At 58.3% G+C, this 230,686-nt stretch carries 224 protein-coding genes and 7 pseudogenes (2 of these 231 only partly in view); 117 read left to right on the top strand and 114 right to left on the bottom strand.

What is annotated here, in order from left to right; genetic code table 11:
- From IPJ12_17555 to ilvB, 5 genes are all read right to left on the bottom strand, one after another.
- Positions 1-1,295 carry the 5' portion of a 2-isopropylmalate synthase gene (locus IPJ12_17555; protein MBK7648904.1) on the bottom strand. 247 nt of this gene lie to the left of the window's left edge, so only the first 1,295 of its 1,542 coding nucleotides appear in the window; the start codon lies at positions 1,293-1,295; the stop codon falls past the left edge of the window.
- Between the two features lie 19 nt (positions 1,296-1,314).
- A complete protein-coding gene (pssA, locus tag IPJ12_17550) occupies positions 1,315-2,064 on the bottom strand; it encodes a CDP-diacylglycerol--serine O-phosphatidyltransferase (GenBank protein MBK7648903.1) in 750 nt (249 codons plus the stop codon).
- Positions 2,065-2,204: 140 nt separating this feature from the next.
- Positions 2,205-3,221, bottom strand: coding sequence for a ketol-acid reductoisomerase (gene ilvC / locus IPJ12_17545; protein ID MBK7648902.1), 1,017 nt, complete (start codon positions 3,219-3,221; stop codon positions 2,205-2,207).
- Positions 3,222-3,245: 24 nt separating this feature from the next.
- Positions 3,246-3,737 carry an acetolactate synthase small subunit gene (gene ilvN, locus IPJ12_17540; GenBank protein ID MBK7648901.1) on the bottom strand — a complete coding sequence of 164 codons (492 nt, stop codon included), beginning with the start codon at positions 3,735-3,737 and terminating at the stop codon, positions 3,246-3,248.
- A gap of 18 nt (positions 3,738-3,755) precedes the next feature.
- Entirely contained in the window at positions 3,756-5,456 is a 1,701-nt protein-coding gene (gene ilvB / locus IPJ12_17535; GenBank protein ID MBK7648900.1) for a biosynthetic-type acetolactate synthase large subunit, read from the bottom strand.
- A 117-nt stretch (positions 5,457-5,573) separates the two neighbouring features.
- Between ilvB and IPJ12_17530 the strand changes: the two genes are divergently transcribed.
- Genes IPJ12_17530 through IPJ12_17515 form a run of 4 tightly spaced genes read left to right on the top strand, consistent with a single transcriptional unit; the run spans position 5,574 to position 7,442 of the window.
- Positions 5,574-6,137 (top strand): RNA polymerase sigma factor, encoded by a 564-nt coding sequence (locus IPJ12_17530; protein ID MBK7648899.1) that lies wholly within the window; start codon positions 5,574-5,576, stop codon positions 6,135-6,137.
- Complete coding sequence (locus IPJ12_17525) at positions 6,134-6,517, top strand: DUF3619 family protein (protein ID MBK7648898.1); 384 nt, start codon at positions 6,134-6,136, stop codon at positions 6,515-6,517. Before IPJ12_17530 ends, IPJ12_17525 begins: the two co-directional genes overlap by 4 nt.
- The gene (locus IPJ12_17520) at positions 6,487-7,026 is read left to right on the top strand and encodes a DUF3106 domain-containing protein (GenBank protein ID MBK7648897.1); all 540 of its coding nucleotides are present in this window, start codon (positions 6,487-6,489) and stop codon (positions 7,024-7,026) included. Before IPJ12_17525 ends, IPJ12_17520 begins: the two co-directional genes overlap by 31 nt.
- Positions 7,026-7,442 carry an RDD family protein gene (locus tag IPJ12_17515; GenBank protein MBK7648896.1) on the top strand — a complete coding sequence of 139 codons (417 nt, stop codon included), beginning with the start codon at positions 7,026-7,028 and terminating at the stop codon, positions 7,440-7,442. Before IPJ12_17520 ends, IPJ12_17515 begins: the two co-directional genes overlap by 1 nt.
- Here the strand turns inward: IPJ12_17515 and lptG are convergent, their stop codons facing one another.
- Both lptG and lptF read right to left on the bottom strand, forming a co-directional pair.
- Positions 7,443-8,495: an LPS export ABC transporter permease LptG gene (lptG, locus tag IPJ12_17510; protein ID MBK7648895.1), complete on the bottom strand. Its 1,053-nt coding sequence runs from the start codon at positions 8,493-8,495 to the stop codon at positions 7,443-7,445.
- Positions 8,496-8,520: 25 nt separating this feature from the next.
- A complete protein-coding gene (lptF, locus tag IPJ12_17505; protein ID MBK7648894.1) occupies positions 8,521-9,606 on the bottom strand; it encodes an LPS export ABC transporter permease LptF in 1,086 nt (361 codons plus the stop codon).
- 71 nt (positions 9,607-9,677) lie between these two features.
- Between lptF and IPJ12_17500 the strand changes: the two genes are divergently transcribed.
- The 6 genes from IPJ12_17500 (at position 9,678) to IPJ12_17475 (ending at position 17,071) form a co-directional block, all read left to right on the top strand.
- The gene (locus tag IPJ12_17500) at positions 9,678-11,174 is read left to right on the top strand and encodes a leucyl aminopeptidase (GenBank protein MBK7648893.1); all 1,497 of its coding nucleotides are present in this window, start codon (positions 9,678-9,680) and stop codon (positions 11,172-11,174) included.
- Positions 11,171-11,593: a DNA polymerase III subunit chi gene (locus IPJ12_17495; GenBank protein MBK7648892.1), complete on the top strand. Its 423-nt coding sequence runs from the start codon at positions 11,171-11,173 to the stop codon at positions 11,591-11,593. Before IPJ12_17500 ends, IPJ12_17495 begins: the two co-directional genes overlap by 4 nt.
- A gap of 9 nt (positions 11,594-11,602) precedes the next feature.
- Positions 11,603-11,977 (top strand): hypothetical protein, encoded by a 375-nt coding sequence (locus IPJ12_17490; GenBank protein ID MBK7648891.1) that lies wholly within the window; start codon positions 11,603-11,605, stop codon positions 11,975-11,977.
- Between the two features lie 41 nt (positions 11,978-12,018).
- Positions 12,019-13,563 carry a glycosyltransferase family 39 protein gene (locus tag IPJ12_17485; protein ID MBK7648890.1) on the top strand — a complete coding sequence of 515 codons (1,545 nt, stop codon included), beginning with the start codon at positions 12,019-12,021 and terminating at the stop codon, positions 13,561-13,563.
- A gap of 63 nt (positions 13,564-13,626) precedes the next feature.
- Positions 13,627-16,578 carry a valine--tRNA ligase gene (locus IPJ12_17480; GenBank protein MBK7648889.1) on the top strand — a complete coding sequence of 984 codons (2,952 nt, stop codon included), beginning with the start codon at positions 13,627-13,629 and terminating at the stop codon, positions 16,576-16,578.
- A 1-nt stretch (position 16,579) separates the two neighbouring features.
- A complete protein-coding gene (locus IPJ12_17475) occupies positions 16,580-17,071 on the top strand; it encodes a hypothetical protein (GenBank protein ID MBK7648888.1) in 492 nt (163 codons plus the stop codon).
- 44 nt (positions 17,072-17,115) lie between these two features.
- On the opposite strand, the gene pabB is transcribed toward IPJ12_17475, so the two are convergent.
- From pabB to IPJ12_17460, 3 genes are all read right to left on the bottom strand, one after another.
- Positions 17,116-18,690 carry an aminodeoxychorismate synthase component I gene (pabB, locus tag IPJ12_17470; protein ID MBK7648887.1) on the bottom strand — a complete coding sequence of 525 codons (1,575 nt, stop codon included), beginning with the start codon at positions 18,688-18,690 and terminating at the stop codon, positions 17,116-17,118.
- Between the two features lie 158 nt (positions 18,691-18,848).
- Positions 18,849-19,076 (bottom strand): sulfurtransferase TusA family protein, encoded by a 228-nt coding sequence (locus IPJ12_17465; GenBank protein MBK7648886.1) that lies wholly within the window; start codon positions 19,074-19,076, stop codon positions 18,849-18,851.
- 39 nt (positions 19,077-19,115) lie between these two features.
- On the bottom strand, positions 19,116-20,567 hold the full coding sequence (locus IPJ12_17460; protein MBK7648885.1) for a M48 family metallopeptidase: 1,452 nt from the start codon (positions 20,565-20,567) through the stop codon (positions 19,116-19,118).
- A 64-nt stretch (positions 20,568-20,631) separates the two neighbouring features.
- Between IPJ12_17460 and moaC the strand changes: the two genes are divergently transcribed.
- The 3 genes from moaC to soxZ (IPJ12_17445) all read left to right on the top strand — a co-directional run bounded on the left by moaC (position 20,632) and on the right by soxZ (IPJ12_17445) (position 21,914).
- Positions 20,632-21,114 carry a cyclic pyranopterin monophosphate synthase MoaC gene (moaC, locus tag IPJ12_17455; GenBank protein ID MBK7648884.1) on the top strand — a complete coding sequence of 161 codons (483 nt, stop codon included), beginning with the start codon at positions 20,632-20,634 and terminating at the stop codon, positions 21,112-21,114.
- 189 nt (positions 21,115-21,303) lie between these two features.
- Positions 21,304-21,600, top strand: coding sequence for a hypothetical protein (locus tag IPJ12_17450; GenBank protein ID MBK7648883.1), 297 nt, complete (start codon positions 21,304-21,306; stop codon positions 21,598-21,600).
- Positions 21,601-21,602: 2 nt separating this feature from the next.
- Positions 21,603-21,914, top strand: coding sequence for a thiosulfate oxidation carrier complex protein SoxZ (soxZ, locus tag IPJ12_17445; protein MBK7648882.1), 312 nt, complete (start codon positions 21,603-21,605; stop codon positions 21,912-21,914).
- An 83-nt stretch (positions 21,915-21,997) separates the two neighbouring features.
- On the opposite strand, the gene IPJ12_17440 is transcribed toward soxZ (IPJ12_17445), so the two are convergent.
- Positions 21,998-22,201 carry a cold-shock protein gene (locus IPJ12_17440; GenBank protein MBK7648881.1) on the bottom strand — a complete coding sequence of 68 codons (204 nt, stop codon included), beginning with the start codon at positions 22,199-22,201 and terminating at the stop codon, positions 21,998-22,000.
- A gap of 271 nt (positions 22,202-22,472) precedes the next feature.
- Here IPJ12_17440 and clpS point away from each other — a divergent pair, with 271 nt between their 5' ends.
- From clpS to IPJ12_17415, 5 genes are all read left to right on the top strand, one after another.
- On the top strand, positions 22,473-22,781 hold the full coding sequence (gene clpS, locus IPJ12_17435; protein ID MBK7648880.1) for an ATP-dependent Clp protease adapter ClpS: 309 nt from the start codon (positions 22,473-22,475) through the stop codon (positions 22,779-22,781).
- Positions 22,781-25,039: an ATP-dependent Clp protease ATP-binding subunit ClpA gene (gene clpA / locus IPJ12_17430; protein MBK7648879.1), complete on the top strand. Its 2,259-nt coding sequence runs from the start codon at positions 22,781-22,783 to the stop codon at positions 25,037-25,039. Before clpS ends, clpA begins: the two co-directional genes overlap by 1 nt.
- A gap of 65 nt (positions 25,040-25,104) precedes the next feature.
- On the top strand, positions 25,105-25,596 hold the full coding sequence (gene rraA, locus IPJ12_17425; protein MBK7648878.1) for a ribonuclease E activity regulator RraA: 492 nt from the start codon (positions 25,105-25,107) through the stop codon (positions 25,594-25,596).
- Between the two features lie 218 nt (positions 25,597-25,814).
- A complete protein-coding gene (gene aceA, locus IPJ12_17420) occupies positions 25,815-27,113 on the top strand; it encodes an isocitrate lyase (protein ID MBK7648877.1) in 1,299 nt (432 codons plus the stop codon).
- Between the two features lie 196 nt (positions 27,114-27,309).
- Positions 27,310-28,935 (top strand): methyl-accepting chemotaxis protein, encoded by a 1,626-nt coding sequence (locus tag IPJ12_17415; GenBank protein MBK7648876.1) that lies wholly within the window; start codon positions 27,310-27,312, stop codon positions 28,933-28,935.
- Positions 28,936-29,061: 126 nt separating this feature from the next.
- On the opposite strand, the gene IPJ12_17410 is transcribed toward IPJ12_17415, so the two are convergent.
- Positions 29,062-29,964 (bottom strand): LysR family transcriptional regulator, encoded by a 903-nt coding sequence (locus IPJ12_17410; protein MBK7648875.1) that lies wholly within the window; start codon positions 29,962-29,964, stop codon positions 29,062-29,064.
- A gap of 121 nt (positions 29,965-30,085) precedes the next feature.
- On the opposite strand from IPJ12_17410, the gene IPJ12_17405 reads away from it, so the two are divergent.
- Positions 30,086-31,684, top strand: a complete 1,599-nt coding sequence (locus IPJ12_17405; protein ID MBK7648874.1) for a malate synthase A — start codon at positions 30,086-30,088, stop codon at positions 31,682-31,684.
- Between the two features lie 175 nt (positions 31,685-31,859).
- Here IPJ12_17405 and IPJ12_17400 read toward each other — a convergent pair whose 3' ends face one another.
- Positions 31,860-32,093, bottom strand: a complete 234-nt coding sequence (locus IPJ12_17400; GenBank protein ID MBK7648873.1) for a DUF2789 domain-containing protein — start codon at positions 32,091-32,093, stop codon at positions 31,860-31,862.
- Between the two features lie 96 nt (positions 32,094-32,189).
- Between IPJ12_17400 and IPJ12_17395 the strand changes: the two genes are divergently transcribed.
- From IPJ12_17395 to IPJ12_17375, 5 genes are all read left to right on the top strand, one after another.
- Positions 32,190-33,128: a nucleoside recognition family protein gene (locus IPJ12_17395; protein MBK7648872.1), complete on the top strand. Its 939-nt coding sequence runs from the start codon at positions 32,190-32,192 to the stop codon at positions 33,126-33,128.
- Positions 33,129-33,220: 92 nt separating this feature from the next.
- Positions 33,221-33,568, top strand: a complete 348-nt coding sequence (locus IPJ12_17390) for a CidA/LrgA family protein (protein MBK7648871.1) — start codon at positions 33,221-33,223, stop codon at positions 33,566-33,568.
- A gap of 5 nt (positions 33,569-33,573) precedes the next feature.
- Positions 33,574-34,308: an LrgB family protein gene (locus tag IPJ12_17385; protein ID MBK7648870.1), complete on the top strand. Its 735-nt coding sequence runs from the start codon at positions 33,574-33,576 to the stop codon at positions 34,306-34,308.
- 164 nt (positions 34,309-34,472) lie between these two features.
- Positions 34,473-36,869, top strand: coding sequence for a PAS domain S-box protein (locus IPJ12_17380; protein ID MBK7648869.1), 2,397 nt, complete (start codon positions 34,473-34,475; stop codon positions 36,867-36,869).
- Positions 36,870-36,871: 2 nt separating this feature from the next.
- Complete coding sequence (locus tag IPJ12_17375; protein MBK7648868.1) at positions 36,872-37,480, top strand: response regulator transcription factor; 609 nt, start codon at positions 36,872-36,874, stop codon at positions 37,478-37,480.
- Between the two features lie 41 nt (positions 37,481-37,521).
- Here the strand turns inward: IPJ12_17375 and IPJ12_17370 are convergent, their stop codons facing one another.
- Both IPJ12_17370 and IPJ12_17365 read right to left on the bottom strand, forming a co-directional pair.
- Complete coding sequence (locus tag IPJ12_17370; protein MBK7648867.1) at positions 37,522-37,854, bottom strand: tryptophan synthase subunit beta; 333 nt, start codon at positions 37,852-37,854, stop codon at positions 37,522-37,524.
- A 94-nt stretch (positions 37,855-37,948) separates the two neighbouring features.
- Positions 37,949-38,980 carry an ankyrin repeat domain-containing protein gene (locus IPJ12_17365; protein ID MBK7648866.1) on the bottom strand — a complete coding sequence of 344 codons (1,032 nt, stop codon included), beginning with the start codon at positions 38,978-38,980 and terminating at the stop codon, positions 37,949-37,951.
- Positions 38,981-39,017: 37 nt separating this feature from the next.
- Between IPJ12_17365 and IPJ12_17360 the strand changes: the two genes are divergently transcribed.
- Entirely contained in the window at positions 39,018-39,569 is a 552-nt protein-coding gene (locus IPJ12_17360) for a TonB family protein (protein ID MBK7648865.1), read from the top strand.
- 143 nt (positions 39,570-39,712) lie between these two features.
- Here the strand turns inward: IPJ12_17360 and IPJ12_17355 are convergent, their stop codons facing one another.
- A complete protein-coding gene (locus IPJ12_17355) occupies positions 39,713-41,449 on the bottom strand; it encodes a methyl-accepting chemotaxis protein (protein MBK7648864.1) in 1,737 nt (578 codons plus the stop codon).
- 231 nt (positions 41,450-41,680) lie between these two features.
- Between IPJ12_17355 and IPJ12_17350 the strand changes: the two genes are divergently transcribed.
- Positions 41,681-42,103, top strand: coding sequence for a BLUF domain-containing protein (locus IPJ12_17350; protein ID MBK7648863.1), 423 nt, complete (start codon positions 41,681-41,683; stop codon positions 42,101-42,103).
- A gap of 247 nt (positions 42,104-42,350) precedes the next feature.
- On the opposite strand, the gene IPJ12_17345 is transcribed toward IPJ12_17350, so the two are convergent.
- The 10 genes from IPJ12_17345 to IPJ12_17300 form a co-directional block, all read right to left on the bottom strand.
- Complete coding sequence (locus IPJ12_17345; GenBank protein ID MBK7648862.1) at positions 42,351-43,565, bottom strand: CoA transferase; 1,215 nt, start codon at positions 43,563-43,565, stop codon at positions 42,351-42,353.
- A 1-nt stretch (position 43,566) separates the two neighbouring features.
- Positions 43,567-44,352: a glutamate racemase gene (murI, locus tag IPJ12_17340; GenBank protein ID MBK7648861.1), complete on the bottom strand. Its 786-nt coding sequence runs from the start codon at positions 44,350-44,352 to the stop codon at positions 43,567-43,569.
- A 92-nt stretch (positions 44,353-44,444) separates the two neighbouring features.
- Complete coding sequence (locus tag IPJ12_17335; protein MBK7648860.1) at positions 44,445-44,924, bottom strand: hypothetical protein; 480 nt, start codon at positions 44,922-44,924, stop codon at positions 44,445-44,447.
- Positions 44,925-45,063: 139 nt separating this feature from the next.
- A complete protein-coding gene (locus IPJ12_17330) occupies positions 45,064-45,330 on the bottom strand; it encodes a Txe/YoeB family addiction module toxin (protein MBK7648859.1) in 267 nt (88 codons plus the stop codon).
- Positions 45,323-45,577: a type II toxin-antitoxin system prevent-host-death family antitoxin gene (locus tag IPJ12_17325; GenBank protein ID MBK7648858.1), complete on the bottom strand. Its 255-nt coding sequence runs from the start codon at positions 45,575-45,577 to the stop codon at positions 45,323-45,325. The genes IPJ12_17330 and IPJ12_17325 overlap by 8 nt, the downstream gene beginning before the upstream one ends.
- A gap of 173 nt (positions 45,578-45,750) precedes the next feature.
- Positions 45,751-47,010 carry an HD domain-containing protein gene (locus IPJ12_17320; protein ID MBK7648857.1) on the bottom strand — a complete coding sequence of 420 codons (1,260 nt, stop codon included), beginning with the start codon at positions 47,008-47,010 and terminating at the stop codon, positions 45,751-45,753.
- Positions 47,011-47,098: 88 nt separating this feature from the next.
- The gene (locus tag IPJ12_17315) at positions 47,099-47,608 is read right to left on the bottom strand and encodes an RNA methyltransferase (protein ID MBK7648856.1); all 510 of its coding nucleotides are present in this window, start codon (positions 47,606-47,608) and stop codon (positions 47,099-47,101) included.
- Between the two features lie 2 nt (positions 47,609-47,610).
- Positions 47,611-48,114, bottom strand: coding sequence for a hypothetical protein (locus IPJ12_17310; GenBank protein ID MBK7648855.1), 504 nt, complete (start codon positions 48,112-48,114; stop codon positions 47,611-47,613).
- Positions 48,115-48,208: 94 nt separating this feature from the next.
- A complete protein-coding gene (gene icd / locus IPJ12_17305; GenBank protein ID MBK7648854.1) occupies positions 48,209-49,450 on the bottom strand; it encodes an NADP-dependent isocitrate dehydrogenase in 1,242 nt (413 codons plus the stop codon).
- A gap of 272 nt (positions 49,451-49,722) precedes the next feature.
- Positions 49,723-51,960: an NADP-dependent isocitrate dehydrogenase gene (locus IPJ12_17300; protein ID MBK7648853.1), complete on the bottom strand. Its 2,238-nt coding sequence runs from the start codon at positions 51,958-51,960 to the stop codon at positions 49,723-49,725.
- 224 nt (positions 51,961-52,184) lie between these two features.
- On the opposite strand from IPJ12_17300, the gene aceK reads away from it, so the two are divergent.
- The 6 genes from aceK (at position 52,185) to IPJ12_17270 (ending at position 59,298) form a co-directional block, all read left to right on the top strand.
- A complete protein-coding gene (aceK, locus tag IPJ12_17295; GenBank protein ID MBK7648852.1) occupies positions 52,185-53,957 on the top strand; it encodes a bifunctional isocitrate dehydrogenase kinase/phosphatase in 1,773 nt (590 codons plus the stop codon).
- Positions 53,958-54,011: 54 nt separating this feature from the next.
- The gene (locus IPJ12_17290) at positions 54,012-55,139 is read left to right on the top strand and encodes an NAD(P) transhydrogenase subunit alpha (protein MBK7648851.1); all 1,128 of its coding nucleotides are present in this window, start codon (positions 54,012-54,014) and stop codon (positions 55,137-55,139) included.
- Positions 55,139-55,420 carry an NAD(P) transhydrogenase subunit alpha gene (locus IPJ12_17285; GenBank protein MBK7648850.1) on the top strand — a complete coding sequence of 94 codons (282 nt, stop codon included), beginning with the start codon at positions 55,139-55,141 and terminating at the stop codon, positions 55,418-55,420. Before IPJ12_17290 ends, IPJ12_17285 begins: the two co-directional genes overlap by 1 nt.
- A gap of 2 nt (positions 55,421-55,422) precedes the next feature.
- Positions 55,423-56,793, top strand: coding sequence for an NAD(P)(+) transhydrogenase (Re/Si-specific) subunit beta (locus tag IPJ12_17280; GenBank protein MBK7648849.1), 1,371 nt, complete (start codon positions 55,423-55,425; stop codon positions 56,791-56,793).
- A 73-nt stretch (positions 56,794-56,866) separates the two neighbouring features.
- Positions 56,867-58,090 (top strand): hypothetical protein, encoded by a 1,224-nt coding sequence (locus IPJ12_17275; protein MBK7648848.1) that lies wholly within the window; start codon positions 56,867-56,869, stop codon positions 58,088-58,090.
- 101 nt (positions 58,091-58,191) lie between these two features.
- Positions 58,192-59,298, top strand: coding sequence for a YeeE/YedE family protein (locus IPJ12_17270; GenBank protein ID MBK7648847.1), 1,107 nt, complete (start codon positions 58,192-58,194; stop codon positions 59,296-59,298).
- Between the two features lie 6 nt (positions 59,299-59,304).
- Here IPJ12_17270 and IPJ12_17265 read toward each other — a convergent pair whose 3' ends face one another.
- From IPJ12_17265 to IPJ12_17225, 9 genes are all read right to left on the bottom strand, one after another.
- A complete protein-coding gene (locus tag IPJ12_17265; protein ID MBK7648846.1) occupies positions 59,305-59,925 on the bottom strand; it encodes a sulfurtransferase in 621 nt (206 codons plus the stop codon).
- Entirely contained in the window at positions 59,922-61,643 is a 1,722-nt protein-coding gene (gene soxB / locus IPJ12_17260) for a thiosulfohydrolase SoxB (GenBank protein ID MBK7648845.1), read from the bottom strand. Before soxB ends, IPJ12_17265 begins: the two co-directional genes overlap by 4 nt.
- 68 nt (positions 61,644-61,711) lie before the next feature.
- Positions 61,712-62,359, bottom strand: coding sequence for a sulfur oxidation c-type cytochrome SoxX (gene soxX / locus IPJ12_17255; GenBank protein ID MBK7648844.1), 648 nt, complete (start codon positions 62,357-62,359; stop codon positions 61,712-61,714).
- A 14-nt stretch (positions 62,360-62,373) separates the two neighbouring features.
- The gene (soxA, locus tag IPJ12_17250) at positions 62,374-63,189 is read right to left on the bottom strand and encodes a sulfur oxidation c-type cytochrome SoxA (GenBank protein ID MBK7648843.1); all 816 of its coding nucleotides are present in this window, start codon (positions 63,187-63,189) and stop codon (positions 62,374-62,376) included.
- A 71-nt stretch (positions 63,190-63,260) separates the two neighbouring features.
- Positions 63,261-63,572 (bottom strand): thiosulfate oxidation carrier complex protein SoxZ, encoded by a 312-nt coding sequence (gene soxZ / locus IPJ12_17245; GenBank protein ID MBK7648842.1) that lies wholly within the window; start codon positions 63,570-63,572, stop codon positions 63,261-63,263.
- A 148-nt stretch (positions 63,573-63,720) separates the two neighbouring features.
- Positions 63,721-64,188 carry a thiosulfate oxidation carrier protein SoxY gene (gene soxY / locus IPJ12_17240; protein MBK7648841.1) on the bottom strand — a complete coding sequence of 156 codons (468 nt, stop codon included), beginning with the start codon at positions 64,186-64,188 and terminating at the stop codon, positions 63,721-63,723.
- Between the two features lie 25 nt (positions 64,189-64,213).
- On the bottom strand, positions 64,214-65,260 hold the full coding sequence (locus tag IPJ12_17235; GenBank protein MBK7648840.1) for a c-type cytochrome: 1,047 nt from the start codon (positions 65,258-65,260) through the stop codon (positions 64,214-64,216).
- Positions 65,244-66,590: a sulfite dehydrogenase gene (gene soxC, locus IPJ12_17230; GenBank protein ID MBK7648839.1), complete on the bottom strand. Its 1,347-nt coding sequence runs from the start codon at positions 66,588-66,590 to the stop codon at positions 65,244-65,246. Before soxC ends, IPJ12_17235 begins: the two co-directional genes overlap by 17 nt.
- Before the next feature lie 21 nt (positions 66,591-66,611).
- Positions 66,612-66,953, bottom strand: a complete 342-nt coding sequence (locus tag IPJ12_17225) for a helix-turn-helix transcriptional regulator (protein MBK7648838.1) — start codon at positions 66,951-66,953, stop codon at positions 66,612-66,614.
- A 188-nt stretch (positions 66,954-67,141) separates the two neighbouring features.
- On the opposite strand from IPJ12_17225, the gene IPJ12_17220 reads away from it, so the two are divergent.
- From IPJ12_17220 to IPJ12_17205, 4 genes are all read left to right on the top strand, one after another.
- Entirely contained in the window at positions 67,142-67,447 is a 306-nt protein-coding gene (locus tag IPJ12_17220; GenBank protein MBK7648837.1) for a c-type cytochrome, read from the top strand.
- A gap of 15 nt (positions 67,448-67,462) precedes the next feature.
- Positions 67,463-68,737, top strand: coding sequence for an FCSD flavin-binding domain-containing protein (locus tag IPJ12_17215; GenBank protein MBK7648836.1), 1,275 nt, complete (start codon positions 67,463-67,465; stop codon positions 68,735-68,737).
- 168 nt (positions 68,738-68,905) lie between these two features.
- Positions 68,906-69,601, top strand: coding sequence for an MgtC/SapB family protein (locus IPJ12_17210; GenBank protein ID MBK7648835.1), 696 nt, complete (start codon positions 68,906-68,908; stop codon positions 69,599-69,601).
- Between the two features lie 167 nt (positions 69,602-69,768).
- Positions 69,769-70,293, top strand: a complete 525-nt coding sequence (locus IPJ12_17205) for a DsrE family protein (protein ID MBK7648834.1) — start codon at positions 69,769-69,771, stop codon at positions 70,291-70,293.
- Positions 70,294-70,448: 155 nt separating this feature from the next.
- Here IPJ12_17205 and IPJ12_17200 read toward each other — a convergent pair whose 3' ends face one another.
- Complete coding sequence (locus IPJ12_17200) at positions 70,449-71,030, bottom strand: cytochrome c4 (GenBank protein MBK7648833.1); 582 nt, start codon at positions 71,028-71,030, stop codon at positions 70,449-70,451.
- A 171-nt stretch (positions 71,031-71,201) separates the two neighbouring features.
- Between IPJ12_17200 and IPJ12_17195 the strand changes: the two genes are divergently transcribed.
- Both IPJ12_17195 and IPJ12_17190 read left to right on the top strand, forming a co-directional pair.
- Positions 71,202-72,212, top strand: a complete 1,011-nt coding sequence (locus tag IPJ12_17195; protein MBK7648832.1) for an MBL fold metallo-hydrolase — start codon at positions 71,202-71,204, stop codon at positions 72,210-72,212.
- A gap of 29 nt (positions 72,213-72,241) precedes the next feature.
- Complete coding sequence (locus IPJ12_17190) at positions 72,242-72,553, top strand: cytochrome c (protein MBK7648831.1); 312 nt, start codon at positions 72,242-72,244, stop codon at positions 72,551-72,553.
- A 52-nt stretch (positions 72,554-72,605) separates the two neighbouring features.
- On the opposite strand, the gene dut is transcribed toward IPJ12_17190, so the two are convergent.
- Positions 72,606-73,055 (bottom strand): dUTP diphosphatase, encoded by a 450-nt coding sequence (gene dut, locus IPJ12_17185; GenBank protein ID MBK7648830.1) that lies wholly within the window; start codon positions 73,053-73,055, stop codon positions 72,606-72,608.
- Complete coding sequence (coaBC, locus tag IPJ12_17180) at positions 73,055-74,245, bottom strand: bifunctional phosphopantothenoylcysteine decarboxylase/phosphopantothenate--cysteine ligase CoaBC (protein ID MBK7648829.1); 1,191 nt, start codon at positions 74,243-74,245, stop codon at positions 73,055-73,057. The genes dut and coaBC overlap by 1 nt, the downstream gene beginning before the upstream one ends.
- A 46-nt stretch (positions 74,246-74,291) precedes the next feature.
- Here coaBC and radC point away from each other — a divergent pair, with 46 nt between their 5' ends.
- From radC to rpmG, 3 genes are all read left to right on the top strand, one after another.
- Complete coding sequence (gene radC / locus IPJ12_17175) at positions 74,292-74,972, top strand: DNA repair protein RadC (GenBank protein MBK7648828.1); 681 nt, start codon at positions 74,292-74,294, stop codon at positions 74,970-74,972.
- Between the two features lie 81 nt (positions 74,973-75,053).
- On the top strand, positions 75,054-75,287 hold the full coding sequence (rpmB, locus tag IPJ12_17170) for a 50S ribosomal protein L28 (GenBank protein ID MBK7648827.1): 234 nt from the start codon (positions 75,054-75,056) through the stop codon (positions 75,285-75,287).
- Positions 75,288-75,305: 18 nt separating this feature from the next.
- The gene (rpmG, locus tag IPJ12_17165; GenBank protein ID MBK7648826.1) at positions 75,306-75,473 is read left to right on the top strand and encodes a 50S ribosomal protein L33; all 168 of its coding nucleotides are present in this window, start codon (positions 75,306-75,308) and stop codon (positions 75,471-75,473) included.
- Positions 75,474-75,523: 50 nt separating this feature from the next.
- On the opposite strand, the gene IPJ12_17160 is transcribed toward rpmG, so the two are convergent.
- A complete protein-coding gene (locus tag IPJ12_17160; GenBank protein MBK7648825.1) occupies positions 75,524-76,021 on the bottom strand; it encodes a disulfide bond formation protein B in 498 nt (165 codons plus the stop codon).
- Positions 76,022-76,169: 148 nt separating this feature from the next.
- On the opposite strand from IPJ12_17160, the gene IPJ12_17155 reads away from it, so the two are divergent.
- The 4 genes from IPJ12_17155 (at position 76,170) to IPJ12_17140 (ending at position 78,731) form a co-directional block, all read left to right on the top strand.
- The gene (locus IPJ12_17155; protein ID MBK7648824.1) at positions 76,170-76,874 is read left to right on the top strand and encodes a winged helix-turn-helix domain-containing protein; all 705 of its coding nucleotides are present in this window, start codon (positions 76,170-76,172) and stop codon (positions 76,872-76,874) included.
- On the top strand, positions 76,861-78,297 hold the full coding sequence (locus IPJ12_17150) for an ATP-binding protein (GenBank protein ID MBK7648823.1): 1,437 nt from the start codon (positions 76,861-76,863) through the stop codon (positions 78,295-78,297). The genes IPJ12_17155 and IPJ12_17150 overlap by 14 nt, the downstream gene beginning before the upstream one ends.
- A gap of 105 nt (positions 78,298-78,402) precedes the next feature.
- The gene (locus IPJ12_17145; GenBank protein ID MBK7648822.1) at positions 78,403-78,552 is read left to right on the top strand and encodes a hypothetical protein; all 150 of its coding nucleotides are present in this window, start codon (positions 78,403-78,405) and stop codon (positions 78,550-78,552) included.
- The gene (locus IPJ12_17140; GenBank protein ID MBK7648821.1) at positions 78,552-78,731 is read left to right on the top strand and encodes a hypothetical protein; all 180 of its coding nucleotides are present in this window, start codon (positions 78,552-78,554) and stop codon (positions 78,729-78,731) included. Before IPJ12_17145 ends, IPJ12_17140 begins: the two co-directional genes overlap by 1 nt.
- A 47-nt stretch (positions 78,732-78,778) precedes the next feature.
- Here IPJ12_17140 and IPJ12_17135 read toward each other — a convergent pair whose 3' ends face one another.
- Positions 78,779-79,684: a LysR family transcriptional regulator gene (locus tag IPJ12_17135; protein MBK7648820.1), complete on the bottom strand. Its 906-nt coding sequence runs from the start codon at positions 79,682-79,684 to the stop codon at positions 78,779-78,781.
- A gap of 92 nt (positions 79,685-79,776) precedes the next feature.
- Here IPJ12_17135 and IPJ12_17130 point away from each other — a divergent pair, with 92 nt between their 5' ends.
- Entirely contained in the window at positions 79,777-80,541 is a 765-nt protein-coding gene (locus tag IPJ12_17130) for a sulfite exporter TauE/SafE family protein (protein MBK7648819.1), read from the top strand.
- 12 nt (positions 80,542-80,553) lie between these two features.
- Here IPJ12_17130 and IPJ12_17125 read toward each other — a convergent pair whose 3' ends face one another.
- On the bottom strand, positions 80,554-81,123 hold the full coding sequence (locus IPJ12_17125; GenBank protein MBK7648818.1) for a sigma-70 family RNA polymerase sigma factor: 570 nt from the start codon (positions 81,121-81,123) through the stop codon (positions 80,554-80,556).
- Positions 81,124-81,243: 120 nt separating this feature from the next.
- Here IPJ12_17125 and IPJ12_17120 point away from each other — a divergent pair, with 120 nt between their 5' ends.
- The 5 genes from IPJ12_17120 to IPJ12_17100 all read left to right on the top strand — a co-directional run bounded on the left by IPJ12_17120 (position 81,244) and on the right by IPJ12_17100 (position 83,843).
- On the top strand, positions 81,244-81,423 hold the full coding sequence (locus IPJ12_17120) for a zf-HC2 domain-containing protein (GenBank protein ID MBK7648817.1): 180 nt from the start codon (positions 81,244-81,246) through the stop codon (positions 81,421-81,423).
- A gap of 31 nt (positions 81,424-81,454) precedes the next feature.
- Positions 81,455-81,775, top strand: a complete 321-nt coding sequence (locus IPJ12_17115; protein ID MBK7648816.1) for a hypothetical protein — start codon at positions 81,455-81,457, stop codon at positions 81,773-81,775.
- A gap of 57 nt (positions 81,776-81,832) precedes the next feature.
- Positions 81,833-82,675, top strand: coding sequence for a DUF692 domain-containing protein (locus tag IPJ12_17110; GenBank protein MBK7648815.1), 843 nt, complete (start codon positions 81,833-81,835; stop codon positions 82,673-82,675).
- Positions 82,675-83,427 carry a putative DNA-binding domain-containing protein gene (locus IPJ12_17105; protein MBK7648814.1) on the top strand — a complete coding sequence of 251 codons (753 nt, stop codon included), beginning with the start codon at positions 82,675-82,677 and terminating at the stop codon, positions 83,425-83,427. The genes IPJ12_17110 and IPJ12_17105 overlap by 1 nt, the downstream gene beginning before the upstream one ends.
- A 269-nt stretch (positions 83,428-83,696) precedes the next feature.
- The gene (locus IPJ12_17100; protein ID MBK7648813.1) at positions 83,697-83,843 is read left to right on the top strand and encodes a hypothetical protein; all 147 of its coding nucleotides are present in this window, start codon (positions 83,697-83,699) and stop codon (positions 83,841-83,843) included.
- 96 nt (positions 83,844-83,939) lie between these two features.
- Here IPJ12_17100 and IPJ12_17095 read toward each other — a convergent pair whose 3' ends face one another.
- From IPJ12_17095 to IPJ12_17070, 6 genes are read right to left on the bottom strand one after another with little or no spacing between them, the layout of a single operon-like run.
- Positions 83,940-85,220, bottom strand: coding sequence for a mechanosensitive ion channel (locus IPJ12_17095; GenBank protein ID MBK7648812.1), 1,281 nt, complete (start codon positions 85,218-85,220; stop codon positions 83,940-83,942).
- A complete protein-coding gene (locus tag IPJ12_17090) occupies positions 85,217-86,479 on the bottom strand; it encodes an RsmB/NOP family class I SAM-dependent RNA methyltransferase (GenBank protein ID MBK7648811.1) in 1,263 nt (420 codons plus the stop codon). Before IPJ12_17090 ends, IPJ12_17095 begins: the two co-directional genes overlap by 4 nt.
- Entirely contained in the window at positions 86,476-87,462 is a 987-nt protein-coding gene (locus tag IPJ12_17085; protein ID MBK7648810.1) for a DUF3108 domain-containing protein, read from the bottom strand. Before IPJ12_17085 ends, IPJ12_17090 begins: the two co-directional genes overlap by 4 nt.
- A gap of 7 nt (positions 87,463-87,469) precedes the next feature.
- Positions 87,470-88,117, bottom strand: a complete 648-nt coding sequence (locus IPJ12_17080; protein ID MBK7648809.1) for a phosphoribosylglycinamide formyltransferase — start codon at positions 88,115-88,117, stop codon at positions 87,470-87,472.
- Positions 88,114-88,818: a hypothetical protein gene (locus IPJ12_17075; protein MBK7648808.1), complete on the bottom strand. Its 705-nt coding sequence runs from the start codon at positions 88,816-88,818 to the stop codon at positions 88,114-88,116. Before IPJ12_17075 ends, IPJ12_17080 begins: the two co-directional genes overlap by 4 nt.
- The gene (locus IPJ12_17070) at positions 88,818-89,459 is read right to left on the bottom strand and encodes a DedA family protein (protein MBK7648807.1); all 642 of its coding nucleotides are present in this window, start codon (positions 89,457-89,459) and stop codon (positions 88,818-88,820) included. Before IPJ12_17070 ends, IPJ12_17075 begins: the two co-directional genes overlap by 1 nt.
- A gap of 52 nt (positions 89,460-89,511) precedes the next feature.
- On the opposite strand from IPJ12_17070, the gene IPJ12_17065 reads away from it, so the two are divergent.
- The 5 genes from IPJ12_17065 (at position 89,512) to IPJ12_17045 (ending at position 94,623) form a co-directional block, all read left to right on the top strand.
- Entirely contained in the window at positions 89,512-90,603 is a 1,092-nt protein-coding gene (locus IPJ12_17065) for an ionic transporter y4hA (GenBank protein MBK7648806.1), read from the top strand.
- A gap of 64 nt (positions 90,604-90,667) precedes the next feature.
- A complete protein-coding gene (gene mutL, locus IPJ12_17060; GenBank protein ID MBK7648805.1) occupies positions 90,668-92,509 on the top strand; it encodes a DNA mismatch repair endonuclease MutL in 1,842 nt (613 codons plus the stop codon).
- Positions 92,509-93,177: a hypothetical protein gene (locus tag IPJ12_17055; GenBank protein ID MBK7648804.1), complete on the top strand. Its 669-nt coding sequence runs from the start codon at positions 92,509-92,511 to the stop codon at positions 93,175-93,177. Before mutL ends, IPJ12_17055 begins: the two co-directional genes overlap by 1 nt.
- A gap of 119 nt (positions 93,178-93,296) precedes the next feature.
- Positions 93,297-93,710, top strand: coding sequence for a hypothetical protein (locus IPJ12_17050; protein MBK7648803.1), 414 nt, complete (start codon positions 93,297-93,299; stop codon positions 93,708-93,710).
- Between the two features lie 220 nt (positions 93,711-93,930).
- Positions 93,931-94,623: a hypothetical protein gene (locus IPJ12_17045; GenBank protein MBK7648802.1), complete on the top strand. Its 693-nt coding sequence runs from the start codon at positions 93,931-93,933 to the stop codon at positions 94,621-94,623.
- Between the two features lie 89 nt (positions 94,624-94,712).
- Here the strand turns inward: IPJ12_17045 and IPJ12_17040 are convergent, their stop codons facing one another.
- Positions 94,713-95,588, bottom strand: a complete 876-nt coding sequence (locus tag IPJ12_17040) for a lytic transglycosylase domain-containing protein (protein MBK7648801.1) — start codon at positions 95,586-95,588, stop codon at positions 94,713-94,715.
- A 480-nt stretch (positions 95,589-96,068) separates the two neighbouring features.
- Between IPJ12_17040 and IPJ12_17035 the strand changes: the two genes are divergently transcribed.
- The 7 genes from IPJ12_17035 to IPJ12_17005 all read left to right on the top strand — a co-directional run bounded on the left by IPJ12_17035 (position 96,069) and on the right by IPJ12_17005 (position 103,767).
- On the top strand, positions 96,069-96,947 hold the full coding sequence (locus IPJ12_17035) for a hypothetical protein (protein MBK7648800.1): 879 nt from the start codon (positions 96,069-96,071) through the stop codon (positions 96,945-96,947).
- Positions 96,948-97,082: 135 nt separating this feature from the next.
- Positions 97,083-98,297 carry an IS4 family transposase gene (locus IPJ12_17030; protein ID MBK7648799.1) on the top strand — a complete coding sequence of 405 codons (1,215 nt, stop codon included), beginning with the start codon at positions 97,083-97,085 and terminating at the stop codon, positions 98,295-98,297.
- A gap of 274 nt (positions 98,298-98,571) precedes the next feature.
- On the top strand, positions 98,572-99,870 hold the full coding sequence (locus IPJ12_17025; protein ID MBK7648798.1) for a hypothetical protein: 1,299 nt from the start codon (positions 98,572-98,574) through the stop codon (positions 99,868-99,870).
- Positions 99,867-100,760, top strand: a complete 894-nt coding sequence (locus IPJ12_17020; protein MBK7648797.1) for an endopeptidase — start codon at positions 99,867-99,869, stop codon at positions 100,758-100,760. Before IPJ12_17025 ends, IPJ12_17020 begins: the two co-directional genes overlap by 4 nt.
- Positions 100,761-101,628: 868 nt before the next feature.
- Complete coding sequence (locus IPJ12_17015) at positions 101,629-102,501, top strand: hypothetical protein (protein ID MBK7648796.1); 873 nt, start codon at positions 101,629-101,631, stop codon at positions 102,499-102,501.
- Positions 102,502-102,525: 24 nt separating this feature from the next.
- Positions 102,526-103,173, top strand: a complete 648-nt coding sequence (locus IPJ12_17010) for a toll/interleukin-1 receptor domain-containing protein (GenBank protein MBK7648795.1) — start codon at positions 102,526-102,528, stop codon at positions 103,171-103,173.
- A 27-nt stretch (positions 103,174-103,200) separates the two neighbouring features.
- Positions 103,201-103,767: a hypothetical protein gene (locus tag IPJ12_17005; GenBank protein ID MBK7648794.1), complete on the top strand. Its 567-nt coding sequence runs from the start codon at positions 103,201-103,203 to the stop codon at positions 103,765-103,767.
- 20 nt (positions 103,768-103,787) lie between these two features.
- Here IPJ12_17005 and IPJ12_17000 read toward each other — a convergent pair whose 3' ends face one another.
- The gene (locus IPJ12_17000; GenBank protein ID MBK7648793.1) at positions 103,788-105,359 is read right to left on the bottom strand and encodes a hypothetical protein; all 1,572 of its coding nucleotides are present in this window, start codon (positions 105,357-105,359) and stop codon (positions 103,788-103,790) included.
- Between the two features lie 64 nt (positions 105,360-105,423).
- Between IPJ12_17000 and IPJ12_16995 the strand changes: the two genes are divergently transcribed.
- Entirely contained in the window at positions 105,424-106,176 is a 753-nt protein-coding gene (locus IPJ12_16995) for a hypothetical protein (GenBank protein ID MBK7648792.1), read from the top strand.
- Positions 106,177-106,240: 64 nt separating this feature from the next.
- Here the strand turns inward: IPJ12_16995 and IPJ12_16990 are convergent, their stop codons facing one another.
- Complete coding sequence (locus IPJ12_16990) at positions 106,241-106,477, bottom strand: hypothetical protein (protein MBK7648791.1); 237 nt, start codon at positions 106,475-106,477, stop codon at positions 106,241-106,243.
- A 62-nt stretch (positions 106,478-106,539) separates the two neighbouring features.
- On the opposite strand from IPJ12_16990, the gene miaA reads away from it, so the two are divergent.
- Entirely contained in the window at positions 106,540-107,496 is a 957-nt protein-coding gene (miaA, locus tag IPJ12_16985) for a tRNA (adenosine(37)-N6)-dimethylallyltransferase MiaA (protein ID MBK7648790.1), read from the top strand.
- Here the strand turns inward: miaA and IPJ12_16980 are convergent.
- From IPJ12_16980 to purM, 5 genes are all read right to left on the bottom strand, one after another.
- Positions 107,474-108,601 carry a response regulator gene (locus IPJ12_16980; GenBank protein MBK7648789.1) on the bottom strand — a complete coding sequence of 376 codons (1,128 nt, stop codon included), beginning with the start codon at positions 108,599-108,601 and terminating at the stop codon, positions 107,474-107,476. The genes miaA and IPJ12_16980 overlap by 23 nt on opposite strands.
- Before the next feature lie 50 nt (positions 108,602-108,651).
- Positions 108,652-111,705: an efflux RND transporter permease subunit gene (locus IPJ12_16975; protein MBK7648788.1), complete on the bottom strand. Its 3,054-nt coding sequence runs from the start codon at positions 111,703-111,705 to the stop codon at positions 108,652-108,654.
- Positions 111,702-112,853 (bottom strand): efflux RND transporter periplasmic adaptor subunit, encoded by a 1,152-nt coding sequence (locus tag IPJ12_16970; protein ID MBK7648787.1) that lies wholly within the window; start codon positions 112,851-112,853, stop codon positions 111,702-111,704. The genes IPJ12_16975 and IPJ12_16970 overlap by 4 nt, the downstream gene beginning before the upstream one ends.
- A 94-nt stretch (positions 112,854-112,947) precedes the next feature.
- Positions 112,948-113,592 (bottom strand): septal ring lytic transglycosylase RlpA family protein, encoded by a 645-nt coding sequence (locus tag IPJ12_16965; protein MBK7648786.1) that lies wholly within the window; start codon positions 113,590-113,592, stop codon positions 112,948-112,950.
- Positions 113,582-114,625 carry a phosphoribosylformylglycinamidine cyclo-ligase gene (gene purM / locus IPJ12_16960; protein MBK7648785.1) on the bottom strand — a complete coding sequence of 348 codons (1,044 nt, stop codon included), beginning with the start codon at positions 114,623-114,625 and terminating at the stop codon, positions 113,582-113,584. The genes IPJ12_16965 and purM overlap by 11 nt, the downstream gene beginning before the upstream one ends.
- 306 nt (positions 114,626-114,931) lie before the next feature.
- Between purM and IPJ12_16955 the strand changes: the two genes are divergently transcribed.
- The 3 genes from IPJ12_16955 to tyrS all read left to right on the top strand — a co-directional run bounded on the left by IPJ12_16955 (position 114,932) and on the right by tyrS (position 117,374).
- Positions 114,932-115,555 carry a glutathione S-transferase family protein gene (locus IPJ12_16955; GenBank protein ID MBK7648784.1) on the top strand — a complete coding sequence of 208 codons (624 nt, stop codon included), beginning with the start codon at positions 114,932-114,934 and terminating at the stop codon, positions 115,553-115,555.
- An 84-nt stretch (positions 115,556-115,639) separates the two neighbouring features.
- On the top strand, positions 115,640-115,954 hold the full coding sequence (locus tag IPJ12_16950) for a hypothetical protein (protein ID MBK7648783.1): 315 nt from the start codon (positions 115,640-115,642) through the stop codon (positions 115,952-115,954).
- A 145-nt stretch (positions 115,955-116,099) separates the two neighbouring features.
- Positions 116,100-117,374, top strand: a complete 1,275-nt coding sequence (gene tyrS, locus IPJ12_16945) for a tyrosine--tRNA ligase (protein ID MBK7648782.1) — start codon at positions 116,100-116,102, stop codon at positions 117,372-117,374.
- Positions 117,375-117,457: 83 nt separating this feature from the next.
- Here tyrS and IPJ12_16940 read toward each other — a convergent pair whose 3' ends face one another.
- Positions 117,458-117,883, bottom strand: a complete 426-nt coding sequence (locus tag IPJ12_16940) for a hemerythrin family protein (protein ID MBK7648781.1) — start codon at positions 117,881-117,883, stop codon at positions 117,458-117,460.
- Positions 117,884-118,262: 379 nt separating this feature from the next.
- Here IPJ12_16940 and hda point away from each other — a divergent pair, with 379 nt between their 5' ends.
- The 10 genes from hda (at position 118,263) to IPJ12_16890 (ending at position 125,388) form a co-directional block, all read left to right on the top strand.
- Entirely contained in the window at positions 118,263-118,952 is a 690-nt protein-coding gene (hda, locus tag IPJ12_16935; GenBank protein ID MBK7648780.1) for a DnaA regulatory inactivator Hda, read from the top strand.
- A 51-nt stretch (positions 118,953-119,003) separates the two neighbouring features.
- The gene (locus IPJ12_16930; protein MBK7648779.1) at positions 119,004-119,708 is read left to right on the top strand and encodes a DUF1003 domain-containing protein; all 705 of its coding nucleotides are present in this window, start codon (positions 119,004-119,006) and stop codon (positions 119,706-119,708) included.
- A gap of 36 nt (positions 119,709-119,744) precedes the next feature.
- Positions 119,745-120,413 carry an HAD family hydrolase gene (locus IPJ12_16925; protein ID MBK7648778.1) on the top strand — a complete coding sequence of 223 codons (669 nt, stop codon included), beginning with the start codon at positions 119,745-119,747 and terminating at the stop codon, positions 120,411-120,413.
- 48 nt (positions 120,414-120,461) lie between these two features.
- Positions 120,462-121,805 carry a polynucleotide adenylyltransferase PcnB gene (gene pcnB, locus IPJ12_16920; protein ID MBK7648777.1) on the top strand — a complete coding sequence of 448 codons (1,344 nt, stop codon included), beginning with the start codon at positions 120,462-120,464 and terminating at the stop codon, positions 121,803-121,805.
- A complete protein-coding gene (gene folK, locus IPJ12_16915; protein ID MBK7648776.1) occupies positions 121,802-122,278 on the top strand; it encodes a 2-amino-4-hydroxy-6-hydroxymethyldihydropteridine diphosphokinase in 477 nt (158 codons plus the stop codon). The genes pcnB and folK overlap by 4 nt, the downstream gene beginning before the upstream one ends.
- A gap of 17 nt (positions 122,279-122,295) precedes the next feature.
- Positions 122,296-122,637: a DMT family protein gene (locus tag IPJ12_16910; protein MBK7648775.1), complete on the top strand. Its 342-nt coding sequence runs from the start codon at positions 122,296-122,298 to the stop codon at positions 122,635-122,637.
- A gap of 13 nt (positions 122,638-122,650) precedes the next feature.
- Complete coding sequence (gene panB / locus IPJ12_16905; protein MBK7648774.1) at positions 122,651-123,469, top strand: 3-methyl-2-oxobutanoate hydroxymethyltransferase; 819 nt, start codon at positions 122,651-122,653, stop codon at positions 123,467-123,469.
- Between the two features lie 6 nt (positions 123,470-123,475).
- Positions 123,476-124,300 (top strand): pantoate--beta-alanine ligase, encoded by an 825-nt coding sequence (locus tag IPJ12_16900; protein MBK7648773.1) that lies wholly within the window; start codon positions 123,476-123,478, stop codon positions 124,298-124,300.
- 90 nt (positions 124,301-124,390) lie between these two features.
- The gene (locus IPJ12_16895) at positions 124,391-124,774 is read left to right on the top strand and encodes an aspartate 1-decarboxylase (protein ID MBK7648772.1); all 384 of its coding nucleotides are present in this window, start codon (positions 124,391-124,393) and stop codon (positions 124,772-124,774) included.
- 104 nt (positions 124,775-124,878) lie between these two features.
- The gene (locus IPJ12_16890) at positions 124,879-125,388 is read left to right on the top strand and encodes a hypothetical protein (protein ID MBK7648771.1); all 510 of its coding nucleotides are present in this window, start codon (positions 124,879-124,881) and stop codon (positions 125,386-125,388) included.
- Positions 125,389-125,648: 260 nt separating this feature from the next.
- Here IPJ12_16890 and IPJ12_16885 read toward each other — a convergent pair whose 3' ends face one another.
- Entirely contained in the window at positions 125,649-126,731 is a 1,083-nt protein-coding gene (locus tag IPJ12_16885; protein ID MBK7648770.1) for an NYN domain-containing protein, read from the bottom strand.
- 153 nt (positions 126,732-126,884) lie between these two features.
- On the opposite strand from IPJ12_16885, the gene IPJ12_16880 reads away from it, so the two are divergent.
- Together IPJ12_16880 and IPJ12_16875 are read left to right on the top strand one after the other, a co-directional pair.
- Entirely contained in the window at positions 126,885-127,313 is a 429-nt protein-coding gene (locus IPJ12_16880) for a cytochrome c (GenBank protein MBK7648769.1), read from the top strand.
- Positions 127,314-127,331: 18 nt separating this feature from the next.
- Positions 127,332-128,705, top strand: a complete 1,374-nt coding sequence (locus IPJ12_16875; GenBank protein MBK7648768.1) for a cbb3-type cytochrome c oxidase subunit I — start codon at positions 127,332-127,334, stop codon at positions 128,703-128,705.
- Between the two features lie 136 nt (positions 128,706-128,841).
- Here IPJ12_16875 and IPJ12_16870 read toward each other — a convergent pair whose 3' ends face one another.
- From IPJ12_16870 to IPJ12_16855, 4 genes are all read right to left on the bottom strand, one after another.
- Positions 128,842-129,015 carry a Txe/YoeB family addiction module toxin gene (locus tag IPJ12_16870; GenBank protein ID MBK7648767.1) on the bottom strand — a complete coding sequence of 58 codons (174 nt, stop codon included), beginning with the start codon at positions 129,013-129,015 and terminating at the stop codon, positions 128,842-128,844.
- A complete protein-coding gene (locus IPJ12_16865) occupies positions 129,009-129,206 on the bottom strand; it encodes a type II toxin-antitoxin system Phd/YefM family antitoxin (GenBank protein MBK7648766.1) in 198 nt (65 codons plus the stop codon). The genes IPJ12_16870 and IPJ12_16865 overlap by 7 nt, the downstream gene beginning before the upstream one ends.
- A 30-nt stretch (positions 129,207-129,236) precedes the next feature.
- On the bottom strand, positions 129,237-129,779 hold the full coding sequence (locus tag IPJ12_16860; GenBank protein MBK7648765.1) for a hypothetical protein: 543 nt from the start codon (positions 129,777-129,779) through the stop codon (positions 129,237-129,239).
- A gap of 156 nt (positions 129,780-129,935) precedes the next feature.
- Complete coding sequence (locus tag IPJ12_16855; protein MBK7648764.1) at positions 129,936-130,571, bottom strand: class I SAM-dependent methyltransferase; 636 nt, start codon at positions 130,569-130,571, stop codon at positions 129,936-129,938.
- Between the two features lie 211 nt (positions 130,572-130,782).
- Between IPJ12_16855 and IPJ12_16850 the strand changes: the two genes are divergently transcribed.
- From IPJ12_16850 to IPJ12_16815, 8 genes are all read left to right on the top strand, one after another.
- Positions 130,783-131,931, top strand: a complete 1,149-nt coding sequence (locus tag IPJ12_16850) for a GNAT family N-acetyltransferase (protein ID MBK7648763.1) — start codon at positions 130,783-130,785, stop codon at positions 131,929-131,931.
- Between the two features lie 222 nt (positions 131,932-132,153).
- Entirely contained in the window at positions 132,154-132,744 is a 591-nt protein-coding gene (locus IPJ12_16845) for a cytochrome c oxidase subunit 3 family protein (GenBank protein ID MBK7648762.1), read from the top strand.
- Between the two features lie 2 nt (positions 132,745-132,746).
- A complete protein-coding gene (locus tag IPJ12_16840; protein MBK7648761.1) occupies positions 132,747-133,013 on the top strand; it encodes a cytochrome C oxidase subunit IV family protein in 267 nt (88 codons plus the stop codon).
- A complete protein-coding gene (locus IPJ12_16835; protein ID MBK7648760.1) occupies positions 133,010-133,792 on the top strand; it encodes a CbbQ/NirQ/NorQ/GpvN family protein in 783 nt (260 codons plus the stop codon). The genes IPJ12_16840 and IPJ12_16835 overlap by 4 nt, the downstream gene beginning before the upstream one ends.
- Positions 133,773-134,186, top strand: a complete 414-nt coding sequence (locus tag IPJ12_16830; protein ID MBK7648759.1) for a DUF4870 domain-containing protein — start codon at positions 133,773-133,775, stop codon at positions 134,184-134,186. The genes IPJ12_16835 and IPJ12_16830 overlap by 20 nt, the downstream gene beginning before the upstream one ends.
- Before the next feature lie 2 nt (positions 134,187-134,188).
- A complete protein-coding gene (locus IPJ12_16825; protein MBK7648758.1) occupies positions 134,189-135,178 on the top strand; it encodes a 4Fe-4S binding protein in 990 nt (329 codons plus the stop codon).
- A 146-nt stretch (positions 135,179-135,324) separates the two neighbouring features.
- Entirely contained in the window at positions 135,325-137,169 is a 1,845-nt protein-coding gene (locus tag IPJ12_16820) for a VWA domain-containing protein (GenBank protein MBK7648757.1), read from the top strand.
- Between the two features lie 76 nt (positions 137,170-137,245).
- Complete coding sequence (locus IPJ12_16815; GenBank protein ID MBK7648756.1) at positions 137,246-137,938, top strand: Crp/Fnr family transcriptional regulator; 693 nt, start codon at positions 137,246-137,248, stop codon at positions 137,936-137,938.
- A 435-nt stretch (positions 137,939-138,373) separates the two neighbouring features.
- Here IPJ12_16815 and IPJ12_16810 read toward each other — a convergent pair.
- The 28 genes and pseudogenes from IPJ12_16810 to IPJ12_16675 all read right to left on the bottom strand — a co-directional run bounded on the left by IPJ12_16810 (position 138,374) and on the right by IPJ12_16675 (position 167,728).
- Positions 138,374-139,489, bottom strand: a pseudogene (locus IPJ12_16810) (hypothetical protein).
- A gap of 186 nt (positions 139,490-139,675) precedes the next feature.
- Positions 139,676-140,443, bottom strand: a pseudogene (locus tag IPJ12_16805) (cadherin-like domain-containing protein).
- Between the two features lie 378 nt (positions 140,444-140,821).
- A pseudogene (locus IPJ12_16800) lies at positions 140,822-141,292 on the bottom strand (sodium:calcium exchanger).
- A gap of 198 nt (positions 141,293-141,490) precedes the next feature.
- A pseudogene (locus IPJ12_16795) lies at positions 141,491-141,790 on the bottom strand (hypothetical protein).
- A 378-nt stretch (positions 141,791-142,168) separates the two neighbouring features.
- Positions 142,169-142,267: pseudogene (locus IPJ12_16790) on the bottom strand (hypothetical protein).
- Positions 142,268-142,371: 104 nt separating this feature from the next.
- Entirely contained in the window at positions 142,372-143,349 is a 978-nt protein-coding gene (locus IPJ12_16785) for a hypothetical protein (GenBank protein MBK7648755.1), read from the bottom strand.
- A 309-nt stretch (positions 143,350-143,658) separates the two neighbouring features.
- Positions 143,659-143,958 (bottom strand): annotated as a pseudogene (locus IPJ12_16780) (hypothetical protein).
- A gap of 118 nt (positions 143,959-144,076) precedes the next feature.
- Positions 144,077-145,669 (bottom strand): hypothetical protein, encoded by a 1,593-nt coding sequence (locus tag IPJ12_16775; protein ID MBK7648754.1) that lies wholly within the window; start codon positions 145,667-145,669, stop codon positions 144,077-144,079.
- Positions 145,670-145,787: 118 nt separating this feature from the next.
- The gene (locus tag IPJ12_16770) at positions 145,788-145,952 is read right to left on the bottom strand and encodes a hypothetical protein (protein MBK7648753.1); all 165 of its coding nucleotides are present in this window, start codon (positions 145,950-145,952) and stop codon (positions 145,788-145,790) included.
- A 33-nt stretch (positions 145,953-145,985) separates the two neighbouring features.
- On the bottom strand, positions 145,986-146,603 hold the full coding sequence (locus tag IPJ12_16765; protein ID MBK7648752.1) for a hypothetical protein: 618 nt from the start codon (positions 146,601-146,603) through the stop codon (positions 145,986-145,988).
- Entirely contained in the window at positions 146,536-148,554 is a 2,019-nt protein-coding gene (locus tag IPJ12_16760; GenBank protein MBK7648751.1) for a hypothetical protein, read from the bottom strand. Before IPJ12_16760 ends, IPJ12_16765 begins: the two co-directional genes overlap by 68 nt.
- On the bottom strand, positions 148,515-149,648 hold the full coding sequence (locus IPJ12_16755) for a hypothetical protein (GenBank protein ID MBK7648750.1): 1,134 nt from the start codon (positions 149,646-149,648) through the stop codon (positions 148,515-148,517). Before IPJ12_16755 ends, IPJ12_16760 begins: the two co-directional genes overlap by 40 nt.
- Before the next feature lies 1 nt (position 149,649).
- The gene (locus IPJ12_16750) at positions 149,650-150,024 is read right to left on the bottom strand and encodes a hypothetical protein (protein ID MBK7648749.1); all 375 of its coding nucleotides are present in this window, start codon (positions 150,022-150,024) and stop codon (positions 149,650-149,652) included.
- Between the two features lie 46 nt (positions 150,025-150,070).
- Positions 150,071-152,230: a hypothetical protein gene (locus IPJ12_16745; GenBank protein MBK7648748.1), complete on the bottom strand. Its 2,160-nt coding sequence runs from the start codon at positions 152,228-152,230 to the stop codon at positions 150,071-150,073.
- A gap of 68 nt (positions 152,231-152,298) precedes the next feature.
- Positions 152,299-152,637 carry a hypothetical protein gene (locus tag IPJ12_16740; protein ID MBK7648747.1) on the bottom strand — a complete coding sequence of 113 codons (339 nt, stop codon included), beginning with the start codon at positions 152,635-152,637 and terminating at the stop codon, positions 152,299-152,301.
- Positions 152,638-153,012: 375 nt separating this feature from the next.
- Positions 153,013-153,684 (bottom strand): annotated as a pseudogene (locus IPJ12_16735) (hypothetical protein).
- A gap of 304 nt (positions 153,685-153,988) precedes the next feature.
- Positions 153,989-156,235 (bottom strand): retention module-containing protein, encoded by a 2,247-nt coding sequence (locus IPJ12_16730; protein ID MBK7648746.1) that lies wholly within the window; start codon positions 156,233-156,235, stop codon positions 153,989-153,991.
- 115 nt (positions 156,236-156,350) lie between these two features.
- Positions 156,351-156,803, bottom strand: coding sequence for a response regulator transcription factor (locus IPJ12_16725; GenBank protein MBK7648745.1), 453 nt, complete (start codon positions 156,801-156,803; stop codon positions 156,351-156,353).
- 164 nt (positions 156,804-156,967) lie between these two features.
- On the bottom strand, positions 156,968-158,383 hold the full coding sequence (locus tag IPJ12_16720) for an HlyD family type I secretion periplasmic adaptor subunit (GenBank protein MBK7648744.1): 1,416 nt from the start codon (positions 158,381-158,383) through the stop codon (positions 156,968-156,970).
- Positions 158,380-160,557 carry a type I secretion system permease/ATPase gene (locus IPJ12_16715; protein MBK7648743.1) on the bottom strand — a complete coding sequence of 726 codons (2,178 nt, stop codon included), beginning with the start codon at positions 160,555-160,557 and terminating at the stop codon, positions 158,380-158,382. Before IPJ12_16715 ends, IPJ12_16720 begins: the two co-directional genes overlap by 4 nt.
- A gap of 107 nt (positions 160,558-160,664) precedes the next feature.
- Positions 160,665-162,731: a sodium-translocating pyrophosphatase gene (locus IPJ12_16710; protein MBK7648742.1), complete on the bottom strand. Its 2,067-nt coding sequence runs from the start codon at positions 162,729-162,731 to the stop codon at positions 160,665-160,667.
- A gap of 36 nt (positions 162,732-162,767) precedes the next feature.
- The gene (locus IPJ12_16705) at positions 162,768-164,027 is read right to left on the bottom strand and encodes a 6-phosphofructokinase (GenBank protein ID MBK7648741.1); all 1,260 of its coding nucleotides are present in this window, start codon (positions 164,025-164,027) and stop codon (positions 162,768-162,770) included.
- 10 nt (positions 164,028-164,037) lie between these two features.
- The gene (gene adk / locus IPJ12_16700; GenBank protein MBK7648740.1) at positions 164,038-164,691 is read right to left on the bottom strand and encodes an adenylate kinase; all 654 of its coding nucleotides are present in this window, start codon (positions 164,689-164,691) and stop codon (positions 164,038-164,040) included.
- 74 nt (positions 164,692-164,765) lie between these two features.
- Positions 164,766-165,551, bottom strand: coding sequence for a 3-deoxy-manno-octulosonate cytidylyltransferase (gene kdsB, locus IPJ12_16695; protein MBK7648739.1), 786 nt, complete (start codon positions 165,549-165,551; stop codon positions 164,766-164,768).
- Positions 165,551-165,727, bottom strand: coding sequence for a Trm112 family protein (locus IPJ12_16690; protein ID MBK7648738.1), 177 nt, complete (start codon positions 165,725-165,727; stop codon positions 165,551-165,553). Before IPJ12_16690 ends, kdsB begins: the two co-directional genes overlap by 1 nt.
- Positions 165,708-166,706 (bottom strand): tetraacyldisaccharide 4'-kinase, encoded by a 999-nt coding sequence (locus IPJ12_16685; protein MBK7648737.1) that lies wholly within the window; start codon positions 166,704-166,706, stop codon positions 165,708-165,710. Before IPJ12_16685 ends, IPJ12_16690 begins: the two co-directional genes overlap by 20 nt.
- Positions 166,706-167,119, bottom strand: a complete 414-nt coding sequence (locus IPJ12_16680) for a biopolymer transporter ExbD (GenBank protein MBK7648736.1) — start codon at positions 167,117-167,119, stop codon at positions 166,706-166,708. Before IPJ12_16680 ends, IPJ12_16685 begins: the two co-directional genes overlap by 1 nt.
- A 3-nt stretch (positions 167,120-167,122) precedes the next feature.
- Positions 167,123-167,728, bottom strand: a complete 606-nt coding sequence (locus IPJ12_16675; GenBank protein MBK7648735.1) for a MotA/TolQ/ExbB proton channel family protein — start codon at positions 167,726-167,728, stop codon at positions 167,123-167,125.
- Between the two features lie 283 nt (positions 167,729-168,011).
- Here IPJ12_16675 and IPJ12_16670 point away from each other — a divergent pair, with 283 nt between their 5' ends.
- Together IPJ12_16670 and IPJ12_16665 are read left to right on the top strand one after the other, a co-directional pair.
- Positions 168,012-169,364 (top strand): exodeoxyribonuclease VII large subunit, encoded by a 1,353-nt coding sequence (locus IPJ12_16670; GenBank protein ID MBK7648734.1) that lies wholly within the window; start codon positions 168,012-168,014, stop codon positions 169,362-169,364.
- A gap of 42 nt (positions 169,365-169,406) precedes the next feature.
- On the top strand, positions 169,407-169,991 hold the full coding sequence (locus IPJ12_16665; protein MBK7648733.1) for a superoxide dismutase [Fe]: 585 nt from the start codon (positions 169,407-169,409) through the stop codon (positions 169,989-169,991).
- Between the two features lie 141 nt (positions 169,992-170,132).
- On the opposite strand, the gene IPJ12_16660 is transcribed toward IPJ12_16665, so the two are convergent.
- The 4 genes from IPJ12_16660 to IPJ12_16645 form a co-directional block, all read right to left on the bottom strand.
- Positions 170,133-170,666, bottom strand: a complete 534-nt coding sequence (locus IPJ12_16660; protein MBK7648732.1) for a hypothetical protein — start codon at positions 170,664-170,666, stop codon at positions 170,133-170,135.
- A gap of 251 nt (positions 170,667-170,917) precedes the next feature.
- Entirely contained in the window at positions 170,918-171,997 is a 1,080-nt protein-coding gene (locus tag IPJ12_16655; protein ID MBK7648731.1) for an ADP-ribosylglycohydrolase family protein, read from the bottom strand.
- 93 nt (positions 171,998-172,090) lie between these two features.
- Positions 172,091-172,966 (bottom strand): glutathione-dependent disulfide-bond oxidoreductase, encoded by an 876-nt coding sequence (gene yghU / locus IPJ12_16650; GenBank protein ID MBK7648730.1) that lies wholly within the window; start codon positions 172,964-172,966, stop codon positions 172,091-172,093.
- Between the two features lie 518 nt (positions 172,967-173,484).
- Positions 173,485-174,264: a 3-oxoacyl-ACP reductase FabG gene (locus IPJ12_16645; protein ID MBK7648729.1), complete on the bottom strand. Its 780-nt coding sequence runs from the start codon at positions 174,262-174,264 to the stop codon at positions 173,485-173,487.
- Positions 174,265-174,417: 153 nt separating this feature from the next.
- Here IPJ12_16645 and IPJ12_16640 point away from each other — a divergent pair, with 153 nt between their 5' ends.
- Positions 174,418-175,353: a LysR family transcriptional regulator gene (locus IPJ12_16640; GenBank protein ID MBK7648728.1), complete on the top strand. Its 936-nt coding sequence runs from the start codon at positions 174,418-174,420 to the stop codon at positions 175,351-175,353.
- A gap of 180 nt (positions 175,354-175,533) precedes the next feature.
- Here IPJ12_16640 and pcaC read toward each other — a convergent pair whose 3' ends face one another.
- From pcaC to IPJ12_16615, 5 genes are all read right to left on the bottom strand, one after another.
- Positions 175,534-175,899 (bottom strand): 4-carboxymuconolactone decarboxylase, encoded by a 366-nt coding sequence (pcaC, locus tag IPJ12_16635; protein ID MBK7648727.1) that lies wholly within the window; start codon positions 175,897-175,899, stop codon positions 175,534-175,536.
- A 204-nt stretch (positions 175,900-176,103) separates the two neighbouring features.
- Positions 176,104-177,492 carry a 3-oxoacid CoA-transferase subunit B gene (locus IPJ12_16630; GenBank protein ID MBK7648726.1) on the bottom strand — a complete coding sequence of 463 codons (1,389 nt, stop codon included), beginning with the start codon at positions 177,490-177,492 and terminating at the stop codon, positions 176,104-176,106.
- An 87-nt stretch (positions 177,493-177,579) separates the two neighbouring features.
- The gene (locus IPJ12_16625; GenBank protein MBK7648725.1) at positions 177,580-178,083 is read right to left on the bottom strand and encodes an acetone carboxylase subunit gamma; all 504 of its coding nucleotides are present in this window, start codon (positions 178,081-178,083) and stop codon (positions 177,580-177,582) included.
- A gap of 36 nt (positions 178,084-178,119) precedes the next feature.
- The gene (locus tag IPJ12_16620) at positions 178,120-180,444 is read right to left on the bottom strand and encodes a hydantoinase B/oxoprolinase family protein (GenBank protein ID MBK7648724.1); all 2,325 of its coding nucleotides are present in this window, start codon (positions 180,442-180,444) and stop codon (positions 178,120-178,122) included.
- A gap of 11 nt (positions 180,445-180,455) precedes the next feature.
- Positions 180,456-182,603 (bottom strand): hydantoinase/oxoprolinase family protein, encoded by a 2,148-nt coding sequence (locus IPJ12_16615; protein MBK7648723.1) that lies wholly within the window; start codon positions 182,601-182,603, stop codon positions 180,456-180,458.
- A 355-nt stretch (positions 182,604-182,958) separates the two neighbouring features.
- Between IPJ12_16615 and IPJ12_16610 the strand changes: the two genes are divergently transcribed.
- The 7 genes from IPJ12_16610 (at position 182,959) to IPJ12_16580 (ending at position 197,090) form a co-directional block, all read left to right on the top strand.
- Positions 182,959-184,953, top strand: coding sequence for a sigma-54-dependent Fis family transcriptional regulator (locus IPJ12_16610; protein MBK7648722.1), 1,995 nt, complete (start codon positions 182,959-182,961; stop codon positions 184,951-184,953).
- A 399-nt stretch (positions 184,954-185,352) separates the two neighbouring features.
- On the top strand, positions 185,353-187,332 hold the full coding sequence (locus tag IPJ12_16605; protein ID MBK7648721.1) for a DUF4071 domain-containing protein: 1,980 nt from the start codon (positions 185,353-185,355) through the stop codon (positions 187,330-187,332).
- 75 nt (positions 187,333-187,407) lie between these two features.
- Entirely contained in the window at positions 187,408-188,241 is an 834-nt protein-coding gene (locus tag IPJ12_16600) for a caspase family protein (GenBank protein MBK7648720.1), read from the top strand.
- Between the two features lie 40 nt (positions 188,242-188,281).
- Entirely contained in the window at positions 188,282-193,735 is a 5,454-nt protein-coding gene (locus tag IPJ12_16595; protein ID MBK7648719.1) for a CHAT domain-containing protein, read from the top strand.
- Positions 193,736-193,773: 38 nt separating this feature from the next.
- Entirely contained in the window at positions 193,774-194,487 is a 714-nt protein-coding gene (locus IPJ12_16590; GenBank protein MBK7648718.1) for a hypothetical protein, read from the top strand.
- Between the two features lie 42 nt (positions 194,488-194,529).
- A complete protein-coding gene (locus IPJ12_16585) occupies positions 194,530-195,708 on the top strand; it encodes a patatin-like phospholipase family protein (protein MBK7648717.1) in 1,179 nt (392 codons plus the stop codon).
- Positions 195,705-197,090: a DUF4071 domain-containing protein gene (locus tag IPJ12_16580; GenBank protein MBK7648716.1), complete on the top strand. Its 1,386-nt coding sequence runs from the start codon at positions 195,705-195,707 to the stop codon at positions 197,088-197,090. The genes IPJ12_16585 and IPJ12_16580 overlap by 4 nt, the downstream gene beginning before the upstream one ends.
- Before the next feature lie 25 nt (positions 197,091-197,115).
- On the opposite strand, the gene IPJ12_16575 is transcribed toward IPJ12_16580, so the two are convergent.
- From IPJ12_16575 to IPJ12_16560, 4 genes are all read right to left on the bottom strand, one after another.
- Positions 197,116-197,649: a chorismate lyase gene (locus tag IPJ12_16575; GenBank protein MBK7648715.1), complete on the bottom strand. Its 534-nt coding sequence runs from the start codon at positions 197,647-197,649 to the stop codon at positions 197,116-197,118.
- The gene (locus IPJ12_16570; protein ID MBK7648714.1) at positions 197,649-198,092 is read right to left on the bottom strand and encodes a DUF192 domain-containing protein; all 444 of its coding nucleotides are present in this window, start codon (positions 198,090-198,092) and stop codon (positions 197,649-197,651) included. Before IPJ12_16570 ends, IPJ12_16575 begins: the two co-directional genes overlap by 1 nt.
- A complete protein-coding gene (locus IPJ12_16565; GenBank protein ID MBK7648713.1) occupies positions 198,089-198,661 on the bottom strand; it encodes a pseudouridine synthase in 573 nt (190 codons plus the stop codon). Before IPJ12_16565 ends, IPJ12_16570 begins: the two co-directional genes overlap by 4 nt.
- A gap of 221 nt (positions 198,662-198,882) precedes the next feature.
- Positions 198,883-199,059, bottom strand: coding sequence for a PEP-CTERM sorting domain-containing protein (locus tag IPJ12_16560; protein ID MBK7648712.1), 177 nt, complete (start codon positions 199,057-199,059; stop codon positions 198,883-198,885).
- Between the two features lie 362 nt (positions 199,060-199,421).
- Here IPJ12_16560 and IPJ12_16555 point away from each other — a divergent pair, with 362 nt between their 5' ends.
- The gene (locus tag IPJ12_16555; GenBank protein ID MBK7648711.1) at positions 199,422-200,330 is read left to right on the top strand and encodes a PEP-CTERM sorting domain-containing protein; all 909 of its coding nucleotides are present in this window, start codon (positions 199,422-199,424) and stop codon (positions 200,328-200,330) included.
- Between the two features lie 175 nt (positions 200,331-200,505).
- Here IPJ12_16555 and IPJ12_16550 read toward each other — a convergent pair whose 3' ends face one another.
- Both IPJ12_16550 and IPJ12_16545 read right to left on the bottom strand, forming a co-directional pair.
- A complete protein-coding gene (locus tag IPJ12_16550) occupies positions 200,506-201,750 on the bottom strand; it encodes a spore maturation protein (GenBank protein MBK7648710.1) in 1,245 nt (414 codons plus the stop codon).
- 71 nt (positions 201,751-201,821) lie between these two features.
- A complete protein-coding gene (locus tag IPJ12_16545; GenBank protein ID MBK7648709.1) occupies positions 201,822-202,547 on the bottom strand; it encodes a hypothetical protein in 726 nt (241 codons plus the stop codon).
- A 281-nt stretch (positions 202,548-202,828) separates the two neighbouring features.
- Here IPJ12_16545 and IPJ12_16540 point away from each other — a divergent pair, with 281 nt between their 5' ends.
- Positions 202,829-203,698, top strand: a complete 870-nt coding sequence (locus IPJ12_16540; GenBank protein MBK7648708.1) for a PEP-CTERM sorting domain-containing protein — start codon at positions 202,829-202,831, stop codon at positions 203,696-203,698.
- A gap of 186 nt (positions 203,699-203,884) precedes the next feature.
- Here IPJ12_16540 and IPJ12_16535 read toward each other — a convergent pair whose 3' ends face one another.
- The gene (locus IPJ12_16535) at positions 203,885-204,394 is read right to left on the bottom strand and encodes a hypothetical protein (protein MBK7648707.1); all 510 of its coding nucleotides are present in this window, start codon (positions 204,392-204,394) and stop codon (positions 203,885-203,887) included.
- Between IPJ12_16535 and IPJ12_16530 the strand changes: the two genes are divergently transcribed.
- Both IPJ12_16530 and IPJ12_16525 read left to right on the top strand, forming a co-directional pair.
- Complete coding sequence (locus tag IPJ12_16530) at positions 204,370-204,963, top strand: DUF1211 domain-containing protein (protein MBK7648706.1); 594 nt, start codon at positions 204,370-204,372, stop codon at positions 204,961-204,963. The genes IPJ12_16535 and IPJ12_16530 overlap by 25 nt on opposite strands.
- A gap of 308 nt (positions 204,964-205,271) precedes the next feature.
- The gene (locus IPJ12_16525) at positions 205,272-205,724 is read left to right on the top strand and encodes a glycine zipper 2TM domain-containing protein (protein ID MBK7648705.1); all 453 of its coding nucleotides are present in this window, start codon (positions 205,272-205,274) and stop codon (positions 205,722-205,724) included.
- Positions 205,725-205,800: 76 nt separating this feature from the next.
- On the opposite strand, the gene IPJ12_16520 is transcribed toward IPJ12_16525, so the two are convergent.
- Complete coding sequence (locus IPJ12_16520) at positions 205,801-205,968, bottom strand: DUF3149 domain-containing protein (GenBank protein MBK7648704.1); 168 nt, start codon at positions 205,966-205,968, stop codon at positions 205,801-205,803.
- Positions 205,969-206,370: 402 nt separating this feature from the next.
- Between IPJ12_16520 and IPJ12_16515 the strand changes: the two genes are divergently transcribed.
- The 5 genes from IPJ12_16515 to IPJ12_16495 all read left to right on the top strand — a co-directional run bounded on the left by IPJ12_16515 (position 206,371) and on the right by IPJ12_16495 (position 212,013).
- On the top strand, positions 206,371-206,763 hold the full coding sequence (locus IPJ12_16515; protein ID MBK7648703.1) for a hypothetical protein: 393 nt from the start codon (positions 206,371-206,373) through the stop codon (positions 206,761-206,763).
- Between the two features lie 196 nt (positions 206,764-206,959).
- On the top strand, positions 206,960-207,739 hold the full coding sequence (thiM, locus tag IPJ12_16510) for a hydroxyethylthiazole kinase (protein ID MBK7648702.1): 780 nt from the start codon (positions 206,960-206,962) through the stop codon (positions 207,737-207,739).
- Between the two features lie 4 nt (positions 207,740-207,743).
- On the top strand, positions 207,744-209,744 hold the full coding sequence (locus tag IPJ12_16505) for a response regulator (GenBank protein ID MBK7648701.1): 2,001 nt from the start codon (positions 207,744-207,746) through the stop codon (positions 209,742-209,744).
- A 151-nt stretch (positions 209,745-209,895) separates the two neighbouring features.
- Positions 209,896-210,759 carry a DUF3553 domain-containing protein gene (locus IPJ12_16500; GenBank protein ID MBK7648700.1) on the top strand — a complete coding sequence of 288 codons (864 nt, stop codon included), beginning with the start codon at positions 209,896-209,898 and terminating at the stop codon, positions 210,757-210,759.
- A 243-nt stretch (positions 210,760-211,002) separates the two neighbouring features.
- A complete protein-coding gene (locus IPJ12_16495; GenBank protein ID MBK7648699.1) occupies positions 211,003-212,013 on the top strand; it encodes an alpha/beta hydrolase in 1,011 nt (336 codons plus the stop codon).
- Positions 212,014-212,197: 184 nt separating this feature from the next.
- On the opposite strand, the gene IPJ12_16490 is transcribed toward IPJ12_16495, so the two are convergent.
- Together IPJ12_16490 and IPJ12_16485 are read right to left on the bottom strand one after the other, a co-directional pair.
- Positions 212,198-214,003, bottom strand: coding sequence for a hybrid sensor histidine kinase/response regulator (locus IPJ12_16490; protein MBK7648698.1), 1,806 nt, complete (start codon positions 214,001-214,003; stop codon positions 212,198-212,200).
- The gene (locus tag IPJ12_16485; GenBank protein ID MBK7648697.1) at positions 214,003-214,707 is read right to left on the bottom strand and encodes a response regulator transcription factor; all 705 of its coding nucleotides are present in this window, start codon (positions 214,705-214,707) and stop codon (positions 214,003-214,005) included. The genes IPJ12_16490 and IPJ12_16485 overlap by 1 nt, the downstream gene beginning before the upstream one ends.
- 177 nt (positions 214,708-214,884) lie before the next feature.
- Here IPJ12_16485 and IPJ12_16480 point away from each other — a divergent pair, with 177 nt between their 5' ends.
- The 4 genes from IPJ12_16480 (at position 214,885) to IPJ12_16465 (ending at position 216,718) form a co-directional block, all read left to right on the top strand.
- Complete coding sequence (locus IPJ12_16480) at positions 214,885-215,265, top strand: hypothetical protein (protein ID MBK7648696.1); 381 nt, start codon at positions 214,885-214,887, stop codon at positions 215,263-215,265.
- A complete protein-coding gene (locus IPJ12_16475; protein ID MBK7648695.1) occupies positions 215,249-215,662 on the top strand; it encodes a hypothetical protein in 414 nt (137 codons plus the stop codon). The genes IPJ12_16480 and IPJ12_16475 overlap by 17 nt, the downstream gene beginning before the upstream one ends.
- 55 nt (positions 215,663-215,717) lie before the next feature.
- Entirely contained in the window at positions 215,718-216,092 is a 375-nt protein-coding gene (locus IPJ12_16470; protein MBK7648694.1) for a hypothetical protein, read from the top strand.
- Positions 216,093-216,160: 68 nt separating this feature from the next.
- Positions 216,161-216,718: a PEP-CTERM sorting domain-containing protein gene (locus IPJ12_16465; GenBank protein MBK7648693.1), complete on the top strand. Its 558-nt coding sequence runs from the start codon at positions 216,161-216,163 to the stop codon at positions 216,716-216,718.
- Between the two features lie 95 nt (positions 216,719-216,813).
- Here IPJ12_16465 and IPJ12_16460 read toward each other — a convergent pair whose 3' ends face one another.
- Together IPJ12_16460 and nirJ are read right to left on the bottom strand one after the other, a co-directional pair.
- Entirely contained in the window at positions 216,814-218,412 is a 1,599-nt protein-coding gene (locus tag IPJ12_16460) for a c-type cytochrome (GenBank protein MBK7648692.1), read from the bottom strand.
- Positions 218,409-219,548: a heme d1 biosynthesis radical SAM protein NirJ gene (nirJ, locus tag IPJ12_16455; protein ID MBK7648691.1), complete on the bottom strand. Its 1,140-nt coding sequence runs from the start codon at positions 219,546-219,548 to the stop codon at positions 218,409-218,411. The genes IPJ12_16460 and nirJ overlap by 4 nt, the downstream gene beginning before the upstream one ends.
- A 55-nt stretch (positions 219,549-219,603) precedes the next feature.
- On the opposite strand from nirJ, the gene IPJ12_16450 reads away from it, so the two are divergent.
- From IPJ12_16450 to IPJ12_16425, 6 genes are all read left to right on the top strand, one after another.
- Positions 219,604-219,768, top strand: a complete 165-nt coding sequence (locus tag IPJ12_16450) for a hypothetical protein (protein ID MBK7648690.1) — start codon at positions 219,604-219,606, stop codon at positions 219,766-219,768.
- On the top strand, positions 219,765-222,059 hold the full coding sequence (locus tag IPJ12_16445; GenBank protein ID MBK7648689.1) for an ABC transporter ATP-binding protein: 2,295 nt from the start codon (positions 219,765-219,767) through the stop codon (positions 222,057-222,059). The genes IPJ12_16450 and IPJ12_16445 overlap by 4 nt, the downstream gene beginning before the upstream one ends.
- A gap of 5 nt (positions 222,060-222,064) precedes the next feature.
- Entirely contained in the window at positions 222,065-222,535 is a 471-nt protein-coding gene (locus tag IPJ12_16440; protein ID MBK7648688.1) for a DUF1854 domain-containing protein, read from the top strand.
- A 137-nt stretch (positions 222,536-222,672) separates the two neighbouring features.
- A complete protein-coding gene (gene cphA / locus IPJ12_16435; GenBank protein ID MBK7648687.1) occupies positions 222,673-224,928 on the top strand; it encodes a cyanophycin synthetase in 2,256 nt (751 codons plus the stop codon).
- A 15-nt stretch (positions 224,929-224,943) separates the two neighbouring features.
- Positions 224,944-227,517: a cyanophycin synthetase gene (gene cphA, locus IPJ12_16430; protein ID MBK7648686.1), complete on the top strand. Its 2,574-nt coding sequence runs from the start codon at positions 224,944-224,946 to the stop codon at positions 227,515-227,517.
- 138 nt (positions 227,518-227,655) lie between these two features.
- Positions 227,656-228,480, top strand: coding sequence for an HDOD domain-containing protein (locus tag IPJ12_16425; GenBank protein MBK7648685.1), 825 nt, complete (start codon positions 227,656-227,658; stop codon positions 228,478-228,480).
- Here the strand turns inward: IPJ12_16425 and IPJ12_16420 are convergent.
- The 4 genes in view from IPJ12_16420 to IPJ12_16405 are tightly spaced (each overlapping or abutting the next) and all read right to left on the bottom strand, a layout consistent with a single transcriptional unit that may run on beyond the window.
- Complete coding sequence (locus IPJ12_16420) at positions 228,477-228,965, bottom strand: AsnC family transcriptional regulator (protein ID MBK7648684.1); 489 nt, start codon at positions 228,963-228,965, stop codon at positions 228,477-228,479. The two genes, IPJ12_16425 and IPJ12_16420, sit on opposite strands and share 4 nt — an antisense overlap.
- Positions 228,962-229,420, bottom strand: coding sequence for an AsnC family transcriptional regulator (locus tag IPJ12_16415; GenBank protein MBK7648683.1), 459 nt, complete (start codon positions 229,418-229,420; stop codon positions 228,962-228,964). Before IPJ12_16415 ends, IPJ12_16420 begins: the two co-directional genes overlap by 4 nt.
- Positions 229,413-230,381 (bottom strand): AsnC family transcriptional regulator, encoded by a 969-nt coding sequence (locus IPJ12_16410; protein ID MBK7648682.1) that lies wholly within the window; start codon positions 230,379-230,381, stop codon positions 229,413-229,415. Before IPJ12_16410 ends, IPJ12_16415 begins: the two co-directional genes overlap by 8 nt.
- Positions 230,381-230,686, bottom strand: the 3' portion of a protein-coding gene (locus tag IPJ12_16405; GenBank protein MBK7648681.1) for a protein nirF. It continues 858 nt past the right edge of the window; the window shows 306 of its 1,164 coding nt (coding positions 859-1,164); its start codon lies beyond the right edge, outside the window; it ends in the stop codon at positions 230,381-230,383. The genes IPJ12_16410 and IPJ12_16405 overlap by 1 nt, the downstream gene beginning before the upstream one ends.

Here is a 230,686-nt window from a genome sequence, read left to right as displayed (position 1 = left end):
GCATCGACCGGACCACCGCCGCCCGCCTCGCCCTTCTGCTCGATGCCACCAACGCTCAAAATCACTTTGGCGTACGGCATCTCGCCCGTTTCGGAACAGACATGGGAGTAGAGAAGCTTGAAATGCTCCCTATCCGGCGTCACCACCTCGTCGGAAACCAGTGCGTGCAAATCTTCATCAAAGATTTCGTGCTTGCGGTCAGCCAGCTCCTTGAAGCGGGCAAAGGCAGCGTTCATCACTTCATCGCTCTCCAGCTCGATCCCGAGCTCCTGCAAGCGACTCTTGAAGGCATTACGACCGGAATGCTTGCCAAGGACCAGCTTGTTCTGACTCCAGCCCACATCCTGCGCCCGCATGATTTCGTAGGTTTCACGATGCTTCAGCACGCCATCCTGATGGATTCCGGACTCGTGCGCAAAAGCATTGGCACCAACCACCGCCTTGTTCGGCTGCACCGGGTAGCCGGTAATCTGCGACACCAGCTTCGAGGCCGGGACAATCTGCGTCGCATCAACCCGGGTTTCAACCGGAAAGACATCGCTGCGCGTCCGCACCGCCATGACAATTTCTTCCAGCGCAGCATTACCGGCACGCTCGCCGAGACCGTTGATTGTGCATTCAACCTGACGGGCGCCAACCAGCACAGCCGCAAGGGAATTGGAGACGGCGAGCCCCAGATCGTTGTGGCAATGCACCGACCAGACCACCTTATCCGCATTCGGCACGCGCTCAATCAGTTGGCGCATGGTCTCGGCGTACTGGAAAGGAATGTTGTAGCCAACGGTATCGGGCACATTGATCGTTGTAGCACCGGCCTTGATTACCTCCTCGAAAATACGGCAGAGAAAATCAATCTCTGAACGACCTGCATCTTCAGCCGAAAACTCGACATCATCCGTATGTTCTCGTGACCATGCGATAGCTTTAATCGCCTGCTCGACCACTTGATCCGGCGACATGCGAAGCTTTTTTTCCATATGAATCGGAGAGGTCGCGATAAAGGTATGAATCCGCCCGGATTTGGCAGGCTTGATGGCCTCTCCCGCACGACGGATATCATTCTCGTTGGCCCGCGCCAACGAACAAATGGTTGAATCCTTGATGGCTTGAGCAATAGCGTGAATAGAATCAAAGTCACCCGGCGACGCCGCTGCAAAACCGGCCTCAATGACATCGACCCGCATTTTTTCCAGCTGACGGGCAACACGAATCTTTTCCTCCCGGGTCATTGAGGCACCGGGACTCTGCTCGCCATCTCGCAGCGTGGTGTCGAAAATAACAAGATGCTGTTTCATTTTTTGCTCCGCAACCTCATTAAGTCCGGCGCTTGGCCAAGCCTATCGCAGCTTGCACATAACCCGACAAACCATAAATCAGGAAAAATCCGAACAGAGCCATCTCCGGACTGAGTGAAACCAGGGCGAACCCAAGCGCAATCGCTGCAACCGCGACAAACGGAACGCTCTTGCGCAAGTTCACATCCTTGAAACTGTAGTAACGAATATTTGAAATCATCGTGACGCCAGCGAAAATAGTCAGCCCACAGGCCAGCCAGCGCACATCACTGCCGGAGATTCCGGAGACGATCATCACCCAGACCAAGCCAGCAACCAAAGCTGCCGCAGCGGGCGAAGGCAGTCCCTGAAAATAGCGCTTATCCATTACCTCCAGCGTCGTATTGAAGCGCGCCAGGCGCAGGGCAGCCCCCACGCAATAGACGAAAGCGGCAATCCAGCCCAGGCGCCCCATGTCGCGCAACGCCCATTCGTAAATGACCAGCGCTGGCGCAGCGCCAAAGCTGACCATATCGGAAAGCGAATCGTACTCAGCACCAAACGCAGACTGGGTATGGGTCAGTCGAGCTACCCGGCCATCCAGGCCATCCAGCACCATGGCAATAAAAATTGCCATGGCAGAGCGCTCGAAATCGCCCTGCATCGCCTGAACAATGGCGAAGAAGCCAGCGAACAAGGCCGCGGTGGTAAACAAATTGGGCAGCACGTAAATGCCGCGCCTCTTTAGCTCTGGATTGAACAGGGTTTTACGGGACTTGAGTTCGGTCATGGGTCACAGGTAGAACTACGATCACAAAAGGATACACCCGAGGCTACCAGAATCCGCAAATAACAAGGGCGGTGCAGATTCCCACACCGCCCATTGCGGGATAGAGCCAACAACCAAGCTCTACCAAGGTGCCAGCAAGATTAGTTCTTGGACTGGTCGACCAGCTTGTTCTTTTTGATCCACGGCATCATGTCTCGCAACTGACCACCAACAACCTCGATCGGATGCACGGCATTCAGACGACGACGGGCAGTCATAGAAGGATAGTTGGTCTTGCCTTCCTGAATGAACATTTTGGCATATTCACCGGTCTGGATGCGCTTCAGTGCATTGCGCATGGCGACTCGCGACTGCTCATTGATGACTTCGGTACCGGTGACATACTCGCCATACTCTGCGTTGTTGGAGATGGAGTAGTTCATGTTGGCGATACCGCCTTCATACATCAGATCAACAATCAATTTCAGTTCGTGCAGACACTCAAAGTACGCCATTTCCGGCGCGTAACCAGCTTCGGTCAGGGTCTCGAAGCCCATCTTGACCAGTTCTACAGCACCGCCACAGAGGACAGCCTGCTCACCAAACAAGTCCGTTTCGGTTTCTTCGCGGAAATTGGTTTCGATGACACCACCCTTGGTGCCACCGTTGGCAGCCGCATAGGAAAGCGCGATATCCTTCGACTTGCCAGACGTGTCCTGGTAAATCGCGATCAGGGACGGCACACCGCCACCCTTCAGATACTCGGAACGGACAGTATGGCCAGGTCCCTTCGGGGCAACCATGATCACATCGAGGTCGGCACGCGGCACAACCTGATTGTAATGCACATTGAAGCCGTGAGCGAAGGCCAGGGTAGCGCCCTTCTTAATGTTCGGCTCAACGTCGTTCTTGTAAACCTCAGGAATATTCTCATCCGGCAACAGAATCATGACCAAATCCGCAGCAGCAACCGCTTCAGCCACTTCGGCAACCTTCAGGCCAGCGCCTTCAGCCTTGGCCCACGAAGCACCGGTTTTACGCAATCCTACCGTCACATTGACGCCTGAGTCACGCAGGTTCTGGGCGTGAGCATGGCCTTGTGAACCGTAACCAACGATGGTAACGTTCTTGCCCTTGATAAGGGAGAGATCGGCGTCCTTGTCGTAATAAACTTTCATGAAATCCTCTTTATATACAAATAGTTAAACTTTAAGAATACGATCGCCACGACCAATGCCACAGACACCGGTACGGACAGTTTCGAGAATCAGGCCACCATCCAGGGCAGCGATGAAGGAATCAAGCTTAGAGCTTGCTCCAGTCAACTCGATGACATAGGTCGATTCAGTCACATCGATAATACGGCCACGGAAAATATCGGCCATCCGCTTCATCTCTTCACGATCTTTGCCAGTAGCACGAACCTTGATCAGCATCAGTTCACGCTCGACATGAGCAGCCTCGGAGAGATCAACAACTTTGACCACATCGATCAGCTTGTTGAGCTGTTTGGTGATCTGCTCCAGTACCTCATCAGACCCTCGGGTAAGGATAGTCATGCGTGAAAGTGAAGAATCTTCCGTCGGAGCCACGGTCAACGATTCGATATTGTATCCCCGAGCCGAGAACAACCCTGCTACTCGAGATAGCGCACCTGATTCATTTTCGATCAGGATGGAAATGATATGTCGCATTGTTTTTTCTTTCATCACTTACAGGTCTTCAGCGAGAATCATTTCCGTCAAGCCTTTTCCGGCAGCAACCATCGGGAAGACATTCGCCACTGGATCAATGATGAAGTCCAGGAACACCAAATCATTCTTGTGCTCAATGAAGGCCTTGCGCAAAGCTGGCTCGACATCTTCCGGCTTCTCAACTTTGATACCGACGTGACCATAAGATTCTGCAAGTTTCACGAAATCTGGCAAGGACGTCACATAAGACTGCGAATAACGCTTGGAATAGAACATCTCCTGCCACTGCCGAACCATACCCAGCATTCCATTGTTCAAGTTAATGATCTTGATCGGGAAGCCGTATTGCTTGCAGGTTGACAGCTCCTGAATACACATCTGGATCGAGCCTTCGCCAGTTACGCAGGCCACCTGCGCATCCGGATTGGCCATCAGGACGCCCATGCCGTAAGGCAGTCCTACCCCCATCGTGCCCAAGCCACCGGAATTAATCCAGCGACGGGGTTTGTCAAATTTGTAATACTGGGCTGCAAACATCTGGTGCTGACCAACATCGGAAGTCACAAACGCGTTGCCGCCAGTAATCTCGTAGAGCTTCTCGATGACAAACTGCGGCATGATGTGCTCGGATTGTTTGTAGCGCAGTGAATCCCGGCTGCGCCACTCATCAATCTGTTTCCACCAGTTGGCGACGTCCGGATCAGCATTGAAGCCACCTTCTATCAACTTCAGGATCTCATCGAGCACATCGTTCACATTACCGACGATAGGCACATCGACCTTGACCCGCTTGGAGATTGAGGATGGGTCGATATCGATATGAATCACCCGGCGCTTTTCTTCACCGAAATGCTCCGGATTGCCAATCACGCGATCATCGAAACGCGCCCCAATGGCAAGAATCACGTCTGAATAATGCATCGCATTATTTGCTTCGAAGGTGCCATGCATACCGAGCATGCCAACAAATTGCTTGTCAGTCGCAGGATAGCCGCCCAAACCCATCAGCGTGTTGGTTACCGGGAAATTGAGTTTATGTGCCAACTCCGTCAGTTTCTGAGCCGCATCTGACAGAATAACGCCACCGCCGGTATAGATAATCGGACGCTTGGCTTCCTGTAGTATCTGAACCGCCTTCTTGATCTGCCCGAGATGCCCTTTGACTACCGGGTTGTAAGAACGCATATGGATCGACTTCGGATACTCGAACTCGCACATCTGGGCCGTAATATCCTTGGGAATATCGACCACGACAGGACCGGGACGACCAGTCGAGGCGATGTGAAACGCCTTCTTGATCGTAACCGCCAGATCCTTGACGTCCTTGACCAAGAAATTATGCTTCACGCAGGGTCGGGTGATACCGACCGTGTCGCATTCCTGAAAGGCATCCTGACCAATGTAGAAAGATGGCACCTGCCCCGTAAGGACGACCATCGGAATGGAATCCATGTAGGCTGTGGCGATACCCGTCACGGTATTGGTAACACCAGGACCTGATGTCACCAAGGCTACACCGACCTTCTGCGATGATCGCGAGTAAGCATCTGCGGCATGAACAGCAGCCTGTTCGTGACGCACCAAGATATGCTTAACTTGATCCTGCTTAAAAAGAGCATCATAAATGTGTAGCACGGACCCACCTGGGTAACCGAAGACACAATCGACCTTTTCTTCTTGCAGGCACCTGATTACAATTTCTGCACCGCTAATCATCATTCTTGAGCCTAAAAAAGCTATTGCTTAAAAGGGCGTAACCTTAATCGACCGACCATTTTCGGTCAAGGTTTCCCCGCATTTCACTATAATGCTCAAGAATTTTCGGAAGAGACAACCCTGTCATCCCCCCAACAACTTTCCAGCTTTCTCGAATCCGTCGAGCGCAGAGCCTTTAAACAAGCCATTTTCGCGGTTCGCGACGAAGAGGCTGCACTGGATATTGTTCAGGACTCCATGCTCAAGCTGGCCGAAAAATATGGCGACCGTCCGGATGAAGAGTACCCGATGCTCTTCCAGCGCATTCTCCAGAACACCATTCGTGACTACTACCGGCGAAGCAAGGTGCGCTCGATGTGGACAACATTGTTGTCTGCCTTCACGCCGGATGACGAGGATGACTACGATCCGTTGGAAACCCTTGCTGCCGACGAAGATGACGCCGGGCCTCGGACACCGGAAAGCAAATTGCAGCAAGCCCAAACCTTGAATCTGATTGATGAAGAAATCAAAAAACTACCCGCACGTCAACGAGAAGCCTTTCTCATGCGTTACTGGGAAGACATGGACGTAGCCGAGACCGCGGCTGCGATGGGGTGCTCGGAAGGCAGCGTTAAAACCCATTGCTCGCGCGCAACCCATGCGCTAGCAACCGCCCTGTCGGCTAGAGGTATCAAACTATGACCGAAGAACGCCAAGCATATCGAATTCGGCAAGCGCTGAATCACGGATTAGCGGATATTCCGCCTGCCGCAGCACGGCGCCTTGAAGCCGCCCGACACTTGGCCCTGACCCGGCAAAAACAGCTTGCGCCGCAAATAGCGCTTGCCGGCGAAAATGCTCCAACAATCTGGTCCGCCCCCGTGGCCCCCTATATCAAACAGCTTCTTGCGGTCTTGGCCCTCTTGCTCGGCATGTGGATTTCCCTGTACTGGCATAGCGCCCAGTACGTGACAGAACTGGAAGAGGTCGACTCTGCCCTGCTTGCTGACGATCTCCCTCCCGACGCATTTTTGGACAACGACTTCTTCGAATGGTTAAAAGACGACTCGTCGGAGGATTAATCCTCTGTCTCTTGCTGACTTCTGTCGTTGCCGCTGAACCATCAACGACAGCGATTATTGGCACGCCACCACAACCTGGATGGAATCAATTGAATCCTCAACAAAAGGACATCCTTGCCCCGCTTGCCAATGACTGGGAGAAGATGGACAACATTCGCCGGAAAAAGTGGTTGGGCATTGCCGAGCACTACCCCGCCATGAAGCAGGATGAACAGCAACGCATGCAGGACCGGATGAGGGAATGGGCTGACCTAACACCAGGGCAGCGCGCCAAGGTGCGCAGCGCTTACAAGGACTTCAGCCAACTACCACCTGAGCAAAAACAGGTCGTAAAACAAAAATGGGAGGCCTACTCAAACCTTCCAATGGAACAGCAACAACGCGTTCGCGAAAGCGGAAAATCATCCCGGCTGCTCTCCTCTGCAAATGAGTCCCCGAACATTCTGGGTAACGTACCCACTGCAGAGACCGCTACCAACGTGAAACCAATAGACGCGGTCAAACACTGATGCCAAACATACTTTTACCAGGTATCGGGCGCCGCTTGATCTGCATGCTTTATGAGGGGCTTGTGGTGTTTTCGATTCTGCTGATCGGGTTTTTGCTACCGCAAATCGTCCTCTCAGGATTTGGCCACTCTCTGACCCCGCGAATACTATGGCTACACGTACTACTTTTACTGATGATTTATTTTTTATGGTGCTGGCTGAACGGCGGCCAGACGCTACCCATGAAAACATGGAAACTTCAGGTAGTTAACGCTGATGGATCGCCACTGCGGCCAACTCAGGCACTTTTACGTTACTTGGCCGCGTGGCCAAGCATTCTGTTGCTTGGCGCGGGTGTATTTTGGGCACTTTTAGACAAAGACAAGCAGTTTCTGCACGACAGAATAGCGGGAACACAAATAATCACCGTTACGTGATTAGCGACGCTCGACCCACCACAACATCCCCATCGCAGTAATTAAAAACAAGGCAGCTGGTGCAGTCGCACTGGCAAATGGGGGCCAAGAATTAATTACACCGAGATTAGAGAAAAGCCCGTTCAGCGCGTAGAAGAGGATGCCCAGCATGACGCCGGCAAAAATCTTGAGACTGACACCGCCGACCCGATCATGTGAATACCCGAAAGGTAAGGCCAGGGCGACCATGACCAACGCCGTCAGTGGATAGATTAATTTTTTCCAGAGCGCAATCTGATAACGCTCTGCCTTCTGTTTATTGTCCACAAGATGCTGGGTGTAATTGAACAAGCCATAGAGCGACATTCGCTCAGGCGAAACCATTAAAATCGACAATAAATCCGGGTTGACCGCAGAATGCCACTCACTAGTTTGGCTAGACTCAACACGCGAAACATCCCCATCCAGCACCGTTCTCACCACATCTTTCAAAGTCCAAACATCCGGCGGCTGAAAACTCGCTTCTTTAGCATCAGTGACCGATTCCAACGCGTATGTTGGTGAAAACCGATAGATTCTTACGCCTTCCAGCGTTGAATCCGGGTTGGCTTTACGAATATTGATAAAGCTACGTCCATCCTTGATCCACAAGCCACTATCCAAACCGCTTCGCGCCACAACCTTGCTAAGCGCCTTTGCCTTGATTTCCTGGGCAAGGCGCTCGCTGAATGGCACAACTAACTCACCAATCAAAAAAGTAAGCACTGCCAGCACCACTGCCGCCCGAAACAATGTCAGCAATAACTCCAGCGTCGCCAGGCCCGACGCGCGCAAGACTGTAATCTCCGAGTGCCTGGCCAACGTAGACAACGCATACAGCGAACCGATCAATGCCGCGATCGGAATCAGTTCATATACCAAGCCGGGCAAACCAAGCGCCACGAAGAGGGCGGCACGACCTGCCGTGTAATCGGCCCGGCCAACATTACGCAGCTCATCAACAAAGTTGAAGAAACTGAACAAGACCAAAAAAGCCAATAACACGAGCAAGACTGCGGCGAGAACCTCTCGCATCAGGTAACGCTGATAGATACTAGACCTAAACACCGGACCTCCTCTGCCAAGGCATTTTGATCGCGATGCGTCGATAAAACAGGAGCACCAGCGGCACCAGCATCATGGCGTGTATCGCCCATACACCGATCCAGAATGATAGCTTCCCTTGCGCAACCCATGCTTGGGCAACCCACAATAGATTGCTGTAGATGGCATAAATCAAAACCGCGATCAACATATTGGCTGAACGACCAGCACGCGGATTGACATAGGAAAGCGGGATGGCCAGCAAGGCCAGAATCAACGCCGACACCGGAATGCCAATCCGCCAGAGAAGCTCACCCCGCGCCTTATTGCTATCTTCTTGCAGGAGGTCAATCGTAGACATTCGATTGGGCAAGCGCTCGGTGGGCCTGGTTTCGCCATCTTCAGTACGAACCTTGTATCGTTCAAATTCCATCACGCGGAACTCAGGTGACCCAGGCTCAACTTCATAACGGCGTCCGTTTTCCAGAACCACGAAACGATCGCCATTTTCGGCAAACTCCTGGTATCCCCGATCAGATACGACGACACCCAACTTGCCATTTTGAAAGCTGGCGACAAAAATGTTACCAAGGGCCGTTTCGCCATCGGCCAGTGCCTCAACGAAAAATACCCGCTTTCCAGCTTTTGTTTCCTGAAAAACCCCTGGAGATATCTGCGAAGCATCACTACGTGCCGACAATACCTGCCGATACTGCGCCGTGTTCAAATTAGCCCAGGGCGAAAGAAAGCCTGCGAGCGCCGCAATAACCAGTACAAATGGCAGCGCAAAAGCAAGAACCGGTCGTATCCAGGCGGTGAGCGGCAATCCACAGGAGAACCAGACAACCATCTCCGAATCCCTGAAAGCCCGCGACAAACTCAGCAGAATCGACACAAAAAGCATCAGACTCAGCACGAGGGGCATCAGATTCAACAAGGCAAAACCGAGCAGCGAGGCAACCGCCTCGGGAACGATGCGCCCGCCGACGGCCTCTTTTAGGAGGCGAATTAACAGGATGGAAGCCAGGATAGCCAGCAGAGCAACACTGATGCCGGCGGCTGCCTGAGCAAACTCGCGCCGTGCGGCGCGTTCGAATATCATGCTTTGACGAAACCGAAAAAATGCGAGGATAATCCCTCGGAAACTGATATTTCCTTGACCAGGAGCAGCTTGTGGAATTTAGCATAAAAAGTGGCAGCCCGGAGAAACAGCGTAGCGCGTGTGTCGTCGTCGGGATTTTTGAATCGAGGAAACTGACGCTGCCGGCAGAGTTGCTCGACAAGGCCTCAGGTGGCTATATTTCCGACATTATTCGACGCGGCGACATGGAAGGTAAATCCGCCAGCACATTGTTACTGCAAAATGTTCCCGGAACCCTGTGTGACCGCATTCTGCTGGTTGGATTGGGCAAGGAAAAAGAATTCCGTGAGAAGGAATTTGGCAGCGCTATCAGCACGACTGTGAAAGTGCTCAATGAGACCGGCGCTTTCGAGGCGTCAATATTCCTGACCGAACTCCCTGTTAAGAAGCGCAATGTCGGCTGGAGAGTTCGTCAGGCCACACTGCTTGCATTGGATTCAACCTATAAATTCGACCAATTCAAAAGCAAGAAAGAAGAGGTCCGGCGCCCGTTACGCAAGCTGACTTTCAGTGTTGAACGACGCAACGAGCTGGCCGTAGCTGAGGAGGCTTTGAGTCAGGGTCTCGCCATCGCAGAAGGTGTTGCCATGACCAAGACACTTGGCAACCTTCCACCCAACATCTGTCATCCAACCTATCTGGCGGAACAGGCGCAGGCAATGGCTCAGGAATTCAGTCTCGAATGCGAAATACTGGATCGCGCGGACATGGAAAAACTGGGCATGCACTCGCTGCTTGCCGTGGCTCAAGGCTCTCATCAACCCCCGAAATTGATCATTCTGAGTTACAAAGGCAGCAAAGCCACCGAGAAGCCAATTGTTCTGGTGGGCAAGGGTGTCACTTTTGACACCGGCGGCATTTCATTGAAGCCCGGCGCAGAAATGGACGAAATGAAGTACGACATGTGTGGTGCTGCCAGCGTCCTTGGCACCATGCAGGCCGTTGCACGCATGGCCTTGCCAATCAATCTCACCATCATTGTTCCGGCAACTGAAAACATGCCAGGCGGCAGCGCCACCCGCCCCGGCGATATCGTGACTTCGATGTCCGGCCAAACTATTGAGATCCTCAATACGGATGCCGAAGGCCGCTTGATCCTCTGCGATGCGCTAACCTATGCCGAACGCTTTGAGCCGGACACCGTGATCGATGTCGCCACGCTAACGGGGGCCTGTGTCGTCGCTCTTGGCAATGTAGCAACCGGCCTGTTCGCCAACAAGGATGCATTGGCTCGGGAACTGCTCGATGCTGGCGATGATGCCTACGATCGCGCATGGCACATGCCACTCTGGGATGACTACCAGGAATTGCTGAAAAGCCCGTTTGCCGACATGGCCAACATTGGCGGTCGCTGGGGTGGCGCCATCTCGGCTGCTTGCTTCCTGTCCCGTTTCACCAAGAAATTTGACTGGGCACATCTCGATATCGCGGGCACCGCGTGGAAATCCGGTGCCAACAAGGGCGCCACTGGCCGACCGGTTCCGCTACTCACCCATTACCTGCTGCAACGCGCAGGCATGCTCAATTGACGCAGGTTTTTTTCTATCACGGCGCGGCAGACAAAATCGCCGCTGCCTGCGCCTTGTTGAGCGGTGCGTATGCAAAAAAGAAACCCGTGCTGGTTTACGCCGTCGACAACGCTGTCGCCAGCGGCATAGACCGCCTGCTGTGGACACATGCGGCCCTCAGTTTCGTTCCTCACTGCCGCGCCGACTCCCCACTGGCAACCGAGACGCCAATCCTGATTACCGACAAGCTGGATACAATCGCGCAGGATGAGCGTCTGATGAACCTTAGCCAGAAAATCCCGCCCGGCTTTTCACGCTTTCAAAGTCTGATTGAAGTCGTTGGACAAGACGAGGCCGACCGCACCTCTGCTCGTGACCGCGTAAAGTTCTACAAGGATCGAGGATACGAAGTCCGCTACTTCGATCTCAGCGACCGCTAAGGAAACACCGTGCCCAGCCCAATCATCGCCCGAGCCGATGCCCTGATGCATCGCAAGCGCCAGAGCAGCAGCGAATTTGACGACGTCCCGGTATTGACCGACAGCATTGACGACGACAACGATATTCCCTTGTTAACAGATATCGCCGTCGCACCTGAACCTGAGCTGGCAGCGGCTTTAGAACAAGTCGAAACCAATATTGAGGAACACGTCAGCGAGCCATGCGAGGCACCATCGCCAGCTATCCATCCCGCACTGCGTGAACAATTGGTTCAAGAACTCGCTGCCCGGATTGAAGAACGCCTCAAGGCCGCGCTACCCCAGATCATCAATTCGACAGTTATGGATTTTCTGGCCGAACATGAAATGATCGCCAACAGCTAGTTGACCCGCCTACGGCCGAGAGTCCCGCGCACAATTACGTCATGAATTCGAGCAACTCAAGCGTTTCTGCTCCCGCAGAACGACAACGTTTTCCATTTTCGCTGATTTCGGTCATTGCGATTGTCGCTACTTACGCATCCATCCATGCATTTACGCGTTTATTTGCCTCTGGCAATCTGGGCGAAGATGACCCACTGGACAATCTGCTCATTCAAACCTTGGCACCGGGGTATAGCGCCCAGCAAGGCCCGCTTTACGACTGGGTTTTATGGCTGCTGCAGCAGATTTTTGGCACTGGACTTCAAAGCTTTCTGTTCCTCAAGTACAGCCTGTTGGTCATCATGGCCGGGTGCCTTTTCCAGATCACCCGGCGCATTACGCAGAGCGCGATGTGGGCCTTCATCGCTGTCGAATCGATGGCGACGGTCTACCAGATTTTCTGGCGATTTCATGAAGGTTTCACCCATCGTGTCGGTGCCATGGCGCTGTCAGTCGCCACTGTATGGGCCATCTTGCGCTTGGTCGACCGCCCAAACCGCGCCAACTACCTTCTATTTTCGGTGCTAATCGGGCTTGGCCTGCTTTCCGAACACATCTACGCTTTTGTATTGCCGGCAACACTGCTTGCAGCATCGATGCAACCGACCATGCGAGCCCGGATATTTTCGTTGCCGATGCTGCTATCGACCCCGGTCTCGCTGCTGATAGTCTCCCCTTACGCCTACTGGCTGATGGCCGAGCCCTTACGCCTGGCAGCGCTTGGTGCCGCCATTTTCCCGGAAATCCCCACCCATTCGCCGGCCGGTCTGGGCATGGGCCTGCGCGACGCAGCCAGCTTTCCACTGCTCGTTTTATCCCCCTACATTGTGATTCTGCCGATGGTTTTCCCGGCGATCTTCCGGACGATCTTCAAACACAGTCCATTGCGCGTGTCCAACCCTGCACAATTCGACCCCAAGCTGTTCATTCTGCATCTTCTAATCATTGAACTTGGCGGCAACCTGTTGTTCAACGGTTTACTCTATTCGCGCTCCAATTACGCAGTGCACAGCATCTTGCCAATGCTCGTCATCGCCATCCCCTGGCTCACGGCCAAAGCCCAGGAAACCGAGCCCACGCCGCGCCGGGTACGCGTCTTCATGTTGGTACTGTTCGCCTTTACCATTACCGCCTATGCCGTTCGCAGCGGGAACTTGTTCGTCTATGAACCGTTCTGCTCCCGATGTCGCTGGGGCGTCCCCTATGCTGATCTTGCGGTCAAATTACAGGACAGGGGTTTTCATCAGGGCACCATCATTGCCGATGACCCGATGATCGGTGGCAACCTTCGACGATTCTTTCCGGATTCACGCATCATCGCCCCTGGCGTTGAAGCCACCCCGCCGATGGCTGATGGAAAAATCGCCATTATCTGGCCAGCCTCCGGCAAGAGCAGTGAAATTCCCGCCGAATTACGCCATCTGGCCCCCGGCATTTCTCCTGACAACGTGCCTGAAGTGATTGAATTGCCGTGGAAACACCTATGGAAACCACTCGGCTACCGCACATCCACCTGGGCGACCGTCATCATTGACAGAGCAGACTAGCGAGGCAGAGTAGCGAAACAATCGCGGGTATAATCGAAGGTTTTCCCCATTTCTGCCAAGCCCATGGAACTCGCAAAAGCCTTCGAACCCGCCGACATTGAACGCCGCTGGTACCCCGAGTGGGAAGCCAAGAATTACTTCGCTGCCGGCGTAGACAGCAACAAGGCGCCTGACGAGAACTTCTGCATCCTGCTGCCGCCACCCAATGTGACCGGCACGCTGCACATGGGCCACGGCTTCAACCAGACACTGATGGATGCGCTGACCCGTTACTACCGGATGCGCGGCCACAACACGCTGTGGCAGCCAGGCACCGACCACGCCGGCATCGCGACGCAGATCGTTGTTGAACGCCAGCTCGACGCCCAAGGCATTTCGCGCCACGACCTCGGCCGCGAGAAGTTCCTGGAAAAGGTCTGGGAATGGAAGGAATACTCCGGCAACACCATCACCAAGCAGATGCGCCGGATGGGCACCAGCCCGGACTGGAAGCGCGAACGCTTCACGATGGATACCGGCCTCAACAAGGTGGTTACCGAAACCTTCGTCCGTCTGTTCAAAGAAGGCCTGATCTACCGCGGCAAGCGTCTGGTGAACTGGGATCCGAAGCTGCACACGGCCGTTTCCGACCTCGAGGTCGTGCAGGAAGAAGAAGACGGCTTCATGTGGCACATCCGCTATCCGCTGGCCGACGGCTCGAGTAGCCTGGTCGTCGCCACGACGCGGCCGGAAACCATGCTCGGCGATACCGCCGTGATGGTCCATCCGGAAGACGAGCGCTACAAGCACATGATCGGCAAGATGGTGAAGCTGCCGCTGACCGATAGAGAAATTCCGATCATCGCCGACAGCTACGTCGATCTCGAATTCGGCACCGGCTGCGTCAAGGTCACGCCGGCGCACGACTTCAACGACTATGCGGTTGGGTTGCGCCATAACCTGCCGATGGCATCGATTCTGACGCTGGATGGAAAGATTGAAACGAATCAATTCCCCCAAGCGCGCCAAGTCCATGAAGCTTTTGGTCAAGCCAATATTCCAGTTGGTGAAACCAGGATCGCTCACCAAGCTCCGAGCCACGCCGTCATGCAAATTCTCGAAGCGATTCCAGACAACTATGTTGGCAAAGACCGCTTTGAGGCGCGAAAACTGATTGTCGAGGATCTCGAAAAAGGGGAATACCTAGTCAAGGTCGACAAGCACAAACTGAAGGTGCCGCGCGGCGACCGCACCGGCGTCGTCATCGAGCCGATGCTTACCGACCAGTGGTTCGTTGCGATGTCGAAGCCGGGTGAAGACGGCAAGTCGATCACCGAGAAGGCGCTCGACGTCGTGCATTCCGGCGAGATCAAGTTCTACCCGGAAAACTGGGTCAATACCTACAACCAGTGGCTGAACAACATCCAGGACTGGTGCATCTCGCGTCAACTGTGGTGGGGCCACCAGATTCCAGCCTGGTATGGCAGCGATGGCGAAGTGTTCGTTGCCCACAACGAAGCCGAAGCCCAAGCCGAAGCCGCCAAACAGGGCTATACCGGCGCGCTGAGTCGCGACGAAGACGTCCTCGACACCTGGTTCTCCTCCGCCCTGTGGCCGTTCTCGACGCTGGACTGGACGGGCGATGAAGCCATCGACGCCGCCAATCCGATTTTGCAGCAATATTTGCCGTCGACCGTACTGGTCACTGGTTTCGACATCATTTTCTTCTGGGTGGCGCGCATGGTCATGATGACCAAGCAGATCACCGGCCAGATCCCGTTCAAGCACGTCTATGTGCATGGCCTGATCCGCGACGGCGAAGGTCAGAAGATGTCGAAATCGAAGGGCAACGTGCTCGACCCGATCGACCTGATCGACGGCATTGGCCTGGAAGAGCTGGTAAAAAAACGTACGACCGGTTTGATGCGCCCAGAGGACGCCCCAAAAATCGAGAAAAGGACCCGCAAGGAATTCCCGGAAGGCATCGCCTCCTTCGGCACCGACGCCCTGCGCTTCACCTTTGCCTCGCTCGCTTCGCCCGGCCGCGACATCAAGTTCGACCTGAATCGTTGCGACGGCTACCGCAATTTCTGCAACAAGCTGTGGAACGCAACGCGCTTTGTGCTGATGAACGTCGAAGGCCATGACTTGGCTCTCGAACATCAGCAGAACGGCCCGGCCTGCGGCGGCAATGCGCCGCTCGAATTCAGTTTCGCCGATCGCTGGATCGTCAGCCAGTTGCAGCGCGTCGAAAAGGAAGTCGAGCAGCACTTCACCGACTACCGTTTCGACCTCGTTGCGCAGGCTATCTACAAGTTCATCTGGGATGAGTTCTGCGACTGGTATCTGGAAATCGCCAAGGTCGAGATCCAGACCGGCAACGACGCCCAGCAACGCGGCGCCCGCCGGACCTTGGTCCGCACGCTGGAAGCCATCCTGCGCCTGGCTCACCCGCTGATTCCGTTCATCACCGAAGAACTGTGGCAGACCGTTGCACCGATTGCCGGGCGCAAGACGCACGACTCGATCATGCTCGCTGCCTACCCGCGCGCCGAGGAATACAAACTTGACCCGGCTTCGGAAGCCAAGGTCGAGCGCCTCAAGGCCCTGGCCTACGCCTGCCGCAACCTGCGCGGTGAGATGAACGTTTCCCCTGCCCTGCGCATGCCCTTGCTGGTGGCCGGTGGCGGTGCCGAAATCGCCGAGTTCGCGGCCATCCTGCAAGCGCTGGGCAAGCTCTCCGAAGTACAGATCGTCGACGACATGCCGGCCGATGCCATGGCACCGGTTGCCGTCGTCGGTGAAACCCGCCTGATGCTCAAGGTGGAAATCGACGTTGCCGCCGAACGCGTGCGCCTGTCCAAGGAAATCGAAAAGCTGGAAAAGCAGATTTCGATTGCCCAGGGCAAGCTGGCCAACGAAGGCTTCGTCGCTCGCGCGCCGGCCGCCGTGATCGATCAGGAAAAGCAGCGCGTTGCCGACTTTACCGCCACCCTGGAGCAACTCAAGCCCCAGCTGGCAAAGCTGGGAGCCTGACATGACCGAAGCCGTCGCGCCCCCCGTCAACCGCTTTGCCCACATCTTCAAATGGCTGATGATTTACTGCGTTCTGGTCTGGATGTGGGGTCTGGCGCTGATGGCGGCCTGGCCTTGGGAAAAAGGGGGCGAATGGCTGCCGGCGTTCCCGCTCGTCGCCACCTGCAAGCCCGATACGCCATGCGTGATCCCCTACGGCGAACTGGCCAAGGCACGTGCCGAAGGGCGCCTGCAGGCCGTTAAACCGCCCGTCGACAGCGGCGAAACTGCATACGAACAGATCAACGTATCGTGGAAGCCGGGCAAGGAGGCGGGACTGATCGAAACCACAGCCGCCGCCTGGAACTTCCAGATAACCGTTCGCTATCGCATCGACAATGATGAGCCAGTGCTGGTCGCCTACCGCGAAATCAGCATCAAGATGTTCCTGTACGCGCTTGGCGCTGCGCTATTCAGCGCCGTTGGGCTTTATTTGCGTCAATTGCGCAAATAATTGATTACCACGGTCAACCGGAAAAAACGGCCAAAATCGAAAAACTAGCGCAGCGTGACGCGAATCAAGCCACGCAGCGCATTACCCATCCAGAACCCGTCGGCCAGATCGGCCGGCTGCAGCACCGCCTCTCGGGCCTGACCACGCGCCAGCAAGTCAGCCCGCAGCACCCCGGGCAAGGCACCACTCTCGATCGGCGGCGTCAGCAACACCCCGTCACGCTCGACAAAAATATTGCTCCGGGCACCCTCGGCGACCTCGCCGCGTTCATTTAAGAACACCAGGTCGAAAATCGGCGAATCGGCCGGCAGACTGCGCAAAGCTGCGTCGTACAGCGCGCGAACCGTCGTCTTGTGGCGGCGAAAAGTATCGCGTGAATCAATGCGTTCCGTAGCCATGACCGCCAACCGCATCTCAGGTGGCGCCCCGTCCAACGCCGCCGACTGCACGTCAATCGCCCCGGACTTGTCCAGCGTTACGCGTACCCGCCACGTCCCTTTCGCCGGCTGTGACCCCAGCTCCCGAAACAGTGATTGCTCATCGAGCGGAAATCCGAAGTAGCGCCCCGAACGCCGCAGGCGCGCCAGGTGGCCAGCCCACATCGGATACATCCCCCCGTCGCGGCGCAGGGTTTCAATCAATTTGAAGCCGGGGTCGCAATCACTCAGAAAGCTCCCCTTGAGCAGACACTCCGCCCACTCCGCCGACGCTTCCGAATCCGCAACCACACCACTGCCAACACCCAGCTGTCCATGGCCATCCGCGCCCAGCGCCAGCGTGCGGATCGCGACGTTCAGCCTGAAATCTTCATGCGGCGCCAGCCAGCCAAGAGCACCGGTATAAATGCCACGCTTCCCTGTCTCCAGCTCAGCGGCAATCTGCATGGCGCGAATTTTCGGCGCACCGGTAATCGATCCACAAGGAAACAGGGCGTTCAATATCTCGCCGAAGCTACGCTGGCCAACATTCGCCGAGACCTCTGAAACCATCTGCCAGACAGTCGGGTATGCCTCGATATCAAACAGCCGGTCGACCGCGACGCTGCCATGCTCAGCAATACGCCCAAGATCGTTGCGCAGCAGGTCTACGATCATCAAATTTTCGGCACGATCCTTGGCCGAATTTTTCAACTGATCGGCCGGCGCGCTGCGCGCAGCGGTGCCTTTCATCGGCCGGGTCAGCAAACGCTCGCCGTGCCGTTCCAGAAACAACTCAGGCGACAGTGAAACCAGACCTTGTTCGGCATCGCCAACAAAACCGCCGTAGCGTACCGGCTGGCGCTCGCGCAATCGTGCATAGAGCGTCAGCGGCGTGCCGAACCATTCGAAAGTCATCGGGAAGGTGAAATTCACCTGATAGCAGTCACCTTCGAAAATCAGCTGTTTTATCCGGTTGACCGCAGCAACATAGTTTTTTTCATCAAGACCCGGCTGCAAACCACCAACCCCGGCAACCACGCCATCCACCTGCGCCGCCAGCCAGTCTTCTGCCGCTTCCGCTGTCATGGACAGACGGTGGGCAAATCGCCAGAAGCGCGCAAGTGGTTGCCCACCCGGCTGCCAACCCGGCGGTGCCGATGCCGGCTCCAGCAGATAACCCAGTTCGTAATCGAGCGCCACCACCGTCCACTGCGGATCGCTTTGCAGACGGCTCAGCGCATGTTCCAGCGATGCCCGGTCGCAGACCTCAAGGCAATCGACCAGTCCATCGAAACGCCAAGCGGCGGGTTCGCCTGCTGGCGCCCGCCTGTCCTCGAAAAATGCGATGAAATCTGTGCTTATTTGCGTTTCAGGTAAAACTCGAAAACGCGATTTTCTTCCTTTTGCCCCAGCAGTTCGTTGCCGGTTTGCTTGGCAAAAGCGGGGAAATCCTTCATCGACCCCGGATCGGTTGCCTGCACGCGCAGAATCTTGCCCGACTCCATCTCGGCAAGCGCCTTCTTGGTACGCAGGATAGGCAGCGGGCAGTTCAGCCCTTTAACGTCGAGATCGCGATCGAATTCCATGATGATTTGGTGTGAAGGATTGGATTACCTATTTTAACTCTACCAACTCCGCTTTTCCTTCAGTTCCTCGTTCAGGCGCTGCTTCATTTCGCGCAAACGCCCATCAATCGAAGACATCTCGAAAAAATTGGCATCCCCGGCCTTTTGCGCCAGTTCAAGTTGTCCAACCGCACCCTGCGTTTGCCCCTGCAAAGCAAACACTTCAGCCAACGCACGGTGCTGCATGGCTTTCTTGCCCAGGCCAGCGTAACTTTCGGCGCGCATTTTATGGAAACGCACGTCTTCAGGATAGTTGCTCAACTGCGCTTCCGAAAAGCGCAGTGACTCATCAAAGCGACCCGCGCCAATCAAGGTGCTGCCGTAACCATAGAGCAGACCATGGCTCAATGGGAAACGCACCATCGCATCGCGATAAGCGGTCAATCCACCGGCCGTATCACCTTCGGCAATCCGTATATCGGCTCGCAGATGTTCCAACATGGGCGCCGACACCTTGAGACTGCGGATGGCATCCACCTGCTGATCCGCCGCACGCCAGTCACGATTCCGGAAATAGGCGAACGCCAAGCCATAGCGAATCGCAGCCTCGGAAGCAAATTTCCGCTCGCGCAGCAAGGTCTCGAGATCCTTGATCGCATCTTCGGGCGTTCCCTGAAGGGCACGTACCTTGGCGCGCACCAGTTGAAAATCAACACTGTCGGCCACTTGTTGATAGGGGATTGCCTGTTCGCGATTCTGCATGTCGGTCAAACGCTCGCCCGTTAGCGGGTGCGTGCGCAGATAAGCCGTCGCGTTGTTCTCGTAAAGGCGAACGGACTTCTGCAAGCGCTCAAAAAAGACGGCCATGCCCCGAACGTCAAAGCCGGCCTTGCGCAAAACGTCGAAGCCCTGGCGATCGGCCTCCCGCTCGAAATCCCGCGAAAAGGCGAGTTGCGCCGAAATTGCCCCTGCCTGGGTTCCGGCTATCGCTGCGCCGGCTAGCTGACTGCTTGAACGCGCCGCCAGCAATGCCAGGGCCATCGCCACCATCGAAGCCATGTCGATTTTTTTCGACTGAAAGACCTGACGGGCAATATGACGCTGGGTCACGTGCGATATTTCATGGCCCAGCACACCGGCAAGTTCCGACTCCGTCTGAGTCGAGGCAATCAATCCGGTATGCACGCCAATATAGCCGCCCGGCATGGCGAAGGCGTTGATGCTCGGATCGTTGATCGGGAAAAAATAAAAGCCGAACCCGGGATCAGCGCTGACCGCCGCCAAACGATTACCCAACTGGTTCAGGTAATCCTCAACATCCGCATCGTCCAGATAAGCCGGTTCACTCCAGCGAATTGCGTGCATTATCTGCTGGCCGATCTTTTTCTCGGCGCTCACCGACAACTCATTGCTGGCAACGTCCCCCAGCTCCGGCAGATCATCCGCTCGCAACGGTTGCACAGTCAGTGCACAGGCAAGGAAAAAAGCGGTCAGGCGTCGAAAAAGAGGCATGGTGCTATGATACCGCAGCCCAGAAAACCGCCCGTGTAGCGGATCGTAACCAATTAGAAATCCCGTGAACAATCAGAACCTGACACATTTCGATAGCAGCGGACAGGCCCATATGGTCGACGTTGGCGCCAAAGCAGAAACAGCCCGTATCGCCCGTGCCGCCGGCAGCATATTCATGAAGCCGGAAACCTTGGCGCTCATCCAGTCCGGCTCTGCCAGAAAGGGTGACGTTCTGGGCATCGCCCGCATCGCCGCCATCCAGGCCTCAAAACGCACCGGCGACCTGATTCCACTTTGCCACCCTATCGCGTTGACCCGCGTTACTGCCGATTTCACGATCGACGAAACGCAAAATGCCGTCCACTGCACAGTAACGGCCGAGTGCTTCGGTCGCACCGGTGTCGAAATGGAAGCACTGACAGCGGCCTCAGTCGGGCTGCTCACCATCTATGACATGACGAAAGCAGTCGACCGCGGCATGCGTATCGACAATATTAGGCTCATCGAAAAGAGCGGCGGGAAATCCGGCCATTGGGTCGCTGAATAGTACGGACCAAGCATGTTCGAATTACGCCGGAAATTCCTGAAAAACAGCACGTCAGCCGCCCTGCTTCTCCCGCTGTTGGCCGGCGGTTTACTGAAACCAACCCGACTGCTTGCCGCTGAATGGAACAAGAGTGCTTTCACAGCGCGAAACATCAATGATGCCCTGAAAGCCTAAGGCGGCAACAATGCGGTGGAATCACGCGACATCCTGATCAATGCGCCGGAAATCGCCGAGAACGGCGCCAAGGTGGAGGTTGAGATCACCAGCAACATCGCCAACACCCGAAGCCTGGCCATCTTTGCCGACAAAAATCCGATGCCGATGTGTTCAGCAATTGAGTTCTCCGGCCCGGTTCTGCCCTACGTCAAAGCGCAACTCAAACTAGCAGAAACCACACGCATTCGAGCAGTGGCCAAATCCGCAGATGGCAAAATCCATGTTGCCTTCCGTGAAATCAAGGTCACGCTTGGCGGCTGCGGGGGCTGAACATGGCTGAACAGATCAAAATCCGTATCCAGAACCAGGGTGAAATTAGCGACATTCGCATTTTGATGCAGCATCCGATGGAAACCGGGCAACGCAAGGATGACAAGGGGCAAGTACTCCCGATGCACTTCATCCAGAGTTTCACGGTCAACCTGAATGGCAAGCCAATGATCGAAGGTCAGCTCAACACGTCGATCTCGAAGAACCCGCTCTTCACCTTCAAGGCCCGCGGCATTAAAGCCGGTGACAAGCTCTCTGTCGTCTGGATAGACAACGACGGCGACCACCGTCAGGACGAAATAACTGCCACCTGATCGCCGCATCGACTATCCGTCCCGCCAATGAAAAAAGCCCGTCTGAAACCAGACGGGCTTTTTAACGTGCAGCTATCCGAAGCTTAGGCGCTCTGGATGTTGGACGCCTGCTTACCCTTAGGGCCTTGCACGACATCGAAGGAAACTTTTTGACCTTCCTTCAGAGTCTTGAAACCATTCATGTTGATGGCGGAAAAATGTGCGAAGAGATCTTCGCTGCCATCATCAGGCGTGATAAAACCAAAACCCTTGGAATCATTGAACCACTTGACAGTACCGATTGCCATGTTTGCAACTTTCTTACAATAGACGAACAAATTACGGGTCTCCCCGACTCCCTGTTTGAGCTCAGTGACCCGGTGCATCACAGCAACCTCGATACAGCATGAAGCCAAACACGATTGCTTTCTACGCCAGTTAAATTATGCCGTCAACAAATTTAAATGCGGCGGCGCAGCAAAATTCTTTTACTTCAATCGCCCTCCTGATCTTGAAATCGGGCCTTTCGTCTCAATATTTTTTATTGCAGATTAAGGCGGACTGTATAAAATCGAACGCATGGCTACGAAGGTTCAGGAAGGCGGACAACTTGAGGCAAAGCGCAGCAAGCTAGGCCCGCCAAAGATGTACAAGGTGGTGTTGCTGAACGACGACTACACACCGATGGAATTCGTCATCACCGTTCTGCAGCGTTTTTTTTCTCTGGATACTGAACAAGCGACGCGAATCATGCTCAAAGTTCACAATGACGGCCGAGGTGTATGCGGTGTGTTCCCCCGGGACATCGCCGCAACCAAGGTGGATCAAGTGATTGCATTCGCCCGCATGCACCAACACCCGCTTGCTTGCATCATGGAGGAAAACTGATGATTGCTCAGGAACTCGAAGTCAGCCTGCACATGGCCTTTGTCGAGGCGCGTCAAAAACGCCACGAGTTCATTACCGTCGAACACCTGTTGCTGGCATTGATCGACAATCCCTCTGCGGCAGAAGCACTGCGCTCCTGCGGCGCAAAAGCCGATGCGTTACGCAAGGATCTGACCAACTTCATTGACGAGCACACGCCCACCGTTTCGGGCGAAGATGACATTGATACGCAGCCGACGCTCGGGTTCCAGCGAGTCATTCAACGGGCCATCCTGCACGTTCAATCTTCTGGAAAAAAAGAGGTCAATGGCGCCAACGTCCTGGTCGCCATTTATGGCGAAAAGGATTCGCACGCCGTCTATTTCCTGCAAAAGCAGGGCGTAACCAGACTTGATGTCGTCAATTACATCTCACACGGCATCAGCAAGATACCGCAGCCCAAGGCAGCCGCTGAAACCGAAGTGGAAACCGAAGGCGAGAAGACCGAAGCCGGTCCGCTGGAGCAATACACGATCAATCTGAACGCTCTTGCGTTGCAGGGCAAGATCGACCCCTTGATTGGCCGCGACAAGGAGCTTGAGCGAGTCATCCAGACGCTGTGCCGCCGTCGCAAGAACAACCCGCTGCTGGTTGGCGAGGCTGGTGTCGGCAAGACAGCCATTGCCGAAGGTCTGGCCCGCAAGGTGGTCGAAGGCGATGTGCCGGAAATTCTGGCCAAGGCCAACGTCTATTCACTGGACATGGGTTCGCTGCTTGCTGGCACAAAGTATCGCGGTGATTTCGAACAGCGCTTGAAAGGCGTTCTCAAAGCCTTGCAGGACAATCCGCACGCCATTTTGTTCATCGACGAAATTCACACCCTGATCGGCGCCGGTTCGGCCTCTGGCGGCACTCTGGATGCGTCCAACCTGTTGAAGCCCGCGCTCTCATCCGGTCAATTGAAGTGCATCGGTGCCACGACCTATACTGAATTCCGGGGAATTTTCGAGAAGGACAGCGCGCTGTCACGTCGCTTCCAGAAAATTGATGTCAATGAACCCTCAGTCGCTGAAACCGTTGAAATCCTAAAGGGATTAAAAGCCCGCTTTGAGGCCCACCACGGTATCAAATACTCCGCGACCGCCATTTCCTCGGCAGCGGAACTTGCTGCGCGTTACATCACCGACCGCCATCTGCCAGACAAGGCAATTGACGTTATTGATGAGGCTGGTGCAGCGCAGCGTATTCTGCCCAAGTCGAAGCAGAAAAAAGTCATCAACAAAACGGATATCGAAGAGATTGTTGCCAAGATTGCTCGTATCCCGTCGCAGCACGTATCACTGGATGATCGCGGCGCGTTGAAGAATCTCGACCGCGATCTGAAGGCCGTTGTCTTCGGTCAGGACAAAGCTATCGAAGCGCTGGCCAAGGCGATCAAGATGGCCCGCTCCGGGCTGGGCAATCCAGGCAAGCCGATTGGCTCCTTCCTGTTCAGCGGACCGACTGGCGTCGGTAAGACTGAAGTTGCCAAACAACTGGCCTACGCCCTCGGTATCGAATTGCAGCGTTTCGACATGTCGGAATATATGGAACGCCATGCAGTCTCTCGCCTGATTGGTGCGCCTCCCGGCTATGTCGGCTTTGACCAGGGCGGGTTGTTGACGGAAGCGATCACCAAAAAGCCCTACACCGTGCTGCTACTGGATGAAATCGAGAAGGCGCACCCGGATATCTTCAATATCCTGCTTCAGGTGATGGACCATGGCACGCTGACGGACAATAACGGTCGCAAAGCTGATTTCCGTAATGTGGTGATCATCATGACCACCAATGCCGGGGCGGCCGATCTGCAAAAATCGAGCATGGGCTTCACCAACAACAAGCAGACCGGCGATGAAATGGCCGAGATCAAGCGTCTGTTCACGCCAGAATTCCGCAATCGTCTGGATGCAACAATCTCCTTCGCGCCGCTGGATCACGAGGTCATTCTGCGCGTGGTCGACAAGTTCCTGATGCAGCTGGAAGAGCAGCTGCACGAGAAGAAGGTCGAGGCACACTTCAGCGAAGCAGTGAAGGAAATGCTGGCTGAAAAAGGATTCGATCCGCTGATGGGCGCCCGCCCGATGTCGCGCCTGATTCAGGACACCATCCGCTCGGCACTGGCTGACGAACTATTGTTCGGCAAGCTGGCCAATGGCGGACGTGTCACGGTCAACCTGGATCAAGACGGAAAAATCACACTCGACTTTGAGGAAGAAAAGACCGAAGCAGTCGTCTGAACGATTGCCATCCACCCCGAAAGCCGTGCAAGATTGCACGGCTTTTTTATTTCAAGGACCCCATGATGACCTTCAAGACACCCGACCTTTGCGATGAATTTGAAAGTGAATTGGGCAAGACCGTTCGCGTCGTTGCCCCGATGTTCCAGCGTTACGGTGGCCGCACCAGCTTTTCCGGCCAAATTGTCACGCTGAAGATTTTTGAGGATAACGCACTCGTTCGCGAAGTTTTCGGCGAAGACGGCCACGGCAAGGTTCTCGTCGTCGACGGCGGCGGATCGCTACGTTGTGCTCTGGTTGGCGACCAGCTCGCCATTCTCGCAGCGAAAAATGGCTGGGCTGGCGCGGTCGTCTATGGCTGCATCCGCGACTCGGGAGATATCAACGGCATTGATCTTGGTGTCCGCGCCCTGAATACGCACCCGCAAAAAACACTCAAGAAAGGCGTCGGGGACAAAAATGTGGCCGTGACCTTTGGCGGCGTTACATTTAATCCCGGCGAGTATCTCTACGCCGACGAAGACGGGGTGCTGGTCAGCAGCAAACCTTTGTGCTGACGCAGCGCAATTTCATTTCATAAAGACAAACAGCGTTTTGCATTGTGAAATTACGATTACAAGGCACTGTTTTTATTGAAACAAATAATGTCTTATGTCTTATATAAGACTATTGCTGCTCCGCAAAAAAATAACTATACTTTATCTTGTCGACGTTGCAAGATATCCCACTGCTTCAACGCCGTTATCTCCTAAACCAAATCTCCTGAGGAATTCACATGAGCACTCGCGAACAGCAAATCGCCGCCCTCGAAAAAGACTGGGCTGAAAACCCCCGCTGGAAGGGCATCAAGCGCGGTTACTCCGCCGCTGACGTCGTCCGTCTGCGTGGTTCTTTCCAAGTCGAGCACACCCTGGCCCGTCGTGGTGCCGAAAAGCTGTGGGATCTGGTCAACAACACCCCCTACGTCAACTGTCTGGGCGCCCTGACCGGCGGTCAAGCCGTTCAGCAAGCCAAGGCTGGCATCAAGGCCATCTACCTGTCCGGCTGGCAAGTTGCCGCCGACAACAACGAATACGCCGCCATGTACCCGGACCAGTCCCTGTACCCGGTTGACTCCGTGCCAAAGGTTGTCGAGCGCATCAACAACGCCTTCAACCGCGCCGACGAAATCCAGTGGTCCAAGAACATCAACGCTGGCGATGCCGGCCACGTCGAATACCACCTGCCGATCGTCGCTGACGCTGAAGCCGGTTTCGGCGGCGTGCTGAACGCCTACGAACTGATGAAGGCCATGATCCGCGCTGGCGCAGCTGGCGTGCATTGGGAAGACCAACTGGCTTCCGTCAAGAAGTGCGGCCACATGGGCGGCAAGGTTCTCGTTCCGACCACCGAAGCCATCCAGAAGCTGATCGCTGCCCGTATGGCTGCTGACGTTTATGGCGTGCCGACACTGGTTATTGCCCGTACCGATGCTGAAGCTGCTGACCTGCTGACCTCCGACTACGACGAGAACGACAAGCCGTTCCTGACCGGCGAGCGTACCGCTGAAGGCTTCTACAAGACCAAGAAGGGTCTGGACCAGGCTATCTCTCGCGCTATCGCCTACGCTGACTACGCCGACCTGGTGTGGTGCGAAACCGGCACGCCGGATCTGGAATTTGCCCGCAAGTTCGCTGAAGCCGTGCATAAGGTTCACCCGGGCAAGATGCTGGCCTACAACTGTTCGCCTTCCTTCAACTGGAAGAAGAACCTCGACGACGCCACCATTGCCAAGTTCCAGAAGGAACTGGGCGCCATGGGCTACAAGTACCAGTTCATCACCCTGGCCGGCATCCACAACATGTGGTACCACATGTTCGACCTGGCCCAGGACTACGCCAAGCGCGGCATGTCGGCCTACGTCGAGAAGGTTCAAGAGCCGGAATTCGCAGCTCGCGACCGTGGCTATACCTTCGTCTCGCACCAGCAGGAAGTTGGTACCGGTTACTTCGACGACGTCACCACCGTGATCCAGGGTGGCAAGTCCAGCGTCACCGCGCTGACCGGCTCGACCGAAGAAGAACAGTTCCACTAAAAAGCTTACCGCTTTAGATTGCCGCCTTATCCGGTGGCATGAGGCCAGCACTCACAAAGTGCTGGCCTTTTTATTTGTTGCGGGTAAGTAACATTGATCCAATTACCCATTTATCGAAAACAATAAATAAACCAAATTTCAATCAAAAATTGATAATCTAGCATTCTAAAATTTGAAGTCACTCAAGGGAGTTTCCGTGTTTAAAGATTTGAGCATCAGCAAGCGGCTGATTATTGGTTTTGGCCTGCTTATCATGATCCTTATTGTCACCAACCTCATGGCGATGAAACGTATGGCGGAGACAATGGATAACATGGACCTTCTGGTCAATGAACGCGTCCTAAAGATAAAAGAGGCCAACAATATCAATGAACGTACGCTGTCCATTGGTCGCTCCTTGCGTGGCATCCTGATTGCCGATAGTCGTGAAGAACGCGAAGCGATCAAAGCAGAGATCCATAAATTGCGCGAGCTGAACGGCCCTTCACTGGCTACGCTCGAAAAACTGATTCATTCGCCAGAAGGCAAAGCTTTGTTAAGCAAAATTGTCGCTGTGCGCGACAAGGCTGGCCCGCAATACGAACAGTATTTTAATATCGCGGAACGCGACCTTAATGAAGCCAAAACTTACATCAAGACGGAATTGACTCCGACGATGAATGGTTTCCTCGAAACAACGCACGCCATGGTTGAGTTTCAGGAATTGCTGATGCATCAGGCCGTTGAAAAGGATAGAGCGGCCTACGCCAGTGGCCGCAATATGAACATTGGCATTCTGATCGTTGCCACCCTGTTCGCGGTTGGCTTGGCATACTGGATCATCGCCTCAATATCGGGACCGCTATCCAGCATGCGTCAAATCATTCAGCGGGTCCGTGACAACAAGGATTTCACGCAATCGATTCCCGTCGTCGGGCGAAATGAGGTTGGCCTGACCGCCTTAGCCTTCAACGACCTGCTGGCAACCATGCGCGAGACCCTTGGTGGCTTACGCCAGGCGACAAATCGCATCGACGATGCATCGCAACAATTGGCCAACGGTGCCCAGCAATCAGCCCGTGCCTCCGAAGACGCCAGCGAATCTGCATCCTCCATGGCGGCATCGGTTGAACAGGTTTCGGTCAGCATCAATCATGTGGCTGCCAATGCCGGCGATGCGCTTCAAATGGCGCGACGCTCCGGCGAGCTCTCGGACCAGGGTGGCGCTGTCATTGGCGAAGCGGTGGACGAGATGAAAGTCATTACCGCCGCCGTCAAGAATGTCGCCCTCCAGATTGATACCCTCGGCCAGCAATCGACACAGATTTCCGGTGTCGTGCAGGTCATCAAGGATGTTGCCGATCAGACTAATCTATTGGCGCTCAACGCGGCCATCGAGGCGGCCCGTGCAGGCGAGGCTGGCCGCGGCTTTGCCGTGGTGGCTGATGAAGTGCGCAAACTGGCTGAACGCACCACCCAGGCCACCGGCGAGATTGCCGCCATGATTGCCAGCATCCAGAACAGCGCAAAAACGGCCGTAGGCTCCATGGAAAATGTCGTTACACAGGCTGAATCGGGCATGTCGCTCGCCGAGCAGGCTGGTCACGCCATCATTCAGATTCGCGAGAGTGCCAACGACGTGGTGCGCGTCGTCAGCGACATCACCGAGGCAATTGCCGAACAGGGCTCGGCCAGCCAATCCATTGCCCAACAGGTTGAGCGCGTCGCGCAAAGTGCTGAAGAAAACCATGGGGCAGCACAAAGTACGGCTGATTCAGCCAGCGAACTGGGCCGACTGGCCAGAACGATGCGCGAAGATAGTGATCGCTTCGTGATCGCCTGAGTCTGCATCCACCACTTGATTATTTTTGCCCGTAGCTCACCCACGGGCAAAAATTCGAGATGCTACGGTCAACCGGAAAAATCGGCCCAATCTGAAATATTCTGCAGCCCGCTCACACCGCGCTATTCAGCGCAACTCCCAATAGCTTGGTCGGCTGTAGGTTTCCTTCAGCAAGTCGATGAACAGGCGCACGCGCAATGGCAAGTGTCGGCGCTGAGGAAAGACTGCATAAATGCCCATCGGCGGCGCCTGCCACGCGTCCAGCACCGACGTCAGCCGGCCCTCCTTCAGATCAAGTCCAACCTCCCATAATGAACGCCAGGCCAACCCCCGGCCGGCCAGCGCCCATTCATGCAGCACGGCACCATCATTGCATTCAAAAATTCCGCTAACCTTGCGGGAATCCACCTCGCTTGTATCGGGATGACGGAACACCCAGCCACGCTGCTGGCCCAAGGACAAACAGTTGTGCCGCTCCAGATCGTCAGGCGTCCGCGGCACCCCATGTTCCACCAGATAGGCCGGACTGGCGATTACCATCCGGCGCATTTCACCGAGGCGAACGCTGATCAGGCTGGAGTCCGTCAGATCACCGATGCGAATCGCGCAGTCGATGTTCTCGTTAATCAAATCCACCAGACGATCACTCAAATTCAGGTTGACCGTCACATCCGGGTTAGCCAGCATGAAATCACCGACCAGCGGCGCAACATGCTGGCGACCAAAGCCAGCAGGCGCCGAAACTTTCAAATGCCCGCCAGCCCGCACACCGCCGAGCGAGACGGTAGCCTCGGCGTTAGCCAGATCGTTGAGCAGGCGCTGGCAATCCTCCAGAAAAGCCTGGCCTTCGAAAGTGATGGTCAGTTTGCGCGTCGTGCGCAACAGCAACTTGATGCCCAGCCGCGACTCCAACGCATCGATGCGCCGTCCGACGATGGCGGGCGTTACGCCTTCGACCCGCGCCGCTGCTGACAAGCTGCCGCGTGTTGCCACGGAAACAAAGGCCTCAATCTGCTTCAGTCTGTCCATAACGGTCTATTTAATACTTTAAGTAATAGATGATTTGATTTTAGACCGGTTTTTAATCTTGCGCTGAAGGAATAGAATTCACTTCGTCACGTTATTTCACCCTTTCCAAACAGGAGTTCTCATGGCCCTCAATCTGCCCGCCGGCGTGCAAATCACCGCCCCGATCCAGCCACAATACGAATCCATCCTGACTTTCGAAGCGCTCGAACTGGTCGCCAAGCTGCACCGCGCCTTCGAAGCCCGTCGCCAGGAACTGCTGGCCGCTCGCGTTGCCCGCCAGGCCCGCATCGACGCCGGCGAAATGCCTGACTTCCTGCCGGAAACCAAGCACATCCGCGAAGGCGACTGGAAGATCGCCCCGCTGCCCAAGGCGCTGGAGCGTCGTCGCACCGAAATCACCGGCCCGGTCGAAGCCAAGATGATCATCAACGCCTACAACTCCGGCGCTGACTCCTACATGACCGACTTCGAAGATTCCAACTCGCCGAACTGGGACAACCAGATTCAGGGTCAGGTCAACCTGTACAAGGCCATCCGCCGCGAACTGAGCTTCACTGGCGACAACGGCAAGACCTACAAGCTGAACGACCAGATCGCCACCCTGCAGATTCGTCCGCGCGGCTGGCACCTTGATGAAAAGCACGTGCTGGTCGATGGTCAGCGTGTCGGCGGCGGCATCTTCGACTTCGCCGTGGTCTTCTTCCACAACGCCAAAGAGCAGATCGCCCGCGGCGCCGGCCCGTTCTACTACCTGCCGAAGATGGAAAGCCACCTGGAAGCCCGCCTGTGGAACGACATCTTCGTCATGGCCCAGGATCACTGTGGTATTCCGCAAGGCACCATCAAGGCCACCGTGCTGATCGAAACCATTCTCGCCACCTTCGAGATGGAAGAAATCCTCTATGAACTGCGCAACCACTCCTCCGGCCTCAACGCCGGTCGCTGGGACTACATCTTCTCCTGCATCAAGAAGTTCAAGAAGAACAAGGACTTCTGCCTCGCCCAGCGCAGCGCCATCACCATGGAAGTGCCCTTCATGCGCGGCTACGCCCTGGCCCTGGTACAGGCTTGCCACAAGCGCGGTGCGCCGGCCATGGGCGGCATGTCGGCCCTGATTCCGATCAAGAACGATCCGGTTGCCAACGAAAAGGCCCTGGCTGGCATCCGCCACGACAAGACCCGCGACGCCAACGACGGCTTTGACGGCGGCTGGGTGGCTCACCCGGGCCTCGTGCCGATCGCCATGGAAGAATTCGTCAAGGTTTTGGGCGACAAGCCGAACCAGTGGGAAAAGCAGGTTGAAGGCAACTTCGGCCCGGCACAGTGGCTCGACTTCCAGCCTGAACAACCGATCACCGAAGCCGGCCTGCGCAACAACATCAACGTCGGTATTCACTACCTCGGCAGCTGGCTGGCCGGCAACGGCTGCGTGCCCATCCACAACCTGATGGAAGATGCGGCCACCGCCGAAATCTCCCGCTCTCAGGTCTGGCAGTGGGTCGTTTCGCCGAAGGGCATCCTCGACGACGGCCGCAAGGTCACCGTTGAAATGGTCCGCCCGATGATCGCCGAAGAACTGGCCAAGGTGAAGGCAGCGGTCACCGCCCAGGGCGAAGACACCGCCAGCTACGACAAGGCCGCCGTGATTTTTGACGAAATGTCACTGACCCCGGAATACCCGGAGTTCCTGACCCTGCCGCTGTACGAAGCCATGGCCTGAACAAGATAAAAGCAGAAGCGGAGAGAGAAAAAACGCCGGGGAAACCCGGCGTTTTTATTGGTAGGCGTAATTTAAGCTGGGAACCCTACAGTATTCCGCTGCGAGCGAAGCGCCACGGTCAACCGGAAATTTTGGCCAAATTTGAAATTTTCTCGTGCTGCGAAACCAGAAGAAGTCAGCTATGCAACCGCGCGTTCAAGTCGTCAACCACTTCTGCCCAGTCGCCATCTTCGAGTATTTCCTCACGAAGAAATGCTGCCTGAGAGGGTTTCCAGAACGGCGCATCAGCCAGTTGAACGGCTTCGGGCATGGGACTATGAACGTCGATAAAGTGTTGGACGGCATTGGGCTCGGCCGGGAGGCCGAGTTGCTCGAACAGGTTGGGCAGGGTGTGGTAATGGAATTCCATCATTGCGCTCCTCGGTCAAAGACGTCAATCTGATCGCTACCTGACTTATAGATTACACCGTAGCCAGACAAGTTCCCCTAATTAAAAACAGAAGCCATGGACATCCTGATCGACATCATCCTCAAGGCCGGCCGCTCGGCGGTTGAACTTTCGCTGTTCATCCTGCTGCCGGTAATGGTCGTCATGCTCTCGCTGATGCGACTGCTTGAGGCGCGGGGCGTGCTTGATTGGGCCGTGGCCAAGCTGGCACCAGTACTCAAGCCATTCGGGCTGACCGGGCTGGGCGTATTTGCCGCACTGCAGATCAATTTCGTCAGCTTTGCCGCGCCAATGGCGACGCTGACCATGATGGAACAGCGCGGCACGTCGGATCGCCACCTCGCCGCCACGCTGGCCATGGTCTTTGCCATGGCCCAGGCCAACGCCTCACTGCCGATGCTGACCATGGGTCTCGACCTGGCGCCGACCCTGATTTTTTCATTGCTCGGCGGGCTGGCTGCTGCAGCAGCCACCTATTATTTTTTTGGCCGTCACTTATCCGCCAACGAATCCGTACTCGACGAATCGCTCAGCCACCCCGTCGTCGAAAGTGCCAAGGGTGTTCTCGACGTCATTAACCGTGCCGGTGCAGAGGCATTCAAGATCGCTGTGGGCGCCATCCCCATGCTGGTGCTGTCGCTGGTCGCCGTCACTGCGCTCAAGCACTTCGGTGCGATTGCCCTGATCACGCAGGCCTTGACCCCCGTACTGGCCCTCGCCGGCATTGATCCCATCCTGATCTTGCCCAGCCTGACCAAATACCTGGCCGGCGGCACCGCCATGATGGGCGTCATGGACGAAATGCGCCGAGCCGGGCAGGTCAGCGAGCATTTGCTCAACCAGAGTGCCGGCTTCCTGATCTCGCCGTTCGACCTGCCGGGCGTAGCGGTGCTGATCTCGGCTGGACGGCGGGTTGCTGCGGTCTGGAAACCGGCAGCCCTGGGCGCATGCATCGGCATCGCCCTGCGTACAATCGGCCACGCCCTGCTCACTTGATACTCATAGTAGAAGATAAAGCGACCAATCCGCCTCTAGCCACAATAAAACAGAGGCAATAGACTGCAGGCTTGTTCGACAAGGATTGCACCATGCTCTCTGCCCTCACCCAATTATTGATCTTTCAACTGGCCGGCGAAGTCACTGCCCGCGGCTTCAACCTGCCCGTGCCCGGCCCGGTGCTCGGCATGCTCTTCCTGTTCATCGCGCTGATGATCAAAGGCGGGCCGGGCAAGGAATTGCAAGGCACCAGCCAGACGCTGCTGCAACACCTGTCACTGCTCTTCGTACCGGCCGGCACCGGCATCATGGTTCACCTGAACCGGGTGGCCAACGAATGGCTGCCATTGCTTCTCTCACTGGTGATCAGCACTCTGGCCACGCTTGTCGTCACGGCGCTGGTCATGAAACTTTGCCAGCGCGCACCGGCAACGGGATAGCCATCATGACGCAGGACATCAACCAGATCTGGGTTTACCTTTCCGCCTCGCCGCTGCTCGGGCTGACCATCACCCTGCTCGCCTATCAGGGCGCCTTCTGGATTTATCAGCGCACCGGCAACAACCCGCTGGCCAATCCGGTGCTGATCGCAGTTTCAGTTTTGGTCATTTTTTTGACGTTGACCGCGACATCGTATGAAACCTACTTCGCCGGCGCCCAGTTCGTTCACTTTTTGCTCGGCCCGGCCACCGTGGCGCTCGCCATCCCGCTTTATACACAATTCAAGCGGGTGCGCTCGATGCTGTTGCCGGTCATCGCCGGCTTGCTGGCCGGCAGCATGACGGCCATCGTCTCGGCCGTCATGGTCGCCCGCCTGCTCGGCGCCAGCACCTCCACCCAGTTATCGCTGGCCCCCAAGTCGGTGACGACCCCCATCGCCATGGGCATCGCTGAACGCATTGGCGGCATTCCGTCGCTGACGGCGGTATTGGTCATCGTCACCGGCATTCTCGGCGCCGTCGGAGCACGCTACGTGTTCGATGCGATGAAAATCCGTGACCCGGCCATCCGCGGCTTTGCCATCGGTGTTGCTTCGCACGGCATCGGCACGGCACGCGCCTTTCAGGTCAGCGAGCAAAGTGGTGCCTTCGCGGCACTGGCCATGGGCATGAACGGCGCGCTGACCGCCCTGCTCGTGCCCGGCATTGCCGGTTGGCTGGTGTCGTGTTGCGCGCACTGAGGCACATGATAAAACCGATGCGTTTGTCCTTGTGGCAAGGCGAAAACCGCAGCGATACTCAGCGGTATCGCGAGGATTTGCAACGCAGCCACGGGGGCAAAGGCGCGGTTTTATGTGCCGAATGGCGTGCAACACGACACCCTGGCAACATAGGGTAAGTACCTATGGCCGAGGAGGCGCAGGCAGCGAAGAATTTGCCCATGCTGATGCGCCCTTCCGCCCCCCATCCCAAACAGACCAGACTATGGCTGGCGCCCTATGTCGCGATCGGCATTTTCGCGCTGGCCATGCTGGTCGTCACCGCGCTGCTACAGTGGCGCGAGCTCGACACAGCCCGTTCGGCGCTGGAAGGCGACATGCACTGGGCCGAACGCACCATCGAGAATCGCCTGCATGCCCACATCGATTTCCTGGCCGAACTGGGCCGTGACCAGGAATTCAAGCAGCTGACCTACGAATCCTTTCAGGTGCGTGCCGCGCGCTATGTCCGCGATGCGGCAGAAATCTCGGCCATTCTCTGGGTCGATATCGACGGCAAGATCGACTGGGTCGCCCCCAATGAAGCGACGGCCGATTTCGTCGGCGAGCAACTGACCGGAGAACGCCTGAAGGCGCTGCAGGAAGCGCTGCGCGTCCGGCGTGAGGTGGTGTCGCCGGATTACCGCGATGGTGCTCAGCTACCGGTGCACGACATCATTTTCCCCGTGCAGCGAGGCAGCGCCGATCTTGGGGCCTTCATCGCCGTTCAGTCACTCGAAGCCCTGTTACGCACCACGCTGCCCAGCGCGTTCACCACGCGCTACAGCCTGACCGTTCTCGACCCGCAGAACCGCGAGGTGTTTTCCAATTCATCGATCAAGCCGACCGATCGTCAGGTGTCCGGGACGATCAGCCTTGATCTGCCCAATAACCGCCTCGGCCTGAATATCGTCGCCTACCGCAGCGGCGGCGCCTGGCTACCCCTGGTGCCGGCTGCGCTGATCATCGCCCTGACCCTGATCGCCACCGTCACCCTGATCCAGTTGCGCCGCCACGCCCAGCATCGGGCTGCTACCGAGGAAGAACTGCGCGCCGCTTACGCCTTCCGTCAAGCCATGTCGCAATCGCTGATCACCGGCCTGCGCGCCATCGATCTGGAAGGCCGCATCACCTTCGTCAATTCCGCCTTCTGCCGGATGACCGGCTTCGAAGAAGACGAACTGGTCGGCATCAAGGCCCCTTACCCCTACTGGCCCCCCGAAGAGTTCGAACGCCTGCAGCACAATATCGATGCGGCGCTGGCCGGTAACGCCCCGGCCGCCGGCTTCGAGATGCGCATCATGCGCAAGAGCGGCGAACGTTTCGACGTGCGCCTGTATTTCTCGCCGCTGATCGATGCCGATGGCCGGCAGATTGGCTGGATGGCTTCGATGAACGACATCACCGAGCCCAAGCGCGCTCGCGTCGAACTGGAGCGCGCCCATGAACGCTTTGTGACCGTCATTGACGGCCTCGACTCGGCGGTGCACGTAGCTGACGTCAATACTGGCGAAATCCTGTTTGCCAACCGGGCCTTTCAGACCATTTTTGGCGGGGATTGTGTCGGTCGCGATTCTGCCCTGATCACGACTGCCTGCCGTCCGGCGCCTGAAGCGCTGACCAGAGCGCCACAGCGGATCGAACCCGAAGAACTGCCTTGCGAGCTGTTCGACGGCGAAATCCAGCACGCCCTGTCCGGCCACTGGTATCACGTGCATGAGCGCGCCATTCGCTGGGTGGACGGACGGACCGTACGCGTCCAGATCGCTGCCGACATTACTGACAAGAAACATATTGAGGAGGTTAATTTGCAGCAGCAAAAGCGCCTCGAACAGACGTCCCGCCTGATCACCATGGGCGAGATGGCCTCGTCGCTGGCCCACGAACTCAACCAGCCGCTGTCGGCCATCGCCAACTATTGCGCTGGCTGCGTCAAACGCATGCAGGCCGGCAACTACAAGCTGGACGACTTGCTCGCTGCCATGCAGAAAGCCTCCGACCAGGCCGAGCGCGCCGGAAAGATCATCCGCCGCATGCGCGACATGGTGAAGAAGGGCGAACCCAATCGGCAAGCGATTGCGCTGGCCGAACTGGTCGATGAAACCCGCGCCTTTGCCGACATCGATGCCCAGCGCACCAGCACGCAGATCATTGTTGATCTACCCGACAATTTGCCGAAAATTGTCGTCGACCGCATCATGATCGAACAGGTGCTGCTCAACCTGATCAAGAACGGCATCGAGGCTATGAGCGACGTGCCTCTTGATCAACGCAAACTGACGCTGCACGCTGCGGTGGTGGACGACAGGATGCTGGAGGTCACGGTCGGCGACCACGGCCACGGCCTGACCGAAGACGATATCGAAAAGATTTTTACCGCGTTTTACACCACCAAGCCGGAAGGGATGGGCATTGGCCTGGCGATCTGCCGCTCCATCATCGAGTTTCACCAAGGGCGCCTGTGGGTAGAAGCGCGGCGTGAGGGCGGCACCCTGTTCCACTTCACCGTCCCTATCGAAGACATTGGCGAAGACGAGGATTAGCGATGAATAACGTAACGCAAACCATTTATGTCGTCGATGATGACGAAGCGATGCGCGACTCCATGACATGGCTGCTCGAAGGCGAAGGCTACGTCGTCGCCTGCTTTGATTCCGGCGAGAGCTTCCTCAATGCCCGCAGCGCCGAAATGCGCGGCTACCTGATTCTCGATGTGCGGATGCCGGAAATGAGTGGCCTGGAGTTGCACGAAAAGCTCGATGCCCTGGGCTCGCAATTGCCGATCATCTTCGTCACCGGCCACGGCGATGTACCGATGGCTGTCTCGGCCCTGCAGCGCGGCGCTTGCGACTTCATTGAAAAGCCCTTTCACAACGAAGATTTGCTGTCGCGCATCGTGCGCGCCCTCGAAGTCGACCGCCAGCAGTCCGCCCGCCGCCTGCGCGATGGCGCCATCAGCGACCGACTGGATCAACTGACCCAGCGCGAGCAGGAAGTGATGAAACTGGTCGTCGCCGGCAAGCTCAACAAGCAGATCGCCGACACGCTGAACATCAGCATGAAAACCGTCGAGGCGCACCGGGCGCGGGTCATGGAAAAAATGGGCGTTCGCACCCTGGCTGAACTGGTCAAGGCGGTCATGACGGTGCGTTGAGCGACACCGGCCGGGCAGCCCGCACCCGCCAAGCCGGACGATCAGATCGGGATGATGTCGTCGCCGCCCGTACCGAAGTTGCCTTCGTAATGCCGCTTCTGGCGAACCTCCTTGCGCCGCAGCAGCTTTTCCTGAACTTTGGGTGGCAGGTCGGTGAACATGATGACCTCTTTGGAGATCAGCAACTCGATCAAATCCTCGATAACGCGGACAAAGTCCCGGTCAAGTTCGTCGAGTTCATTTTTTCGCCAGCGCTCGTGCACGAACTGCAGCGCCTCGGCATGGTCGGCCGGCACCACTTCTTGCGCATTGCCGAGCGGCATTGAATGCACTTCAATAATCACGCCAGCGCTGTCTCTTGCCACGTAAAGCATGCCCATTCCTCTATCGGTTGATCGGCGCAGTCTGCCTCAGCGCAAGGGGCTTGGCAATTCGAGCTTTGTTCGGCAACGAATCCCGGCCGGAAAATCAGTAATTCCTGACCGGCGCCTTGATCGGCATTTTGGGCCGCCCCGAATAAGTCGCCGCCGGCGTCTTGTAGCCGACCACCTTACCCTTGTCGTCATAGATGATCGTCGCTGATTGCTCCTGCGGCTTGTTCCGGCTGGCGGTAATTTCCATCGTCGCCGCCCGTGCCGGCATTGGGCGGTCCATCTCGGCACGAACAATTCGCACCCGTTCGGCCGAAATGCGTTTGTCGATGGTGTCGGTAGACATGCCGCGCTCCGCCAGCTTTTCGCGCATGTTCAGCAACTCCTCCAGCTCTCTGGAACTACGCATTGAACGCATCGGCTGCCCCCATGTTTCCTTGGGCTTACTCACCGCGATGTTGAACTCTTCCGGATTGCTCACCATGCGGGCGATTTCCAGCCTGTCCTGACGCATCGCCCATTCCAGCGCCCCATCGCCCCAGTCGTTCTTTGGCGTTCGGTCCGCGCCCTTCTCGATCAACTTGCGGGCAAGATCCTTGTGTCCCTCATAAACGGCCATCATCAACACGCTGGAACCGTTGGTGCTCAAGGCATTGATGTCCGCACCCTGGTCGATCAGAAAATCGGCGACTTCTGTGTGTCCGGCAAAAACCGCGTAATGCAGCGCCGACCATTTCTTGGCCGGAGCATTGATCCGCGCCCCGCGCTCAAGCAGCCATTTGACCGCCTCCAGATTGCCGCGCCAGGCCGCCAGTGCGATCGCCGACTCGCCATTTGAATTCAATCGGTTGATATCTGCGCCGCGCGAAATGAAAAGGCGCATCACATCCAGCTTGCCCTCCCAGGCACCAAACATGAGGCCGGAACCGATACGACTACCCATGAAATCCGGTGACATGCCGGCATCCAGCCACTTTTCGGCCTGCCCGGCATCCCCCAGCTCCATGCTGACCGAAAACCCCACCGGGTCCGGCCCGGCGGCATCGGCAGAAAAAACCGGAAACGAAGCGGGCAGCAGCAAGCCCATCGCGCTTATCATGACAAACCATCGTTTTGCAGCTAGTTTCATAGCGTTTCCATTGCCTCAGGCCAGCTCCCATTTTCTCATGTCGTGGATCGATTACCGGCTTTTTGCAGCGCTGGCGTTGTCACTGTCACTGCACCTGCTGCCGCTGTTGCAAAATTTCAATTTTGATCAAAAATTGCCGTTGACCGCAGCAATGCTCAATGCCGAGCTGCGACCGCCCGCTCCGCCTCCTTCCCAACCGCCAGCACCAGCCGCCATGCCGCCGCTGGCACTACCCAAGCCCGTCACCCCGCCCGACGCCAAAAGCGCGGCGAAGCCACTGCCAAAATCTGCTGCCAAGTCCTCGCCGGCGGTCAAAATCTGGACGCAAGCGGTACGCGAGCATTTGAAAAAGCTGGACAACGCCCACCAGTTCTATCCGGCCGAAGCCATCGCCCGCGGCCTGGAGGGAGAAGTCGGCATTCTGATGATCATCGACGAATCCGGCACCGTCAGCGCGGCCCGCGTCGAGCAGAGCAGCGGCCACGCAATTCTCGATGAAGCAGCCCTGCGCGCCGTTCGCTCGCTACGATCACTCCCCGCCGACGCCCCACGCCAAGTTGTGCTGCCGGTGCGCTTCCGGCTGCGTTGATCGACAACTTCGGTCACTGAATACATTGAAATGCCATAAAGAAAACAGACCTATGCGAACCTCGTGGCAACACCTCAGTGCGCAAATATTCAGACTTTCTGGTCCGCACATAGCGCATCCAACTCCGCGAAAAAATACCAAACTTAAACACGAAAGCGAGAAGCCTCGGATTCGAGCTGTTGTGCCTGATCTTCGACATTCAAAACCGCACGCATCGTGGCCTGCGCTGCAGCACTCGACTCCTCGGCGCTCTGCGCAATTTTCTCAATTTCCTGCGCAATTGACGTCGCCGTTGAACTTTGCTCCCGGGTAGCTGCAGCAGCTTCGCGTACACGCATGCAGATGGACTGAGCATTGTTGTGAATCCGCTCAAGCGCGGCAGTCGACTGTTCGACCAGATCTGCACCATGCATCACCTTCGGCATAGCCGACTCCATTACACCCACTGCAGATTTTGTATCAGCCTGAAAGCCGGCAATCATCTGCTCAATTTCACCGGTCGCCTTGGCCGTCCGCTCGGCTAACTTCCTCACTTCATCAGCCACCACTGCAAACCCTCGTCCCGACTCTCCCGCCCGCGCGGCCTCAATCGCAGCATTGAGTGCAAGAAGGTTAGTCTGATCAGCAATATCCTTGATAACAGACGCAATTGAGGATATGTCGTGCGAACGACCGTCGAGAGCTTTAATCTGGTTGCTTACATGCCCCAACTGCTCAGACATTTGCGACATCACACGCCCAACCTCATTGGCGCGCTGCTTGCCTTGTTCTGCCTCGTTAGCTGACTGGGTTGCATCCTTATCCGTTTCACGCACGGAATCGGCAATATGGTTAATACTTACTGTTAATTGCTCAACCGCCGCAGCCACCCCTGACGTTGCATCAGCCTGCTGCTCCGTCATTTTTGATATTTCCATCATCGAATGCTTAATCTCGCCGGAACTTACATTAAGGACATGTGCATTGTTCAATAGCTGTTGAAAAATCCTGCGGAAGGTGACCAGCATATTGTCCAAAGAGCCAAGCATGGTATCGGCGGGAGCCGCTGCATTGACCGTCAAATCTCCAGAGGCGGCAACCTGCATCAATTTCATTCCCTCGGTCGGTTCGCCGCCAATCTGGCCGGTAATACTGCGAGTAACCAGCAGACCAGTCAGGGCACTGAGCAAGAAAATACCCGCTGAACCGGAGCAGATGATCCACGGAATAGTGTTTAGTGAAGAATCCAGTATCAAAACTTTGACCGCAGCAGATTGAGTTATGTCATCCAACAGATCACTGGCCGTCTTCTTTAGCTGATTGTAATGAGGGTTTGTAAGTTTGATGATCAAGGCATTTGCCTCGGCGAAACGTCCCTCTTGAAGCAACTTAATTACCGGCTGCACGCCTTGCTCTTCAAATTGTTGTATTGCTGCTTCGAGCGCTTGAAATTTAGCCCCATGCTCTTGGCGAACTTCTGGTGCAGCGAGAGATAACAAGCTAACAGCTTCATGCAACTCGTTGGCAGACTTTTGGGCGGCATCCAAGTGTGCGAGCAAAGGGTGATCATGCATTTTGACAATTTCTGGTGCCGCCGGATTATGCTGAAGTGCCAGCAGCAACTGACTGCGTATATCAAGTGCGCGAACAATCACCCGCTGCGCATAACGTACTGCAGGCACCTGCCTTGAGACACTTTTTGCTTCAACGGCCAGTTCGGAAAACTCCATCAGGGCCAAGCCAGCTAAAAAAACCAAGCCAATTAAGGCAATCGATACCAATAACGTCAATCGCTTCCATACTGCCATTCTCGCAAACATATTATTTAACCCCCCAATTAGAATAATTTTGCCAAACGCCGCTGATTTTTTAATTTTTAATCGAAATCGATGTTGATCCAAATCAATAGCTCACCGTTTATTGAATTGACATAAAAAATCACTCAAGTTCGCGCAGTGCTTTCCTCTGAATAGCCCGAATTTGGCGCTGGCTGTTTGGAAGTCGTTTGCATTCCCTGCCCAAGATGACCCGACCCTTAATCAAATGTAATTATTATCAATAATAATATCTTTGACGTTTTTTAAGAATGATTGTATCGTTCAGAAATGCCTGTCTAATGTTGAGGTCCTTTGATGTTGATTGAACTGGTCTATACCAGCACAGCCGTACGAAACTATTCGGACGACGAACTCGAAGACATTCTTAAAAAGTCCGTTCAGAACAACAAACGAAAAAATGTCACCGGCCTGCTTTTGTACTCGAAAGGTACGTTCATGCAGGTACTTGAAGGGGAGACGGACGTCGTTGACGCTTTGGTCGAAATCATCAAGTCAGATCCCCGTCATCGGAACATCGAGATGCATTTACGGACCCCTGTTCTCGAGCGGGAATTTAACGAATGGCACATGGGCTATCGGGCACTCAGCCAGCAAGATGCGATTGCCTTGCCAAACTACGCGCCATTCTTCGAGGATGGTTTTGACGCGACCAAGCTAGCGTCAAAACCCGGCGTGTGCCTCGAAATCATGAAATCTATGGCAAAGCTGCCTACCTGACAGGTTGCAAAGTAAATGCGCAGCCGTGGCGGTAGCGCTGATGTCTATTCGAGAATAGTAAATTTCGTATCAAGAAGGGTGTCGTATTTCGCGTTTTATGGGCGAACAAGCGCTTCCATTTCTTGCGAATCTCGGCAACGGGCATCACCAAGCGCCAACGAAAAATTTCATTTTTTGCCAAAATTTCCGGTTGACCGTGCCATGCACTAATCAACCCTGGATGCACGCGAACCGGCGCCATGCTCGCTCAGATCGCCGCGTCGGCTCGTAATGCGGCGATGTGCTCCGGCGCGTAGCCCAAATCAGCCAGTACGCTGTCGGTATGCTCGCCAAGCGCCGGCCCGATCCACTCGGTGCTGCCCGGCGTTTCAGACAGCTTGGGGACGATGCCCGGCATCCGCAGCTCCTTCCCATCCGGCAGGCGCGCTGACTCGATCATCTGGCGGGCAATGAATTGCGGATCGGCAAACATGTCGACGGCCGAATAGATACGCGAGGAAGGCACCTCGGCAGCTGCCAGCGTGGCCAGCACATCGGCCTCATCGTGCTGCGCACACCAGGCGTCGATCAGCCCGTAAATCTCGTCACGGCGGGAATCGCGGCCGGCATTGTCGGCCAGCGTCGGGTCTTCAGCCAGATCGGCGCGGCCAATCGCCAGCATGAAACGCCTGAAGATCGCGTCACCGTTAGCGCCGATGGTCACGTGCTTGCCGTCCTTCGTCGTATGCGTGCTCGACGGCGTGATCCCCGGCATGATGTTGCCGGTACGTTCGCGGACAAAGCCGAACACGTCGAATTCCGGCACCATGGACTCCATCATGGCGAAGACCGCCTCGTAGAGCGCCACATCGACCACCTGCCCCGCCCCGCCATTCACCTCCCGGTGGCGCAGCGCCATCAACGCGCCAATCGCACCCCACAGCGCGGCGATCGAATCGCCGATGGAAATCCCGGTGCGCACCGGTGGCCGGTCGGGAAAGCCGGTGATGTAACGCAGGCCGCCCATCGATTCGCCCACCGCACCGAAGCCCGGCTGATCCTTGTACGGCCCGGTCTGGCCAAAGCCGGAGAGGCGCACCATGACCAGCCCCGGGTTATCTGCCTTCAAGGTGTCCCAGCCCAGCCCGAGCTTTTCCAGCACGCCAGGGCGGAAGTTCTCGACCAGGATGTCGGCCTCGCTGATCAGCTTGCGGACGAAAGCGAGCCCTTCCGGATGCTTCAGGTTGGCTGTCACCGATTTCTTGTTGCGCCCCTGCACGGCCCACCACAGTGAAGTGCCCTCGTACAGCTTGCGCCATTTGCGCAAGGGGTCGCCGCCATCGGGCGATTCCACCTTGATCACCTCGGCGCCGAACTCGCCCATGATCCGCGTGCAGAACGGCCCGGCGATCAGCGTGCCGAGTTCCACCACCTTGAGCCCGGCCAGCGGCTTCTGTGCCCCGTCTTTTTGCGCCCCAGTCATCTCAAGGCTCCCAGTGTTCAATTTTCAATTTTTGGCCAAAAATCCGGTCGACCGTCGCAATCACCGAAGCCGGCGCCCCGCTCGTCGCCAAGGTCAGTCGGCCATGTCCGCCCCCCAGCAAACACCGCGTCGCCAGCAAGCGATCCAGCTGACGTGCCACCGGCTCACCGGTATCCAGCAAAACAGTGCCCGCCGGCATGCGCCGGGCAATCGCCTCGGCCACCCACGGATAATGCGTGCAGCCAAGCACCACGACATCGGCCGCCGCCGCAGCCAGCGGCGCCACAAAGGTATCGAGCAAGGCCGACACCTCGGCGCTGGCCGGCCCGTGCGCCTCAATCGCCTCAGCCAGCCCCGGGCAAGGCTGGGCCAGCACGCGATAACCATTGGCATGGTTGCCGACCAGCCGCTGAAAACGCTCGCTCGCCAAAGTCCGAGTCGTCGCCAGCACCCCAATAACGCCCGACTTGGTGAGCCCAACCGCCGGCTTGACCCCCGGCTCCAGCGCCACCACCGGCACCGAAATCGCCGCCCGAATCGCCTCCGCCGCTGCCGCTGTCGCCGTATTGCAGGCAATCACCAAAGCCTTCGCCCCGCGCCGCACCAACGCCTCGGCAATCAGCACCCCACGCTCGCGCAGAAACACCTCCGGCCGGTCGCCGTAGGGCAAAAACCGGGTGTCGGCGAAATAGAAAAAGTCTTCCTGCGGCAGGCGCTCGCGCAAAGCGCGAAGGACAGTTAGTCCACCGAGGCCGGAGTCGAATACTGCGATGGGGTGGGAGGTCAAAAGAACATCCGGAAATGTAGTTTGTTGTTAATTGTAGAATTCGCCAACTCTAGTACCGATTGCGGAAGCCCGGTCTTTGGATAAGCAGACATTCAACGTGCTAGATCAGGGCTGAGCGCTACAACTCCGTAGACATACACCCCATTCTCGTTGCCGTTGAGAAGCCGCTTCATAATTCTTTGAACCGGCCGAAGTATCGTGCCGTTATTCAGATGAAGTGCAATATTTATCTCAGCCTCAGAGTCATTGTCGTTTCCTATCCATTCACCATCTGAAGAACGACGTATTACCTCGCCAACGTAGCTCCCAAGTGCGAAAAGACGTGCTCCGAGGTCAGACGAAAGCAGCCCATCAGGTTTAGGACGACCGTTCGGTGCATTGTCGTCGAAGAAACGATCAATTTCCTTGAGACTATCAACCGTGAAATCAGCCTTATATCCGGAGATGTATAAGGCTTTTGCGATCCATTCCGCAGAATCTCTTGCATCCGTCACGACCCTAGACCCGTCAGCTTTAGCACCAAATGACGCGATGCAGCAGAAAGCGACAAGAAATGATCGTAACAGTGACATGGAGTGGATACCTAAGAAACGGAAAATAGTCTTAAACCAAAGAGGTCAAAGTGATTTAGCAAATGGTAACTCCACCTTCAGTTTCCAATCATGAAGCGCGAAACTTTGATCTATCGCACTATTCGCGCAGCAACTCTGCCTAGTTGTCATAGTGATATCGGCAAGCAATGATCACCAGATCGCCCCCATCCACGCAATATACAAGGCGATTGGCATCGTCGATGCGGCGAGACCAGAAGCCGGACAGATTTTCTTTGAGCGGTTCGGGCTTGCCGATGCCAACGAAGGGGTCGCGCAGACAATCACGGATCACAGCGTTGACCCGCTTCAGCGTCTTGCGGTCCTGTCCTTGCCAGTATTGGTAGTCCTCCCAGGCGGCGAGCGTCCAGGTGATCCGGCTAGGCATCCATCAAATCCTGCGCCTTGGTTTTGCCCTTGCGGTATTGCTCGATGGAACGCGCCAAGTGAGCTGCGTTAGCCGGCGACTTGAGCAGATGGACGGTCTCCATGAGGCTGTTGAAGGTGTCGAGCGACATCACGACGGCATCGGAGGCGTCGCGCCGGGTGATCACCGTATAGTCGGCATCGTCGCTAACCTGGTCGATGATGGCTTTGAGACTGTTGCGGGCATCGGAGAAATTGACAACGCGCATGATGTTTTACCTGTTCAATATATTGTACAAGTTTAGCCAGACTGGTTCATGAAGGCAAGCGACCAGACGAAGCCTGGCGCCACCGTGATTTAGCCGGTAAATTGACCGCCACGGTCAACCGGAAAAAACAGCCAAAATTGAAATATTGTGGCCTTGGCAATTGCAGGTAGCGCTCACAACCCGTAGTGCTTGCGGACGCGATCTTCGAGCATTTTGCTGGCGGCTTCTTCGCTGCAATCGGCCAGATGCTCATAAATATCCCGTGCCATGGGCCGAAACGCCGTCATCACGTCCGGATCGAAATGGCTGCCGGTTTCCCTGTCGAGAATGTCCATGACGGTCTCGAAATTCAAGGGCTCCTTGTACGGGCGGCGCGAGCAGAGTGCGTCAAAGACGTCGGCCACGGCAAAGATGCGGGCGGCCAGGGGAATGTGCTCGCCCTTGAGGCGTCGCGGATAGCCGGTGCCGTCCCACCGCTCATGATGACCGGCGACGACTTTGTTGGCACCTTCCAGCCAGCCGATTCCTTTGACGATTTCCTCGCCGAGCTGGACGTGTGTTTGCATGATGGCCAGTTCATCGCTATCGAGCGGACCCGGCTTGAGGAGAATGGCGTCGGGTATGCCAATTTTCCCGACATCGTGCAGAAAACTACCGACGATCAGCGATTGCATCTTCTTGCCGCGAAAGCCGAACTTTTCGGCGATGGAACCGGCGATCCAGGCGACCCGGTAGTTGTGGGCGCCGGTTTCGGAATCGCGTTTGGCGATGGCGCGGCCGAGTGCTTCCATCATCGAAATATGCGAGTCGAGTACCTCCAGGGCTTTCCGCTCGTTATCGGCTGACAGCCGAACCACCACCGGATAGATCGCCAGCCCGCAAAGCAAGGAGGCCAACCCGGCCATCAGGGCTGCAGCCAGCGAGCTGCCGAGCATCCGCTGGCGCTGCCACTCGGGGACGATACGGACGCCCTCGAAATAGCCGGTGATCTCTGACGCTGGCGAACCCCCCAGGCGCAGCGGAACGAAAACGCGCAGCACCCAGCGCTGGTCGGGCAGCTTGACGCTTTCGTAGCGAGTCGAGGTGTAGGTCGGCGTGGCATGGTGAAGCAGAATGCCTTCAACCTGCAGGCCGTTCGACGTCATCGCCTCGGCCAGGCGTTGCCCCTTACCATCGTAGATTTCGGCAATGTCGAACAAGCCGCCGGCCAGCGCTTTGGCGGCGCTGTCGGCATGGGTTGCTGCGCCCGGTCCGCTCAGCGCAATGGCGCCGAAATGGCCCAATAGCCGTTGCGACTCTTCAATCGCCAGCGAAACGGTGCTCTGTTCAACGTTTTCACGAACGACAAACCAGGATATCGGGCTGGCCAGAAGCGCCAGCAGCAGGCTGACGGCGCCGATTCGCCTGGCTGTACGCTTGTTGAACGCATTCATGCGGCCTCCTGTCCTTTTTCGCTACGAGATTTTGATGATTGTGCGCGAGGAAGCTTAAGGCAGACTGATCACCGGCCAGATGCCGGTTTCACTCGGCAGAACTGGTCGCCGCCCGATACCCGCCCGCCTTGAGCATGCGGTCGTAGAGTACGACATTGACCGTCGCCGCCAGGTTCATGCAGCCGTGGGTGGGAATGTAAACGATGTCCTTGCACCATGCGGTGACGTTCTTTTTCAGGCTGCCGTCTTCCGGGCCGAAGATGTAGAAGGCGCGTTCCGGGTGCTGGTATTCGGTCAGCGGTTTGGCGTCCGGGTGCACTTCAATGGCGACCGGGACGCAGCCGAAGGGGATGACCTGTTGCAGGTCGTCAACGCCAATGAGCGGCAGTTGCAGGTGCACCTGCTTGGTGTCGGTGCGAAATTCGGCGGCGCGCTCGTAACGTTTGCCGGTGTAGAAGACTGAATTAACGCCGTAACAGCCGGCGGCACGCATGATGGAGCCGACGTTTTCCGGGCCTTTGGGGTTGTAGAGGCCGATGCAGGAATAGCCTGTGTAACCCTGGACGGCCTGTTTTCTGGTGATGGTTTCGATGCTCATCGTTACTCGGGCTGGCGGAATTCGTCGTCTATCCAGGCGTTGGCGCTGGCCGGGCTGAGCTTGAAATTCGGCCCGACGCGCACCCTGGCCAGTTGCTCGCCGTCAGCATCTTCGGCGGACAGCGTGGCGTAGGGATCATCTTCATCGGGAACGATGTCGAGATTTATCAAAATTGGCCCGTTTTCCCGGTTGACCGTGAGTTTCTTGTGAAGCTGGGCATGTAGCTGATGTTCGTGCCGGCGCAGGACTTCGGAGGCAGTCTTGATCAGGGTCTGGAAGGCAGAAACGTCGAGCGGCTTCGGGTTTTTCTTGTCGCGCCCCATGGTCCATGGGCCGACCAGCGCCGGCTCCGATTCGCCGTCCTTGATCATGGCGACAGCCCAGCCTTCGTCCTCTTCGTTCTTGATGACGCGGGCAGTCCAGCCGTTGTTGCGCCACAGGCGCGGCTCGTTGATCACGGTGGCTTCTTCAGCCTCGACGGGTTCGTTGATTACATTTTCTGTCATCCCCGAATTGTACTTCCGAGCGGCGCCTCGGCCCGCCCTGGAAATAAAAAGCCCCCTTGCGGGGGCCTCTTTCCAGCCAAATCGTCCAGCGCTACTACATGCGGGCGATCATGGCGTCGCCGAATGCCGAGCAGGACAGCTCCTCGGCCCCGTGCATCAGACGGGCAAAATCATAAGTCACCTGCTTGTCGCCGATGGCGGCTTCCATGGACTTGATGACCAGATTGGCCGCTTCGACCCAGCCCAGATGGCGCAACATCATTTCAGCCGACAGTATCAGCGACCCTGGATTGACCTTGTCCAGACCGGCATATTTCGGCGCCGTGCCGTGGGTCGCTTCAAAGCAGGCGTATTGATCGGAGATATTGGCGCCCGGGGCAATACCGATGCCGCCGACCTGCGCCGCCAGCGCGTCGGAGATGTAGTCACCATTCAGGTTGGTGGTGGCGATGACGTCGTACTCGGCCGGACGCAGCAAAATCTGCTGCAGAAAGGCATCGGCAATGGAGTCCTTGACGGTGACTTCGCGGCCGGTATTCGGGTTGGTGAAATGGCACCACGGTCCGCCGTCAATCAGCTCGGCGCCGAACTCTTCCTGCGCCACCTTGTAGGCGATGTCACGGAACAAGCCTTCGGTGAATTTCATGATGTTGCCCTTGTGCACGATGGTCAGCGACTTGCGGTCGTTGGCGATAACGTACTTGAGCGCGGCACGGACCAGACGGGTCGTGCCTTCGATGGAAATCGGCTTGATGCCGATGCCGGAGGTCAGCGGAAAACGGATCTTCTTGACGCCCATTTCGTCCTGCAGGAACTTGATGACCTTCTTGGCCTGTTCCGAATCAGCGGCCCACTCGACGCCGGCGTAGATGTCCTCGGTGTTCTCGCGGAAGATGACCATGTTGGTCAGCTCGGGATGCTTCAACGGCGACGGTACACCCTTGAAATACTGCACAGGACGGACGCACTGGTAAAGGTCAAGCTCCTGACGCAGCGCCACGTTCAGCGAGCGGATGCCACCGCCGACCGGCGTCGTCATCGGCCCCTTGATGGAGACCGAATATTCCTTCAGCGCATCGAAGGTTTCCTTGGGAAACCACTCGTCCGGCCCATAGATGCGGGTGGATTTTTCGCCGGCAAAAACTTCCATCCAGTGGATTTTCCGGGCGCCACCATAAGCCTTGGCCACGGCAGCGTCGATGACCTTGATCATGACCGGCGTGATGTCGATGCCGATCCCGTCACCTTCGATGAAGGGGATGATCGGATTGTCCGGGGTAGCCTGCCCCGGAACGATTTTCGAACCACCTTGCGGAACCGTGATGTGAGATGTCATATCCACTCCTTGCCTAGTTTTCAGATGGGCAGTCAGCCGCGTGCGCCATTGACCTGCAACACCCGACGCAAGCCTCTGGCACCGGGCAGTAAAAGGAATTATGTCGCAAAACCGCAACCGGTGTCAGCCATTTAGCCGGTTGGCAGACGATCCGGCAAACATTCGGCTTTGCTGCGGTCAACCGGAAAAAATGCCCCAAAATAAAAAAGCGAAGACCAGATCGGCCTTCGCTTTTTTTATCCGGCGCTCAAATGCCGGGAAAGTTGGCTCGCTTAGATGCGGGCAGCCTTCAGCGCTGCATTCAGCGTCGGGCTCGGACGCATGATCGCCTTGCACTTGTCCGCATCAGCCTTGTAGTAGCCACCGATATCGACCGGACGGCCTTGCACCGACTTCATTTCGGCAACGATCTGGGCTTCATTGTCGGTCAGGCTCTTGGCCAGCTTGGCGAAGTGAGCTGCCAGTTCGGCATCTTCCTTCTGCGCAGCCAACTCTTGCGCCCAGTACATGGCGAGGTAGAACTGCGAACCGCGGTTGTCCAGCTCACCGGTCTTCGGCGACGGCGACTTGTTGTTGTCGAGCAGTTTGCCAGTGGCAGCATCGAGGGTCTTGGCGAGCAGAATGGCGCTCTTGTTGCCATCCTTGATGCCCTGCTCTTCCAGGGAAACGGCAAGGGCCAGGAATTCGCCGAGCGAATCCCAGCGCAGGTGGTTTTCCTGCGTCAGCTGCTGCACGTGCTTCGGAGCAGAACCACCGGCACCGGTTTCGTACATGCCGCCACCGTTCATCAGCGGAACGATGGAGAGCATCTTGGCCGAGGTGCCCAGTTCCATGATCGGGAACAGATCGGTCAGGTAGTCGCGCAGGATGTTGCCCGTCACCGAAATGGTATCGAGGCCGCGGGCGACACGTTCCAGCGTGAAACGCATGGCACGAACCTGGGACATGATCTGGATGTCGAGACCGTTGGTGTCGTGCTCCTTGAGGTACGTGACGACCTTCTTGATCAGTTCGTTCTCGTGCGGGCGATAGGCATCCAGCCAGAAGATGGCTGGCGTGTTGGACTGACGGGCACGGGTGACGGCCAGCTTGACCCAGTCGCGGATCGGCGCATCCTTGACCTGGCACATACGCCAGATGTCACCGGCTTCGACGTTCTGCGTCAGCAGCACTTCGCCAGTCGCGTTATCGACGATGTTGGCGATGCCGGCTTCGGTGACTTCGAAAGTCTTGTCGTGTGAGCCGTATTCCTCGGCCTGCTGGGCCATCAGGCCAACGTTCGGCACAGTGCCCATGGTCTTCGGATCGAAGTTGCCATGCCATTTGACGAAGTTGATCATCTCCTGGTAGATGCGGGCAAAGGTCGATTCCGGCATGACGCACTTGCTGTCGTACTGCTTGCCGTCAGCGCCCCACATCTTGCCGCCCTGACGAATCATGGCCGGCATGGAAGCGTCAACGATGATGTCGTTCGGTGAATGGAAGTTGGTGATGCCCTTGGCCGAGTCAACCATGGCCAGACGCGGGCGATGTTCCTGGCAGGCGTGCAGATCGCGGATGATCTCGTCACGCAGGGATTCCGGCAGGGTCTTGATCTTCTCGTAGAGGTCGACCATACCGTTATTGACGTTGATGCCCAGCTCGGCGAAGGTCTTGGCGTGCTTCTCGAAAGCGTCCTTATAGTAGATCTTGACGCAGTGGCCGAAGACGATCGGGTGCGAGACCTTCATCATCGTTGCCTTGACGTGCAGCGAGAAAAGGATACCGGCTTCGCGGCAGTCTTCCAGCTGGGCTTCGTAGAAGTCGCACAGCGCCTTCTTGCTCATGAACATGGAGTCGATGATTTCGCCTTCGAGCAGCGAGAGCTTCGGCTTCAGCACGGTGGTTTTACCACCCTTGGCGATCAGTTCCATACGAACTTCACGGGCCTTGTCGAGAGTCATCGACTTTTCGCCGTGATAGAAGTCACCAGTTTCCATATGGGAAACATGGGTTTGTGACCACTGCTTCCATTCACCCATGGAGTGCGGACGCTTACGGGCGTAATTCTTAACGGCCATCGGTGCGCGGCGATCGGAGTTGCCTTCGCGCAGCACCGGGTTAACGGCAGAACCGAGACACTTGCCGAAGCGGGCTTTAAGCGCCTTCTCTTCGTCGGTGTTGGCGGCTTCAGGATAATCGGGGATGGCGTAGCCTTTTTCCTGCAGTTCCTTGACGCAGGCTTTCAACTGAGCAACCGACGCGCTGATGTTCGGCAGTTTGATGATATTGGTTTCTGGCAGCAGGCAGCGTTTACCCAACTCGCCCAGGGTATTCGGTACTTTCTGGTCATCCTTGAGGAATTCGGAAAACTCGGAGAGAACACGAGCCGACACAGAAATGTCGGCCTTCTCGATCTCGATACCGGCCGGTGAAGTAAAGGTGCGGACGATCGGCAGGAATGCGCACGTCGCCAACAGCGGCGCTTCATCGGTCAGCGTGTAAATGATTTTTGACTTTCCACCAGCCATGTATATCCCCTTGCGTTGGATTGAATTATTAGGGCCGAAGAAGTATTGGCCCGTTTGTGAACCACTCTGCAATAGCAAAACAAGAAGAGTATCGCCCCCGCTGTATCGCAGTCAACGGAACGCAATTCCGGATCGCGGGCCGGGGCTCCATTTCCTAGTCGTTTCCGGGGCTTAGATGCATTGGGCAGTGCTAAAATTTGCCCCTGCATTTGCGATACCGGACCATGAAAATATCTGTAGGCCTTTACGGCACCAACGCGCATCAGATCGCCCTGGCCATGATTCAGGGCTTCAACAAGCACTACACGCTGTTTCGTCAAACCAGCCGCGAAGCCAAAACACGTTTTGAACATGGCGATTGGCTGGGCGTACACAAGGCGGTAAAGGAACGCATCCGCTTCTACGATGATCGGGTCGATGAATGCGTTGAACGTCTGCGCCATGAATTCGATGCCCAGAGTATTGATGATACGACCTGGCAGCAGGTCAAGCTGCTCTACATCGGTCTGCTACTCAACCACAAACAGCCGGAACTGGCCGAGACCTTCTTCAACTCGGTGACGACCAAGATCCTGCACCGCAACTATTTTCACAACGATTTCATTTTTGTCCGCCCCAGCATCTCGACGGAAAACATCGAAGGTGACGATACCCAGACCTACCGCAGCTATTACGCCAAGGAAGACGGCCTGCGCGGCGCCATCGGCAAGATCATTGCGGATTTCAACTGGCATCGGCCATTTGCCGACCTTCCCCGCGATGTCGACTATGTTTATGAGGCCGTCTGCCGCTACTTGAATGGGATGCCGACCCGCGAGGTCAATTTCCAGATCCAGGTACTAGGCTCGGCGTTTTACCGCAACAAGGCGGCTTACATCATCGGCAAGGCAATCAACGGCGCCAGCGAATACCCGTTTGCCATTCCGGTGCTGCATGATGAAGACGGCAAACTGTTTCTCGACACCATCCTGCTTGATGCGTGGCGAATTGGTTTGTTGTTCTCGCTATCCCGCGCCTATTTCATGGTCGATATGGAAGTGCCGTCCGGCTATGTGCAGTTCCTGCGCTCCATCCTGCCCAACAAGCCGCGCTCGGAGCTCTACATCATGCTCGGCCTCGGCAAGCAGGGAAAAACGATGTTCTTCCGCGACTTCATTTATCACCTGCATCATTCGGAAGACAAATTCATCATGGCGCCCGGCATTCGCGGCCTGGTCATGCTGGTTTTCACACTGCCTTCCTACCCCTACGTTTTCAAGATCATCAAGGATGTCTTCGGCGCCTCGAAAAACATGGATCGCGCGACGGTCAAACGAAAATTCATGATGGTCAAGCAGGTCGACCGCGTTGGCCGCATGGCTGACACGCTGGAATTTTCCAATGTACTTTTCCCGCTCAATCGCTTTGACGACGAAGTCCTGCAAGAACTGCAAACCCTTGCACCATCCTGCTTCGAAATTGACGGCGAGCAGTTGATCATCAAGCACCTTTACATTGAGCGCCGAATGGAACCGCTCAACATCCATCTCGATCGCATGGAGCGCTCGAACAACATTGACGGGTTGGAACACGCCATCAAGGAATACGGTAGCGCCATTCGGGAAATGGCCCAGGCCAACATCTTCCCCGGCGACATGTTGTGGAAGAATTTTGGTGTTACCCGCTTTGGTCGCGTCGTCTTTTACGACTACGACGAAATCGAATACATGACCGATTGCAGCTTCCGGCGCATACCGCCAGCCCCCGACTTCGAGACCGAAATGTCCGGCGAAATCTGGTATGCCGTGGGCAAAAACGATGTTTTCCCCGAGGAATTCAGCACCTTTCTGCTGGCGTCACCCATCCTGCGCAAAATATTCCATAAGCACCATGCCGACCTGCTGTCCCCAAAATTCTGGCAAGATTCGCAACAGAAAATCCGAGATGGTCATGTCGAAGACTTTTTCCCCTACCCGCAGGAACTACGTTTCTGTAACACCCCACTTGTCACAGACTGACAAAAAAACACAACATACACGGGATATTTCCCCATTCAATCTGGAGTAACCAGCATGCCGCTAACCATCGCGGTTGTCAGAGAGCGCGCGCCGGGCGAAAGTCGGGTAGCGCTCGTTCCCGAGACTGCCAAAAAATTTGCCGCCCTCGGCGCACTGCTTCGCATGGAGCAAAGCGCCGGTATTGAAAGCCACATGCTGGATTCGGCTTACCCCGAAGTCACCATGGTCAATGGCATCAACGAAGCCTATGGCGCGGCCCAAGTTGTCATGCGGGTAACCCCGCCGAGCGTGGAAGAAATTGCCGCCCTGCCGGAAGGGTCGATCCTCATTGGGCTGCTGAAACCGTTCGAAGACAAAGCCCGTCTTGCCGCGCTCAACGCCCGCAAGATTACGGCCTTTGCCCTCGAACTGTTGCCGCGCATTTCGCGTGCCCAGAGCATGGATGCGCTGTCCAGCCAAGGCGCCTGCGCCGGCTACCAGTGCGGCCTGATCGCCGCTGCCCGCTGCACCAAGTTCTTCCCGATGCTGACCACGGCCGCGGGCACTATCCGTCCGGCCCGCGTTCTGGTCATTGGCGCGGGGGTTGCCGGCCTGCAAGCCATCGCCACCTGCAAACGCCTCGGCGCCATGGTCGAAGCCTATGACGTTCGCTCTGCCGCCCGTGAGCAAATCGAATCCCTGGGGGCAAAATTCGTCGATACCGGCGTTCATGCGGATGGCACCGGCGGATACGCCCGTGACCTGACCGACGAAGAAAAAGCCCAGCAAACCGAGAAACTCGCCAAGGCAGTCGCCCTGTCAGATGTCGTTATCACGACAGCCGCCATCCCCGGCAAGAAAGCCCCCATCATCATCACCACCGACATGATCGCCCGTATGAAATACGGCGCCATCATTGTCGACATGGCCGCCGAATCCGGCGGCAATTGCGCGCTGACTCAACCGGGCGAACATGTCGTCGCCAACGATGTCAACATTCACGGCCCGCTCAATCTGCCATCACGCATGCCGACCCATGCCTCGGAGCTGTACGCCAAGAACCTCTACAACTTCCTGTCACCATGGATCAAGGACGGCGAACTCGTCATCGACTGGAGCGACGACGTCGTCGCCGGCACCCTGCTGTGCAAGGACGGCGCCACCGTCCACGCCACTGTCAAACAAGTTATGGGAGAAGCCTGATGGACGGCCTGCTCGCTTTATATATCTTCATGCTCGCCGCCTTCACCGGCTACGAGATCATCGCCAAGGTGCCGGTCATCCTGCACACGCCACTGATGTCGGGTTCCAACTTCGTGCACGGCGTCGTCGTCGTGGGCGCCATGATCATGCTCGGGTCGGCTGATACGCCGATCCAGCAAGCCATCGGATTCTTCGCGGTTGCCCTCGGCGCAGCCAACGCCGCCGGCGGCTACGTCGTTACCGAGCGCATGCTTGCCATGTTCAAGAAGAAGGAGGGCTGAACATGACGATGCCACTTTACGTCCAGGGTGCCTGGTTCATCGGCGCTGCATTGTTCATCTTCGGTCTGAAGGGCATGAGCTCACCGGCCAGTGCTCGCAAGGGCATCGTCATCGCCGGCTACGGCATGCTGATTGCCATCGCCGGCACCTTCCTGGTCCCGGGTCTCAAGAACATCGCGCTGATGGTTGCTGCACTCGGCATCGGTGGCGCTGCTGCCTGGATCTCCGGCAAAAAGGTCAAGATGACCGACATGCCACAGATGGTTGCCATCTACAACGGCATGGGCGGCGGTGCGGCTGCAGCCATTGCCGCCATCGAGTTTGCGAAGGGTGATGCCCATAGTATGGCAACCACGGTACTGGCCGTCATCGGTGCGCTGATCGGGGCAGTCTCCTTCACCGGATCCTGCGTTGCCTGGGCCAAGCTACAGGGAGTGCTCAAGAAAGCGCATCGCCTGCCGGCCCAGAATGCAGTCAATGTCTTGTTGGCGCTGTTCGCCGTTGGCCTGGGTGGTGCCATGCTGGTCCTCGCCCCGGCCCAACCGGAACTGATTTTCGGCTTCTTTGCCGTCGCCCTGATCCTTGGCCTGATCGTCACCCTGCCCATCGGCGGGGCCGACATGCCGGTGGTAATCTCGCTGTTCAATGCCTTTACTGGTCTGGCTGTGGGCTTCGAAGGCTATGTGCTGGGCAACCCGGCGCTGATTATCGCCGGCATTGTTGTCGGTGCAGCCGGCACCTTGCTGACACAGCTGATGGCGAAGGCGATGAATCGGCCGATCTCAAACATTCTGTTCACACCCATGGTGGCGACGGGGGCTGGCGAAGCGATCAGCGGCACAATGAAGGAACTGGGCGCTCTTGATGCAGCTGCCATGATGCATTATGCCAGCAAGGTCATCATCGTGCCGGGTTACGGCATGGCCGTGGCGCACGCTCAGCACAAAGTATGGGAAATGACCTCCATCCTTGAAGAGTCTGGCGTCGAGGTGAAATTCGCCATTCACCCAGTAGCCGGCCGCATGCCCGGCCACATGAACGTGTTGCTGGCCGAAGCTGGCGTACCTTATGACAAGATTTTCGATCTTGAGGAAATCAACGGCGAGTTTGGCCAGGCCGACGTGGCACTGATCATCGGTGCCAACGACGTGGTCAATCCGAGTGCGCGCACCGACAAGTCCAGCCCGATTTACGGTATGCCCATCCTTAATGCCGACATGGCCCAGAACGTCATCGTAATCAAGCGCGGCAAGGGCACGGGATACTCCGGCGTGGAGAATGCGCTGTTCTATACTGACAACTGCCGTATGCTCTATGGTGACGCCCAGCCGATGGCCGGGGAGATCATTCAGCATCTTAAAGCAATGGGGTGAATCCGATTATTGACTATGCCAAAAGTAGCAAAAACCGTACAATCCGGCACATTCATAGCTTAGGGAATTGCCAATGAGGCGCATTGACGATCTCTTGATCTGGCTGACCGCTGCCAGCGGTCTGGGACTTTGGCTCTGGTCGATGGCGGTGGGCCCGGTTTCTGCGCACTTTTTTGTCGTCCTTGCCGGCATGATAATTGGCACGAGTCTGCTCTCGCTGAGCGAACGAAAGCGCTGGAAATCGCGCCAGAAAGGCCACTTTGTTGAATTGCAGGACGTCATGTCGGAATATCATGTGCTATCCGATGAAGCAATGTCGCATGCCGAACTTCAATTCACATCGCTCGAGAATGACATGCGTGAAGCGCAGGAAATCATTCGCGCTTCTGTCAGTAAAATTTCTGGCAGCCTGACCGGTCTCGAATCGCAATCCTCCGACCAGCGACAAATCCTGCGTTCGCTCATCGACCAGATGCTGCAAATGACAACGTCCGAAAGAACTGAGGTGCAAGGACAAGTCAGCCTGCAGCGCTTCTTTGATGAAACCAATGTACTGATCGCTGAATTTGTCAGCAAGATGTCGCAACTGCAAACCACCAGCCAAGGCATCGCCCAAAGTTTTGAACAGATGCAGAACCGGGTGTCGACAATTACCCGATCGCTGAACGACATCGCCGGCATCACCAAGCAGACCGACCTGCTGGCCCTCAATGCTGCAATCGAGGCGGCACGAGCCGGCGAAGCCGGCCGCGGATTTGCCGTGGTTGCCGACGAAGTGCGCAATCTTGCCGCCCGCACTGGCGAATTCAACGTCGATATTCGCAAATCACTGACAGAAATCGTGAACTCGCTGCAGGAAGTCGGCGTGCGTATCGCCGATGCAACCAACATCGACATGAGCCTGGCCGAGAAGTCGCGTTCGACGCTCCATGAATTAGGCACCGAATTGCTTGAACTGACCGGCAAGGCCCGCAGCCACTCCGACCACATCACGGCCATCACCGAGCAAATGCACAGCCTGACGCAAGAAGGCGTGATGGCGATGCAGTTCGAGGACATCGTGACTCAGATGATGTCGCGAATCAGCCAGCGCACCATCAACGTCGGTGAGTACATGCACGCTTTCCTTGCGCTGCAGCACGACAACGAATCGGATGGTCTGCAGCGTTTCCGCAAGCGTAGCCAGAAACTGGTGCAATTGCTGGTCGACTCTCACGTCAAGGGTGATGCCGTTAACTCATCCAATGCCGGCCAACATGCCAAGGACAGCAGCAACGGCGATATTGAACTATTCTGATGGAAAGGCTTGGTTTGCAGCGACGCTAAAGAGAAAACTTTCTCTGTACGCTGGAAGCAACGGCTACTCCCACGGTCAACCGGAATTTTTGGCCAAAACTGATGGACTTGAACAACCTGATCGAAGCCCTCGGCGAGAAGACCAGCATCACGCTGGCCGGCCTGACGATCGGCATTTTTTTCGGGATTTTTGCCCAGCGTTCAAGATTCTGCCTCCGCTCCGCCGTCGTTGAATTCTGGAATCGGAGCGGCTGCGACAAATTAGCGGTATGGCTTTTCGCTTTTTCAGCCGCCGTTGTTACCACGCAACTCTTCATTACCCAGAGCTGGCTCGATGTCTCGCAAGCGAGACAACTCGCGACCAAAGGCAGCCTGTCTGGCGCATTGGTGGGCGGTCTGCTTTTCGGCATCGGCATGATTCTGGCACGTGGATGCTCGTCCCGCATGCTGGTCCTTGCCGCCAACGGAAATCTGCGTGCATTGCTGACCGGACTCATTTTTGCCGTTAGCGCCCAAACCTCACTGAGCGGCTCGCTTTCGCCGCTGCGCACTTGGGTTTCCGGCTGGCTAACCATTGATGGCGGCACCAGCCGTGACCTCCTCGCCACCCTGCATCTGGGCAACGCCGGAGGACTGGTTTTTGGCCTCGCCTGGATGGCAGCGGCAATTCATTTCGCCCGCCGCGCCAAGCTCGCTCCGCGTGAATGGTTTGGCGGCATCGGCGTTGGCATTACGGTTGCAGTGGCCTGGCTGACCACCTATCAGATCGGTACCCAATCATTCGAAATTACCCCGGTGCAGAGCCTGAGCTTTACCGGTCCGTCAGCCGACGTGCTGATGCTGGTGCTGTCGCCACCTGGTCAACCTTGGGATTTCAATATCGGACTGGTTCCTGGCGTCGTGCTCGGATCGTTCCTCGCAGCGCTGTGGGGTCGGGAACTCAAGCTGGAAGGCTTCAAGGACGGGCACAGTATGCGACGCTACCTGGCGGGTGCCGTTTGCATGGGTTTCGGCGGCATGCTGGCCGGTGGCTGTGCCGTCGGTGCCGGCGTATCCGGTGCTGCGATTTTTGCGCTGACCGCCTGGATTGCGCTGATTGGCATGTGGGTGGGTGCCGGGCTGACAAACGCCTTGATCGACCGCCCTGCGCCCCAAGAAAAATCGGCAACGCTCGCAATGAACGTTGCCGACTCTCTCGTTCAGCCCTGAAACAGGTTATTGCGGGAAATACATCTTTGCCTTGTCCAGCTTGTAACTCCAAGGCAGGCCAGCATTCTTCCAGCCATTGACCGCACGCTGCCCAGCCTTCGGGCCCTCCTTGGCCATATCCCCTTCGAAGCCTTCGGCGACCCCATAGACTTTCGTGTAACCGGACATCAGCAGGCGATCCTGGGCCTTGGCACTGCGATCGCCGGAGCGGCATATAAGGATGATGGTAGCGTCCTTGCTCAACCCCATGCCTTTCAGACGGCGTTCCAGTTCAGGCACGAAATCCGAGTTCGGATCGAGCTTGTAACTGCCGCGTTTTTCGTCCCAGTCGCTCATGATTTCTGCGTGCTCGACATAGGGCACCAAGGCATCGACATCGATCGGTTCGCCGACGTACATCGCTTCTGCGCGGGTTCGAATGTCAAAGAAGGCAACACCTTTCGGGTCCTTCTTCTTCATGTCGTAGGCTTGCTGCGGCGTCAGGTAGAGGCCAATCTTTGACTTCTTGACCTCCGGCAGCTTGTCCCAGTCGGTAGAGCCCGGCGCCCAGTCGGCCGCGAAGCTCAGCGAAGACAAGGCCAGCAGACCGACCATCAGCAGGCCGTCAAATTTTAATTTTGTTTTCATGCAATCCCCGGATTGTTAGCCGCGCCCTTAAGCGTCGGCAGGTTGAGATTGACCGGCTTGACGGTCTTGATGTCACGTAGATATTTTGCCACGACATCCCAGATTGGCTCGCCTGAATTCTTCGCCTCTTCCGAGACGGGTGCCCAGCCGGCGACCTTGTAGGTTTTGGCCGGATCAATCAACTGACCGCGCAACATCATGTTCTGGATGCGACTGCCCATTTTTGCCGTCGGGTCGCAGGTGTATTGCAGGCCGCCGACGCGCACCATATCGCCCCCCTGCTGGTAATACGGATCGGGATTGAACAGGTTGTCGCAGACGTCCTCGAGCACCGTCTTGATCATCTCGCCACTCATGTTGGTCACGGTCGACCATGGATAGGTAATGGCCGTCTGATCGAGCACATGTTCCATCAAGATAGGCTGGCCGGGCAGGAGTGAAGTGCCCCAGCGGAAGCCGGGCGAGAAGGCAATTTCAGCGTCCTTGACCTTGAGCAGTGCATCGAGAATGACCTGATCGAAGGTGCCATTGAAATTGCCACGGCGATAAAGCAGCCCTTCAGTAACCGCCAGCTTTTCGTTGAGTTTCGACAGGTACGGTGCACGCGCCTTGTCGATCAGCGCCTGCATGTCCTGGTCGGCCGGCAGCAGATTGGCGAAGACCGGCAGCAGTTTGTAGCGGAAATCGGCAATCTTGCCGTTCTTGACGTCAAAATCGAGCACACCGAGGTACTTGCCGTTGGAGCCGGCATTGGTCACCAGCGTCTGGCCGCCGGCATTCTTGACGACAACAGGAGCCGGTACGCCATCGTGCGTATGGCCGCCGAGGATGGCATCGATGCCTTTGACGCGCGAAGCCATTTTGAGGTCGACGTCCATACCGTTATGCGAGAGCACGACAACGACCTGCGCGCCGGCAGCGCGGGCTTCGTCGACCGTCTTCTGCATGTTTTCTTCCTGGATGCCGAAGCTCCAGTTCGGCGTTTGCCAGCGCGGGTTGGCAATCGGCGTATAGGGGAAGGCCTGGCCAATGATGGCAACCGGCACACCGTTCATCTTCTTCATGACGAAAGGTTTGAAGACGGGGTCTCCGAAGTCGTTGGTCTTGACGTTCTGGGCGACGATATCAATGTGACCGGCGAAATCCTTCTCCTCGATTTCCTTGACGCGAGCCTCGCCGTAGGTCGATTCCCAGTGCAGGGTCATGACATTGACGCCGAGCGCCTTGCAGGCATCGACCATATCCTGCGCGTTGGACCATAGCGCCGTACCGGAACCTTGCCAGGTGTCGCCGCCATCAAGCAACAACGCGCCGGGACGGTTGGCCTTCATGCGTTTGACCAGCGTTGCCAGATGGGCGAAGCCGCCGACCTTGCCATAGGTTTCGGCGGCTTTTTCGAAATTCAGATAGGTGTAGGCATGTGCTTCAAGGGTGTTGGGCTTGAAGCCAAAGTGCTTGAGCAAGTTGGCGCCGACCAGGTGAGGCACCTTGCCGAACTGATCGCCGAACCCAAGATTGACGTTTGGCTCACGGAAATAGATGGGCAGCAACTGAGCATGGCAGTCGGTAATGTGCAGCAGGCTGACGTTGCCGAATTTTGGCAAATCGTACAACTTGGCTGCGCCTTTCTCGGCCAGCGCAAATTCGCTGTGCAGTGACATGCCCCCGGCCGCCGCAACGGCCATGACCTGAAGAAACTCCCGACGATTCATGCTCATTTTTTATCCTTGAAAAAGGCCGGCCAGTTTCCCGGCCGGCGCATTTGCGAAAACTCGTCAGGCGAGTTCTAGTCTTTGTTGACCGGCGATTCCGGGTCGATCAGGAAAGCCACGATGTGGGTAATTTGCTCCGGCGTCAGCCAGCTGTGCAGACCAAAACGCGGCATGTTGGTGCAGGCGGTGATGGAATTCGAGTTATAGACCTTGTCATAGACGTACTTGATGGTCTCCTCCGAATTGCCGCGAATCGTGCCGAAATGCTGCAGGCTCGGACCAATCGTGCCGTACGCCAGCTCCTTCTTCGCCAATTGATGACAGGCGTAGCAATTGCCGCCGCGCAGCTTGCCGGCCGAATCGGGCTGAATGAAACCGATGTGGCCACCAGTCCCGACGGCCGCCAGCTTTTCGCCTTCCTTCCAGTCACCGATCAGCTTGCCTTCTACTGGGTAACGGATGGTTGCCTTGTTGGCTTTTTCCAGCTGCTCGCCGATCTTGCGCGGCGGGTTGTCGCGGTACAGGCCACAGGTCTTCATCGTCTCATCCTGCTCCAGCCGGCTCATCCAGTACTTCGGATTGTCGGCACGGAACGAGTCGCGGAACATCTGCTCGGCTTCCTTGGCGTATTTTCCACCCGGCGCATCAACAGGTTTTTGCGCAATGGCCGGCGCGGCGATTCCTACGGTCAACCCGAAAAAAAGGGCAAATTTGAAATTCATGGTCATCCCCTTTTTCAGCGCTTGATGCCCGGCGTTTCCATGACGGTGCCGGTCGCATTCTTTTGCAGATAGGTTTCCAGCGCGATCACGGAATCCGCCAGGTAGTTCGGCTCAGGCCAGCGCGCCTGGCGCATGCAGTCGATCAGGCGACGCTGCATGGTCCATACCGTCCCTTGCGAAACACGGTAGGACGGCCAGGTTTTCATCGCTGTGCCGGCGCCGTCTTTGGTCGTCAGGTTGCCCAGATCCTGCAGGCGGATGCGCTTCCCTTCCTGACCGTGGCAGATCGCACAGGAAAAGTCCTGCGGGCCGGAGCGACGGTAAAAAATGTACTCACCCATCTTGTACATCTTGGCTTCTTCCGGATGTTTCGCCGGCACATTGATTGGTTTGCCATTGGACTTGGTGCCGATATAGGTAACCAATGCCTCAATGTCCGAATCCTTGCCCGGCTTCGAATACCACTGCTTGGTGGCTTCGGCCTGGGTCAGGCCCTGCAGGGTCATCATGCAATAAACCAGGCGGGACTCGACGTCCATGACCTTGCCGGTATCCTTGAAATACATGGGCAGTGCTGCATAAGCACCTTCCAGCTGGCCCGGCCCCTGGCCCATGTCACATTGTTCGAGCGAGGCATTTTTCGGGCCGCGCTTTTCCTTCCAGATACCTTCGCCCTTGAGTTCGAACAGATCGGCCGGATTGCCATCGGCCAGCGCCTCCCGGTATTTCGCCAGTTCGTCGGCCACCTTGCTATCCTGGGCTGCGACTCCACTGGCAAAGCCGGCAATAACTGCCACGCCAAGCAATGTTTTTATCGTACGTCGGATCATGAATACTCCTCCACGGGGTAAATGCAATGGCAGAAGCGATCTACGCCGCTTCCCTGCCATTGGTCGGACTATCAGGCGATGGCAGCTTCATCGGAACGGGTGTCGCCCTTGGTGTCTTTCCAGTTCACCACGATCTTGTCGCCCTTGGCACCACCCTTGAACTTGAAGGCCAGGTACGGGTTTTTTGACACAGATGGCCCGAACTCGCAGCTCAGCACGACCTTGTCATTGTGCTTGGCGGTCAGCTCGGTAATGAACCAGGCCGGCACGATGGCGCCAGCGGAGTCCTTGCGCTGGCCGGTTTCCATTTCGTGGCTGACCAGCACTTTCACTTCAGTAACGCCGTCCTTGTTGGCGGCGCGGATTTTCATTGGATTGCCCATGTTTCTATCTCCTTAATTCAATGTATGAAAACGGGGAACGAAGCGTCGCGAGCGATGACAGGACGAGGTGCGTTTGCGAGACAGTGCAATCTGCACGGCGAGCAAGCGCAACGAAGTCATGTCGAGCGCAGTAGCTTCGAACCCGTTTTTAGCCGCCGCAGCCGCCCAGCGTGACTTTGATTTCCTTGGTCGCCACGAAGAACTTGCCGTCCGACTTGACCAGCGCGTAGATGTTCGAGGTCTGGCCCATCTTGACGCGGGTCTGGACGCTGGCTTCGGTGCCTTCCGGCAGGACGAAAGTCGCGGCCAGCGCATTCGGGTTCTTCTCGATCAGGATGGCGACCATCGTCACGTTGGGCAGCGTTGACGCCACACCCACCGGAACAACAGCGCCGTTTTCAGCGATGTCCGGGCCAGTCACCTGAACGTCCTTGCTGTCTGTCGGCGAGGCGGCGCCCAGAGCCTTCAGCGTATCGGCCATGCTCTTGGCGTCAAAAGCGGTCTTGTTCCACTCAGCCAGGGCCATACCGGGGGTGATGATGCCCGCAGCAGCAAGAACGCTCATCAGGGCAGCGCCCGAACTTGCCTTCAGTACATTGCGACGTTGATTGTTCATAACTTCTCCTCTGTAGAAATTGGAATTACTTGGAACCGGACAGAATCCACTGAACCAGTGTTTTCAAATCCTCGTCTTTCACATGACTGTTGGGTGGCATCGGGACCGAACCCCAGACGCCCTGCCCGCCAGCCTTGACCTTTGCAATGAGCCGTGACTCGGCATCTGTCTGCCCCTTGTAGCGCGTAAAAACTTCGTTGTAGCCGGGACCGACGATCTTGCTCTTGACACCATGACAGGCCATGCAACCGCTCTTGGTCGCCAGTTCAAGGGTACCGGCATCGGCCGCCTTCTTGGCGGCTTCGGGGCCGAGTGTCTGGGTTCCACGAACCGGGCCGAACGAACGATTCTGGTCGCGCAATTCGCCATGCGCCGTGCGGGCATACTCCGGCAAGGTCGAGCCGATCAGCACTTCGGGCTTGCAATTCTTCATGCAGGCCTTGTTCTGCGTATCCGGCTTGCCACCGTTACCGATCCCGCCCTTGGCTGCCGAAGCGCCCGGCCACAGGCCATGGTCGGTGGTCATGCCGTTACGGTTGGGTAACAGCTTCTGGACGTCACCGATATTTTTGTCGGACAGTACGAAGTCAGCCGGCACCATTTCCGACAGGTTCAGCAGATAGGCCAGAATGGCGTAAACGTCGTTCGGCTTCAGCGACTTTGGTGCCGTCCACGGCATGGCACGCTGGATGTAGTCAAAGACCGTCGAAATCGTTGCCACCTTGGTGAAGGTAGTACGTTGCGGCAGTTCACCGGAAGACAGCCCCTTGACGCGACCAGTGGTCATATCGTCCTTGGAAGTACCACCAACCAACGGGGTGAATACTTCGTTCGACTCGCCGAAGGTACCGTGGCACGTAGCACACTTTTCCTCGAACAAGGTCTGGCCTTGATCCACCGAGCCCGATCCCTTGGGCAATCCCTTGAAGTCCGGACGGACATCGATGTCCCAAGCCTTCACTTCAGCCGGCGTCGCCGGGCGACCGACGCCCTGATAGTTCTCAAAGGCGAATGCTGCGGTCGACGCGGAAAAAAGGGCAAAAACGAAAAGCGGTTTAGAGAACCTGAACATTGCTGACCTCCCCGCTTTCGATAACCTTCCAGGATTGAATGGCGTTGTTGTGATAGATCGACTTGGTGCCGCGCACCTTGCGCAACTGGCCGTAGCTCGGCTGGACAAAACCGGTTTCGTCCATCGCCCGCGATTGCAGGATGGCTGGTTTGCCGTCCCACACCCAGTTGGTGTTGAAACGGGTCAGCGCCTTGTTCTGAATCGGCCCTTCGAGGCGCGCCGTCTGCCAGTTGATGCCGCCGTCGAACGAAACATCGACCTGCTTGATCTTGCCGCGGCCGGACCAGGCAAGGCCAGAAACATTGTAGAAGCCCTTGTCGAGCAGCGTCTGGCCACCAGACGGCGTGGTAATTACTGACTTGGCTTCCTGAATCGAGCTGTACTGGCGATGCAGGCCGCTCGGCAGGAGGTCGATGTAATGCACCGCCTCGTCCTTGGTCGCGTAGGGCTTGTCACCGACTTCGATGCGACGCAGCCACTTGACCCACGACACGCCCTGCACGCCCGGCACCACCAGGCGCAGCGGGTAGCCGTTTTCCGGGCGCAGCATTTCGCCGTTCTGGCCGTAGGCGACCATCACTTCGCCGGACTCGACCATTTCCATGGGAATGGTGCGCGTCATTGAGGAACCATCAGCCCCTTCAGCCAGCACGTAGCGCGCCTTCTTGTAATCGACCCCACAGTCGTCGAGCAGATATTTCAACGGCACGCCAGTGAATTCCGAACACGACAGCATGCCATGGGTGTATTGCACGGTCGGCACGGCGACATTGCCCCACTCCAGCCCCGTATTGGCGCCGCATTCGATGAAATGAATACGCGACGCCGAGGGCAGGCGCATCAATTCATCCATCGTGTAAACCTTGGCCTTCTTGATCAAGGAATCATCGGAACCGTTGATCATCAGGCGATGTCTGGAAGGATCGATGTCATGCCAGCCCTGGTGATGGCGTTCGAAATGCAGGCCGGACGGCGTGATGATGCCGAACAGCCCCTGCAACGGGCAGAACGACACAGATGCGCCGCCAACGCGGGCCAGACCGGGCGATTCACGACGCACCAACTGGCTTTCGTACTTGGACGGCACGCCATACGGGTTGGTGGCCACCGGCTGTCCGAGCGAGGTCGTCCATGGCGGATTTTGCAGAATATTAGGGTCGCCTTCAGCCGCCCGCCCGGCTATCGGTGCAGCCATTGCTGCGCCGGCTGCCAGCAGGCTCTTGCGCAGAAAATCACGCCGGCCGGCAGCGACGGCCTTGACCTGATCTTCCGACAGGAAGTTCTCCGGTGCGGGCCGCAGACGCCCCGGTTGATTGACGATATCGCCCATACGAATAATCCCCTCCGATTATTAAACGTCAGTACTGAAATTCACCGCCGACACACCAAGCTGATCACCCAGATCGCGGCTGGCCACCGTGATGCTGACCACGCGACAGATGTCGACAAAATTTGGATCAATGACGCGGTACATCACGGAACTTCCTTCACGCCGACGATCAACCATGCCTGCACGATAGAGAATGTTCAGATGCCGCGAGATATTGGCCTGTGTCAGTCCAATCTTTTCCACAACCTCATGTACGGGACGCTCGTCAGCACACAGGCAGGAAAGGATGCGCAAACGCGTCGGATCAGCCAGCAATCCGAAGTAATGCGCCACCTGCTCGAAGACTTCCAGTGTCTCGTCCATTGTTGTTTTTTGATTTCAATCAATCTTCAATCTATAACTACATACTTATATCGTCAACTACTAATATTGTTGCGTTGCAGCATGCAATTTGCGCCAAAGGTCTATAACCTTGAAGCCAAGCCGACACAAAACATGACACATAAATTCGGCGATATGACCTATCGAAAACCATTAGAGGAGGTGTCTCGATGAAACTGTTTTCCCCCTTGGTAGCCCTTTGTCTGCTGGCCTCGGCCAGCGCTTCGCAGGCAGCTGATCCTTACTTGGCACGCAACCTTGCAGCGACCTGCGCCAACTGTCACGGGACCAACGGCAACGCCGTCAAAGGCTCCGGCATGGACGCACTGGCCGGCATGGAGAAGGCCAAAATTCTGCAAAAACTGGCCGAATTCAAGAGCGGCGACAAGCCCGCTTCGGTCATGCACCAGATCTCGAAAGGCTACACCGATGGCCAACTTGATCTGATTGCCGGCTATTTCGCCGCACAAAAATAAGGGGAGACGACCATGATGCTGATGAAAAGACGCGATTTCCTGAAAATTGGTGCGGCAGCCGGCGCAATGGCCACGCTTTACGGCTGTGCCGGCGGCGGCAAGGCCAGCGGCCATGTGGTCGTCGTTGGTGGCGGCTACGGCGGCGCTACCATTGCCAAATACCTGCGCATGTGGAGCGAGGGCGGCGTGCAGGTCACATTGATCGAACGCAATCCCACCTTCATTTCCTGCCCGATTTCCAACCTGGTGATCGGCGGTCTGAAGACCATGGAAGACATCACCGTCAGTTACGACGGTCTGAAGAGCAAATGGGGCGTCCGCATCGTTCAGGATGAGGTTACTGCGGTCAACCCGGAAAAACGCTCGATTTCCCTAAAGTCCGGCGGCACGATGAGCTACGACCGCCTGGTTCTGTCACCCGGCGTTGATTTCATGTTCGACCAGATTCCCAATCTGAATAACGCAGACGCGCAGTCCAAGATTCTCCACGCCTGGAAAGCCGGCGCGCAAACCATCGCCCTGCGCAAACAGCTGGAATCGATGAAGGACGGCGGCACCTACGCCATCGCCATCCCCCGTGCCCCCTACCGCTGCCCGCCAGGCCCCTACGAGCGCGCCAGTCTGGTGGCCGATTACTTCAAGAAAAACAAGCCAAAATCCAAAGTGGTCATTCTCGACGCCAACGAAGATGTCACCTCCAAGAAGGGCCTTTTCACCAAGGCCTGGAAGGATCTTTACAGTGGCATCCTCGAATACCGCAATAACAGCGAGGTCAAGGACGTCGATGTCGCGACCAATACCGCGATCATGGAATTCGATAAGTTCAAGGCCGATGTACTGAACGTCATCCCGCCACAACGCGCAGGCAACATCTCGACCCAATCCGGATTGAAGCTGATCAACAACCGTTGGGTGGATATCAACTGGCTGACGATGGAATCGACCAACACGCCAGGCGTTCACGTGCTGGGCGATGCCGTATTCCCGGCGCCGACCATGCCAAAATCCGGCCACATGGCGAACCAGCACGGCAAGCTCGCCGCCGCTGCAATCCTCAACCTGTTGTCAGGCCTGGAGCCCAATCCGGAGCCAATGCTGATGAACACCTGTTACAGCTTTGTCGACGCCAAGAATGTGATCCACGTGGCGTCCGTGCACCATTACGACGCCGCCACCAAGACTGTGCAACCGGTCAAAGGCGCCGGTGGCGTATCGGCTGCCCGCAACGAACTGGAAGCCAAGGTCGCCCTCGGCTGGGCCAAGAACATCTGGGCCGATATGCTGACCTGATGGGCTGAGAGCATCTCGCAAAAGCCGCTCACGCGGCTTTTTTTCGCCCTGATTTCATTCAGCCACACGACCGAACTCCTGCCGCACACTGTTTGCAAGTTGTTCTGCTGCATTCATGCAGACAAAACGTTATGCTTTGGATAAATAACGAAAAAAATGAGGTGGGAGATGTTCGATCACGAGTTTGTCAGCACCATCCTCAGGCTATCGCTGGCGCTATTCGCAGGGGGGATTGTCGGCATTGAGCGAAGTTATCACGGACGCTCGGCTGGATTCCGGGAGCATACCCTGGTGTGCGTTTCCGGTTGCCTCCTGATGCTGCTGGCCGAGTTTCAGCCGACACACATTGCCGGCATTGATCATCCTGGCATATTTCTGGATCCTACCCGAATGGCCCAAGGGGTCATGACCGGCATCGGTTTTCTTGGCGCTGGCGCGATTATCAAGGATGGGCCGGCAATTCGTGGTTTGACGACCGCTGCATCCATCTGGATGATTTCCGCGATTGGCATCATGATCGGCATGGGCTACTTTGTCGCAGCGGCTGCATCGACCTTCGCTACGCTCAACATCAACTATGTTTTCCGGCTCATCGAAAGTCGAATTTCAACGGAAAACTATGCGCATCTGCAAGTACGTTTTTCCCGAGATGAGGTCATTTCAGATAGTGCGCTACAGACGCTGATTATCAATTTGGGCTATTCAGTCTCCGGCATCACCTACGCACTGATTGGTGAAGGCAAATTGTTCGAATACCAGATGACTGTGAAAACAGTGCTCAAGGAGCGCTTCCACCCTCTTTCCCAGAAACTTCTGGAAATGCCGGAGGTAAAAGAATTCTCGATATCCCCACGGGGTGAATAAAGACGGCGAATGCACAGCATTCGCGCGCAATAGCCATTCAGTTGTAGAAAAATCAACCACCGCTTGACCACCGCATAAGGGTGTTTGTTGTACATCACGAAATTTTCGTAGCTCGATATCTTATGGCGGACAAAAGCCGAGCTGAAAACCAATTCTAGGAGAGCCTCATGTTTAGAAAATTGCTTGGTAGTTTGCTGCTCTGTGCAACAGTCGCATGGGCGGGCCCGGATGCCCCTTCAAAGTTCGATGATTCACCGCTGGGCGGACAAAAAACCGTTTATCAATTCAATTTTGAAAAACCGGAAGATTTGTATCAGGCACTGGGTTATATCAATAATCAATTGAGCGGCCTGAAGGAGTTTGGTGATATCAAGCAATCGCATATCGTCATGGTGGCCCATGGCAATGAGTTACATATGCTGTCACGTCTGAATCGAGCCGCTTATCCCGATATCTATGATCGACTTAAATTGCTGACGGACCAAGGGGTAACGCTACGCGTTTGCCGCAACGCCGCGAAGTTTCGGGGGTACAAGCCTAGCGACTTCTATGATCTGGTGACTGTCGTTCCTGCCGCCATGACTGATCTCGCCATGTGGCAAAAAAAAGGTTACTCCTACATTTCCGGCGCGGTAATCAATCGCAGCAAGCGTAGCGAGTTCCTGGAAAAACATCCGGAAATCATCGACTGATAATTCCCGGGCGCCGACGTGTTGGTGATCGGACCATGATTCAAATCTGATCGCAGCACAAGGCGGTGTGACAGCCTGGATTTACGACGAATAAGCCCCTTCTCAAATCAAAAGGCCGCCAAACTGGCGGCCTTTTGACATTCGGCATTTCGTTATTAATCCAGCGTCGAAATGTATTCCGCCACCGCATGCGTCTCAAGCTCCGATAACTTGGAGGCGATGGTATGCATGACCGCGTTATCGTTGGTCCGTTCGCGCTTGTTGAACTGCTTTAGCTGATCCTCGATATAGCGCGGGTGTTGTCCGGCCAGACGTGGCAATTGCGGCGTGCCAAGCCCCTTGACACCATGACAGGTCGAGCAAGCCGGCAAGCCGGTGAACTGGTTGCCGCGACTGAAAATGTATTTGCCGACCGCCAGAAGTTCCGGATCTCTGGCCGGACGCGGACCCACCACTTTTGACTGGAAGAAGGCACCCAGCGACTTCATCTCGGCAGGTGTCAATTCTTCAGCCTGCGGTTTCATCGTATCGCTGTTCCGTTTGCCCGACTTGAAATCTGCCAATTGCTTCGCGATGTAATCTGCGTGCTGGCCAGCCAAGCGTGGAAAAACCGGGCTGGCCGACTCTCCTTCCAGTCCATGGCAGAGAAAGCAACGCCCGGAAACAATTTCCTCAGCGCGGGCCAGATCAGCTTTTTCTTCAGCCCTCCCCTGTGTCGAGATCAGGAGCGCCAGCATGCTTCCAGCCAGCAGAAAACTTATTTTTTGTCTCAACGGTCTCCCCTTTCATGTACAAGATCGATACATTATTAAATAGTAATTCGCTTACGCTACACTTTCAATGAAGGGGCGACGCGAACGTAGTATGGCGCCTATAACCCATCTCGAAAAAAGACAAAGGAGACACCCATGAACCGTCGCCGCTTTATACAGAATTCGGTTGCCTTTGGCGCCTTGAGCGCCGTTGAATTTACCCCCTGGCAAACGATCAGCGCCTTTGCCAAGGAAATGGATGATTTTGTACGAGGTCCTGCAGTCAAGGATCACCCGCTGCGCCAGATATCCAAACACGTGTGGATGATCTTTTCCCCGGACGGTTTCCCCACTCCTGAAAACCAGGGAATGATGTGCAACATCACTTTCGTCGATACCGCCAAAGGCCTGGTTGTCGTCGATTCGGGGGCATCGGTGCAGATTGGTGAAATGGCAATCCGCCAAGTCAAAAAGCATTTCAACAAACCAGTGATTGCGATCATCAATACCCACTATCACGGCGACCACTGGCTGGGGAATCATGCTTACGTCGACGCTTACGGGAGCAGCCTGCCGCTCTATTCGCACCCGGGCACCATCAAGGCAATTCAGGGGGTTCAGGGCAACATGTGGCGGACGCTCATGGAGCAATGGACCAACCAGGCAACCATCGGCACCCGCGTTGTCCCGCCTAACCAGCCACTGGAAAACGGCGCCGAGCTCAAATTTGGCGACGTAACCCTGCGCGTGCACCAACTCGGCACGGTACATACGCCATTCGATCTTTGTGTCGAAGTCATCGAGGATAAAGTAACCCTGGTGGGCGATGTCGCTATGGATCGACGTATCGCCAACATGGATGATGGCTCCTATATTGGAACGCTGAAAGCCTATGACGCTCTGGAAAAGACAGACAGCACAATATGGCTACCGGGCCATGGCGAGCCAAGCGCCAACGTATTGCAATGGAACCGGGCGCTCTTCGAAGGTATCTATCGTTCATGCGAGCAAGCCGTCAAGGATGGAATGGGGCTAGAAGCGGCCAAGGCGCTGGTCCTGAAAGATCCTCGCGTGGCCAGCCGGGCACGTGACACCAAGGGATTCGAAACCAATATCGGCAAATACGTCAGTCTCGCTTATCTGGAAGCAGAAGCTGCTGGCTTCTGAATGAGACCAAGCACATGACAGGAGACAACATGAATCAGAAAATCTTGACGATACTCGCTGTTTTAAGCACTGGCGCATGGGCCGAAGAGCCTTGGGGCACCGTCGACCTGCAAGCGGGCAAAGCCATGCACGACAAAGCCTGCACCGGTTGTCACATCAGAATGTATGGCGGCGATGGCAGCAAGATGTACAGCCGTGACGGGAGGATGCTGTCCGACAAGCTGGAACTGCTGCAGCGTGTCTCATCCTGCAATTCGTCAGTGAATGCCGGCTGGTTTCCGGAAGACGAAGGGAACGTTGCTGCTTGGCTAAACAAGCATTATTACCATTTTGAGCACTGATAAACGAGATTGAGGGGCGCTGCAGCCCCTCAATCTCAATCGACAAATTACCTCATGCCTTGCCGGTGCTGCCGAAACCACCCTCGCCGCGATGGCTGGCATCGAAGTCATCGACAATATTGAACCCCACCTGCGACACCGGCACCACGACCAGTTGCGCAATGCGATCCAGTGGATTCAAGGTAAAGCCGACGCTGCCACGGTTCCACACCGACACCATCAATTCCCCTTGATAGTCGCTGTCAATCAAACCGACCAGATTGCCCAGCACAATGCCGTGTTTGTGGCCGAGCCCTGAGCGCGGCAGGATCATCGCGGCCAGCCCCGGATCAGCCAAGTGAATCGCCATGCCGGTTGGTACCAGTGTTGTTTGCCCGGGCGCCACATGCAACGGCGCCTCAATGCAGGCGCGCAAATCCAGCCCGGCTGAACCCGGCGTCGCGTAATTTGGTGGGTTGTCACGCAGACGGTTATCGAGAATTTTTGCGTCGATACGATGCATCAGTTTTTTCCAATCAAGATCGCAATATGTTCAATTAGCTGGCGCGCCAACACCGATTTCGGCGCCGGGTTCAGCGGATGCACGCCAGCATCATCGAACAGCACCAGACGATTGTCGTCGCCGCCAAACCCATCCTGAATCAGGTTGCCGGCGATCAGCGGGATATTCTTCTTGCGCCGCTTGGCCTGCGCATATTCTTCCAGATTGCGGCTCTCAGCGGCGAAACCAACGCAAAACGGCGCGTCCGACAGCGCAGCTACTTCAGCCAGAATGTCCGGATTTTCGATCAGCTCGATCGGCTGAATGCCACCAGTATCTTTTTTCAGCTTGTGTTCGGCCGCATTGGCAACGCGATAATCAGCCACCGCTGCGACACCAATGAAAACATCAGAATCTGTCGCCTGCGCCATTACCGCGGCATGCATATCGAGCGCACTCCGTACATTGATGCAGTCGACCCCTAGCGGCACAGACAATCCTACCGGGCCGGAAACCAGCGTCACCTCTGCTCCGGCCTGCCTCGCCGCGCGTGCAACCGCATAGCCCATGCGACCGGAGGAAAGATTGGTAATGCCCCGCACTGGATCGATGGCCTCGAAAGTTGGCCCGGCAGTGATCAAGACCCTCTTGCCGGTCAGCACCTTGGGCGTAAAAAACGCAATCACTGCTTCGAGGATTTCCGCCGGTTCCTGCATGCGGCCGGCACCGATTTCGCCGCAAGCCTGCTCGCCGCTGGCCGGGCCAAGAATGCGCACGCTATCGGCCTGCAACTGATTGATGTTGCGCTGTGTGGCCGGGTTTTCCCACATCTGGCGGTTCATTGCCGGCGCCACCAGCAACGGGCAGTCACGGGCCAGTACCATGGTGGCCAGAAGATCATCAGCCATGCCGTGCGTGATTCGCGCCAGGAAATCCGCCGAAGCCGGCGCTACCAGAATCAGGTCGGCCTGGCGCGACAAATCAATATGTGCCATGGCGTTGGGCATCCGTGCATCCCACTGATCCATGTAGACCGGTTTGCCGGAGAGTGCCTGAAAGGTGGTCGCTGTCACGAAATGGGTGGCCCCCTCAGTCATGGCCACTTGCACATCCGCCCCCTGTTTACCCAACAAGCGGACCAGTTCAGCCGCCTTGTAGGCCGCGATACCGCCGGTCACGCCGAGAACGATGCGTTTTCCCTGTAATTCCATTGTCTTGCCATTAGAATTGGTGTCCGCACATTCTACTGGAAAGAATATGGCGATTACCGACTGGCCGGAAGGCGAGCGACCTCGCGAACGACTGCTGGCACACGGCCCGGAAGCGCTCTCCGATGCTGAACTGCTGGCTATTTATTTGCGAGTAGGTGTACGAGGCAAAAGTGCCGTCGATCTTGCCCGCGATCTGCTACATCGCTTCGACGGCCAGCTCGGCACACTGGCCGAAGCCTCGCTCGACGAACTGGCCAGCGTTTCCGGCATCGGCATGGCCAAGGCCGCTCAGTTGAAAGCCAGTTTCGAACTTGCCCGACGAGCACTCTCACAGGACATGGCCACTCGCGACAGCTTCACTTCACCCGGCAAGGTGCGTGACTGGCTGCGCTTGAAGCTGGCCAACCGTGGCCACGAAGTATTCATGGCCTTGTGGCTGGATGCGCAAAACCATCTGTTGAAAGCCGAAGAATTATTCAGCGGTACGCTGACGCAAACCTCTGTTTACCCGCGTGAAGTAGTCAAGGCAGCGCTCGCCAACAATGCCGCTGCCGTCATTCTGGCCCACAATCACCCGTCCGGCATAGCCGAACCCTCGCGCGCCGACGAAATGCTCACCCGCTCACTGAAAGAGGCGTTGGCCATGGTCGACGTCAAGGTTCTCGACCACTTCATCGTCGCCGGCAACACCCCGCCACTGTCCTTTGCTGAACGGGGTTTGCTATAAAATTCATAAAACCCCTTGAAACGACTCAGTACTTTTGGTTATACTTGTGGGCTCTCTTCTAGCGAATTCTGGAGCACCATCATGGCGCGAGTCTGCCAAGTAACGGGTAAAGGCCCGATGGTTGGGAACACTGTTTCCCATGCCAACAATAGAACCAAACGCCGCTTCCTGCCGAACTTGCAGTACCGTCGTTTTTGGGTCGAATCTGAAAACCGCTTCCTGCGCCTGCGCGTTTCCAACGCCGGTCTGCGCCTGATCGACAAGAATGGCATCGATGCCGTTCTGGCCGACCTGCGTGCTCGCGGCGAAGTCTAATAAAGAAGGAATAATAAAATGGCTAAAGGCGGTCGCGAAAAAATCAAGCTGGAATCTACAGCTGGCACCGGTCACTTCTATACCACCTCCAAGAACAAGCGCACGACGCCTGCGAAACTGGAGTTCATGAAGTACGACCCGAAGGCTCGTAAGCACGTTGCTTACAAGGAAGTCAAGCTGAAGTAATTCGGCTTCTCCGGCATTCGACAAACCCGCCTTCCGGCGGGTTTTGTTTTTTATGCCTGGCGTTTTTGCATGAAGAGCATTGCGGCATAAACCACGATGCCGGCAAAAATCAGCACTGACCAGTTGGCCATCGACAGACCGAACATCTCCCAGTCGCGGCTGGCACAGAATCCAGTAGCCAGAAACATCGACGGCATCTGCATGCCCAACCAGTCGACCAAACGTTCGATCAGATTGGGGTCAGTAAAGCTGCATTCCGGCGCCAGTTCTGGATACGCCTGCATCCATGTCTGATAGGCGGCAACGCCAAACCCCAGCACGCCCAAGCTGCCAGCCAACGAAGCCCACAGCATCCTGCCGGCTGGCAGGGCAAATCCCAGCAAGCCAATAACGCCGATGAGGATGTAAAGCAGGCGCTGAAAAATACAGAGTGGGCACGGTGCCAGATGCAGCAGCGTTTGCAATTCCATACCAACCGCCACCAAGCCGAGACAACCCAGCGCCAAGCTAGCAAACCAAGCCCGGACGGGCACTTTCGACCAATTCATCAAGACATCCCAAATAGACGATCAACTGGAATTCTAAGCGATCACTGGCCAGTGTTGAAATTTGCTCATTTTTTCCGGTTGACCGTGGAAATTCCCCTGCAGGCACGGGAAAGTGGACCGCCGCCCGACAGGTCGTTAAGATTAGCGAATGAACACACGCATACTGCTTGTCGAAGACGACGAACGCCTGGCCGAACTGACGGCTGAATATCTCACCAAGAACGACATGGAGGTCAGCATCGAGCCACGCGGCGATACCGCCGAGGCGCGAATTCTGGCCGAACAGCCCGATCTGGTCATGCTCGATGTCATGCTGCCCGGCAAGGACGGCTTCGAAGTTTGTCGCGCAGTGCGCTCGCAATATCGCGGCGTGATCCTGATGCTGACCGCCCGCGACGAAGATTTCGACCAGATTCTCGGTCTTGAAATGGGTGCTGACGACTACATCGCCAAGCCGGTTCAGCCGCGTGTCCTGCTCGCCCGCATCAAGGCCCTGCTGCGACGTCTGCCCACCGCCAGCGATGCAAACAATGGCGAATCGGAAAGCATGGTCTTCGGTCAGTTCAAGATCAGCCAGTCGACCCGCACTGCGTCGCTGACTGGCCACACGATCGACCTGACCACCGCCGAATTCGACCTGCTATGGCTGCTCGCCTCCCATGCCGGCAATGTGCTCTCGCGCGACGACCTGCTACAGGAGCTGCGCGGCATCGGCTTTGACGGTCTTGATCGCTCTATCGATGCGCGAATTTCCCGCTTGCGCAAGAAACTGAACGACGACCCGGAAAATCCGACGCGCATCAAGACCGTACGCGGAAAAGGCTATCTTTTCAGCAAGCATGACTGGAACTGATCCACAAGCCACTGACGAAAGCCCGAAGGCACAAAGTCAGGGTCTCGCCCGCTCGCTGTTCCGGGTCTCCCTGCCGCGCTGGAGGGGTAGCCGCTACAGCCTGTCGAAGCTGTTTTTCAATTTCTATCTGTTGGCCATGGGCTCGTTTGTCGCCATCGCCTTCACCGCCGATTTCGTCATTTCGACCGCCCAGCGGGGCATTACCGACGACTACGCCCGACGTTTCATGCGGGGCACGATCACCATCATCGAAGACGAGCTTTTTCGCCAGCCACGGCGCGAATGGCAGAAAAAACTCAAGGATATCGACGAAAAGTTCTCCTATCGGCTAGGTATCGTCGAACGCATGACGCTCGACCATACGCTGACGCCCAGCCAAGTGGTCAAGCTTGATGCCGGCGATATCGCCATCGACCATGACGGCGATATCATGTACCACCGCCTTGGCACCTCCAGTCAGGTTCTGGTCGTCGGCCCGCTTGCCTCGAACCGCAACCCGGAACTCAAGGATCGCCTGCCACTTGAACTGCGCTTGCGACTGCTGACCTGGAGCCTGATCGGCCTCATTTTTGCAATCGCGCTTTGGTTCTGGGTCCGACCCATTTGGCGCGACCTCGAAGCCTTGCGCCAGACCGCACTTGACCTCGGTGACGGCAATTTTGAGGCGCGCTCGCCGACTGCCCGAACCCAGCTTTTCGCGCCGCTCTCCGACACCATGAACAGCATGGCGGAACGTATCCGCCAGTTGCTGGCCACCCATCGCGAACTCTCTTGCGGTATTTCGCACGAATTGCGTACCCCCATCGCCCGCATGCGATTCGCGCTGGAAATGCTTTCGGAAACCGACGAACGGGCAGAAGGTGAACGGCTATGGGCCATGATGGAAGCCGATCTCGACGAACTCGACCAACTCATCGACACCAGCCTGACCTACGCCCGATTTGAACGTGAAGCACCCGAAGCGCATTTCTCCAGTGTCAAATTTGCCGAATGGCTGACCGACGAAGTCAATTCCGTACGCCTGCTGGGCCGTCAGCTTGACGTGACGGTCGACACTGAAAATCTACCGGAAAATTTCTGCGTAGACCTCGATCGCAAAGCCATGCCATACGCCTTGCGCAACCTGCTGCGGAATGCCTTCAAATACGCCAGCAAGCGAATTTCCATTAACGCAGAAATCATCCGCGACCAGATACGTATCAATGTTGACGACGACGGCATTGGCATTCCAGCAGAAGAGCGCGAGCATATCTTCTCGGCCTTCACCCGCCTGGATCGCTCCCGCGACCGCTCGACGGGCGGTTACGGACTCGGGCTGGCCATTGCCCGCCGTGTCCTCGAACTGCAAGGCGGCACCGCCACCGCCGACGCCTCGCCACTCGGTGGCGCCCGCTTTACGCTGACCTGGAAAACCCGCCAATAGGGCTTCGGCAAAGGTTACACAGCGTTACAGAAGATCAAAGCCTGTTACTACCAGCCAACGCTCGCGCAACAGACGGTCTGCCCTGCCCCGCCTAAAATGCGAGGCATGGAAGAAAACGAAGCCCACCAAGAGGACGAAAAGGAAATCATCAAAATGAATATCAAACAATTTATCGAAGCAACGCGCCAGTATCTCTTCGAGATAGCCGCCGTCCAGCCCGCGCTGGATGTGATCCCTGCCCGTCAGGATCGTTAATGGCCTTTGCGGACAACCTGCCGATCAGCGAGTCGCTCGGTGTCTTTATTGGCATCACGGGATTTGACTGGCTATCCGAAGGTCAGGCAGAACCGCTCAAGGCTGCAGTCACCGCCGTAGCTGCAGGCGCGCTGATCGTTGTCGCTCGCCAGATTCTGAAAAAGCGCCACAAACGCTGAACCGATTTGCCCTCCTCTCGAATACCCCCCGATTCGAGATATCCCTGTTACCCCGCCCCAAGTGGCGGGGTCTTTTTTTGTGCGACGATTTCAGCAAAACGCCGGGCCAGCGGGCTTGCCTGGAGTGGTAAGACCAGCGCACTTCTCGCACAGGCGTCGTCATCACTGAGTGGCCGGTAAGTCAGGCCATCAACAGCCATTGTCGTCATGCGCCGAGGAACAACTGCAATACCCAAACCAGCTGCCACCAGATCAAGCATGGACGTTTTTCTTGAAATAACCCGTGCCAGATTTGGCACAAACCCGCGACGCAGGCACAAATCAGTGACCAATCTGGCCAGACCTCCTCGTTCACGATGTACCGCTGAGACAAATGGTGTTTGCTGCAACTCGGCCAAGGTCAGACTTTCCCTGCTCGCCAGTGCGTGATTGGAAGGCATAGCTACCCACAACGGCTCATCAACCAATTCGATAAATGTGACTGCCGGATCACGCCGCAGGACAGGAAGGCGGACGATACCGAGGTCAGCCTTGCCACCAGCGACTTCGGTAACTTGAATTTCGGAAGAAATGCGGTCCAGATCAATGCGTGCATTCGGTGACTCATCCAAAAACTGATGAATCGCCGGCATCAAGCTACCGGCAGGAATCGAGCTGGAATGCAGAAGCCGCAATACGCCAGACTCCCCGCGCGCCAGTTGGAGCCCTTCGTCGGCAGCCGCACTGAGCAGATTCTCAACCGCCATGACTCGGTCACGGTAACCTTTCCCGGCCAGGGTCAAACGCACGCCTCGTGCTTCCCGTTCAAAGAGCAGAAAGCCGAGTTCCTTTTCCAGCAAGCCAATTTGCCGACTTAAAGCCGGCTGGGCGACAAACAGGGTGGCGGCGGCATGGGTAATGCTCCCGAGGTCTGACACGGTCAGAAAATAGCGGATCTGCTTCAGGCTAGCCATGCTTTTTATGAATGTATCACCAAATATTTTGATATTTGTTTTATAGCGGATGGGCTTTCAGAATGAAATATTTCAGTCCATCGAGATCATTCATGAACGATTTCTTATCCCTGCCAGGCATCGCAGAAAATCCGGCTTACCTTCTGTTCGCGGTGGTGATGGTCACCGCTGCCTATGCGATTTTCACTTTGGTTGGTTTCGGCTCAGCTTTGATAGCAAGCAGCCCGCTGGCGTTGATCATGCCCGTCTCTCGGGTGATTCCGATACTGGCTTTGCTGGATTTCAGCGGATCGTCGCTACGCGGTTACAGCGCTCGACGAGCGGTCGCATGGGGCGCGTTCCGACAACTTTTTCCCGGCATGTTGCTTGGTCAGTTGTTGGGTGTTGCTGTTCTGGCCAGGCTACCAGCGGCGATAATGGCTGTCGCACTGGGTGTTTTTATTGTCATACAAGGCCTGCGCGGCTTCATGAGCAAGGCAGACGCGCCCCGGAAAGCCCGCTACCCGGCATTGGCCTACGGCATATTCGGTGGGGTATTGGGTGGCCTGTTCGGCAGCGGCGGATTTGTTTATGCTGCTTATCTCGAACGCAATCTGGAAAAGCGGGAGGCATTTCGTGCCACGCAGGCAGTACTCATTGCGCTATCGACCGGATGGCGCATTGTTCTCTGCATTGCCATCGGCCTGATGGATTTCAAGTTATTGATGTCGGCCATGGCGTTCGTGCCGGCGATGGCGCTCGGTGTCTATCTTGGACACCGCGTCGATTTGCGGATGAGTCGGGAACAACTTTTTCGCCTGCTTAACACCCTGCTGATTGCCAGTGGCTTGAGCTTGATCGTTCGATTTATAACCTGATGCCCGAACGCTTCACGCGGCTTCGCCAAACCAGTTGGCGCCCAGGCACGCACGCAGGGACAGGCGGGCACGGTGTAGCTGGACAAAACAGTTGCTGGCTGTAATGGCCATGGTCTGGCAGATTTCGTCAGTATCGAAGCCGAGTACTTCGCGCAAGGTGAAAATTCGAGCACTGGCATCGGGCAGGCGGTAGAGGCAGGCCTCAAACACTTCCCAGAATTGTTTGCTTTCCATGGCTTGCTGCGGCGTCTGCCATTCTGACGGGCGGGTATCTTCGGCCCAGTGCTCTCGGTCGTCGAAAAAAGCATTCAAATCGTCGTCATTTTCCGGGTTGACCGTCGCATTCTCGCGCACCTTGCGGCGCAGTACATCGATGATTTTGTTTTTAAGGATGGAGAGCACCCAGGTGCGCAGCGAGGCCCGCGAGGCAAACTTTTCCTTTCCCAACAGGGCGCCGGTCAGCGCTTCCTGCACCGCATCCTCGGCCTGGGCACGATCGCGCAGTTGCAACTCGGCGAAGCGCAGCATGTCTCGCCGCAGGCTTGTGAGAAAATCGGGGTCGCGCAGGGGATCCAGGGGCATGTCGGCTCAATATGTTTTGCTCGTTGTGGATCATACTGTAAAAAATATTTGTAAGATTTTGATGACCGTTGCGACTAATTGATCAGGCCCCAAAGCCCACGACGAAAGACAGGAATTGAAATGATCAGCTGCAAGGAAGCAACCCGCCTCGCCTCGATACAACTGGAACGCAAGCTCAGCCGTTGGGAGCGCCTGCAGTTCCGCTTTCACCTGGCGTTTTGTGCCGGTTGCCGACGGGCTGAAAAGCAGTTCGCGTTCATGCGTCAGGTTACGGGCTCATGGATGAGTCATTCCGACTAATTCAGACACCTCAATCACAACGGAGAAAATCATGAAAAAACAAAATATCGCATCCCTGGCCGTCGGCTCAGCCTTTGCTGCCATCGCCCTCAGCCCGCTTGCCCACGCTGCCGAAAACCCGTTTGGCGCAACGAAGCTGGAAGTCGGCTATCAACTGGCCGAAGCCGATACCAAGATGAAAGATGCCAATTGCGGCGCCAGCAAAAAGATGGAAGCCTCGTGTGGCGCCGAGAAGAAGGCGGCTGAAGCCAAGGCGATGAAAGAGAAAAAAATGGATGCCAACTGCGGCGCCAGCAAGAAGGCCGCTGAAGCCAACTGTGGCGCCAACAAGACGATGGATAGCCATAAGTAAGCCAACCGGTTGCGGTGCGGGGCTCTCCCCGCCCGCTATCCCACCTGGAGGATTCGCATGCAGCCACGTCATGCGCACGGCGCCGGTCTGGGCTTTCGCCGCGAACTGATCGCCCCGCTCAATGCCGGGGTACCTGATGCCATCCGCTTCTTCGAAATTGCACCCGAAAACTGGGCAGGCATGGGTGGACGATCCGCCAGAGAGCTACGCCAATTCACTGAGCGCTACCCTTTTGTCTGCCATGGCCTGTCGCTGTCACTCGGCGGCCCTGGCCCACTGGATGCAGCATTGCTCCGCCGCATTAAAAGCTTCATGACCGAGCACGGCATCGGGCTGTACACCGAACACCTGTCGTGGTCCGCCGATGAAAACCACCTCTATGACCTGCTGCCAATTCCGCTGACTGAACAAGCCGTGCGCTGGACGGTCGAGCGCATTCAGCGAGCGCAGGACATCCTCGGCCAACGCATCGGTATCGAGAACGCTTCGACCTACGTGGCGCCACCGGGCGCTGAAATGAGCGAGGCCGAGTTTATTTCCAGCATCGTCCGCGAAGCGGATTGCCTGCTGCATCTCGACGTCAATAATATCTATGTGAATAGCCAAAATTTCGGCTTTGACGCGCTGAATTTCCTGCACGCGCTGCCACTGGAGCGCACCTGCTACGTCCATATCGCCGGCCATTTTGTCGAACCGAATGGCCTGCACATCGACACCCACGGCGCAGAAGTCATCGATCCGGTATGGTCATTGCTCGAAGCAGCTTTTGTGCGGATTGGTGGCGAGGTGCCGACCTGTCTGGAACGGGATTTCAATTTTCCAGAATTTTCCCGGTTGACCGCGGAAATCGAACACATTACCCGATTGCAGGCTGCCGCCGGGCAGCGCAAGGCTGCCTGATGACCGCCGATACCCAGCCCGATTTTCAACAATTCCAGCGCGCCTTCGCCCTCCACCTGCGCGATCCGCATCACACCCCACGTCCGGACGGCATACCGGCCGGGCGCATGGCCGTGTACAACGAGCTGTTGTTCAACAACATCTGCGGCTTTATTGACCGCTGTTTCCCGGTCAGCCAGAAAATGCTGGGCAAAAAGCGCTGGCGGCGACTGTGCCGCACCTTTTACCGCGACTGGCCGCTGCATACGCCGTGGTTTCGCGAGATTCCGCGCGAATTCGTCCGCTATCTGGCCGAAGCCGAGATCCGCCAAGCACTCCCCGCCTGGCTGGCTGAACTGGCGCATTATGAATGGGCCGAACTGGCTGCCGACATCATGGACACCCCGCTCCCGGCGCACGACCCGGCGGGTGATCTCCTGGCCAACCCGGTTGCCCTCAACCCGGCCCTTTTCAACCTCGCCTACAGTTGGCCGGTGCATCGCATCGGGCCGGATTACCGGCCACGTAAGCCACAACCCACTTACCTTGTCGTCCATCGCGATGCCAATGACGACGTGCAATTCAGCCAGATCAATGCCGTTACCGGCCGCCTGCTGACCCTGCTCGCCACCGCCCCGACCAGCGGCGAGGCCGCCATCCGCCAGATTGGCACCGAACTGCAGCACCCCGACCCCGCGCAATTGCTGGCCCACGGTGCGGCGCTACTCGACGACCTGCGCCGGCAGGGCATCCTCCTCGGCACGATTGCCTGAAAGTCGCGGCTGAACCACTCCATCCAGACTTACTGATTTTTTGCTGCGCTGGCGGCAAATGATCGTGAAAACCATCAAGCTGCTCACCGGCGGCGAGCAGTAGCTGGAAGCAAGCGATGTTTACTCCCTCTCGGATGCCTGGAAACAGGCTACGGCGCCGTTCTGCACGATGTCAGAATTCGTTACAAAGACCACAAACGACGCACACAGACATGGCCATCCGCGCTCGATAAAGTGAATTCGTCCTAACCCGAAAAGGAGAAGCCACGATGGAAAAAACGAAGCGCAGGGTCAAGAAGTTTTTCAAGCTCGACAAGCTGGGTCAGCGCATTGCACACGCCAGCAAAGCCTTTGACCGGCAGCGCAAGGAACGCCTGATGCGCGCCTTCGAACGGCAGATGCTGCTCAGCAGCTAAGTATTCGGCGGTTGCAGCGGCAAGAGACTGGTGCCGCGGTCAACCGGAAAAAAACCGGAAAATTGAAAAAATGGCGCGGGGCTTCCGCGCCATTTTTCATGCGCTGGCGGCCGGTGGCCCAACCTCGTTCAGAATGCGCACTTCGCGCTGCGGGAACGGAATGCTGACACCGTTTTCCTTGAAAGCTCGCCAGATCGAAAAATTGACGTCGGATACGATGTTGGCCTTCCCGCCTTCCGGATCACCGATCCAGAAACCCAGATCGAGATTGATGCTGCTATCGCCAAACTGGGTCAGGAAAACCTTGGGTTGCGGCTCAGCCAGCACCCGCTCGTGCGACGTCGCGGCTTCCAGCATCAGTCGTACGACCAGCTCGAGATCGCTGTCGTAGGCCACGCCAACCGTTGTGCTCAGGCGCAGCTGCGCATTGGACAAGGTCTGGTTCTGCACGGTCGTGCTGATCAGCGTTTCGTTCGGCACAATGAATTCGGTACCACCGGGATGCTTGAGCACCGTGTAGCGCGTGGTGATCTCAGTCACTTCCCCGCTATCGGTACCAACCTGCACGATATTGCCGATGCGGATGGAACGGTCGAGCAGGATGATGAAACCGGACACATAATTGCTGGCGATCTTTTGCAGGCCAAAGCCGAGGCCGACACCCAGGGCGCCGGTAAAGACCGACAGTGCCGTCATGTCGATGCCGACCAGCGCCATGCTGGTCAGGATGGCAACCACGGTCAAACCGGCCTTGGCGACGCGGATACCCACGATGCGCAGATTGGCATCGAGCGTGTGCAGACGCATTAGCCGGCCTTCGATGATGCCCGCCACCCACAGCGCAAAAACGACAGTCAGGAAGATGGTGGCAATGCCGCGCAGGATGGTCCACAGGTCGATATGCTGCTTGCCGATGTGAAACTCGATCTGCTCCATGGCGTCGATGACATACGGCGCCAGATCGGTGATGTAGAGCGCCAGCCAGCCCCAGACGGTCGCGGCGATGATGCGCTCCCAGGCAGTCAGCCAGGTGGCCCGCGGGAAAGCCTGACGGAGCACGAAAATCACGCTGCGCACCAGTGCCATTGAACCGAGCAGCGGCATGGCCAGCTTGAGCAGATTGACGTGAATGACCGAACCCAGCGTCGCAATGGCGATGCCGGTCAGTACCATGCCAGTCAGCGGAAAAGCGAGACGGGAACTGGCGTCGGACAATCGACCGGCACCTTCCAGATGGCGCCCCCGCCACCAGCGGGCGATCAGGAAGGACATTCCGAGGCATACCACGAGGGCGACCGCCTGCCAGACGAAACTTGAATCGTTGAAATCTGCCAGCAGGTCAGTGATCAGGCGCAGGGCCTGGCTCTTCTCACTCATGCCTTGCGTTCCAGCGCAGCGGCAAAGAAGCCATCGGTGTTGTGCAGATTAGGCAACAGGCGCAGCGTGTCGCCGTCAAAAGCAATGCCCTGCTTGGCGAGAATAGTGGCGGCGGGTATCAGCGTGAAATCAGGATGCTTCGCAAGGAAAGCGGCGACGATGTCGTCGTTTTCTGCGGTCAACAGGCTGCAAGTGGCATAAACCAGACGACCGCCGGGGCGAACCATGGTGGATGCGGCGTCGAGGATCGATGCCTGCTTGACGGTCAGTTCGGCGACCGACGCCTCGTCCTGCCGCCATTTAAGGTCCGGATTACGACGCAGGGTGCCAAGACCGGAACACGGCGCATCGACCAGCACGCGATCGGCCTTGCCGGACAGCCGCTTGATCTTGGTATCGCGTTCATGCTCGATGCGGGCCGGATGAACGTTGGACAAGCCGGAGCGAGCCAGGCGCGGCTTGAGATTGGCGAGGCGCTTGTCGGAGACATCGTAGGCGTAGAGGCGGCCGGTATTGCGCATCAGCGCGCCGAGCAGCAGCGTTTTGCCGCCGGCACCGGCGCAGAAATCGACGACCATTTCGCCACGCTTCGGTTCGAGCAGGAAACCGAGCAGCTGGCTACCTTCGTCCTGTACCTCGACGGCACCTTCGATGAATAGCGGATGCTTGGCCAGCGCCGGCTTGTCGCGCAGGCGCACGGCAATCGGCGACAGCGGGCCGGGCATGGCGGCGATACCGTCTTCAGCCAGTTTGGCCAGCACCTCATCGCGATTGGCCTTCAGGGTATTCACGCGCAGATCAAGCGGCGCCGGCTGGTTGAGGGCATGGGCCAGGGCCAGCGTTTCATCGGCGCCAAACTGCGCCTCCAGGCGGTTGTACAGCCAATCCGGCAGGTCGCAGCGGACGGCGGGCGGAAAATCGGCCTCCGGCATTGCCTTGGCGGCGGCCAGCCATTCTTCTTCACTGGCCTTGAGTACCGGCGCCAGTTCGCGCTGGCTCCAGCCACGGGTCACGGCCAATGCCGCCAGCAGGCGACGACGATCGGACAATTTACCGGCGCAACGCGCTTCCAGACTGCGACCGCGGCGCAGCACGGCGAACACAGTTTCGGCAACGAAGGCCCGATCGGCATGACCGAGCTGGCGATGCTCGCGAAAATAGCGGGACACAACGGCATCGGCCGGGTAATCGAAGCGCAGCAACTGGCCGAGGACGGCTTCGGCATGGGCAAACAGGGCAAGGGTGAAGCGGGCTTTCATTGAGATCCTATTTCGGTAGCGACTTGCTCGAAGATGTCGCCTTTTTTATCGGTGTAGCGGATTTTAACCGGCAAGCGGTGGCGATCGAGCGCAATCCAGATTTCGGTGACGGTATCGCCGATGGCGCGCAGATGCAGGGTGCGGAAATGGCCGGCGGCGATGTCGATTTCTTCTTCACCCAGCGAATCGAGGGCAAAGCGGTCGTATTTTTTGCCAGTGACGACGCCAACCCGGGCGCCCATTTCTGGCTTTTTCAGGTAAGCCAGCTGATAGTTCAGTGACAGAATATCCTGCGAACCCAGACTGATCGGCTGGGTCGCAGCGCCACGCGACAGATGGACTTCACTGGCCGACCAGTCGAAATCGGCATTTTCATTGGCATCCTTGCCGTTCTTGCGCGTGCGGTATTGCTCAGGCTGCAGGCCGCCGGCAACCAGCCGGCCGCTACTTTCATTTTCGAAAACCAGCGGCTTGATCAGCGCCGCGAGCCCGCTGGTCCGGGTCATGCCGCGCAGCCGATAATGGCCGTCCTCGGTGAATTCCCAATTGTGTTCAGCCCGCCCGATCTCGAATCCTTGCGTGCCGTAATAAATAACGAAGCGCATGGTGCCTTTGGATGGCAACTGCGGTTTGGCCGGCGGCGGTGCGACTGGCGGCGCGACTGCCACGGTCGACGGCAATTCCGGCGCTTTTTCCGAAGGTTTTTCCATCGGCGCGACCGGCAGCACCTGCGCGGCGCTGGGCAACGGCTGCTTGCTGGCCAGACGTCTCGGCTTTGGCGGCTTCGGGCGCGGCTGGGCAGCCAGCTTTTTCTCGACTGGCTTTGGCGCAGCTACTGGTGCGGCCGGCGGCGGTGGCTGCAACTCGGCGCGCAAGGGTACCGGCTCATCGACACCGCCAAACAGTTCGACATCGGTGCCGAACAGAGCTGCAATATGAATGCCGAGCGATGCAGCGAGCGCGAGTGCAAAGGCAAGCGGCATGACCGGCTTAGCGAAGCTCGGGCGAAATCAGCACGGCACTGTCGGCCAGCTCGGCCGCCAGCCGCACACGGCCGTTGTCCAGCGTCAGCTTGTCTTCAGCAAACCAGCGGACGGCTTGCGGATAGATCTTGTGCTCCTGCACCAGAATTCGGGCCGCCAGGCTCGCCTCGGTATCGCCATCGAGCACCGGAATGGCCGCCTGAATGATGACCGGCCCATGATCGAGCGTCGGCGTGACGAAATGCACCGTACAGCCATGAATGCGCACCCCCTCTTCCAGCGCGCGCTGGTGGGTATGCAGGCCGGGGAAGGAAGGCAGCAGCGACGGATGGATGTTGATCAGCCGACCTTCATAGTGACGGACAAAGCCGTCGGTCAGGATGCGCATGAAGCCGGCGAGGACGACCAGATCAGGCGCAAAGGTGTCGATGCACTCCGCGAGTCGGTCGTCGAACGCCTCGCGTCCCTTGAACGCCTTGTGGTCGATGTAATGCGTGACGATCCCATACCGGGCCGCGGTCTCCAGACCATCTGCATCAGGCCGGTTACTGATCACTGCAGCAACATTGACGGGAAGATTTCCGGCTTCACGGGCGGCGAGCAACGCCTCCATGTTGCTGCCACGACCGGAAATCAGGATGACGATATTCTTCATTTCAAAAAACCCACTGGTAAAAAGACTGCGCTGACCACGGACTGGCTCAGGCGTGAAAACGTGCGGCCATTGCGGTCTGCAACGACCTTGGCCATAAAATCGAGCAAGCCCATGACGCGACCGAATTCGCGCTCGTAGGACAGGTTGCGGTTGACCGGGTCCAGCTCGTTCGAGAGCAGGAACAACTCGCCCGCCGCATTGCGGTCATGGCCTAGCTTCCAGACCGCGACATCCATGTTGCGGGCGCTGTTGTACAGCTTCATTTCGTTCAGGCTGTCGAGAATGTAGAACTCCTCCTTATGCTCGAACGCCGCGTCGACCATGCTCAGCAGCCCGAAAACCAAGGCCGCGACACGGTCACCGCTATAAACCTCGGCAAAGGCCAGCGACGCGACCGCCCCCTCGCGCTGGCCGCTGAATTCCGGCCAGCTGCGATGCTGGCGCTGGCGCAAACGCTCGACCGCCGCTTCGCGACTGACGGCGCCGCCCTTTTTCCACTCCTTGGGATTGCGCTTGTAGAGCTTGTCGGCAATCAGCAGCAGGCCACCCACCACCTCGGCACGATTGGTATCGGCAATGCGGTCGACTTCCGATTTCAGCAAATATTTCGGGTCGACCGTGGTATCCGTCCGCCCGTCCTTGCCCAGCTTGGTCGCACAGGCTGTCAGCATCACAGCGAGGATGACGGCCAGCCAGCGCATCAGGCAGCCTTGCTCTTGACGTAACCGATGCCGATTGGAACCAGCGAAAATGCCACGATGCCGACGATGATCACCGACAAATTTGCCTTAACCCAGGGCATGTTGCCCAGCCAGTAACCGGCCAGGCACAGCGACACCACCCAGGCCAGCGCGCCGATCAGGTTGAATATCGTGAAGCGGACAAGACTCATCGACCCAATGCCGGCCACAAATGGTGCGAAAGTACGAAACAACGGCAAAAACCGCGACAGCACCAGCGTCTTGCCGCCATGTTTCTCATAAAAAGCGTGGGTCTTGACCAGCGCATCCTTGTTGAAGAAGCGCGAGTTTTCCCACTGGAACACCTTCGGACCGAGAAAGCGGCCAATCTGGTAATTGACCGTATTGCCGAGCACTGCCGCGGCGGCCAGCACGCCGATCAGCGTCAAAATATCCATGCCGCCCTCACCAATCGCGGCCAGCGCACCGGCCACGAAAAGTAGCGAATCGCCGGGCAGGAAGGGCGTCACGACAAAACCGGTTTCGGCAAAAATGATGAAGAAGAGGATGCCGTAAATCCACAAGCCGTACTGCTGGACCATGATGGCCAGATGCTTGTCGAGGTGGAGAACGATATCGATAAATTGGGCGAGGAGATCCATGCGTTGCGCCGAGCTTTGAATGAGGCCGCATTATAATCCGGGCATGCCCACCATGCCCCGCTTCCCATCCATACTCGGCCTGCCACTGTGGAGTATCGCCACGCCTTTGCTGGCAGGCTCCTTGTTGATTTCCGGTGACCTGGTGCCATCGGAATGGCCTTGGTTAGCCGCTATATCCATCGGACTGATTTCGGCAGTCATGGTTGCCGTGTTCCATGCCGAGGTGATCGCCCACCGTATTGGCGAACCTTTTGGCACGCTGGTTCTGGCACTGGCGGTGACCGTCATTGAGGTATCGCTGATCGTCTCGATGATGCTTTCCGGCAGCGGCGCGCCCAGCGAACTGGCGCGCGATACAGTATTTGCCACCGTCATGATCATCTGTAATGGTGTCGTCGGCCTCTGCCTGCTGGCCGGCGCCATGCGCCATCGCATCATTACCTTCCGGGTCGAAGGTGCCGGCTCAGCGCTGTCTGTGCTGACCGCGCTGACCACCCTGACGCTGGTCTTGCCGAAATTCACGACAACCACCAGCGAGCCAACCTACTCCCCCTCGCAACTGGCCTTTGCCGGGCTAATGTCGCTCATCCTATACGGCGTGTTCGTCTTCGTGCAAACCGTTCGCCATCGCGAGTTCTTCCTGCCCGTCACTACGGACGGCGACGATGAGCATCCGGCAATCATCGGAACTGCCGGCGCCCTGCTCAGCCTTGGCATGCTTGGCATCGCACTGCTCGCGGTCGTTGGCCTGGCCAAGAAATTGTCGCCCGTCATCCAGCATGCCGTCGAGGCAGCAGCTGCCCCGGCTGCCGTGGTCGGCGTTGCTATCGCCCTGCTCGTTCTCCTGCCGGAAACCTGGGCGGCCCTGCGCGCCGCGCTGCGCAACCGGATGCAAACGAGCCTGAATCTGGCGCTCGGCTCGGCGCTGGCCACCATTGGGCTGACGATCCCCAGCGTCGCAGTAGTCTCCATTTATCTCAAACTGCCGCTGGTCCTTGGCTTGCCATCCAAGGAAATCGTCTTGTTATTTCTCACATTGCTGACCAGTGCCATTACACTGGCTGGCGGCCGGGCCACGGTACTACATGGCACGGTGCATCTGGTGATTTTCGCGGCTTTTCTCTTTCTCGCGGTTGTTCCCTGACCCCAACCGATTGCCGTGACGAAGCTCAGCCAACCTGGGACGCTGCTCACCTTATAATCCCGCCATGCCCACGATAGCCCGCCTACCCGACCTGCTGATCAGCCAGATTGCCGCTGGCGAAGTGGTCGAAAGACCCGCCTCCGTCCTCAAGGAACTCCTCGAAAACAGCCTCGATGCCGGTAGCAAGGCCATTCAGGTGCATCTGGAGGAAGGCGGCGTCAAGCTGATCCGTATCACCGATGACGGCTGCGGCATTGCCAAGGACGAACTGGCGTTGGCCCTGACCCGGCACGCCACCTCCAAAATCGCCAGCCTCGATGACCTCGAACGCGTCGGCACACTGGGCTTTCGTGGCGAGGCGCTGGCCTCGGTCGCCTCCGTCGCCCGCCTGAGCATCACCAGCCGCGAACGCGGCGCGGCGCACGCCTGGAAACTGCGCGGCGAGTCTTTGGCAAATGCGGGCGCCGAACCGGAACCCGCCGCATTGATGGCCGGCACCGTCGTCGAAATGCGCGACCTTTATTTCAACACCCCGGCCCGCCGCAAATTTCTTAAATCGGAAAGCACCGAATTCGCCCACTGCGCCGATGCCGTCCGGCGGTTGGCGCTAACCCGGCCGGATGTCGCCATCAGCCTGACCCACAACGGCCGTAACCTGTTCCAGCTCGCCCCGGCCAACGCCCCTCGCCGCATTGCCGACATTCTGGGCGATGACTTCCTCGGTGCCGCCCGTGCAGTGGATGCCGGGGCCGGCCCGCTCGCCATCGCCGGCTTCGCCATCGACCCGACCCGCGCCACCGACGCCAAGGATGGCCAGTACGTCTTCGTCAACGGCCGCTTCGTGCGCGACAAGATCATCAGCCACGCCCTGCGCGAAGCCTATCGCGACGTGCTGCACGGTAGCCGCCAGCCGGCCGTCTGCCTGTTCGTCAACATCGACCCGGCGCTGGTCGACGTCAATGTCCATCCGGCCAAGACCGAAGTCCGCTTCCGTGACTCGCGCGCCATGCACCAATTTGTATTCCACGCCATCCAGCGCACGCTGGCCACGGCGGTGCAGGCCGAAAGTGCACCGTCACTGGTTGACCGTGAGACTGCCACGGTCAACCCGGAAAATCGGCCAAATTACGAATATTCCCCACCGCTCCGCCATCAAAGCAGTCTCGGCGTCGCCGAGCCGGCCGCCGCCGCTTACCTCGCCTTTGCCCGCGCCGCGCAGGACATCGGCCAGTCACCCACGCCGCGCCCCGAATTCGCCCCGCAATTCCAGTCAAGCGCAACGATCAGCCGCCCGGCCGCCGACCTCCCGTCAGGCAGCGAAGCACCACCACTCGGCTACGCCATCGCCCAGCTCCACGGCGTCTACGTCCTCGCCCAGAATACCCGTGGCCTGGTGCTGATCGACATGCACGCCGCGCATGAACGCATCCTCTACGAAAAGCTGAAATCCGCCTTCGACAACCGCCAGATAGCCACCCAGGCGCTACTCATTCCCGCCGTTTTTTCGGCAGACCCGCTCGATATTGCCGCCGTCGAAGAGCACGCCGAGGCGCTGGCCGACCTCGGCTTCCAGATCGCCCCGCTCGGCCCCAATCAACTCGGCGTGCGCGCCGTCCCCGCCCTGCTTCAATCGGGCGACCCCGCTGCGCTGGCCAAATCGCTGATTGCTGAACTACGCGAACACGGCATCACCCAGCTCGCCACCGCCCGCCGCAACGAACTCCTCGCCACCATGGCCTGCCACGGCGCCGTCCGCGCCCGCCGCCTGCTCACGATTCCGGAAATGAACGCCCTGCTCCGGCAAATGGAAGAAACCGAGCGCGCCGGCCAATGCAACCACGGCCGCCCGACATGGACAGAGCTGACGATGGATCAACTGGACAAGCTGTTTTTACGGGGTCAATGATGCTGCGTCAGCTTGCGGCCTTGCTTTTCGCCTGCACCATGACATCGGCCGTGCTTGCCGACGTACCCGATGCCAGGCAAGACTGCCAACAGCGCAATGCGGCGCTCTGCCGCGCGGGAGGGGTCGATTTTGTCAATGTCGGTCCATGCCCACCCGAGGCGATCACCTTGCGCCCACCCGGCAACGACCAATGCGCTGAAGCCTACCCCCGCGACCGACCGAACTTCCGTCCGGAACGCCCCGATCGTCCGGATGAAAAACCTACGTCCACCAAACGCCCAGCATCGCCGCAAGGCGCTACAGCGCCTTCACCATCCACCGATTGGCGCATGCCTGCCGCGCTGTTCGCCGCTTTTCTGGTCACTCTCGGCATAATTGACTGGCTAGTGCGCCACTTGTTGCGAAAACAGCGAGAGCGGCAGCGGCGATTGGGGCTAAACGACATGACAACATTGATCGCCAGCGGCATCGGTGGCTTCTGGATTGCCTGGCGGGTGACAGGATGGACCTTCGCGCAGATCGTCGAGCATTATCACAATGCCGATACCATCGCACCGGTCCTGATCGGCTCACTGGGCGCAGCGATCGTGTTCATGCTGACCCTGCCGTTGGCGATCGGACTGATCGCCGTCATCCTGTTCAATGTTCAGGAACACCTGCGAAAATAAGCCTCACGTCATGGTCTGCCTGAAATAGGTTCGCGGTTTGTTCATGCTCCAAAAGCTCCCTTCCTTCTGATTCGGCGCACACTGAAGTCTCCACTGTCTCGCCATGAACGGAAGCGCGCATGAAAATCCTCAAAGCTGGGGCAGCCTACTTTGGCTTGGTGTTTGGTGCCGGCTTCCTCCTCGGTTGTATCCGGGTACCCTTTCTCGTGCCGCATCTGGGCGCCAGAGTGGCCGAACTACTTGAAATGCCGGTTCAGTTCGTTGTCATCGTGTTTGCCGCTCGCTTTATCGTGCGGCGATTTTCCCTGCCGCTCGATACAGCCATTCGACTGGGCGTAGGATTTGTCGCCCTGGGCTTGGCGATTGCCGCGGAGTTGCTGTTGGCGCTGGTCTTGGCGGAGCGCTCGGTGGGTGAGTACCTGGCTAGCCGTGATCCGGTTTCGGGCAGCGTTTATCTGGTCATGCTACTGGGATTTGCGCTCTTGCCTCTCATCTTGGCGCGCGTGAAACTGCTGTGGCCAAATCTTAACTAATCCCCGACGCAAGTTTTAATTTGTACCTAGCCGCCTTGGGTCAACATCTACGGTCAACCGGAAACTTTTGCGAAAATTGAAATTTCAGCGCGGGCGGCAGGCGTATTGACATCGGTTCCCCGGCAGAATTAATTCGCGCCAGTCTCGATATTCCTTCATCATTTCCGCTGGCAATTGATTAACCGACGCAAACATTCATAACCCTCTTATGGGAAACGCCATGTCCATTGCAAGTCCGCTATCCGCCGTCGGCCCCATTCTGGCGGGGCTTTGGTTCGCCAATCCATCCATGACATCGGCCTGCGATGGATCACCGGTAATTCGCACGGCGACATCGGCCACGATCAAGGCCTTCGTTCACGCCAAACGGCGTAACGTCGTAAGCTTCGTCGGCTACTCAGGGGCCGGCTATGAAGTCCCTGACGCCATGCTGGCGCAGGCCGGGCAACTGCTCGACAACTTTCAGCCGGCAAAGACGATGATCAATATTGGCGCCACGGCAGACGGCATTGGTGCAGTTTACGAACTGGCCAAGGAGAAAGGTTTCACCACGATGGGCATCGTTTCCCAACTGGCCCGTGCTGAAAAGGTGCCGCTTTCACCCTGTGTCGATTACGTTTTTTACGTCAAGGACCGCAGTTGGGGCGGGCGATTGCCTAGTTCGGAAAAACTGGCACCAACATCGGCCGTAATCATCGCCAACAGCTCGGCGATCATCGGTTTCGGTGGCGGCGACATTGCGCGCGACGAAATGCTGGCGGCCAAGGCTGCGGGCAAATCCGTTACTTTCTTCGCAGCGGATATGAATCACCAACTTGCCCGCGACAAGGCCTTGAAAAAGGGTCTGCCCGAAGTCACCGATTTCCGTGGCGCGGCGGGCGCCGCCTTTGAGTCGGCAAAGCAATCGCAGTGAGTTTTGTGGCGGTCGGCCCTTTGCCCAGCCCCATCCCACGGTCAACCGGAAATTTTGGCCAAAATTGAAATTTCGGCTCAAACGCCAAGCTACATCGCGGTGATGCCCGGCCGCTTCGGCGCCATGCCCGAGAAGTGCATGACGCGACGAACGTATTGCTGAGTTTCGGCGTAGGGCGGAATGCCGTTGTGGCGATCGACCGCGCCCTCGCCGGCGTTGTAGGCGGCGGCGACCAGACGCCAGTCGCCGGCAAAGCGTTTTTCCAGCCAGCGGATATAGGCCAGCGCACCCTTGATGTTCTGCTCGGGGTCAAACGGACGGGTCACGCCGAAGCGTTCCTGCGTGGCCGGAATCAGCTGCATGACGCCCTGGGCGTTGCTCGGCGAAACGGCGGTCGGGTCAAGATTGGATTCGGCCATGGCGATGGCCAGTGCGAATCGCGCATCGATTTGATATTTGGCTGCCACCTTGCGAATCAGGCCCGCAATCTGCTGCTTGGCCGCCGACTGCTTGCGCAGGTAGGCATCCACATCGAATCCTGAATCGGCGTAATCCATCCCGCCCGCCGCCGGACAATCGCCTTCCAGCTCGGCATTGCTCTGTTGCGGGTCGTAATATTTGAGCGCTTCCTGGCTGCCCAGACTGGCCGCCATGGCCAGATAGGCATTGGCCAGGCGCGGATTGCGCATGCTGCCGGGCGCCGTGGCCAGCAAACGACCGATCCTGAAATATCCCTCCGGGCCACCCATCGTAGCGGCATCGCAATACAGCCGGACGGCCTCTTGCAGATTCTTGCTGACGCCCTTGCCTGTTTCGGCTGCTCGTCCCTGCTCCAGCGCAGCAAGCACCCGCGGCGCCTCCTCAAACACGTCGGCGCGCGCCGACGAACCGGACACCGCGGCCATCAAAAAGAGGATAAAGGGGAGAAGCCGTAGCAAATCGAAACCTGGTTGCAGATGAATCATGTCCGCGATTATGGGCAACTCCTTCCGACCCACCCAGGAAATAGGTCACATCCGGCAGGAAGTTGAATCTTGGTCATGCACTCGTGGTTTGGAATATGCCAAGCCGCCCCCCCATTCAACCCAGAGCTCCTCGGAGAATCGAAAAAATATTTAGCAAAAAGCATAAAAATCAGCGGTCTCTACGGAACCGTGCCAAATACCCACATGTCAAACCAGGAGAATATCCAAAAGAAATACTCCAGAGTCATCCGACACGAGGGGGAGATGGAATGAGCACTGCTAACAACCGTTTTTTCAAAAACTGTTGCGATGAGACCATACGGTCGTTATTGGCAACACCGCCAAGCAGAGATTGGAAGCATCCGCGTATAGCTAGCCGCCCTGCCCAAGGCTAACCATATGCCAAACGCAGCTGCCGATGCAAACTCTGAACAATGGCTGGTACATATCGCAAATATGCTAGGCGCCGAGGCAAGTGGCATGCTCACGATTCATCCGGATGGTAGCCACAGCCTTATTGGAAACGGCCATACTGAGAGCGCTGTCCTCGAATATCAGCACCACTTCAGCAGCCTGGACCCGCTGCCCAAGTTGCTTGCCGATCGCCCCGACGGGCGCGCCATCGTCCTCGACACCACCATTCATCCGGCCTATCTGGCCCAGCGCGAACTGAGCAACGACTACCTTCGCCCGCACGGCATCGACCACGTCATCGCTGCCCAATGGCGGCAGCCGGACGGCACGCTACGCATGATCGGCGTTCAGCGTTTTCGTGGCTCTGAGCCATTTTCAATAGCACTTGGCACCGAACTGGATCGCCACATCCACCACTGGCGAATCGGTAATGCCCTACCCCCCCAAACAGGCTTCGATGCACGCGGCGATGACGCCCGCCGCAGTTGTGACATCGCCGCCCAACTCACCCTGCCTTTGGCAGTCGTAGACGGCCACCTCACTATCGCCTGGGCCAACCCATCCGCACGCGAGCATCGAGGCTCGGCATGGACAACACTATTCGACAGCAAAACCAAAATTTCTGCTGAAATTTCGGTTCGAAAACAGTTGCAAAAAGTGGTCTTCGCTTGCCTGCGTCAGCGTACCGAATCTGAAGTATTGATTCTCACCCACGACGACACATGGTTCGCCACCGCCACCCCACTTAACGGCAAACCCAACCTCGCCCTCTTGCGCATGAACCCCATGCATCACCTCGGCCGTGGAATACGTGGGCGACTGCAACGCTTATACGGATTAACGCTGGCTGAAGCCGAAATGACCGAGAGACTAGGGAATGGTGAAAGCTTAGAAGCCATCGGCGAAGCGCGAGGGGTAAGTATCGATACAATCCTCGTGACTTAGCAGTTCTGCATATTTCATCGCCACCCGTGGCGACTGACCGCGTTGCGGTATAATTCGCGATCTAACTAATTGATATTAATAGGTTAAATATGACGGCCTAAATATGTCAACATACTTTCCCAGCTCGCCACCTTTATCCAGAGCACCGCGTTCCTTGAAGCGGCTCGCCGGAACCCCCAACATTTCACTCGTCACCGCGATCTGACCTTCCCCTGCCTGATCGCTTTTCTGCTCTCCGGCGTCCGTGGGGCAGTGCAGGCCGAGTTGGATGCTTTCTTTGCCTTGCTGGAGCGGCGAACCCGCTTGTGTCGCGTGGTCACCGCCAGCGCATTCTCGAAGGCGCGCAGCCGCCTTTGGGCCAATGTCTTCGATCCGCTTAATGATGAATTGCTGCGCTTGATCGACGAATGCATTCCCGCTCAGCCGCTCTGGCTGGGATTGCGGGTTCTGGCCGCCGACGCTTCCAAGGTGCGCCTGACTTTGCTTGACCGGGCGGGAAAGCGCTGCATTCGCGAGGGCACCTTGTTCGGCTTGTTTCGCCCCGGCATCGAGTTGTTCGATTCGCTGATCCTGCACAGCCCGCTGGTCGGCGAGCGGCAGATGTTGTTCGAGCGTCTCGACCGTCTTGGCGACCAGGACATGCTGGTGCTTGATCGCGGTTACCCGGGGGCCTGGCTGGTTGCGGCCTTGCTCCACCGGGGGATTCCGTTCTGCATGCGTTGCGACTCTTCGTCGACTTTTGCGGCCATCACCCAGTTCATGCGTTCCGGCCAGGACGAGGCCGTAGTGACGCTGCCGCCGCCGAATCGCCAGGATGCTGTCGATTATGAGTGCCCGCGCCAGGCGTCGACCGTGCGCTTGATTCGTCAGGTGACGCCGGCAGGCAAGGTGCGCGTGCTCATGACGTCCTTGCTCGATGCCGCAAGCTATCCGGCAACGGCTTTCACCGATCTTTATCACCGGCGCTGGCGTATCGAGGAGGCTTTCAAGCGCCTGAAGCATCGTCTGAGTCTTGAGCATACGTCCGGCCTGACTTGGCTGGCCGCCTGCCAGGATATCGGCGCCAAGATGGTGTGTGACAACCTCAATGCCCTGGCCACCTATCTTGCGACCGAGCAACACATTGCGCCGGACTCACCGTGGCGGGTCAATCGCACCATCGCCTTCACTCATCTTCGTCGCCTCCTGCCCCGCGTGCTCGCAGGCGTCGTGCGCATGAGCGCTCGTATTGCCACTGAGCTGTTCGCCGAAATCACCAAAAACCTTCAGAAATTCATCCCTGGCCGAAGCCGACCTCGACCCAGTCGCCCCAAACCGCACAAGTCACATGCCTACAAAACCAATGCATGACAAAATGCTAAGTCACGAGGATTGAGTATCGATACGGTACGGACACAGTTGCGGACCGTGTTTAAAAAGACGGGAACGCATCGGCAGGGGGAACTCGTTTGTGCTGTGGTGAAACTGGCAGGGATGGGATAGAAGCCGCCCAAGTGAAAACCCGTACCTTATTTGGGTGATGCGCCAAGCATCCTCACAAATAATAATTGGAATAAGACTGCGCACAAAAATATCGTGTAGGGTCCATTTTTATACAATATAAACAATCCAACGGTGAAATTAAATGACCTATAACTTTACCATTTTTTTTGGAGTTGGTGTTTCTACATGTGCAGCCATAATATCTGGTTGCGGCGTAATACACTCATCCAAAATCACAGATACCGCACGTAGCAACATTGGGATTCATTACATGCTCCCGCAATCAAATATTGCCTACCAAGTAGTAGACTCTGGAACTGGCGAATTACGATTGAACCTATTAAACCCCATTACAATGGGTGATCCAAAACAATCATATTCTCTGCAATACCTATCAAAGCCGACAAGCAGTGATAATGTAAAAATAGAAGTGGATACAAAAACTTCACTTCTAAAAACAGTAACCATCGAAAGCAAAGATGAAACTGGAGAGATTCTTAAAACGATTGCGGCTAATATTATTCGCGCAGAAAGTTCTGAAGGTGATCAGGGAACAGTTATCCTTGAGGGTGTTGTTGTTCCGCAATGCGACAGCACTGTTGAAATAAAAAACCTTGACTCGACAAATAAAATTAGTCAATACCTAAAAAACAAGGTAGAGCTTTGCACAAAAGCCTTGCGAGCAAATAATTCAGCGCTAGAAATAAATATTTGCGATAGCTACAAAGCAATACAGACTCAGGCACAGAACACAACCCGAGGGTCAACATCCCTCGAGGTTTCTGTAACTGCTCTTCATGGGGCGCCAACACAGTCGAGCGATTCGATCACAGAAGTCAACGGCATATTTCATCGTGGAGTAGTGCCGCAAATGGTAAAGGCGTCTTTTTTAGGTATTACAAGGGAGACAATAGTACTGTTACCAGATTGTGGTCCAATAATTAGCCTGCCATTAGAAGGACAGCCTTTCGTTAAAGTAAAGCACACACTCGTTTTGAAAGATGGCGTCGTCCAGAGTTACGAGGCAGATAAACCTAGTTCTGCACTTGCTATAGTGTCATGGCCCCTAGATGTCTACGATGCAATCGTCGAGTCAACAAGTAAGATAATCCAGCTAAAAATAGATACGAGTCGTAAATCAGTCGAATTGGAGCGCCAATTACTGGAGGAAGCAAAAGCCAAAAAGGATATCAACGATCAGTTAGCGCAGCTTAAAAACGAATCTAAACCAGAAGCTTCAGGGCTAATTTCACAAGGGAAGAATTCCAATCTATTATTAACAGTAAAGGCTGGATACAACAATTATAAAAACATATTTCCTCAATTACCCACAATAAATTCAAACGACAAAAACCCAGCGCCAGCAATAAACAATACGAAGATCACATCAGATGGACTAATAACCCCCGCTGAGAATGGCTCTATCGGGAGACAAAAATGACCCGAAAAAATAGCAATAAAATTGCTAACGGCCAAATAATTGACTCTGATAGCGACCAATTGATAACTCCATCATTTATGGTGGAAACCAACAATGGAGGGCGTGTAGAACAAGTCCCGGGTTTCAACACGGTACTCGCGTTAGCTTCCGGTTTCAAAGGTGGCAGAGTACCACCTAGACTACGAGATCCAAGGCTTGGTAGTGCCAATGACATTGCATTCGCAACACCGGAGTTCACTTTTGGACAAGACGACCGCCAGCAGATTCATGACACCACTCAACTTCCTTGGCGTTGTATCTGTCATATCGTCATGGAAGGATCAAGTGGAAGAATGCTAAAAGGAACTGGTTGGCTTGCAGGACCGAAAACTGTTTTTACAGCGGGCCATAATTTATTTAGCTCTATGTATAACCACGAAACAACTAGAGTCTGGGTGATGCCGGCACGGTCAGGAGATGCAGTTCCTTTCGGATACGAAATTAGTACTAGTTTTGGAGTACACCCGAAATGGAAGAGTGATGGCGACCCAAATTACGACTTAGGTGTAATTTGGCTGAGTGGCTCCTTGGGAGAATTAGGGTCTTTTGGTTTTGCAGCGTGGCCGGATCAACAACTAACAAATTTGATCGTGAATAACTCAGGCTATCCAGACGACAAGCCTATGGGAACTCAATGGTTTAATGCCGGAAGAATTTTAGAGCTAACCCCAAACACAGTAACCTACGGCCTCGATACAGAGCCAGGTCAAAGTGGAAGCCCTGTTTTTTATTTTGATAAAAACATGAATCGAATTGTTGTTGCAGTTCACGCTTATGGTTCAAATCAAAATAACATAGGTGTAAGAATCACCCCGGAAATTTACTCAACGTTATCCGCGTGGCGACGTTAGTTTGCTTTTTGCAGAATATAAGTACCGCTTTGGTATGGTCAAACGTAAAAATTGCTGGATTTTACAATACTAAACAAATGCCACGATTAAAACCAGAATTGCTATGGGATTGGATAAAAAATGAGCCAAATGCGAAAGCAATCAATTCGCTCCTTATCGGTCTCTCTGCTATCGCGTCTGCAATAACCTATGTTCACTCAACCCTGTTCCCCCCACCAGATGACGTAATCGTGTTTGACGCTAGTGACTTCCTGTATACGGAAGGTGTCAGTAGCAACACTTTTAGAGACCCCAGTGGAGTTTGCCCATACAAACTCGTCTACAACCAACCACCATGGAAGGAAGTGCCTCTAAATGCCGTGTACTACCGTGCCAATCTTCGTAGAGGCGGCCAATACAAGCTACTCGTCGAATACGCATCAAATGAACCCACGGATGCCCCCAAGAGGCTAGTCGATGTTGATGTTAACAACCAGCGAGTAATTACCGGCGCGTTGGCAGAACAAAGTGAAAGTTGGTGTTTGACACGTTGGGAATCTGTCGGGGTACTCGAACTTAACCGAGGTTCAAACACAATAAAATTCTCGCGGAAAGGAGTATTTCCGCACCTGCGAACAATTCGGCTGATTAGGCAATGATGGACAAAGATGCAAATCTAAAGCCAATTGCTTCCTATGTAGATATTTAATCCTGTGGCCAACCAGAAATTTCGGAAATAATTTAAGCATGGGCGCGCTGCTCCCTAGCATCGTCCTTGCCTCCCACCCAAAAAATTCGTAGGCTGCTGATCAGCCCTCTGTTTTTTGGGGGAAGCGCTCCATGAAGGCCGGCCACTTCGCCGGTAGATTTTCGTACAAGGGAGGCTTCTATGGTCCGCCTGTTTTCCTGCCATTTTCTTGAGCGCCGCAACGTTTGGCGGCTGTTGATCACCCTGCTCGCCTTTGCCGGGCTGACTGCCTGTCAGCAATCCCGCGCGCCACAGGAGTCGCGCACGGGGGCTGAGCCACCGCCACCCGCTGCCATGCCTGTACCGCCACCGCCGCCACCGCCGGCATCGGTTGTCGTCCCTCCACCACCACCCAAACCTGCTGCGATCGGCCATGGCAGTTCGGCCAAGCCAACGGCTGGGGAAAGTGCAGCATCCATTCCCCAATTCGATTGGCCTCCCCCCAAGGCATCGGCCGAGCAGTCGATCCCCGACAAATGGTTGCGCACCGGCCCGACGACCGATCTGGCCGATGTTGCCGACAAGTTTGAAAAGGCGCTGCGTCTGGCGCATTACGAGCAGCGAAGCTATTACTCCGTGCCGCGCGGCTTTGCGCTGGCGACGCAACTGGAGCAGATCAAGGCGGACGGCACCCCGATGTCCGGGGCAGATCGCTGGAAGATCGGCACACCGTCTGTGGGCAACCTTTCGCTGCTCACCTTCATCAAGGCGTTGGCTTATGCGCCGGCCGGCTATTACCGGGCGATTGTCTTTGTCGTCACCGATGCGCCGTGGGTACAGTCGGCCACGGCGCCGAGTGAAGCGCAGATCAAGGGTTGGGCCGGTGGCGGCGCCCGCTCGCTGCCGGCATCGATAGGCGCCCTGCCTTATGGCGAGGGCTACCATGCACAGGCCTTGATTTACGAGTTTCAAAAAGGCACTTCGGGCCCGGCCAGGACCTTGCTCCCCGGTACGGTTTCCGCGGAAACGCATCTCGACAAGGGGGGCATCTGGGAACCCCTGAGCATTCTGTGAATCCGGGCGGGGCGCGGGACTTGCATGGCTAATCCGGTCTTCATCAGTTATCGGCGCAGCGATACGACGGGTGAAGCCGGGCGGCTGGCCGACGCGCTGGAAAGCCTGCTGGGGGCCGCCTGCGTCTTTCGCGATGCGGACGATATCCCGGCCGGTGAGGATTTTGAGGTGGTCCTGAAGCGGGAGCTGGCCGAAACCGGGGTGGTCGTGGTGCTCATCGGCAAGCAGTGGCTGACCGAGCTGACCAGGCGCCATACCCGGCCGGAGCCGGATTTTGTACGCATCGAGATCGCCACCGCGCTACGCCTTGGCAAGCGCGTGATCCCGGTCTTGCTTCAGGGGGCCGAATTGCCGAGTTTTGGCTCGTTACCGGAAGAATTGCGCACCCTGGTCAATCGCCAGGCGCTCAGCCTGCGCGACGAAGCGTGGATTCAGGATGCCGGGCGCCTTGCCGATGCCATCGGCCGCCCCTATGCCTGGCGCAACGTGGCGCTCCGCGCCTTGCTGTTCATCGTCGCTACCGTCATCTCGACCAAATATGCGATCGGCACCCTGGCGCCGAATGCCACTAACCAGATCGAAGTGGCGCGCGGCGTCATTTTCGGCGCGCTGGCGCTGTATGCTGGTGTAGAGTGGTTCTTGTGGTGGAAGCGAAAAAGGAAGGGAAGTTGAACTTTGTGGTCGACTGATATCAATCGCGTGAGCAAAGAATCCTGGCTGTCGGCCCGCTTTGCACGGGCGTTGAAGCCTGAAGGGCCGAAAATCAATCGTCGGCTCTGGCTGTCCGGCGCGCTGACGCTCATTCTATTCGTGGCCATGGCCATTCATTCGTCGCCGTTGTCGCCTAGCATCCCGGTCATCCAGCTCACCTTTGACGAAGCGGCCTTCAAAGCCGTTCTCGCACAATGGGGGCCGAACGGTGTGGAATTGTTCCGGACCCACTTTTTCATCGATTTTTCTTTCCTGACAAGCTATGGCGTGTTCGGCTATCTGCTGGCCAGGCACGTCACTCGCCGACACAAAACTGGCCCGTCGGCACGCCATTTCCTGATTTGGGCATTGCCGGCAGCGGCCGCGCTGGATGCCTGCGAAAACCTGCTCCACCTCAGCTTCATCGCCTATGGTGCCCACCCGATGCCGGGCGCCTACCTGCTGGCCGGCGTGGTCGCCAGCAGCAAATGGTTACTGATTGCCACTTTCGTGATCGGCCTGATTGTCGTGCAGCACGGCTTGCTGCGGTCAACCGGAAAATCTGGCCAAAACTGAAATTTTTTCGCGCAGGCTTCTCAGGCTGCCGCATCAATCAACGCATCAAACGCCTTGTCCGCATCCCGATTGCGGCGAACCTCGACCATGCGCACGTCGCTCAAGCCTGGGCCGAAGGCGGATCTCAGGACCGCCCGGTCGGTACTGTCGTCGATGACCAGCACCAGCCGCTGCGGCGGTAGCCGTTGCGCCAGTTGCTGCAGCTCGAACTCGCAGCCGCGCCGCGCCTGCGTGATGCCGCGAACATCCATAATGACCACATCGGCGCGATACATCAGTTCAACGATGGTGGCCTGCCAGCTGGAATCACGGCAGCAGAACTCGTTGATACGAAAGCGCCCGTCGGGGTCGGGCGCCAAGTCCAGCGTTGCCAGCTTGGCATCCAGGCTGGCGCGCGAGGTGACGAAAAGATCATCGACCCGCCCGGTAAGCCAGCGCAGGTAGTCGCCGGCATCGATGGTACGGGCGGTGACATCCGGCGCGGCGATCATGGTGACCGGCCCGATCAGCCGCCAGCGGGCAGCCACGCGATCAAACAGACGCTCGGTGCGCGCCGTGTAGCCAAAGATGCGCAGCAGCAGCAAGGTCCGCGCCGGACCGGCTGCGGCCTTGCTGCTGACCCCAAATCGCTTCATCAGCCAGTGATTCACCGGCGCGAACATGGCGATCGCCCCCACCGTCATCAGCAAAGCGAAAATCGGACGGTTGGTGGCGGTGATCATCTCAAGACCCACGGTGGCCACCAGAATCAGCCACCAGGTACGGGCCAGCAGTTGCACATCGGAAAAGCACTTGGCTTCGTAATCGCTGGCCAGCCGGCGCAGGCGCAACCAGGCCAGCCAGCCGACCGGCAGGGCGATGAGCATGAACACCCCATTCATCCCAAGCTTGAGCACCCACGGTGTTCCAAACTCCGTGCCGGCCAACAGGAAGGTCAGGCGGGTGCCGGCAAATGGCGCCAAGCCGAAGACCAGCAAGGCCGCAAAGGTGATCGGTGCCACGCCGCGCAGACGCACCGGCCACGACATCAGCCAGAACAACCCGGCCATCCAGAGCTGGTTCCAGGCCATCTGGAAGAACAGCCAGAAAAGGCCAAATATTTTCCAGTCGACCGGCCGCCCGCCAATCAATCGCTGGGTCGCCGCGGCTGCCAGCACGAGCACGGCAAAGGAAAGCATCATCGCGATCAGGCCGCCGATAATCCTCAAAGGTGTCAGCGCCAGTGAGACGGCGATCATCGGCAAGGCAGCCAGCGAATGACAAAACGTCATCGCGAGAATCTGGGCCGGTGACAAGCCCATGTCACTCGCCCACAGGTAGGCAATGGACATCGGCAGGCTGCAAACCAGGGTGGTAGACAGCCACGCGGCGACCATCCGCCAGCGCATCGAACGTTCGTAAGCACGGAGGTCGCACGCGGCGTTTCTGACCTCGGCGAGCATCGGCGCCGCCGGAAGCGGCAGCACCGCGCCCTCGCCCTGCATCATGCCGCCGAGGATGGCCTGCCGGTAGCGCCAGAGAACAATCAGCGCGACCACCACCGTGACCAGCACGCTGTTGGTAAAGTGCACACTCAGTTCGCCACCATTCATTGCCCGCTCCCCACCGGCCAGAATGGTGCTAGCCTACTGCTAACCTCATCTTCAGGAAACAGTCTTGAGCAGTCCGCCCCCCAACGCCGGCAATAGCAAATTCCGCTGGCGCGAATGGCGCCGGTTTTTGCTGGCAACGGTCGCCATCACCCTGCTCTATCTCGGCGTACAGGAAATCTGGATGTTCGGCGCCAGCAATCTGGCGCACATTGGCTGGACGGTCAATGACCCGGCGAAAACCTATGCTGCCAAGGCCGCCGAGATCGCCGAAAAAACACGAGCCCGCGAAGCAAGGCTCGACCCGCAATTTGCCCGGCGGACTTTCGAACTCGGCTTCGAATACGGCTACCTGAGCCAATGGCTGGGCGGCTATGGCCGGCAATCCGATGAAATCATGCGGCAACTGTCACGACCGGTGGATGGACACATCCGCCGCCTGAACGAACTGGCCGAAAAACTTGGCGTCGCGCCGGTTGCCCGCCTGCCGGTGAATACCGCAGCCGATTTCGGCGAGTTGACCCAGCGCATCGAAGCGGACCCGGCAGGAGCAGCCGAGCGCATCGAGCAAGCCGGCTCATTGCGCCTGCGCCATCTGTTCCTGTTCGGCGCGCATGTTGGCACCCAGACGGCTGCTCTAGAATCTTCCGGCGACATCGTGCCCATTCCCGCCACCGAATTGATCGGCATGCACGCGACGCTGGCGGGTGTCCCCGAAGCCCAGTGGCGACCGCTTGCCCGGGTAGCCAGGGGAACGCACGAAGAAGCCCGCCGCAACTACCGCGAAGGCATCATGCGCTTGAAATCACTGTGGCCGTAAGGGCCAAAAAATTTCGATTTCGGTCGTTTTTTCCGGTTGACCGCAGCAACCACTCTGCAGCCAACTACTGCTGAACCGGCTTGCTCAACTGATTCTTGATGATTGGCCCAACCGTCTGCCATGCATAGCTGCTGACACCGACGACCAGCGCGAAGCCGACGACCAGTTGAATGAGCAGGATGATCAGATCCGACTGCTGTTTGCTCATCTTGCGACCCGGATTGGTGGCCCCGCAACCGGGGCAGGCAACGGCCGAGATATCGACCTGGTGACCGCAGGCGCGGCATGGAACGAGCGGCATGGCATCTCCCTGAACGTTTTGGCCATTATAGGCCACCCCGCCGCGTGGTAGCATTGGCCGCAATGAACTCCCCCCGCAATCCACCAGCCATCCTGGTCATGGGCCCCACGGCCTCAGGAAAGACGGCGCTCGCCATGGCACTGGCCGATCGTTTCCCCATTGAACTGATCAGCGTCGACTCAGCCCAGGTCTTTCGCGACATGGATATTGGCACCGCCAAGCCGGACAGCGCCACCTTGGAGCGCTACCCGCATCGCCTGATCGATCTGATTTCACCCGAGGAGAGCTACTCGGCCGCCCGCTTCCGCGCCGATGCGCTGACCGCCATGGACGAAATCACCGCGGTGGGCAAGGTACCGCTGCTGGTCGGCGGCACGATGCTCTATTTCCGCGCATTGCTGCAGGGATTGGCCGAGTTGCCCCAGGCCGATGCAGCGCTGCGCGCCGAGATCGATGCCGAAGCTGCTGCCGATGGCTGGCCGGCGATGCACGCCAAACTGGCTGCGCTTGACCCGACAACCGCCGCACGCCTGCATCCGACGGACAGCCAGCGCCTGCAGCGCGCCCTTGAAATCTGCCGCCTGAGCGGCCGCCCGATGTCCGAACTACTGGCCGAAAGCGAGCAACAGCGGCCACCTTATGATTTCCTGTCGATCAGCCTGCTGCCCTCTGACCGCGCCGTGCTGCACAAACGCATTGAACGGCGCTTTGACGAAATGCTGCTCGGTGGGCTGGATGAAGAACTGGCCATACTGCGCCAAAAATACGCGCTGCACGCCAATCTGCCGTCCATGCGCTGCGTCGGCTACCGGCAGATGTGGGATGCGCAGGATGGCCTGTGCAGCAAACCGGAAATGCGCAACCGTGGCGTCTTTGCCACCCGCCAGTTGGCCAAGCGCCAGATCACCTGGCTGACGAATTCTTTCGATGCCGAGAATTTCGATTGCCTGGATCCGACGCTGACCGAGAAAGTCAGCGCCCGAACCGAGGCGTTTCTCAGCTCTTCAACATCAGCTTGAGGTCGTCGGCCAATGCTTCAAGCTGGCCGATAATGGTCAGCGAAGCATCCTGCGTACCGACGACGCGCAGCATGAATTCGTTGGCCATGTTGCTCAAGCGCTCCTCCTGATTTTCCATCAGGCCAAGATGGATGAAGGCCTTGGTCAAGGCCTCCTGAAAATCAATCATCACCTGAGTCAGTTCAAAACTGTTGCGCCGGTAATTGTTCTGCACACCATCCAGCGTCGAATAGAGCCGCGGCAGCGCCGCCTCAATCCCGGCCCGCCGCTGTGACGATTGCATTTCGGTTTCGATGGCCTTGAGACGGGCATCGGCCCCCTCGGCCAGCAGCGCGCCATTGTCGCGAATGCGACCGCATCGATCGCTGTCTTCCAGCGGCATGTTGTTGACCATCAGGGTGACCCGACCGTAGTTGAAGGCGCAGCGCGACTTGAACTGAAAAATCCGGCCGCTGTTGCGGACATGATTGAGCACCGAGACTTCCAGCGGCACGTTGTGACCGTTCTGGCTCAGTGACAACACCTCGTCGCCAAGCCGCATCTGCACGGCCGCCTGCAGGTCATACTGACCCATCGCCTGGAGCAGTTCCGAGGCCAGTTCGTCGACCGTGTTGCAGGCAAAGGATTTACTGAGAAATTGCAGCACAACACCCAGCTCACCCATGCTGACCATGGCGGCCATGGCTGTCCGTTGCGCGTAGCCGGCCTGCTCGCGCAGGGCTTTCTTTTCTTCAATGATGCGCCCGGCAACATTTACCTTGCCGAGCAACTCGGCCGGGTCAAAGGGCTTCTGGATAAAATCGTCGCCCCCGGCTTCATAACATGCCATGCGGGTTTCACTATCGTCGCCAGCCGAAACGAAAAGCACAGGAATATCCTGAGTGTCCCAATCATCCTTCAGACGGTGACACAGCGTGTAACCATCCATTTCCGGCATTGATACATCCAGCAGGAAGAGATCGGGCTTCGCTTCTGCCAGTCGATTCAGACATGCCTCGGCCGACGCAAATTTTTCCAGTTCGCAGACACCATCCAGTGCTACGGACAATACGTCGAGAATAATTTGATCATCATCGACTACAAAAACACGCAGGCTTGCGTCCATGCATCCACTCCGATTTTCAATTTTCTATATATTGGAGTTTTTGTTGAAATTCAGCAAGCATTGGATTCGGTGATGACGACCTCTTTTTTCGCCGCCAACAGCGAATAAACCGTCGGCACCACGAACAGCGTGAAAAATGTGCCCAGCAGCAGGCCACCGACGATGACCCAGCCAATCTGCTGCCGCGACTCCGCTCCTGCCCCGGTCGCCAGGGCCAGCGGCACGGCACCGAGGACCATGGCACCGGTCGTCATCAAAATGGGCCGCAGACGCAGGAAGGCGGACTCGATGACCGCCTCCTTGATAGACATACCCTTCTCCTGTAATTGATTGGCGAATTCGACGATCAGGATGCCGTGCTTGGTAATCAGCCCGACCAGCGTGACGAGGCCGATCTGGCTATACACATTGAGTGTCCCGTTGGCTAACCACAGGGCGAGCAGCGCACCCGCCATCGACAAAGGCACGGTGAGCATGATGATGAAGGGATCACGGAAGCTTTCAAATTGCGCGGCCAGCACCAGGTAGATGAAGGCCAGCGCCAGGCCGAAGGTCAAGGCCAACGACGACGAAGATTGGCGGAACTCGCGCGACTGACCGTTGTAATCAACGGCGTAGCCTGGTTTTAATACCTGATTGGCAACGCCATCCATATAGGTCAGCGCCTCGCCCAGCGTATAACCCGGCGCCAGGTTGGCGGTGATCGTCACCGCCCGACGCTGGCCAAAGTGATTCAGTTCGCGCGGGCTGATCGTTTCCCTGACCGACACCAGATTCTCCAGCGAAATCATGCTGCCATCGCGCCCACGAACGTAGATATCGTGGATATCGTCCGGATTCCGGCGCTCGACATCGGCAACCTGGACGATCACGTCGTATTGCTCGCCATCGCGCTTGAAACGGGTGACCTGCCGACCACCGAGAAAGGTTTCCAGCGTCCGGCCGATGGTTTCGACCGGCACCCCCATGTCCGCCGCCTTGTTGCGATCAACGTCGACCGACAGTTCTGGCTTGTTCAGCTTGAGATCCGTATCAATGTTCTGCAGCCCCGGATTTTTCGCCAGTTCGCCGAGAAACTGCCCGGTTACCTTCTGCAATGCTTCGTAACTGGCGGAGGTCACGATGACATAGTTCACTGGCCGCTCCCGGGCACTCTGACCAAGCGATGGCGGCGTAATCGGGAAGGCCATGACGCCAGGAATCTGACCGAACTTCGGAAACAGCTCCTTGGCGATGGCGAGCGAATTTCGCTTGCGCAAGGCCCAGTCGTTCAGGCCCAGCACGGAAATCCCCTGGCTGACTGTCGGGTTGCCGGCCACCACAAAATAGCGCTCGACATCCTTGGTCTGGCTATAGATACCTTCGATCTCCCGGGCATATTTTTCGGTGTAGTTCAGCGTCGCACCCTCCGGTGCGATAAACATCCCAAAAATGATCCCGCGATCCTCAATCGGCGCCAATTCCGACTTCAACGCCTTGAGCAGGACACCGCATGAAGCGGCAACAACGAGAAAACCAAGCAGCACGATCCAGCGTCGATTGAGCGACGCCGTCAGTACCTTTTTATAGGCGGCATTCAGCCAATTGAGGAAGCCTTCAATCATCATGAAGGCCTTGCCGTGCTTGTCGTCGTGCTTCAGCAAAATCGAGCACATCATCGGCGACAGGGTCAGCGCGACGAATCCAGACACCAGCACGGCCCCGGCCAGGGTCAGCGCAAATTCGATGAACAGCTTGCCGGTACGACCCGTCATGAAGGCAACCGGTGCGTATACCGCAGCCAGTGTCAGCGTCATGGCCACCACGGCAAAGCCGATCTCCTTCGCCCCCTGCAAGGCCGCCTGTCGGCGCGGCATGCCTTCCTCGATATGCCGGTAGATGTTTTCCAGCACGACGATGGCGTCGTCCACCACTAGCCCAATCGCCAGCACCAACGCGAGCAAGGTGAGCGTATTGATCGTGAAACCGAGGGCAAACATGATGCCGAAGGCACCAACCAGCGAGACAGGGATGGTCACCAGCGGGATCAGCGTGGCCCTGAAATTGCGCAGAAAAAAGAAAATGATCGCCAGCACGAGCAGGATCGCTTCGCCGATGGTCTTGAACACCGACTCGATCGAGCGATCGATGAACACCGACGAGTCGTAAGACAGATCCGCGGTCATCCCCGCAGGCAGTTCGGCGGTGATCTTCGGCAGATCGGCGCGCAGCGCCTTCGATAATTCGAGCGGATTGGCCGTCGCCTGCTTGATGACCCCGAGCGCTACCGCCGATCGGCCTTTGAACCGAACCGAGCTGCGCTCTTCAGCCGCCCCGATTTCCACCCGCCCGAGATCACTGATACGCACCGGATAGCCGTTAACAGTCTTGACCACCGCCGCGCCGAATTCCTCGGGCGTCTTCAGATCAGTATTGGCCACCACCGAAAATTCGCGTTCGCGACTTTCGATCCGCCCGGCCGGCACCTCGACATTCTGCTTGCGCAGCGCATCCTCGACATCCGCCGGCGTCAGCTGATAGGCAGCCAGACGCTGCTTGTCGAGCCAGATGCGCATGGCAAACTTGCGGTCGCCAAAGACGCGCACATCGGCTGCGCCGGGCAAGGTTTGCAGGCGCGGCTTGACGATGCGGGTGGCCACATCGGTGACTTCCAGCGCCGAATGCTTGTCGGATGAAAAGGCGATCCAGATGACGGGATTGGCGTCTGCCTCGACTTTGGCGATAACCGGTTCATCAACCGCATCCGGCAACTTGTTACGGACGCGGGACACCCGGTCACGGACATCGGATGCAGCCGAATCAGGTGCCCGCTCCAACTTGAAACGCACTGAAATCTGGCTGTTCTCGGCCCGCGAGATCGACGTGATGACCTCGACGCCTTCGATCCCTGCCAGCGAATCCTCCAGTGGCTTGGTGACCTGAGACTCGATGATTTCTGCGGAAGCACCGCGATAGGTCGTGCCGACCGTGACCACTGGCTCATCAATCTTCGGGTACTCGCGTACCGGCAGCCGGGTGTAGGAGACAATACCAAGCAGCATGATGACCAGCGACAAGACGGTGGCGAAGACCGGCCGCTTGATGCACAGGTCGGAAATCTTCATTTGTCGGCCACACCCGGCTTGACTGGCGCTGCCGCTGGCGGCGCACCATCGCCCACGGTCTTGACCGATGCCCCTTCGCGCAATTTCAACTGGCCGGCAGTGACGACCAGATCGCCTTCTGCGAGGCCTTCAACCACCTCGACCTGTGCCGCACGACGTACCCCCAGGCTGACCTTGGTCAGCGCCGCCTTGCCATCGACCACCTTGAACACCGCCGGCTGACCACCCGGAACGATGGCCTGCTCGGGCACCATCAGCACACCCTTGCGCTCGCCGAATTGCAGTCGGACGCGAACGAACATCCCCGGGCGCAACTTGCCGGCCGCGTTGTCGAGACGAGCCCGGGCCGAAATAGCCCGGCCGTTTTGATCGACCATCGGATCGACGGCATCCAGCACCGCATTGAAATGCTCGCCCGGTAAAGCATCACTCAGCACATCAACGCGCTGGCCTTTGGCGATGCGCCCGAGATAGGTTTCAGGCAACTTGAAATCCACGCGCAGCGTGGCTACATCTTCGATGTTGATCAGATCCTGGCCATCCTTGACGTAATCGCCGACGCTGACATTGCGCAAACCCAGCATGCCCTTGAACGGCGCCTTGATGCGCATCTTGGCGGCCTTCGCTTCCGCCAGGCGAACGGCGGCCTCCTGCACTTTCAGCGTGGCGGCGGAACCATCGAGCGCTTGCTGACTAAGAAATTTCTTGCCGACCAGTTCAGCGTTTCGCTGGTAGCTGCTGCGCGCCAGCGCCAGATTGGCCCGTGCTTGCTGCAACTCGGCGTCCTGAATCGCCGCATCAAATACCACCAGCACGGCGCCTTTGCCGACGACCGCACCATCCTTGAAGCTGATAGCGGCAATCCGGCCCGCGATTTCAGGGCGCAACACCACGGATTCATTCGATTTCAGCGTGCCCACCGCCAACGCGTCATCCGAAAAATCACTGCTCGCCACTTTGGCGACCTCGACAGAAATCGGGAAACTGGCGGGTGCCCCGCCGGCTGCCGGCTTGGCGGGTGCAGGCGCATTGCCAGCCGCCAGCGGGGCAGCAGCCGGCGCCCGATTGGCGGTGTAAGCGGTGTAGGCCAGACCAGCCAAACCGGCGAGAGCAATCGCAATAATTCCGAAACGGGTATTTTTCTTCATGGCATTCGGCAAGTTTCCGGACTGACCGGACAGTCAGCAGCGACAGGGATTGTAACGAAGTGGCCGAATCGACAGAAGAGAATTCAAGCAGCCGTCAGTCGCCGTCCTGCTTTTCAAAATCGGGCAATTTTTCCGGTTGACCACAGGAAGTACACTCTTCCTCCGGCTCGAACGCGGCATGACAAGATTCGCCGCCACGCCCGATTTTTCCGCCCGGCAAAGGCATGACTCGGACCATGACCACGCCGGCGCGAATCATGTTGAGGTATTCCGCAACCCCGCGCGACACGTCGATGATGCGTTTGCGATGTTTCGCGTGCATGCGGTCATTGACCTTGACGATGGCACAACGGTCGTTGTCCATCCGCCGAACAGCCAGCACGGTACCCAGTGGAAAGCGGTTGCTGGCTGCGGTAAAGAGATTGACGTCAAATGTGTCGCCGGTCGAAGTCTTGCGCCCTTGAAAACCGGTGCCATAAAAACTGGCATGTCCGTGGAGCCCGGAAGTACTCCCGTCAACCAGGTCGGCCTGTCCGAACGCCTCGGCCGTCGAACCACCATGGGCGCGATTTGGCGCCTTAATCCGTTTTGAATGTCTGGCATGCCGACTGGCGGCATGGCGGGCGGTGGCCGGTTTGGCCGAAGCTTTCTCGCTCGCCGCCCAGACAGTCGACGAGCCGTTCAGCAAGAGCAGGCCACAGACAACTGCCGCGACCCGCCACTGCCATTTAGACCACAAGGGTCTGCGCTTCGTCACCGGCGCGCGCCCGGATCTTGCCGATGCGATAAACGGCTTCGCCCTGAGCCTTCAGTTCGGCCATGGCGACATCGGCATCCGCCGCCGCAACGACGACCACCAGACCGATACCGCAATTGAAGACACGGTGCATTTCGTTTTCGGCGACATTGCCTTCGGCCTGCATCCAGTCGAACAGCTTCGGACGCGGCCAGGCAGCCTTTTCCAGCTCGGCAACGGTGCTTTCCGGCAACACACGCGGCACGTTTTCGAGCAAGCCGCCACCGGTGATATGGGCCATGCCCTTGATCGAGACCTTTTCCATGGTCGCCAGCACTTGCTTGACGTAGATGCGGGTCGGCGCCATGACCACGTCGGCCAGCGTACGCTCGCCGTCAAACTTGGCATTCATGTCCGGCTTGGAGCGTTCAATGATCTTGCGCACCAGCGAGTAACCGTTGGAGTGGGCGCCTGACGAAGCCAAGCCGAGCACCACGTCACCCGGAACAATCGAGGCCTTGCCATCGATAGCTTTCGACTTTTCAACAACGCCTACCGCAAAACCGGCCAGATCGTATTCGCCGGCCGGGTACATGCCCGGCATCTCGGCAGTTTCACCACCAATCAGCGCACAACCCGCCAGTTCGCAGCCCTTGGCAATGCCGCCAACAACCGCAGCGGCGGTATCGACATCGAGCTTGCCGCAGGCGAAGTAGTCGAGGAAGAACAGAGACTCGGCGCCGAGCACCAGAATGTCATTGACGCTCATGGCGACCAGATCCTGGCCCACCGTATCGTGCCGATTCAGGTCAAAAGCCAAGCGCAGCTTGGTGCCAACACCATCGGTGCCGGACACCAACACCGGCTCCTTGTAACGCTTTGGCACTTCGAACAGCGCGCCGAAACCACCAATGCCGCCCAGTACGCCCTCGCGCAGGGTCTTCTTGGCCAACGGCTTGATACGTTCGACGAGTGCATCACCGGCATCGATATCGACGCCAGCATCACGGTAGGAGAGGGAAGTATTCTGGGTCATGGTCAATTAGGCGCCAAGAGGCAGCAAACGCTGCTGGAAAAAACGGCGATTTTACCCGAAACCGTTCCCGCCCCCTAACCGTCCGCCCGGCAAAGCTGCTACGGTCAACCGGAAAAATCGCCCAAAACTGGAAACACGCTTGTCACCACGAAAATTTGCACCTTTTTGTCCGGACCATGCTCTGAAGCTAGGAGCTTCACTGATCATGCCAGCATGGGGCAGAAAGTACCTTCAACGCACGCCTGGTTTTGCTGACGCACTAAGCTTGAGAGCCCTATCCCCACGACCTGATGAAAGGAATAATTTATGCCCAAACTGAAGCTGACCTATTTCGATTTCCCCGGCGGACGCGCGGAACCGGCGCGACTCGCCCTGCATCTGGGCGGTATTCCGTTCGAGGATTTTCGCTTCGCGCCGAGCTCTTTTCCCGAAGTCCGCAAGACCACACCACTGAATCAGGTGCCGACGCTGCACGTCGATGACGCCCAAGTCACGCAAAGCGATGCCATCACGCGCTACGCTGGCAAGCTCGCCGGACTGTATCCGACCGACCCGTTCCAGGCACTGCTCTGCGACGAAATCCTCGGGGCGCTGGAAGACGTCAATATCAAGCTCGGCGCCACGTTCGGCTTAACCGGCGAAGCTCTGGAAGCCTCACGCAATGCGCTGGTCAGCGGTGCCATCACGCAATACCTGCACTGGCTGGAGTCTCAACTGGAAAGCCATGGCGGCCAGTACTTTTCCGACAACCGCCTGACCATCGCCGACCTCAAAGCCTTCGTCCTGGTCCGCTGGTTATGCTCGGGCAAGCTCGACCACATTCCGGCTGATCTGGTCGACAGTGTCGCCCCCAAGCTCAAGGCGCACATGCTGCGCATCGCTAGCATGCCGGCCATCGCGCAATATTACAAAGCACTGGGGATGGCGTAAGCTCGGTAAAGCAACAAGGACGAAGACAGCGTCCCGATATAGGCGCACTATGGCGCATTAACCATCAGTGAGGAGATTCAGGATATGAGCACCAATATTTATCTGGCCGGGCTGCATCTCCTCAAGCAACACCCTGGCACCAAAAGCCAACTGAGCCTCGCCAAGTGCATCCTGTCGCTCTACGACACCCGACATGCGTTCGGGATAGGCGAAATCCTGAGCCCCCTGGATAGTCGCTATGCCAAGGCGGTGCTGGACATGCTGCACGCCTACGCAGAAAACGGCGCAACAGAGGAACTCAATCACGCTGGCGAATATGTGACGGCACATTTTGCCAATCTGGTCGAGCAGTCAAATGCCATGGCCGAAGCGCGAAGCAACGTTGCCGGCAGCCATTAATCACCCGAATATCCACGGCAACTCGTCGCGAAGCCACTGAGCATCGCGCCGATTGCCGGCCAACTGGCGCTGCTCTGCTAAAATCGCGGGTCCGATTTTTTGGCGCCATTTTTATTTGGCGGGCGCCCGCCCCGTGGAGAAAGCAATGACCCAGTCCCCCCTCATTCAGGATCTGCAGGATCGCGGCCTGATCGCCCAGATCACCGACGCGGCTGCGCTCGACAAACTGCTGACGGAGGAATCGGTAACGCTCTATTGCGGCTTCGACCCGACGGCGGACAGCCTGCATCTCGGCCATCTGGTGCCGGTGCTCATCCTGAAACGCTTCCAGGAAGCCGGCCACAAACCGATCGCTCTGGTCGGCGGCGCCACCGGCATGATCGGCGACCCGAGCTTCAAGGCCACCGAGCGCAAGCTGAATACGCCGGACGTGATCGCCAGCTGGGTGGACAAGATTCGCGGCCAAGTCGCCCCCTTCCTCAAGTTTGAAGGCGAGAACGCGGCTATCATGGCCAACAATTACGACTGGTTCGGCGGCATGAACTGCCTCGAATTCATGCGCGACATCGGCAAGCACTTCTCGGTCAACGCCATGATCAAGAAGGAATCCGTCCAGCAGCGCCTGCAGCGCGAAGACCAGGGTATTTCTTACACCGAGTTTTCCTACAGCCTGCTCCAGGGCTACGACTTTGCCGAACTCAACAAGCGCTACGGCTGCGTGCTGCAGATCGGCGGCTCCGATCAGTGGGGGAACATCGTCGCCGGTACCGACCTGACCCGCCGCCTGCACCAGCAACACGTTTTCGGCATGACCGTACCGCTGATCACCAAGGCCGACGGCACCAAGTTCGGCAAGACCGAATCCGGCGCCATCTGGCTCGACCCGAAAAAGACCTCGCCCTACGCCTTCTACCAGTTCTGGCTGAATACCAGCGATGCAGATGTCTATAAATTCTTGCGATTTTTCACCTTTTTACCGGTTGACCGCATCAATGCGATCGAGGCAACCGACAAGGCCAGCGGCACCAAGCCGGAAGCCCAGCGCATCCTGGCCGAGGAGGCCACGCGTCTGGTGCACGGAGAAGTAGCCCTGATGGCCGCCCGGCGCATCACCGAATGCCTGTTCTCCGGCCAATTGGCCGATCTCACCGAAAACGACCTCGAACAACTGGCCCAGGATGGCATGCCCGGCGTGCAACTGGACAAGGCCAACGGCAGCCTGATCGACGCCCTGGCCGCCGGCGGCCTCGCGAAGTCAAAATCTGAAGCACGCAGCTTTATCCAGAGCGGCAGCGTCAGCGTCAATGGCCAAAAGGCCGATATGATCGACCACCAGATTGCGGGCGATGAGCGCCTCTATGGCCGCTTTACGATCCTGCGCCGCGGCAAGAAGAACTACGGGCTGGTCAGCTGGCTGTAATTCCGGTCGAAAAACCAGAAAGGGCGCCGACAAGTTACATTGTCCGGCGCCCTTTTTGCGTCTGAAACAGATTGAAAAGTCCTTCAAGCTCTCCGGTTAGCATCCTCAATCAGCGGCTTGAGGCTCAGATCGTATTTCATCAAGTGATTCAGCACCCACTTGGAGACACTGGGAAGCAAGGCATCGACAGCGCCGTAGCCGCCGGTTATCGATGTCAAATGAATGTGCGAAATCTCGTCCATTATCTGGGTGTGCGCAGCAACATGCTGATCAAACATGTCACCTTTCAGACCGACTTTCTTCATCAACGCTTCTTCATAATCGAAGTGTTGCGCCAATCTACCGGTCAATTCGGACATTATTTCATTGCATTTGTAAGCTGCAGAAGGATCGCCTGACAGCTTCTTTAATGCATCCATGCATTCAAACAAGCCTTCATGCTGACAGTCGAGCAAGTGGTCGCCAAGCCTAAACGGCGCTGGAAGAAAACGAAAATCCTGCTGGAACATGATGTCAATTACCCGCGCGTATTGACACAAACAGATACGCCAATGCTTAGGCACATCCGCGCCGTAAACCACCCACTCATGACGACATCTCGAACGCTAAGGCATGTTGCGTAATCAAGGAAAGCAGGCATTTTTGGACTGTCGAGTGGTTATCTGCTGCCATTTTACTGCACGACGTGCCCGAATTTCGTGAGTTAAGTCACAGGCATAGTCAAATTTGCTGTCCGAGCACGTCTCCCGCCCAACCTACGTTTGTCATAAAACCCGTGAATAATCAAATGCCGGACCGAGAAAAAGCCAGCTTTCTTCAGTATTCTGCCGTTTGAGCCAATCTCCGAAGGCTGACTTGAAGACCTCCTGGCAGTCGACTACCGGACAAATGCTAAAATCGTGCCCCCTGCTTCGTTCCAACCTCCCGATGCGCCAGCTGATTCTCGATTTGCTGCCCGAAAGCCCGCCCTCGCTGGACAATTTCGTCGCCGGCGGCAATGCAGAAACACTGACCCTGTTCACCGAATGGCTGGCCGGGACGCGCGTCGATACTTCGTTTTGCCTGTGGGGCGAAGCCGGTTCCGGGCGTTCGCACTTGTTGCAGGCGAGCGGCTTCGCCCATATCGACGCCGCCCTCGACCCAACACTAAAAAGAGCGCCAACCACCGGACAACTGGCCGTGGATCACGTTGAAATGCTGAACGATGCCGGCCAGATCGCCCTCTTCAACCATTTCAATCGCCTGAAAATGGCCAGCGGCATGCTGTTGACCGCAGCCGATCAGCCGCCGGCTCATCTCGCTTTGCGTGAAGATCTGCGCACTCGCCTTGGCTCCGGTCTGATCTGCCGCCTGCAACCGCTCTCCGACACCGAAAAGGCCGAAGCGCTGGCCGCCCAAGCCAAGGAACGTGCCCTGAAGCTGACGCCGGAACTCATCGATTACCTGATGCGCCACGCGCCGCGCGACATGCGTACCTTGTCGTCGATCATGGTTGCGCTTGACCAATACACGCTGGAACAGAAACGCGTCGTCACCCTGCCGCTGCTGCGCGAGCTGCTGCAATCGCCGCAAGGCTGATGCCGAGCGGGCTGTTACCCTGTACGGATCGCTACCCAAGAGACCTTACGCATGAGTCATGACAAGTCACCCAGCGGCACCTGCCTTGTCTGCGGCAAGCCTTTCCCTTCGCGGGAACTGATCTCCGCGCCGCTGATCCGCGCCAACATCGCGGACGCCATCCGCGCCGAGCATCCGGACTGGTCGAATAGCAGCAACATCTGCCAGGGCGATCTGGCTCACTATCGCGGACAGTACGTTCATTCCCTGCTCATCTCAGAAAAAGGCGAATTATCCGAGCTGGAAAAAGAGGTGGTGCACAGTCTGCAAACCCACCAGATTCTTGCCGCCGATGTCGACAGCGACTATGCAGAAAAATGGAATCTTGGCGAGCGCCTGGCCGACCGCATCGCGACGTTCGGTGGCAGCTGGACTTTCCTGATTCTCTTCGGCCTGTTCATCGTTGTCTGGATCATGATCAACTCGCTGGTTCTTTACTGGCGCCCGGTCGATCCCTTCCCGTTCATCCTGCTTAATCTCGTGCTGTCCTGCCTGGCCGCCGTCCAGGCGCCGGTGATCATGATGAGTCAAAACCGGCAGGAGGCAAAAGACCGCCTCCGCGACCGCAACGACTATCAGGTGAATCTGAAAGCCGAGCTTGAAATCCGCCAGCTTCACGAAAAAATCGACCACTTGCTGTCGCATCAATGGGAACGGATGATCGAAATCCAGGAAGTTCAGCTCGACCTGCTCAACGAATTGCGTCGTCCCCGGTAAACTCCGCTACCAACATCCACTCACTCAAGAAACACCATGAACCTGGCCCTTTTCGACCTCGACAACACTCTGCTCACTGGCGACTCCGACTTCGAGTGGGCGCAATTTCTGATCAGCAAAGGTATCGTCGACCGCGAACTGCAGGAGGCGAAAAACATCCAGTTCTATGAGCAATACAAGGCCGGCACGCTCGACATTCACGAATTCCTCGCCTTCCAGCTCGCCCCGCTGACCCGCCATTCGCGTGCCGAACTCGATGCCTGGCACCGCGAATACATGGATCGCCACATCCTGCCGATCATCGGCACGGCAGCCCGCACGCTAGTCAACAAGCATCTTGATGCCGGCGACCTGTGCGCCATCGTCACCGCCACCAACAGTTTCGTGACCGGCCCGATCACCCGCGAATTCGGCATTCCGCACCTCATCGGCACCGTTCCCGCGGTCAACCTGAAAAACGGGGCATTTTCCGGAATGCCGCGCGGCACCCCCTCCTTCCGCGATGGCAAGATCGAACGCGTGGAAAGCTGGCTCGAATCGCTCGGCCTGTGGTGGGGCAGCTTTACCAACAGTTTTTTCTACAGCGACTCGCATAACGACCTGCCGCTCATGGGCAAGGTCAGAACACCGGTGGCCGTCGATCCGGACGATACGCTACGCGCCCATGCCGGTGAAATGGGCTGGAAAATCATTACTCTGCGGTAGAATCGGTCTTTTCCCGCAGCGTCCAGAACGCTCATTGAACGGTAATACGTGATCCGCAAATTCATTTCCCGCGTCTTCAGCGGCAAAAAGCCAAAAGCCGGCAAGCATGAACCGGCTGTCATTCCCGTCTCCAGCCACGGCATCACCCGCGACCGCATCAGCAGCGGCAGTCGGCGCGTCTGCGAAACCTTGCAGGGCCACGGTTTCAAGGCTTACGTGGTCGGCGGAGCAGTCCGTGACCTGTTGATCGGCGCCGAGCCAAAGGATTTCGACATTGCTACCGATGCGACGCCGGAAGAAATCCGCCGTTCCTTCCGTCGCTCGCGCATCATCGGCCGCCGCTTCCAGATCGTGCACGTCATGATGGGCCAGGAAACGCTGGAAGTGACCACCTTCCGCGGCATGCTGGACGAAAAGACCAAAACCGACGAACACGGCCGCGTCCTGCACGACAATGTTTTCGGCAGCCATGCCGACGACGCCGCCCGCCGCGACTTCACCGCCAACGCGCTGTATTACGATCCGGCCAGCGAGGCGGTCATCGACTACCACCATGGCGTCGGCGATCTCAAGCAAAAAACCCTGCGCATGATCGGCGAACCGCGCGCCCGCTACCGCGAAGACCCAGTTCGCATGCTGCGCGCCGTCCGCCTGGCCGCCAAGCTCGGCCTGTTCATTGACCCGGAAGCGAAAAAGCCGATCCGCGAAATGGCCAGCCTGCTCGAAAATGTGCCGGCCGCCCGCCTTTTTGACGAAATGCTCAAGCTGCTGACCTCCGGGCACTCGGTCAAATGCATCACCCAATTGCGCGACGAGGGCCTGCATCACGGCCTGCTACCGCTTCTCGACGTCATTCTCGAACAGCCGATGGGTGAAAAGTTCGTGATGCTGTCACTGAAAAACACCGATGATCGCATCCGGCTGGATAAGGGAGTTTCGCCCGGTTTCCTGTTCGCCACCCTGCTCTGGCACGAGGTGCTGGCGCATTGGGAAAAGCTCAAGGCCAAGGGCGAAGCGAAGATTCCGGCGCTGTATCAGGCGATGGACACCGTTATCGATGTGCAGGGCGAAAAACTGGCGATTACCCGCCGTATCGCTGGCGACATCAAGGATATCTGGTCCCTGCAACCACGCTTCGAAGCGCGCGCCGGCAAGCGCCCCTATGCCCTGCTGGAACAGCCGCGTTTCCGTGCCGGTTACGACTTTCTCGTCCTGCGCGCCGAATCCGGCGAAATCGACATGGAACTGGCCGATTGGTGGACGCGCTTCCAGAAGGTTGACGGCGACGAGCGCGCTGAAATGCTGCAACCCGAACAGGCTGGCGACAAGAAGCGCCGCCGTCGCAAGAAAAAGCCGGCCGGTGACAGCGCTGCTGCCAGCTCACCCGAATGAACACCGCTTACGTCGCGCTGGGGGCCAATCTGGGCGACCCAGCAGCTACCGTGCGCGCGGCCTTTGCAGCACTGGCCAATCTGCCGGAAAGCCGGCTCGTCCATAGCTCCTCGCTGTATCGCACGGCGCCGGTTGGCATTACCGAGCAACCTGAGTTCGTCAACGCGGTAGCCGAACTCGAAACCACACTGGCACCTGAGTCGCTACTCGACGCGCTGTTTGAGATCGAACAGCGTTTCGGCCGCATCCGCGCCGAACGCAACGGCCCGCGCACGCTGGACCTCGACCTGCTGCTCTACAACGACCAGCAGATCGACCTGCCACGCCTGACCGTGCCGCATCCGCGCCTGCATTTGCGCGCCTTCGTGCTCCAGCCGCTGGGTGAAATCGCCCCCAAACTGGCATTGCCGGGGCGTGGCACCGTCGCCGCCTGGCTACCGGCCGTCGCCAATCAGGACATCGTTAAGCTGTGATCCTCTTCGGCCTGCACATCCCCGTGCTCTGGCAGACGGTGACGCTGCTGGCCCTGTCGAATGTCTTCATGACTTTCGCCTGGTACTCTCACCTCAAGAACCTCAACGACAAGCCGTGGTGGATCGCCGCCCTGCTTTCCTGGGGCATCGCGCTGTTCGAGTACCTGCTGCAGGTACCAGCCAATCGCATCGGCAATACCGAGATGAACCTCGGTCAGCTCAAGATCCTGCAGGAAGTGATCACACTGACTGTCTTTGTTCCCTTTGTCGTCTTTTACATGGGCCAGCCGCTCAAGCTTGACTACTTATGGGCGGCTCTGTGTATCCTAGGCGCCGTCTATTTCGTTTTCAGGACTTGAGTCTACTCAAACCATGTCTGCCCAAACCATTACCCGCCGCCTGACCCAGGCCGATCTCGCCAAGCTGTACGCCGCCGGCGAAAAAGTTGTCATGTTTACCTGCTACGACGCCAGTTTCGCCCGCCTGATGGATGGCGCCGGCGTTGACTCGATTCTGATCGGCGATTCGCTGGGCAACGTCATTCAGGGGCACGACACAACGCTGCCGGTCACCGTGACCGACATTGCCTACCACACGGCTGCCGTCAAGCGCGGTTCTGACCGCCCCTTCATCATCGCCGACATGCCTTTCGGCAGCTACCAGGAATCGCCAGAGAGCGCTTTCCGCAACGCCGTCACGCTGATGGCCGCCGGCGCGCAAATGGTCAAGCTCGAAGGCGGCCAGGAAATGGCAAAAACGGTCAAATTTCTGGTTGACCGTGGCATTCCGGTCTGCGGGCACATTGGCCTGACGCCGCAGTCGGTACATGCCATGGGCGGATACAAGGTCCAGGGCAAGGGCGAAGCCGCGGCGCAACGCCTCAAAGATGATGCGATTGCGCTACAAGATGCCGGGGCAACGATGCTCGTCATCGAAGCCATTCCCGCCGTGCTGGCCACCGAAGTCACGGCCATGCTGCACATCATCACCATCGGCATCGGTGCCGGCAAGGAAACCTCCGGCCAGGTCATGGTGCTGCACGATGCCCTCGACGTACCACCGGGCAAGAAGGCCAAGTTCGTCAAGAATTTCATGGAAGGCGCCGCGAGCATTCACGACGCCATTTGCCGTGCCGTTACTGCCGTCAAGGATGGCAGCTATCCCGGCCCCGAACACACCTACACCGCGTAAAACATCATGCAAATCCATTCCGCCATCGCCGACCTCCGGGCGGCGCTGAAAAATCGTGGCCGCGTCGTTTTTGTGCCGACCATGGGCAACCTGCACGCCGGCCACATCAGCCTGATGGAACAGGCGCGCGCCCACGGCGATACCGTGGTTGCCTCGATTTTCGTCAATCGCCTGCAGTTCGGGCCGAACGAGGATTTCGACAAGTACCCGCGCACTTTCCAGGCCGACTGCGACAAGCTGGCCGCCGCCGGCGTCGACGTACTGTTCGCGCCGACCGAGACCGATCTTTACCCGGAACCGCAGGAATACACAGTGGAGCCGCCCGCCATCCAGAACATTCTTGATGGCGAGTTCCGCCCCGGCCATTTCCGCGGCGTCGCCACCGTGGTGCTCAAGCTCTTTAATTGCGTACAGCCCGATGCAGCCGTCTTTGGCAAAAAGGATTATCAGCAGCTGATGGTCATCCGCAACATGACCCGCCAGTTTGCCCTGCCGATTGACATCATCGGCGGCGAAACTGTGCGCGCCGAGGATGGTCTCGCCCTGTCTTCGCGCAACGGTTACCTGAGCGAGGCTGAGCGCGCCGAAGCCCCGCGCCTCTACCGCCTGCTCAACAAGATTCGCGATGCGGTCCGGGCCGGCGACAGCGATATTCAAAATTTGGAAGCGGGCGTCATTGGCGAGTTGACCGCAGCCGGCTGGAAAACCGACTATGTTGCTGTGCGACAACAGTCGGACCTATCCCCCCCGAAAGCCGGAAACGCCCCACTGGTGGTGCTTGCCGCCAGCCGTCTGGGAGCCACACGGCTCATCGACAACATCGAGATTTGACGCAGCGAAATTATCCATAATTACGCCCGTTGACAGCATTTCTATTGTCGTTACAATGCGCTTCCCCCAACCGTCTGGATGAGTGAAACCATGCAGAGAACAATGTTGAAATCCAAGTTGCATCGCGTCACTGCAACCCATGCCGACCTCCACTACGAGGGTTCCTGCGCCATTGATGAAGACCTGCTCGAAGCAGCGAACATCAAGGAATACGAGCAGATCGACATCTGGAACGTAAACAATGGTGAGCGTTTCACGACTTACGCCATCCGCGCCGAACGTGGATCGGGCGTCATTTCCGTCAATGGCTCGGCGGCGCGCCGTGCAGCGCCGGGTGACATCATGATCATCGCCACCTTTGCGGTGTATAACGAAGTGGAACTGGCCCGCCACGAACCTGATCTGATCTACGTCGATTCCCAGAACCGCATCGTGCGCCGTGGTCACAAGATTCCGGTACAAGCCGCCGCCTGATTGCAAAATTAATTCTCGCTCAACCAAAAACCCGCCGCTTGGCGGGTTTTTCTTTTCTGTACAATACAACACAAAAATTCACACTATGAAGCGGGAGACAAACCATGGGCGTTGTTTTCGCCAAGACCCGCAAAGGGCAGGACGAAATCGCCACGAAGGCCGGGGGGCTGTCGCCACGGGTGCGGCGGGTCCTGATTTTCGTTGACGGTAAAAGAAGCGTCGACGACATGCGCGCCATGTTGCAGTCCGACGACTTGCAACACACGCTGGGCATGCTCGAAGAGGAAGGCTACATCGAAGTGGGCGGGGTGATCGATGCAGCCGCCAGACTCAAGCCACCACCTGGCCCACTGGCCTCGATCACGGCCTTCACCGACTTGCCGAGCGACCCTGACCCGCTCCGCCTCCAGCAGGCGCGCAATTTCATGACCAATACACTGAATGCCTTTGTCGGCTCTCTGGGCAATACATCACTGCTTGACCGCATTGAAAAATCCGAGAGTCACACCGAACTGCGCGCCCTCTACGACGAGTGGTATAACGCGCTCGTCCTGTCACGCGATGGCAGGCGCGAAGCTGAAGGCTTACGCACCAAGCTGCTGGCAGTCATCTAACCATCGCTGGTCAAATGGCAATCGGGGCTGCTTTGGCAGCCCCGATTGCCGTCAACCCTCGGTACTTTCAATCACTTTTGGTTTGCGTGCCCGGCTGGTTCGAGCCACCCGCTTGGCTTTCGCCGGCGGCTTCTCGTGAGACATTGTTTCCTCAACAGCCGCCACATCCGTTGCACCGGGTTCAAGCTCCGCCGAAACGCTCTCCTGCGCTGTTGCCGCCTTGCGGGGGCGACGCGCACCACGACGCGGCTTGCTCTCAGCTACCGCCGACCGCCGGCACTCCCTCGGTTACGTTTGCCGATTCGCTCGGTGGCGACGGCCGGCTCGGCCTCAACTACCGGCTCCAGCGTTTCAGCTGTCACCCGCTCCTTGCCATTGCGTGAGCGACGGCCACCCCGGCGGCGAGCATTGCTGGCTGTTTCCGGCTCGGGCGATGAAATTTCGGTTTTTTCGACTTCTGGCGGGTTGACCGCAGCAGTCTCTACCAGCTCGGGCTGCACGAGCACGTCGACCTCAACCGGCGCCGGGCGCGGCTGGGCGCGGAAGACGAAGGCGCCCTTGTCGTCGCGACCAAAGCCGATCAAGCCGCGACTAGCTGCCTCTTCCAGCAGGTTGCCGAATGTCCGGAAGCCGTAATAGCTTTCATTGAAGCCCGGGTTGCGGCGCTTGACCACTTCCTTGAGCACCGAAGCCCAGATTCGCTCACTTTCACCACGGTCGGCCATCAGATCGACAAAGGTGGCTGCCACAATATCCACGGCCTTGTTCTTGCGCTCTTCGCCCTTCTCGCGACGCTTCTGCTCGTCTTCCGGCGAGCGTTTGGGGACATCGCCACGGTCGCGGCGCGAATTGCGCTGACTTTCGCGGTCGCGAACCAGGTCGTCGTAATAGATGAATTCGTCACAATTGGTCACCAGCAGGTCGGAACAGGATTGCTTGACGCCGACGCCGATGACCTTCTTGGCGTTCTCGCGCAGCTTGGACACCAGCGGCGAGAAATCGGAATCGCCGCTGATAATCACGAAGGTATCGACGTGCGCCTTGGTGTAGCAGAGGTCGAGCGCATCCACCACCATGCGGATATCCGCTGAATTCTTGCCCGATTGCCGCACGTGCGGGATTTCGATCAACTCGAAATTGGCCTCATGCATGGGCGCCTTGAACGCCTTGTAGCGATCCCAGTCGCAGTAAGCCTTCTTGACCACGATGCTGCCCTTGGCCAGCAAGCGCTCAAGGACCGGACGCATGTCGAATTTGTCGTACTGGGCATCGCGCACGCCGAGCGCGATATTTTCGAAATCGCAGAAGAGCGCCATGCTGGCGGTATCGCTGGATGAGGCCATGGAAAACTTTCAACTGGAGGAAGCCGGAGTATACCGCTGACACCCTTCCCCTGATGGCCCAAGTAATTCCGCATTCTTAGCGGACATCAAAGATTCCCCCTGTTCCGACAACCTACCATCCGTCGGCCAAACAATTTCCGAAAGGGGGAAACAATGAGTGGCGCTTTCACCAAATCGATGGCGCGGAACATTTTTTACGGGGGGACGGTCTTCTTCTTCCTGTTGTTCCTTGCGCTGTCATTCGACACACTCTCGACACTACCTAAACGCGACATGCGGGCCAATATGACGCCGCAAATCGCCGAGGGCAAGAAGCTCTGGGAAACACACAACTGCATCGGTTGCCACACCCTTCTGGGTGAAGGTGCCTACTTCGCTCCGGAACTGGGTAACGTTATCGTTCGCTATGGCGACGAAGGCGTCAAGGCATTCATCCAGAGCCGTCCGAAAGAAGGTATCCCGGGTCGCCGCAGCATGCCTCAGTTCAATTTCACCGACGAGCAACTGAACGCCATCGTGGCCTTCCTGAAGCACGTCAATTCGGTCAACACCAACAACTGGCCACCTAACAGCCAGGGCTGATCGAGAGGAGAACTGATAATGCAATACAAATCACAAGCGGTTGCAAAACCTTACTTCATCGCGGCAATCGGCCTGTTTGTCGGTCAGATCCTGTTCGGCCTGGTTATGGGCCTGCAGTATGTGCTCGGCGACTTCCTGTTCCCCGCCATTCCGTTCAACGTGGCCCGCATGGTCCACACCAACCTGCTCATTGTGTGGCTGCTCTTTGGCTTCATGGGTGGCACGTACTTCCTGATCCCGGAAGAATCTGAAACTGAACTGTTCAGTCCGAAACTGGCGCTGCTCATGTTCTGGGTCTTCCTGGTCGCTGGTGCCGCCACCATCCTTGGTTATCTGCTGGTGCCGTACGCGACGCTAGCCGAACTGACCGGTAACAGCCTCCTCGAAACGATGGGTCGCGAGTTCCTCGAACAGCCGTTGCCGACCAAGGTCGGGATCGTCATCGTGGCACTCGTGTTCCTGTTCAACATCACCATGACGGTGCTGAAGGGCAAGAAAACCGCCATTTCGCTGGTGCTGCTGATTGGTCTGTGGGGCTTGGCCGTCTTCTTCCTGTTCTCTTTCTACAACCCGGCGAACGTCGTTCTCGACAAGTTCTTCTGGTGGTGGACGGTGCACCTCTGGGTTGAAGGCGTATGGGAACTGATTCTGGGTTCCTTGCTGGCCTTCGTGCTGATCAAGACGACTGGTGTTGACCGTGAAGTGATCGAAAAGTGGCTGTATGTGATCGTCACCATGACCCTGATCACCGGCATTATCGGTACGGGCCACCACTACTTCTGGATTGGTACGCCGGAATACTGGCAGTGGTGGGGTTCCATCTTCTCCGCACTGGAGCCGATTCCGTTCTTCGGCATGACCGTGTTTGCCTTCAACATGGTAAACCGTCGCCGTCGCGAGCATCCCAACAAGGCTGCTGTGTTGTGGGCGCTCGGCACCGGTGTAATGGCTTTCCTGGGCGCTGGCGTGTGGGGCTTCCTGCACACCCTGGCTCCGGTCAACTACTACACGCACGGTACGCAGATCACTGCAGCTCACGGCCACTTGTCTTTCTATGGCGCCTACGCCATGGTCAACCTGATGATGATCTCCTACGCCATGCCCATCCTGCGCGGCCGTGCTGCCAACAGCAACAAGTCGCAAGTGCTGGAAATGTGGTCGTTCTGGCTGATGACCGTCGCCATGGTGTTCATTACCCTGTTCCTGACCGCCGCTGGCATCCTGCAAGTCTGGCTGCAACGCGTCTCCGATTCTCCGCTGCCCTTCATGGTCGCGCAGGACAAGATCGCGCTGTTCTACTGGATGCGTGAATGGGCCGGGGTAGCTTTCCTGGTTGGCCTGATCATCTACATCGCCAGCTTCTTTGTTGGCGGTGAAGAAAAGGCAGCATAAACAGTCACTGACTGCAGTAGCACACAAGGCGCGGATCGCAAGGACCGCGCCTTTTTTATGCGTGGTGAAAATTTGAAATTTGCCCGCTTTTTCGGGTTGACCGTAGCAAGCCACTCAAAACGGCGGAGGCACAGCCTTACGCGTAGTACGACCACATTCTGAGCACCTTGACCGTCTTTTCGGCCTCAATCACCTGATAGACCAGACGGTGCTGAATATTGATGCGCCGCGAATAGGCCCCGGCCAGATCGCCAATCAGCTTCTCGTAGGGCGGCGGATTCTGGAACGGATTCTCAGCCAAAATCACCAATCAAGTTCCTTGGCGCACTCATCGACCGGCGTCGACAACCCTTCACGAATCGACTCTCGCATGCCGGGAACAGACAGGAGATACATGGTTTCCTGAATGGCAGCCCAGTCGTCGGCAGACACCAGCACGGCGTTGTGGCGTTTCCCGGAGATCAAAATCGGTTGATGGTTTTCCGATGCTTGATCGATCAACTGACACCTGACTACTGCATGCTGATGCTGCTAGTTGCCTGTGATCCTCCCATCAGACATATACGCTTTTAGTGTTGCTGATGCTGCTTCAATTTTTTCTGTCTCTTTTAGCATCCACTCACGGATAACCAATAAAGCACTATCGCATTCATGTAGCATCTCTATGTTTGCTGAGATCTTGGATAGCTTCAGTCCCTTTCTTCCACGTAGAGAACCTTTGATTCTGATCCAGCGAGTTTCGTCGGCACACTCAATTGCCCAAAATGAATGAACAACCCGATTTCTAAACTCCTCAGCTGTTGCAAGCGCATTCTTTACAACAACCAGATCAACATCCTGCAAGTGAGCCGTCTTTCTCTTCGGGTATAACTCAACCAATAAATCGACCTTTTGACCAAAGCTCATGGCGGCAGACACCAAGAACTGATCGTCCTTTTCTCGCATACGCAAAAGCATCGCGAGTATTTCGGCAAGCCATTGCTCAATCTGTTGAAAGGAAACTACGATTCGACCAATGCCTTCATACAGACGCATAGTCTGAAGGGCTACCGGATCGGTGACATTAGTATTCATTGCAGCTCACGGCGCAGTAGAAAAACAGGCCTTTAGCATACCATGTGCATGATAGTAACCTCGAAATTGGCAACCTCTTCTCGGTGACCGCAGCAATTCAATCTCGCCAGAGCGATGAAGCCGGCAATCGGTGTTCAATTTTCAGTCCGCCTCATATCACGCCGCTTTCCGCCAAACACTGGCCAGCCAGGGCTGCTGTTCGCGCGGCATGCCTGTCGGCCGGTAGTAGTGCTCAAGTTCGACGAAACCGGCTTCAGTCAGCCGACAGCGCCAGGTTTCAAGATCGTGATAGGCGCCATAGCGGCCGCCGTTCCAGCCTTCGACGTTGGGGCCGTGGGGGTTGGAGCAGAAGAGGACGCCGCCGGGTTTTAGCGTGGCATGGAGTTGGCGCAGGATGCGGGGCAGTTCTCGGCTGGGGATGTGGAACAGCGAGGCGTTGGCGAAGATGCCGTCGAAGTGGCTGGCGGGCAGTTCGAGCCTGAGAAAATCCTGATGCCAGACTTCGCAGCCGGCATCGGTGCGCGCCATGTGGGCGAAGGATTCGGCGCCGTCGAGGCCGATGGCGCGGTGGCCGAGTCGGGTGAAGGTGGCAAGGTCGCGCCCCGGCCCGCAGCCGAAATCCAGAATGGTGAAAGGTGGCTGGCCGACAAGGTGGCGCAACAGCGCGTTGATGTTCTGGCTGACATCGTGGTCGCGCGTGCCGGCGCGAAACTCTTCGGCGCGCTGGTTGTAGTAGGCCAGCGTCAGTTCGGCGATCTGCGCCAGCTCGGATTGCTCGGGGCTCATTGCCATTCTCCCATCTGTAAGTGGGTCATATTTGGAGGTCCGGCATGGGGGGCTGGGTTTGCTTCCGGCTTGGCCGTTGCGGTTTATTGGTGGTCATGCCAGCTTGATTCATTTGGCAAGTGAAACGCAAGCGCGAAATCACGCTACCCTTGGCATGCGGCGGGGAACCGACGCTTCAACCCGCGGTCCGCCATAGGCCACTTTCGAAAGTTTCACCATGCCTGACGTCACCATCTCTACCTGCGATTCCGCCGCCGCGATCCCGCGCGAGGCATGGGATCGCCTTTGTCCGTCCGGGCATCCGTTTCTCAATGCCGATTTTCTGGCGATCATTGAGCGCCATGGCGCGGCGGGGCCGGACTGGGGCTGGGTAGCGCGGCATCTGGTGGCGCGTGACGATACTGGCCTGGTGGTCGGCATCCTGCCGCTTTACGTCCGCTTCAATTCTCACGGTGACTTCATTCATGACTGGTCGTGGGCCTCGGCCTACCAGCAGCTGGGGCGCAAGTATTACCCGAAATTGCTGAGTGGTTTGCCGCACACGCCGGCGGCCGGGCCGCGCCTGCTGGTGGCCGATGGGCCGCACGCCGCGGCGGTGCGCGGTGGGTTGATCGATGGCGCCATTTCACTGGCTGGCGAGTACGAGGCCTCGTCCTGGCATGTGGCTTTTCCGCATGAGGATGACCTGGCCACGCTGCGTGCAGCCGGGATGCTGATCAGCCACAACGTCCAGTTTCAGTGGCTCGATAGCGGCTGCGGCGATTTCGATGGTTATCTGGCGACCTTTGCCGCCGAGAAGCGGCGCAAGGTGCGGGCAGAACGGCGCAAGGTTGCGGCAAGCGGCCTGAGCATCGCGGTCTGCCACGGGAACGAAATCGATCCCGCCGAGTGGCCGGCGCTGCATGCGCTTTATGCGGCGACCTTCGACAAGTTCAACAACCATGCTGTGTTCACGGCCGCCTGTTTTGCCGATCTGGCGCAGGCACTGGGCCGACGAATGGTGGTTTTCATTGCCCGTGATGGCGGCCAGCCGGTGGCGGTATCGCTTTGTTTTCGCAGCGATGAGGCGCTCTATGGCCGTTATTGGGGCTGCAACGGCCATTATCACAGCCTGCATTTCGAGCTTTGTTTCTATCAGGGCATCGCCTATTGCCTGCGCGAAGGCCTGCAGCGCTTCGAGCCGGGGGCTGGCGGCGAGCACAAGATCGCGCGCGGCTTTACGCCGACCATGGTGCATTCGGCGCACTGGATCGCCGACCCGGCCATGCGCAAGCTGATCGGCCGGCATCTGGAATTGCAGGGCGATGCGGTGGCTACTTATCGGGATCAGGCGGCGGATCATTTGCCGTTTCGGTGCGAGACTTAGTGGTGCTTGCCACTCAAACCCCTCCTCAGCCCTCCCCTTGTCAGGGGAGGGGGCCCGATCTGCCGCAATTTTGGCTTCTCCTCACCTGACCAGGGGGCGAAGCTTGGGTCTGGAGAAGCAAGGCTTCGCACCAGCGCAGGCTGAAAGTGCGCTCCCCGCCTTCTTCCCCATTTTTGGGGCATATCAATTTGTCCCGGCCGTCGCCCCGCTACCATGCAGGCCATGACTACCGTCACGCTCACAATCCCCGAGCCCGGCACCAAGCGGCTGCCCGGCGACCTTGCCATCTGGTTTTTCATCCTGGCAGAGATGCTCGCCTTCGCGGTGTTTTTTTCCGCCTATGCCTTTGCCCGGGCGAGGAACGCCGAGCTGTTCAACCTCTACCAGCAGACGCTGGATAGAAATCTGGGGGCGCTGAATACCCTGCTGCTGATTACCGGCTCGTGGTTTGTCGTGCTCGCCGTGCAGGCGGCGCATCGCGACGATCAAAAATCCATCTCGCGCAACCTGCTGCTCGGCTTCCTGTGCGGCGGCGGCTTTCTGACGGTCAAGATCATCGAGTATTCGGCCAAATTTGGCGCCGGCATTTCGATGTCGACCAACACGTTTTACATGTTCTACATCTCGCTGACCTTCTTCCATTTCATGCACGTCATTCTCGGCATGGTGATTCTGGCTGTCCTCTGGAAACAGTCGCGAAATGGCATGTATGGCACCCACAATGCGAATGGTCTGGAAAGCGGCGCGGCTTACTGGCACATGGTCGATCTGCTGTGGATCGTTCTTTTCCCACTCGTTTATGTGATGCGCTGATGATGAATGCCTTGAAAAACCCGGCCCATCGCGCCTGGCTCGTCCTGATGATCGCCACCTGCATCACCTGGTATCTGGGTGAAGTGGGCGCCGCGGGCACTTGGGCCATTGTAGCCATGCTGGCCATCGCCTTCGTCAAGGGCCGGCTGGTGATTCTCGATTTCATGGAGCTGCGCGAGGCGCCTATGATGTGGCGCGTGCTACTCGAAGGCTGGCTGATCCTCGTTTCCAGCCTGATTCTGCTTGCTTACTGGATGTCTCTTAAATGAACGAACTGCCTTTCTACGAACCCACCGGCAACGAAATTTCACTTTTCGAGCATGCTTTTCAGCAGCGCCTGCCGCTGCTGATCAAAGGCCCGACCGGCTGCGGCAAAACGCGCTTTGTCTCACACATGGCGGCGCGACTGAAGCTGCCGCTCTACACCGTCGCCTGCCATGATGACCTGACCGCCGCCGACCTCGTCGGCCGCCACCTGATTTCCGACAAGGGCACCTACTGGTCCGACGGCCCGCTGACCCGCGCCGTGCGCGAAGGCGGCATTTGCTACCTCGATGAGATCGTCGAGGCGCGCAAGGACACCACTGTTGTGCTGCACCCGCTGGCCGATGACCGCCGCATCCTGCCCATTGATCGCACCGGCGAAATTCTCGAAGCGCCGGCCAATTTCATGCTGGTTGTTTCCTACAACCCCGGTTATCAGAACCTGCTCAAGGGCCTCAAGCCCTCGACCCGCCAGCGTTTCGTCTCCATGCGCTTCGACTTCCCCGGCGCCGAGCGCGAAATTTCGATCCTGATCGGCGAGACTGGCTGTGACGCCGATCTGGCCAAGCGTCTGGTCGGCATTGCCAAGGCTTTCCGCGCCCTCAAGGACCGCGATCTGGAAGAAGTGGCCAGCACCCGTCTGCTGGTCTATGCCGCGACGCTGATCAAGTCCGGCTTCGATGTCTCGGCCGCCTGTCGGGCCGCATTGGTCGAAAGCCTGACCGACGACGAAGAGACGGTCGAAGCGCTGATGGAAATCGTCAATGCCACTTTCGGACGATGATTTCGGCTTCGAGGAGGAAAAGGCCGGGCAAAACCTGGCCGTCCTCGCGGAAGCGCTGTATCTGGTCAACCTGCTGATTTTGCCGGGCATCGGCTTCCTGCTGCTTGTCGGCCTGTGGTTCAAATACAAGGACAGAGCCCCGCCACTGGCCCGCCAGCACCTCAAGCAAACCACCTTCATCAGCCTGATCGGCGGGATGCTGATTGTCACGCTGTCCGGGCTGATCCTTGGCCTTGGCGGTCTCGATTGGGAATGGACCTGGGTGACGCTGATTTTGTATTTCACCTGCATCCATTCAACGCTGGTGCTCCTTGGCATGTACGCGCTGATCAAGGCCATGAACGGGCAGATGTGGCGCTTCCCGCTGATCGGTCCCGCGGTCAACGGCAAATAACAGTGAAAATTGAAAGATTGCAGCGCTATCGTTTGTTCGCGCAGATCGGCTTCTTTACGCTGTTCACCGTCACACCGATATTTGACCTCTTTCGCTACGACCTCACCGAGCGGCATGCCTATTTCCTGACTTACCCGTGGCATCTTGGCATCGATGAACTGATCGCCGGCACTGGCGATTCAGGCACCGCAGTGGTCAATATCATTTTGTACCTGTTTTTACCGGTGCTGGGCACCGGGGCGCTGATCATCGGCGTAGCCTGGAAATGGGGCCGCCTGTATTGCGGCTGGCTCTGCCCGCATTTTTCGGTGGTCGAAACAATCAACCGGCTGATGTTGATTGCCAGCGGCAAGCATTCCGTCTGGGACAAGAAACAAACCCCGCCCTGGGAGCCGGATGGCACGCCGGCCAAGCGCGACAAGCGTTACTGGCTGCTCGTCGTCCCTTCTGCGATTGGCTTTGCCTTCGCCTGGGCGGTGGTCGGGCTGACTTATCTGATGCCGCCGTTTCAGGTTTATCATGGTCTGCTAACCTTCACGCTCTACCCCAAGGAAGTCATTTTCCTGATTGCCGCCACCACGGTTCTGAGTCTCGAATTTCTCTTTGCCCGTCACCTATTCTGCCGCTATGGCTGCGCCATCGGCATCTTCCAGAGCTTCGCCTGGATCGTGAACAAAAAGGCCATGGTCGTCGGCTTCGACCGCAAGCGTCTGACCGACTGCGCCCATTGCCTTCACGGTGCCAACAGCGCCTGCGACGCGGTCTGCCCGATGCGCCTGAAACCGCGCAACGTCAAACGCTGGATGTTCGCCTGCACCCAATGTGGCCAGTGCATTTCAGCCTGCAACACCGTCAACCGCGACAACCCGAACGGGCAGTTGCTGCGCTGGGTGAGCAACGACGACGCCCGGCGCAATGAAGCCGGTTTTTCGGCCTTATCAAATACTGACGAAGACGCCGGAGGGAAAATTGAGCAACCTAATTCGCAATGACTGAAACATGAAAGCCTGTCTTTACGCCGCTGGCGTTGTTGCTCATCCTCGCGATAGTGAGGACTATCGCTGCGGTTCGCGCCTAGCCAGCAGCGCAAATCCTGCGCCTTCATTCAGTTCCACCCATTACGAAACAGGTCGCTGACATGGAAGAATTCATCGGCAAACTCTGGCACAACTGGGTCACCAAAACTGCCGCCGGCCATTACCCGGAAGCAGCGGTCAAAATGAGTGAGGTCGAAAAGACCGCCGGCATCCTGTTCCGCGCCTTTGGTGGTGACCCCGGTCTCAAGGTGGCCGCCGCCACCGTCGAGGAACACGGCGCCCGCCGGCGCTGGATGCAGCGTCTGGCCGGCAGCAACGAACGCGTCGCCCAAGGCAGGCGTGATGCCGAAACCCTGCGCCTGCCACCGGAAATCGCTGCCTTCCCGGAAAAGTCGCTGAATCGCGACCTCTATCTTTGGTTGGCTGCTCTTGCGGCCAGCGACGTTTCGCCCGATCAGCCGTGGTTCGTTCGCAACCAGATCGCCAGCCGTGAAGCACTAGATCGCTATCCCGGACTGAACGAGCGTTACCGCCGACTGGTCGCCGCGCACCTCTCTGGCCGAATTGACCCCAGCGCCCTGCAAGCCGACGAAGCAGCGCAGGAAAACGCCATTCGCCAGGCGCTGCTGCAACCGGGCTCAGTCACTGCCCTGCCGCCGCTTTATACCGTCAAGTCAAAGCCCCCGCAGCCGGTGTTGTTGTGGCTGATCGGCGCCGATACGATCGAAACTGGCGCAAACCTCGCCGATCCGAACGAAACGCTTCCCCGCGAAGGCAGCGGGGGCAATACCGAATCGGCCAAGGACGCGCACAAGGCGGAACAGGTCGAGACACCGGACAACAAAAATCCGATGCTCGCCATGTTCCGCGCCGAAAGTTTGCCGACATGGGCCGAATACGTCCGGGTCAATCGCGCCTACGATGATAATGAAGACCCGAATGCCCGCGATGCGGCCCGTGACCTGGACAAGCTGTCGCTGACACGCGATGGCGAGACGGCCAAGTCGCGCGTCAAGTTCGACCTGGATCTGCCCTCCGCCGCTGAAGATGACACACCGATCGGCCCCGGCATTTCGCAGCCGGAATGGGATTACCGCAAAAATGTCATGCAGCCGGCCCATTGCCTGATCGTACCGATGATTGCCCGCGATGCCGGACAAGCCGCATTGCCACCCGAGCTCGCCGCCACCGCCAGAAAGCTGCGCGGCCAGTTCGCCGCCCTCGCCCCGCAGCGCCGCTGGCTCAAAGGCCAGCCGGACGGGCCGGAACTGGATGTCGATTCCTGTGTGCGCAACCATGCTGACCGCGCCTCCGGCCATACGCCGGAAGCCGGCGGCTATCTCGCCCAGGCCCGTTGCGAACGCGATCTCGCCTGCCTGTTGCTGGCCGACCTGTCGATGTCCACCGATGCGCCAATTTCCGATTCACACCGTATCGTCGATGTCATCCGCGATTCGCTGTTGCTCGTCTCCGAGGCGTTGACCGCGACGGGTGACCGCTTTGGCATCTACGGCTTTTCGTCCTTGCGCCGCCAGAATATCCGCTTTCATTTGCTGAAAGACTTCAACGGAAAATACGATGCCGCCGCCCGCGCCCGCATCCTGGCCATCAAGCCCGGTTTCTACACACGTATGGGCGCAGCCATCCGCCAGTCAGCGAGGATTCTGGCCGAGCAGCCTGCCAGCCGTCGTTTGTTGCTGATCATTACCGACGGCAAGCCAAATGATCTTGACATCTATGATTCCCGCTACGGTATCGAGGACACGCGGATGGCCGTTCACGAGGCACGGCGGCTGGGTCTGACGCCCTTCTGCGTCACCATCGACAGTGAAGCCGGCGCCTACCTGCCCTATCTTTTCGGCCCGGCCGGCTTCTGCGTCATCCGCAAACCGGAGGAATTACCAAGCCGTCTGCCCCTTCTTTACGTGCAACTGACCCGTCAGTAAGTAGTCCGGAATACGTATTGTTAAAGCGTCCCCTTGGTGCCAACATAAGCCATCATCCAGCGAGTATCAGCACACCATGCAAGGCAGTCACCCGATCAATATCGAAGCCCTCCTCAGCCACGTCCCGCTGTTCAATGGACTGGATCCGGAAGAAATCGCCCGTTTCGCCCGGGGCACGCGCGAAGTTCATCTCAGCAAAGGTGAAATTCTCTTTCACAAGGGCGATCCGTGTAACGGCTTTCATCTGCTGGTTTATGGCCAGGTCAAATTGGCCTTCAACTCGGCGCAGGGCAATGAAAAAGTGGTCGAAATCATCAGTCAGGGGCAGAGTTTCGGCGAAGCGGTGATGTTCATGGAAAAGCCTTACATCATTTACGCCCAGGCCCTGACCGACTGCCTGCTGCTGCATATCTCGAAGGCCGTTGTTTTTGAAGATCTGCAACGGAACCACAAGCTGTGCCACAAAATGCTGGCCAGCATGGCCATGCGCCTGCATAAACTGATCAATGATGTCGAATCGTATTCGCTGCACTCCGGCAAACAACGGATCATCGGCTACATGCTGCGGGAATTGCCCGAGGAGGAGCACGATGGAATGAATGTTTCCATCACGCTACCGACCAACAAGGGCGTCATCGCGTCCCGCCTCAACCTGACGCAGGAACATTTTTCGCGCATCCTGCACGAATTGACCGAACTCGGCCTCATCGTGGTCGAAGGACGAAAGATTCACATCCCGAACGCCACCAAACTCCGTCAACACGAGTAATCAGCCTGCAAAACCGATTGCTGCGGTCAACCGGAAAAAACAAACGAAATTGAAATAAAAAAGGGGCGACCTGAATCGCCCCTTTTTGTTGCCCGATGAGTGTACTTAATCGGTAATCAACTTGCCGTTGTTCAGCAGGTTATGGATGATGGCCTGATCGATCGTCTGACCAGCTGATGCCGTCACCCCGGTCACCAAATCAACACCGGACAAGATAATGGTCTGATCCACTGCGCCGCTTCCGGCTGACTTCACTTCGACCGTTGTCGAACCCGCTGCCACAGAGAAATGCAGGTAATTGGCCAGATTGCCTGCATCGGAAGCGGTGTGGATCTCACCTTGCAATAGGTCACGCAGATCAAGTGCATCACTGCCGGCCGCGGTGCCAAAGTTTTGCACGGTATCCACCCCGCCCCGATCCGCATAGTTCCAGCGAATGACGTCGGCGCCACCACCTCCGTTCAGGGTATCGTTGCCAGTACCACCGATCAGCACATCAACGCCGGCACCACCGATCAACGAGTCATTGCCGCTACCACCTGCCAGGACGTGTGCATTGGCATTGGCCGACGCATTCAATGTGTCATTTCCGGTTGTGCCGGCATACATATCCGCGCTATTGACCACGGATAGCAGTTGGCTGGCGGTATTGCCGACCGCATCGGTACCCGTCACGGAAACGTGGAAGGAACTCGTTCCATAGTTGCTGAGGACAACTTCACTGGCCCCCCAGGTCGAAATATCCAGCGTCCCGCCCGCCCCAACCGTGCCAGTATGAGCCCCCGTCACATCGGCAACAGTAGTGCCTGCAACGAGGCCTGACAAGACAATGGACGTTGCATCATTCACGCCCAGCGAGAAATGAATGGCATGACCATCATTGGCGATGACAGAGCTCTGGCTACCCCAAAGCTCAGTCTCATATATGGCCTGAGCCTGTGCAGTCGTCAAGACGCCATCATAAATGCGCACATCCTCCAGCGCCGCATTAAGGAAGCGGTCCGAAGTATTGCCGTCGTCAGCGGTCACACCAAACCCAAGGAATTTATTGGGTGCCACTGAGCCGGCAGCCAGAATCGTGCCGTTGAATGCCTGCGCCGTGCCATCAACCCACATATAGGTGCGGCCAGTTGTGAAGTCGTGGGAAATCGTGACGCTGTGCCACTGATTATCGTTAATCGCGTTGTTGCTCATCAAACCGGCATTGTCACCAATACCAAAACCAATCTTGCCCTGGTTATTGATAAAGCCCCATTGAACATCGACCTGACCGCCATTGTTTTCCATGCCGATCACGGATGGCGAATCCCATCCGATGTTCGATCCGACCTGAGTGGTCTTGATCCAGAAGCTGAGCGACGCAGCCTTGGATGCGGTCTGCCCGGCAAGCGGATCGGTGACCGAAGTGGCCAGAGCTACCCAGCCGCCATCGCGCACAGCCGATGCGCCACCAACACCATTGAACTGGATTGCTGTTGAATCATTGCGACCCGTTGTCCATGTCGGACGCAAATCTGCGACTGGATCGGCTGGCTGAGACGAATGAGGCATGTTGTTGGTGATCGTGCCGAACTGATCAACCGCCGGGTTGTAATTAATCGTTCCGCTACCGGCACCCTCGTTGAACTGCCAGTAGTCGATCCATTTTGCGGAAAGATCAATGGCCGGCGTGACGTTGAAAGTAATGGTGTTGGGACTTTGGTCTGTATTCTGACCACCATTGGCCGTACCGCCGTCATCGGTCACCTGGAAGGTAAAGTTGCTGGATGGCGTTCCGTTGGCATTTGCATTAGCCGCGGGTGTATAGATCAAATGACCCGCCGTGATTTCAGAAACCGGTACGATGGTGGCTGCTGTCACCAGAACCCCGTTGAGCATCAAGGTGCCAGTGCTTGGGGCATTGACCGTCACACTCTGGAATGCGTTCGCCGGGCTGTCTTTCGGATCAGTAAAGCCAAAGTCCGCGACAGTCAGGACATAAGAAACATCTTCAAGTGTCGTGATGGTCTTGTTGGTACCGGCCGGTGCGTCATTCAACGGCGTCATCGAAATCGTCAGTGTCGACGTTGCCGTATTTGTTCCATCACTCACCGTATAAGTGACCACCGGTACGCTACCGTTGTAATCGGGCGCTGGCGTGAAAACATAGCTGCCATCGCCATTCATGCGCAAAGTACCAATACCGACCAGCGTGGCTGTCGCATTCGCCGCATAAGTCGTGCCGTTGATGACAAACTGCGTCACTGAAAGCACATCACCATCAGCATCCGTATCGTTGGTCAAAACATTGCCGCTAGCAGGAATATCCTCAAGCACCGTCTTCGTATCAACCGTCGGGACAGGCGTTGAGTCATTGTCGATGATGGTGGCGGCGCCCGACGCAACCGCATTCGAAGTCACGCCGGAAGTCCGCGTCGCAAGCAAGGTGAAGGTTTCATTGTTTTCGTCGAGCGAGTCGTTAACAATCGGAACACGGGCCAGCAAGCTGGTAGCACCAGCAACCAGGGTCGCCGAAGTCGCCGTAACCCAAGTTGCCCCACCATTGGTGGAAACCTCTATCGAATTGGTAAAGTCTGACGGGGTAACAGCGGTACCGTTGGCCAGACCAAGATTAACCGTCGTTGCAAGCGCACTGGCGTTGGAGAGGCTGACTGTAAACACGGCGTAACCGACATTTTCAAGCACGCTCACCGAGTTGACCGACAAGGATGGGATGTCGCTGTTAGTGCCACCAATACCCGTGCCGTCATCAATGATGGTAGCCGTGGAAGTTGCCGTACCGAGTGTCGCATTACTTGGCGTGCTGAGGTTGACGTTAAAGGTTTCAGCCCCTTCGTAGACCGTATCGTTGGCAATGGCTACCGTAATGGTTTGGGAAATCACACCGGCAGCGAAGTTAAGCGTGCCAGCATTTGCGGTGTAGTCGCTACCAGCGGTGGCCGTCCCGTTTGCCGTCGAGAAAGCAACGGAAACCGGTAGCGCCGAGGCGTTACTCAAAGTCACGGTAAACGTCGCAGTACCTGCAGCTTCGTTGTAAGTGACAGGACCGGAAATATTGACGACCGGAGTATCGTTGTCGGTAATGGTTCCTGTTCCAACCATCTGACCTAATGGCGTAGACGCAGTCAACGTCATAGTTTCATTGGCTTCACCCAACGTGTCATTGACTGTCGGAACGCGCACAATGAATCCACCGCTACCCGCAGGAATGCTGACAGTAGTCCCAACTAGCGGAGTCCAGCTAGCACCACCGTCGAATGAAACCTGCAGCGGGCTGGTATCAGTGCCGAGCGTGGCAGTACCGGAAGCCGGCGTCAGCGTGACGGTGGTCGGCGTGGTGCTGATGTTCGACATGATTACATTAAAGTCGAGGTTGCCACCTTCAACAACCGTGGGACTATCAATGGAACTGACACGCGGCCGGTCATCGTCCGTGCCGCCCACACCCGTCCCGTCATCCTTGATGGTGCCAATGCCCAGGCCATCTCCAATCGTCGCGTTGACCGGACTCGTCAGGTTAACGTTGAAGGTTTCCGAGCCTTCGTAAATCCCATCATTTTTGATGTTGACCGTCACCACTTGCGTCACCACACCCGGCGCAAACGTCAGGCTGCCCGTGCTCGCATCGTAGTCGTTGCCCGCAACCGTCGCCGTGCCATCACTCGTGTTGTAACCCACCGTCACCGTGCCTGCGCTCGGGTTGGAGAGGGTCACCGTGAAGGTGGCCGTGCCGGCCGCTTCATTGACCGTGACGTCGTCGATCGACAGGCTCGGCGTGCCGTCGTTGTCGGTAATGCTGCCAGTACCCACCACCGGCGCCGCGTTCTGCGCCGTGGCTGCACCCAGCGTCATCGTCTCGGTCGGTTCGGAAATATTGTCATCAACGGTCGGCACACGAACGATGAAGTCGGTGTTGCCGGCCGGCACGCTGACCGTGCTGCCAACCACCGGCGACCAGTTCAGGCCACCGTCAAAGCTGACTTGCAGCGGGCTGGTGTCGGTGCCCAGCGTCGCACTGCCACTGGCCGGGGTCAGGGTGACCACGGTCGGGGTGGTGCTCGGGTGGGTCAGGGTGACGGCGAAGTCCAGGTTGCCGCCTTCGGCCACCGTCGGGCTGCTGATGCTGCCAACTTGCGGACGGTCGTCGTTGCTGCCACCGACCCCCGTGCCGTCGTCGGCAATGGTCGTGCTGACCGTGCCGGTGGCGATGGTGGCGTTCACCGGGGCAGCGAGATTGACGCTGTAGTTCTCGTTGCCTTCATAGGTGTTGTCGTTGTTGATGGCCACCGTGAAGGTCTTGACGGTTTCGCCCGGGGCAAGCTCAAGGTGCCGGTGCTCGCCACGTAGTCGTTGCCGGCCACGGTGGCCGTGCCGTCAGCGGTGTTGTAGCCAACGGTGACCGTGCTGGCGCTCGGGGTGGAGAGCGTCACGGTCTAGGTCAGCGTTCCGGCGGCTTCGTTAACCAGGGCCGGGCCCGTGAGGGCAGGCGTCGGCGTGCCGTCGTTGTCGGTGATGCTGCCGGTGCCTTGTACCGGGGCGAGGTTCTGCGCCGTCGAGGCGCTGAGCGTCAGCGTCTCGGTCGGTTCGGAAATATTGTCATCAACGGTCGGGACTCGGACGAGGAAGCCCGGGTTGCCGGCCGGAACCGTCACCGTGCTGCCAACGACCGGCGACCACGTGGTGCCGCCATCGAAGGAGACTTGCAGCGGACTGGTGTCGGTGCCAAGTGTGGCACTGCCACTGGCCGGGGTCAGGGTGACCACGGTCGGGGTGGTGCTGGTGGTGGTCAGGGTGACGGCAAAGTCAAGGTTGCCGCCTTCAACCACCGTCGGGCTGCTAACGCTGCCGACTTGCGGCCGGTCGTCGTTGCTGCCACCCGTCCCCGTGCCGTCGTCCATGATGGTGCCAATGCCCAGCGCGTCACTGATGGTGGCGCCACCCGTGGCACCGCTGAGGTTGACGTTGAGGGTTTCGGCCCCTTCGTACACGGTGTCGTTGGCAATGTTGAGGGTGATGGTCTGGCTGGTGACGCCGGCGGCAAAGCTCAGCGTGCCGGTCAGGCCATCAACGCCCGCCGCGTAGTCGGCCGGGGTGCTGGCCGTGCCCGGGGTGGTGTCGTAGGCCACGGTGGTCGCCGTCGCGCTCGGGTTACTCAGGGTCACCGTGAAGGTGATGGTGCCCGCCCCTTCGTTGACCGTCACATCATTGATCGAGAAGGCCGGGGTGTCGTTGTCGGTGATGCTGGCGGTGCCCACCGCACTCGGGTTGGCGGTGGCGCCCGCCGTGGTGGTCGCCGTCAGCGTGAAGGTTTCGGCCGACTCGGCCAGGTTGTCATCAACGATCGGGGTGCGCGCCAGAACGCTGGTAACGCCCGCCGCAAAGGTGGCGCTGTTCGCCGGGGTCCAGGTCACACCTCCGTCAGTCGACACTTCCAGACCCGTGGTGTAGTCGGCCGGGCTGCTCGCCGTGCCGTTGCCAAGCGCCAGACTGACCGTGGTCGGGATGGTGCTAGCGTTGGACAGACTGAGGGTGAACACGGCGTGTCCGCCGTCTTCCGCCACCGTCGGGTTGCTGATGCTGAGCGTCGGCCGGTCATCGTCCGTGCCGCCCACACCCGTCCCGTCATCCTTGATGGTGCCAATGCCCAGGCCATCTCCAATCGTCGCGTTGACCGGACTCGTCAGGTTAACGTTGAAGGTTTCCGAGCCTTCGTAAATCCCATCATTTTTGATGTTGACCGTCACCACTTGCGTCACCACACCCGGCGCAAACGTCAGGCTGCCCGTGCTCGCATCGTAGTCGTTGCCCGCAACCGTCGCCGTGCCATCACTCGTGTTGTAACCCACCGTCACCGTGCCTGCGCTCGGGTTGGAGAGGGTCACCGTGAAGGTGGCCGTGCCGGCCGCTTCATTGACCGTGACGTCGTCGATCGACAGGCTCGGCGTGCCGTCGTTGTCGGTAATGCTGCCAGTACCCACCACCGGCGCCGCGTTCTGCGCCGTGGCTGCACCCAGCGTCATCGTCTCGGTCGGTTCGGAAATATTGTCATCAACGGTCGGCACACGAACGATGAAGTCGGTGTTGCCGGCCGGCACGCTGACCGTGCTGCCAACCACCGGCGACCAGTTCAGGCCACCGTCAAAGCTGACTTGCAGCGGGCTGGTGTCGGTGCCCAGCGTCGCACTGCCACTGGCCGGGGTCAGGGTGACCACGGTCGGGGTGGTGCTCGGGTGGGTCAGGGTGACGGCGAAGTCCAGGTTGCCGCCTTCGGCCACCGTCGGGCTGCTGATGCTGCCAACTTGCGGACGGTCGTCGTTGCTGCCACCGACCCCCGTGCCGTCGTCGGCAATGGTCGTGCTGACCGTGCCGGTGGCGATGGTGGCGTTCCACCGGGGCAGCGAGATTGACGCTGTAGTTCTCGTTGCCTTCATAGGTGTTGTCGTTGTTGATGGCCACCGTGAAGGTCTTGACGGTTTCGCCCGGGGCGAAGCTCAAGGTGCCGGTGCTCGCCACGTAGTCGTTGCCGGCCACGGTGGCCGTGCCGTCAGCGGTGTTGTAGCCAACGGTGACCGTGCTGGCGCTCGGGTTGGAGAGCGTCACGGTGTAGGTCAGCGTGCCGGCGGCTTCGTTAACCAGGGCCGGGCCCGTGAGGGCGAGCGTCGGCGTGCCGTCGTTGTCGGTGATGCTGCCGGTGCCTTGTACCGGGGCGAGGTTCTGCGCCGTCGAGGCGCTGAGCGTCAGCGTCTCGGTCGGTTCGGAAATATTGTCATCAACGGTCGGGACTCGGACGAGGAAGCCCGGGTTGCCGGCCGGAACCGTCACCGTGCTGCCAACGACCGGCGACCACGTGGTGCCGCCATCGAAGGAGACTTGCAGCGGACTGGTGTCGGTGCCAAGTGTGGCACTGCCACTGGCCGGGGTCAGGGTGACCACGGTCGGGGTGGTGCTGGTGGTGGTCAGGGTGACGGCAAAGTCAAGGTTGCCGCCTTCAACCACCGTCGGGCTGCTAACGCTGCCGACTTGCGGCCGGTCGTCGTTGCTGCCACCCGTCCCCGTGCCGTCGTCCATGATGGTGCCAATGCCCAGCGCGTCACTGATGGTGGCGCCACCCGTGGCACCGCTGAGGTTGACGTTGAGGGTTTCGGCCCCTTCGTAGACGGTGTCGTTGGCAATGTTGAGAGTGATGGTCTGGCTGGTGACGCCGGCGGCAAAGCTCAGCGTGCCGGTCAGGCCATCAACGCCCGCCGCGTAGTCGGCCGGGGTGCTGGCCGTGCCCGGGGTGGTGTCGTAGGCCACGGTGGTCGCCGTCGCGCTCGGGTTACTCAGGGTCACCGTGAAGGTGATGGTGCCCGCCCCTTCGTTGACCGTCACATCATTGATCGAGAAGGCCGGGGTGTCGTTGTCGGTGATGCTGGCGGTGCCCACCGCACTCGGGTTGGCGGTGGCGCCCGCCGTGGTGGTCGCCGTCAGCGTGAAGGTTTCGGCCGACTCGGCCAGGTTGTCATCAACGATCGGGGTGCGCGCCAGAACGCTGGTAACGCCCGCCGCAAAGGTGGCGCTGTTCGCCGGGGTCCAGGTCACACCTCCGTCAGTCGACACTTCCAGACCCGTGGTGTAGTCGGCCGGGCTGCTCGCCGTGCCGTTGCCAAGCGCCAGACTGACCGTGGTCGGGATGGTGCTAGCGTTGGACAGACTGAGGGTGAACACGGCGTGTCCACCGTCTTCAGCCACCGTCGGGTTGCTGATGCTAGCGTCGGCCGGTCATCGTCCGTGCCGCCCACACCCGTCCCGTCATCCTTGATGGTGCCAATGCCCAGGCCATCTCCAATCGTCGCGTTGACCGGACTCGTCAGGTTAACGTTGAAGGTTTCCGAGCCTTCGTAAATCCCATCATTTTGATGTTGACCGTCACCACTTGCGTCACCACACCCGGCGCAAACGTCAGGCTGCCCGTGCTCGCATCGTAGTCGTTGCCCGCAACCGTCGCCGTGCCATCACTCGTGTTGTAACCCACCGTCACCGTGCCTGCGCTCCGGGTTGGAGAGGGTCACCGTGAAGGTGGCCGTGCCGGCCCCGCTTCATTGACCGTGACGTCGTCGATCGACAGGCTCGGCGTGCCGTCGTTGTCGGTAATGCTGCCAGTACCCACCACCGGCGCCGCGTTCTGCGCCGTGGCTGCACCCAGCGTCATCGTCTCGGTCGGTTCGGAAATATTGTCATCAACAGTCGGCACACGAACGATGAAGTCGGTGTTGCCGGCCGGCACGCTGACCGTGCTGCCAACCACCGGCGACCAGTTCAGGCCACCGTCAAAGCTGACTTGCAGCGGGCTGGTGTCGGTGCCCAGCGTCGCACTGCCACTGGCCGGGGTCAGGGTGACCACGGTCGGGGTGGTGCTCGGGTGGGTCAGGGTGACGGCGAAGTCCAGGTTGCCGCCTTCGGCCACCGTCGGGCTGCTGATGCTGCCAACTTGCGGACGGTCGTCGTTGCTGCCACCGACCCCCGTGCCGTCGTCGGCAATGGTCGTGCTGACCGTGCCGGTGGCGATGGTGGCGTTCACCGGGGCAGCGAGATTGACGCTGTAGTTCTCGTTGCCTTCATAGGTGTTGTCGTTGTTGATGGCCACCGTGAAGGTCTTGACGGTTTCGCCCGGGGCGAAGCTCAAAGGTGCCGGTGCTCGCCACGTAGTCGTTGCCGGCCACGGTGGCCGTGCCGTCAGCGGTGTTGTAGCCAACGGTGACCGTGCTGGCGCTCGGGTTGGAGAGCGTCACGGTGTAGGTCAGCGTGCCGGCGGCTTCGTTAACCAGGGCCGGGCCCGTGAGGGCGAGCGTCGGCGTGCCGTCGTTGTCGGTGATGCTGCCGGTGCCTTGTACCGGGGCGAGGTTCTGCGCCGTCGAGGCGCTGAGCGTCAGCGTCTCGGTCGGTTCGGAAATATTGTCATCAACGGTCGGGACTCGGACGAGGAAGCCCGGGTTGCCGGCCGGAACCGTCACCGTGCTGCCAACGACCGGCGACCACGTGGTGCCGCCATCGAAGGAGACTTGCAGCGGACTGGTGTCGGTGCCAAGTGTGGCACTGCCACTGGCCGGGGTCAGGGTGACCACGGTCGGGGTGGTGCTGGTGGTGGTCAGGGTGACGGCAAAGTCAAGGTTGCCGCCTTCAACCACCGTCGGGCTGCTAACGCTGCCGACTTGCGGCCGGTCGTCGTTGCTGCCACCCGTCCCCGTGCCGTCGTCCATGATGGTGCCAATGCCCAGCGCGTCACTGATGGTGGCGCCACCCGTGGCACCGCTGAGGTTGACGTTGAGGGTTTCGGCCCCTTCGTAGACGGTGTCGTTGGCAATGTTGAGAGTGATGGTCTGGCTGGTGACGCCGGCGGCAAAGCTCAGCGTGCCGGTCAGGCCATCAACGCCCGCCGCGTAGTCGGCCGGGGTGCTGGCCGTGCCCGGGGTGGTGTCGTAGGCCACGGTGGTCGCCGTCGCGCTCGGGTTACTCAGGGTCACCGTGAAGGTGATGGTGCCCGCCCCTTCGTTGACCGTCACATCATTGATCGAGAAGGCCGGGGTGTCGTTGTCGGTGATGCTGGCGGTGCCCACCGCACTCGGGTTGGCGGTGGCGCCCGCCGTGGTGGTCGCCGTCAGCGTGAAGGTTTCGGCCGACTCGGCCAGGTTGTCATCAACGATCGGGGTGCGCGCCAGAACGCTGGTAACGCCCGCCGCAAAGGTGGCGCTGTTCGCCGGGGTCCAGGTCACACCTCCGTCAGTCGACACTTCCAGACCCGTGGTGTAGTCGGCCGGGCTGCTCGCCGTGCCGTTGCCAAGCGCCAGACTGACCGTGGTCGGGATGGTGCTAGCGTTGGACAGACTGAGGGTGAACACGGCGTGTCCGCCGTCTTCCGCCACCGTCGGGTTGCTGATGCTGAGCGTCGGCCGGTCATCGTCCGTGCCGCCCACACCCGTCCCGTCATCCTTGATGGTGCCAATGCCCAGGCCATCTCCAATCGTCGCGTTGACCGGACTCGTCAGGTTAACGTTGAAGGTTTCCGAGCCTTCGTAAATCCCATCATTTTTGATGTTGACCGTCACCACTTGCGTCACCACACCCGGCGCAAACGTCAGGCTGCCCGTGCTCGCATCGTAGTCGTTGCCCGCAACCGTCGCCGTGCCATCACTCGTGTTGTAACCCACCGTCACCGTGCCTGCGCTCGGGTTGGAGAGGGTCACCGTGAAGGTGGCCGTGCCGGCCGCTTCATTGACCGTGACGTCGTCGATCGACAGGCTCGGCGTGCCGTCGTTGTCGGTAATGCTGCCAGTACCCACCACCGGCGCCGCGTTCTGCGCCGTGGCTGCACCCAGCGTCATCGTCTCGGTCGGTTCGGAAATATTGTCATCAACAGTCGGCACACGAACGATGAAGTCGGTGTTGCCGGCCGGCACGCTGACCGTGCTGCCAACCACCGGCGACCAGTTCAGGCCACCGTCAAAGCTGACTTGCAGCGGGCTGGTGTCGGTGCCCAGCGTCGCACTGCCACTGGCCGGGGTCAGGGTGACCACGGTCGGGGTGGTGCTCGGGTGGGTCAGGGTGACGGCGAAGTCCAGGTTGCCGCCTTCGGCCACCGTCGGGCTGCTGATGCTGCCAACTTGCGGACGGTCGTCGTTGCTGCCACCGACCCCGTGCCGTCGTCGGCAATGGTCGTGCTGACCGTGCCGGTGGCGATGGTGGCGTTCACCGGGGCAGCGAGATTGACGCTGTAGTTCTCGTTGCCTTCATAGGTGTTGTCGTTGTTGATGGCCACCGTGAAGGTCTTGACGGTTTCGCCCGGGGCGAAGCTCAAGGTGCCGGTGCTCGCCACGTAGTCGTTGCCGGCCACGGTGGCCGTGCCGTCAGCGGTGTTGTAGCCAACGGTGACCGTGCTGGCGCTCGGGTTGGAGAGCGTCACGGTGTAGGTCAGCGTGCCGGCGGCTTCGTTAACCAGGGCCGGGCCCGTGAGGGCGAGCGTCGGCGTGCCGTCGTTGTCGGTGATGCTGCCGGTGCCTTGTACCGGGGCGAGGTTCTGCGCCGTCGAGGCGCTGAGCGTCAGCGTCTCGGTCGGTTCGGAAATATTGTCATCAACGGTCGGGACTCGGACGAGGAAGCCCGGGTTGCCGGCCGGAACCGTCACCGTGCTGCCAACGACCGGCGACCACGTGGTGCCGCCATCGAAGGAGACTTGCAGCGGACTGGTGTCGGTGCCAAGTGTGGCACTGCCACTGGCCGGGGTCAGGGTGACCACGGTCGGGGTGGTGCTGGTGGTGGTCAGGGTGACGGCAAAGTCAAGGTTGCCGCCTTCAACCACCGTCGGGCTGCTAACGCTGCCGACTTGCGGCCGGTCGTCGTTGCTGCCACCCGTCCCCGTGCCGTCGTCCATGATGGTGCCAATGCCCAGCGCGTCACTGATGGTGGCGCCACCCGTGGCACCGCTGAGGTTGACGTTGAGGGTTTCGGCCCCTTCGTAGACGGTGTCGTTGGCAATGTTGAGAGTGATGGTCTGGCTGGTGACGCCGGCGGCAAAGCTCAGCGTGCCGGTCAGGCCATCAACGCCCGCCGCGTAGTCGGCCGGGGTGCTGGCCGTGCCCGGGGTGGTGTCGTAGGCCACGGTGGTCGCCGTCGCGCTCGGGTTACTCAGGGTCACCGTGAAGGTGATGGTGCCCGCCCCTTCGTTGACCGTCACATCATTGATCGAGAAGGCCGGGGGTGTCGTTGTCGGTGATGCTGGCGGTGCCCACCGCACTCGGGTTGGCGGTGGCGCCCGCCGTGGTGGTCGCCGTCAGCGTGAAGGTTTCGGCCGACTCGGCCAGGTTGTCATCAACGATCGGGGTGCGCGCCAGAACGCTGGTAACGCCCGCCGCAAAGGTGGCGCTGTTCGCCGGGGTCCAGGTCACACCTCCGTCAGTCGACACTTCCAGACCCGTGGTGTAGTCGGCCGGGCTGCTTGCCGTGCCGTTGCCAAGCGCCAGACTGACCGTGGTCGGGATGCTGCTGGCGTTGGACAGACTGAGGGTGAACACGGCGTGGCCGCCGTCTTCCGCCACCGTCGGGTTGCTCACCGCCAGCGTCGGACGGTCATCATCGCTGCCGCCCAGACCGCTGCCGTCATCCTTGATGGTGCCTATGCCCAGGCCATCTCCAATCGTCGCGGTTGACCGGACTCGTCAGGTTAACGTTGAAGGTTTCCGAGCCTTCGTAAATCCCATCATTTTTGATGTTGACCGTCACCACTTGCGTCACCACACCCGGCGCAAACGTCAGGCTGCCCGTGCTCGCATCGTAGTCGTTGCCCGCAACCGTCGCCGTGCCATCACTCGTGTTGTAACCCACCGTCACCGTGCCTGCGCTCGGGTTGGAGAGGGTCACCGTGAAGGTGGCCGTGCCGGCCGCTTCATTGACCGTGACGTCGTCGATCGACAGGCTCGGCGTGCCGTCGTTGTCGGTAATGCTGCCAGTACCCACCACCGGCGCCGCGTTCTGCGCCGTGGCTGCACCCAGCGTCATCGTCTCGGTCGGTTCGGAAATATTGTCATCAACGGTCGGCACACGAACGATGAAGTCGGTGTTGCCGGCCGGCACGCTGACCGTGCTGCCAACCACCGGCGACCAGTTCAGGCCACCGTCAAAGCTGACTTGCAGCGGGCTGGTGTCGGTGCCCAGCGTCGCACTGCCACTGGCCGGGGTCAGGGTGACCACGGTCGGGGTGGTGCTCGGGTGGGTCAGGGTGACGGCGAAGTCCAGGTTGCCGCCTTCGGCCACCGTCGGGCTGCTGATGCTGCCAACTTGCGGACGGTCGTCGTTGCTGCCACCGACCCCCGTGCCGTCGTCGGCAATGGTCGTGCTGACCGTGCCGGTGGCGATGGTGGCGTTCACCGGGGCAGCGAGATTGACGCTGTAGTTCTCGTTGCCTTCATAGGTGTTGTCGTTGTTGATGGCCACCGTGAAGGTCTTGACGGTTTCGCCCGGGGCGAAGCTCAAGGTGCCGGTGCTCGCCACGTAGTCGTTGCCGGCCACGGTGGCCGTGCCGTCAGCGGTGTTGTAGCCAACGGTGACCGTGCTGGCGCTCGGGTTGGAGAGCGTCACGGTGTAGGTCAGCGTGCCGGCGGCTTCGTTAACCAGGGCCGGGCCCGTGAGGGCGAGCGTCGGCGTGCCGTCGTTGTCGGTGATGCTGCCGGTGCCTTGTACCGGGGCGAGGTTCTGCGCCGTCGAGGCGCTGAGCGTCAGCGTCTCGGTCGGTTCGGAAATATTGTCATCAACGGTCGGGACTCGGACGAGGAAGCCCGGGTTGCCGGCCGGAACCGTCACCGTGCTGCCAACGACCGGCGACCACGTGGTGCCGCCATCGAAGGAGACTTGCAGCGGACTGGTGTCGGTGCCAAGTGTGGCACTGCCACTGGCCGGGGTCAGGGTGACCACGGTCGGGGTGGTGCTGGTGGTGGTCAGGGTGACGGCAAAGTCAAGGTTGCCGCCTTCAACCACCGTCGGGCTGCTAACGCTGCCGACTTGCGGCCGGTCGTCGTTGCTGCCACCCGTCCCCGTGCCGTCGTCCATGATGGTGCCAATGCCCAGCGCGTCACTGATGGTGGCGCCACCCGTGGCACCGCTGAGGTTGACGTTGAGGGTTTCGGCCCCTTCGTAGACGGTGTCGTTGGCAATGTTGAGAGTGATGGTCTGGCTGGTGACGCCGGCGGCAAAGCTCAGCGTGCCGGTCAGGCCATCAACGCCCGCCGCGTAGTCGGCCGGGGTGCTGGCCGTGCCCGGGGTGGTGTCGTAGGCCACGGTGGTCGCCGTCGCGCTCGGGTTACTCAGGGTCACCGTGAAGGTGATGGTGCCCGCCCCTTCGTTGACCGTCACATCATTGATCGAGAAGGCCGGGGTGTCGTTGTCGGTGATGCTGGCGGTGCCCACCGCACTCGGGTTGGCGGTGGCGCCCGCCGTGGTGGTCGCCGTCAGCGTGAAGGTTTCGGCCGACTCGGCCAGGTTGTCATCAACGATCGGGGTGCGCGCCAGAACGCTGGTAACGCCCGCCGCAAAGGTGGCGCTGTTCGCCGGGGTCCAGGTCACACCTCCGTCAGTCGACACTTCCAGACCCGTGGTGTAGTCGGCCGGGCTGCTCGCCGTGCCGTTGCCAAGCGCCAGACTGACCGTGGTCGGGATGGTGCTAGCGTTGGACAGACTGAGGGTGAACACGGCGTGTCCGCCGTCTTCCGCCACCGTCGGGTTGCTGATGCTGAGCGTCGGCCGGTCATCGTCCGTGCCGCCCACACCCGTCCCGTCATCCTTGATGGTGCCAATGCCCAGGCCATCTCCAATCGTCGCGTTGACCGGACTCGTCAGGTTAACGTTGAAGGTTTCCGAGCCTTCGTAAATCCCATCATTTTGATGTTGACCGTCACCACTTGCGTCACCACACCCGGCGCAAACGTCAGGCTGCCCGTGCTCGCATCGTAGTCGTTGCCCGCAACCGTCGCCGTGCCATCACTCGTGTTGTAACCCACCGTCACCGTGCCTGCGCTCGGGTTGGAGAGGGTCACCGTGAAGGTGGCCGTGCCGGCCGCTTCATTGACCGTGACGTCGTCGATCGACAGGCTCGGCGTGCCGTCGTTGTCGGTAATGCTGCCAGTACCCACCACCGGCGCCGCGTTCTGCGCCGTGGCTGCACCCAGCGTCATCGTCTCGGTCGGTTCGGAAATATTGTCATCAACAGTCGGCACACGAACGATGAAGTCGGTGTTGCCGGCCGGCACGCTGACCGTGCTGCCAACCACCGGCGACCAGTTCAGGCCACCGTCAAAGCTGACTTGCAGCGGGCTGGTGTCGGTGCCCAGCGTCGCACTGCCACTGGCCGGGGTCAGGGTGACCACGGTCGGGGTGGTGCTCGGGTGGGTCAGGGTGACGGCGAAGTCCAGGTTGCCGCCTTCGGCCACCGTCGGGCTGCTGATGCTGCCAACTTGCGGACGGTCGTCGTTGCTGCCACCGACCCCCGTGCCGTCGTCGGCAATGGTCGTGCTGACCGTGCCGGTGGCGATGGTGGCGTTCACCGGGGCAGCGAGATTGACGCTGTAGTTCTCGTTGCCTTCATAGGTGTTGTCGTTGTTGATGGCCACCGTGAAGGTCTTGACGGTTTCGCCCGGGGCGAAGCTCAAGGTGCCGGTGCTCGCCACGTAGTCGTTGCCGGCCACGGTGGCCGTGCCGTCAGCGGTGTTGTAGCCAACGGTGACCGTGCTGGCGCTCGGGTTGGAGAGCGTCACGGTGTAGGTCAGCGTGCCGGCGGCTTCGTTAACCAGGGCCGGGCCCGTGAGGGCGAGCGTCGGCGTGCCGTCGTTGTCGGTGATGCTGCCGGTGCCTTGTACCGGGGCGAGGTTCTGCGCCGTCGAGGCGCTGAGCGTCAGCGTCTCGGTCGGTTCGGAAATATTGTCATCAACGGTCGGGACTCGGACGAGGAAGCCCGGGTTGCCGGCCGGAACCGTCACCGTGCTGCCAACGACCGGCGACCACGTGGTGCCGCCATCGAAGGAGACTTGCAGCGGACTGGTGTCGGTGCCAAGTGTGGCACTGCCACTGGCCGGGGTCAGGGTGACCACGGTCGGGGTGGTGCTGGTGGTGGTCAGGGTGACGGCAAAGTCAAGGTTGCCGCCTTCAACCACCGTCGGGCTGCTAACGCTGCCGACTTGCGGCCGGTCGTCGTTGCTGCCACCCGTCCCCGTGCCGTCGTCCATGATGGTGCCAATGCCCAGCGCGTCACTGATGGTGGCGCCACCCGTGGCACCGCTGAGGTTGACGTTGAGGGTTTCGGCCCCTTCGTAGACGGTGTCGTTGGCAATGTTGAGAGTGATGGTCTGGCTGGTGACGCCGGCGGCAAAGCTCAGCGTGCCGGTCAGGCCATCAACGCCCGCCGCGTAGTCGGCCGGGGTGCTGGCCGTGCCCGGGGTGGTGTCGTAGGCCACGGTGGTCGCCGTCGCGCTCGGGTTACTCAGGGTCACCGTGAAGGTGATGGTGCCCGCCCCTTCGTTGACCGTCACATCATTGATCGAGAAGGCCGGGGTGTCGTTGTCGGTGATGCTGGCGGTGCCCACCGCACTCGGGTTGGCGGTGGCGCCCACCGTGGTGGTCGCCGTCAGCGTGAAGGTTTCGGCCGACTCCGGCCAGGTTGTCATCAACGATCGGGGTGCGCGCCAGAACGCTGGTAACGCCCGCCGCAAAGGTGGCGCTGTTCGCCGGGGTCCAGGTCACACCTCCGTCAGTCGACACTTCCAGACCCGTGGTGTAGTCGGCCGGGCTGCTCGCCGTGCCGTTGCCAAGCGCCAGACTGACCGTGGTCGGGATGGTGCTAGCGTTGGACAGACTGAGGGTGAACACGGCGTGTCCGCCGTCTTCCGCCACCGTCGGGTTGCTGATGCTGAGCGTCGGCCGGTCATCGTCCGTGCCGCCCACACCCGTCCCGTCATCCTTGATGGTGCCAATGCCCAGGCCATCTCCAATCGTCGCGTTGACCGGACTCGTCAGGTTAACGTTGAAGGTTTCCGAGCCTTCGTAAATCCCATCATTTTTGATGTTGACCGTCACCACTTGCGTCACCACACCCGGCGCAAACGTCAAAACGCCACCGACTGAAGTAAAGTCCTGCGGGGAGACCGCAGAACCAGGCGTCGTCGCAAAATTGACGCTGACCGTCGCGGAGGTTGGCTGATCCAGAGTAACCGTAAAGGTCATCGTACCTGCCGCTTCATTGACCGTGACATCGTCGATGGATATCACGGGATCAACCACCGGATTGACCATAATCGGCGCAATGGCAGGCACCGACTCGAGGCCCTGATTATCGGTAACCGTAAATGAAATATTGACTGGGCCGTTAAAGTCCAAAGCCGGGACAAAGACCAGATGAGCCGCATCGGATGGAGTCAGCGGCGTACCGGCAGCGACCGTGGTAACGCCATCCGGTAGGTAAAGCACGCCTTCTGAGGCTGGCGGCAAGATCGTCACGGTTACGCTTTGTACGGTACCGTCCGGATCGGTGCCCGACAGGTTGACCACAATCGGCGTGTCTTCGTCTCCGGATGCAGGCGTTACGACCGGGACGGGAGCATCGTTGACCGGAGTCACTGGCCCCAGAATCAACATCGCCGTATCTACCCCCCCCAGACCATCGCTGATGTCGTATGTTGCTACGGGAACCGGGCCATAGTAGTTGGAAGCAGGAGTAAATGTGTAGGCACCGTCCGTGCCGATAAACAAAGTGCCCACACCAATAATTGTTGCAATCTGTCCCGGCACAAATAGTTCCGGAACGCCATCACCATCTGTATCGATGCTAAAGCCGGTAACCAACAACGGATTGCCATTTTGATCAGTATCGTTCGCCAGAACATTTCCGGAGACTGGCGTATCTTCATGCACTGCTATCGGACCATCATTGATCGCATCCGGCGCAGCATTGGGAATAATGGTCAGCACCAAGCTGGCAGTATCGCTACCCCCCTGGCCGTCACTGATCGCGTAGCTCGCGACCGGGATAGGTCCAGCATAATTGTGCACAGGTACAAATGTATAAGCCCCATTGGCAGCGATGGACAACGACCCAACACCAGCAATTGTCGCTAACTGACCAGGAGTGAAAACCTCTGACACACCATCACCGTTGATATCGATGCTGAACCCGGTTACCGTCAGCTGGCCATTGAGTGGATTGGTGTCGTTAGCCAGCACACTACCGCTGGCCGTGCCATTGATCTGCAAACTATTGCTATCGTTAATCGCATCCAGAGCAGCACTCTGCTTCAGGGGGGCTCCTTCGATGGTTTCGATCGGACGCCCGCGATACGTGCCAAACTGGAAAGCCAAAGGATCAACGGTTTCAACGATACGAAGCAATTCCACGAAAGTATGTCCCTCGTTGCCTCCCTGTCCAACCAGCCCTGCGGCTGGAGCCTCCTCTTCCAGCAAGCTATCAAGATCATTGCCCGACTTCAACGCAGCGACGATTTTCTGAAATCCTTGAGGGTCATTTGCAACAGAACTATCCGCGGCATCCGGTTTGATCTGCGCAGCTACCTCCGAATCAATCTTCGCTGTCTCACCCGGACGAATAGCCATTTCACGACCATCAGCAAGGGCCAAAACAACCTTTGCACCATCCGCAGCAACCACGCTTTCACCCTCACGGATCGCGTCTCCGAGTTTGAGACGACGAGTGTTTCCTGCGCTATCACGTACAAACGCCTGACCGGAAAGAACAGAAAGGTGTGCGACAACTTGGGCTTGAGCCATGGTGATACTCCAGACACTATTAGCAATACTAAAAGTGTAAATGTATCAATTCCAACAAGCTATTGAACTAAAGTACAACCTAGTGAAAAAACGTGAAATTTCTAACAAAAAAATTTCAGATGCTCAATCCATTGATTTTCAAGGAGAGCTGAAGTCGATCACGCAGGCCAAGTTTTTCGAACACCGCGGAAAGATGCGCCTTGACCGTTCTTTCCGTTATGAAAAGCTGCTCGGCTATTTCCTTATTACTTGCACCACCGGCCACCAACCTGGCGACCTGAGCCTCTCTCTCGGAGAGTAGTGACAAACAACTTTCCGTATTCTGTCCCGATGAGCGCTGACTAAACAAACGCGATGTGCTGCCAACCAACTTCTGCAGCAATGACTGCCCGATCCACAAACCACCATTCTCAACGACCAGCATAACCTGGCGCAGAACCTCGGGCGCCGCATAGGTATTACAACATCCGGAAGCACCGGCAGCCAAGGCATCACTGACAACCGACTCATCCGGCTCATCCGCTAGCACAACCACCAACTGGCCGGCACGAAGGACTTTTGGTGGCATGACATCATCCAGAGCCTCTCCAATCCTGAGGCGGCACCAGTAAACTCCCGGTGTTTCAGAAAAACCTGACAACACCTGATCACGCCGCAAGATAACAGCTCGCGGTATCGCTTCTTGCCAAGAAGACAACGCCACAGCCTCCTTATCCACTATCCAATGTTGCATCAACGCTCCGTCAACGCAACGCTTTTAGCTCGTAGCACCGGCTTGAGCATGTATGCAAGAACGCTTTTCTTGCCTGTCAAAATATCCACTTCAGCAACCATGCCCGGGATGATTGGCAAATTTGAATCACCAAACCCAGGCTTGCTGGTTCGGACACGAACAGTGTAAAAAGCATTGCCTTTGTCATCCATGACGGTATCCGCCCCGATATGCTCAAGGGTTCCGTCCAGTCCGCCATAGATCGGGAAATCGTATGCGGTGAATTTAACTATGACTGGTTGCCCCGGCCTCAAAAAAGCAATATCCCGTGGCAAAACTCGGGCCTCCAGTAACAAGGTATCTTCAAGAGGAACAATTTCGATCATATCCTTGCCTGGCTGAACAACCCCACCCACCGTATTTACCAGCAAACGTTTTACCGTTCCTTTAACGGGCGAGCGAATCGAGGACTGCTTGACTCGATCAGAAAGAGCAATGCTGCCCTCTGCCAAGCTATTCAGCTTTGCCATCGTTTCAGAAAGCTCTTTGCCAGCATCGTTGCGAAATGCCAGCTCCACCTCTTCAATTTTTCGCTGAGCCTCACTGATAGCAGATTGCACCCTGGAAATCTGAGCCGTAGCCATGTCTCGCTCACCACGATAGCGAGAAACATCGCGCTCAAGACGTAATAACTCAACCTCGGATACCGCCCCGGAGTTGATCAATGGCCGCGTTACAGTCAGCTCCCTGGCTGTCAGGTCGTAGCCCTGTGACGCTTGCGCCCTCTTTGCCTGTGCTTCGTTCAATTCCTGTTGTCGCTGATTGAGTTGCTGGCGAGCAATTGAAATTGCAGCAGCCAGCTCGTCATTTCTGGCCTCATAAAGCTTTTTCTCCTGCGCGACGATGGATGGATCAGCATTGGCAACCTCGGGCGGCGGCACAAAAGGCTTCCCTTCCGCAATCGCCCTCAACCTTGAAGCCTTGGCGACCAAGCCGAGATACTGAGCCTGATTTTCCTTGACTGAAGAAACAAAACGGGTTTCGTCAATTTTAATAAGCAACTGGTTGGCCTGGACAATATCGCCTTCATGCACAAGGATTTCGGAAACCAAGCCGCCATCAATACTTTGAAGAATCTGAACCTGCCGCGAAGGGATAACCTTGCCTTCACCACGCGTTACCTCATCCAGTTGCGCCAAGGCGGCCCATACGACAAAGAGCAAAAAAACAATCCCGATAGCGCGCAAAAGAACCCGCGCCCTCAATGGCTCCTGACGCAAGATAGCCAGATCTGCATCGGTTGCAAAATCGACAGCCTGAATATCTTCCTTGCTCGGCAACCGCCCAAGAATTTTTTCAACATAAGGAACACCTTTCTGGGCCAGTCTTTCCAAACCCGCATGCAACGAGCCAAAAATCGCTTTCAGGCGGCTCATGACGCTCTCCCGATACGACCACTCTGCAAAGCCTGGATAACCTGGTCACGCGGGCCGTCTGCAACGATACGACCATCGTCAACAACCATGACCCTCGTTGCCAGATCAAGCAAGCTATTGCGATGAGTGACAATCACGACCGTCTTATGAGCCGCCATTTGCCGGAGACGCTCCTTGAACTGCTGTTCAGACGAAAAGTCCATCGCACTGGTCGGCTCATCAAGTAGCAGGATTGGTGGATCCATCAGGAAGGCACGAGCTATCGCCACGCCTTGGCGCTGTCCGCCAGAGAGTGAATCTCCTCGCTCGCCAATCATCATGTCGAATCCGTCCGGATGGCGATTGACAAACTCGGTCAACCCTCCCGCCTCTGCAGCCGCCACTATGGTTGCATCATCGGCATAGGGAGCACCGAGAGCAATATTTTCCCGTAAGGTGCCATAAAACAACGTGACATCCTGTGCCACGTAACCGATATTGCGGCGCAAGTCAGCCGGATCCAATTGCCTGAGGTCAACACCATCAATACTGACAGCCCCGTCAGTTGGCTGATACAACCCCAGCAACAGCTTTTGCAACGTTGTCTTGCCGGAGCCGATGCGACCGATTACAACGACCTTGTCGCCTTCGTTAATTTTGCAGGTCAGACCTTTCAGCGCAGCAACCTGGCAATTCGGGTAACTAAATTGAACATCGCGGAATTCAATATTGCCCTTCAACTCAGGACGATGAACAAAATTGGCATCCGAAGGACGTTCAATCGGATTCTGCATGATTTTTTCTAGTGAGGTCAGCGCCACCTTGGCATTGTGATACTGCATCAACAGCCCCACCATTTGACCCAAAGGTGCAACCGCTCGCGAAGTCAACATCGTGCAGGCAATCAATCCACCCATACTGAGTTTTCCATCGGCTATCAGATAAACCCCTGAGATCACGACAACAACATTGACGATCTGCTGGATTTCCATCGCGCCGTTCGTTGCCGCCGCTGACAAAAATCGCATCTGGCTATTCACTCTGGCAACAAACGAGACCGACTTTTCCCACTTCGACTGCATGAGTCCTTCGGCTCCTTGTGTCTTGATGGTCTCAAGCGCAGTCAGACTTTCAATCAACGTGGCATTACGCTGAGCCGCAGCTCGATAAGTCGATTCGGACAGCGCATGCATCTTGTGCTGCAAAATATATGCATAAACAACAACCAGCACGATGGCCAGCAGCACCGGAATGATCAATTGCCAGGCAATCAGCGCAATCACCAGCACAAAAAGCATGGCAAACGGAAGGTCAATGAAAGCCGTCACCGACGCCGAAGTAATGAAATCGCGAACTGACTCAAAAGAGCGCAAATTTGAGGAGAACGCGCCAACGGCAGCGGGTCTTGCCTCCATTCGAACACCGAGTACACGCTCCATGATCGTCGCTGAAAGCTGGATGTCGATCCGGGCACTGGCAAGGTCAATAAAATAGCCACGCAAAGATCGCAATACCATGTCGACGCAAATCATCAGAATCACGCCGAGCGCGAGCACCCAAAGCGTCTCCATGGCACGATTCGGGACAACTCGATCATAGACGTTCATCGTAAATAGCGGCATAACCAGCGCAACCACGTTGATCAGCAATGCTGCGCCAAGAACATCGCGATAAACAGGCCACTGATCGGCCAAAGCCCCCCAGAACCAGTGTCGAAGTCGGATATCACCGACCTGCGGCGTGCGGCTATCAAATCGGAAATGGGGCCTGGCAAATAGCGCTACGCCGATATATTTCCCAGCCAGTTTTTCCCGGGAAAGCTGAACGGAGCCTTGGCCGGTCTCCGGAAAAAGCAAGCGCGCAATTTCGCCGGACTCATCCCAGCCAAGGAGAACGCAAGCCTCCTCGCCTTCAAGCAAAAGAACAGCAGGCAAAAGTGCGTCATCAATACGATCCAGAGAGCGCTTGACAACCTTGGCTGAAAGTCCGGCACGACTCGCGGCGCGACTGAAAAGAGATGGGGTCAGCGAACCTTTTTCGAGCGGCAATCCGGCGACAAGCGCGGCTCGAGTACTCGGACGACCGTGAATTCGTGTCAGCTCAACCAGACAGTCCAACAAAGGGTCATGATGCAGGAGATCTTCCCGCATTCCGGAAACACCAATTCCCGAGGAACCGCTTGCAACTTCGCTCATGCCACTCCCAAATTTCTTTTCAAGATTTTAACTTGGCCTAAAAAGCGCATATCAAAGAAATGTAAAAAGGCGGCCTAAGCCGCCTTTTTAGAACGACACCCAACAAATCAAGCAATCAGCGGAACAATCAGCAATGCAACCAGATTGATGATCTTGATAAGAGGATTAACGGCAGGACCAGCCGTATCTTTATAGGGATCACCCACGGTATCGCCGGTAACAGCAGCCTTGTGCGCATCAGAACCTTTGCCACCGAAATGACCATCTTCGATATATTTCTTGGCATTATCCCAAGCACCGCCACCTGTCGTCATGGAAATCGCGACAAACAAACCGGTGACGATAGTACCAACCAGCAAGCCACCCAGCGCAACAGGGCCAAGAATCAGTCCGACCACGATAGGCACCGCAACCGGCAGGATGGACGGAAGCATCATTTCCTTGATCGCTGCCACGGTCAGCATATCCACGGCACGGGAATAGTCCGGCTTGGCCGTTCCTTCCATAATGCCTGGAATTTCCTTGAACTGGCGACGAACCTCGACCACAACAGCACCTGCTGACCGCCCTACGGCCTCCATGGCCATTGCCCCAAAAAGGAACGGAATCAGGCCACCGATGAAAAGACCGATGATAACGAGATGGTTGGACAAATCGAAGGTAAACACCTTGCCCGACACCGCTTCCAGACCATGGGTATAATCTGCAAACAAAACAAGGGCGGCCAGACCAGCCGAACCGATAGCATAACCCTTGGTTACAGCCTTCGTGGTGTTGCCAACTGCATCCAGAGGATCAGTGACATTGCGCACCTCCTTCGGCAGTTCAGCCATTTCGGCAATACCGCCAGCATTGTCGGTGATCGGGCCATAAGCGTCCAGGGCAACAACGATACCGGCCATCGACAGCATGGAGGTTGCGGCGATGGCGATACCGAACAGGCCACCCATCGCAAAGGCAGCATAGATCGCGGCACACACCGAAAGAACCGGTAGCGCGGTCGCCTTCATTGAAACGCCAATGCCGGCGATGATATTGGTAGCATGGCCTGTCTGGCAGGCAGCTGCGACGTGCTTCACCGGGGCGTAATCGGTGCCCGTGTAATACTCGGTGATCCAGACCAGCGCTGCAGTCAGGACAAGACCAACGACAGAACAGCCGAACATCGTCATGGTATTGATCACCGTACCATCAGGCAGCGTTGCACCGGCGCCGATCAGCCATGAAGTAACCGGATAATAGAAGATTAGCGCGAGCACGCCGGCGACGATCAGGCCGCGATACAAGGCCGCCATGATCTTGCCGCCTTCGGTGGCCTTGACGAAATAGCAGCCGACAATGGAGGCGATGATGGAAACGCCGCCCAATGCCAGCGGATAGAGCACCAGGTTTTCACCAAGACTGGCCGTCGTCTTGATAATCAGCGCAGCCAGTACCATGGTTGCTACTACCGTCACCGCATAGGTTTCGAACAAGTCGGCCGCCATGCCGGCGCAGTCGCCAACGTTGTCACCGACGTTGTCGGCAATAACCGCCGGGTTACGGGGATCATCCTCTGGAATCCCAGCTTCAACCTTGCCGACCAGATCGGCGCCAACGTCGGCGCCCTTGGTAAAGATGCCGCCACCAAGTCGAGCAAAGATGGAGATCAGCGAAGAACCAAAAGCCAAGCCAACCAGCGGTTCAATCACGTGGTGTAGATCGGCACCCGAACTATTCATTGATTTCAGGAAGGCGTAGTAGCCAGCAACGCCGATCAACCCGAGGCCAACAACCAACATGCCGGTAATTGCCCCGCCTTTGAACGCAACGTCAAGCGCCGCAGCAATCCCTTTGCGCGCCGCTTCAGCCGTCCGAACGTTGGCCCGCACCGAGACATTCATGCCAATAAAGCCAGCAGCACCAGAAAGCACAGCACCAATCAGGAAACCGAAAGCAGTCAGCCAGCCAAGTTTGGGTACTAGCCCGATAACAAGAAATAGAATAACGCCAACCATCGCAATCGTCTTGTATTGCCGGCTAAGGTAGGCCTCCGCCCCCTCCTGGATGGCCTTTGCAATTTCTTGCATTCGCTCGTTGCCGGCAGGCAACGCGAGAATCTGTCGACTGGAAACCCAGCCATACAGGACAGCCAACACGGCACAACCAAGTGCCAGTAACAACGCTGTACTCATTATTCTCCCCTTAGTGACAAACTGACCAACAAAAACTCAGACTGCGAATGCCTCCAGCTTTTTAGGCACCGAGATATTCTTCAAACGCACATAATCGGGTAGACCGTTACGATAAGGCGGCGGCTCTTCTCCCTCGATCAACGGCTGCAGATAGGCCCGACACGCATCCGTAATGTGAAAACCATCCGGCGCAATGAACTCTGGTGGCATTTTGCGCTCCACATTGGCGATTTCAGCCAGCGGCGCATCACCGATTTCCCAGCGATAAGGTGACTCAGCCAAGCGCTCGATGGTAGCCATCACCGCGTTTTTCCCCTGCAAAGCCAGGTCGACCGCAGCAACACCCAAGGCGTGAGCTTGCTCAAGATCTGTGCGCGACGCCAGATGACGAGCCGAGCGCTGCAGGTAATCTGCCAACGCCCAGTGATATTTATAACCCAGCCTGTCCTTGATCAATTGGGCCACCATCTGGCCAACGCCACCCAATTGTGAATGGCCAAAAGCATCCTTGGCGCCCGATTCGGCAATCAGATTGCCGGCAGCGTCAGAGAGCCCTTCTGAAACCGCCACCGTACAGTAGCCGAACCGCTTGACGCACTCGTCGACACGGGACAGGAAACGCTCAGGATCGAACGGTACTTCAGGGAATAGCAGGATGTGCGGCGGTTCACCGGCACTTTCCGAAGCCAGACCGCAGGCGGCAGTAATCCATCCGGCGTGACGCCCCATCACTTCAAGCACAAATATCTTGGTCGATGTGCGCGCCATTGAGGCCACGTCATAACCTGCCTCGCGGATGGACGTTGCCACATATTTGGCAACCGAACCGAATCCCGGACAGCAATCGGTATGCGGCAGATCGTTGTCCACCGTCTTGGGTACGCCAACGCAAACGACCGGATAGCCCATTTTTTCAGCAATTTGCGAAACCTTCCAAGCGGTATCCATGGAATCGTTGCCGCCGTTGTAGAAAAAATAGCCGATGTCGTGTGCCTTGAAGACTTCGATCAGGCGTTCGTACTGTGCCCGATGCTGCTCCAGACTTTTCAACTTGTAACGGCAGGACCCAAAAGCGCCGCCTGGCGTATGACGCAGGCGGGCAATCATTTCATCGGATTCGAGACTGGTGTCGATCAAATCCTCGGTCAGGGCGCCAATGATGCCGTCGCGCCCGGCAAGTACTTTTCCGATTTTGTCGGGATGCCGGCGTGCTTCCTGAATCAGGCCGCACGCCGTGGTATTAATGACGGCGGTAACGCCCCCCGACTGCGCGTAGAAGGCATTTTTAACCGCCATCAGTTGCTCCTTATTTCAGCGCTTCAAACACGCTCTTGGTAATGCCATCAACGCTACCGACGCCTGCTACCTTGCGCACCTTCGGCGCAATGGCATCACCTTCGGCTGCCCACTTGCTGTAGAAATCAACCAGCGGCTTGGTCTGAGAGTGGTAGATTTCCAGACGCTTTTTGACAGTTTCTTCCTTGTCGTCATCACGCTGAACCAGCGGTTCGCCGGTCACATCGTCGATGCCTTCAACCTTCGGCGGGTTGTACTTGACATGGTAGGTACGGCCCGACGACAAGTGAGCGCGGCGACCAGCCATGCGCTCCACGATATCGCTGTCTGGCACGTCGATTTCGAGTACGTACTCAATCGGAACGCCAGCATCTTTCATGGCCTGAGCCTGGGGAATGGTGCGCGGGAACCCGTCAAACAGGTAACCGTTCTTGCAATCGTCCTGGGTCAGACGATCCTTGACCATGCCGATAATCACAGCGTCCGGTACCAGGCCGCCAGCGTCCATGTGCTTCTTGGCCTCTAGGCCGAGGGCAGTGCCCGCCTTGACCTGGGCACGCAGCATGTCGCCTGTGGAAATCTGGGGAATGCCAAACTGTTTGGAGATAAAAGTTGCTTGCGTTCCCTTGCCAGCGCCAGGTGCGCCCAACAGAATCAATTTCATGAAAAGTCCCTCGGTTTTGTCTAAAAAATTCTTGTTATCGGCTTCAAAATTGGCCGCTCTCCAAGAGCGGAAAATTACTCGCAATTGATGGCACGGTCAAACAATTTGCGCATCCGCGCTGCATCTTCGGGCGTATCGACACCAGGCGCCGGCGCGACATCAACCAAGGTGACGCTGATCCGGTAGCCATGCCACAGAGCTCGCAACTGCTCCAGCGATTCAAAATATTCGGTAGGTGCTACGGTCAACCCGGAAAAAGCCTTCAAAAACGAAGCTCGATAAGCGTACAAACCAACGTGGCGATAGGCCGGAAAATCAGCTGGCAACGTTTCACCGCCGGCCTCTTTGGCGAAATGGTCGCGCGCATAGGGAATCGGTGCGCGGGAAAAATAGGCCGCATCGCCATCCGCCCGGCACACGACCTTGACCACATTCGGGTTGAAAAAATCGGCCGGATCGGTGATTGGATGGGCAACCGTGGCAATATCTGCACCACTGGCAGCCAGTTGGCGCGCCGTCTGGATGATCACGTCCGGCTCGATCAGCGGCTCGTCGCCCTGAACGTTGACAATGATGGTATCGCTGCTCCAGCCCCGCTGCTCAACGACTTCGGCCAGGCGATCAGTCCCCGTCGCGTGGTCGGTACGCGTCATCAGTGCGGCAACTTCATGCGCCTCGGCGGCTGCACGCACGTCGGGATGGTCGGTGGCCACCCAGATCTCTTCCGCTCCCGACAGACGCGCCCGCTCTGCCACGCGGACCACCATCGGCTTGCCGCCCAGATCAAGCAGCGGCTTGCCCGGCAACCGGGTGGACGCATAGCGCGCCGGGATGACGACCTTGAAGGCAAAGCCGGACATTACTGTCCGTCCGCGTTCAGTTGGCGCGCTTCATCCTCCAGCATGATCGGAATATCATCGCGAATCGGAAAAGCCAGCTTGCAGGGCTTGCAGACCAGTTCCTTCTCGGCTTTGCGGTGTTCGAGATTGCCCTTGCAAATCGGGCAGACGAGAATATCAAGCAGCCTGGCGTCCACGGAGTTTCTCCAAAATCAGTTCAATAAGGGCCGGCGAAAGCTCGGCCTCGACAGGCAAAACCCAAGTTTCACCCGCCGTCAGACCCGCGCATTTTACTGCATCCTTCTCCGTCATCAGCAAGATGCCGTCTTTGGCGAAAGCCAGATCAGCAGAGGAATAGCGATGATGATCGGGAAATGGATGGTTTTCGCAGGCCAGGCCAAGCGATGCCAGCGTTTGAAAAAAGCGGGCGGGATTTCCGATGCCGGCTAGGGCATGTAATGCACCACGTGCCTTGAGGCTGCCGGCGGTACAAGTTTGTTGCGGGTTGCCCAGTCGATAAAACACGCCTGGCCGCAACGCCATGTCAAAAGTCGGCACATCAGCCGGCCGAAAACCTTTCAAATTATTGCAAATAATCGCGTCGACCGTAGCAAGTCGTCCCAAGGGCTCGCGCAGCGGCCCAGCCGGGAGGCGCCAGCCGTTCCCCGCCCCACGCGCATCGAAAACCACCAGTTCGACATCACGCGCCAGCGCGTAGTGCTGCAGGCCATCATCGCAGAGCAAGACATCAACCTCCGGATGCGCAGCCAAAAGCGCAGCGCCAGCCTCGGCACGCTGGCGCCCGACCCAGACCGGGACACCGCTACGCCGAGCGAGCAACAGCGGCTCGTCACCAACCTCCGCCGGCGACGAATCGGTGCTCACCGCGACAACGCCATCCGCGCTGCGACCATAGCCACGACTGACAATCCCCGGTCGCCAGCCACGCGCCTTCAATTGCTGCGCCAGCCAAAGCGTGAGCGGGGTTTTCCCGGCACCGCCAACGATGATGTTGCCGACCACAATGATCGGCACCGGCATTTGCCGAGGCTTGGCCAGCCGACGGCCCAGCGCACTCAACAATCCATAGAGCCAACTTAGTGGCAGCAAAAGCCACAACGCCGGCGTTAGCCGGCGTTGCTCAAACCACTTTCGCTGTAGCCAGCGTGCCAGCATCAGCGATTCTGGGTCGCGAAGGAAATGTGCGGATAACCCGCCGTCTGCGCCGCCTGCATGACATCAATGACGCTTTGGTGCGTGGCCTTGGCATCCGCGTTGATCACGATCAACGGATCTTCCTTGGCCCCGGCCGCCCGGCGCAAGCCATCGGCAATGCTCTTCACATCACTGGCGGTCAGCGGCGATTTATTAATCAGCACCTGCCCGCTGGCCGTCACCGAAACATTGATCTCATTCGGCTGCTCAGCTTGCTTGGTCGCATCCGCCGTCGGCAGATTGATCTCCAGCCCGGAAAACTTGGCGTAAGTCGTGGTCAACATCAGGAAAATGATGATGACCAACAGGACGTCGATCATCGGAATCAAGTTGATTTCCGGCTCTTCGCTGCCGCGGCCGCGTTGAAAATTCATCGCTTACTTCCGATCGCCGTGCATATATTCGACCAGACGCACCGCCTGCTGCTCCATTTCGACGACAAAGCCATCGACCAGCGCCCGGAAATGCCGCCAGAAAATCAGACAGGGCACCGCGATGAAGATACCAAAGCCGGTGTTATAGAGTGCAATGGAAATACCATTCGCCAGTTGCATCGGATTCGCCCCCGTCGGCGACTGCGAGCCAAAAATCTCGATCATGCCGACCACCGTACCGAACAGCCCCATCAGCGGACTGATCGAGGCAATCGTGCCAAGCGTCGTCAAATAACGATTCAGCTCATGAGAAACGGCAGAACCAGTTTCCTCGATCGACTCCTTCATGATTTCGCGGGACGCATTGACGTTGCGCAAGCCGGCAGACAGCACCCGGCCGAGTGGGGAATGACGCTCCAGGTCATCAAGCAACTTGTCGTTGTTGGCACCGCGCTTGAATTCACCAACCGCCCGCTGCAACAGGCCAGCGGGAACCACCTTGGAACGACGCAGCGCCACCAGACGCTCGATAATCAGCGCCACGGAAATGATCGAAGCCAGTAACAATGGCCAAATAGGCCAGCCGGCCGCCTGAACGATTGCAAACACGTGAAGTCATCCTTGATGGAATATCAGCCCGCAATTCTGCCCTTCCCCCCGCCACAGGGCAAGCAAGGAAATAGCAGGGTTGCGGCGGCTTATCCCCAAAACCTGTGGATAAGTCTGTGAATCAGCTGTCATCAACAGCGCTAACCCCTATCTATCAAAGGACTTTTTACGCTCTGCCAAAAAACAAGGCACATCATTTATTTATATAACAATCAATGACTTAACAAACTTCAAATCTATCAATAGGCAGCCATGCCGATTCGCCAAGGGTTACAATCCAAGCATGCCTCCGCCAACCGCACCTGTCAGCAGCATCGTCCTCAGTGTTTCCAGCCTCAACCGTCAGGTAAGGGATTGTCTGGAATCAGCTTTCCCTCTGACCTGGGTCGGCGGCGAAATATCCAACCTGACCTACGCCGCTTCCGGTCACGTCTATTTCTCATTGAAAGACAGCAGCGCCCAAGTCCGCTGCGTGATGTGGCGCAGTCGGGCGCAACTGCTTGGCTGGCGGCTGGAAAACGGACAGCAGATCGAAGCCCGCACACTGGTCTCGTTCTACGAACCACGTGGCGAATTCCAGCTCAATGTCGAAGCCATCCGCCGCGCCGGCCAGGGTGACCTCTTCGAACGCTTCCAGCAGCTCAAGGAAAAGCTTGAAAAAGAAGGCATTTTTGCCGTTGACCGCAAGAGACAGCTGCCCGCCTTCCCGCGCCGCCTCGCCATTGTCACCAGCCCCCAAGCCGCCGCCCTGCGCGATGTCCTGAGCACACTGCACCGACGCGCCCCGCATATTTCGATCACGCTGTTTCCGACACCCGTCCAGGGCGAAGGTGCCGGCGCCAAAATTGCCGAAGCCATCACCCAGGCCGGCAAAAGCGACTGCGACGCCATCATCCTCTGTCGTGGCGGCGGCAGCATCGAAGACCTCTGGGCCTTCAATGAAGAAAGCGTTGCCCGCGCCATCCACGCCTCGGCCATTCCTGTCGTCTGCGGCGTCGGCCATGAAACCGACTTCACCATCGCCGACTTTGCTGCCGACCTGCGCGCCCCAACACCAACTGCAGCGGCCGAACTGGCCAGCCCTGACCGCGATGCCCTGCTCGACCGCCTGACCCAACTGCAAAATCAGATCAGCCGCCGCATGGATCGTGCGCTAACGGATCACATGCAGCGCCTCGACTGGCTAGCCGCCCGCCTGACCCATCCGGCCGAACGCATCCAGCAGCGCCGGCGTGAAATCGACACCTTCGGCAACCGTCTGCAACACGCCCTGCGCCGGCAAACCGAGCACTGCGCCGTCCGCCTGCAAGCGCTCAGGCAGCGCTACGGCAGCGCCCGTCCCCAACCGAAAAAACTCGCCGACAGCATCAATCACCTGCAATATCGCCTCACCCGGCAGAGCCAATGGGCAATTTCCCAATATTCCGGGAAACTAAATTCACTTGCCAACAGTCTCATTCAGCTTGATCCACACGCCGTCCTGGCGCGAGGCTATACACTTGCCATAGGCCCTGACGGCCGGGCTATCCGCGACGCCACCCGACTCAGCCCTGGCGACCTGCTCAAGCTCCGGTTTGCCAGCGGCGCTGCCGAGGCCACCGTGAATAAGGTTGTCGCTAGCCCGGAAGCTGACTAGAATTTTCGATTTACCCCCATCAAACCCCAACGGAGAACATCAATGGAACATCAACTGCCCGCACTGCCCTTCGCCAAAGACGCACTCGCCCCGCACATGTCGGCCGAAACCTTTGACTACCACTACAGCAAGCACCATCAAGCCTACGTCACCAACCTTAACAACCTGATCAAGGGCACCGAGTACGAAGCCCTCGACCTCGAAGCCATCGTCAAGAAGGCACCGGCCGGCGGCGTGTACAACAACGCAGCCCAGGTCTGGAACCACACCTTCTTCTGGAACTGCCTGACTCCGAACGGCGGCGGTGCCCCCAAGGGTGCCCTGGCCGATGCCATCAACGCCAAGTGGGGCTCGCTGGATGCCTTCAAGACCGCCTTCCAGACCTCTGCTGTCGGCAACTTCGGTTCCGGCTGGACGTGGCTGGTCAAGAAAGCTGACGGCTCCGTCGACATCGTCAACATGGGCGCCGCCGGCACCCCGCTGACCACCGGCGACAAGGCACTGCTCTGCGTCGACGTCTGGGAACACGCCTACTACATCGACTACCGCAACATGCGTCCGAAGTTTGTCGAAACCTATCTGGCCTCGCTGGTCAACTGGTCCTTCGCCGAAGCCAACTTCGCCTGAGTTTCGACCAAAAATTCAGGATGACAAGCTCGTAAAACGAGGATTTGTCGCTGAAAAACAAAAGGGAGCAACAAGCTCCCTTTTTTTGTGCCTCAATGTTCAGCGACACCATATCGGCCAAAACCAACGCTGCAAGGCGCATCACCGCGTTAGCCGCGCGTAGCAACCTTCGCGAAAAGCCTGTGCTTTGGATTGCCGATCACAATCCTGTTTGGTGATCGCCCCGGATTCGAGCGCCCAGTTTTCCCCGGCCAATTTATCGCTGTTCAGCGCGTTGCCGGGTTCTGACATCTTGCCCACGTTTCCCAAAAAGACGTGCCCGGACCAGGCCGCTATCGCCGCCAACACCACACCATAGCGGAGCGCTGGATAGCGAGCCGAACAGACGATCAGCGCAACGATGGCGATCATGCTGATTCCGGCGGCAACGGGCACCAGTCCGAACAGGAAAAGCATCGCTACCAGGGCGCCATAAGCAGCGGAGTCCGCATGCGGCCCGGCGACTTCCCGGAAAAGCAGGTAGGACAAAATATCCGCCGCAATGGCCAGTGTCCCGAATACAAGCAGATCGGACAACCCGAATTTGCGCCCCCGGAAGCGAAAATAGGCGATCACCGCACCAACGATCATGTCCAGGAGCAAACCCATTTCGATAACTTCGTGCAGGATTTCCAATGTGCCTCCTCCGATCACGGGCAAGGTGCCCGTGCCTTGGAATTATCGCATTCAGCATGCAGATTTGTTGTGCGCCCCGTCGCTTGCGCCATATGCCCGGCATGTTTTGGCGCATCGCCTTGGTGTTTGCGTCGTTTCCACGGTCAACCGGAAATTTTGGGCAAAATTGAAATCGGGTTTGGGCGTTTTCCCGGCAATCCCTCTTAACCCGCTGCGCCAACCGACAGTCAGCCGTCGGCTGAGCGTTTCCGCTAGTGACCTATCTGCTTGGCCAGTCGGCCCGCCAAAGCCAGCAACTCGCCGCTATTTTCCAGTCCGGCCAGAAAACGTTGAGGAATTCCCGAAAGGCCGGTTTGAGCCCCGGCCAGGGCGCCGGCCAGAATGGCGCGGGCCTGATTCTGACCGCCACCATTGACCGCATGGAGTACCGCAGACTCAAAGTCATCATGAAACCGTGCCGCCAGATAATAAGCAGCCGGAAACTGGTGATAGACCGCGCAGGGCATGCCATACACCAGAGAAACCTTCCACGCCGGCTCGATGCGAATATCGGGATCGACCGCAGCCATGGCAATCGAGGATTGGCTCAGCAATGCATCCGGCGATGGAAAACGACCGGCAGTTGGCGCTTCCGCCTGACCGGGCTGTGGCGCTTGCAAGTTACCACTGGTGACGGCGTGAAAAGGCAGCTCACCAGACTTTACCCGCGCCATCAATTTGCCCGAGATGCCCGCATCCATTGCTTGCCCTTCAACCAGCATGCCGAGTACCGCGCCGAAGGCGACCGTCATCGCCACAACCGTTCCATCGCTCTGCGTCAGCACCGTATTCCGGGTGACGGCCGACGCGAGTTCAGCCGGCTGCAGCGCGTAACGGATAGCAATGGCGAGAATGCGCTCCGCGGCTTCGGTGGTGTCCGCGTTTCCCGCCACCTGCCCCCAAGGCAATCCGGCGCCAACCCGCTTGCGCCAAGCCTCCCGGATCGACTGGCTGGTGTAGCCACCCGGCCCGTTCATGGGCGTCCCATCAAGCAGCGGGAAAAATTCGTTGTCCAGGCGACGGCAAAAGTCCGCTTCGTCGTAGCTGCCGCAATCCACCAAAGACTCCAGAGTCAGTCGCCGCAGCACCCCGGATTGAGAAAGCTGCCCCGCCCTCATCCCTGCGTGATAGCGCCCCGGCTTGGGCGTGGTGTAGTCGCTGATCCACTGGCCATAATCGGCATGAAGTTGATCCAGGTCGTAGTACCAATGCGGGCCAAGCGCTAGGGCGTCGCCGATGAAAGCCCCCAGCAAGGCGCCCATGGCGCGATCTTCAAGGGAGTGCGCGGACATCATGGCTCCATTCAGATTCAGTGATGAATTTTTCAAATAGCAAAAAACGATTACTGTGCAAGCAAGGCATGCTGACACAATCGCAGCGCGTCATCATGATTGTGCCTGCAGTTTGTCTTGCGTGCGGGTCTCGAAATCGCTGGCGTCATGGCGCTCATGCAACTGGCTTTCCAGCGACCCCATTACCCGGTTGACCATGCGGCCCCGTTTCACCGCCGGGCGCATGGCTATTTCGTCGGCCCAGCGAATCACGTGGGGATAATCGCTTACCTGCAGGAACTCACCCGCCTCGTACAACTGGCCTTTGGCCAAGGCACCGTACCACGGCCAGATGGCCATGTCGGCAACCGTGTACTCATCACCACCGACGTAAGGGCTTTCGGCCAGCCGCCGATTGAGCACGTCCATCTGCCGCTTGACCTCCATCGCAAAGCGGTCAATCGCGTACTCGATTTTAGTCGGTGCATAGGCATAAAAATGGCCGAAACCACCACCCAGGAAGGGCCCGCTGCCCATCTGCCAAAACAGCCAAGACAAGCATTCGGCGCGGTGAGCCGGTTCCGTCGGCACAAAGGCCCCAAACTTCTCAGCCAGATAGAGAAGAATCGACCCGGATTCAAACACCCGGACCGGCTCGCGGCCGCTGCAGTCCAGCAACGCGGGAATCTTGGAATTGGGGTTCACCTCGATAAAACCGCTACCGAACTGATCTCCGTCGTTGATGCGAATCAGCCAGGCATCGTATTCAGCGCCAACATGACCGAGCGCCAGCAACTCCTCCAGCATGACGGTGACCTTGACGCCGTTGGGCGTCGCCAGCGAATACAGTTGCAGCGGGTGTTTGCCACGCGGCAGTGCCTGCTCATGCGTAGCCCCGGCTATCGGTCGGTTGATGTTTGCAAATTGGCCACCGTTGGCCTTGTCCCAGACCCAGACCTTGGGCGGGGTGTAAGTACTTGAGTCAGACATATGCGGTTCTCCAATTGATTGTTATTGGTCTCATTCAGTCTGGGCAGCTTGGTTTGTGCACTGAATGTATTGAATCGACGTACAGATTTCTCGCAGGCTGTGAATTTCCACCGATGCGACACACGGGGAACTACAAGCAGATAACGTAGATGAACTGGCCATTTCCGATCGCGCTCGCGCCGTAGGACAGCCATCGCTCGGGAACAGTTCATTGCAGCCATCGGCAAACGATCAGATCGATGACCAAATTGGCTGATTTGTTACGGAGCGAAAGACTCCCGTTTTTGACTGCAGGTTGGCCTATGCTGATAGTCGACTCCGTACATGCTACGTTTGATCTGGAAGCTCAAGCAGTCCTCCGATGTATCGTCAAGAGCCAGCCCAATTCACCTTGGTGGCCAGCGCTGCGCTCCGGCGGCGGTTACGTCCCAGATACTCGATTCTGTCTATGTCCATCTCGGACTCTGAAAACCAAAAACCAGCCTTGGCTGGTTTTGGAAGCACCCGATTTGCAAACGTCAGGCGGAAAATCCGCCATCAATCAGCAGGCTGGCACCGGTGATGTAGGCAGCCTCGGGGCCGGCCAAATATGCAGCAAAGCTCGCCACTTCCTCTACCGTGCCGTAGCGCGGCAGTGCCATCAGGCCCTTCAATGTCTGCGCAAAATCACCGCTGTCCGGATTCATCTCGGTGTCGATCGGGCCGGGCTGAATGTTATTGACGGTAATACCGAGCGGACCGAGATCGCGCGCCAGGCCTTTGGTCAGACCGACGATGGCGGACTTGCTCATGGCGTATATCGAGCCGCCCTGGAAGGGCATGCGGTCGGCGTTGGTGCTACCGATCGTAATGATGCGGCCACCCTTGTCCATGTGCGTGACCACCGCCTGCGAGGCGACGATCACGCTACGCACATTCACGGCCAGGGTGCGATCAATCTCTTCGAGCGAGATCTCTGCGTCGGCGACATTGCCCAAGGCCAGTACGCCGGCGTTGTTCACCAGGATATCAATCTTGCCGTAGGTATCGGCGGCTACCTGCACGGCGGCTTTGATCTGCTTGGCATCGGCGCTGTCGGCCTTGATCGCAATGGCGCGACCGCCGATGGCTTCGATCTCCTTGACGACTTCCTGTGCCTTGTCAGCTGAGTTGGCATAGGTCAGCGCTACGGCAGCACCGTCACGAGCCAGCCGCTTGACAATGGCAGCGCCAATGCCGCGCGATCCTCCCTGAACAAAAGCGACCTTGCCGGCCAGATGATTGACTTGAGCTTTTACGTTTTGAGCTTGCTTCGACATGATGTAACTCCTGGAGTGGTTTGGCTTCGCAATATCGCTGCGCCATGGAGCAAACTATCCGCCGATCATTGTGTTGTGATAAGCCATGAATCCTTATATTCTATTCAAACTAATGGTTTGAAATAGGCAGGCTGGATTTGGCCTGAAAGGCGCATGGAAACATTAGGCAGTATCGAGTGCTTCGTCCGCAGCGCTGAAGCCGGTAGCTTCTCCGAAGCGGCGCGGCGCCTGGGTTTGACCTCGGCCGCTGTGGGCAAGAACGTGGCCAAGCTGGAGGTCAGCCTGGGCATTCGCCTGTTCCAGCGCAGCACGCGCAGCCTCCGCCTGACCGAAGCGGGCACGCGTTTCCTGGCCGAGGTCAGCGGTAGCCTGGCGACCATACAGAGCGCGGTCGCCAACCTAGCCGATGCTGAAGGACAAGCCGCTGGCACGCTTAAGGTGAGCATGGGCAACGCCTTTGGGCGCGAACACATCGTGCCCCTATTGAGCGACTTTCTCGCCCAGCATCCAGCCATCGTGCCAGACTGGCACTTTGACAATCGTCAGGTTGATCTAATCGCGGAAGGCTTTGACGCCGCCATCGGCGGCGGCTTCGAGCTTCCTCCCGGCCTGGTCGCCCGCACACTGGCGCCGGCACACATCGTTTTGCTCGCCTCTACGGCCTACCTCGCGGCTCGGCCGGCAATCACGCATCCAGATCAACTCAAGCAGCATGCCGGCATATTCATTCGCTCGCCGCAAACCGGGCGTATCCGTCCGTGGGGGCTAATCAACAGCAAGGATGCACGCCGCAAGGAACAGATGCCAATAGACATGCAAATCCGCATGACCATGAGCGACCCAGCCGCTTCGCTCGAGGCAGCCGAGCAGGACCTGGGCATTGCCGTCACCAGCATGCCCAACGCCCAGCCCTATCTCGCCAACAAGCGGCTCGTCCGCGTCCTGCCTGACTGGTATGCCGATGCCGGCGCCCTTTCGCTCTACTTTTCGGCGCAGAAGCTACTGCCGGCAAAGAGCCGTGCTTTCATCGATTTCGTCGTGTCCTATTTCCGCAAGCACAAGATGGCGCAGCGCTTCAGTGCATACTGAAGCGTCCCTGCGTTCGTCGTCGCCTTGACGGAACGCTTTGAATTTATCAGTACGCCAGAGCATAGAAGAACGTCAGCAAGTTAAATCCGCCGATACAAAACCACCATGAAATTTTACGTCTTCATCTGTCATGGATACGCAGTAAGACATTAATTCACAACATATAAATCGCAGATTATTTCATTCGGAAAGCACGGACTCCGCTGTTCGCATGGCATCAGCAGCTAGCGGAACGCCGCAATAGACGGTGGCATGCAAGATGACTTCCCGGATTTCCTCCGCGGTTGCGCCGTTATTGAGTGCACCACGGACATGACCACGTAGCTCGTGTTGCCGGCCGAGGGCGGTGAGCATGGCTACGGTGATCAGACTGCGCGTTTTAAGTTCGAGTCCGGGGCGGCACCAGACGCTGCCCCAGGCGTTCTCGGTAATGAAATCCTGTAATGGCTGGGAAAACTCGCTGGCGTTGGCCAATGCACGGTCGACAAATTCATCTCCCATGACCTCACGGCGGACTTTCATTCCATTTTTATAAGCATCACTCATCGATTTTTCCCTTGGTGCGTACTATCGTGCTGCTGTTTTCATGCCGGTCGCGTAGAGCCTTTACAGCTCGCTGGTGCTCGCCCCGCGAGATTTCCCCAAGCAGGTGCCCACACTCAATATCCCAAAGTTCACCGATCAGGGCAATGGCGGCGCGTGGACTGCCGGCTTGCGGCAGTCCATTGCCGACTGTTCCCATTGTTCGGTTCAGGAGCAGGAAACGAGTTCCGGTGCTCGCGTCAGCAAGCCCAGACGCACGGCAAACGGGCAACCCGTTTTCGCCGCAACCTCGTCCACTGATATTCCTGGCTGCAGTTCGATCAAAGTCAGGCCGCCGCCGGGGTTCACTGTGAAGACGCAGAGATCGGTGATGATCATCTCCACCACGCCCTTGCCGGTCAGTGGCAGGCTGCAGTGCGGCAGTATTTTCGGCGAACCGTCCTTGGCCGTGTGCTCCATGAGGACAATCACCCGCCCGACACCGGAGACCAGATCCATGGCGCCGCCTGGCCCTTTGACCATCTTGCCGGGCACCATCCAGTTGGCTAGGTCGCCGCTTTCCGAGACTTCCAGCCCGCCGAGGATGGAAAGATCGACGTGGCCGCCGCGGATCATCGCGAAGGAGTCGGCGCTGGAGAAGAAGCTGCTGCCGGGAATGCTGGTGATGGTTTGCTTGCCGGCGTTGATCAGGTCGGCGTCAACATGCTCGCCGGATGGGAAAGGGCCGATGCCGAGCAGGCCGTTTTCCGATTGCAGGGTGACCTTGATGTCTTCGGGGATGTAGTTGGCCACCAGTGTCGGGATGCCAATGCCGAGATTGACGTAGTAACCATTGCGTAACTCAAGCGCAGCGCGCCGGGCCATGCGTTCGCGCGCCGGGTCGTGCTTGCCGGCCAGCGCAGCATCGGCCGTGGTGCGGAACTCAATGCGCTTCTGGTAACCGCTGCCTTGAATGATCCGGTCGATATAGATGCCCGGCGTATGGATCTGGTCCGGATCGATGTCGCCGACCTCGACCAGTTCCTCGACTTCGGCCACGGTGACGGTGCCGCAGGTGGCGATCATTGGATTGAAGTTGCGCGCTGTCTTGCGGAAGACGAGGTTACCGGCGCGGTCGCCTTTCCAAGCCTTGACGATGGCCAGGTCGGCCTGGATCGCTGGTTCGAGCACGTAGTCCTTGCCATCGAAGTCGCGGGTTTCCTTGCCTTCGGCCAGCCGCGTGCCGTAGGCCGTCCGCGTGTAGAAGCCGGGGATGCCGGCGCCGCCGGCCCGCAGCCGTTCGGCCAGAGTGCCCTGCGGTACCAGTTCGAGTTCGAGTTCGCCGGCCAGCACCTGGCGTTCGAACTCCTTGTTTTCGCCGACATAGGAGGCAACGACCTTCTTCACCTGCCGCGTCTTGAGTAATGGCCCCATGCCGAAATCGTCCACCCCGGCATTGTTGCCGACGATGGTCAGATCGCGGGTGCCGGCTTTCAGCATGCCCTCGATCAGGTTTTCCGGAATGCCGCAGAGGCCGAAGCCGCCAGCGGCGACGGTCATGCCGTCGAAAAGCAGGCCTTCGAGCGCGGCGCCACTTGTTGAATACACCTTGTTCATCTTGTGCAGTCCCCTACTATTTTGTATCGCTGATATGTCCTCAATCTGAAAAAGGGGCCGGTTTCCCGGCCCCTCGTGACTGCGCTTTTAGTCAGCTCGCTCGGGAACCGGCATATGCACCCATTCCTTGTAGAAGGCCTCGATGTCCGGCTCAAAGTCGTGAATCACCGGGTACCACGGGGTCGGTGCCTCGACATCGTGCAGCGTGCCGCAGGTCGGGCAGAAGTACTCGCGGTAGACCTGCCACTGGGTATCCGGCGCCATCAGGCTGGGATAGACCTCGGTCATCGCTTCTTCGGTGTCACGCACGTAGATCGAGGCGTGCAGCTTCCAGTTCTCCTTGTAGTCGCAGAACTCGTGGCCGCAATCGCATTTGATGATCCATTGCTTGGTCTTGGCCGACTGCACGATGTACATGTGCGGTGCCAAGGGCAGAACGATGCGGTCCTTGAAGCTGACCTTGGCCTGCAGTGCCGCGAGATACTGTTCGAAGCGGCTGTTGTCCTTGGGCATCGACAGCATGCGGAAAGTCGTTTCCCAGTCCAGCGAGCCTTCGATCAGATGTGAAACCTGTTCATTGGTATATGACATTTTTGTCTCCTTGATTCAGATAATCGATTGCGCGTATTACTCTTCGACCTGGACGACGGTCGTCACGTCGGGCATCAGCGAGAGATCCATGCGGTGCTTGGAGCCGTAGGTCGGGACGCCCAGCTCGTCTTCCAGCAATTGCCAGTCAGCCGGCAGGTTCCAGAAATCCTTGAACTCTTTGGTGAATTTTTCGGACAGTCCGAAGCTGGTGGCGAACATGTGCTGGACCTGCACGGCTGCATGCTTGTTGATGATCCGTTCGCGCTCTTCCTTCATCCACTCACGGGTCGGCAGGGCACGGGCCAGACGTTCCTTGCGCATTTCGCCACGACGGGCCTGGGTCTTGGCGGCATCGATGACAAACACGCCCTTGGCATCCTGGCTGAACACCGCGCCATAAACCTTTTGTGCGTATTCCGGCAGCAGGAACTTCTGGTTCAGGTCGGCTTCGATAGCTTTGACATCACGGTCGATCGGGTCGCCGAAGCCAGGGCCGCCACGCAGATAGTTCAGATAGAGGTCATGGTTGTCATAGCAGTCCTCTGTCGTCATGCACTGCTTGTCGCGCTTGACCTTGGCGGTGGCATCGATGTTGTGCTCGTAAGTGGGGGCACTTGGATCGATGTCGCCGCCCAGCGGCAGGCCTTCACCATTGGCAATCCGGCGCTCCAGCCCGGTGTCGTGGGCTTCGAAACGGTAGCCGGTTGCCGATGGGTAGCCGCCCATCATGCCCCAGTCACTGTTCATGTAGCCATTGCCCATGAAGAACATCGTCCAGTCCTGGGCGTTCCAGACCATGCGCAGCGTTTCGAAACCACAGCCGCCGCGGTATTTGCCGTAGCCGCCGGAGTTGGATTTGACGTTGCGCCCGAGATATAGCAGCGGTTCGGCCATTTCCCAAATTTCGATGTCGCCCATGTCGCCTTCCGGATTCCAGATGGCGGCGGCGTGGTTCAGACCGTCCTTGACGGCGCAGGCACCGGTACCGCACGACGAAGCCTCGAAGCTGTTAACCGCGTGGATCTCGCCGTCCTGGTTAATACCGCCGCCCTGCAGCCAGTTGGAGGTGTTGGCGTTGCCGGCATTGACCTCTTCGAGATAGCCGCGGCTAAAGTAGGACTGGCTCAGGCCGCGCCACAGCGCCGCCCAGCCGGAGACCAGGAAGTGCCAGGCATAGGCATGGCCGGTGCGCCGGTCATCCGGGTTGCACCAGGTGCCCTTGGGCAGGTGGAACTCGGTGGCGAAGTAGGCGCCGTCGTTGATGCGCTGGGTCGGCACCAGCGTCTGCGACATCATGACCCAAATGCCCGAGGTGAAAGCCACCTGGTGGGCATTGAAGGTATGCCAGCCCCAGCGGCTGGCGCCTTCGAAGTCGAGACGCCACTTGCCGTCCGGCTTGATGGTCATTTCGACCGGCGAGTGCATGATCGAGTCGAGCTTGGCGAAGGCGTTGGAAACCTGGATGTCTTCATGCTTGAACGGCACATCAACGAAGGACAACTTGCGGTATTTGCCGGGCAGGGTCATTGCCTTGATCCGGCTCATCAGACCGCGACGGCCCTCCTCGATGACTTCTGCCGAGAATTTCTCGTAGGCTTCGAGGCCGTCGGCGTGAATCACTTCTTCGACCAGCTGGCGAATCATGTGGCAACCGGCGATCCGGGTCTTCTCGTCGAGAATCCAGTATTTCGGCGTGCGCACCGAACGCTGCGACTCATGTAGCCAGTCGCGCAGCGGCTCGTCGTTGATGCCGGTCTTGCGGCAGGTGATCATGTAGCCATCGCCGAAACGCTGTGTCTGCCCGGTGGACATCGAGCCGGGCGTCACGGCACCGGTATCGATGACGTGGGTGACGCCACCGACCCAGCCGATCAGCTTGTCATCCCAGAAGATCGGCACGATGGTGGCGATGTCGCAGGGGTGAACATTGCCGATGGCGCAGTCATTGGTCGTGAACATGTCGCCGGGGTTGATCGTCGGGTTGGCTTCCCAGTTGTTCTCGATCATGTACTTGATCGCCGCGCCCATGGTGCCGACGTGGATGATGATCCCGGTCGAGGTCAGAATGCAGTCGCCGGCCGCGTTGTAGAGCGTGAAGCAGAGTTCGCCTTCCTGCTCGACGATGGGGCTGGCGGCAATCTTTTTTGCTGTTTCCCGGGCATGGACCAGGCCGCCGCGCAGTTTGGAGAACAGCTTCTCGTAGCCGATTGGGTCGCTATCGCGGAATTCGAGATTTTCCAGGCCGTTGTAGAAACCGGTCGACTGGGTGCGCTCGAGAATTGCATCGCGGTGCTGCTTCAGCGTCATGCCGCTGGCCAGCAGGTTGCCGATGCCGATATCTTTTTTGCTCATCATATTCATGGTGGGTCTCCTCACTTGACTTCTTTGAGATGGAACAGGCGATGCTTGTCGATCGTGGTTTCAAAGCCGTCCGGCACGACGAAGGTCGTCGCGTCGGATTCGATGATGGCGGGCCCGACGATGTGATTGCCGGCTTTTAGCGACTCCATCTTCCACAGCGCTGCTTCGACCCAATTCTTGTGACGGTAGAACGGCCGGGTGCCGAGATAGGCTTCCTTGGGCGGCGTCGGGCCGGCATCTGCGTCTTCCGGTAGCACCGGCTTTTGCGTTACAACCATGCCGCGCAGGATGGCACCAGTGACCGAGAAGCCCAGTTCCGGCGAGCGCGCCGAATTGGCATAAACGCGGCCATAGGTGTTCTCGAAGGATTCGATAATCTGTTGCCAGTCAGCGGCAGTGGCTGCGCTGGTAACCGGCGAGACGATTTCGAGGTCGTTGAGTTGCCCCATGTACTGCATCTTGTAACCGGGGATCAACATCACGTCTTCCGGCTTGTAGCCATTGATGACGAACTCGTCGATAACCTTCGTTGCCAGCTCTTCCCAGGCTTCCTGCAAGGTTGCGCAGGCGGCGGCTTTTTGCTCGTCGCTGGCAAATTGGGCAACACCGAGGTCGACCGATTTGTCGTAGCGGTACTCGAAGTCGGCACAGGCGCAGCCGAAAGCCGAGAATCCTGCCGCCCAGGCCGGCACCACCACATCCTTGAAGCCGACGCCTTCGGTGTAGCCATAGGTATGCACCGGGCCGGCCCCGCCGTAGGAGAAGCAGGTGAATTCAGCCGGGTTGTAGCCCTTGGCGCTGATGTTGGCACGCAGGTACTCGGACAGCGTCAGGTCGAGCAGTTCGATGACGCCGGCCGCCGCATCTTCGACCGACAGGCCGAGCGGATCGGCAATCTGCGCCTTGATGTGGTCACGAGCCCGTTGCACATCAAGCTTGATGGCGCCGCCGAGGAAATTATCCGGGTTCAGATAGCCGAGGACGACGTGGCAGTCGGAAACCGAGACCGTATCCAGGCCGCTTTCCGGCCAGCAGGTGCCGACGCGGTAGCCGGCGCTGTCCGGGCCGAGCTTGATCGACTTGCTGTACGGGTCGAGGCGGACGAAGCTGCCGGCACCAGCACCGACCGAGTCCATGGCGACCAGCGGCAGCGAGAGGACCAGGCGAGCCATGTCAGGATCCGACTTGATGGCGAAATTGCCCTTGGTGATCAGCGCCACGTCAAAGCTGGTACCGCCGATGTCTGAACAGGCAATGTTTTCGTCGCCGAGGTATTCGCCGAGCAGTTTGGAACCGATGACGCCGCCAATCGGACCGGAAACAATCGTGCGGGCCAGTTCCTTGGCCTTCCAGCTGATCGTGCCGCCGTGTGTGGCCATGACGCGCAGATCAAACTTGGCGCCGTGCTTCTTGAAGCGGTCGCTGACTTTCTTCAGCGTCTGGCGTGAAGGTTCAGCGCCGTAGGCTTCGAGGATCGTCGTGTTCATCCGGTGGCTTTCCTTGCGCGACGGGTAGTAATCCACCGAAGCGAAGACCGGGATGTCCGACTTGAGTTTCTTCAATTCATCATTGGCCAGATCGCGGGCGCGCTGCTCACTGATTTCATTTTTGTGGGATTGCAGCAGGCAAATCACGATGGCCTGAGAGCCGGCTTCGACCAGTTCGCGGACGGCCTGCCGTACCTCTTCTTCGCGCAGCGGGATAACGACCTTGCCTTGCACATCCGTCCGCTCGGTGACGCCGCGGGTGCGGGAGACTGGCACCAGTGGCTCGTCGTAACGGTGGGTGTTGAGGTGGATGCGGTCTTCCAGGGCGTAGCCGAGATAGCTCTGCAGGGCGCGACCCATCGAGTGAATCTGCTCGAAACCCTTGTTGCAGATCAGGCCAACGTCGAGGCCCTTGCGCATCAGGATGCGGTTGAGCATGGCGGTGCCGGAATAGACGCAGGTCGCCAGTTCGGGATAGACGTCATCGACAGTCCGGCCCCAGTGCTCCAGGGCATCGACCGAAGAGTTGTAGATGGCGAGCGATTCGTCGCCGGGATTACTTTGCGCCTTGCCGACGACGAAACGGCCGTCAGCCCGGACAAAGAAGGTATCGGTCATCGTGCCGCCGGCATCGATGCCCATCACCTGTACGTTTGACTGCTGGGTTTGCATGTTTGTCTCCTGTCATTGGTGTTTGTGTGAGGTGTCCCACGCAGACTTAATGGCAAGGGCCGGGCCAGGCCGGGAGAAATCGGTCAACACACAAAATTTCTTCAATGAATCATGGGTTTGGTGAAAACTTGAGAAAATTGAAGGTTGTCCGATGAAACGGCGAAAAATGTCCTGAATAACGACGCTAATTTCAAAGTGCCCGGATTCCGGACAGTTGGCGTGTTATTTGTTGCGCCGCACAAGCCATTGATACACAAGGACTTTTATTGACTTCCGGGGCGTCGTCGGCTACGGTTACGATTAAGTTAATTTATTGTTTGGAAGTTGATCTCCCGGAACCTGCCATGAGCCTGATGTGAGCCCGCATAGCAAACTTCTTATTCCACGTATCGGCGACGAATCGGCCGTAGCCAGTTCCTGGGAAAGCTTCCTTCAGGACAGGCCGCTGCCCGGTGGCCGCGTGCGCAATGTCGTGCTGGATTCGTGGCGGCGCAGTCGTACCGAAGCGGTCGATCCGACCATTGGCAGCGCGCCGACCGCCGACGGCGACAAGATTCATCAGTTGCGGGCCCGCTCGCAGGATTTGTATGAGGCGGCCAAGCCGGTGCTCGAAACTCTGCGCGAAATCCTGCGCGAGTCCGGTACGCTGATCATGCTGAGTGATCCGAGCGGGACGATTCTTGACCTCAATGGCGAATCACGGGCACGCGATGCCGGCGAGCAGATCAACCTGGCGCCTGGTGGCTGCTGGAGCGAGGATCTGATCGGCACCAATGCCATCGGTACAACCATTGCTACGCATCAACCAGTGCAAATCTACGCCAGCGAGCACTACTGCATCGACGTCAAGCACTGGACCTGCGCCGCTGCACCCATCCTTGATCCGCTGGGCAGAAATCTGCTTGGCGTCGTCGACGTCTCTGGCGTCAAGGAAACCTTCCATGGCCATACGCTGGGACTGGTTATTTCCGCCGCCAAGCAGATCGAAGGCGTCCTGGCGCGCCGCGATGCCGAATTGCATGGTCGCCTGCTCGAACATGCGATGGATGGCTTTAGCCGCTACGGCAACGATTGCGTCGTATTGTTCGACCAGCGCGGCCGTATCGTCAAAACCAGTGGCAGCATGCAACAAGCCCGCGAGATGTATGGCGTACGCCTGCCTTTCGAGGTGGGCAGTCAGCTAACCGTTCTCGATTTCGCCATCCATCCCGATGAACGTCTCCGCCAGATGCCGCTCTGGTTGCGTCCGGAATGGCTGCACCCGGTTCGTTCGCGCGATGGTGACCTTGGTACTCTGCTGGTTATTCCCATCGGTACACCGGCGCGATCAGCGGTCAGCATCCCCTCGCCAGCGGCCAAAGCAACAGACGAAGTCTTCGCCGAGATCATCGGCACCAGCCAGGCTATTTCAACGGCAAAAGCTCGGGCCAGGAGGATCGCGCCGCTCGATCTACCGGTCTTGCTGCTCGGGGAAACGGGGGCCGGCAAAGAAATTTTCGCCCGTTCGATTCACAAGGCGAGCAGCAAACCAGAAGGGCCTTTCATTGCTGTCAATTGCGGCGCACTGACCCGCGAATTGCTGGCCAGCGAACTGTTCGGCTATAGCGACGGGGCTTTTACCGGCGCCCGTCGGGGCGGACTGCCGGGCAAATTTGAGCAAGCCGATGGCGGCACGCTTTTTCTCGATGAAATCGGCGAAATGCCGCTCGACATGCAGCCGCATCTGCTGCGTGTTTTGCAGGATGGCGTGGTTGTGCGACTCGGTGATACGCGCGAGCGAAAAGTCTCGGTCCGCATCGTGGCCGCCACCAACCGTGATCTGCAGGCCGACGCCATTGCCGGCCGCTTCCGCGAAGACCTTTTTCACCGGCTGTGCGTCGTCAGCTTGCATCTGCCACCCTTGCGCGAGCGCCCGGAGGATACCGAAGCGATCATTGGTCATCTCAATCAGCGCCTGGCCCGGAAATACGGCTGCCCGCCAAAGAGCCTTGCTCCGGAAGTCCTGCACCACCTGCTACGCTATCGCTGGCCGGGAAATATCCGCGAATTGCAGAACGTCTTCGAAGCCATGTTTGCCCTCAGCGATGGAAATAGCATCGACAGCACGCTGCTACCGCCGCACATCAGTGCCGACATTGTCGATTCGGTTCTGGCCAGAGGCGCAGCAACTCCGACTATTGCGGCCGGGCGTCTTGCGGAGATGGAGCGGGGCGCGATCAATTCTGCAATTGCGGGTGCCCAGGGCAACCTGTCAATGGCAGCTCGAACGCTGGGAATTTCACGCAGCACTCTCTACGTCAAACTGGCGGCAATGCGTAATTTACCGACAGGCGGGTCGTTTTCCTCGTAGAGAATTTTTTGGCGCAGGACGGCTGGCGCCCAAACTTCCAGCAGGCTTAATGGCATACAAGGTCGATCGTTAAATCAGCACCGTCAAGCAACCATTTACGAGTTTTTGAGTTTGTTACCCATCTTGCAGTGCTCAAATGCAGCTCACCACAAACGGCTTTTTATCGCCTGCCAAGCTAAGGGCGAACTCAGGTATTCCAACCAGAACCGCCACTTCACGGCAAAAGCACCAAACGCCCCTTGGCATGCCACAATCATCGGGCTAAGATAACTTCATGGCCTGCTCCCCACGCGGGCCCGCTTTGTTTGGTAGCACCCGGATAAATTCCGCTCGAGAGCATCGCTAAAAAATTGGCTCCGGGTGGCAGCAAAAGCAGTTTCAGCCGACAGAGAGCCGCCCATGAGTCTGCATGTCTTCGTCGCCATGCCTTTCGGTGTCAAACCCGGCGATGACGGTTGCCTGATCGACTTTGACCGTGTTTTCGCCGAGTTCATCCGGCCGGCGCTGGAAAGTGCCGGGCTGGAAGTCTTGCGGGCAGATGAAGAACGGAGCGCCGGCGATATTCGCGCCGACATGTTCCAGGAACTCCTGATGGCCGACCTTGTGGTCGCCGACCTGACGCTGGATAACCCGAATGTCTGGTACGAACTGGGCGTGCGCCATGCCTTGCGCGCCCGTGGCGTGATCCTCGTTCAAGGCCCACGCGCCGCTCAGCCTTTCGATATCTACACCGATCGCAAGCTGACCTACCATTTGAAGGACGGCGCCCTCGACCCGCAGATGCTGGCCACCGACATCGCCAATCTGGCGACCATGGCCAGAAACACGCTGAACGCCTGGCGCGGCCGCAAGACCAGCCCGGTTTACAGCCTGTTGCCCAATCTTGAAGAACCCGATTGGTGTCGCCTGCGCGTCGGCAATGCGCTGGCGTACTGGGAAAGTTACGACGAATGGGCCACCCGCATTGAAGTGGCGCGCAACGCCAATCACCCGGAAGACATCCTGGTACTGGCTGACGAAGCCCCAGCCACACCGCTGCGGGTTGAAGCTCACATGAAAGCAGGCGAAGCGCTGCGCCGGATGGAACATTTCAATTTCGCGCTGGAACAATACGACCTGGCCCTTGCCTTCGCCCCGGATAATCACGAAGCCGCCAGTCAGCGCGGCGTCTGCCTGCAGCACATCGGGCGCACCGACGAGGCCCGCGCCACCTACAAGAAGCTGATCGACATCGATGCCGATGATGTCGATGCCTGGGAACTCCTGGCTCGGCTGGACAAGGAGGAATGGGTCAATGCCTGGCGCATTCCCGGCCACACGCCGGCCCAGATGCGCGATGACGCAGCCTACGAGGATGCCTTGCTGCGCGACACCATCCACAGTTACAGCACGGCCTTTCGCCGCAGCCCCGGCCATTACCTGCCGGGCATCAACGCGGTGATGATGATGCACGTTTATCGCGACCTGACCGGTGACACGCGCTATGACAACGAGGCGGCAATCATGGCCGGCGGCGTTGCCTGGGCGGCCTCAAGTGAACGCAACGAAGCCAATCGTTTCTGGGCGCTGGCCAATCTGGGGGCGTTGGCCATACTCGATAAAGACCCGGCTGCGGTCGGCGAGGCTTTTCGCGAGGCCATCGCTCACCTCGACAATGACTGGCTGGCGCTGGATGCGACCTGCAAGCAGATGGGCCTGCTGGCGGAGCTGGGCTTTCGCCCCGATAACGTCAATGCGGCGCTCGCCACGCTTGAACGCGCCATGCAACGATTGAGGCCACCGGCCTGCCAGCGCCAGCCCGACAAGGTCTTTCTGTTTTCCGGCCACATGATCGACAGCCCCGACCGGGCCGAACCACGCTTTCCACCCGACAAGGAAGCCATCGCCGCCGCCCGCATTGCGGAAACTCTCGACAAGCTCGGCGCCGGGCCGAACGACCTGGCCATCGCTCAGTGCGCGGCCGGCGGCGACATTCTCTTTGCCGAAGCCTGCATGGCACGCGGCGTTCCCTTTCAGATGCTGCTGCCACTGGAAGAGCCTGATTTCATCGAGGCGTCGGTTCTGCCGTCGAGTAATGGCGAAAGTTGGCGCCAGCGCTATCTGGCCCTGCGTGACAAGCTCACCCTGCCGCCGCGCATCATGCCGGACGAACTCGGACCGCTGCCCCGCGAGAGCGATGGACGCGAGATGAACCCTTTCGAGCGCTGCAATCTGTGGCTGCTATACAGCGCGCTGGCCCAGGGCCTGGATCGCGTCCGTTTCATCTGCCTGTGGAATGGCGGTGGTGGCGACGGACCCGGCGGCACGGCGCACATGGTCCGCGAGGTCAAACGACGTACCGGCCAGGTCAGCTGGCTCGATACTCGTCAGCTTTGGTAATCAAAAAGTAATTATTTGGATTCAATCTGTCATTCGAAACGCTTAGTCCACCACCTAAACAAACGGAGACACAAAATGGCCAAGAAAGCACTCTGCATCGGCATCAACAACTATCCCGGCACCCACATGGACCTTCAAGGCTGCGTCAATGATGCGCAGGACTGGGCTGCGGTACTGGCCGAACGCGGTTACAAGACCACGCTGCTGCTCGACGACCAAGCCACCAAGGCGGCCATGGTGGACGCCATGTCAAAGCTGATTGCCAGCGGCGCCAAGGGCGACAGCCTGATCATCACCTATTCCGGCCACGGCACTTACCAGCCGGACACCGATGGCGACGAAGTGGATGGCCTCGACGAAGCGCTCTGTCCCTACGACCTGCAAACCAACGGCAGCGCACTGATTGATGATGAAATCAAAACCTTGTTCGCCGCCCGCAAAGGCGGCGTACGTCTGCTGCTGATTGCCGATAGCTGCCACTCCGGCACTGTGACCCGCGCCGCAAAGGCAGAGCCGGATGCCGATACCCGGCCACGCTTCATGCCGATGGGCAACTGGCTGCCAGCCAGCAAGCTGCCGAAGAACTTTGCCGGCAAGACCGTGCAAACCATCGTCGCGCCTAGCGGCAGCTCGCCACTGAACGCCGCCCTCGACAAGCAGGTCGGCGACCTGTTGCTGGCCGGCTGCAAGGAAGGCCCGAACAACTACAGCTACGACGCCAAGATCAAAGGCCGCTACAACGGCGCCTTCACCTATTACGCCCTGAAAGCCTTGAAGGCGCAAAAGCCGGAAGCGACTTACAACGACTGGTATAAAGCCATTCTGAAAAGCCTGCCCTCGGCCAGTTATCCACAGACCCCGCAGCTGTTTGGCACGGGTGCCGCCAAGACGCGCAAGGCATTGACCTGATTCAAAGGTAATTCCCGCTGAGCAGGACAGGAGACAAGACATGAGCACACGTACGATACGCATCCGCGGCACCAAGGTCGCTACCGGCAGCCGGGGCGCAGGCCAAGCTGGCGAGCCACAACCGCTGTTCAGCCTGGCCCCGGGTAGCGCCCGCGATGGCGCCAGCGAGGACATCGAAGTCAAGCCGGAGACTGTCGTCCGTGTTTCGCTCGAAAACGGGTTTGTCCTGTGGAGCCGGGCCGACGACCTGACTCGCGAATACGGCAACCCACCGCCACGCGGCGAGGGCGGTGCCTGGGAATTCACCCGCCTGACACCACGCCTGGCCACGGTCAGCGAACGTGGGGCGGCCGGGCTGGCTATTCGCGTCCTCGATTTTTTCGGCATTGATATCGCCAAGAAGACAGCCGGCAAGCTCGGCGTCGTCCTTGAGGACAAACAGCTCGGCGGCAACAAACCGGGGCTGCACCAGATGAGCAGCGGCGCTCAGCTCGTCCTGACGCCCGTAGCCGGCACCGGCCCCATCCCGGCCGTCAGCGGACCGACGCTGGTCTTCATCCACGGCACCGCGTCGAGCACGACCGGCAGCTATGGCAAGCTGTGGGATCCGCGCAATGCTGACGCCCAGAAGCTGCGCGAAAGCCTGCAGGCCAACTACGGTGACCGCATTTTCGGCTTCGAGCACCGGACGCTGACGGAAAGCCCGATCCAGAACGCCATGGCGCTGCTCGAACGGCTGCCCGATGGCGCCGACATTCACCTCGTCTCGCACTCGCGCGGCGGCCTGGTTGGCGAGTTGCTCTGCCTGTCCGGCTGCCAGCAACTGGCTGACGTCCTGACAACTTCCAGAATTCAGGACTTTTTTGCCGTTGACCGTAGCATTGCCCTGCAAATGGGGCTGGCGCCGCTGTCGGCGGACGAAGAGGCGGCACGCAACGCCGCCTACGCTGCGGACCGTGACCTGCTCGGCAAATTCGTCACGCTGCTCGGCAAAAAGAAAATCCGCGTCAGCCGATTTGTCCGTGTTGCCTGCCCGGCGCGCGGCACGACGCTGGCTTCCGGGCGGCTCGACCGCTGGCTGTCGGTGCTCGACTTCCTGTCCTTCACCTCGCTCGGCAACGGCATCATCAGTGGCGCCGTCGATTTCATGCAGGCCATCGTCGCCGAACGCACCGACCCGCGTACCCTGCCCGGCGTCGAGGCGATGATTCCAGGCTCAGCCCTGACCCGCCTGCTCAACAGCGTGCCGGAACTGGTCACCGATGCCGATCTGGCGGTCATAGCCGGCGATATCGAGGCCGGCGATTCGCTGTGGAACTCGATCAAGGTGCTGGCCACCGACTGGTTCTACAAGAACGAGCATGATCTCGTCGTCGATACCGCCTCGATGCTCGGCGGCCTGCCGCGCACGGCCAACGGCGCCCGTTTCCGCAAGGACCAGGGCAGCAAGGTCAATCATTTCCGCTATTTCACCAATAGCCAGAGCATCGTCTGGTTGCGTGCCGCGCTGACCCGTGGCGACCAGGAGAGCGGCGGCTTCCAGCCCATCGCATCCCGGCCAGCCGGTGAATCCGTCATCTCCCGCACGTTCCGGCGCAAACGTTCCGACGGCGTGCCGCAGCCGATTGCCGTCGTCCTGCCCGGCACCATGGGCAGCGAACTCAAGGCGGGCGACGGTCAGGTCTGGCTCAATTATGCATCGCTGCTGGCCGGTGGCCTGGGCAAGCTGCGCATGGGCAAACCGGACGTTTCACCGGTTGGTCTGGTCGATGATTTTTATGGCCCGCTCGTCGAATTCCTGGCGCGTAGTCACGATGTCGAAGTCTTTCCCTACGACTGGCGCCACTCGATTCGCGAGGCTGCCGACAATCTGGTCAGAATGCTCGCCCCGCTGGTCGAGCAGGCCGAGCGCACGCAACAGCCATTGCGCCTCGTCGCCCATTCGATGGGCGGCCTTGTCGTCCGTTCGATGATCGCCGACAAGGGCGCCGGTGCGGCGCTCTGGCAGCGCATTTCGCGACTGCCCGGCAGCCGCTTCCTGATGCTCGGCACGCCCAACTTCGGCTCCTACGAGGCCGTGCGCTGGCTGACCGGGTTCAATCCAACGCAGGCCAAGCTGACGCTGCTCGACATCACCCACAACACCGACGAGATCATCGACATCGTCCGCGGCTATGCCGGCCTGCTCGAACTGCTGCCCTTTGGCCAGCGCGACCCCGATTTTACCGACCTCATCCACTGGCAGGCGATCAAGGAAAGCACCGACGCCGACTGGAATCTGGCCGATGCGGCGACGCTCAAGGAGGCGGCCATATCTTGGCAGCGCCTGCGCGACGCACCACCGGACCCGCTGATGTGCTACGTCGCCGGTTGCCAGCCGGCGACCGTGATCGACTACCAATTGGTCAGCCGCGAGGACGAACCACCCAGCGAGCGCAAGAAACTGGCCTTCATCGCCACCGCTGAAGGCGACGGCACGGTGAGCTGGAATTCCGGCCGCCTGCCTGGCGTCCCGGTGTGGTACGCCGAAGATACCGCCCACGATGCGCTGTGCGCCCAGCCCAAGGCCTTCCCTGGCTATCTCGACCTGTTGGTCAAGGGCAGCACCACCCTGCTCCCCGCCACGCCGCCCAGCCGTGCCCGCGGCGCCGGCGTCGAGGAACGCTTTGTCCTGCCAACGATGCCGCTGGCCGACAGCATTCCCGGCCCGGACGACATGAGCACATTTGGATTTTCGGGCGGAATTCCGGTTGACCGCAGCACTGCCGAAACCGTCTCCACGGTCATTCAGGTCAGCATCCGTCACGGCAGTCTGGCCTACGTCCGGCATCCGGTCGTCGTCGGGCACTACCAGGGCGACACCATCGTCAGCGCCGAAGCCGCGCTCGACGGACAGCTGCAGGGCGCCCTGGCGCGCCGGCTTGAGCTGGGCATTTATCCCGGCCCGCTCGGCACCTGCGCCACCTTCTTCAATGACAGTCCGACTGCCAAGCCAGCCGGTGGACTGGTCGTTGGCCTGGGTCAGGTCGGCGAACTCACCCCCGGCCAGCTCGAAGAAGGCATGCGCAACTCGCTGCTCGACTATGCCCTGCATGTGGCCAAATGGCCTGACCAGCGTTTCGGCGATGAAGCTCAGCCACGCTCGGCAGCCGTCAGCTGCCTGCTGATCGGTACCGGCGCCGGCGGCATTGCGGTCCGCGACAGCGTCGAAGTGATCGCCCGCGCTGCCATCGCCGCCAATGCGCGACTGGTGGACACCGAAATGAACAGCCAGGTGGTCATCGACCGGCTGGAATTCGTCGAAATCTACGAAGACATCGCCATCACCGCGGCGCAAGCCTTGCGCGACGTGGTGTGTAACCGCTCGCTCAGCCAGAAACTGAGCTGGCCTGACATGGCCATCGCCAGTGGCCAGGGCGGCCGGTTCCGCCTGACCGTGGACGAGACCCCCGAGTGGTGGAATCGCATTGAAATCATCGAGGACGAGGGCAAGGACCAGGCGCTGCGCTTCGTGTTTGCCACCGACAAGGCCCGCGCCGAAGAAACACTGGCCACCGGGCAGTTGTCGCTGGCTGAAGAATTCATCCGGATGGCCTGCCAGGACACCAATCGCAACGCCGAAGCCACCAAGACGCTGTTCGAATTGCTGCTACCGGTAGCGGTCAAGGAAAGCTCGTTGCAGCAAGGGAACATGGTACTGCTGGTCGACCAGCGCTCGGCCCGTTATCCGTGGGAGCTGTTGGAAAACCGTTGGGGGATCGACGATCAGCCGCCCTCGATCAAGGCCGGCATGATCCGCCAGTTCAAGACCAGTACGTACCGCGGGCGCCCGGCACGCGCCACGGCCGACAGCGCACTGGTGATCGGCAATCCGGATCTTGGCGAGAATGACGATTTCGCCGACCTGCCCGGCGCCCAGGACGAAGCCCGCGGCGTGGCCGATACCCTGGCCCAGGCAGGCTTCGACGTCACCGACCGCATCGGCGAAAAGCCGACCGCCATCCTCGAAGCGCTGCACAAGGACAAATGGCGCGTCCTTCACCTGGCCGGGCATGGCGTCAGCAACTACCAGTCGGCCCGCATGAACACACCCCGCTCCGGCATGGTGATCGGGCTCGATACCATCCTGACGCCGGGCGACATTGAATTGATGCGCTGGGTGCCGGAGCTGGTCTTCATCAACTGCTGCCATATCGGCAAGATCGAGGCGCACAAAAATACCGATCCCGGCTCGCTGGCCGCCAACCTGGCCGAGCATTTCATCAACATGGGCGTCAAGGCGGTCATTGCCGCTGGCTGGGCCGTCGATGATCGTGCCGGCAAGGCCTTTGCCGAAGCCTTTTACCGGCGCATGCTGGCCGGCGAATTCTTTGGCGAAGCGATCCGCATCGCGCGCGAAGAAATTTTCAACCTCTACCCGGATGTCAGCACCTGGGGCGCCTATCAGTGTTACGGCGAACCGAGCTACCGGCTATCCAGCCAGGGCATCAACCGCCAGCGCCCTGCCGCCAGCTACACCACGCCGCACGAACTGGCCGTCGACCTCGACAACCTTGCCAGCGACCTGCGCAGCGGCGGCCACCGGGATGATTTTGCCGACCGTATCGAAAGTCGTCTGAAGCGCATTCCGCTGGCGCAAAGCGAGGCCTGGCTGGCCCGCGCCGACGTGGCCGCCGCCCTCGGCTTTGCCTGGGGCGAAGGCGGCGACATGGAAAAAGGCGCCGAGCAATTGCGCAAGGCCATCCGGGCCGAACGCGGCCTGTGCAGCATTCGCGCCATCGAGCAACTGGCCAACTACGAAGTTCGCGTCGCCGGCATGCGCTGGCTGGCCGATCCTGATGCCGCGCCCGAACAGCGGGAGGCGCTGCGTGGCACGCTGCGCAGCGACATCAACAAGACCATCAACCGACTGGCCGCGATTGTCGACGAAGCCCCGACCAGCGAACGGCTCTGCCTGCTTGGCGGTGCCTACAAGCGCTTGGCGCTGATCGAAGGCAACGACGACAGTCGCTGTGAAGCATTGGTCAACATGGCCCAGCATTATCGCCAGGCCTTCGCCCTGCGCCGCGAGTCATACGCCTTCACCAACTGGGCGACAGCGGCCCTTCTGATCCGCCAGCGCTACCCGCAGCAGGCACCCGATCAGGAACCGCTGAGCGGCCTTGCCGAGCTGAAACAGGACACTGCCGAGATGCGTAAGCGACTCGATGAATCCAACCGGACGGACCCCGGGTTCTGGAACGACGTCGGCATCGCCGACCTCGACCTGGTGCTGCTCATGGCCGACAGCCTGCGCCCCGCAGCGCGCGGCGGAAAGCGCCGCCCGCCCCCCGAAAACCCTGTCCTGCATGCCTACCGCGAGGCCTTCCAGCGCGGGGCCAGCCAGCGCGAACGGTCATCGGTCTTTGAGCATTTCGATTTTCTGCGCGCACTCTATCCTGACGGAGCGCCGATCACTGCGCTTCTCGACCAGATCAAGGAGGAACTGGCATGACCACCCGCAAAGCCTCGATCAAACCCAGCCGCCTGGCCATGCCGAGCGCAGCGCCAGCGCCAACACCGGCACCCGCCCCGAAAGCGCGCAAGTCGAGCAAGGTAGCCCCCGCCGTGGCCCGCGGGGTCGTCGCGCGGGGCGTTGTTGAGCCAGCCAGTGCGGCGCCGGCCAATGCAGCGGCGCCTGCCACGGTCGACTGGAAAGACAAGCCAATTTCCGAAATTTCGCTGGCCAACGTCACGCCGCACACGCTCATCGCCCCCAACTTCATGGTCTATGAACTGACCCGTTCCGAGCTGGCAGATCGCCGCGGCATCGACAACCATTTTCCGTCCGACAAGGAACTGCGCGCCGCCATCCACCTCGCCCGAGAGGTTTTGCAGCCGATCCGCGACATGCTGGGCAAATTCACGCCGAACAGCGTTTTTCGCGGCAATCCGCTCGAACGCGCGCTCAAGAACAAGCCAGCCACCTGGCTCAGCACCAGCCAGCATTCGCGCGGTGAAGCCTGCGACATCGAGATCGTTGGCATGGCGACGCTGGCGCTGGCGAACTGGGCGAGAATTAACCTGAAGTCCTTCGACCAGATCATCTGCGAGTGCTACGACCCGAAAAAAGGCCCCAATTCGGGCTGGGTGCATATCTCGCTGAAGGCCCCGGACACTGGCGAAAACCGCAAGCAACTGCTGAGCTATATTTCGAACAACGGCAAGATGGTGTACGTACCCGGTCTCGTCGCCGATGTCGCCTGAAACCATCACGACAGTCCATTTGCCCCGCGCTAGGAGAATCCCGTGAACCAACAAGTCCTCAATAAAATACAGTCCGCCGGCCAGAAAAAGATTCTCGCCTGCGACGGCGGCGGCATCCTCGGCCTGATGAGCGTCGAAATCCTCGCCAAGCTGGAAGCTGACCTGCGCACCCGACTGCAGAAGCCCAATCTCGTCCTCGCCGACTATTTCGATTTCGTCTGCGGCACAAGCACCGGGGCGATCATTGCCAGTTGCATTTCGACCGGCATGAGCATCGACCAGATCCGCACTTTCTACACCGCCAGCGGCCAGCAGATGTTCGACAAGGCATCGCTGCTCAAGCGCCTGCAATACAGCTACAACGATGAGCCACTGGCCAAGAAGCTGCGCGAGGAACTGGACAAGGCTCTGAAGCACGTGGCCAGCCCGGCCGAGCCGAATGCCACGCTCGGCGACGAAGGGCTGCGCACCTTGCTGATGATGGTCATGCGCAACGTCACCACCGATTCGCCCTGGCCGGTGACCAACAATCCGCTGGCCAAATACAATGATCGCGCCCGCCCCGACTGCAACCTCAAGCTCCCGCTCTGGCAATTGGTGCGCGCCAGCACGGCCGCCCCCACTTTCTTCCCGCCGGAGGTGGTCACGTTTGGCAAGGACACACTCAAGCCGTATCAATTCATCTTCGTCGACGGCGGCGTGACCACCTACAACAACCCGGCCTTCCTCGCCTTCCAGATGGTCACGGCCGCTCCCTACAAGATCAACTGGGCAACCGGCGCCGACAAGCTGCTCATCGTTTCGGTCGGCACCGGCAGCGCGGCCAAGGCGCGCCCCGGCGTCGACAAGGATGACCTGTGGCTGCTCGACAACGCCAAGAACGTCCCCGGTGCCTTGATGAATGCTGCCTCTGCCGGCTGGGATATGTCCTGCCGCATCGTTGGCGACTGCCGCTTCGGGCCGCCGATTGACCGTGAAATCTGCGATCTGGTGCCGACAGAACAATGCCCGTCTACCTCAACGATTCCCAAACAGTTCGCCTATGTCCGCTACGACCCGGATGTCTCGCAGGATGGGCTGAACGCGCTGGGCCTCGCCGAGATCAAGGCAGAGAAAGTTCAAGTCATGGACTCGGTGAAGAACATGCCGGAAATCCAGCGGGTCGGTACCACCTATGCTGCAAAGCATGTCACCCTCGACCATCTGAAAGGCTTCGCATGAGAACCTGCTTCGTCATCCAGGGCTTCGGTAAGAAGACCGACTACACCGACGGCCGCGTCCTCAACCTTGACGCCTCATACGAGGTCATCAAGCAGGGGGTCGTGGCTGCCGGGCTGGAATGCATACGCGCCGACGAAATTCAGCATTCCGCAGTCATCGACGTGCCGATGTACGAGATGCTGCTGCAGGCCGATGTGGTCATTGCCGACTTGTCCACCTACAACGTCAATGCGGCTTACGAATTGGGCGTGCGCTACGCCTTGCGGCCCAGAACAACGATCGTGATAGCCGAGGAAGGCTTCAAGAATCCTTTCGATTTCGGCCACATCGCGCTGCGCCGCTACAAGCATTCCGGCGAGGACATCGGGTTCGGCGAGGCGATGCGATTCATCAACGAGCTGAAAACTGCGATTCAGGAAATCCTGAACTCGAACCGCTTTGACAGCCCGGTCTACACCTACCTGCCCCAACTCGCACCACCGCAGATGCCCGTGCAGGCGCCGCCGACAGCGGCACCACCACCGGTCTTTGCCGAGCCGCCGATGCCGCGTGGCGGCCACTTCGACTTCGCTATTCCCACTGCCAGCCCGCCCGGACTCGACCATGCATTGGCTGCAGCGCCCGAACTCGAGATGGCTGCAGCCCCCGAGCCGGTCGCCACCCCCAAGGAAATGCTCGACGAAGCGCTGGCCATGATCAATCCGCCGGAAGGCGGCGCCAGCGACTTTGCCGGTGCCCGCGCCCTGTTGATCAAGGTCATCAAGGTGCGCCCGAACGACCCCTTCGTTACCCAGCAACTGGTTGTCGCCACCTACAAATCGAAACAGCCTGAGCCGGAAAGTGCGCTGCTCGAAGCCCGCAGCATCATGGAGCAATCACTCGACCCGGCCACGACCAACGATCCTGAATCCCTCGGTCTGTGGGGCGCCATCCACAAGCGCCTGTGGGAACTCAAGTCCCGCCCTGATGACCTGAATGCGGCGGTGGACGGTTATGAGCGCGGCTTTTCGCTGCGCCGCGACTGGTACAACGGCATCAACTACGCCTTCCTGCTTGATGTACGGGCGCTTGAATGGCTGAAGGCCGGCCAGAAGGACGACGCCATTGCCGATTCCGTCCTCGCCCGCCGCGTCCGCAGCGAAGTCAGTCGACTGGCGCTGGCGCCGGCCGAAGACAAGGATGCCGATCCGAAAAAGCGTTTCTGGGCCGTTGCCACCCTGTGGGAAGCGGCGCTCGGTCGAGGCGATGCGGCCGAAACCGGGCGTTGGGGTGCAGCTGCCGAGGCGCTCGCGGTGCCGCAATGGATGCAGGAAACGCGACTCGATCAGGGCAGCAAGCTGATTGCACTGCAGAAGGAATTCGCACAGCGTTCGGCCCCCTGAACCAGTCGGCGCCGGGCGTTATCGCTCAGTGCCCGAGGGTAGTCACGGTGTGCAAGAAAACCTCCGTGACCAGCACCGCCTGATTCGCCAGGCGGTGCCGCGAGCGACGCGCCCACAGCGTAGTCGTCACCGGCCCGAGGGATGCAGCGCGGCGATAAAGGGGATGCCGCGCATCCAGGCGTAAAAACTCGATAGCCCCGCGCTCAAAGCCGGGGTAGGTAAACAGCAGCGAGCCAAGCGAACGGCTGCCGAGGCCGGCCATCCAACGGGTCATACGGCCACGGGCGGCAGTAGACAGCGTGGTGTGGGCAAAGATGACCGCTTGGCCGTCGCATTCGAGCGCCACTTCGCGCACCCAGGCCAGCTGGCGGCCGGTTGCATCGCCCGCTGCCTCATCAGCCAAGGCCTTGCCTTTGCCGTAATTGAGCAAGCGAACGCGAAAGACCGAACTCGCCTGCTGGCAACGTGCCGTCAGCGAATCCGGTTCAGTCAGCCAGGAACGAAGGATAGGTTCGGCCAGCCCGCCAGCGAGGCGAACCCGCCATTTGCTGCGTTTCATTATTGTGGGCGTGGCGCCTTGTCGATGCCGTTCAGCTTCATGCCCGGCTTGATGCCGCGCTGGGCGAACCAGCCGAGGTTCATTTCCAGCGCATAGCGGGCCGGCACCCTGGCGCAGTGGTTGTCTTCCGTCTGCGGTTGCATGTCCTCGATGTTGATGATCTTGCCCTCTTCATTGAGGAAGGCCACGGACAACGGCAACAGCGTGTTGCGCATCCACATGCAGTGCGTGTTGTTCTCGGTGAAGACAAAGAGCATGCCGTGCTGGGCCGGCATCGTCTGACGGTTCATCAGGCCAAGCTGGCGATTGCGATCATTCGAAGCCACTTCGGCCTCGATGCGGTAGAACCCGGCGCTCAATTCCATGACCGGCATGGCGCTCTGCGCCCAGGCGGTGGCGCCCAGCGCCAGCCCGATCACTGCGGCAATCAGGTGTTTATTCATTTGAATTTTCCTTGCAAATCCTGGTAACTGCCGTCGATCTTGCGCCACTCGCCCAGCGCCAGACCATCCAGCGTCGCCGCCCCAATGGCGGCCCGAATCAGACGGAGCGTAGGATAACCGATGGCTGCTGTCATTCGCCTGACCTGGCGATTCTTGCCCTCGCTGATACGGATTTCCAGCCACGAAGTCGGGATCGCGGCGCGAAAGCGAATCGGCGGATCGCGTTGCCACAGCCCGACCGGTTCATCGATCAAACTTGCTTTGGCCGGCAGCGCGGCAAAGTCCGACAGTTTGATGCCGGTGCGCAATTGATCCAATGCTGCTTCATCCGGCACACCCTCGACCTGCACCCAATAGGTTTTTTCCAGCTTGTGCTTCGGATCAGCGATCTTCGCCTGCAACTTGCCGTCGTCAGTCAGGATCAGCAACCCCTCGCTGTCGGCATCAAGCCGACCGGCGACATAAACATCCTTGACCGGAATGAATTCATCCAGCGCCCGCCATTTGCCCTCCGGCGTGAACTGGCTAAGGACGCCGTAGGGCTTGTTGAAAAAAACGATGGAGGACACAGGGCTTCAGGGGCGGCGAAAGATTCCAATTTTCGCCGATTTTCCCGGTTGACCGTAGCAGTGCTTCTAAACACGCCAAAACCTTGGCCAGTCAGGAGCGTAGACATGAGGTACGTCGTGGGCAAAAGTCCATTCATCCCTACGACCAAAACCCCGCCTCCGGAACTAAAAACGGAGCCAATCGGCTCCGTTAGTGACTAAAAATTGACGGTAGTGTCAGTTCAGGAACGCCGACGGCTGGCTATGGCTGCCATCAGGCCAATACCGGCGAGCAGCATGGAATAGGAATCCGGTTCCGACGGCGCGTTCATCGAAAGCTTGGCCCCAACATCCGAAGCAAAGACCTCGGTTGCCGCGATGGCAAGGGACACTGCGGCGAGCGTACTTTTGAGTTTCATCGAAGTTCTCCTGGAGTTTATTTAGGTTATTGGAATAGTTACAAGTCATATCCTATGCCGCTTGTATTTTTCATCAATAGTCTGTTTGGACTAATCGTTGATCTTCGGAGAATTCGCTGCCACTTGGGTTTTGGACAATAGCCGGCATACAGGCGGCCTCTCCAAAAATTGACTTGTTGCATAAAAATGCAGTTTGACGTCAGCGTAAAACGGAAAGTAATCGCCGAACCCATCGTGCAGCAACGCCCTGCAACTTTTTCAAATCAAGGCACCGCGAGCTTCTTATGGCTGCAGTTTCTCGCGAAACCGTGTCGAAATAATTTACAAACCCTGAAATCCAAATAGAATAATTGATTTAAATCATGGCATTAAACGACTGGTCCGGTATGTGCTTGATACAAGGCATCAAACAAGGGGACCACCAAATGAAACTATCAAAAAGTATCGCCGGTATCGCGCTGGCATTTGCCTTCACAGGATATGCACAGGCCACGACCCTGCTTTACAACGACTTCAGCAGCACCGCCGGGCTTCAAATCAATGGCAACGCTGCCCAAGCCGGGACTGCGCTTCGTGTTACCCCAGCAAACTACAGCCAGAGCGGCTCTTTCTTTTCCACCAACACCGTAAGCCTCGCGTCAAATGCTTCGTTCAGTACGGCATTTCGATTCCAGTTTTCCGGTGCGGGCGGTGCTTGTGACGGTCAAGGGTGCGGCGCAGATGGTTTGGTTTTTGTCGTCCAGACAAACTCCAATAGCGTTGGCGGCCTCGGTGGCGGCATTGGCTATGCCGGGTTACCAAATAGTGTTGGTATTGAATTTGACACCTGGAATAACGGCGCTGGCGACAACAACAGCAGCAACCATGTCGGCATTGATTTGAACGGGAATGTTTCATCCGCAGCGCTGGCCGAAGTTGCTCTCGGCGACATGAATAACGGCGACATCTGGAGTGCATGGGTTGACTACAACGGTGCCACAGGCCTGCTGGAAGTACGCCTCGCTCTGGGTGCCAATGCAGCCAGACCAGGTAGCTCATTGCTCTCTTACAACACGGATCTAGCCTCTATTCTTGGTTCCACGGACGCTTTTGTTGGTTTTACCTCTGGAACGGGTGCGGCTTATGCCAATCATGACGTCTTGGCATGGCAGCTAAACTCAACCTACGACCCGATCTCTACCGTTGGCGCTAACGTTCCGGAGCCAGCCTCCCTGGCACTGATTGGGCTTGGCTTGGCCGGACTCGGTGTAAGCCGCCGCAAAAAAGCATAAGCAAACAACCAGCTCACAAAAAGCCCGCCTTTTTCGGCGGGTTTTTTTGGGGTGCAATTTAATCAGATAGCGCGCCCGCCAGCCCCCTCCAAGTCCACGCCATCCTGAAACACAGCTTCATACATCGCTAAAGCGATGCAGCTTTTCGCGGTATGGCTGAGTCGTTAAGCCGCTGTTAGTGGAAAAACGCGTAGCCGATCAGGATCGCCCCGACCAGCCCGACGGCATCGGCGATCAGCCCGCAGGCCAGCGCGTAGCGGGTCTTGGTGATATTGACGCTGCCGAAATAGACAGCCAGAACGTAAAAGGTCGTCTCGGTTGAACCCTGAATGATCGCCGCCAGCTTGCCCTGGAAGGAATCGACGCCGTAGGTCGTCATCACATCGACCATCAGGCCGCGTGCGCCGCTGCCGCTCAGCGTTTTCATCAGACCGACCGGTAGCGCCGGCACGAAGTCGTCGTTGATCCCGAGCGCCAGTACGGCGCTGCGGATGGCGCCGATCAGGTAGTCCATGCCGCCCGTGGTGCGGAACACCGAAATCGCCACCAGCATGGCGATCAGGTAGGGAATGATCTGTACTGCAACGCCAAAGCCCTCCTTGGCACCCTCGACGAAACTCTCATAGACATCAATACCGCGCCACGCCGCCACGGCAACAAAGAGCGCGATGATTGAAACAATCAAGCCGCTGCCGAGCAGGCCAATCATCTGCGCCATCTGTTCCGGCGGCATGCCGGCCAGCCAGAAATACATCCCGCCCATTAGCGCCGCGAATCCACCGAAGAAGGCCAGCACCGGCTTGCAGAACAGGTTGATGCGCTGCCAGATGGCCACCGCAATTAGCCCGGCGCAGAAAGAAACGAAGGTGCCGAGCAGTGTTGGCAGGAAAATGTCGGCCGCGTTGAAACCAACCAGCCCCTGCTTGAGCGCAATGCTCTGACGGATGGCGATGACCGACGTCGGGATCAGCGTGATGCCGGCCGTATTGAGCACCAGGAACATGATCATCGGATTGCTCGCCGTATCCGGCTTTGGGTTGATCTCCTGCAGCTCGCGCATGGCTTTCAGGCCAAGTGGTGTCGCGGCATTGTCCAGGCCCAGCATGTTGGCGCTGAAATTCATCACGATACTGCCGCTGGCCGGATATCCAGCCGGGATATCAGGGAAGACGCGCCGGAAAAACGGCCCCATCGCCCGCCCGAACAACTGGATCAACCCACCCCGTTCGCCAATTTTCATGATGCCCAGCCACAGGCTCATGACACCAACCAGCCCGAGCGAAATATCAAAACCCGTCTTGGCCGTATCGAACAAGCCGTTCAGCACCCGCGTGAAGATATCGAGGTCGCCCTGCAGCAACTGCGCAACTGCGGCGACAAAGCCGACAAGGATAAAAGCGACCCAGATTCGATTGAGCACAGGCGGAACGGCCGGAAGGTTGAAAGGCAGCCAGTCTAGCCGGCTAACCAACGACTGTCATCGCAACTGCATTACGCCAAAACCACCGGCAGCCGCCAAGCGACGCGCAAGGCCTCGTATTCCACCTGCGGTAACTGCACCAGCAAAGGCTCTGCCGAGGCATCCAGCCAGCCAGCAATCTCTGTCATGTCGGCCAGCGCCATGGCCGTACAACCGGCCGTCGGCGCACCCGCGCTTTCCCAAACATGCATGAAAATACATGACCCCGCCCCCGGCACGACTGGATCGCTGTTATGCGCCACCATCGCCCCCACGACGTAACGCCGGTCGCTGCGCAACATGTCCTCGCACGAAGACCAGTCGGGCTGCGCCACGGCGGACTGATCGACAATGCGGTTGTAATACGCCGAGGCCGGGTCATCGATGGCCTTGAGATCGGGTGTCGCGCACAGGTAGGGCAATTGGGCGGCGCTTGCGAACGGGCTATCCGGCGCCGCAACCCCGAACAGCGCCGTGATCGCAAATATCCCCGCTGGCGCACAGCCATCGCCTTCCCGCTTCTCTTCGCCATCGCACCGCGCATGCAGCCCACGCCCCCAGGCCAGCCCCGCCCGGCCCAGACTCACCGCCACTGCAGTACCAACCGGCTGCCAGTCGCCATCCAAATCCGTCCGCGCAAAACGCTGCAATCTCGCTGCACCGCTATCCCAAGTCGGCGCGACAACCAGCAGCAATTGTCGCGCCGACGCTAGCGCGGCGGTGTTTTGCGCGGAAAAACCGGAAGACAAGCTCGCCATGACAACAATTCAGGAAATGTGATCGGGACCTACTGACGGGATAGAAATCGGTAATTCAGCCAAATTTCCGGTCGACCATGGCCTCCCACCATAACTGTTAGATATGCAGTGCCCATTCGCATATAGCGAAATACGCCAAATCGATCAGCCTCAATGGCAATTATTTCACATGCATTTGGAAGCGATGAATCTAAAGTGGCCAGCAACCGTAACACACATCAAACGGCATTCAGCAATCCGGCATCCGAGTCGACGGATCCGCCCCACTAAGGAAACTTTCGGTGAACAAAAATACGTATGGCGCCAGTCTGTTAATTACTATCGGCCTACTTGCGGTCGGCAGCGCCCATGCCACACCTGTCAGTCTGTCGTCACTGGGCAGTGCTTACACGCAGGATTTCAACACCCTGGGCAATACTGCGAACACGACCACCAATACAAGCTTGCCCGTGGGCTGGGTACTGGACGAATCCGGCGGTGGCGCACGGGACAACGATCAGTACGCGGTAGACACGGGCGGCAGCAACACGGGTGACATCTACAGCTACGGCGCCGCCGGCTCAACGGAACGTGCCTTGGGTAGCCTTCGTAGCGGCACGCTCATTCCGAGCTTCGGCGCCGAGTTTTCCAATAAAACCGGCGCTACCATCACCTCGCTGGACATCGCCTTCATCGGCGAGCAATGGCGCCTCGGCGTCGTCAACCGCACCGACCGGCTCGCCTTCCAATACAGCACCAACGCTACCGCCCTGGGCACAGGTACCTTCCTTGACTTCAGCGCGCTGGACTTTGTGACCCCCGACACCGTCGGTCAAGGCGCCAAGGACGGGAACGCCGTTGGTAACTTTACGGCAGTGAGCGCCACCATCACCGGTCTGAACATTGCTGCAAACACCAGTTTCTGGATTCGCTGGACCGACATCGATGCCACCGGTTCTGACGATGGCTTGGCTATCGACAACTTCTCGCTGACCGCCCGAGGTGTGCTCGGCGAAGCCCCTCTGAGCGTGCCGGAACCTGGGTCACTGGCATTGGCCAGCCTGGCCCTTCTCGGCCTGCTGACAACGCGCCGTCGCAATGGCGCCTTAGCACAATGGCTCGAATTGATTCGAGCCATTCCCACTTCCCCTTGGTGGCGTGGTGCGAAGTAATCAGGCTTCAAATTTCGCCCAATTTTTCCGGTTGACCGCAGGGCCAGGCCCTGTTGCCATGGTCATTACGTTGGACGATTTTCTATCTCACCCTTGAATCGGGTTGCGACCGGATAGTAGCGACAAAAAAGCCAAACGCAGCGACGCCATCTTCGCCTTGCCCCGAGACACCTGCGCCCTGTTTGTTCACTTGCCCGTAAAAACTAGCTTGCGCTTCTCCTTGAAGGAGCGGATGCCTTCCTGATAATCGGTGCTGTCGTAGACGACGCGGCGCAGGCCGGCGACGCGTTCGAAACCTTGCGGGCTCATGGGGTGGGCGCCGGCAACAATTCGCCATTGCTCCTTGATGACGGAAATCGACAGCGGTGCATTTTTCGTGATGCCGCGTGCCAGATCGAAAGTAAAGGCTTCAATTTCCGCATTTTCAACAACGTGGTTGATCATGCCGACACTTTCGGCACGTTGTGCCGTGACAGGCAGGGCGGTGAAGGCCATTTCCTTGACGATGCGGTAAGGTGCCGCGTTGAGAAAGGTCAAAACACCACTGAAATGGTTTAGGCGTCGAAATGTGCCTGGAAGTAGCGCCTGCTCAGATCTTTTTTTGTGGGCATCGCACGATTCGTTGACGCAACGGTCTCTGACAAAGGAGATTTCCAAATACGGAGGAAAGCATGGGTAAAACCCGCCTTGAAGCATTCAGCGATGGCGTTCTGGCCATCATCATCACGATCATGGTGCTGGAACTTAAAGTGCCGCATGGCGAGAGTATTGATGCGCTGGCCTCGTTGCTACCGGTGTTTTTCAGTTATGTGCTGAGCTTCGTCTACGTCGGCATCTACTGGAACAACCATCACCACATGCTGCACACGGCGCATAACGTGACGGGGCCGATTTTGTGGGCGAATCTGCATTTGCTGTTCTGGCTTTCGCTGTTTCCGTTCACCACCGGCTGGATGGGTGAAAACCATTTCGCGGCCGTGCCGTCGGCGGTTTACGGCGGGGTGTTGTTCATGGCGGCGGTGGCTTACTGGATTTTGCAGCAGACCATCATCGCGTCGCAGGGTGACAAGTCCTTGTTGAAAGTGGCACTGGGCAGCGACTGGAAGGGGAAGTCTTCGCCGGTGGTCTATGCGGCGGGAATGGTGTCGGCATTCTGGTCGCCGACGCTGGCGCAAAGTCTGTATGTGCTGGTGGCGCTGGTTTGGCTGATTCCGGATGCGCGTATCGAGAAGGCGCTGGCGACGAGCGAGGGCCGGGCGGGATAAGGCTAGTCCCACGGGGATGGCTTCGTGGGCTGACGGCTTCTCGTCTCGGTGGCGTCATGGCGTGCGAATGCTGCGGTCAACCGGAAATTTTGCTCAAAACTGAAATGTCTGCCCGCTAGGTTAGCTGCAGAATATCTGGTTGCCGACGTTGTACTTGGCACGCAGTTGCGGCACGATACCTTCGTTGTAATCAGCGCCGCATTTTCGGGATCGAGGCGCTTTGAAAACCAGAAAAATACAAATCCCCGGCGCATGGTTTGCACGGCCGGGCCATGGAGAAGATGACCGTGAATGCATCGAGAAAATTAATGTCGGCGCTGGGCTTGGCAGGGGTACTGGCGATCAGCGGTTGCGCGCCGATCTATGGGCCGGGTTGGGAAAAAGATTATCCGCCGGTGGCTTATTCGCGTGACTTGTACCCGGGCTACGGCTCGGTTCAGGCCATCGACCTGATCCGGCATGAGAACAATAGCGGCATTGGTGTTGGTGCCATCGCCGGCGCCGTGATCGGCGGGATCATCGGCCATCAGGTGGGCGAAGGCAACGGCAACACGGCGGCCACCGTCATCGGCGCCGCTGGCGGCGCGCTGATCGGACATGAAATCGAGAAGCAGAACCAGCCGCAGGGCGACCAGTTCCGGCTCACCATCCGGATGGAAAACGGCGGCTATCAGACGGTGATCCAGAACACCGATTTCGTCGATCTGCGCATCGGCGACCGCCTGCATATCGACGACGGCGGCACCGTTCGGCGCTATTGATCAGACGGCCAGCGGGACGCTGATACCGCCCTCTTTACTGGCTTGGCCTTGATGCCGGCGCTGGCCGGCAACCTGGCTAGCGTGCGCCCGGCAGATGGATGTTGGCGGCTTGCGCTTCTTTCTCTTCGTCGTGCGAATGTTTCGAGGCGTAGCGAATCAGATAGACCGCCATCCCCAGAATAAACACGATGGTGAACAAGCTGAGCAAGCCGATGTCGGATGTGAATAACAGATTCCATGCCATGAGTCTTCTCCCCTTTGCGTTGAATAAAGCTGAAGTAGCTTCGTTACGCTGAACTATGTGCAAGACATATGCCCGGTGCCGGCCGAGGTGAATCCGGCTGCTGGAAATGCCGGGTCGGGATAGCGGCGTGGGTACCGTAAAACCTGCGAAATCATTGCTGTGAGCGGCTTTACAAATATTGCACCGAGGCCGGCACCAGCCGAATTTCCGCCGGCCATCGAGCTTTGCATGGCTGACGCAAGGCGCGAAATTGCCATTCATGACAGCAGACAAAGACCACACTGCCAAAATTGACATTAAATCAGGGACGCCATTCGCCCTGACTCCATCGGACGAACAGGCGCCCGAACGAGCGATTAGGGTTGGAAACCAGCAGATTCAATCCTGAAAAGCGACGATCACATGACTGGCCATCGGGGCTGGGCAAGGAAATACGTCAAATTTCATCAAGCGTCCGTCTGCCCTACTCCCCCTGGGAGGAAAGGAAGTATCCGGCGCGGCGGACTCTGCTGGTTTCCTGATACCTTCTTAGCCAGATACGTGCCAATCCCGACTTACATCCAGATCATTAAAAATCAGTCACTTGCAGATATCTGCACAAAATTCGCCTGGGTTTCGCGTCATAACTGGCAAACGATGATGACAATAGCGGCGCTGGCGGCAGCATCGGCGCCCTGCCCTGATTTCTGCGCTGCCGCAGCCCTGAACAATTTTTTCGGATTTTGGTTGCTTTTTCCGGTTGACCGCAGCGGTCTCAAAAACGGTCGCCACGGATGCCTCGATGCCGCCGGATGACTGGCGGAACAGCTTCAACAGTAACGTTTTGCGCGCTCGCAGGCTTTTTCTGGCGAGCCTATCCTGCTACTATTTTCCGACCCCCGGGGGCGGCACTCCGGAAGATAAGACGCATGAATGCTCCGGCCGCAACCGGCCTTTTCGCCTGGCGTTGCACGTCAACGCTTATCGCCAACCCGCACCCCGAAAGAGCCCCATGAGCGAGCACGATCTTTCCCGAATCCGGGCGCAGGCACCGCTGGTTCACAACATTACCAATTATGTGGTGATGAACAGCACGGCCAATGCCCTGCTGGCGATTGGCGCCTCGCCGGTGATGGCGCATGCCGCCGAGGAAGTCGAAGCGATGGTCGCCCTGTCGCGGGCGCTGGTCATCAACATCGGCACCTTGAGCGGCCCTTGGGTGGCGGCCATGCTGAAGGCGGCGAAGCTGGCTGCCAGCCGTGGCATTCCCATCGTGCTTGACCCCGTGGGCTGTGGCGCCACGGCCTATCGCACCGCAACGGCTCGTGCGCTGATCGAGGCGGCGCGGCCCGCCGTGATCCGCGGCAACGCCTCTGAAATCCGCGCCCTGGCAAACTCTGCGGGCACAACCAAAGGCGTGGACAGCCTGCACACGCCGGATGAAGCATTCAACGACGCCCAGGCGCTTTCCCGTGCGCTGGGCTGCGTGGTATCGGTCAGCGGCCCGGTTGATCTGATCGTGGCAGATGACCGGGTGGCGCGGGTCGCCAATGGTCATCCGATGATGACCTTGGTGACCGGCATGGGATGCACCGCCAGCGCCTTGTCGGGCGCCTTCGTGGCGGTGAATGCCGATCCGTTTGAGGCGGCAACCGAAGCCATGGTGGTCATGGGCGTGGCCGGCGAGCTCGCCGCGGAAAACGCGCAGGGGCCGGGCAGCTTCCAGATGCATTTTCTGGATGTGTTGTATGGACTGAACGACGCTGACATCGCCAAGCGCAGAAAAAGCTGAACCCATGGAAAATCAGCTTGAATTGGACGTTTCATCGACCAATAGCGTCGATTACGCCATTATTTTCAACGCTACCAGCAACAGCATGGCGTTTACCGATGCTGACTCAGGCCGGATCATCGATGTTAACGAGGCATGGATTCGTGCCTTTGGCATCGCCCGTCAGAACGCGATCGGAAAATCGGCGCTGGAACTTGGCCTGTGGGATAACGAGCTTGAACGCGACGGGTGCATGGCTGAACTCGCCCGGCACGGGCGCGTGGTGGATTACCCGGCCACTTTTTGCCTGCAGGCGGCGTTTCGCCCACACCTGATTTCCGGCCAGATCGTGCAGATGTCCGGCCGGCGGCATGTGCTCTGGGAACTTCGCGACATCACACAAAGCAGGCAGAACGAGGCCCATCTGCGTGAAAGCGAAGCGAAGCTGCGGAGCATTCTGGACAGTGTCGATGCCTACATCTACCTGAAGGATCTGCAGGGCAATTATCTGTTTGCCAATGCGCCGGTGCGCAAGCTGTGGGGCGTCGACATGGCAGACCTTGTCGGCTTCGGGGACGAAAAATTCTTCGATGCCGTGACGGCTGCCAACATCCGGGAGAACGATAGTCGCGTCCTGCTCGGTGGCGAAACCCTGAAGGCGGAAGAAACGAATACTGTCATGGAAACCGGGGAGACAGCCACCTATTTCTCGGTCAAGCTGCCTTTGCACAAGGACGATGGCAGCATCTACGCCCTGTGCGGCATCTCGACCGACATCACCCTGCGCAAAAAGGCAGAAATCGAGCAGACGAAGTATCACGCTCATCTCGAAGCCCTGGTCGTGCAACGCACGGCGGAACTTTCCATCGCCAAGGAATCGGCAGAATCCGCCAACATCGCGAAGAGCGCTTTCCTGGCCAACATGAGCCACGAAATCCGCACGCCGCTCAATGCCATCATCGGCATGACTCACCTGATCCGTCGCGCCGGCCTGCCCGACAAACAGGCCGAACGGCTCGAAAAAGTAGACTCGGCCGGCCAACACCTGCTCGAAATAATCAACGCCATCCTAGATCTGTCCAAGATCGAGGCCGGTAAATTCGCTCTCGACGACACCGACATCCCGATCGGCACGCTCACCGCCAATGTTGCGTCGATGCTGAGTGTCGCGGCCGAGGCCAAGAAACTCAAGATTTCAATCGAAAACCACGCCACACCGTATCACCTGCGAGGCGACCCGACGCGATTGCAGCAGGCGCTGCTCAATTACGCCAACAACGCCATCAAATTCACCGAATCAGGCACGATCACGCTGCGCAGCTTTCCTGTCGAAGAGACGGCCGACAACGCACTGATCCGCTTCGAGGTCAAGGACACGGGGATCGGCATCGCGCCGGAAATTGCCGCGCGGCTGTTCAGCGCCTTCGAGCAGGCCGATACCAGCACCACACGCCGTTATGGCGGCACCGGGCTGGGGCTGGTCATCACCAAAAAGCTGGCACAGTTGATGGGCGGCGCGGCTGGTGTCGACAGCACTCCGGGCGCAGGCAGCACCTTCTGGTTCACCGCGCGGCTCAAGAAAGGCCCGGGCCTGCACGACCTGGCCAACGCACCGAAGATCGAATCGGCCGAAGCCATCCTCGGACGCCGCTTTGCCGACAGCCGCATCCTGCTGGTCGAAGATGAGCCGGTCAATCGCGAAATCGCCAGCATGCTGCTCAATATCGTCTGCCCGTCCACTGACGAGGCAGAAGACGGACTGGAGGCCGTGGCCTTGGTGGCAAAGTCCGGCTACGACCTGATCCTGATGGACATGCAAATGCCGAAAATGGACGGTCTGGAAGCAACCAAACGGATACGGCAATTACCGAACGGGCAAGATGTTCCCATCGTGGCGATGACCGCCAATGCCTTCGCCGAAGACAAGAAGCGATGCCTGGACGCCGGCATGAACGACTTCATCACCAAGCCGGTCAACCCCGATCTGTTGTACGCAACCATGCTGAAATGGCTGTCCGGCCGCTAGGGATCGCCGCAGACACTCTCACCGCCGGCCAAAGCTGAATTTCACGGTCAACCGGAAATTTTGCCGAAAAACCAACGATTCGCTATCCGACCCTACCATCGCTGCAATGGTAGAATAGCGTGTTAAGGCAGCAGTGGCAGCGGAGAGCAAGATGAGCACAATTACCCAGGGCGATCGTGTGTTTCACCCCAGCAAGAAGGAATGGGGACTCGGGAAAGTGCTAAATGTAACCCCCGAAAACATTGATATTTTCTTTGTGGGCGCTGGTACCAAGCGCCTGTCGGCCTCATTTGCCGGGCTGGAAAGTGTCGAGGGCCGTACGGCCAAGCACCCCCTTCTTGACAATCTGATCGAAACGTCGCAAATCGACAACGCCAGCTTTGTTACCCTGGTCGCCGCCATCGATCGCTTCCTCGCAAGCTATCCGGAAGGCCTCGAAGGCAAGCGCTACATCAAGGAACAGCGCGAAGCCGTCCTGCGCGGCAACCAGCTATTCATCCAGCTGCTGGACGAACCAGAGCTTGCCGGCCTCATCGCCGAAGGCCGATTCCAGGATATCTGCGATCGCGCCTGCCACATCGAATCAGCCACCGGCCTGCTAACCAAGACCGAGAAAGGCGCGCTTTACGGCGCCCTGAAAGCGCCGTTGAACCAGAAGACATTCGCGCTGGGTCTAGCCGAGTATCTCTACGGCGCCGCCCCGGAAGAGGACCGTTTCAAGCAGTTTGTGCGCACCCTGGGCATCATCGAAATCAGCAAATGGCCATTTGCCACGCTGTTCGGGTACATCCGTTTCCCGAAAGAAAACGTCTTCGTCAAGCCGACCACCGTGCAAAACGCGGCCAAAGCCCTGTGCTGGCGGGTCAATTACAAACCCGAGCCCAACTGGCGCACCTATCTGTCCGTGCAGCGGCTCTACATCCACCTGCGCACCAGCCTCCTTGAAGAAGGCCTGATGCCCCGCGACCTGATCGACGTGCAATCCTTCATCGGCTCGCTCAGCCAGAAGCAATAGGTTCAATGACAACACCCCAGGGAGGCAAATCATTGCTGCCTCGGGATGCCATGGTTTCAACGCTGACATCGCTGCTACTTCGTCGCTGGCGCTCAGGCGAACCCTGTCTGTATTATGATCAACTATTGGGACAGAGCACGAAATGGCATCAACTAGAACTCACGCTGTTGCAGCGAATTGGCGTGTTCCTCGTCTACCAACAAGATGCGGACCATTGGGTTCGTTGAATAATTGTTAGATCGCATGCTCGTCTACCGTGGCTTGAACTCATCGCAAGTTAGCTCGCTCTTTTCTCGCGGCACTCTATTGGCAGCGCTCCTTGCGAGCCTGATTTCAGGTTGCGCTTTCCTGCAAGCACCGACTGTCGACCCTACTCCCCTGGAGCTTGGCCGGCTTCCCTCGCCGGATATCACCGTCGAGCTCCCTCAGTTGGGGCCCTGTACTGATGCGTCGGAGCAGACGCTTTCCCTCGACTCGTCGAAACCGGTGACCATACTGGTGCACGGTTGCAATGGGTCGGCGGGACGATTCCGGTCGCTGGCCCAGCTCTATGCGTTTCATGGCCAGCAGGCGGTCTGCTTCAGCTATGACGACCGGGCGAGCCTTGTGGACAGTGCCGAGCAGCTGACTGCAGCAGTTGGCGCGCTGGCGGGAAAAATGCGCAACCGGGACATCACGGTCATCGGCCACAGCATGGGCGGGCTGGTGGCGAGGAAGGCGATGGAAGGTGAGCGCCGCGCAGATTGGGAGAGCGACGGCTTGAACGTGAATCTGGTCACTGTCTCTGCCCCATTCTCGGGCATTGCGGCTGCGAAACTATGCGGAAATCGTTTTCTGCACTGGGCGAGCCTCGGTTTGGTAGCGCTCTCTTGCCGCGCAGTCACCGGTGACAACTGGTACGAAATCACTGCTTTTTCAGATTTTATCCGCCGCCCCGGTCCGCTGATCGCCTCGGTGCAGCGCTATGTGAAGGTGGTCACTGACGAGCGCGAGACCTGCCGCCGTCGCGACGCAAACGGCGCCTGCCGAGAAAGCGACGACATTTTCAGTCTCGATGAGCAGTACCAGCCGATCATCGACGCCTACCCGCGCCTCACCAATGTTCAAGTTGCTGCGGGCCACGTCGAGATCGTGGGCTACGAGGGCGTCGCACCGCGCCAGTTGATCGCTATCCTGCAGCAGCAAGGTTTGCTGGCCGCCACAGCGGCGGAACGCGAGGGTGCTCTCCAGTTGCTGATCGCCGAGCTTTATTGAAGCCAGGTCGCCGCTAAATATGGTGGCCACCGCCACCTGCGGGCGAAAGCATGATGCAGCGCGCCGGCGCCAGAAGGTTCCTGAGTGCCTGCTTCCCAAAACAGCTTCGGTTTTGTGTTCCGATGCGACCCTTCTCGCTTCGAATTCATCACTGGAACCCGCTTCATCGTCGGCAAGCGCCTTGTTACCGATCAATCGTGTGCAGCCATTGTTCCAGCAATACATGCAGTTGCCGGGTTTCCAGCGGCTTGCGGAGCACCAGATAGCCCTCTCTCTCCGCCTGCTGCAATTCTGCCGAGGCGAACTCGCCGCTGACCATCGCGCCGCTCGCTTCAGGACAACGGCCAAATAGCGCCTTCAAAACCTCAATGCCACTCTCGCCCGAACGCAAACGCTGGTCACACAAAATGGCTTGCGGCACAAAGCCGGCATCCAGCACCGCGAAGGCCTCTGTCGCGGAAGCCGCACAGCGGGCATCGACGCCCCATGCCTGCATCAGGCTGAGCCAGGCCGACGACACCTGCGGGTCATCTTCGACCACCAGACAGGTACCTGCCAGCTGGCGCTGCGCTGAGCGGGCATCAGACTGCTCGGCCACCACTGGCTGCAATGAGGCACCGTCGGCAGCTGGCAGTTGAAGCCAGAAACGCGAGCCACGTCCCTCGACCGAATCAAAACCATACGTCGCGCCCATCATCCCGGCACAGCGCGCCACCACCGCCAAGCCCAGCCCGTGCCCGGCGCTATCGATACGCCAGGCATGTTGATCGCGATAGAACGGCGAATAGATTTTCTCCCTGCCCTCGCCGGCAATGCCCATACCGGTGTCCCAGACTTCCAGCCGCCACGCATCACTATGCCGCCGCGCCCCGAGCACGATCCCGCCGCAGGCGGTATAGCGCAAGGCGTTATGCACCAGATTCACCATCGCCTGCCGCAGCAGCAACGGGTCAGCCAGGACAGCGCCTGGGCGCCGCAATTCATGGACCCGCAAATCGAGGCCGCGGCTCTTTGCTTCTTCGCGGAACAACATCGACACATCCTGCATCAGCGGAGCGAAGGCCACCGGCAAACAATTGACTTCGACCGTACCGCTCTCGATACGCGACAGGTCGAGCAAGGAGTTGAACATCAGGGTCACTGAGCGCACGCTGCGCCGAAGATCGTCCAGCGAAGGCACCAAGGCAGCATCCTGATTGCGATGGGCAATCGACTCAATCAAAAAGCCCATGGCATGCACTGGCTGGCGAAGATCGTGGCTGGCGGTTGTCAAAAACTGATTTTTTGCCTGCAGGGCGGCCTCGGCCTCCTCTTTGGCGACACGATAGCCATCGGCCAGTTTTTTGCTGTCTTCCTCCAGTTGCGCATGCTCGACAAAGAAGCGATGCGAACTCATCGCATGCCGATAGATCGACACGATATAAAACAGGGCCAGGAAAAAGACCACCGGCCATTCATCCGGAAAGGTCCAAGGTATCAGCAGTATGCACCCACCCCACGAGGTCGCAAAAAACCGTTTGAAGGTGCCGATTTCCGGCGACTGGTGCGTGGCGTTTCCAGCCACGATCGCCATTTGGGTGGTGGTCAGCACATAGATAAACGAGTGGGACACGCGCCCGGCGGTGATCAGGGACACCACGCTGACCCCCAAGCCATGAACGATGGCCGCTTTATGCACGATGGCCAGCCATTTTTGCAGCGCCTGCCCCGCTGGCAGTTGATCGATATCGTGCCGGAATGCAGCTTTCTGTCGAACGGCCCAAACATTGCCAACGCCATACGCTGCCAACCACAACAGCATCATCATGATGTCCAGGCCCAGAATGACCATCCAGATCATGAACGGGATGCCGACAAAGGGCATGGCGTGAATACCGAAGACCAGGCGTTTGAAGGCGATACCGAGCAATTGCAGACGGGCCTGATCCGAAAGCACGGTATCGGTGACTTGCCGCTCGGCCACGGCCTTGCCAGCCCAAGCGCTCGACATCATGGATCGATACGACGACCACGCAACAGCGTAATCGCTTCCATTCGGTTAGCAACACCAAGCCTGGCGAGAATATTGGTCACGTGCTCCTTGACCGTCTGTTCGGAAATATCCAGCGCCAGCGCGATCCGCTTGTTCGGCTGGCCGCGCAACATCATGGCCAGCACCTGGCCCTGACGTTCGGTAAGCCCCAGCTCTTGGGGATGCATCGGCAACTCCCGGCGTATCGCCGCGGCCTGTGTCGAATCACTCTCCAGCCTGAACCACTCCCCGCCACTACGCAGCACCGAGACAACCTGTGCGAAGACTTCAGGCGGCTGATTTTTGTGTACAAATCCGTGCGCCCCGGCATCCCTCGCCTTGCGCTGAACCGCGCTATCCTCGTCGCCACTGACCACCAGCAGACGCGTCCCGGCACAGCGCTGCGCCAGTTTGCCCAGCAACATCAGGGCGGCGCCTTCCGGCAGCCAAAAATCGACGACAGCCAACACCGGACAGCCATCGACTTCGATACGCCGCAGGCACGCTTCGCCATCGGCCGCAATTCGGACAACATCAAATCCGCAGTGCGTCGCCAGATATTCGGCGAAGCCACGTGCGACCAGCGGATGGTCGTCAATGACCAGCGCGTAGGGCACCTCGCTTGTTTCGCTATCCACGATTTTTCCGGTCACACTTTTCCATGAATCCCGACAAGTTAGCATTTGTCATAGGTTATCGAAACCCTACTTCGGTTGGGTAGGCATCCGTTTGGCGAAACCGCAGAATTGACACCGGAATAAATGATTGCGGCGCAAATGCCAGCGAGCCCCTTCTTGATCTGCCGGCCGCTACGGAATTTATACAGACTCATGCTGTGAGAATTGGGTTCAGGGATATTCATGAAACATGCCGTTATAACTTTTATCGCCATGGCAGCGGCGCTTTCCGGATGTGCCAGCACAGCCGTGCCGTATATCTATTCACCCGAAGAACGCGCTTACACACCGGGCGGCAATTCGTACCAGGTGGGCGCTACTGGCGAGGTGAGTTATTGCGACGCCGGCTTGGCGCAACTGGTCGCCTCGCGCCGTAAAGAGGCGCTGGCGGCTATTGCCGAAACCTGCCACGGCGAAGAAAACTACAGCATCAAAGGCGAAGGCGGTGGCGGCGCTGGCGGGCGATATGTGGGGAACTTCAAGATCACCCCGAGTTGCACGCGCGGACGCACCATCATTTTCAAATGCCATGGCCCGGAGCCCAAATATGACCGCAGAAAATAGACGCCGGTGTTTGCAAGCGCTGATTGCCAGCCTGCTCTCTATCAGCCTGCTGACCGCCTGCGTCAGCGCCGACAGCCTGCAACTCAGCAACGGCGGTGGCAAAAGCTTCACTGTGCGCGGCAAGAACTATGATCAGATCTGGAAAGCGGCGACGCTAGCCATGAGCACTGACATGAGCATTGTCGAAAGTCATCGGCCGTCAGGCGTCATCAAATCCCGGGTCGGCGCGCCGCCGAGTGGCAAGGTCGTTGGATTTTTCATTCAGCCAACCTCGCCGACCGCCAGCGATTACACCGTCACCATCGTCAGCAAAAAGCCGCTGCAGACCGATTTGGTCGATCGCGACTGGGAGCCTTCGGTGGTTGAGGACTTCAAGGCCGCGCTTGGTTTGCGCTAAGCATGGCCGCAATACATGTCAGCCAACTGTCGAATTTTTATAGCCAAAGATGACTATGACCCCAAACACCACTCATTTCCGCCTTCGCGTCCTCGCCTCGTTTGCTGCCGTCGCCATTTTTTCCGGTTGCGCTGCCCAAGTAGTCAAGGAAGACCATCTCAAACAGAGAACAGCCTTCGCGCTCGGTCTGGATGAAAATGCCTTCACGATTTCGGATCGTGTCGATGACGGTCTGCAGACGCGCTACAGCGTCAAGGCCAACAACGGGCGCAAATACAACTGCTATGTCGAAGGCGCCTTCAGTTTCGGTACCGGTGGCGTGGTCAGTGATGCCATCTGCAAACAAATTGGCGCTAACGGAAAATCGAAAGCCAAGGGTAGCAGCGGGGGCACTTGCAACGAATTGCTGAACGCCGCAGGGCGGTGCTGAGGTGCAGAAAGCATCAATCGCGCGCCCATCCACAACATCAAACCTGATTCACACGAAAGGCAAAGCTCATGAAACAGACTATCGCAGCCGGCATTCTGGCATTGACCTGCGTGGCCGCCACTTCAGCGTATGCCGCGCAAACCGTGGTCGACTTTGAAGACCTGGCGCCATGGAGCACACCTGTCGACGGCTACGGCGGCGCCAGTGGCTGGGGAACCAGCGGCATTGTCTTCGCCAGCGATGGCGAAGGGCGAGGTCAAAGCATGTTCCTCGGCGCATTCATTGGCGAGATCAGCTTCACCAACGCGCCGGTCATCTTTGAAGGCACCTTGTTCAAGTCGTACAACGCTATTCCGAATTTCACGAGCATTGGACTTTACTATCAGGGACAGCGTGTTCACTCCATTCTTGACCCGAAGGCACCACTCAGTCTGGTCTGGGTCGATTCCGGCTACACCGGCCTGGTGGACAAAATCCGTTTTCTCGGGGGCAGCGAGGGTTACGCCATCGACAACCTGACCTACTCCGCTGCGCCGGTTCCGGAGCCGGAAGCCTATATGCTGCTGCTTTCCGGGCTGGGCATCGTCGGCTTTGCGGCTCGCCGCCAGCGCAAATCGGGGCGCTAGCGCCGGATCGACCGCAGCGCGGTGTACTCGCCAGATTCACGGTCTGCCACGGTCAACCGGAAATTTCGCCTGAAAATGAAATTTCCGCTGGCCGCTCAGTGGCTGGTGCCTTCCGACTTGCTGATCTTGTTCCAGACGTTGTATTTGCCGACCGGCTTGTTCATCGGCAGGCGCTTCACTTCCTTGAGCGTTACCGCGTCGTAGATGATGATCGCGCCGTCGGTTTCCCACAGGCTGGCCAGCACGTATTTGCCGTCTTTAGTGAACTCGACGTGGGCGAAGGTTTTGCCCGGTTCGGGTTTCAGTTCGGCGACGATTTCCAGCTTTTCCTTGTCGATGATCTGCATGGTGTCCTTGAAGGCCTTGCTCATCATCGAATCGGTCCACGCGTAGCGGCTGTTTTCGTGGCTGCGCATGAAGAAGCCAGGGCCGTTGGTCTTGATCTGCTTGATCGTCTGCCAGGTCTTCATGTCGATGATGCTGATCAGGCCTTCGTTGAGGTTGGGCGTGGCCATCACGGTCCGGCCCTGCCACTGCCAACTGATGCCGGAGCCGAGGTGTGGCATGCCGGGCAGTTCGAGGTCGGCGATTTTCTTGCGGGCGTCGAGATTGACCACCTGTCCGCTGACAGCGTTCTTGGCGTCGTTGCGTGAGGCACCCATCACCTCGTCGTAGCCCTGCGTGAAGTAGAAGTCATCGAGGTAATCGTCGAGCTGCGTGCGCTGCGGGTTGAGGAAGCCGGGGATGAAAGCGCCCTCCTGATATTTGTAGTCGTGGATCATGCCGGCCGGAATGGCGTCGGCCTTCGGGTTGTACGACACCTCCCAGACCTCTTTCACGTCCTTCAGCGCCGCGACGAAGCTCTGGCGCGGCGAGGCGTCGTAGACGGCCGAGACGCGGGAGCTGGTCTTGCCGTCCTTGTCAGTCACTGGCAGGATTTTCTTGAGGTTCAGGTCGGCATCAAGAATGACCAGGCTGTGCGGCAGATAGTTGGCCACCGCCACCCACTTGCCGTCGCCGGACACCGCCGCGTTGCGGGTATTGATGCCGGCGCGCACCTCGGCGATCACTTTCAGGTTCCACAGGTCGAACTTGGTGATCCAGCCATCACGCGATGCGAAGAAGACGTAGCGGCCATCCGGCGTGAATTTCGGCCCGCCGTGCAGCGCGAAGCGTGACTGGAAGCGGTAGATCGGTTCCAGCTTGTCGCCATCGAGAATGGAGACGTGATGATCGCCAGATTCGACGACGACGAACAGGTTGAGCGGATCGGCCTTGAACTGCGGCTTGTCCGGCAGACTGCCGGGGGCAAAATTGACGATACGCGACGCCTCGATTTCGGTCTCGCCCCACACCGGCATAACCTTGATCGGCGTATAGGCGTAATCAACCAGCGCCTTGATTTCCTCTGCAGACAGCTTGTCGCCGAAACCAAGCATCTGGGTCGCCGGCCGCCCTTCGCGAACAACTTTCTCGGCTTCCGGCTTGCGCAGCCGGGCCAGGTTTTCCGGCAACAAGGCTGGGCCGAGGCCGCCGAGACGGTCGACACCATGGCAGGACACACAGTGCTCCTTGAAGTTGGCGGCCACATCGGCAGCCAGCGCCGGACCCGCCAAAATGGCTGCAATGGCGACTCCCACGGTCAACCGGAAAAAATGGCCAAAAATGAAATTTCCGCTCAGCTTCAAGTTCATAACCCGATTTCCTCGTCAGTCAGGTAGCAGCCAGGATCTTCCGCCCAGGCATCGCCGGTCATCTGCTGGGCACGAACACGGGTGTTGCCGTTGCAGATGCCAAGGTATGCGCACGCCCCACAGCGTCCCTTGACCGCGCGCGGGTGCTGCTTGAGGCCAGCCATCAGCGCATCCGAGGTATCCGGCCAGATTTCGGAGAATGGCCGATCCTTGACGTTGCCGAGGTTGTGGTGCCACCACATGGTGTCCGGATGCACATTGCCGAGATTGTCGATGTTGGCGACGTTGACGCCGGACGAGTTGCCACCCCACTGGCGCAGCTTGGCTTCGACGTGGGCCGCCTTGTCCGGAAAGCGCCGGCGCACCCAGTGCAGGAAATAGACGCCGTCGGCGTCGTTGTTGCCCGTAGTGAATTCTTTGTTCAGGCCGCGCTGTTGGTATTCCCAGCAGGTATCGAAGAGCAGGTCCATCGCCCAGCGCGTCAGCTTGTGCTGGGCGTCGTCCTTGCGATTCTTGTTGCCACGCCCGGCGTAGTTCAAGTGCGAGAAATAAAAGCGGTCGATACCTTCATCCTCGACCAGCTTGAGCAAGCCCGCCAAGTCGTGCGCATTGTCCTGCGTCATCGTGAAGCGGACGCCGATCTTCAGCCCGAGGTCGCGACACAGCCGGATGCCTTTCAGCGACGCCTCGAAGGCGCCTTCCTTACGGCGAAACTTGTCGTGGGTTTCACGGATGCCGTCGAGCGAGACGCCGACGTAATTGAAATCACATTCGGCGATCTTGCCGATATTGTTTTCGTCGATCAGCGTACCATTCGACGACAGCCCGACATAAAAGCCCCGGGCCTTGGCACGCTTGGCGATGTCGTAGATATCCGGCCGTAAGAGCGGCTCGCCACCGGACAGAATCAGCACCAGCACCTTGAAGCCCTTGAGGTCGTCCATCACCGTAAAAACCTGATCAGAGCTCAGCTCGCCGGGGAAATTGGTGTCGGCCGAAATTGAATAGCAATGCTTGCAGGTCAGGTTGCAGCGCCGGATCAGGTTCCAGATCACCACCGGACCGGGCGGATTACGCTTGGGGCCGAGCGCTGTCGGCTCGGCAATTTCCTGCATGTACTGAGAGATTCGAAACATTTCAAGCCTTTATCTGGGATCGTCACTATTGCACCCGAAGCGCTGCCATCAAACCTTGACGTGCATCAACCGGATAAATCGTGATGGCGTCGTCGAGTCCCGCGTATCGCCCGAAGTCGCCGACGCAAACACTTTTCATCCTGCTGTGGTCGACGAGATCAATCTCTCGAATATGCCGTTCAGCGGCTGCCGCATTCGTTACGATATACTGGCTGGATGACCGCAAACGCCCCCTCCCCAGCCAGCAACGAACTGGCGCTGCCCAGCCACTGGGCCTCCAAAGTAGAACCCAAACTGGCCAATGATGAAAAAATCCAGGCTTGGCTTGAAATCGACCTCGACAACCGGCTGCAGTTTTCTGCCGGGCTGGTCCTAGTCACCAACCGACGCCTCCTTGCTTTCGCTCCGGGCAATAACAACGGTGAGGAATATCCGCTGCGCAGCGGCCTGACGCTAAACCATCATGACCAGGCCGGCGTTGGCTCGCTGGAACTGGTTGGCGAAACCGGTCTGCTCGCTACCTGGCGTTACACGCTGGCCAAGAACCTGGCCGCCCTGCGCGTCATCAATGAATTCGACCTGCACCGCGATAGCATCGTCAGCGGCCAGCCCGTAGCGCGGGCAACCGAGGATTGTTGTCCCAAGTGCAAAGTGCCGCTGCCACCCGGCGAAGACGAATGCCCGGTATGCAATCGCGAATCGACGGTTGCGCCTTCCACGTGGACGCTGTTCCGCCTGTGGCGTTTTGCCCGCCCTTATCGCTGGCAGCTATTTACCGGTTTTGCCCTGACTTTGGCGTCGACCGCAGCTACTCTGGTGCCGCCCTACCTGACCATGCCGCTGATGGACGAAGTGCTGATTCCCTTCCAGAACGGCAAGCCGATCGACTGGCCGCTGGTCAGCATGTACCTCGGCGGCCTGCTTGGCGCCGCCGTGCTGGCCTGGGGCCTGGGCTGGATTCGCACCTACATCCTGTCGCTGGTCTCCGAGCGCATGGGCCGCGACCTGCGCACGCAAACCTACGAACACCTGCTCGGGCTGTCGCTGGAATATTTCGGCGGCAAGAGAACTGGCGACCTGATGGCGCGCATCGGCAGCGAAACCGACCGCATCAACATCTTCCTCTCGCTCGACCTGCTCAACTTTGCCACCGATGTGCTGATGATCGTGATGACCTCCGTCATCCTGCTCAGCATCAACCCGTGGCTGGCGCTGGTCACCCTGATACCGCTGCCGATCATCGGCTGGCTGATCCACGTCGTGCGCGAAAAGCTGCGCACCGGCTTCGAGAAGATCGACCGCGTCTGGGCCGAAGTAACCAACGTGCTGGCCGACACCATCCCCGGCATCCGCGTCGTCAAGGCCTTTGCCCAGGAAAAGCGCGAGGGCGAGCGTTTTCGCACTGCCAACGAGCATAACCTGACGATGAACGACAAGATCAACAAGACTTGGTCGCTGTTCACGCCAACCGTCACCTTGCTCACTGAAATCGGCCTGCTCGTCGTCTGGATTTTCGGCATCTGGCAGATTTCCAAAGGCAACAGTTCGGTCGGTGTGCTTACCGCCTTCCTCGCCTACATCAGCCGCTTTTACGCTCGTCTGGATTCAATGAGCCGCATCGTTTCGGCCACCCAGCGCGCCGCATCCAGTACCAAGCGCATTTTCGACATTCTCGACCACGTCTCCAGCGTGCCAGAGCCGACCAACCCGGTGCATTTGAGCAAGGTTACCGGCCTGCTTGAATTGAAGAAGGCCAGCTTCCGCTACGGCACCCGTTCGGTTACCCGCGACGTCGATCTGGTTATCCAGCCCGGTGAAATGATCGGCCTGGTGGGTCATTCCGGCTCCGGCAAGTCCACGCTGGTCAATCTGATCTGCCGCTTCTACGACGTCTCCGAAGGCCAGGTGCTGATCGACGGCGTCGATGTCCGCTCCGTGCCGGTGGCCGAGTTCCGCCAGCATATCGGCCTCGTGCTGCAGGAGCCCTTCCTGTTCTTCGGCACCATCGCCGACAACATCGCCTACGGCAAGCCGAACGCCACGCGCCAGGAAGTGATCGCTGCCGCCCGCGCCGCCCATGCGCACGAATTCATCCTGCGCCTGCCGCATGGCTACGATTCACTGGTCGGCGAACGCGGCCAGGGCCTGTCCGGCGGTGAGCGCCAGCGCATCTCCATCGCCCGCGCCCTGTTGATCGACCCGCGCATCCTGATCCTCGATGAAGCCACTTCTGCCGTCGATACCGAGACCGAGAAGGAAATCCAGAAGGCGCTCGACAATTTGGTCAAGGGCCGCACCACAATTGCCATCGCCCACCGCCTGAGCACGCTGCGCAAAGCCGACCGACTGGTCGTCATGGATCGTGGCCGGATTGTCGAAATTGGCAACCACGATGAATTGATGGCCATAGAAGGCCATTACTACAAGCTCTACATGGCCCAGGCCCGCAACGTCGATACCGAGCCGGAGCTGCCCCGCGCCCCCGATCTTCCCAAAACCATTTCCGTCTGATCGCCATGGCCAACACAAAATTTCAACTACAACGCGATAGCTACGGTCGACTGGTATTAACAGCCGAAAACGGTGATGTTCACGTAGGAGTCACGCCGGTACGTGCTTTCCCCATCGCTGCCCCTAACGAGGGTTTGTCGCTGGTCAATTACGAAGGCCACGAAGTGGCCTGGATCGACAGCATCGCCGACCTCCCGCCAGCTATCGGCCAGCTTATTGAGTCCGAACTGGCCAGCCGCGAGTTCGTACCGGAAATCGAGTGCATCGAGGCAGTCTCCAGCTTCGCCTGCCCGAGCACCTGGCAGGTTGTGACCAATCGCGGCAAGACCGAGCTGCTACTGAAGGGGGAGGAGGACATCCGACGCCTGTCGCAAACCCGGCTGCTCATCGCCGACAGCCACGGCATCCAGTTCCTGATCCGTGACCAGACCCAGCTCGACCGCCAAAGCAAGAAGCTGCTCGATCGTTTCCTGTAAACCAGCGCCTGTAACGCCCTGTACCAAGTTGTGACATTTTTTCGTCGCGGGTAATCCGCGACAGTGCGAAAGCGTTAATAATCTCAAGTTGCCCCATAACAATTTCTGACAGTGGAACGGAGCAGGGCCTGACAAGCATGAATAAAAAAGACATTATCATTCGGGACATCATCAATCTGCGTGGCCCGAACATCTGGACCTACCGGCCCGTCTTCGAAGCCTGGATCGACATTGGCGAATTCGAGGACTATCCCTCCAACAAACTGCCGGGATTTACCGAGCGCCTGACCGCCTTCCTCCCGTCGTTGATCGAGCACCGTTGCAGTCGTGACGAGCGTGGTGGTTTCATCGCCCGACTCCATGAAGGCACCTGGATCGGTCACGTTCTCGAACACGTTGCGCTGGAGCTGATGACCATGGCCGGCCTGCCCGGCGGTTTCGGACGCACCCGCGAAACCACAGAACGCGGTGTTTACAAGCTGGCCATCCGCAACTGGCAGGACGACATCACCAAAATTGCGCTGGAACAAGGCATTGCCCTGATCCTCGCGGCGGTTGAAGACCGCCCCTTCGATCTGGCTGACGTCATCCACACGCTGAAGCGCAAGGTGGACCGCAAATACCTCGGCCCATCCACCGCCGCCATCGTCGGCGCCGCAGATGATCGTGACATCCCCGCCATTCGCCTGCTGGATGACGGCAATTTGGTCCAGCTTGGCTACGGCGCTGCGATGCGCCGCATCTGGACGGCCGAAACCGACCAGACCAGCGCCATTGCGGAAACCATTTCGCGCGACAAGGATTTGACCAAGGAACTGATTTCCTCGGTCGGCGTCCCGGTACCTGAAGGCCGCGAAGTCGATAGCGCCGATGATGCCTGGGATGCGGCCGAAGACATCGGCCTGCCGGTCGTCGTCAAGCCAACCGACGGCAACCACGGGCGCGGCGTATTCATCGACCTGACCACCAAGGAAGAAGTCGCCAAGGCCTACGCCATCGCTGTCGAAGAAGGCTCCAGCGTGCTGGTCGAGCGCTCTATCCAGGGCATCGAACATCGCCTGCTGGTCGTCGGCGGCAAACTGGTCGCGGCCAATCGCAGCGACCTGATCACCGTCATCGGCGATGGCAAGTCCACGGTCGAGCAGCTGATTGAAACGCAGGTCAACACCGACCCACGCCGCGGCAAGACGGAGTTGCATCCGCTCTCCATCATCCGCATCGACACGGCCGCCAAAATCGAATTGGAGCGCCAGGGCTTGAGCGCCGACAGCGTGCCGGCCAAGGACCGCGAAGTGCTGATCCAGCGCAACGCCAACCATGCCTTCGACTGCACCGACGAAGTCCATCCCGACACGGCCCAGGTCGTCGCGCTGGCCGCCCGAGTCGTCGGCCTTGACATCGCGGGCGTCGATCTCGTCTGCCAGGACATCTCCAAGCCGCTTGATGCGCAGGGCGGTGCCATCGTTGAAGTCAATGCCGGCCCCAGCCTGCTGATGCACATCAAGCCGGGTATCGGCAAACCGCGTCCGGTCGGCCAGGCCATCGTCAATAACCTGTTTCGCGAAAACCAAAGTGGCCGCGTACCGCTGGTTGGCGTAACCGGCACCCATGGCAAGAATGCCGTTGCCAAGATGGTCGCCCACCTGCTTTACCTGTCCGGCCAGCATGCTGGCCTGGCTTGCAAGGACGGCATTTACCTCGGCCGCCGCCAGGTTCAGAAAACCAGCGCCGCCAACTGGGAAGGCGGTCGTCGCCTGCTCCTCAACCGCGCGGTGCAGGCTGCGGTCATTGAAAACGGCGCCCCGGTCATTCTGGGCGAAGGCTTGGCCTATGACCGTTGCTCGATCGGCATCGTGACCAATATCGCCTTGGACCAAGAAGACCTGTCACGCTGGAATGTTCAGCCAACTGGCGGCGAGTACTACACGACCCAACGCTCCACTTACCGGACGCAAATCGATGTGGTTTTGTCGAATGGTCATGCGATCCTGAATGCAGAAGACGAACTGGTGGCTGACTTTGCGGAACTGTGCGATGGTGAAGTGATCTTTTTTGCCTGCGATCAGGCCAACCCGACGCTGGTCGCCCATCTTGCCGCTGGCAAGCGCGGCGTCACCGTGGCCGACGGCCGCGTCGTACTGCGCACGGGAAGCGAAGAAATCCGCCTCAGCCGACTGGTCAATGCACCTTATGTCGGCAAGGCCAAGCAAGGGAAAAAGATCGCGAATGTGCTGGCCGGCATTGCCGCCGGCTGGGCCATGGACCTGGGCAAGGAAGTACTGACGACAGGGATGAAGACCTTCGGCATCGATCTGGTCGACCCTGCCGAGCTGATACCGCAACTTGCCAAGAAATCGCAACCCGCAAAAAAACCGGCCATTGCCCGGAAATAACAAGGATCAAGCGTCATGGACGTTTCCCGTATTCGTGCACTGCGCGGCCCCAACCTGTGGAGCCGGCATACCGCCATTCAGGCCATCGTTACCTGTGAGGGTAGCGAGGTCGCCATTTCAGACCTGCCCAATTTCGAAGCACGCCTGCGCGAACGCTTTCCGGAACTGGGCGACCTGATTCCCACCGACCACCTGGACACAGTCTCGATGGCACATGCCCTCGAATTCGCCGCCCTCGGCCTGCAAGCCCAGGCGGGTTGCCCGGTCACCTTCAGTCGCACAGCACACACCGTCGACCAGGGCGTCTATCAGGTGGTCGTGGAGTACACCGAAGAAGATGTGGGTCGTCTGGCTTTTGAACGAGCAGAAGAACTTTGCCTGGCCGCGCTGAACGACACCCCTTTCGATCTCGATGCCGCGCTGAAGGAATTACGCGATCTCGATGAAGACATCCGCCTTGGCCCCTCGACCGGGGCCATTGTCTCGGCCGCCCTCGCCCGTGGCATCCCTTACCGCCGACTGACGCAGGGTAGCCTCGTCCAGTTTGGCTGGGGAAGCAAACAGAAACGTATTCAGGCCGCGGAAACCAGCCTGACCAGCGCCATCGGCGAATCGATTGCGCAGGACAAGGAACTGACCAAGAAACTGCTGCACGCATCCGGCGTTGCTGTTCCACACGGTCGCCCGGTTGAAGACGAAGACGACGCCTGGGTCGCCGCGCTCGAAGTCGGCCTGCCGGTGGTCGTCAAGCCGCAGGATGGCAATCAGGGCAAGGGCATTTCGGTCAATCTAACCACCGAGGAGCAGGTTCGCAAGGCTTACCGCGTGGCGATCGAGTTCCGTGACGACATCATGGTCGAGAAATTTCTGTCCGGGCACGACTGGCGATTGCTGGTCATCGGCGACAAGCTGATTGCCGCCGCACGCCGTGATCCGCCACTGGTCATCGGCGACGGAACGCATACCGTGCGTGAACTGGTCAATATCGTGAACAGCGACCCACGCCGATCTGATGGCCACGCCACCTCACTGACCAAGATCCGCTTCGACGAAATCGCACTCTCCCGCCTTGAAGAACAAGGCTACAGCGCGGAATCAGTGCCCGGCCGCGGCGTTCGCGTCGTACTGCGCAACAATGCCAACCTGTCCACCGGTGGTACCGCCACCGACGTCACCGATGACGTTCATCCGGAACTGGCTGCCGCCGCCGTTGCCGCAGCGCAGACCGTCGGCCTCGACATATGCGGTATCGACGTCGTCTGCGACACCATGCACAAGCCGCTCGAAGAGCAAGGCGGCGGCATCGTTGAATGCAACGCTGCACCCGGCTTGCGCATGCACCTCGACCCGTCATTCGGCAAAGGCCGCGCCGTGGGTGAAGCCATTGTCGGCATGATGTTCCCGGATGGTGATAACGCCCGCATACCGGTCGTCGCCATCGCTGGCACGAATGGCAAGACCACCACCAGCCGCCTGATCGGCCGCATTTTTGAATCGAACGGACTGCGTGTCGGCATGACCAGTACCGACGGCATTTACGTCGAAGGTCGCCGCATCGACAGCGGCGACTGTTCCGGTCCGCGCAGCGCCCGCAATGTGTTGATGCACCCGGACGTCGATGCAGCCGTCTTCGAGACCGCGCGCGGCGGCGTGCTGCGTGAAGGTCTTGGCTTCGACATGTGCGACGTGGCGGTCATTACCAACATCGGTATCGGCGACCACCTCGGTCTCAACTACATCACCACCGTCGATGAATTGGCTGTGGTCAAACGCGTCATCGTCGAGAATGTCGCGCCAAGCGGCACGGCAGTTCTCAACGCGGCGGATCCGGTGGTTGCCGCCATGGCGCACCACTGCCATGGCGATATCATTTTCTTTGCCCGTGACCGCATGAACCCGGTATTGGCCACGCACCGAGCCCAAGGCAAGCGTGTGGTTTATGTCGACCGCGACGCCATCATCTGCTGCGAAGGGCGAAAAAAGCAGCGCATTCCGCTCGCCAACATCCCGCTGACGCGAAACGGCACGATCGGCTTTCAGGTCGAGAACGCCATGGCGGCCATCGCCACCGGCTGGGCACTTGGCTATCCGTGGGAAGTAATCGAGGGCGCTTTGGCGAACTTCGTCAGCGATGCTGCAACCGCCCCTGGCCGCTTCAACGTCTTCGACTACAAGGGGGCGACACTGATCGCCGACTATGGCCACAATCCGGACGCCATTCAGGCACTGGTTGGCGCCATCAACAACATGCCCTCGGTCCGTCGTTCCGTCGTGATTAGTGGCGCCGGCGACCGCCGTGACGACGACATTCGCCAGCAAACCGAAATTCTCGGCGATGCCTTTGATGATGTCATTCTTTATCAGGATGCCTGTCAGCGCGGACGCGAGGATGGTGAAGTGATCAGCCTGTTGCGTGATGGTCTGGCCAATGCCAGCCGCACCAAGCAGATCGATGCCATCACCGGCGAATTCATCGCCATCGACGCCGCCTTGGCTCGATTGCAACCCGGCGACCTTTGCCTGATCCTGATCGACCAGGTCGAAGAAGCGCTGGCGCACATTGCAATGCGGATTGCTGAGGCCGGTTAACCGCCATTTTGCCAAGCAATCAATAGAGAAAGCCCGGTGACTATTTACCGGGCTTTTTTATGAGCCATCGGAATTTTTTGCGTTTGATCGATTCCGGAAAGTCATTGAAAATAACCCATCGTTTACATGGATGCATTCATGAACCCAGCCGCAGAAGCCATGTTTTCGCAAGCCGTTCGCCTGCCACAGATTCCCCATGTCATGCAGGAGGTAGTAAAAAGCCTGCGCGACGAAAATGTATCAGGCCAGCAACTGGCAGCCTTGGTAAGCAGCGACCAGGTGATTGTCGCCAAAGTCCTTCGCCTCGCAAATTCAAGTTATTACGGCGCACGACGCAATGTGGCCAAAGTCAGCGAAGCTGTACAACTATTAGGGCTGGATACCTTTCGCAACCTGGTTATCTCCAGCGCACTGGTTAGCGCCTTTCCCAAGGTCAGCGGTTTTGATCTGGCTGGCTTTTGGCGAAATTCGATGCTGGTTGCCAATATCGCGCATATTCTCGGCAGGGATTTGGAGACTGATCGGGAAATGCTCTTCTCGTCAGGACTGATGCACAGCATTGGCCAATTACTTATTGTCCTTTGCCTTCCGGCCGAATCCGACGCAGTGGCCGATCAACTGAAAAATCTCGAGCTTGTGGCACAGAGAACAACCGAAGAGCGCCTATTGAGTCTGAACCACTTTGAAGTTGGAATGGAACTGGCGCGGCGCTGGAATTTTCCTGAATGCATTCAGTCTGCTGTCGGCCATTACGACGCACCGGAGGCCACAGACATCCCGGCGCAGGTCGTTCATGCAGCGGTCAGGATTGCCCATGGCATTCAGTCAGGAGATACCTTTTCAGACATGCTAGCGGCGATTCCTCCCGAGATTGCCGAGCAACTCGGCATCACACAGGCATGGTTCATGGAAGAAGGCGAGGTTTTCGATTTGCTGCTGGCCGAAGCCTCTGCCCTGGCCTAGCCACCTATCCTCAGCCCGGTCTTTTTCAGGATTTTGCTGGAGTAGAGGATGTCACTCGCCTTGCAGGCATTGCCGAGTAAAGCGCCAATCTCTGCCGCCTTGAGCGAACACTCTTCACGCGAAGCGCCATGCACCATGGCAAACAGGTTGTACGGCCAGGCCGGCAGCGCGCGCGGACGACGGTAGCAGTGGGTGACAAAATCCAGCGCACCGACCCGGGCGCCGAGTTCATCGACCTGGTCATCGGCCACGTCCCACACCGTCATCCCGTTAGCCGTCCAGCCAATGGCGTAGTGATTGGGAACAACACCGATGCGGCGGATGATACCGCTGTCCAGCATCGCCTTCAGTCGGCGCATGACATCATCGGCTGACAGTCCAAGCTGCCCGGCAATCAACTGATAGGGGCGTGCCACAAGCGGCAGGCCGCCTTGCGTGGCAACGATCAGCGCGCGATCAATATCGTCAAGCTGCCCTCCGTTCATACTCGTGCTTCCAGCTTCATTTCTACAAAAAATTCGCGTTCCTTGGGAAAGGCAAAAACTGGAAGTCCGGTCTCATGCTCGATGCGGTGAATTGCTTCGGCTATGCCATCCTGTGTCTCCGTCGCCAGCACGAACCACATGTTCAGCGCGTGTTCGCGGCGATAGTTGTGGGCGACCTGCGGCAGGGCATTGACCAGCGACGTCACTGCCTCATAGCGATCTTCCGGCACGGTCAGCGCTGCCAGCACAAAGGCGCCCCCCATTCGTTCGACCTGGAACATCGGCCCGAAACGAGTCAAAACCTTGGCAGCAAGCAGGCCTTCCAGTCGTTCTAACAACGCGTCTTCCGAAATGCCCGATTGTTCGGCGACCTCGGCGTAGGGACGTTCGCAGATCGGAAAATCGCTTTGCATTTTTGCGATTATTTTCCGGTCGACCGCGGTAAGGTCACGCATAACGGGCGCCGTTCTGCTTGAAGCGGGTCAGCGAGAAAAGTACCTCATGGGCTGCGTCATTCAGGCCATGCCGCTGGCGGAGTTCGGCAATGATCGCCTGGACTTCGGCACGTTCGCGACCATGGATCATGCAGAACAGGTTGTATGGCCAATCCGGCAAACTGCGCGGGCGGCGGTAACACAAGGTGACGGACGGCTCCTCAGCCAAGGCGCGGCCAATCTCGCTGACCTGATCATCGGGAATGTCGTGCACGAGCATGGCATTCGCCGTGTAGCCGAGTTCTTGATGGCGAACGACGACGCCAAAGCGCTTGATATCGCCCTCCTCCAGCCAGCGCCGGATGCGAACCAGCACGTCGGATTCGGACGCACCAATCCGCTCGGCAATCAGGGCAAACGGCCTGATGAAGAAGGGCAGGCCTTCCTGCAGAACCGAAACCAGCCGGCGCTCCGACTCGCCAATCGGCGCCGCCGGTTTAACAGGCCGGGCGGCGGCGACGCTCTTCTGCTTTTCGCCCTGCAGCGAGAAACCGAGGTCGATGTGAAACTCTTCGAGCAGCGGCAAGGCAAGCAGCGGATAGCCGGCGGCCTTTTCGATGGCGCCGAGCGTTGCCTGCAAACGCCCTTCGCTGCCTGCGGTGACAACAAACCACAGGTTGTAGCGGTGTTCACGCTCGTAATTGTGATTAACCTCAGGAAAGCGGTTGACCGTAGCCGCGACGGCCTCCAGCTTTTCGGGGGGAACAGCCATCGCTGCCAGCGTCGAGGCACCTATGCGCTTGGGTGCGAAGACGGCGCCAACGCGCGATATTTTCCCTTCGCGGCGCAGTTTTTCCAGGCTGCCCAAAACCGCCTTTTCGGCCACGCCCAAGCGCTCCGCCAGTTCGGCGAAGGGTGCCGGACAGAGCGGGAAGTCTCGCTGGAATTCGTTGAGCAAACGAAATTCGAAAGTGTCGTTCATCAGAAACCGATGCGGGTGGCGCGGGAAGTAAAGAAGATACCGGACGGGCTTTCGGCCGGAATTTCTCCCAGTTTGGCAAAATTTTCGGTGTTGTAAATCAAAACCTTGTTGTCATCACGCGCCGACAGCCAGACGTTTTCACCGCGCGGGGCGAACTCCATGTGCAGGACGGCCTTGCCGGGCGCCATTTGCTGTACTACCTGGCCGCTCAGGGTATCGATGACATCGACCTTGCCGTTGTCCGGGAAGGCGAAATTAACCCAGATCTGCCGACCATCCGGCCGCGCCATGGCGAATACCGGCTG

This window comes from Betaproteobacteria bacterium (assembly GCA_016709965.1).
Taxonomy (GTDB): Bacteria; Pseudomonadota; Gammaproteobacteria; order Burkholderiales; family Rhodocyclaceae; genus Azonexus; species Azonexus amarohabitans.
This window is presented reverse-complemented; position numbering and strand designations above follow the sequence as displayed.

Bases quoted from the DNA above. Each gene is read 5' to 3' on its own strand.
- pssA (MBK7648903.1), bottom strand. From the start codon at position 2,064: ATGACCGAACTCAAGTCCCGTAAAACCCTGTTCAATCCAGAGCTAAAG.
- ilvC (MBK7648902.1), bottom strand. From the start codon at position 3,221: ATGAAAGTTTATTACGACAAGGACGCCGATCTCTCCCTTATCAAGGGC.
- ilvN (MBK7648901.1), bottom strand. From the start codon at position 3,737: ATGCGACATATCATTTCCATCCTGATCGAAAATGAATCAGGTGCGCTA.
- ilvB (MBK7648900.1), bottom strand. From the start codon at position 5,456: ATGATGATTAGCGGTGCAGAAATTGTAATCAGGTGCCTGCAAGAAGAA.
- IPJ12_17525 (MBK7648898.1), top strand. From the start codon at position 6,134: ATGACCGAAGAACGCCAAGCATATCGAATTCGGCAAGCGCTGAATCAC.
- IPJ12_17520 (MBK7648897.1), top strand. From the start codon at position 6,487: ATGGTTAAAAGACGACTCGTCGGAGGATTAATCCTCTGTCTCTTGCTG.
- IPJ12_17515 (MBK7648896.1), top strand. From the start codon at position 7,026: ATGCCAAACATACTTTTACCAGGTATCGGGCGCCGCTTGATCTGCATG.
- lptG (MBK7648895.1), bottom strand. From the start codon at position 8,495: ATGCGAGAGGTTCTCGCCGCAGTCTTGCTCGTGTTATTGGCTTTTTTG.
- lptF (MBK7648894.1), bottom strand. From the start codon at position 9,606: ATGATATTCGAACGCGCCGCACGGCGCGAGTTTGCTCAGGCAGCCGCC.
- IPJ12_17485 (MBK7648890.1), top strand. From the start codon at position 12,019: ATGAATTCGAGCAACTCAAGCGTTTCTGCTCCCGCAGAACGACAACGT.
- IPJ12_17480 (MBK7648889.1), top strand. From the start codon at position 13,627: ATGGAACTCGCAAAAGCCTTCGAACCCGCCGACATTGAACGCCGCTGG.
- IPJ12_17475 (MBK7648888.1), top strand. From the start codon at position 16,580: ATGACCGAAGCCGTCGCGCCCCCCGTCAACCGCTTTGCCCACATCTTC.
- IPJ12_17465 (MBK7648886.1), bottom strand. From the start codon at position 19,076: ATGGAATTCGATCGCGATCTCGACGTTAAAGGGCTGAACTGCCCGCTG.
- IPJ12_17460 (MBK7648885.1), bottom strand. From the start codon at position 20,567: ATGCCTCTTTTTCGACGCCTGACCGCTTTTTTCCTTGCCTGTGCACTG.
- soxZ (MBK7648882.1), top strand. From the start codon at position 21,603: ATGGCTGAACAGATCAAAATCCGTATCCAGAACCAGGGTGAAATTAGC.
- IPJ12_17440 (MBK7648881.1), bottom strand. From the start codon at position 22,201: ATGGCAATCGGTACTGTCAAGTGGTTCAATGATTCCAAGGGTTTTGGT.
- clpS (MBK7648880.1), top strand. From the start codon at position 22,473: ATGGCTACGAAGGTTCAGGAAGGCGGACAACTTGAGGCAAAGCGCAGC.
- clpA (MBK7648879.1), top strand. From the start codon at position 22,781: ATGATTGCTCAGGAACTCGAAGTCAGCCTGCACATGGCCTTTGTCGAG.
- rraA (MBK7648878.1), top strand. From the start codon at position 25,105: ATGACCTTCAAGACACCCGACCTTTGCGATGAATTTGAAAGTGAATTG.
- aceA (MBK7648877.1), top strand. From the start codon at position 25,815: ATGAGCACTCGCGAACAGCAAATCGCCGCCCTCGAAAAAGACTGGGCT.
- IPJ12_17410 (MBK7648875.1), bottom strand. From the start codon at position 29,964: ATGGACAGACTGAAGCAGATTGAGGCCTTTGTTTCCGTGGCAACACGC.
- IPJ12_17405 (MBK7648874.1), top strand. From the start codon at position 30,086: ATGGCCCTCAATCTGCCCGCCGGCGTGCAAATCACCGCCCCGATCCAG.
- IPJ12_17400 (MBK7648873.1), bottom strand. From the start codon at position 32,093: ATGGAATTCCATTACCACACCCTGCCCAACCTGTTCGAGCAACTCGGC.
- IPJ12_17395 (MBK7648872.1), top strand. From the start codon at position 32,190: ATGGACATCCTGATCGACATCATCCTCAAGGCCGGCCGCTCGGCGGTT.
- IPJ12_17390 (MBK7648871.1), top strand. From the start codon at position 33,221: ATGCTCTCTGCCCTCACCCAATTATTGATCTTTCAACTGGCCGGCGAA.
- IPJ12_17385 (MBK7648870.1), top strand. From the start codon at position 33,574: ATGACGCAGGACATCAACCAGATCTGGGTTTACCTTTCCGCCTCGCCG.
- IPJ12_17380 (MBK7648869.1), top strand. From the start codon at position 34,473: ATGGCCGAGGAGGCGCAGGCAGCGAAGAATTTGCCCATGCTGATGCGC.
- IPJ12_17375 (MBK7648868.1), top strand. From the start codon at position 36,872: ATGAATAACGTAACGCAAACCATTTATGTCGTCGATGATGACGAAGCG.
- IPJ12_17370 (MBK7648867.1), bottom strand. From the start codon at position 37,854: ATGCTTTACGTGGCAAGAGACAGCGCTGGCGTGATTATTGAAGTGCAT.
- IPJ12_17365 (MBK7648866.1), bottom strand. From the start codon at position 38,980: ATGAAACTAGCTGCAAAACGATGGTTTGTCATGATAAGCGCGATGGGC.
- IPJ12_17360 (MBK7648865.1), top strand. From the start codon at position 39,018: ATGTCGTGGATCGATTACCGGCTTTTTGCAGCGCTGGCGTTGTCACTG.
- IPJ12_17350 (MBK7648863.1), top strand. From the start codon at position 41,681: ATGTTGATTGAACTGGTCTATACCAGCACAGCCGTACGAAACTATTCG.
- IPJ12_17345 (MBK7648862.1), bottom strand. From the start codon at position 43,565: ATGACTGGGGCGCAAAAAGACGGGGCACAGAAGCCGCTGGCCGGGCTC.
- IPJ12_17335 (MBK7648860.1), bottom strand. From the start codon at position 44,924: ATGTCACTGTTACGATCATTTCTTGTCGCTTTCTGCTGCATCGCGTCA.
- IPJ12_17330 (MBK7648859.1), bottom strand. From the start codon at position 45,330: ATGCCTAGCCGGATCACCTGGACGCTCGCCGCCTGGGAGGACTACCAA.
- IPJ12_17325 (MBK7648858.1), bottom strand. From the start codon at position 45,577: ATGCGCGTTGTCAATTTCTCCGATGCCCGCAACAGTCTCAAAGCCATC.
- IPJ12_17320 (MBK7648857.1), bottom strand. From the start codon at position 47,010: ATGAATGCGTTCAACAAGCGTACAGCCAGGCGAATCGGCGCCGTCAGC.
- IPJ12_17315 (MBK7648856.1), bottom strand. From the start codon at position 47,608: ATGAGCATCGAAACCATCACCAGAAAACAGGCCGTCCAGGGTTACACA.
- IPJ12_17310 (MBK7648855.1), bottom strand. From the start codon at position 48,114: ATGACAGAAAATGTAATCAACGAACCCGTCGAGGCTGAAGAAGCCACC.
- icd (MBK7648854.1), bottom strand. From the start codon at position 49,450: ATGACATCTCACATCACGGTTCCGCAAGGTGGTTCGAAAATCGTTCCG.
- IPJ12_17300 (MBK7648853.1), bottom strand. From the start codon at position 51,960: ATGGCTGGTGGAAAGTCAAAAATCATTTACACGCTGACCGATGAAGCG.
- aceK (MBK7648852.1), top strand. From the start codon at position 52,185: ATGAAAATATCTGTAGGCCTTTACGGCACCAACGCGCATCAGATCGCC.
- IPJ12_17290 (MBK7648851.1), top strand. From the start codon at position 54,012: ATGCCGCTAACCATCGCGGTTGTCAGAGAGCGCGCGCCGGGCGAAAGT.
- IPJ12_17285 (MBK7648850.1), top strand. From the start codon at position 55,139: ATGGACGGCCTGCTCGCTTTATATATCTTCATGCTCGCCGCCTTCACC.
- IPJ12_17280 (MBK7648849.1), top strand. From the start codon at position 55,423: ATGACGATGCCACTTTACGTCCAGGGTGCCTGGTTCATCGGCGCTGCA.
- IPJ12_17275 (MBK7648848.1), top strand. From the start codon at position 56,867: ATGAGGCGCATTGACGATCTCTTGATCTGGCTGACCGCTGCCAGCGGT.
- IPJ12_17270 (MBK7648847.1), top strand. From the start codon at position 58,192: ATGGACTTGAACAACCTGATCGAAGCCCTCGGCGAGAAGACCAGCATC.
- IPJ12_17265 (MBK7648846.1), bottom strand. From the start codon at position 59,925: ATGAAAACAAAATTAAAATTTGACGGCCTGCTGATGGTCGGTCTGCTG.
- soxB (MBK7648845.1), bottom strand. From the start codon at position 61,643: ATGAGCATGAATCGTCGGGAGTTTCTTCAGGTCATGGCCGTTGCGGCG.
- soxX (MBK7648844.1), bottom strand. From the start codon at position 62,359: ATGAATTTCAAATTTGCCCTTTTTTTCGGGTTGACCGTAGGAATCGCC.
- soxA (MBK7648843.1), bottom strand. From the start codon at position 63,189: ATGATCCGACGTACGATAAAAACATTGCTTGGCGTGGCAGTTATTGCC.
- soxZ (MBK7648842.1), bottom strand. From the start codon at position 63,572: ATGGGCAATCCAATGAAAATCCGCGCCGCCAACAAGGACGGCGTTACT.
- soxY (MBK7648841.1), bottom strand. From the start codon at position 64,188: ATGAACAATCAACGTCGCAATGTACTGAAGGCAAGTTCGGGCGCTGCC.
- IPJ12_17235 (MBK7648840.1), bottom strand. From the start codon at position 65,260: ATGTTCAGGTTCTCTAAACCGCTTTTCGTTTTTGCCCTTTTTTCCGCG.
- soxC (MBK7648839.1), bottom strand. From the start codon at position 66,590: ATGGGCGATATCGTCAATCAACCGGGGCGTCTGCGGCCCGCACCGGAG.
- IPJ12_17225 (MBK7648838.1), bottom strand. From the start codon at position 66,953: ATGGACGAGACACTGGAAGTCTTCGAGCAGGTGGCGCATTACTTCGGA.
- IPJ12_17220 (MBK7648837.1), top strand. From the start codon at position 67,142: ATGAAACTGTTTTCCCCCTTGGTAGCCCTTTGTCTGCTGGCCTCGGCC.
- IPJ12_17215 (MBK7648836.1), top strand. From the start codon at position 67,463: ATGCTGATGAAAAGACGCGATTTCCTGAAAATTGGTGCGGCAGCCGGC.
- IPJ12_17210 (MBK7648835.1), top strand. From the start codon at position 68,906: ATGTTCGATCACGAGTTTGTCAGCACCATCCTCAGGCTATCGCTGGCG.
- IPJ12_17205 (MBK7648834.1), top strand. From the start codon at position 69,769: ATGTTTAGAAAATTGCTTGGTAGTTTGCTGCTCTGTGCAACAGTCGCA.
- IPJ12_17200 (MBK7648833.1), bottom strand. From the start codon at position 71,030: ATGCTGGCGCTCCTGATCTCGACACAGGGGAGGGCTGAAGAAAAAGCT.
- IPJ12_17195 (MBK7648832.1), top strand. From the start codon at position 71,202: ATGAACCGTCGCCGCTTTATACAGAATTCGGTTGCCTTTGGCGCCTTG.
- IPJ12_17190 (MBK7648831.1), top strand. From the start codon at position 72,242: ATGAATCAGAAAATCTTGACGATACTCGCTGTTTTAAGCACTGGCGCA.
- dut (MBK7648830.1), bottom strand. From the start codon at position 73,055: ATGCATCGTATCGACGCAAAAATTCTCGATAACCGTCTGCGTGACAAC.
- coaBC (MBK7648829.1), bottom strand. From the start codon at position 74,245: ATGGAATTACAGGGAAAACGCATCGTTCTCGGCGTGACCGGCGGTATC.
- radC (MBK7648828.1), top strand. From the start codon at position 74,292: ATGGCGATTACCGACTGGCCGGAAGGCGAGCGACCTCGCGAACGACTG.
- rpmB (MBK7648827.1), top strand. From the start codon at position 75,054: ATGGCGCGAGTCTGCCAAGTAACGGGTAAAGGCCCGATGGTTGGGAAC.
- rpmG (MBK7648826.1), top strand. From the start codon at position 75,306: ATGGCTAAAGGCGGTCGCGAAAAAATCAAGCTGGAATCTACAGCTGGC.
- IPJ12_17160 (MBK7648825.1), bottom strand. From the start codon at position 76,021: ATGAATTGGTCGAAAGTGCCCGTCCGGGCTTGGTTTGCTAGCTTGGCG.
- IPJ12_17155 (MBK7648824.1), top strand. From the start codon at position 76,170: ATGAACACACGCATACTGCTTGTCGAAGACGACGAACGCCTGGCCGAA.
- IPJ12_17150 (MBK7648823.1), top strand. From the start codon at position 76,861: ATGACTGGAACTGATCCACAAGCCACTGACGAAAGCCCGAAGGCACAA.
- IPJ12_17145 (MBK7648822.1), top strand. From the start codon at position 78,403: ATGGAAGAAAACGAAGCCCACCAAGAGGACGAAAAGGAAATCATCAAA.
- IPJ12_17140 (MBK7648821.1), top strand. From the start codon at position 78,552: ATGGCCTTTGCGGACAACCTGCCGATCAGCGAGTCGCTCGGTGTCTTT.
- IPJ12_17135 (MBK7648820.1), bottom strand. From the start codon at position 79,684: ATGGCTAGCCTGAAGCAGATCCGCTATTTTCTGACCGTGTCAGACCTC.
- IPJ12_17130 (MBK7648819.1), top strand. From the start codon at position 79,777: ATGAACGATTTCTTATCCCTGCCAGGCATCGCAGAAAATCCGGCTTAC.
- IPJ12_17125 (MBK7648818.1), bottom strand. From the start codon at position 81,123: ATGCCCCTGGATCCCCTGCGCGACCCCGATTTTCTCACAAGCCTGCGG.
- IPJ12_17120 (MBK7648817.1), top strand. From the start codon at position 81,244: ATGATCAGCTGCAAGGAAGCAACCCGCCTCGCCTCGATACAACTGGAA.
- IPJ12_17115 (MBK7648816.1), top strand. From the start codon at position 81,455: ATGAAAAAACAAAATATCGCATCCCTGGCCGTCGGCTCAGCCTTTGCT.
- IPJ12_17110 (MBK7648815.1), top strand. From the start codon at position 81,833: ATGCAGCCACGTCATGCGCACGGCGCCGGTCTGGGCTTTCGCCGCGAA.
- IPJ12_17105 (MBK7648814.1), top strand. From the start codon at position 82,675: ATGACCGCCGATACCCAGCCCGATTTTCAACAATTCCAGCGCGCCTTC.
- IPJ12_17100 (MBK7648813.1), top strand. From the start codon at position 83,697: ATGGAAAAAACGAAGCGCAGGGTCAAGAAGTTTTTCAAGCTCGACAAG.
- IPJ12_17095 (MBK7648812.1), bottom strand. From the start codon at position 85,220: ATGAGTGAGAAGAGCCAGGCCCTGCGCCTGATCACTGACCTGCTGGCA.
- IPJ12_17090 (MBK7648811.1), bottom strand. From the start codon at position 86,479: ATGAAAGCCCGCTTCACCCTTGCCCTGTTTGCCCATGCCGAAGCCGTC.
- IPJ12_17085 (MBK7648810.1), bottom strand. From the start codon at position 87,462: ATGCCGCTTGCCTTTGCACTCGCGCTCGCTGCATCGCTCGGCATTCAT.
- IPJ12_17080 (MBK7648809.1), bottom strand. From the start codon at position 88,117: ATGAAGAATATCGTCATCCTGATTTCCGGTCGTGGCAGCAACATGGAG.
- IPJ12_17075 (MBK7648808.1), bottom strand. From the start codon at position 88,818: ATGCGCTGGCTGGCCGTCATCCTCGCTGTGATGCTGACAGCCTGTGCG.
- IPJ12_17070 (MBK7648807.1), bottom strand. From the start codon at position 89,459: ATGGATCTCCTCGCCCAATTTATCGATATCGTTCTCCACCTCGACAAG.
- IPJ12_17065 (MBK7648806.1), top strand. From the start codon at position 89,512: ATGCCCCGCTTCCCATCCATACTCGGCCTGCCACTGTGGAGTATCGCC.
- mutL (MBK7648805.1), top strand. From the start codon at position 90,668: ATGCCCACGATAGCCCGCCTACCCGACCTGCTGATCAGCCAGATTGCC.
- IPJ12_17055 (MBK7648804.1), top strand. From the start codon at position 92,509: ATGCTGCGTCAGCTTGCGGCCTTGCTTTTCGCCTGCACCATGACATCG.
- IPJ12_17050 (MBK7648803.1), top strand. From the start codon at position 93,297: ATGAAAATCCTCAAAGCTGGGGCAGCCTACTTTGGCTTGGTGTTTGGT.
- IPJ12_17045 (MBK7648802.1), top strand. From the start codon at position 93,931: ATGTCCATTGCAAGTCCGCTATCCGCCGTCGGCCCCATTCTGGCGGGG.
- IPJ12_17040 (MBK7648801.1), bottom strand. From the start codon at position 95,588: ATGATTCATCTGCAACCAGGTTTCGATTTGCTACGGCTTCTCCCCTTT.
- IPJ12_17035 (MBK7648800.1), top strand. From the start codon at position 96,069: ATGCTCACGATTCATCCGGATGGTAGCCACAGCCTTATTGGAAACGGC.
- IPJ12_17025 (MBK7648798.1), top strand. From the start codon at position 98,572: ATGACCTATAACTTTACCATTTTTTTTGGAGTTGGTGTTTCTACATGT.
- IPJ12_17020 (MBK7648797.1), top strand. From the start codon at position 99,867: ATGACCCGAAAAAATAGCAATAAAATTGCTAACGGCCAAATAATTGAC.
- IPJ12_17015 (MBK7648796.1), top strand. From the start codon at position 101,629: ATGGTCCGCCTGTTTTCCTGCCATTTTCTTGAGCGCCGCAACGTTTGG.
- IPJ12_17010 (MBK7648795.1), top strand. From the start codon at position 102,526: ATGGCTAATCCGGTCTTCATCAGTTATCGGCGCAGCGATACGACGGGT.
- IPJ12_17000 (MBK7648793.1), bottom strand. From the start codon at position 105,359: ATGAATGGTGGCGAACTGAGTGTGCACTTTACCAACAGCGTGCTGGTC.
- IPJ12_16990 (MBK7648791.1), bottom strand. From the start codon at position 106,477: ATGCCGCTCGTTCCATGCCGCGCCTGCGGTCACCAGGTCGATATCTCG.
- miaA (MBK7648790.1), top strand. From the start codon at position 106,540: ATGAACTCCCCCCGCAATCCACCAGCCATCCTGGTCATGGGCCCCACG.
- IPJ12_16980 (MBK7648789.1), bottom strand. From the start codon at position 108,601: ATGGACGCAAGCCTGCGTGTTTTTGTAGTCGATGATGATCAAATTATT.
- IPJ12_16975 (MBK7648788.1), bottom strand. From the start codon at position 111,705: ATGAAGATTTCCGACCTGTGCATCAAGCGGCCGGTCTTCGCCACCGTC.
- IPJ12_16970 (MBK7648787.1), bottom strand. From the start codon at position 112,853: ATGAAGAAAAATACCCGTTTCGGAATTATTGCGATTGCTCTCGCCGGT.
- purM (MBK7648785.1), bottom strand. From the start codon at position 114,625: ATGACCCAGAATACTTCCCTCTCCTACCGTGATGCTGGCGTCGATATC.
- IPJ12_16955 (MBK7648784.1), top strand. From the start codon at position 114,932: ATGCCCAAACTGAAGCTGACCTATTTCGATTTCCCCGGCGGACGCGCG.
- IPJ12_16950 (MBK7648783.1), top strand. From the start codon at position 115,640: ATGAGCACCAATATTTATCTGGCCGGGCTGCATCTCCTCAAGCAACAC.
- tyrS (MBK7648782.1), top strand. From the start codon at position 116,100: ATGACCCAGTCCCCCCTCATTCAGGATCTGCAGGATCGCGGCCTGATC.
- IPJ12_16940 (MBK7648781.1), bottom strand. From the start codon at position 117,883: ATGTTCCAGCAGGATTTTCGTTTTCTTCCAGCGCCGTTTAGGCTTGGC.
- hda (MBK7648780.1), top strand. From the start codon at position 118,263: ATGCTAAAATCGTGCCCCCTGCTTCGTTCCAACCTCCCGATGCGCCAG.
- IPJ12_16930 (MBK7648779.1), top strand. From the start codon at position 119,004: ATGAGTCATGACAAGTCACCCAGCGGCACCTGCCTTGTCTGCGGCAAG.
- IPJ12_16925 (MBK7648778.1), top strand. From the start codon at position 119,745: ATGAACCTGGCCCTTTTCGACCTCGACAACACTCTGCTCACTGGCGAC.
- folK (MBK7648776.1), top strand. From the start codon at position 121,802: ATGAACACCGCTTACGTCGCGCTGGGGGCCAATCTGGGCGACCCAGCA.
- panB (MBK7648774.1), top strand. From the start codon at position 122,651: ATGTCTGCCCAAACCATTACCCGCCGCCTGACCCAGGCCGATCTCGCC.
- IPJ12_16900 (MBK7648773.1), top strand. From the start codon at position 123,476: ATGCAAATCCATTCCGCCATCGCCGACCTCCGGGCGGCGCTGAAAAAT.
- IPJ12_16895 (MBK7648772.1), top strand. From the start codon at position 124,391: ATGCAGAGAACAATGTTGAAATCCAAGTTGCATCGCGTCACTGCAACC.
- IPJ12_16890 (MBK7648771.1), top strand. From the start codon at position 124,879: ATGGGCGTTGTTTTCGCCAAGACCCGCAAAGGGCAGGACGAAATCGCC.
- IPJ12_16885 (MBK7648770.1), bottom strand. From the start codon at position 126,731: ATGGCCTCATCCAGCGATACCGCCAGCATGGCGCTCTTCTGCGATTTC.
- IPJ12_16880 (MBK7648769.1), top strand. From the start codon at position 126,885: ATGAGTGGCGCTTTCACCAAATCGATGGCGCGGAACATTTTTTACGGG.
- IPJ12_16875 (MBK7648768.1), top strand. From the start codon at position 127,332: ATGCAATACAAATCACAAGCGGTTGCAAAACCTTACTTCATCGCGGCA.
- IPJ12_16860 (MBK7648765.1), bottom strand. From the start codon at position 129,779: ATGAATACTAATGTCACCGATCCGGTAGCCCTTCAGACTATGCGTCTG.
- IPJ12_16855 (MBK7648764.1), bottom strand. From the start codon at position 130,571: ATGGCAATGAGCCCCGAGCAATCCGAGCTGGCGCAGATCGCCGAACTG.
- IPJ12_16850 (MBK7648763.1), top strand. From the start codon at position 130,783: ATGCCTGACGTCACCATCTCTACCTGCGATTCCGCCGCCGCGATCCCG.
- IPJ12_16845 (MBK7648762.1), top strand. From the start codon at position 132,154: ATGACTACCGTCACGCTCACAATCCCCGAGCCCGGCACCAAGCGGCTG.
- IPJ12_16840 (MBK7648761.1), top strand. From the start codon at position 132,747: ATGAATGCCTTGAAAAACCCGGCCCATCGCGCCTGGCTCGTCCTGATG.
- IPJ12_16835 (MBK7648760.1), top strand. From the start codon at position 133,010: ATGAACGAACTGCCTTTCTACGAACCCACCGGCAACGAAATTTCACTT.
- IPJ12_16830 (MBK7648759.1), top strand. From the start codon at position 133,773: ATGCCACTTTCGGACGATGATTTCGGCTTCGAGGAGGAAAAGGCCGGG.
- IPJ12_16820 (MBK7648757.1), top strand. From the start codon at position 135,325: ATGGAAGAATTCATCGGCAAACTCTGGCACAACTGGGTCACCAAAACT.
- IPJ12_16815 (MBK7648756.1), top strand. From the start codon at position 137,246: ATGCAAGGCAGTCACCCGATCAATATCGAAGCCCTCCTCAGCCACGTC.
- IPJ12_16740 (MBK7648747.1), bottom strand. From the start codon at position 152,637: ATGACGCTGGGTGCAGCCACGGCGCAGAACGCGGCGCCGGTGGTGGGT.
- IPJ12_16730 (MBK7648746.1), bottom strand. From the start codon at position 156,235: ATGGCTCAAGCCCAAGTTGTCGCACACCTTTCTGTTCTTTCCGGTCAG.
- IPJ12_16725 (MBK7648745.1), bottom strand. From the start codon at position 156,803: ATGCCACCAAAAGTCCTTCGTGCCGGCCAGTTGGTGGTTGTGCTAGCG.
- IPJ12_16720 (MBK7648744.1), bottom strand. From the start codon at position 158,383: ATGAGCCGCCTGAAAGCGATTTTTGGCTCGTTGCATGCGGGTTTGGAA.
- IPJ12_16715 (MBK7648743.1), bottom strand. From the start codon at position 160,557: ATGAGCGAAGTTGCAAGCGGTTCCTCGGGAATTGGTGTTTCCGGAATG.
- IPJ12_16710 (MBK7648742.1), bottom strand. From the start codon at position 162,731: ATGAGTACAGCGTTGTTACTGGCACTTGGTTGTGCCGTGTTGGCTGTC.
- IPJ12_16705 (MBK7648741.1), bottom strand. From the start codon at position 164,027: ATGGCGGTTAAAAATGCCTTCTACGCGCAGTCGGGGGGCGTTACCGCC.
- adk (MBK7648740.1), bottom strand. From the start codon at position 164,691: ATGAAATTGATTCTGTTGGGCGCACCTGGCGCTGGCAAGGGAACGCAA.
- kdsB (MBK7648739.1), bottom strand. From the start codon at position 165,551: ATGTCCGGCTTTGCCTTCAAGGTCGTCATCCCGGCGCGCTATGCGTCC.
- IPJ12_16685 (MBK7648737.1), bottom strand. From the start codon at position 166,706: ATGCTGGCACGCTGGCTACAGCGAAAGTGGTTTGAGCAACGCCGGCTA.
- IPJ12_16680 (MBK7648736.1), bottom strand. From the start codon at position 167,119: ATGAATTTTCAACGCGGCCGCGGCAGCGAAGAGCCGGAAATCAACTTG.
- IPJ12_16670 (MBK7648734.1), top strand. From the start codon at position 168,012: ATGCCTCCGCCAACCGCACCTGTCAGCAGCATCGTCCTCAGTGTTTCC.
- IPJ12_16665 (MBK7648733.1), top strand. From the start codon at position 169,407: ATGGAACATCAACTGCCCGCACTGCCCTTCGCCAAAGACGCACTCGCC.
- IPJ12_16655 (MBK7648731.1), bottom strand. From the start codon at position 171,997: ATGTCCGCGCACTCCCTTGAAGATCGCGCCATGGGCGCCTTGCTGGGG.
- yghU (MBK7648730.1), bottom strand. From the start codon at position 172,966: ATGTCTGACTCAAGTACTTACACCCCGCCCAAGGTCTGGGTCTGGGAC.
- IPJ12_16645 (MBK7648729.1), bottom strand. From the start codon at position 174,264: ATGTCGAAGCAAGCTCAAAACGTAAAAGCTCAAGTCAATCATCTGGCC.
- IPJ12_16640 (MBK7648728.1), top strand. From the start codon at position 174,418: ATGGAAACATTAGGCAGTATCGAGTGCTTCGTCCGCAGCGCTGAAGCC.
- pcaC (MBK7648727.1), bottom strand. From the start codon at position 175,899: ATGAGTGATGCTTATAAAAATGGAATGAAAGTCCGCCGTGAGGTCATG.
- IPJ12_16630 (MBK7648726.1), bottom strand. From the start codon at position 177,492: ATGAACAAGGTGTATTCAACAAGTGGCGCCGCGCTCGAAGGCCTGCTT.
- IPJ12_16625 (MBK7648725.1), bottom strand. From the start codon at position 178,083: ATGTCATATACCAATGAACAGGTTTCACATCTGATCGAAGGCTCGCTG.
- IPJ12_16620 (MBK7648724.1), bottom strand. From the start codon at position 180,444: ATGAATATGATGAGCAAAAAAGATATCGGCATCGGCAACCTGCTGGCC.
- IPJ12_16615 (MBK7648723.1), bottom strand. From the start codon at position 182,603: ATGCAAACCCAGCAGTCAAACGTACAGGTGATGGGCATCGATGCCGGC.
- IPJ12_16605 (MBK7648721.1), top strand. From the start codon at position 185,353: ATGAGTCTGCATGTCTTCGTCGCCATGCCTTTCGGTGTCAAACCCGGC.
- IPJ12_16600 (MBK7648720.1), top strand. From the start codon at position 187,408: ATGGCCAAGAAAGCACTCTGCATCGGCATCAACAACTATCCCGGCACC.
- IPJ12_16595 (MBK7648719.1), top strand. From the start codon at position 188,282: ATGAGCACACGTACGATACGCATCCGCGGCACCAAGGTCGCTACCGGC.
- IPJ12_16590 (MBK7648718.1), top strand. From the start codon at position 193,774: ATGCCGAGCGCAGCGCCAGCGCCAACACCGGCACCCGCCCCGAAAGCG.
- IPJ12_16580 (MBK7648716.1), top strand. From the start codon at position 195,705: ATGAGAACCTGCTTCGTCATCCAGGGCTTCGGTAAGAAGACCGACTAC.
- IPJ12_16575 (MBK7648715.1), bottom strand. From the start codon at position 197,649: ATGAAACGCAGCAAATGGCGGGTTCGCCTCGCTGGCGGGCTGGCCGAA.
- IPJ12_16570 (MBK7648714.1), bottom strand. From the start codon at position 198,092: ATGAATAAACACCTGATTGCCGCAGTGATCGGGCTGGCGCTGGGCGCC.
- IPJ12_16560 (MBK7648712.1), bottom strand. From the start codon at position 199,059: ATGAAACTCAAAAGTACGCTCGCCGCAGTGTCCCTTGCCATCGCGGCA.
- IPJ12_16555 (MBK7648711.1), top strand. From the start codon at position 199,422: ATGGCATTAAACGACTGGTCCGGTATGTGCTTGATACAAGGCATCAAA.
- IPJ12_16545 (MBK7648709.1), bottom strand. From the start codon at position 202,547: ATGGCGAGCTTGTCTTCCGGTTTTTCCGCGCAAAACACCGCCGCGCTA.
- IPJ12_16530 (MBK7648706.1), top strand. From the start codon at position 204,370: ATGGGTAAAACCCGCCTTGAAGCATTCAGCGATGGCGTTCTGGCCATC.
- IPJ12_16535 (MBK7648707.1), bottom strand. From the start codon at position 204,394: ATGCTTCAAGGCGGGTTTTACCCATGCTTTCCTCCGTATTTGGAAATC.
- IPJ12_16525 (MBK7648705.1), top strand. From the start codon at position 205,272: ATGTCGGCGCTGGGCTTGGCAGGGGTACTGGCGATCAGCGGTTGCGCG.
- IPJ12_16520 (MBK7648704.1), bottom strand. From the start codon at position 205,968: ATGGCATGGAATCTGTTATTCACATCCGACATCGGCTTGCTCAGCTTG.
- IPJ12_16515 (MBK7648703.1), top strand. From the start codon at position 206,371: ATGACTGGCCATCGGGGCTGGGCAAGGAAATACGTCAAATTTCATCAA.
- thiM (MBK7648702.1), top strand. From the start codon at position 206,960: ATGAGCGAGCACGATCTTTCCCGAATCCGGGCGCAGGCACCGCTGGTT.
- IPJ12_16505 (MBK7648701.1), top strand. From the start codon at position 207,744: ATGGAAAATCAGCTTGAATTGGACGTTTCATCGACCAATAGCGTCGAT.
- IPJ12_16500 (MBK7648700.1), top strand. From the start codon at position 209,896: ATGAGCACAATTACCCAGGGCGATCGTGTGTTTCACCCCAGCAAGAAG.
- IPJ12_16495 (MBK7648699.1), top strand. From the start codon at position 211,003: ATGCTCGTCTACCGTGGCTTGAACTCATCGCAAGTTAGCTCGCTCTTT.
- IPJ12_16490 (MBK7648698.1), bottom strand. From the start codon at position 214,003: ATGTCGAGCGCTTGGGCTGGCAAGGCCGTGGCCGAGCGGCAAGTCACC.
- IPJ12_16485 (MBK7648697.1), bottom strand. From the start codon at position 214,707: ATGCTAACTTGTCGGGATTCATGGAAAAGTGTGACCGGAAAAATCGTG.
- IPJ12_16480 (MBK7648696.1), top strand. From the start codon at position 214,885: ATGAAACATGCCGTTATAACTTTTATCGCCATGGCAGCGGCGCTTTCC.
- IPJ12_16475 (MBK7648695.1), top strand. From the start codon at position 215,249: ATGACCGCAGAAAATAGACGCCGGTGTTTGCAAGCGCTGATTGCCAGC.
- IPJ12_16470 (MBK7648694.1), top strand. From the start codon at position 215,718: ATGACCCCAAACACCACTCATTTCCGCCTTCGCGTCCTCGCCTCGTTT.
- IPJ12_16465 (MBK7648693.1), top strand. From the start codon at position 216,161: ATGAAACAGACTATCGCAGCCGGCATTCTGGCATTGACCTGCGTGGCC.
- IPJ12_16460 (MBK7648692.1), bottom strand. From the start codon at position 218,412: ATGAACTTGAAGCTGAGCGGAAATTTCATTTTTGGCCATTTTTTCCGG.
- nirJ (MBK7648691.1), bottom strand. From the start codon at position 219,548: ATGTTTCGAATCTCTCAGTACATGCAGGAAATTGCCGAGCCGACAGCG.
- IPJ12_16445 (MBK7648689.1), top strand. From the start codon at position 219,765: ATGACCGCAAACGCCCCCTCCCCAGCCAGCAACGAACTGGCGCTGCCC.
- IPJ12_16440 (MBK7648688.1), top strand. From the start codon at position 222,065: ATGGCCAACACAAAATTTCAACTACAACGCGATAGCTACGGTCGACTG.
- cphA (MBK7648687.1), top strand. From the start codon at position 222,673: ATGAATAAAAAAGACATTATCATTCGGGACATCATCAATCTGCGTGGC.
- cphA (MBK7648686.1), top strand. From the start codon at position 224,944: ATGGACGTTTCCCGTATTCGTGCACTGCGCGGCCCCAACCTGTGGAGC.
- IPJ12_16425 (MBK7648685.1), top strand. From the start codon at position 227,656: ATGAACCCAGCCGCAGAAGCCATGTTTTCGCAAGCCGTTCGCCTGCCA.
- IPJ12_16420 (MBK7648684.1), bottom strand. From the start codon at position 228,965: ATGAACGGAGGGCAGCTTGACGATATTGATCGCGCGCTGATCGTTGCC.
- IPJ12_16415 (MBK7648683.1), bottom strand. From the start codon at position 229,420: ATGCGTGACCTTACCGCGGTCGACCGGAAAATAATCGCAAAAATGCAA.
- IPJ12_16410 (MBK7648682.1), bottom strand. From the start codon at position 230,381: ATGAACGACACTTTCGAATTTCGTTTGCTCAACGAATTCCAGCGAGAC.